Annotated in this window: 208 protein-coding genes, 3 pseudogenes and 2 riboswitches (2 of these 213 running past the window's edge); of the genes and pseudogenes, 78 read left to right on the top strand and 133 right to left on the bottom strand. The window is 71.2% G+C overall.

From position 1 onward, the window contains the following. Both ICC28_RS11325 and ICC28_RS11320 read right to left on the bottom strand, forming a co-directional pair. Positions 1-711, bottom strand: partial view of a DUF418 domain-containing protein gene (locus tag ICC28_RS11325; protein ID WP_188288337.1) — the 5' portion only. It extends 555 nt beyond the left edge of the window; only the first 711 of its 1266 coding nucleotides appear in the window; its start codon is at positions 709-711; its stop codon lies beyond the left edge, outside the window. A gap of 138 nt (positions 712-849) precedes the next feature. Further along, the gene (locus ICC28_RS11320) at positions 850-1377 is read right to left on the bottom strand and encodes a hypothetical protein (RefSeq protein WP_188288336.1); all 528 of its coding nucleotides are present in this window, start codon (positions 1375-1377) and stop codon (positions 850-852) included. Between the two features lie 382 nt (positions 1378-1759). Here ICC28_RS11320 and ICC28_RS11315 point away from each other — a divergent pair, with 382 nt between their 5' ends. Both ICC28_RS11315 and ICC28_RS11310 read left to right on the top strand, forming a co-directional pair. Beyond that, positions 1760-2386, top strand: coding sequence for a response regulator (locus tag ICC28_RS11315; RefSeq protein ID WP_411158585.1), 627 nt, complete (start codon positions 1760-1762; stop codon positions 2384-2386). Beyond that, positions 2383-3504, top strand: coding sequence for a sensor histidine kinase (locus tag ICC28_RS11310; protein WP_188288335.1), 1122 nt, complete (start codon positions 2383-2385; stop codon positions 3502-3504). Before ICC28_RS11315 ends, ICC28_RS11310 begins: the two co-directional genes overlap by 4 nt. 201 nt (positions 3505-3705) lie before the next feature. Here the strand turns inward: ICC28_RS11310 and ICC28_RS11305 are convergent, their stop codons facing one another. After that, positions 3706-4050 carry a peptidoglycan-binding domain-containing protein gene (locus tag ICC28_RS11305; protein ID WP_188288334.1) on the bottom strand — a complete coding sequence of 115 codons (345 nt, stop codon included), beginning with the start codon at positions 4048-4050 and terminating at the stop codon, positions 3706-3708. A 31-nt stretch (positions 4051-4081) separates the two neighbouring features. Next, positions 4082-4471: a peptidoglycan-binding domain-containing protein gene (locus ICC28_RS11300; RefSeq protein WP_188288333.1), complete on the bottom strand. Its 390-nt coding sequence runs from the start codon at positions 4469-4471 to the stop codon at positions 4082-4084. A 474-nt stretch (positions 4472-4945) separates the two neighbouring features. On the opposite strand from ICC28_RS11300, the gene ICC28_RS11295 reads away from it, so the two are divergent. From ICC28_RS11295 to ICC28_RS11285, 3 genes are all read left to right on the top strand, one after another. Then, complete coding sequence (locus ICC28_RS11295) at positions 4946-5359, top strand: peptidoglycan-binding domain-containing protein (RefSeq protein WP_188288332.1); 414 nt, start codon at positions 4946-4948, stop codon at positions 5357-5359. Between the two features lie 65 nt (positions 5360-5424). Then, on the top strand, positions 5425-5838 hold the full coding sequence (locus ICC28_RS11290) for a peptidoglycan-binding domain-containing protein (RefSeq protein ID WP_188288331.1): 414 nt from the start codon (positions 5425-5427) through the stop codon (positions 5836-5838). Between the two features lie 54 nt (positions 5839-5892). After that, entirely contained in the window at positions 5893-6255 is a 363-nt protein-coding gene (locus tag ICC28_RS11285) for a peptidoglycan-binding domain-containing protein (protein ID WP_282700856.1), read from the top strand. A 65-nt stretch (positions 6256-6320) separates the two neighbouring features. On the opposite strand, the gene ICC28_RS11280 is transcribed toward ICC28_RS11285, so the two are convergent. The 3 genes from ICC28_RS11280 to ICC28_RS11270 form a co-directional block, all read right to left on the bottom strand. Then, a complete protein-coding gene (locus tag ICC28_RS11280) occupies positions 6321-7100 on the bottom strand; it encodes a hypothetical protein (RefSeq protein WP_188288330.1) in 780 nt (259 codons plus the stop codon). Between the two features lie 243 nt (positions 7101-7343). Continuing rightward, positions 7344-7961, bottom strand: a complete 618-nt coding sequence (locus ICC28_RS11275) for an RNA polymerase sigma factor (protein WP_188288329.1) — start codon at positions 7959-7961, stop codon at positions 7344-7346. A gap of 147 nt (positions 7962-8108) precedes the next feature. Further along, positions 8109-8561: a hypothetical protein gene (locus ICC28_RS11270; protein WP_188288328.1), complete on the bottom strand. Its 453-nt coding sequence runs from the start codon at positions 8559-8561 to the stop codon at positions 8109-8111. A 337-nt stretch (positions 8562-8898) separates the two neighbouring features. On the opposite strand from ICC28_RS11270, the gene ICC28_RS11265 reads away from it, so the two are divergent. Beyond that, positions 8899-11628 carry an N-acetylmuramoyl-L-alanine amidase gene (locus ICC28_RS11265; protein ID WP_223188651.1) on the top strand — a complete coding sequence of 910 codons (2730 nt, stop codon included), beginning with the start codon at positions 8899-8901 and terminating at the stop codon, positions 11626-11628. 286 nt (positions 11629-11914) lie between these two features. Here ICC28_RS11265 and ICC28_RS11260 read toward each other — a convergent pair whose 3' ends face one another. Then, complete coding sequence (locus ICC28_RS11260; protein WP_188288327.1) at positions 11915-12661, bottom strand: hypothetical protein; 747 nt, start codon at positions 12659-12661, stop codon at positions 11915-11917. Positions 12662-12837: 176 nt separating this feature from the next. Next, the gene (locus ICC28_RS11255; protein ID WP_188288326.1) at positions 12838-13236 is read right to left on the bottom strand and encodes a hypothetical protein; all 399 of its coding nucleotides are present in this window, start codon (positions 13234-13236) and stop codon (positions 12838-12840) included. A gap of 160 nt (positions 13237-13396) precedes the next feature. On the opposite strand from ICC28_RS11255, the gene ICC28_RS11250 reads away from it, so the two are divergent. Next, positions 13397-13885 carry a DUF1877 family protein gene (locus tag ICC28_RS11250; protein ID WP_317453995.1) on the top strand — a complete coding sequence of 163 codons (489 nt, stop codon included), beginning with the start codon at positions 13397-13399 and terminating at the stop codon, positions 13883-13885. A 54-nt stretch (positions 13886-13939) separates the two neighbouring features. Here ICC28_RS11250 and ICC28_RS11245 read toward each other — a convergent pair whose 3' ends face one another. From ICC28_RS11245 to ICC28_RS11230, 4 genes are all read right to left on the bottom strand, one after another. Further along, positions 13940-14500, bottom strand: coding sequence for a hypothetical protein (locus tag ICC28_RS11245; RefSeq protein WP_188288324.1), 561 nt, complete (start codon positions 14498-14500; stop codon positions 13940-13942). A 76-nt stretch (positions 14501-14576) separates the two neighbouring features. Then, a complete protein-coding gene (locus ICC28_RS11240) occupies positions 14577-15080 on the bottom strand; it encodes a hypothetical protein (RefSeq protein WP_188288323.1) in 504 nt (167 codons plus the stop codon). 88 nt (positions 15081-15168) lie between these two features. After that, the gene (locus tag ICC28_RS11235; RefSeq protein WP_188288322.1) at positions 15169-15861 is read right to left on the bottom strand and encodes a DUF4328 domain-containing protein; all 693 of its coding nucleotides are present in this window, start codon (positions 15859-15861) and stop codon (positions 15169-15171) included. Between the two features lie 116 nt (positions 15862-15977). Then, positions 15978-17597 carry a family 20 glycosylhydrolase gene (locus ICC28_RS11230; RefSeq protein WP_188288321.1) on the bottom strand — a complete coding sequence of 540 codons (1620 nt, stop codon included), beginning with the start codon at positions 17595-17597 and terminating at the stop codon, positions 15978-15980. Positions 17598-17769: 172 nt separating this feature from the next. Here ICC28_RS11230 and ICC28_RS11225 point away from each other — a divergent pair, with 172 nt between their 5' ends. The 11 genes and pseudogenes from ICC28_RS11225 (at position 17770) to ICC28_RS11180 (ending at position 26530) form a co-directional block, all read left to right on the top strand. After that, a complete protein-coding gene (locus tag ICC28_RS11225) occupies positions 17770-18288 on the top strand; it encodes a 2-oxo-4-hydroxy-4-carboxy-5-ureidoimidazoline decarboxylase (protein ID WP_188288320.1) in 519 nt (172 codons plus the stop codon). A 253-nt stretch (positions 18289-18541) separates the two neighbouring features. Next, complete coding sequence (sdhC, locus tag ICC28_RS11220) at positions 18542-18922, top strand: succinate dehydrogenase, cytochrome b556 subunit (protein WP_188288319.1); 381 nt, start codon at positions 18542-18544, stop codon at positions 18920-18922. 5 nt (positions 18923-18927) lie between these two features. Next, positions 18928-19410 carry a succinate dehydrogenase hydrophobic membrane anchor subunit gene (locus ICC28_RS11215; protein WP_188288318.1) on the top strand — a complete coding sequence of 161 codons (483 nt, stop codon included), beginning with the start codon at positions 18928-18930 and terminating at the stop codon, positions 19408-19410. A gap of 19 nt (positions 19411-19429) precedes the next feature. After that, the gene (sdhA, locus tag ICC28_RS11210; protein WP_188288317.1) at positions 19430-21184 is read left to right on the top strand and encodes a succinate dehydrogenase flavoprotein subunit; all 1755 of its coding nucleotides are present in this window, start codon (positions 19430-19432) and stop codon (positions 21182-21184) included. Beyond that, positions 21184-21945: a succinate dehydrogenase iron-sulfur subunit gene (locus tag ICC28_RS11205; protein WP_188288316.1), complete on the top strand. Its 762-nt coding sequence runs from the start codon at positions 21184-21186 to the stop codon at positions 21943-21945. The genes sdhA and ICC28_RS11205 overlap by 1 nt, the downstream gene beginning before the upstream one ends. 338 nt (positions 21946-22283) lie before the next feature. Continuing rightward, entirely contained in the window at positions 22284-23405 is a 1122-nt protein-coding gene (locus ICC28_RS11200; protein ID WP_317453994.1) for a M48 family metallopeptidase, read from the top strand. A 97-nt stretch (positions 23406-23502) separates the two neighbouring features. Then, positions 23503-23672, top strand: a pseudogene (locus tag ICC28_RS40455) (VOC family protein); the annotation flags it as partial. A gap of 94 nt (positions 23673-23766) precedes the next feature. Beyond that, on the top strand, positions 23767-24162 hold the full coding sequence (locus ICC28_RS11195; protein ID WP_188288314.1) for a hypothetical protein: 396 nt from the start codon (positions 23767-23769) through the stop codon (positions 24160-24162). Continuing rightward, a complete protein-coding gene (locus ICC28_RS11190) occupies positions 24159-24635 on the top strand; it encodes a thiol-disulfide oxidoreductase DCC family protein (RefSeq protein ID WP_188288313.1) in 477 nt (158 codons plus the stop codon). The genes ICC28_RS11195 and ICC28_RS11190 overlap by 4 nt, the downstream gene beginning before the upstream one ends. 114 nt (positions 24636-24749) lie before the next feature. Then, a complete protein-coding gene (locus ICC28_RS11185; protein WP_188288312.1) occupies positions 24750-25745 on the top strand; it encodes a trypsin-like serine peptidase in 996 nt (331 codons plus the stop codon). A 23-nt stretch (positions 25746-25768) separates the two neighbouring features. Beyond that, positions 25769-26530 (top strand): TetR/AcrR family transcriptional regulator, encoded by a 762-nt coding sequence (locus tag ICC28_RS11180; protein WP_188288311.1) that lies wholly within the window; start codon positions 25769-25771, stop codon positions 26528-26530. Positions 26531-26546: 16 nt separating this feature from the next. On the opposite strand, the gene ICC28_RS11175 is transcribed toward ICC28_RS11180, so the two are convergent. Further along, positions 26547-28922 (bottom strand): MMPL family transporter, encoded by a 2376-nt coding sequence (locus ICC28_RS11175; protein WP_188288427.1) that lies wholly within the window; start codon positions 28920-28922, stop codon positions 26547-26549. Positions 28923-29090: 168 nt separating this feature from the next. Here ICC28_RS11175 and ICC28_RS11170 point away from each other — a divergent pair, with 168 nt between their 5' ends. Both ICC28_RS11170 and ICC28_RS11165 read left to right on the top strand, forming a co-directional pair. After that, complete coding sequence (locus ICC28_RS11170; RefSeq protein ID WP_188288310.1) at positions 29091-29777, top strand: response regulator transcription factor; 687 nt, start codon at positions 29091-29093, stop codon at positions 29775-29777. After that, entirely contained in the window at positions 29774-31207 is a 1434-nt protein-coding gene (locus ICC28_RS11165) for a sensor histidine kinase (protein ID WP_188288309.1), read from the top strand. The genes ICC28_RS11170 and ICC28_RS11165 overlap by 4 nt, the downstream gene beginning before the upstream one ends. Positions 31208-31226: 19 nt before the next feature. Here the strand turns inward: ICC28_RS11165 and ICC28_RS11160 are convergent, their stop codons facing one another. The 3 genes from ICC28_RS11160 to ICC28_RS11150 form a co-directional block, all read right to left on the bottom strand. Continuing rightward, complete coding sequence (locus ICC28_RS11160; RefSeq protein ID WP_188288308.1) at positions 31227-32783, bottom strand: ABC transporter substrate-binding protein; 1557 nt, start codon at positions 32781-32783, stop codon at positions 31227-31229. Positions 32784-32992: 209 nt separating this feature from the next. Beyond that, positions 32993-34294, bottom strand: a complete 1302-nt coding sequence (locus ICC28_RS11155) for a metallophosphoesterase (RefSeq protein ID WP_188288307.1) — start codon at positions 34292-34294, stop codon at positions 32993-32995. 38 nt (positions 34295-34332) lie between these two features. Further along, on the bottom strand, positions 34333-34575 hold the full coding sequence (locus tag ICC28_RS11150; RefSeq protein ID WP_188288306.1) for an SCO4848 family membrane protein: 243 nt from the start codon (positions 34573-34575) through the stop codon (positions 34333-34335). A gap of 91 nt (positions 34576-34666) precedes the next feature. Between ICC28_RS11150 and ICC28_RS11145 the strand changes: the two genes are divergently transcribed. Beyond that, a complete protein-coding gene (locus ICC28_RS11145; protein ID WP_317453993.1) occupies positions 34667-35956 on the top strand; it encodes a D-alanyl-D-alanine carboxypeptidase in 1290 nt (429 codons plus the stop codon). Here ICC28_RS11145 and ICC28_RS11140 read toward each other — a convergent pair. From ICC28_RS11140 to ICC28_RS11125, 4 genes are read right to left on the bottom strand one after another with little or no spacing between them, the layout of a single operon-like run. After that, the gene (locus ICC28_RS11140; protein WP_188288304.1) at positions 35910-36821 is read right to left on the bottom strand and encodes a YihY/virulence factor BrkB family protein; all 912 of its coding nucleotides are present in this window, start codon (positions 36819-36821) and stop codon (positions 35910-35912) included. The genes ICC28_RS11145 and ICC28_RS11140 overlap by 47 nt on opposite strands. After that, the gene (locus ICC28_RS11135; RefSeq protein ID WP_188288303.1) at positions 36809-37282 is read right to left on the bottom strand and encodes a GtrA family protein; all 474 of its coding nucleotides are present in this window, start codon (positions 37280-37282) and stop codon (positions 36809-36811) included. Before ICC28_RS11135 ends, ICC28_RS11140 begins: the two co-directional genes overlap by 13 nt. Next, positions 37279-38265 carry a decaprenyl-phosphate phosphoribosyltransferase gene (locus ICC28_RS11130; RefSeq protein WP_188288302.1) on the bottom strand — a complete coding sequence of 329 codons (987 nt, stop codon included), beginning with the start codon at positions 38263-38265 and terminating at the stop codon, positions 37279-37281. Before ICC28_RS11130 ends, ICC28_RS11135 begins: the two co-directional genes overlap by 4 nt. Continuing rightward, positions 38258-38944, bottom strand: coding sequence for a phosphatase PAP2 family protein (locus tag ICC28_RS11125; protein WP_188288301.1), 687 nt, complete (start codon positions 38942-38944; stop codon positions 38258-38260). Before ICC28_RS11125 ends, ICC28_RS11130 begins: the two co-directional genes overlap by 8 nt. A gap of 132 nt (positions 38945-39076) precedes the next feature. Between ICC28_RS11125 and ICC28_RS11120 the strand changes: the two genes are divergently transcribed. Continuing rightward, the gene (locus tag ICC28_RS11120) at positions 39077-40432 is read left to right on the top strand and encodes an FAD-binding oxidoreductase (RefSeq protein ID WP_188288300.1); all 1356 of its coding nucleotides are present in this window, start codon (positions 39077-39079) and stop codon (positions 40430-40432) included. A gap of 102 nt (positions 40433-40534) precedes the next feature. Further along, complete coding sequence (locus ICC28_RS11115) at positions 40535-41290, top strand: decaprenylphospho-beta-D-erythro-pentofuranosid-2-ulose 2-reductase (RefSeq protein ID WP_188288299.1); 756 nt, start codon at positions 40535-40537, stop codon at positions 41288-41290. 28 nt (positions 41291-41318) lie between these two features. On the opposite strand, the gene ICC28_RS11110 is transcribed toward ICC28_RS11115, so the two are convergent. Beyond that, the gene (locus tag ICC28_RS11110) at positions 41319-41897 is read right to left on the bottom strand and encodes a 2'-5' RNA ligase family protein (protein ID WP_188288298.1); all 579 of its coding nucleotides are present in this window, start codon (positions 41895-41897) and stop codon (positions 41319-41321) included. Between the two features lie 138 nt (positions 41898-42035). Next, positions 42036-43049, bottom strand: coding sequence for a tryptophan--tRNA ligase (gene trpS, locus ICC28_RS11105; RefSeq protein WP_188288297.1), 1014 nt, complete (start codon positions 43047-43049; stop codon positions 42036-42038). A 142-nt stretch (positions 43050-43191) separates the two neighbouring features. On the opposite strand from trpS, the gene ICC28_RS11100 reads away from it, so the two are divergent. The 4 genes from ICC28_RS11100 to ICC28_RS11085 all read left to right on the top strand — a co-directional run bounded on the left by ICC28_RS11100 (position 43192) and on the right by ICC28_RS11085 (position 46237). Then, positions 43192-43761 (top strand): RNA polymerase sigma factor, encoded by a 570-nt coding sequence (locus ICC28_RS11100; RefSeq protein ID WP_282700832.1) that lies wholly within the window; start codon positions 43192-43194, stop codon positions 43759-43761. Next, positions 43745-44605, top strand: a complete 861-nt coding sequence (locus ICC28_RS11095; RefSeq protein WP_188288295.1) for a hypothetical protein — start codon at positions 43745-43747, stop codon at positions 44603-44605. Before ICC28_RS11100 ends, ICC28_RS11095 begins: the two co-directional genes overlap by 17 nt. Positions 44606-44704: 99 nt before the next feature. Next, positions 44705-45442 carry a hypothetical protein gene (locus ICC28_RS11090; RefSeq protein WP_223188649.1) on the top strand — a complete coding sequence of 246 codons (738 nt, stop codon included), beginning with the start codon at positions 44705-44707 and terminating at the stop codon, positions 45440-45442. 60 nt (positions 45443-45502) lie between these two features. Beyond that, positions 45503-46237, top strand: a complete 735-nt coding sequence (locus ICC28_RS11085) for a hypothetical protein (protein WP_188288294.1) — start codon at positions 45503-45505, stop codon at positions 46235-46237. 36 nt (positions 46238-46273) lie between these two features. Here the strand turns inward: ICC28_RS11085 and ICC28_RS11080 are convergent, their stop codons facing one another. The 4 genes from ICC28_RS11080 to ICC28_RS11065 form a co-directional block, all read right to left on the bottom strand. After that, positions 46274-47725 (bottom strand): glycine hydroxymethyltransferase, encoded by a 1452-nt coding sequence (locus tag ICC28_RS11080; protein WP_188288293.1) that lies wholly within the window; start codon positions 47723-47725, stop codon positions 46274-46276. A 41-nt stretch (positions 47726-47766) separates the two neighbouring features. Further along, positions 47767-47856: riboswitch (ZMP/ZTP riboswitch) on the bottom strand. A gap of 97 nt (positions 47857-47953) precedes the next feature. Next, positions 47954-49141: a glutathionylspermidine synthase family protein gene (locus tag ICC28_RS11075; RefSeq protein ID WP_188288292.1), complete on the bottom strand. Its 1188-nt coding sequence runs from the start codon at positions 49139-49141 to the stop codon at positions 47954-47956. A gap of 33 nt (positions 49142-49174) precedes the next feature. After that, positions 49175-49522, bottom strand: coding sequence for a hypothetical protein (locus ICC28_RS11070; protein WP_188288291.1), 348 nt, complete (start codon positions 49520-49522; stop codon positions 49175-49177). 51 nt (positions 49523-49573) lie between these two features. Then, the gene (locus ICC28_RS11065) at positions 49574-50962 is read right to left on the bottom strand and encodes a PLP-dependent aminotransferase family protein (RefSeq protein ID WP_188288290.1); all 1389 of its coding nucleotides are present in this window, start codon (positions 50960-50962) and stop codon (positions 49574-49576) included. A 47-nt stretch (positions 50963-51009) separates the two neighbouring features. On the opposite strand from ICC28_RS11065, the gene ICC28_RS11060 reads away from it, so the two are divergent. Next, positions 51010-51528, top strand: a complete 519-nt coding sequence (locus tag ICC28_RS11060; RefSeq protein WP_188288289.1) for a carboxymuconolactone decarboxylase family protein — start codon at positions 51010-51012, stop codon at positions 51526-51528. 29 nt (positions 51529-51557) lie between these two features. Continuing rightward, a complete protein-coding gene (locus ICC28_RS11055) occupies positions 51558-52277 on the top strand; it encodes an isocitrate lyase/phosphoenolpyruvate mutase family protein (RefSeq protein ID WP_188288288.1) in 720 nt (239 codons plus the stop codon). Positions 52278-52280: 3 nt separating this feature from the next. Here ICC28_RS11055 and ICC28_RS11050 read toward each other — a convergent pair whose 3' ends face one another. The 10 genes from ICC28_RS11050 to ICC28_RS11005 form a co-directional block, all read right to left on the bottom strand. Further along, the gene (locus ICC28_RS11050) at positions 52281-53234 is read right to left on the bottom strand and encodes an ABC transporter substrate-binding protein (protein ID WP_188288287.1); all 954 of its coding nucleotides are present in this window, start codon (positions 53232-53234) and stop codon (positions 52281-52283) included. Between the two features lies 1 nt (position 53235). Next, positions 53236-55179 (bottom strand): ABC transporter permease, encoded by a 1944-nt coding sequence (locus ICC28_RS11045; protein ID WP_188288286.1) that lies wholly within the window; start codon positions 55177-55179, stop codon positions 53236-53238. Continuing rightward, positions 55179-56222, bottom strand: coding sequence for a glycine betaine/L-proline ABC transporter ATP-binding protein (locus ICC28_RS11040; RefSeq protein WP_188288285.1), 1044 nt, complete (start codon positions 56220-56222; stop codon positions 55179-55181). The genes ICC28_RS11045 and ICC28_RS11040 overlap by 1 nt, the downstream gene beginning before the upstream one ends. After that, positions 56222-57751, bottom strand: coding sequence for a GMC family oxidoreductase (locus ICC28_RS11035; RefSeq protein WP_188288284.1), 1530 nt, complete (start codon positions 57749-57751; stop codon positions 56222-56224). Before ICC28_RS11035 ends, ICC28_RS11040 begins: the two co-directional genes overlap by 1 nt. A gap of 44 nt (positions 57752-57795) precedes the next feature. Beyond that, a complete protein-coding gene (locus tag ICC28_RS11030; protein ID WP_188288283.1) occupies positions 57796-59295 on the bottom strand; it encodes an aldehyde dehydrogenase family protein in 1500 nt (499 codons plus the stop codon). A 393-nt stretch (positions 59296-59688) separates the two neighbouring features. Then, complete coding sequence (locus ICC28_RS11025; protein ID WP_188288282.1) at positions 59689-60480, bottom strand: hypothetical protein; 792 nt, start codon at positions 60478-60480, stop codon at positions 59689-59691. Positions 60481-60625: 145 nt separating this feature from the next. Further along, positions 60626-61615: a malate dehydrogenase gene (locus ICC28_RS11020; protein ID WP_188288281.1), complete on the bottom strand. Its 990-nt coding sequence runs from the start codon at positions 61613-61615 to the stop codon at positions 60626-60628. A gap of 593 nt (positions 61616-62208) precedes the next feature. Next, complete coding sequence (locus tag ICC28_RS11015; RefSeq protein ID WP_188288280.1) at positions 62209-63453, bottom strand: XRE family transcriptional regulator; 1245 nt, start codon at positions 63451-63453, stop codon at positions 62209-62211. 651 nt (positions 63454-64104) lie between these two features. After that, complete coding sequence (locus ICC28_RS11010) at positions 64105-64542, bottom strand: DUF3017 domain-containing protein (protein WP_411158584.1); 438 nt, start codon at positions 64540-64542, stop codon at positions 64105-64107. An 88-nt stretch (positions 64543-64630) separates the two neighbouring features. Then, a complete protein-coding gene (locus ICC28_RS11005) occupies positions 64631-65485 on the bottom strand; it encodes a bifunctional methylenetetrahydrofolate dehydrogenase/methenyltetrahydrofolate cyclohydrolase (protein ID WP_188288278.1) in 855 nt (284 codons plus the stop codon). Between the two features lie 264 nt (positions 65486-65749). Between ICC28_RS11005 and ICC28_RS11000 the strand changes: the two genes are divergently transcribed. The 3 genes from ICC28_RS11000 (at position 65750) to ICC28_RS10990 (ending at position 69100) form a co-directional block, all read left to right on the top strand. Next, entirely contained in the window at positions 65750-66346 is a 597-nt protein-coding gene (locus tag ICC28_RS11000) for a hypothetical protein (protein ID WP_188288277.1), read from the top strand. Between the two features lie 269 nt (positions 66347-66615). Next, positions 66616-67356, top strand: coding sequence for an FHA domain-containing protein (locus ICC28_RS10995; RefSeq protein WP_188288276.1), 741 nt, complete (start codon positions 66616-66618; stop codon positions 67354-67356). 253 nt (positions 67357-67609) lie between these two features. Beyond that, positions 67610-69100, top strand: a complete 1491-nt coding sequence (locus ICC28_RS10990) for a protein kinase domain-containing protein (RefSeq protein WP_188288275.1) — start codon at positions 67610-67612, stop codon at positions 69098-69100. Here the strand turns inward: ICC28_RS10990 and ICC28_RS10985 are convergent. Continuing rightward, entirely contained in the window at positions 69058-70098 is a 1041-nt protein-coding gene (locus tag ICC28_RS10985; protein ID WP_188288274.1) for a winged helix-turn-helix domain-containing protein, read from the bottom strand. The genes ICC28_RS10990 and ICC28_RS10985 overlap by 43 nt on opposite strands. Before the next feature lie 582 nt (positions 70099-70680). Between ICC28_RS10985 and ICC28_RS10980 the strand changes: the two genes are divergently transcribed. Both ICC28_RS10980 and ICC28_RS10975 read left to right on the top strand, forming a co-directional pair. Then, positions 70681-71235, top strand: coding sequence for a peptidoglycan-binding domain-containing protein (locus ICC28_RS10980; RefSeq protein WP_188288273.1), 555 nt, complete (start codon positions 70681-70683; stop codon positions 71233-71235). A gap of 148 nt (positions 71236-71383) precedes the next feature. Next, positions 71384-73147: a serine/threonine-protein kinase gene (locus tag ICC28_RS10975; RefSeq protein ID WP_188288272.1), complete on the top strand. Its 1764-nt coding sequence runs from the start codon at positions 71384-71386 to the stop codon at positions 73145-73147. Between the two features lie 48 nt (positions 73148-73195). On the opposite strand, the gene purH is transcribed toward ICC28_RS10975, so the two are convergent. After that, the gene (gene purH, locus ICC28_RS10970) at positions 73196-74758 is read right to left on the bottom strand and encodes a bifunctional phosphoribosylaminoimidazolecarboxamide formyltransferase/IMP cyclohydrolase (protein WP_188288271.1); all 1563 of its coding nucleotides are present in this window, start codon (positions 74756-74758) and stop codon (positions 73196-73198) included. Continuing rightward, positions 74755-75393: a phosphoribosylglycinamide formyltransferase gene (purN, locus tag ICC28_RS10965; RefSeq protein WP_188288270.1), complete on the bottom strand. Its 639-nt coding sequence runs from the start codon at positions 75391-75393 to the stop codon at positions 74755-74757. Before purN ends, purH begins: the two co-directional genes overlap by 4 nt. Before the next feature lie 299 nt (positions 75394-75692). On the opposite strand from purN, the gene ICC28_RS10960 reads away from it, so the two are divergent. Together ICC28_RS10960 and ICC28_RS10955 are read left to right on the top strand one after the other, a co-directional pair. Then, positions 75693-76466: a hypothetical protein gene (locus tag ICC28_RS10960; protein WP_188288269.1), complete on the top strand. Its 774-nt coding sequence runs from the start codon at positions 75693-75695 to the stop codon at positions 76464-76466. Positions 76467-76554: 88 nt separating this feature from the next. Further along, on the top strand, positions 76555-77691 hold the full coding sequence (locus ICC28_RS10955) for a hypothetical protein (protein ID WP_188288268.1): 1137 nt from the start codon (positions 76555-76557) through the stop codon (positions 77689-77691). Positions 77692-77914: 223 nt separating this feature from the next. On the opposite strand, the gene ICC28_RS10950 is transcribed toward ICC28_RS10955, so the two are convergent. Then, the gene (locus ICC28_RS10950) at positions 77915-79558 is read right to left on the bottom strand and encodes a DUF6350 family protein (RefSeq protein WP_188288267.1); all 1644 of its coding nucleotides are present in this window, start codon (positions 79556-79558) and stop codon (positions 77915-77917) included. Positions 79559-79654: 96 nt separating this feature from the next. On the opposite strand from ICC28_RS10950, the gene ICC28_RS10945 reads away from it, so the two are divergent. Further along, positions 79655-80752, top strand: coding sequence for a helix-turn-helix domain-containing protein (locus tag ICC28_RS10945; protein ID WP_188288266.1), 1098 nt, complete (start codon positions 79655-79657; stop codon positions 80750-80752). 61 nt (positions 80753-80813) lie between these two features. On the opposite strand, the gene sucD is transcribed toward ICC28_RS10945, so the two are convergent. The 7 genes from sucD to ICC28_RS10910 all read right to left on the bottom strand — a co-directional run bounded on the left by sucD (position 80814) and on the right by ICC28_RS10910 (position 90716). Beyond that, positions 80814-81698, bottom strand: a complete 885-nt coding sequence (gene sucD / locus ICC28_RS10940; protein WP_188288265.1) for a succinate--CoA ligase subunit alpha — start codon at positions 81696-81698, stop codon at positions 80814-80816. 27 nt (positions 81699-81725) lie between these two features. Then, positions 81726-82907, bottom strand: a complete 1182-nt coding sequence (gene sucC, locus ICC28_RS10935) for an ADP-forming succinate--CoA ligase subunit beta (protein ID WP_188288264.1) — start codon at positions 82905-82907, stop codon at positions 81726-81728. Between the two features lie 632 nt (positions 82908-83539). Next, positions 83540-84235 (bottom strand): hypothetical protein, encoded by a 696-nt coding sequence (locus tag ICC28_RS10930; RefSeq protein ID WP_188288263.1) that lies wholly within the window; start codon positions 84233-84235, stop codon positions 83540-83542. A gap of 167 nt (positions 84236-84402) precedes the next feature. Next, positions 84403-85398 (bottom strand): hypothetical protein, encoded by a 996-nt coding sequence (locus ICC28_RS10925; RefSeq protein ID WP_188288262.1) that lies wholly within the window; start codon positions 85396-85398, stop codon positions 84403-84405. Positions 85399-85552: 154 nt separating this feature from the next. Continuing rightward, positions 85553-86728: a VWA domain-containing protein gene (locus ICC28_RS10920; RefSeq protein ID WP_188288261.1), complete on the bottom strand. Its 1176-nt coding sequence runs from the start codon at positions 86726-86728 to the stop codon at positions 85553-85555. A gap of 148 nt (positions 86729-86876) precedes the next feature. After that, entirely contained in the window at positions 86877-89423 is a 2547-nt protein-coding gene (locus ICC28_RS10915) for a DUF5682 family protein (RefSeq protein ID WP_223188648.1), read from the bottom strand. A 162-nt stretch (positions 89424-89585) separates the two neighbouring features. Then, positions 89586-90716: an ATP-binding protein gene (locus ICC28_RS10910; protein WP_188288260.1), complete on the bottom strand. Its 1131-nt coding sequence runs from the start codon at positions 90714-90716 to the stop codon at positions 89586-89588. Positions 90717-90849: 133 nt separating this feature from the next. Between ICC28_RS10910 and ICC28_RS10905 the strand changes: the two genes are divergently transcribed. Next, positions 90850-92211, top strand: a complete 1362-nt coding sequence (locus tag ICC28_RS10905; RefSeq protein ID WP_188288259.1) for an SWIM zinc finger family protein — start codon at positions 90850-90852, stop codon at positions 92209-92211. 130 nt (positions 92212-92341) lie between these two features. Continuing rightward, positions 92342-93970 (top strand): DUF5691 domain-containing protein, encoded by a 1629-nt coding sequence (locus tag ICC28_RS10900; RefSeq protein WP_188288258.1) that lies wholly within the window; start codon positions 92342-92344, stop codon positions 93968-93970. Between the two features lie 101 nt (positions 93971-94071). On the opposite strand, the gene ICC28_RS10895 is transcribed toward ICC28_RS10900, so the two are convergent. Further along, positions 94072-94494 (bottom strand): cobalamin B12-binding domain-containing protein, encoded by a 423-nt coding sequence (locus ICC28_RS10895; protein ID WP_188288257.1) that lies wholly within the window; start codon positions 94492-94494, stop codon positions 94072-94074. Positions 94495-95066: 572 nt separating this feature from the next. Between ICC28_RS10895 and ICC28_RS10890 the strand changes: the two genes are divergently transcribed. Together ICC28_RS10890 and ICC28_RS10885 are read left to right on the top strand one after the other, a co-directional pair. Next, positions 95067-95936, top strand: a complete 870-nt coding sequence (locus tag ICC28_RS10890) for an esterase/lipase family protein (protein ID WP_188288256.1) — start codon at positions 95067-95069, stop codon at positions 95934-95936. Positions 95937-96054: 118 nt separating this feature from the next. Next, a complete protein-coding gene (locus ICC28_RS10885; RefSeq protein ID WP_188288255.1) occupies positions 96055-97716 on the top strand; it encodes a M23 family metallopeptidase in 1662 nt (553 codons plus the stop codon). Positions 97717-97777: 61 nt separating this feature from the next. Here the strand turns inward: ICC28_RS10885 and pcrA are convergent, their stop codons facing one another. Then, positions 97778-100258 (bottom strand): DNA helicase PcrA, encoded by a 2481-nt coding sequence (gene pcrA, locus ICC28_RS10880; RefSeq protein ID WP_188288254.1) that lies wholly within the window; start codon positions 100256-100258, stop codon positions 97778-97780. Positions 100259-100354: 96 nt separating this feature from the next. Then, positions 100355-101422, bottom strand: a complete 1068-nt coding sequence (locus ICC28_RS10875) for a ScyD/ScyE family protein (RefSeq protein WP_188288253.1) — start codon at positions 101420-101422, stop codon at positions 100355-100357. A 274-nt stretch (positions 101423-101696) separates the two neighbouring features. Then, positions 101697-101854: riboswitch (cyclic di-AMP (ydaO/yuaA leader) on the top strand. Positions 101855-101861: 7 nt separating this feature from the next. Here ICC28_RS10875 and ICC28_RS10870 point away from each other — a divergent pair. After that, complete coding sequence (locus ICC28_RS10870) at positions 101862-103046, top strand: C40 family peptidase (protein WP_188288252.1); 1185 nt, start codon at positions 101862-101864, stop codon at positions 103044-103046. 31 nt (positions 103047-103077) lie between these two features. On the opposite strand, the gene ICC28_RS10865 is transcribed toward ICC28_RS10870, so the two are convergent. Further along, positions 103078-103431 (bottom strand): hypothetical protein, encoded by a 354-nt coding sequence (locus ICC28_RS10865; protein ID WP_188288251.1) that lies wholly within the window; start codon positions 103429-103431, stop codon positions 103078-103080. A gap of 375 nt (positions 103432-103806) precedes the next feature. On the opposite strand from ICC28_RS10865, the gene ICC28_RS10860 reads away from it, so the two are divergent. After that, a complete protein-coding gene (locus tag ICC28_RS10860; RefSeq protein WP_188288250.1) occupies positions 103807-104880 on the top strand; it encodes a C40 family peptidase in 1074 nt (357 codons plus the stop codon). Positions 104881-104924: 44 nt separating this feature from the next. Here the strand turns inward: ICC28_RS10860 and ICC28_RS10855 are convergent, their stop codons facing one another. Then, entirely contained in the window at positions 104925-105635 is a 711-nt protein-coding gene (locus ICC28_RS10855) for a LuxR C-terminal-related transcriptional regulator (protein WP_188288249.1), read from the bottom strand. After that, positions 105632-106924 carry an ATP-binding protein gene (locus ICC28_RS10850; protein ID WP_223188647.1) on the bottom strand — a complete coding sequence of 431 codons (1293 nt, stop codon included), beginning with the start codon at positions 106922-106924 and terminating at the stop codon, positions 105632-105634. Before ICC28_RS10850 ends, ICC28_RS10855 begins: the two co-directional genes overlap by 4 nt. 179 nt (positions 106925-107103) lie before the next feature. On the opposite strand from ICC28_RS10850, the gene ICC28_RS10845 reads away from it, so the two are divergent. Continuing rightward, positions 107104-108549, top strand: a complete 1446-nt coding sequence (locus ICC28_RS10845; RefSeq protein ID WP_188288247.1) for a PspC domain-containing protein — start codon at positions 107104-107106, stop codon at positions 108547-108549. After that, the gene (locus tag ICC28_RS10840) at positions 108536-108793 is read left to right on the top strand and encodes a hypothetical protein (protein WP_188288246.1); all 258 of its coding nucleotides are present in this window, start codon (positions 108536-108538) and stop codon (positions 108791-108793) included. Before ICC28_RS10845 ends, ICC28_RS10840 begins: the two co-directional genes overlap by 14 nt. 29 nt (positions 108794-108822) lie before the next feature. Here ICC28_RS10840 and ICC28_RS10835 read toward each other — a convergent pair whose 3' ends face one another. Next, positions 108823-109353, bottom strand: a complete 531-nt coding sequence (locus ICC28_RS10835) for a DoxX family protein (protein WP_188288245.1) — start codon at positions 109351-109353, stop codon at positions 108823-108825. A 291-nt stretch (positions 109354-109644) separates the two neighbouring features. After that, positions 109645-110928, bottom strand: coding sequence for a hypothetical protein (locus ICC28_RS10830; RefSeq protein WP_188288244.1), 1284 nt, complete (start codon positions 110926-110928; stop codon positions 109645-109647). Positions 110929-111094: 166 nt separating this feature from the next. Here ICC28_RS10830 and ICC28_RS10825 point away from each other — a divergent pair, with 166 nt between their 5' ends. After that, positions 111095-111982, top strand: a complete 888-nt coding sequence (locus tag ICC28_RS10825) for a DUF4429 domain-containing protein (RefSeq protein ID WP_188288243.1) — start codon at positions 111095-111097, stop codon at positions 111980-111982. Between the two features lie 8 nt (positions 111983-111990). Here ICC28_RS10825 and ICC28_RS10820 read toward each other — a convergent pair whose 3' ends face one another. Next, positions 111991-112785 carry a class II aldolase/adducin family protein gene (locus tag ICC28_RS10820; protein WP_188288242.1) on the bottom strand — a complete coding sequence of 265 codons (795 nt, stop codon included), beginning with the start codon at positions 112783-112785 and terminating at the stop codon, positions 111991-111993. A 196-nt stretch (positions 112786-112981) separates the two neighbouring features. Between ICC28_RS10820 and ICC28_RS10815 the strand changes: the two genes are divergently transcribed. Beyond that, a complete protein-coding gene (locus tag ICC28_RS10815) occupies positions 112982-113593 on the top strand; it encodes a hypothetical protein (RefSeq protein ID WP_188288241.1) in 612 nt (203 codons plus the stop codon). 51 nt (positions 113594-113644) lie between these two features. Further along, the gene (locus ICC28_RS10810) at positions 113645-114118 is read left to right on the top strand and encodes a pyridoxamine 5'-phosphate oxidase family protein (RefSeq protein WP_188288240.1); all 474 of its coding nucleotides are present in this window, start codon (positions 113645-113647) and stop codon (positions 114116-114118) included. 3 nt (positions 114119-114121) lie between these two features. Here ICC28_RS10810 and guaA read toward each other — a convergent pair whose 3' ends face one another. Continuing rightward, the gene (gene guaA / locus ICC28_RS10805; RefSeq protein WP_188288239.1) at positions 114122-115696 is read right to left on the bottom strand and encodes a glutamine-hydrolyzing GMP synthase; all 1575 of its coding nucleotides are present in this window, start codon (positions 115694-115696) and stop codon (positions 114122-114124) included. Between the two features lie 312 nt (positions 115697-116008). Between guaA and ICC28_RS10800 the strand changes: the two are divergent. Next, a pseudogene (locus ICC28_RS10800) lies at positions 116009-116299 on the top strand (chorismate mutase); the annotation flags it as partial. 726 nt (positions 116300-117025) lie between these two features. Here the strand turns inward: ICC28_RS10800 and ICC28_RS10795 are convergent. Then, the gene (locus tag ICC28_RS10795) at positions 117026-118180 is read right to left on the bottom strand and encodes an LPXTG cell wall anchor domain-containing protein (RefSeq protein WP_188288237.1); all 1155 of its coding nucleotides are present in this window, start codon (positions 118178-118180) and stop codon (positions 117026-117028) included. A 305-nt stretch (positions 118181-118485) separates the two neighbouring features. On the opposite strand from ICC28_RS10795, the gene ICC28_RS10790 reads away from it, so the two are divergent. Both ICC28_RS10790 and ICC28_RS10785 read left to right on the top strand, forming a co-directional pair. Continuing rightward, positions 118486-129120, top strand: coding sequence for a LamG-like jellyroll fold domain-containing protein (locus ICC28_RS10790; protein WP_317453992.1), 10635 nt, complete (start codon positions 118486-118488; stop codon positions 129118-129120). 5 nt (positions 129121-129125) lie between these two features. Then, complete coding sequence (locus ICC28_RS10785; protein WP_317453991.1) at positions 129126-129731, top strand: SMI1/KNR4 family protein; 606 nt, start codon at positions 129126-129128, stop codon at positions 129729-129731. A gap of 565 nt (positions 129732-130296) precedes the next feature. On the opposite strand, the gene ICC28_RS10780 is transcribed toward ICC28_RS10785, so the two are convergent. Next, positions 130297-130926, bottom strand: coding sequence for an ATP-binding protein (locus ICC28_RS10780; protein WP_188288236.1), 630 nt, complete (start codon positions 130924-130926; stop codon positions 130297-130299). A gap of 152 nt (positions 130927-131078) precedes the next feature. Between ICC28_RS10780 and ICC28_RS10775 the strand changes: the two genes are divergently transcribed. Next, a complete protein-coding gene (locus tag ICC28_RS10775; RefSeq protein WP_188288235.1) occupies positions 131079-131951 on the top strand; it encodes a helix-turn-helix domain-containing protein in 873 nt (290 codons plus the stop codon). After that, entirely contained in the window at positions 131948-132151 is a 204-nt protein-coding gene (locus ICC28_RS10770) for a DUF397 domain-containing protein (RefSeq protein ID WP_188288234.1), read from the top strand. Before ICC28_RS10775 ends, ICC28_RS10770 begins: the two co-directional genes overlap by 4 nt. An 8-nt stretch (positions 132152-132159) precedes the next feature. Here the strand turns inward: ICC28_RS10770 and ICC28_RS10765 are convergent, their stop codons facing one another. The 9 genes from ICC28_RS10765 to ICC28_RS10725 all read right to left on the bottom strand — a co-directional run bounded on the left by ICC28_RS10765 (position 132160) and on the right by ICC28_RS10725 (position 149302). Beyond that, the gene (locus tag ICC28_RS10765) at positions 132160-133953 is read right to left on the bottom strand and encodes a GMC family oxidoreductase N-terminal domain-containing protein (protein WP_188288233.1); all 1794 of its coding nucleotides are present in this window, start codon (positions 133951-133953) and stop codon (positions 132160-132162) included. A 40-nt stretch (positions 133954-133993) separates the two neighbouring features. After that, positions 133994-135607 carry a succinic semialdehyde dehydrogenase gene (locus ICC28_RS10760; protein ID WP_188288232.1) on the bottom strand — a complete coding sequence of 538 codons (1614 nt, stop codon included), beginning with the start codon at positions 135605-135607 and terminating at the stop codon, positions 133994-133996. 129 nt (positions 135608-135736) lie between these two features. Continuing rightward, positions 135737-137338, bottom strand: coding sequence for a serine/threonine-protein kinase (locus tag ICC28_RS10755; RefSeq protein ID WP_411158583.1), 1602 nt, complete (start codon positions 137336-137338; stop codon positions 135737-135739). A gap of 59 nt (positions 137339-137397) precedes the next feature. Next, the gene (locus tag ICC28_RS10750) at positions 137398-139092 is read right to left on the bottom strand and encodes a serine/threonine-protein kinase (RefSeq protein WP_188288230.1); all 1695 of its coding nucleotides are present in this window, start codon (positions 139090-139092) and stop codon (positions 137398-137400) included. 81 nt (positions 139093-139173) lie between these two features. Then, the gene (locus tag ICC28_RS10745) at positions 139174-140322 is read right to left on the bottom strand and encodes a serine/threonine-protein kinase (protein WP_188288229.1); all 1149 of its coding nucleotides are present in this window, start codon (positions 140320-140322) and stop codon (positions 139174-139176) included. Positions 140323-140422: 100 nt separating this feature from the next. Further along, on the bottom strand, positions 140423-142186 hold the full coding sequence (locus ICC28_RS10740) for a serine/threonine-protein kinase (protein WP_188288228.1): 1764 nt from the start codon (positions 142184-142186) through the stop codon (positions 140423-140425). A 129-nt stretch (positions 142187-142315) separates the two neighbouring features. Beyond that, positions 142316-145012 (bottom strand): protein kinase, encoded by a 2697-nt coding sequence (locus ICC28_RS10735; protein WP_188288227.1) that lies wholly within the window; start codon positions 145010-145012, stop codon positions 142316-142318. 175 nt (positions 145013-145187) lie between these two features. Next, positions 145188-147176: a serine/threonine-protein kinase gene (locus ICC28_RS10730; RefSeq protein ID WP_188288423.1), complete on the bottom strand. Its 1989-nt coding sequence runs from the start codon at positions 147174-147176 to the stop codon at positions 145188-145190. Between the two features lie 419 nt (positions 147177-147595). Then, positions 147596-149302: a glycerol-3-phosphate dehydrogenase/oxidase gene (locus tag ICC28_RS10725; RefSeq protein ID WP_188288226.1), complete on the bottom strand. Its 1707-nt coding sequence runs from the start codon at positions 149300-149302 to the stop codon at positions 147596-147598. A gap of 295 nt (positions 149303-149597) precedes the next feature. On the opposite strand from ICC28_RS10725, the gene ICC28_RS10720 reads away from it, so the two are divergent. Further along, the gene (locus ICC28_RS10720) at positions 149598-150806 is read left to right on the top strand and encodes a nucleotide sugar dehydrogenase (protein WP_188288225.1); all 1209 of its coding nucleotides are present in this window, start codon (positions 149598-149600) and stop codon (positions 150804-150806) included. A gap of 645 nt (positions 150807-151451) precedes the next feature. Here ICC28_RS10720 and ICC28_RS10715 read toward each other — a convergent pair. The 4 genes from ICC28_RS10715 to ICC28_RS10700 form a co-directional block, all read right to left on the bottom strand. Beyond that, entirely contained in the window at positions 151452-152576 is a 1125-nt protein-coding gene (locus ICC28_RS10715) for a GuaB3 family IMP dehydrogenase-related protein (protein ID WP_188288224.1), read from the bottom strand. A 107-nt stretch (positions 152577-152683) separates the two neighbouring features. After that, positions 152684-154189, bottom strand: coding sequence for an IMP dehydrogenase (gene guaB, locus ICC28_RS10710; protein ID WP_188288223.1), 1506 nt, complete (start codon positions 154187-154189; stop codon positions 152684-152686). Between the two features lie 142 nt (positions 154190-154331). Beyond that, positions 154332-154919, bottom strand: a complete 588-nt coding sequence (locus tag ICC28_RS10705) for a sigma-70 family RNA polymerase sigma factor (RefSeq protein WP_188288222.1) — start codon at positions 154917-154919, stop codon at positions 154332-154334. Between the two features lie 295 nt (positions 154920-155214). Continuing rightward, positions 155215-155826 (bottom strand): response regulator transcription factor, encoded by a 612-nt coding sequence (locus ICC28_RS10700; protein WP_003948568.1) that lies wholly within the window; start codon positions 155824-155826, stop codon positions 155215-155217. 380 nt (positions 155827-156206) lie between these two features. On the opposite strand from ICC28_RS10700, the gene ICC28_RS10695 reads away from it, so the two are divergent. Next, positions 156207-156536: a WhiB family transcriptional regulator gene (locus ICC28_RS10695; RefSeq protein WP_188288221.1), complete on the top strand. Its 330-nt coding sequence runs from the start codon at positions 156207-156209 to the stop codon at positions 156534-156536. A gap of 66 nt (positions 156537-156602) precedes the next feature. On the opposite strand, the gene ICC28_RS10690 is transcribed toward ICC28_RS10695, so the two are convergent. Next, on the bottom strand, positions 156603-157499 hold the full coding sequence (locus ICC28_RS10690; protein ID WP_188288220.1) for a LysR family transcriptional regulator: 897 nt from the start codon (positions 157497-157499) through the stop codon (positions 156603-156605). A gap of 80 nt (positions 157500-157579) precedes the next feature. Between ICC28_RS10690 and ICC28_RS10685 the strand changes: the two genes are divergently transcribed. Both ICC28_RS10685 and ICC28_RS10680 read left to right on the top strand, forming a co-directional pair. Continuing rightward, positions 157580-158248 (top strand): MOSC domain-containing protein, encoded by a 669-nt coding sequence (locus ICC28_RS10685; protein ID WP_188288219.1) that lies wholly within the window; start codon positions 157580-157582, stop codon positions 158246-158248. A gap of 97 nt (positions 158249-158345) precedes the next feature. Then, the gene (locus tag ICC28_RS10680; protein WP_188288218.1) at positions 158346-159119 is read left to right on the top strand and encodes an SDR family NAD(P)-dependent oxidoreductase; all 774 of its coding nucleotides are present in this window, start codon (positions 158346-158348) and stop codon (positions 159117-159119) included. Here ICC28_RS10680 and ICC28_RS41085 read toward each other — a convergent pair. Next, the gene (locus tag ICC28_RS41085) at positions 159082-162468 is read right to left on the bottom strand and encodes a hypothetical protein (protein ID WP_188288217.1); all 3387 of its coding nucleotides are present in this window, start codon (positions 162466-162468) and stop codon (positions 159082-159084) included. The genes ICC28_RS10680 and ICC28_RS41085 overlap by 38 nt on opposite strands. Positions 162469-162536: 68 nt before the next feature. Between ICC28_RS41085 and ICC28_RS41080 the strand changes: the two genes are divergently transcribed. Next, positions 162537-163244: an ester cyclase gene (locus ICC28_RS41080; RefSeq protein WP_188288216.1), complete on the top strand. Its 708-nt coding sequence runs from the start codon at positions 162537-162539 to the stop codon at positions 163242-163244. 86 nt (positions 163245-163330) lie between these two features. Here ICC28_RS41080 and groL read toward each other — a convergent pair whose 3' ends face one another. The 4 genes from groL to ICC28_RS10650 form a co-directional block, all read right to left on the bottom strand. Continuing rightward, positions 163331-164956, bottom strand: coding sequence for a chaperonin GroEL (groL, locus tag ICC28_RS10665; protein ID WP_188288215.1), 1626 nt, complete (start codon positions 164954-164956; stop codon positions 163331-163333). A gap of 147 nt (positions 164957-165103) precedes the next feature. Beyond that, positions 165104-165412 carry a co-chaperone GroES gene (gene groES, locus ICC28_RS10660; protein WP_055493212.1) on the bottom strand — a complete coding sequence of 103 codons (309 nt, stop codon included), beginning with the start codon at positions 165410-165412 and terminating at the stop codon, positions 165104-165106. A 216-nt stretch (positions 165413-165628) separates the two neighbouring features. Beyond that, the gene (locus ICC28_RS10655; protein ID WP_188288214.1) at positions 165629-166336 is read right to left on the bottom strand and encodes a polysaccharide deacetylase family protein; all 708 of its coding nucleotides are present in this window, start codon (positions 166334-166336) and stop codon (positions 165629-165631) included. After that, a complete protein-coding gene (locus ICC28_RS10650) occupies positions 166333-167217 on the bottom strand; it encodes a polysaccharide deacetylase family protein (protein WP_223188645.1) in 885 nt (294 codons plus the stop codon). Before ICC28_RS10650 ends, ICC28_RS10655 begins: the two co-directional genes overlap by 4 nt. Positions 167218-167372: 155 nt before the next feature. Between ICC28_RS10650 and ICC28_RS10645 the strand changes: the two genes are divergently transcribed. Next, positions 167373-168551 carry a THUMP-like domain-containing protein gene (locus tag ICC28_RS10645; protein WP_188288212.1) on the top strand — a complete coding sequence of 393 codons (1179 nt, stop codon included), beginning with the start codon at positions 167373-167375 and terminating at the stop codon, positions 168549-168551. 159 nt (positions 168552-168710) lie between these two features. Here the strand turns inward: ICC28_RS10645 and ICC28_RS10640 are convergent, their stop codons facing one another. From ICC28_RS10640 to ICC28_RS10630, 3 genes are all read right to left on the bottom strand, one after another. After that, a complete protein-coding gene (locus ICC28_RS10640) occupies positions 168711-169742 on the bottom strand; it encodes an LCP family protein (RefSeq protein WP_188288211.1) in 1032 nt (343 codons plus the stop codon). Positions 169743-169806: 64 nt separating this feature from the next. Next, a complete protein-coding gene (locus ICC28_RS10635) occupies positions 169807-171156 on the bottom strand; it encodes an endo-1,4-beta-xylanase (RefSeq protein ID WP_188288210.1) in 1350 nt (449 codons plus the stop codon). Between the two features lie 88 nt (positions 171157-171244). Beyond that, on the bottom strand, positions 171245-172309 hold the full coding sequence (locus ICC28_RS10630) for a LacI family DNA-binding transcriptional regulator (RefSeq protein ID WP_188288209.1): 1065 nt from the start codon (positions 172307-172309) through the stop codon (positions 171245-171247). Between the two features lie 145 nt (positions 172310-172454). Here ICC28_RS10630 and ICC28_RS10625 point away from each other — a divergent pair, with 145 nt between their 5' ends. Next, positions 172455-174767: a glycoside hydrolase family 3 N-terminal domain-containing protein gene (locus ICC28_RS10625; protein WP_188288208.1), complete on the top strand. Its 2313-nt coding sequence runs from the start codon at positions 172455-172457 to the stop codon at positions 174765-174767. 25 nt (positions 174768-174792) lie between these two features. After that, complete coding sequence (locus ICC28_RS10620; RefSeq protein WP_188288207.1) at positions 174793-175185, top strand: hypothetical protein; 393 nt, start codon at positions 174793-174795, stop codon at positions 175183-175185. On the opposite strand, the gene ICC28_RS10615 is transcribed toward ICC28_RS10620, so the two are convergent. The 4 genes from ICC28_RS10615 to tsaB are packed head-to-tail and all read right to left on the bottom strand — an operon-like array spanning position 175136 to position 177615. Then, positions 175136-175393: a hypothetical protein gene (locus ICC28_RS10615; RefSeq protein WP_188288206.1), complete on the bottom strand. Its 258-nt coding sequence runs from the start codon at positions 175391-175393 to the stop codon at positions 175136-175138. The two genes, ICC28_RS10620 and ICC28_RS10615, sit on opposite strands and share 50 nt — an antisense overlap. Further along, on the bottom strand, positions 175390-176475 hold the full coding sequence (gene tsaD, locus ICC28_RS10610) for a tRNA (adenosine(37)-N6)-threonylcarbamoyltransferase complex transferase subunit TsaD (RefSeq protein ID WP_188288205.1): 1086 nt from the start codon (positions 176473-176475) through the stop codon (positions 175390-175392). Before tsaD ends, ICC28_RS10615 begins: the two co-directional genes overlap by 4 nt. Beyond that, positions 176468-176941: a ribosomal protein S18-alanine N-acetyltransferase gene (gene rimI / locus ICC28_RS10605; protein ID WP_188288422.1), complete on the bottom strand. Its 474-nt coding sequence runs from the start codon at positions 176939-176941 to the stop codon at positions 176468-176470. The genes tsaD and rimI overlap by 8 nt, the downstream gene beginning before the upstream one ends. Before the next feature lie 17 nt (positions 176942-176958). Then, positions 176959-177615, bottom strand: a complete 657-nt coding sequence (tsaB, locus tag ICC28_RS10600) for a tRNA (adenosine(37)-N6)-threonylcarbamoyltransferase complex dimerization subunit type 1 TsaB (protein WP_188288204.1) — start codon at positions 177613-177615, stop codon at positions 176959-176961. Positions 177616-177963: 348 nt separating this feature from the next. Between tsaB and ICC28_RS10595 the strand changes: the two genes are divergently transcribed. Next, positions 177964-178518, top strand: coding sequence for a L,D-transpeptidase (locus tag ICC28_RS10595; RefSeq protein WP_188288203.1), 555 nt, complete (start codon positions 177964-177966; stop codon positions 178516-178518). Here the strand turns inward: ICC28_RS10595 and ICC28_RS10590 are convergent. From ICC28_RS10590 to ICC28_RS10570, 5 genes are all read right to left on the bottom strand, one after another. Further along, positions 178515-178679, bottom strand: coding sequence for a hypothetical protein (locus tag ICC28_RS10590; RefSeq protein WP_188288202.1), 165 nt, complete (start codon positions 178677-178679; stop codon positions 178515-178517). The two genes, ICC28_RS10595 and ICC28_RS10590, sit on opposite strands and share 4 nt — an antisense overlap. Before the next feature lie 140 nt (positions 178680-178819). After that, positions 178820-179323, bottom strand: coding sequence for a tRNA (adenosine(37)-N6)-threonylcarbamoyltransferase complex ATPase subunit type 1 TsaE (gene tsaE / locus ICC28_RS10585; RefSeq protein WP_188288201.1), 504 nt, complete (start codon positions 179321-179323; stop codon positions 178820-178822). Further along, on the bottom strand, positions 179298-180524 hold the full coding sequence (locus ICC28_RS10580; RefSeq protein WP_188288200.1) for an alpha/beta fold hydrolase: 1227 nt from the start codon (positions 180522-180524) through the stop codon (positions 179298-179300). Before ICC28_RS10580 ends, tsaE begins: the two co-directional genes overlap by 26 nt. A 101-nt stretch (positions 180525-180625) precedes the next feature. Further along, the gene (alr, locus tag ICC28_RS10575; RefSeq protein WP_188288199.1) at positions 180626-181798 is read right to left on the bottom strand and encodes an alanine racemase; all 1173 of its coding nucleotides are present in this window, start codon (positions 181796-181798) and stop codon (positions 180626-180628) included. A 118-nt stretch (positions 181799-181916) separates the two neighbouring features. Next, positions 181917-182834, bottom strand: a complete 918-nt coding sequence (locus ICC28_RS10570) for a L,D-transpeptidase family protein (protein ID WP_223188644.1) — start codon at positions 182832-182834, stop codon at positions 181917-181919. A 96-nt stretch (positions 182835-182930) separates the two neighbouring features. Between ICC28_RS10570 and ICC28_RS10565 the strand changes: the two genes are divergently transcribed. Together ICC28_RS10565 and ICC28_RS10560 are read left to right on the top strand one after the other, a co-directional pair. Continuing rightward, on the top strand, positions 182931-183302 hold the full coding sequence (locus ICC28_RS10565) for a holo-ACP synthase (protein ID WP_188288198.1): 372 nt from the start codon (positions 182931-182933) through the stop codon (positions 183300-183302). A gap of 113 nt (positions 183303-183415) precedes the next feature. Then, complete coding sequence (locus ICC28_RS10560) at positions 183416-184843, top strand: NAD(P)H-hydrate dehydratase (RefSeq protein WP_188288197.1); 1428 nt, start codon at positions 183416-183418, stop codon at positions 184841-184843. 8 nt (positions 184844-184851) lie between these two features. Here ICC28_RS10560 and glmS read toward each other — a convergent pair whose 3' ends face one another. Further along, positions 184852-186699 carry a glutamine--fructose-6-phosphate transaminase (isomerizing) gene (gene glmS, locus ICC28_RS10555; RefSeq protein WP_188288196.1) on the bottom strand — a complete coding sequence of 616 codons (1848 nt, stop codon included), beginning with the start codon at positions 186697-186699 and terminating at the stop codon, positions 184852-184854. Between the two features lie 175 nt (positions 186700-186874). On the opposite strand from glmS, the gene coaA reads away from it, so the two are divergent. Beyond that, a complete protein-coding gene (gene coaA, locus ICC28_RS10550) occupies positions 186875-187843 on the top strand; it encodes a type I pantothenate kinase (protein ID WP_188288420.1) in 969 nt (322 codons plus the stop codon). Positions 187844-187920: 77 nt separating this feature from the next. On the opposite strand, the gene glmM is transcribed toward coaA, so the two are convergent. The 3 genes from glmM to rplM all read right to left on the bottom strand — a co-directional run bounded on the left by glmM (position 187921) and on the right by rplM (position 190543). Beyond that, positions 187921-189279 carry a phosphoglucosamine mutase gene (gene glmM, locus ICC28_RS10545; protein WP_188288195.1) on the bottom strand — a complete coding sequence of 453 codons (1359 nt, stop codon included), beginning with the start codon at positions 189277-189279 and terminating at the stop codon, positions 187921-187923. A gap of 265 nt (positions 189280-189544) precedes the next feature. Continuing rightward, positions 189545-190057: a 30S ribosomal protein S9 gene (gene rpsI, locus ICC28_RS10540; RefSeq protein ID WP_019754544.1), complete on the bottom strand. Its 513-nt coding sequence runs from the start codon at positions 190055-190057 to the stop codon at positions 189545-189547. Between the two features lie 42 nt (positions 190058-190099). Beyond that, positions 190100-190543 (bottom strand): 50S ribosomal protein L13, encoded by a 444-nt coding sequence (gene rplM / locus ICC28_RS10535; protein WP_003998796.1) that lies wholly within the window; start codon positions 190541-190543, stop codon positions 190100-190102. A gap of 458 nt (positions 190544-191001) precedes the next feature. On the opposite strand from rplM, the gene ICC28_RS10530 reads away from it, so the two are divergent. From ICC28_RS10530 to ICC28_RS10510, 5 genes are all read left to right on the top strand, one after another. Beyond that, the gene (locus tag ICC28_RS10530) at positions 191002-191889 is read left to right on the top strand and encodes a hypothetical protein (RefSeq protein ID WP_188288194.1); all 888 of its coding nucleotides are present in this window, start codon (positions 191002-191004) and stop codon (positions 191887-191889) included. A 334-nt stretch (positions 191890-192223) separates the two neighbouring features. Then, a complete protein-coding gene (locus ICC28_RS10525) occupies positions 192224-193675 on the top strand; it encodes a glycosyltransferase family 2 protein (RefSeq protein WP_188288193.1) in 1452 nt (483 codons plus the stop codon). A 56-nt stretch (positions 193676-193731) separates the two neighbouring features. Next, entirely contained in the window at positions 193732-194931 is a 1200-nt protein-coding gene (locus ICC28_RS10520) for a glycoside hydrolase family 113 (RefSeq protein WP_317453989.1), read from the top strand. 15 nt (positions 194932-194946) lie between these two features. Continuing rightward, complete coding sequence (locus ICC28_RS10515; protein WP_188288192.1) at positions 194947-196047, top strand: sugar phosphate nucleotidyltransferase; 1101 nt, start codon at positions 194947-194949, stop codon at positions 196045-196047. A 120-nt stretch (positions 196048-196167) separates the two neighbouring features. Then, entirely contained in the window at positions 196168-198120 is a 1953-nt protein-coding gene (locus ICC28_RS10510; protein ID WP_262928462.1) for an acyltransferase family protein, read from the top strand. Between the two features lie 141 nt (positions 198121-198261). On the opposite strand, the gene truA is transcribed toward ICC28_RS10510, so the two are convergent. The 8 genes from truA to map all read right to left on the bottom strand — a co-directional run bounded on the left by truA (position 198262) and on the right by map (position 203393). Continuing rightward, positions 198262-199098, bottom strand: a complete 837-nt coding sequence (truA, locus tag ICC28_RS10505) for a tRNA pseudouridine(38-40) synthase TruA (RefSeq protein WP_188288190.1) — start codon at positions 199096-199098, stop codon at positions 198262-198264. Positions 199099-199167: 69 nt separating this feature from the next. Next, positions 199168-199662 carry a 50S ribosomal protein L17 gene (gene rplQ / locus ICC28_RS10500; RefSeq protein ID WP_188288189.1) on the bottom strand — a complete coding sequence of 165 codons (495 nt, stop codon included), beginning with the start codon at positions 199660-199662 and terminating at the stop codon, positions 199168-199170. 166 nt (positions 199663-199828) lie between these two features. Further along, on the bottom strand, positions 199829-200851 hold the full coding sequence (locus ICC28_RS10495; protein ID WP_003966937.1) for a DNA-directed RNA polymerase subunit alpha: 1023 nt from the start codon (positions 200849-200851) through the stop codon (positions 199829-199831). Between the two features lie 119 nt (positions 200852-200970). After that, a complete protein-coding gene (gene rpsK / locus ICC28_RS10490) occupies positions 200971-201375 on the bottom strand; it encodes a 30S ribosomal protein S11 (RefSeq protein WP_003956432.1) in 405 nt (134 codons plus the stop codon). Between the two features lie 66 nt (positions 201376-201441). Further along, the gene (rpsM, locus tag ICC28_RS10485; protein ID WP_015658452.1) at positions 201442-201822 is read right to left on the bottom strand and encodes a 30S ribosomal protein S13; all 381 of its coding nucleotides are present in this window, start codon (positions 201820-201822) and stop codon (positions 201442-201444) included. Positions 201823-202020: 198 nt separating this feature from the next. Next, positions 202021-202134, bottom strand: a complete 114-nt coding sequence (rpmJ, locus tag ICC28_RS10480) for a 50S ribosomal protein L36 (RefSeq protein WP_003998809.1) — start codon at positions 202132-202134, stop codon at positions 202021-202023. 59 nt (positions 202135-202193) lie between these two features. After that, complete coding sequence (gene infA / locus ICC28_RS10475) at positions 202194-202415, bottom strand: translation initiation factor IF-1 (RefSeq protein WP_003948620.1); 222 nt, start codon at positions 202413-202415, stop codon at positions 202194-202196. Positions 202416-202556: 141 nt separating this feature from the next. Beyond that, positions 202557-203393 (bottom strand): type I methionyl aminopeptidase, encoded by an 837-nt coding sequence (gene map, locus ICC28_RS10470; protein ID WP_188288188.1) that lies wholly within the window; start codon positions 203391-203393, stop codon positions 202557-202559. Positions 203394-203713: 320 nt separating this feature from the next. On the opposite strand from map, the gene ICC28_RS10465 reads away from it, so the two are divergent. Then, positions 203714-204100, top strand: coding sequence for a hypothetical protein (locus tag ICC28_RS10465; protein WP_188288187.1), 387 nt, complete (start codon positions 203714-203716; stop codon positions 204098-204100). Between the two features lie 183 nt (positions 204101-204283). Here the strand turns inward: ICC28_RS10465 and ICC28_RS10460 are convergent, their stop codons facing one another. From ICC28_RS10460 to ICC28_RS10330, 27 genes are all read right to left on the bottom strand, one after another. Then, positions 204284-205483 (bottom strand): hypothetical protein, encoded by a 1200-nt coding sequence (locus tag ICC28_RS10460; RefSeq protein WP_223188641.1) that lies wholly within the window; start codon positions 205481-205483, stop codon positions 204284-204286. 84 nt (positions 205484-205567) lie between these two features. After that, positions 205568-206218, bottom strand: coding sequence for an adenylate kinase (locus tag ICC28_RS10455; protein WP_188288186.1), 651 nt, complete (start codon positions 206216-206218; stop codon positions 205568-205570). Next, on the bottom strand, positions 206218-207531 hold the full coding sequence (gene secY, locus ICC28_RS10450; protein ID WP_188288185.1) for a preprotein translocase subunit SecY: 1314 nt from the start codon (positions 207529-207531) through the stop codon (positions 206218-206220). The genes ICC28_RS10455 and secY overlap by 1 nt, the downstream gene beginning before the upstream one ends. 234 nt (positions 207532-207765) lie before the next feature. After that, the gene (gene rplO, locus ICC28_RS10445) at positions 207766-208221 is read right to left on the bottom strand and encodes a 50S ribosomal protein L15 (protein ID WP_067018996.1); all 456 of its coding nucleotides are present in this window, start codon (positions 208219-208221) and stop codon (positions 207766-207768) included. Between the two features lie 2 nt (positions 208222-208223). Next, positions 208224-208406 carry a 50S ribosomal protein L30 gene (gene rpmD, locus ICC28_RS10440; protein ID WP_003974250.1) on the bottom strand — a complete coding sequence of 61 codons (183 nt, stop codon included), beginning with the start codon at positions 208404-208406 and terminating at the stop codon, positions 208224-208226. A 2-nt stretch (positions 208407-208408) separates the two neighbouring features. Further along, positions 208409-209014, bottom strand: coding sequence for a 30S ribosomal protein S5 (rpsE, locus tag ICC28_RS10435; RefSeq protein WP_009190144.1), 606 nt, complete (start codon positions 209012-209014; stop codon positions 208409-208411). 38 nt (positions 209015-209052) lie between these two features. Beyond that, positions 209053-209436, bottom strand: a complete 384-nt coding sequence (gene rplR / locus ICC28_RS10430; RefSeq protein ID WP_055632352.1) for a 50S ribosomal protein L18 — start codon at positions 209434-209436, stop codon at positions 209053-209055. 3 nt (positions 209437-209439) lie between these two features. Then, entirely contained in the window at positions 209440-209979 is a 540-nt protein-coding gene (gene rplF, locus ICC28_RS10425; protein ID WP_188288184.1) for a 50S ribosomal protein L6, read from the bottom strand. 24 nt (positions 209980-210003) lie between these two features. Then, positions 210004-210402: a 30S ribosomal protein S8 gene (gene rpsH / locus ICC28_RS10420; protein ID WP_015658459.1), complete on the bottom strand. Its 399-nt coding sequence runs from the start codon at positions 210400-210402 to the stop codon at positions 210004-210006. 213 nt (positions 210403-210615) lie between these two features. Continuing rightward, positions 210616-210801 carry a type Z 30S ribosomal protein S14 gene (locus ICC28_RS10415; RefSeq protein WP_003948630.1) on the bottom strand — a complete coding sequence of 62 codons (186 nt, stop codon included), beginning with the start codon at positions 210799-210801 and terminating at the stop codon, positions 210616-210618. Between the two features lie 5 nt (positions 210802-210806). After that, the gene (gene rplE, locus ICC28_RS10410) at positions 210807-211364 is read right to left on the bottom strand and encodes a 50S ribosomal protein L5 (RefSeq protein WP_077796752.1); all 558 of its coding nucleotides are present in this window, start codon (positions 211362-211364) and stop codon (positions 210807-210809) included. Next, positions 211364-211687, bottom strand: coding sequence for a 50S ribosomal protein L24 (rplX, locus tag ICC28_RS10405; RefSeq protein ID WP_003992365.1), 324 nt, complete (start codon positions 211685-211687; stop codon positions 211364-211366). The genes rplE and rplX overlap by 1 nt, the downstream gene beginning before the upstream one ends. Positions 211688-211689: 2 nt before the next feature. Then, the gene (rplN, locus tag ICC28_RS10400) at positions 211690-212058 is read right to left on the bottom strand and encodes a 50S ribosomal protein L14 (protein WP_003998823.1); all 369 of its coding nucleotides are present in this window, start codon (positions 212056-212058) and stop codon (positions 211690-211692) included. A gap of 100 nt (positions 212059-212158) precedes the next feature. After that, positions 212159-212443, bottom strand: coding sequence for a 30S ribosomal protein S17 (rpsQ, locus tag ICC28_RS10395; RefSeq protein WP_018543912.1), 285 nt, complete (start codon positions 212441-212443; stop codon positions 212159-212161). Continuing rightward, positions 212443-212667, bottom strand: a complete 225-nt coding sequence (gene rpmC, locus ICC28_RS10390) for a 50S ribosomal protein L29 (RefSeq protein ID WP_007494763.1) — start codon at positions 212665-212667, stop codon at positions 212443-212445. The genes rpsQ and rpmC overlap by 1 nt, the downstream gene beginning before the upstream one ends. After that, entirely contained in the window at positions 212667-213086 is a 420-nt protein-coding gene (rplP, locus tag ICC28_RS10385; RefSeq protein WP_009190136.1) for a 50S ribosomal protein L16, read from the bottom strand. Before rplP ends, rpmC begins: the two co-directional genes overlap by 1 nt. Positions 213087-213091: 5 nt before the next feature. Further along, on the bottom strand, positions 213092-213913 hold the full coding sequence (gene rpsC, locus ICC28_RS10380) for a 30S ribosomal protein S3 (RefSeq protein WP_014674374.1): 822 nt from the start codon (positions 213911-213913) through the stop codon (positions 213092-213094). Beyond that, positions 213913-214260: a 50S ribosomal protein L22 gene (gene rplV / locus ICC28_RS10375; protein ID WP_019329637.1), complete on the bottom strand. Its 348-nt coding sequence runs from the start codon at positions 214258-214260 to the stop codon at positions 213913-213915. The genes rpsC and rplV overlap by 1 nt, the downstream gene beginning before the upstream one ends. 43 nt (positions 214261-214303) lie before the next feature. Then, positions 214304-214585 carry a 30S ribosomal protein S19 gene (gene rpsS / locus ICC28_RS10370; RefSeq protein ID WP_023547380.1) on the bottom strand — a complete coding sequence of 94 codons (282 nt, stop codon included), beginning with the start codon at positions 214583-214585 and terminating at the stop codon, positions 214304-214306. A gap of 12 nt (positions 214586-214597) precedes the next feature. Beyond that, a complete protein-coding gene (gene rplB / locus ICC28_RS10365; RefSeq protein WP_188288183.1) occupies positions 214598-215434 on the bottom strand; it encodes a 50S ribosomal protein L2 in 837 nt (278 codons plus the stop codon). A 38-nt stretch (positions 215435-215472) separates the two neighbouring features. After that, complete coding sequence (gene rplW, locus ICC28_RS10360; RefSeq protein WP_186281134.1) at positions 215473-215892, bottom strand: 50S ribosomal protein L23; 420 nt, start codon at positions 215890-215892, stop codon at positions 215473-215475. Next, on the bottom strand, positions 215892-216548 hold the full coding sequence (gene rplD, locus ICC28_RS10355) for a 50S ribosomal protein L4 (protein WP_188288182.1): 657 nt from the start codon (positions 216546-216548) through the stop codon (positions 215892-215894). Before rplD ends, rplW begins: the two co-directional genes overlap by 1 nt. An 8-nt stretch (positions 216549-216556) precedes the next feature. Continuing rightward, on the bottom strand, positions 216557-217201 hold the full coding sequence (gene rplC / locus ICC28_RS10350) for a 50S ribosomal protein L3 (protein WP_188288181.1): 645 nt from the start codon (positions 217199-217201) through the stop codon (positions 216557-216559). Between the two features lie 17 nt (positions 217202-217218). Next, a complete protein-coding gene (gene rpsJ, locus ICC28_RS10345; protein WP_003948644.1) occupies positions 217219-217527 on the bottom strand; it encodes a 30S ribosomal protein S10 in 309 nt (102 codons plus the stop codon). A 434-nt stretch (positions 217528-217961) separates the two neighbouring features. Then, positions 217962-218294: a hypothetical protein gene (locus ICC28_RS10340; RefSeq protein ID WP_188288180.1), complete on the bottom strand. Its 333-nt coding sequence runs from the start codon at positions 218292-218294 to the stop codon at positions 217962-217964. After that, positions 218291-218500: a DUF397 domain-containing protein gene (locus ICC28_RS10335; RefSeq protein ID WP_188288179.1), complete on the bottom strand. Its 210-nt coding sequence runs from the start codon at positions 218498-218500 to the stop codon at positions 218291-218293. Before ICC28_RS10335 ends, ICC28_RS10340 begins: the two co-directional genes overlap by 4 nt. After that, positions 218497-219366: a helix-turn-helix domain-containing protein gene (locus ICC28_RS10330; protein WP_188288178.1), complete on the bottom strand. Its 870-nt coding sequence runs from the start codon at positions 219364-219366 to the stop codon at positions 218497-218499. The genes ICC28_RS10335 and ICC28_RS10330 overlap by 4 nt, the downstream gene beginning before the upstream one ends. 154 nt (positions 219367-219520) lie before the next feature. On the opposite strand from ICC28_RS10330, the gene ICC28_RS10325 reads away from it, so the two are divergent. The 3 genes and pseudogenes from ICC28_RS10325 to ICC28_RS10315 all read left to right on the top strand — a co-directional run bounded on the left by ICC28_RS10325 (position 219521) and on the right by ICC28_RS10315 (position 221706). Beyond that, positions 219521-220018: an ATP-binding protein gene (locus ICC28_RS10325; protein ID WP_188288177.1), complete on the top strand. Its 498-nt coding sequence runs from the start codon at positions 219521-219523 to the stop codon at positions 220016-220018. 206 nt (positions 220019-220224) lie between these two features. Continuing rightward, positions 220225-221060, top strand: a pseudogene (locus tag ICC28_RS40435) (helix-turn-helix domain-containing protein). A 49-nt stretch (positions 221061-221109) separates the two neighbouring features. Further along, positions 221110-221706, top strand: coding sequence for a Uma2 family endonuclease (locus ICC28_RS10315; RefSeq protein WP_188288175.1), 597 nt, complete (start codon positions 221110-221112; stop codon positions 221704-221706). On the opposite strand, the gene ICC28_RS10310 is transcribed toward ICC28_RS10315, so the two are convergent. Then, the gene (locus ICC28_RS10310; RefSeq protein WP_188288174.1) at positions 221691-222782 is read right to left on the bottom strand and encodes a hypothetical protein; all 1092 of its coding nucleotides are present in this window, start codon (positions 222780-222782) and stop codon (positions 221691-221693) included. The two genes, ICC28_RS10315 and ICC28_RS10310, sit on opposite strands and share 16 nt — an antisense overlap. A 116-nt stretch (positions 222783-222898) precedes the next feature. Here ICC28_RS10310 and ICC28_RS10305 point away from each other — a divergent pair, with 116 nt between their 5' ends. Beyond that, positions 222899-223153: a hypothetical protein gene (locus ICC28_RS10305; RefSeq protein ID WP_188288173.1), complete on the top strand. Its 255-nt coding sequence runs from the start codon at positions 222899-222901 to the stop codon at positions 223151-223153. Here the strand turns inward: ICC28_RS10305 and ICC28_RS10300 are convergent. Then, positions 223140-224339 (bottom strand): hypothetical protein, encoded by a 1200-nt coding sequence (locus ICC28_RS10300; RefSeq protein WP_188288172.1) that lies wholly within the window; start codon positions 224337-224339, stop codon positions 223140-223142. The two genes, ICC28_RS10305 and ICC28_RS10300, sit on opposite strands and share 14 nt — an antisense overlap. A 194-nt stretch (positions 224340-224533) precedes the next feature. Here ICC28_RS10300 and ICC28_RS10295 point away from each other — a divergent pair, with 194 nt between their 5' ends. The 3 genes from ICC28_RS10295 to ICC28_RS10285 all read left to right on the top strand — a co-directional run bounded on the left by ICC28_RS10295 (position 224534) and on the right by ICC28_RS10285 (position 228095). Continuing rightward, a complete protein-coding gene (locus ICC28_RS10295) occupies positions 224534-225481 on the top strand; it encodes a LysR family transcriptional regulator (protein WP_188288171.1) in 948 nt (315 codons plus the stop codon). Between the two features lie 129 nt (positions 225482-225610). Further along, positions 225611-226987 (top strand): carbohydrate-binding protein, encoded by a 1377-nt coding sequence (locus ICC28_RS10290; protein ID WP_188288170.1) that lies wholly within the window; start codon positions 225611-225613, stop codon positions 226985-226987. A gap of 112 nt (positions 226988-227099) precedes the next feature. Next, positions 227100-228095, top strand: a complete 996-nt coding sequence (locus ICC28_RS10285) for a hypothetical protein (protein ID WP_188288169.1) — start codon at positions 227100-227102, stop codon at positions 228093-228095. Positions 228096-228183: 88 nt separating this feature from the next. Here the strand turns inward: ICC28_RS10285 and tuf are convergent, their stop codons facing one another. Continuing rightward, positions 228184-228719: the 3' portion of an elongation factor Tu gene (gene tuf / locus ICC28_RS10280; RefSeq protein WP_188288168.1), read on the bottom strand. The gene runs 658 nt beyond the window's last position; 536 of the gene's 1194 nt are visible here — the last part of the coding sequence; the start codon falls outside the window, past its right edge; the stop codon is at positions 228184-228186.

Genomic DNA, 228719 nt, shown 5'->3' with positions numbered 1-228719 from the left:
GGCGGAGGCGGACAGGTCGAGGCGGGCCAGCGCCATGCCGGCGATCACGAACGGCATCCACGTGATGGTCGGGTAGAGGCCCGTGAGCAGCAGATCGATCACTCCCACGCCGTTGAGCGCCTCAAGCGGGTCGTAGGCGTTGATGCTCTGCTGGACGGACTCGCTCAGCCACATCCTCAGGACGAACGCCAACTGCGGCGTCACGAGCGCGAGCCCCGCGGCGATGATCGCCAGTGTCCTGGCGGACAGCCTCAGCAGGGGGAGGGAGAGCAGGAAGTAGACGCCGTAGAAGCCGAGGATGATGACGTCCCCGTACTCGATCGCCAGCACACTGCCCAGCGCCAGCAGGATCACGGCCCGGATCGCGATGCGGACCTTCGCCTGCCGCCCGGCCAGGCCGGTCTTCGGCTCCCTGCGGCCGGCGATCAGCATCAGCGAGAACCCGGCGAGGGTGGCGAACAGGACCGACGAGTGACCGTCGGCCAGGAAGCGGACCCAGGTGCCGACACCGGTCGTGGCCTCCAGCGGCGGGCCGATGTGGACGATGTACATGCCGAACACCGCCAGCGCGCGGGCCAGATCCACCCCGACCAGGCGCCCCATCGAGGGACCACCCGAGACCTTCCCGGCGGGTTCGGGCGAGGCTGCGGGCCGTGGAGACGCGTTCTCCTGCAGAGTCGCGGTCTCCCACGGCGGCTGTATCTGTGTCATACGGACAATCTCGCCGTGCCGTTGGGAGCCGGACTATCCGGCAATCTTCGGTGACGCCCCCGCCGACCGGCCGGCACCGCCCCGCCGACCGGCGGAACAGCCGCCCCGGCCGGTCAGTGGCCCCGGCCGGCCACTGCCCTACTTGATGACGGCGTTGGCCACCACGACGACAAGCCCGAGCAGTGCGTCCACCATGCCGATCCGCAGGGCGGAGCCCCACGTGCGTCCGGCGGCCCGGGCCGCGACCAAACCCCAGGCGAACAGCAGCACCACGTTCACGGCGAAGACCACGTACTCGACGCCCGCCGAGGGCCACCATCCCCAGGCAGCACCGAGCAGCAGGACCAGCGTCGGCACCGTCGCCGCCACCAACGGCCACTCGGACAGCAGCAACCGCACCCCGGCGCGCACACCATGATGGGTCCGGTCGCCACGCAGGGCGATCAGGTGTGCGTAACCGTGTGCCAGGGCCGATGCGACTGCCGTGACCAGGAGCCACTGGGCGCTGGTGAACCGGTCGGCCGCCGCCGTCTCCCCCTGCTCCGACAGGGCGGCCACCATCGAGCTGGCCAGCACCGCCCCGTACACACCCCCGAACAGCACGTGGGGACGCGAAGCCAGGCGGCGCAGGGCACGGACGGGCTGACGCAGGTATGTGCCGGGCATGGCGGAACGGTCCTCGAAACGGTACGGACATCGGCTGCGGCCCTCGGACTCGGCGCGAGGCCACGAACCGATCCCACGGCACGAGCTCGGCGGGCGCCATCCGCCGAGCGTCGCCCGCCGGTCTGCCAACGGGCCGGAGCACTCCCCCCGAACGGCTGGAGCCGGCCCGCCAGGTGTCCACAGTCCGCGGTGATCGCGCCACCGCGGACCGTGCCGGACGTACTGTCGACGGCGGGCGATCACCGTACGAGATCGTGGGCGCCCCGATGCGCGGCGTACGGGTCGCCCAGAAGCCGGGCAGAGCAGACGAGTGTGAGGCGGAACGCCGGTGATCCGAGTAGTGGTGGTGGACGACGAGGCCCTGGTGCGGTCCGGCTTCCAGATGATCCTGAACGCGTCCGACGGCATCGAGGTCGTGGCGACCGCGGAAGGAGCGCAGGCGGCCGACGTGATCCGGCGCGAGCTGCCGGACGTCGTGCTCCTCGACATCCGTATGCCGGACGTGGACGGTCTGACCGTCCTGCGGCAGATCCAGACGCTGCCCGAACCACCGCTCGTGGCCATGCTGACCACGTTCGACACCGACGAGTACATCCTGACCGCGCTGCGCTCGGGAGCCGCCGGCTTCCTGCTCAAGGACACCGAGCCCGAGCAGCTCGCCCAGCTGGTCCGCACCTTGGCCGCAGGCGGGGTGGTGATGTCCCCGAAAGCCTCACGCGCGCTGCTGCGCAGTCACCCGGGGGCGGGAGCACCCCGGGACGCGGACGTGGTGCGCGTGAACCTGCTCAGCGACCGGGAACGCGACGTCCTCGTCCTGGTCGCGGAAGGACTGTCCAACGCCGACATCGGTACCCGCATCCATCTGAGCGCGGGCACCGTCAAGGACCACGTCAGCTCGATCCTGACCAAACTGCGGGTCACCAGCCGGGTCCAGGCCGCACTGCTCGCCGAGCGGGCCGGACTGCTCGGCGAGAACGGTGACCACGCGGCACGGGACAACGGACGATGAACACGGACCGGGCGCTGTGGCGGCGGATGCCGCCCTGGGCGGTCGACACGGGCCTCGTCGCGCTCGCTGTGCTCGACGCCTGGATCAACCTCTACGACGAGGGAACCCCCCTCGTATGGGCCTGCGTCGCCCTCGGCAGCGCAGCGCTGCTCCTGCGCAGTCGCTTCCCGCTGACCGTCTTCCTGCTGACACTGCCCATGACCCTGTTCATGGACGTGGCGGTCGCGCCGATCGCCGCCCTGTACGCACTGGCCGTGTCCACCCGCAACCGCCCGCTGCTGGCCGGCTGCGCCCTGCTGAACGCGGCGGCGGGCACCCTCGCCTGGCCACTGTCCGACGCGTTCACCGGCGACCGGACCTGGACCCTCGTCCAGTTCGTCTACACGCTGGCCACAGCCATCGCCCCCGTGCTGTTCGGCCAACTTGTCCAGGCCAGACACGACGTGGCCCTCCAGCTCGTCGAGGTCAAAGAGGCCCGAGAACACGAACGCGCCCTGCACGCCCAGACCGTCCTCGCCCGTGAACGCGCCCAGCTGGCCCGCGAGATGCACGACGTCGTCTCCCACCAGGTCAGCCTCATCGCTGTACAGGCCGGAGCCCTGCAGATCGCCGCCAAGGACCCCGACGCCCGCGAGGCCGCCCGCACCATCCGCACCCTGAGCGTCGACACCCTCGACGAACTCCGCCACATGGTCACCCTGCTCCGCGCCTCCGGCGGCAAGGAAACCGAACTCGCCCCCCAGCCCACCCTCGCCGACCTCCAGCAACTGATCGCCAACAGCGGCATCGAGACGACCCTGACCGGAGAGCTTCCCGCCGACATCAGCACAACCGCCCAGCGCACCGTCTACCGCACGATCCAGGAAGCCCTCACCAATGTGCGTAAACACGCCCCCGGAGCCCGCGCCGAAGTACGCCTGTGGCACAACACGCACCACTTCGGCGTCACCGTCACCAACACAGCACCCACCCGCCCGTCCGTCGTCCTGCCCAGCGCCCGCCACGGCCTGATCGGCCTGAGAGAACGCGCCGAACTGCTCGACGGCATCCTCACCGCCGAAACCACCTCACAGGGCGGATACAAGATCGAACTCCAGGCCCCCGCACGGCCTGCCTGAGCACAAACCCGCGCGATGCGGAGCGGCGCCGTTGCACGGAACGCGGCCGCAAGCCCGTCGCGCTCTGGCGTTTCTGTCAGCCCAGGTGTGGCGGCCCCGGCCGTCTCCGGGCCTACGGCTTTGGACTGCGGCGATGCCCCGCAACACCGCCGAAAGCCCGGCCGGGCTCGTGGCCCGGCCGGGGTACGTCGGCTCGATCGGTCAGTTGGGCTGTTTGCGGAGCGCCGCCCAGGTCTTGGGGCCGACGATGCCGTCGGGCTCCAGTGCGTGGATCCACTGGAAGTACACGACCGCGCTGCGGGTCTTGGTGCCGAAGATCCCGTCGACGTCCAGGCTCGGGGTGCCTCCCCTGTCGATCTTCTTGAGGATGCACTGGATTTCGCGGACGTGCTGTCCGGTGCTGCCCACCTGGGCCGTCCGGTCGCCGTCGTAGTAGCCGCAGTCGGCGGCGGCCGCGGGAGGGGCGGTCGCCGTCTGGAGCGTCATGGCGCCGCCGGTCAGCGCGAGCAGTGCCGCACCGCCGGCGAGGGTGGTCCGTATCTTCATGGGTCCGTTCCTGTAGGGGGACAGTGCGGGGTCAGCGGCGCAGCCACGGCCAGGACTTCGGGCCGGGCCAGCCGTCCACGGCCAGGCCGACGTTGTGCTGCTGGTTGATGAGCCGCTGGTAGCGCTTCATCGCGTCCTGGGACAGCGGCCCGAAGTAGCCGTCGACGGTGCCCGTGTAGTAGCCGATGTCCTTCAGCAGGCACTGGGCCTCGATGCCCGCCGCGGTGACGGTGGTGGCGGACGGGACGACGGTCATGCCGCTGTAGTGGCCCGCGTACCAGTACTCGCCGCTCTTGACGATGTTGCACTTGTAGGCCGCGGCACTGGCCGTGCCGGCCGCGTGCGCGGTCGCACTCGACACGGGGACGAGGACGAGGGCGGTGGCCACGGCGAAGGAGCCGAGGAGTGCGGGGATGCGCATCAAGGACCTCTTTGGCTGGTCGAGGAGTCGGTCGGGTGCCGTTCGCCCGGCTACCGGGCAGGAGCCGGGTCGGTGCCGTTCGCCCGGCTTCCGGGCAGGAGCCGGGTCGATGCGGGGAGTCTGTGAGCCGGTGGAAGCCGGCGACAAGCGTTCCGGGGCGACCGGACCGATCTTGAGATGCCTCGGCCGCTGACCAGCACGGACACAGGGCAGCGTGGGACGCCGTGAGATGCCCGGGACGGGGCCCGGGGCCGTCCCACGATCTCCCGGCGACCCATGAAGCGGTCATGGTGTGTGGCGTCTCCGCAGGTCAGCGCGGGAGGCGTCCCAGCAGTGCCCACATCCGCCGCTGGGCGTGGTGGCACCACGGATCACTCCAGAAGGATGGCCACGCCGCGGTCGCCGCAGCTCTGCCGTTGCCGCGCGGACCGCACCGACCACCACCGCCCCAACGCACCTGAAACGGGGACGCACATGTCCGTACGCACATCCGTGACCCTGCTCGCGGCCACCGCCGCCCTGGTCGGCGGAGCCCTGGCGGCCGCGCCGGCCGCCGGTGCCGCGACCGCCGACGGCAAGGCCGCCTCGGCCCAGACCTGTCACACGCAGAGCACGATCGGCCTCACCTGCCGCTACCACTACGGCAAGGAGTGGGCGGAGCGCGGCAGCACCGGCCTCCACGTCAAGGAGATCCAGGCGCTGATCAAGCGCACCACCCCTTACACCGAGAAGACCGGCAAAAAGCTCGCGGTGGACGGTGACTTCGGTCCGGCCACGGAGTCGGCCGTGAAGTGGTTCCAGCGCTACTACATGGGGGCGTCCGCCGTGGACGGCATCGTCGGCCCCCGGACCTGGGAAGCCCTGCGCATCGACCGTACGCCGGCCTGACCCAGCCGCTTCACCTGCCCTCATGCACCTGTCCTCACTCGTGCACCGATGAAACGGGGAACATCATGAAGACACGTCGTCCGATCCGCCGCGGCCCCGCGCCGAGGGGCCTGGCCGTGGCCGCCGCCACCGCCGTTCTCGTCGGCGGCCTGGCCGTCGCCCCCGCCGCGTTCGCGGCCCCGGCGGCCGACACCTGCCGGGGCGTCAGCACGGTCGGCCTGTACTGCGGCTACCACACGGGAACCAAGTGGGCCGAGCTGGGCAGCACCGGCGCCCATGTCAAGGAGATCCAGGCGCTCATCAACGAGACCACGCGCCACCCGCAGGCGAGCGGCGCGCGCCTGGCCGTGGACGGCATCTTCGGTCCGGACACGAAGGCCGCCGTGACCTGGTTCCAGTGGTACTACATCGGCGAATCGGCCTCCGACGGGATCGTCGGCCCGCAGACCTGGGGGGAACTGCGCTACGGCAAGCGCTGATCGCCGCTTCAAGGCTGCCCCGCCCCTGAACGCCTACGAAAGGAACTCGACACCGTGAAGATCCGCAAGACCCTCGCGGGCGCCGCGGCCGTACTGGCCCTGACCGGCGGCATGGTCGCCGTCCAGTCGACCGTCGGTGCCCAGAACGCCCACGCCGACAGCACCTGCTGGTACTACACGGGCAACGACGCCGTGATCAGCAAGGGCAGGAACAACCCCAGCCACGTCGTGAAGGAGGCCCAGTGCCTCCTCAACAGCTACAACACGTGGCACGGCCGGCCGGCCATCGCGGTCGACGGCATCTTCGGCTCCGAGACCCACAACGCGGTCGTCGCCTTCCAGAAGCGCATGAAGATCACGGTCGACGGGATCGTCGGCCCGCAGACCTGGCGCAAGCTCCGCTCCCCCGGCTCCTGACCGGAGGCGGTACCGAGGGGCCGGACGGTCACCCGGCCCCTCGTACGCCGGCCGGGCGTGCGGGGTCAGTTCCTGGGGTTGCCGGTGGCCTTGTCGGGGCGGCCGTTCTCGGCGTTGGCGGGACCGTTTTCCGCGTGGTCGGCGCCCTTCGTCGCCTCGGCCGCCGGGGGGCTCGGCTTGACGGCGGTGCGGCTGGGGCTGGGCCTGCTGGTGGGGGCCGCCTGCGCGAGTTGTTCGGCGCAGTACGCGTCGACCTTCCGCTCGCCGCCCGCCGCTTCGACGAGCCGCCGCCAGGCCGCCGCCTCCAGGGCGTTGCCGCGGCCGTCGAGTCGTTCGTGGGCGCGGCAGTGGGCCTCGGTGTCCTGCGCGGTGTCCGGGCGCTCGGTGTGCGCGGGGGTGCCGGGCGCGTCGGAGGGGGCCTCGGCGCCGGGCCGGTCGGCGGCGCTCGCGGACGGGGTGGGCGTGGCGGGGCCGTCGGCGGAGTCGGACGAGGAGGAGCCGGTCGTACCGATCGCGGCGACCGTGACCCCGCCGAGGGTGAGGCTCGCGAGGAACAGGGAGAGCGTGGCCCTCAGCGAGCGCGGGGCGCGCCGCTGCTCGCGGGGCCGCCAGTCGTCCCGGCGCCGGGTCCGGGCCCGGTGTGCGCCGGCGGCCCGGGCGGCCCGGTACGCGGCGACGGCCCGCCGCTCGCCCTCGGCGTCCACGCCCCGGCCGCGCACGGCGGCGGCGAGCAGTGCCTCCAGGGCGGCCTCTCCGCCCGTTCCCCGGGAGCCGGACGGGGTGGTGCCGTCAGGGTGCGCACGCCGACGGCCGGGGGGCCCGCCGTCGCTCAGCCGTTCACCCATGTCCGTTTCCGTTCCTGTCCGACCTGTTCGACTGATGCGGTCCAGGGCCTGCCGGGGCCTGTGGGACCTGCGCGGGCCGCGTGCGCCCGGCGGCGCGCTCGGCCTCGGCGACCTGTGCTGCGGGCGGCGTCTTCAGTTCCTTCGGCGCGTACGGCGCTTTCGGCGCCTTCGGTGCGTACGGGGCCGGAGGCCGCCCCGCTCCCGCCGTGCCGCCTCCGCTTCCGTCGCCGCTTCCGTCGCCGTTCATTTCGACTCCCCCAGCGTCCGGGGGCCGTCATCCGTCACACCTTCGACGCCCAGCTGGGCGGCCAGGCGCTTCAGACCCCGGTAGGCGGCGGTGCGTACCGCGCCGGGACGCTTGCCGAGGACCCGGGCCGCCGCGGGGCCGTCGAGACCGACGACGACCCTCAGCAGTACGGCCTCGGCCTGGTCGCGCGGCAGGCCGCGGACCAGTTCCAGGGCGTGCTCGGTGGAGATGGACTCCAGCGCCTGGTCGTGCGTGCTGTGCGGGCCGGGCAGGTCGAGCACGTCCTGCTCCGTCGTCGTCGCCCGGGGCCGCACCCTCTGCCGCCGCAGATGGTCCAGCGCCCGGTGCCGGGCGATGGTCGCGCTCCAGCCGCGGAAGCCGGCCCCGTCGCCCTTGAACCGGCCCAGGTCGCGGGCGATCTCCAGCCAGGCGTCGGAGGCCACGTCCTCGGCGTCGTCTCCGACGATGCCGCGCAGATAGCCGAGCAGTCCGGGCTGCACGATCCGGTAGGCGACCGCGAAGGCGGCCTCGTCACCTTCCTGGGCCCGCGCGACGGCCGCGCCCAGCTCCCCGTCGTGCGCGTGCACACGGCGGGGCTCCCCTCCTTGGCCCAAGAACTGTCCTCGTCCGTACCGAGTCCGTGGCGGATCCGCACCGTGCGGTGCGGGCGCCTCTAGCCCACGTCCCTCCACGGTCAACAGCGCCGGGCTTCACAGAAGTGTCACAGCGGCTCCCTGCTCCCGCCTCCGGTCACGCCTCGGTCAGCCCGCCGCGCGGTCCTCCCACGCGGCGGCCCGGCGGGCCCGGCCGTGCAGGGTCAGGTAGAAGGTGTGGAGGGATTCCTCGGGGCCGCCGGTCTCGAACCGGTTGAGCACCCGGCCGAGCGGGTTCCACACACGGCCGTCCGGCATCCGTACGCCGACCGGCTGCGCGAAGCAGGAGCGCTGGCGGTCGTCCAGGTCCACCCACTCGGCGCCCGCGTGGCGCACCAGCACCTCACCGACGTAGGCACCGAGCCCGAAGAGCGTCTCGTGGGCCCGCTCGCGGTCGGCGCCGCCCTTGCGCAGTCCCTCGATCAGGAAGTCGACGACCCGCAGGCTGGCCACGGAGTAGTCCAGGGGGAGCCGGCTGCGGGCGGTGACGCGGGCGACGAAGGCGGCGGTGTGCCCGCGCATCTCGTGCGCGCCCGGCACGCGCGCGTCCACCTGGTCCATGAGGCTTCGTCCCTCCGCTCGGCTGCCGAGGACCTTGCACGGGCCCCCAGCAGAACCAGCGGACGCCGCCCTGTGAACGTCACGTGTCGGAGCCGTGCCGATCGCCACACAGGAAACTTCGGCCCCGCGTACAACCTTCCGGCCTCTCGCCGGTCGGTCCTGGTGACGCCACGGCCGGGGCAGGGTGTGACACGCCTCACTGCGAGGCTCGGACCGTGACGTTCGACCCGTGCAAAACGCTGGGCGAGGTGGTGCACCTGTGACGGGTGTGCCCCATGTGCATTGGTGACCGTGTCTTCTCCGGCCCTGGCCGGGCCGCTTATGAGGTGGATTCGTCTTGAGACGTCGTACGTCGCATGCGTACAGACCGCTGAGCCTGAAGAAGAGAGCGTGGCTGACGCTCGGTGCGGTGGTCGCGGGAGGCGGGGGCATAGTCACGTACGCCCTGGCCGACCCGTCCGCGGCCCCCGCAAGCCCGCCGGGCCTGGAGAAGCGCCCGACGCGGGTCTACGACCTCGCGCTGCGGCCCGAAGGCAGCCGGGTCCGGGAGCTGCCGCGCACGAGCACCGAGCAGTTCTCGTTGGTGGGCGTCTCCTGGACCGGGCCCCTGAAGAGGATCGACGGCACCGCGCAGGTCCGCACCCGCAGCAGCGAGAGCGGCGAGTGGAGCGGCTGGCAGGAGCTGGAGCTGGACGAGGACCCGCCGGAGGGCGTCGAGCCCGGCATGCGCGGCGCCTCCGCCCCGCTCTGGGTCGGCCCGTCCGACGGCGTCGAGGTCCAGGTGGTCCGCGAGGACGGCACGTCGAGTGCTGGGCTGCCGAAGGGACTTGAGGTCAACCTGGTCGACCCGGGTGTGACCGCGGCCGAGACCAAGGCCATCGACGAGGGCACCCAGATCGAGCCGGCCGCGTTCGCCGCCGAGGACACCGCGAGCCCCTCCGCCACGGAGTCGGCCGCGGACACCGGCACGGTGCCGGACACCTCCACGCCGACGACCACGCCCGAGACCACGCCGGAAAGCACGCCCGAGACCACGCCGGAGGCCTCCCAGACCGCCTCCGACTCGCCGTCGGCCTCCCCGAGCGTGTCCCCGTCGCCGACGGAGACCAAGCCCGTCGCTCCGCCGTCCACGGTCAACCAGCCGCCCATCACGCGCCGGGCGCAGTGGGGCGCGGACGAGTCGATGGTCGAGGACCCGGCCACCTACCTCGACAAGGTGCAGGCCGTCTTCGTGCACCACACGGCCGGCTCCAACAGCTACAGCTGCGCCCAGTCGGCCTCGCTGGTGCGCGGCGTCATGGCGTACCACGTCCAGGTCAACGAGTGGAACGACCTCGGCTACAACTTCCTGGTCGACAAGTGCGGCCAGATCTTCGAGGGCCGCGCGGGCGGCGTCGACCTGCCGGTGATGGGCGCCCACACCTACGGCTTCAACTCCTACTCCGTGGGCATCTCCGTCCTCGGCGACTTCCAGGGCGATCCGGACAAGGGCATCCCCCCGGGCCGGCCGACCCGCGCCACCCAGGAGTCGATCGCCCGGATCGCGGCCTGGAAGCTGGGCCAGTACGGCATCGACCCCACCAGCAAGGTCACACTGGAGGCCGGCGGCAACACCGGCGTGTGGAAGCAGGGCGAGCAGGCCACGCTCGACGTGATCTCCGGCCACAAGGACGGCTACGCCACCGAGTGCCCCGGCACGGCCATGTACAGCAAGCTCGGTGACATCCGCCGCTACGCCGCGGGCATGGGCGCGAACTCCGCGATCCCGACCGCCGATTTCAACCGGGACGGCGTCAACGACCTGGTCGTCGGCATGCCGCGGAAGAACCGCCTCGCGGTGGTGCCGGGCGGCACGGACGGCCCCGTCGGCGACCTGACGCGCTCGCTCACCCAGAGCAGCCCGGGCGTGCCCGGCGCCTCCGAGTCCGGTGACGGCTTCGGTTCGGCGACCGCCTGGGGAGACGTCAACGGCGACGGCTACGCCGACCTCGCGATCGGCTCGCCCGGCGAGGACGACACCCACGGCAACGCCGACCGCGGCTCGGTGACGGTGATGTACGGCCCGACGCTCACCAGCGGCTTCTCGTACACCACCGCCTCGGGTGTCAAGGCCGCCGGGGGGAAGCTCGGCCAGACCGTCGTCGTGGGCGACTTCGACGCCAACGGCAAGGCGGACGTGTTCGCGGCCGGCAAGGGCGACGGCGGCACCTGGGACGTCCGGCTGACCGGCGTCTCCGGCCACCAGACCGGCCGGATCACCGGCGCCACCGGTGCGGTCTCCTACCTGGACTCCGCGACCGGCGACTTCAACCGGGACGGCTACGCCGACGTCGCCCTCAACTACCGGGACTCGGGCGGCGTCGGCCGCGTCGCCTGGTTCAAGGGCACCGCGAGCGGTCTGGTCAAGGTGAGCGTGCTGTCCGTCAAGGGCGGCGCGTCCATCGCCGCGGGCGACGTCAACGGCAACGGCTACGACGACATCGTCATCGGCCAGCCCTACTCCTGGTCCAGCCCTTACCGGGGCGGCCAGGTCCGGGTGGTCCCGGGCACCTCGACCGGGTTCACCACCACCGGCATGAAGGTCGTCCACCAGGACACCGCCGGCGTCCCGGGCGGCGCCGAGTCCGGCGACGCCATGGGTCGGTCCGTCTCCGTCGGCGACTACGACGACGACGGGTACGCGGACGTCCTGACCGGTCTGCCGGGCGAGGACCTGACCCGCGGCGGCACCAGCCGGACCAACGCGGGCATGGCGCTGCTCCTGAAGGGCACCTCCTCGGGGCTGACCGGTTCCGGCGGCAAGGCGTTCCACCAGGACACCAGCGGCATCGGCAACGCCACCGAGTCGAACGACAAGCTCGGCTCCTCGGTGGTCCTGCAGGACCTGTCCGGCTGGGGCCGGGCCGACCTCGCCATCGGTGTGGAGGGCGAGAACGACTACGACGGCGCCGTCCTTCAGCTCGACAGCGGCAGCTCCGGAGTGAACACCAGCGGCTACGCGTATTACACGCGCAGCACCCTGGGCGTCTCGTCGGGCGCCCGCATCGGGCAGACGCTGACGCCGTAACCGGCGCCCGCGCCGAGGAACTCGGCCGGGATCCCGCCCACTGCGCGGGGTCCCGGCCGCTTCTCGTCCGTTGCGTTCCCGTCGGCCCGGTCGCCGCGCCCCGCCGCACCGCACCGCCCGGATCGCGACAGCGTCCCGTACGGCGACCTGCGCGCCGCCGGCCGCACGTGCACGAAGCCACGGCGAGGTGCCCGGCGGTGGCGCACCGCGGCCGGTCGGCTCACCGACCGCCCCCTCGGGCCCGTGCCGGGTACGGGCTCGCACCCGGCACGCCCCGTCCGGGCAGTCAGTCCCGCACTGCGGCGCGCAGCTTCTCGGCGGCCTCGGCCAGTGCCTGCTCGAAGGCCTTGAGGCCACGCCGGTCGATCCAGTTGTTCTGCACGTTGGTGATGTTGGCCCCGTCGCGGACCACGCCGAAGTCGATGTCCACGACCATGTCGTCGCCGTACGCCACCTGGAACACGAAGCCGATGGTCTCGTCGCCGGCCTCGTCCACCTCCAGGGGCTTGGTGGTGACCTTGGCCTTCCCGCCGCCGTAGCGGGAGTCGAACGCGTCGCACGCGTCGACGGCCTCGCCCAGGGCGGCCATCGCCCGCTCCGCCCGGTCGGCCGAGTAGGCGCTGACGTCCTGGCTGAGCAGGCTGTCGCCCTTGAGGAAGACCGCCTGGGCGTTCGCCCGGTGGCCGGCGTCGATCCGGCCCGTGTTGAAGAGCTCCACCAGCGGTCGGCAGGTCGCGTCGGCCGGCTTGGGGAGCAGGTCCTCGGGGTCGGCGTACTCGGAGCCGTCGATCACCAGCTCGGCGTCCCGCTTCCAGCCCTTCGGGAGATCGCTGTCGGCCAGCAGCACCTTCTCCGCCGCACGGTCGGTCAGCGGCTCGGCGGTCGGCTCGGGGGCCGACGGGGAGGCGGCCGGAGTCCTGGCGGACGTACCGGCGTCCTTCTCGTCCGCGGCGCCGCCCCCGCAGGCGGTGACCAGGGCGAGAGCGGACGCGGCGAAAGCGGCCGCGGCGGCGCGGCGTATGTGAGGGTGCACGTGCTTCTCCAGTGAGCAGAGCGGAAAACGCACCGTAGGACACACGGACCGGCCCGAGGGTTGTACGGAACGGAACACTTGATTCCGCACACGTCCGCGCACGCGGCAGCTTCGCGCTCCGAAGCCGTTTCGCGCTCCGAGGCCGTTTCGCGCTCCGAGGTTCCGGATCCGCAGTTCTAGAACCGCGCCGCGCCGCGCAGGGCGTCGCGGCACAGCAGCCGCAGCGAACCGTCCGCGGTGAAGCAGCGGCGGGCCTCCTCGATCGGGTCCCACAGCCGTCCGTCGGGGGTGCGCAACCAGTGGTCGCCGCCCGACGCCCACCACTCGGCACCGCTCTGACGGACGATCACCTCGCCGGCGTACGCCCCGAGCCCGCGCAGCACGCTCTCCACGGCGTCGTACGGCGGGTTCTCGCGACGCAGGTCGTCGATCATCCGGTCCACCCGCCACAGGCTCTGCGCCGAGTAGTCGAGGCGCAGCCGCGCCCCCTCGCGCATCGTCGCCACCGCGTCCGCCGCCCACCGCGCGGGCTTCGCCGCAGCCGAGGGCCTGGTCTGCTGCTCTGCTGTCGTCACACCGACAAGAGCGTGGCGGGGGTGCGTTTCGTCACCCGGATCCGGGGGGTTTCCCAGGACCGGCGCAGGATCGCCCCACCGCCCCCACGACGGTCACAGGAACCCCTCGGGGACGGGTGTGACGCCTGGCCGCTCCCATGCGCTCCAGTCACTGATGAGCATGTACTTCCACCTCCGCGCGGTGCCGCCCCCGGCGCTGCGCAACAGCGCGACGTGGTTCCAGCGGCTGTTCGCGGACGACTGGGACACCGTGCGGGAGCGGATCGGCCGGCACCGGGAGGAGGTGCTCGACAAGGGGTACCTCCGCCACGAGCTCCTCTACGCCGGCGCCCCGCCGCACCGCACGCCGGACCGGCCGAACACCCATGTGGTGCTGGGCGGCCGCCCGGTCGCCCCGGCCGACCCGTCCCTGCCGCCGTTCCTGGTGCTCACCGCCGCGCAGACGCACCGCGTGGCCGAGTACCTGGAGGAGGCGGACTTCGGGGACCTGTGGCGGCAGGCGCGGGGGGAGCTGATGCGTCCGTACGACGTGCCCGACGCGGAGCGGACCCTGCGGGGCGCGTTCGCCTCGGCCCACCGGGACCTGACCGCCTTCTACCGGCAGACCGCGCACTACGGCGACGCGGTGGTCAAGTGGCTGCTGGCATGAGGCGCGACCCGGCTCGGCCGCGCCCGGAGGCCGCCGGTCCGGAGCCGGGCCGGCTCAGCCGCGTCCGCGGGCCCTGCGCGAGACCACCGCGCGCAGTACCCGCCGTCCCTCGGTGGACACCTCCAGCGCGGGGCGCAGTCCGCCCGCGCCGTGCCCGGCGAGGAGTTCCAGGACGGTGACCTGGCGGCGCAGTTCGGCGGCGACGAGCGGCGACATGCCGTCCGTACGGCCCTCGCGGCGGGCGTCGACCGAGGAGGCGTCGTCGTCGACGGGGTCGAGCATGCGGTGGATGCGCAGCGAGGCGACGGAGCAGGCGTCGGCCCACACCCGGATCTCGGCGGCGCCCCGGTCGGCGGGGGTGGCGGCGAGCATCCGGCGGGCGAGGGTGACGGCCTCGTCCTCGGCGGCGTCGGCCGCGCCGTCCAGCTTGCCGCGCACCTGTTCCAGCCGGTCCGCCCAGTCACCGGGGCCGGCTCCGGGGGCGAGGCTCGCCCACAGGGGGCGCAGCAGTTCGTCGTCGCCGCCGAGCAGCGGAACGCACCGATCCAAACAAGCCAACCCGCTGGCGGCCAGTCCGCGTTCGTCGGCCTGAGCGATCAGCTCCACCAGACTCATCCACGCCTCCATCGCCTGCGGGTCCTCCCTAACGGAGCCCGCACTTCCCCTTACTGCGTGCAACGGCCCGGGAGTGTCACAGGGGCACCACACCGAGCCGGTCGAGCAGTCGGAAGAAGAGGTTTTCGGCCACGGGGTCGGGGTCGGCGGTGAGCACCTCGAGCAGCGGTTCGGGAGCGACCTCGTGCCCGGCCTCGGCGGCCCAGGCGACGGCCCGTTCGGCGGCGTCGCGCGGCTCCAGGAAGTAGTCCTCCAGGGTGAGGCCCTCCTGGCCCGCGCTCAGGTACCCGGCCATCGCGGCCCGCGCCAGGCAGGTCGTCCACGCGCCGCTCTCCGGGCCCGCCGCCTCCACGACCACGCAGTCGCTGTCCATGACGTATCCGAACAGTGCGGGTGACCCGGTCCGGTCCGCGAGGGCGTTCATGCTGCCGACCTCGCCCTCGCTGCTCGGGTACTCCCAGACCTGCCATCCGCCCGGCGCTTCCCGGCGCAGCGTCATGTCCCGGTCGCCCGCCGACACCCCCAGCTCCGTGAGCGGCCGCTCCGCGCGGCCCACGACGAAATACCCCCAGTAGCCCATCTCCGGTCCCCCCGGCTGTTCGGTTCCCCTCGGCCCGAATACACCACAGCCGTACAGCCGTTCGCAGCCGGATCGGACAATCCGCCCGTCAGACGGGCAGCGGGGCGGGCCCGGCCATGGCCTTCTCGTGCTGCATACGGGTCACGCGCAGCACTACGGCGACGGCGAGCGCGGCGGCCACGATGTCGACGGCGTCCGAGAACACCATCCACCGCACGGCGTCGTGCATCTCCTGGGCCGTCTCCGCGTCACGGTCCCGACGTGCCGCGAACCGGCCGACGAGGAACGAGCAGAGCCACACCGCCCACCAGGCGTTGACCAGCCCGTGCGACCGCGGAGAGCCCACCGGCGCGCTGGCGTCCCAGATGTCCGCGGTGATCCGGCGCGGGAACCAGAGGTTCACGACGGGCACGAACCAGCCGCCGATCGCCCAGCCCCGCCCCTTGCGGTGCCCGTAGGGGTCGAACACCTCGGCGTTGACCCGTGCCCGGTGGAACCAGCACAGGAAGAGGACGACGGTCGGGACCACCGCGACGACCTGGGCGATTCCGGCCGCGGCGTAGAGCCGGTCCGCGCGGTCGATCCGCTCGTCGGTCACCGCGCCGAAGCCGCTGTCCGCGAGATCGCCCGTCACGCCGAGTGTGACGAGGTCCGCCCAGACGGCGAACAGGTCGGTGGCGATGACCAGTCCGAGCCCGCCGACGGCGGCCCACCCGAGCCCGACCGGCGACCGCAGCCAGGCGGCCGGCGCGATGGGGCGGGCGTGCGGATTTTCGATCATGGTGAGGCCGTCCCCCCGAGTCGTGACATGGAACGCCGTCCACGGCTCTCCCCGGAACCCCACGCACGGCTACCGGAAGATACGGTTCACCGCCTCCGTACGTCCACTGCCTTCCCTCAGCCCAGCCGGTCCGCCAGGGCCTGGAACTCCGTCCAGGTCAGCGGGGGCTGGCGCGCGCTCCACAGTTTCTGGACGGTTGCGCGCAGGGGCATGCGGATGCCGGCCGCGACCTGGGCCTGGGTCTGGGCGTCCGGGATGTCGCACCAGACGGCGAAGGAGCCGCCGAGGATCTGGTCGTCGTAGCGGGCGTCGACCGGCTCGCGGCCGCGCAGCACGCGGGGGGTCCACTGCTCGTAGATGCGCTGGCCGGTCGGGTAGACGAAGGTCTGCGGCTGCCCGAGGACGTAGTAGAGGAACTCGTCGTTGTAGTTGATCAGTTCGCGGCCCGCGTTCAGGTACTCCACGGGCTGCCGCGCCCCGATCTCCTTGCCCGTCCAGTAGGCCACCTGGAGGTCCTCGGCCGGCCGGACGGAGGTGTCGCGGAAGAAGCCGTCGTTCCAGGCGCGCAGGGTCCTGCCGTGGGCGCGGACCGTGTCGGCCCGGTCGTTGAGCCAGCCGGTGGCGAGGTCGGCGACGGTCCCGCCGGCGCCGTAGGCCTCCTGGGCGGCCGCGGCGAGCCGGGGGTAGGACCGCTCGGGGTCGGCGGCCATCAGGGCCCGGTACTCGTCGCCGCCGAGGTGCCACTGGTCGCCGGGGAAGAGACCGGCGTACTCGTTCAGCAGATCGTCGACGAGGTCGGCGGCGGCGCCCCGGGAGATGTCGATCGCGCCCCGCGCCGCCGCCCCGCCCGCGTCGCGCAGCTGGAGTTCGGGGTGGGCCGAGATCACCGCGCCCAGATGCCCCGGTGAGTCGATCTCGGGCACGACGGTGATGTGCCGGGCCGCGGCCAGCTTGACGATCCTCCTGACCTGGTCCTTCGTCAGGTGCGGATCGGTGACGACTTCCGGGTGCGAGGCGGACTCGATACGGAACGCCTGGTCGTCGGAGAAGTGCAGCCCCAGCTGGTTGAACTTCAGGTCGCCCAGCTCCCGGACCCGGTCCTCGATCCAGTCGGCGGTGAAGTGCTTGCGCGCGATGTCCAGCATGAACCCGCGCACCGGCTCGGCGGGCCCGTCCTTCACGACCCCCTCCGGCGCCGTCCCCCCGTCGTGCACCGCCTGCTTGAGGGTGCGGGTCCCGTAGAACACCCCGGCCTCGTCCGGCCCGCTGACGTTCACCCGGCCACCGCGCACGGTCATGGTGTACGACTCCGGGTCCGCGCCCTCGTCGTCGTTGAGCGACAGCCGCAGGTCCCCCGCCCGCACGTCGTCCCGCTCACCCGCGTAGCGCAGCCCCAGCTCCCGGGCGACCAGCCGCCCCTCGTCGGCCAGCTCCGCGTCCCCGACGACCACCCGCGCCCCCGGCCCCGGCCGCCAGCCGGGCCCGCGCGCCGGGGTGTGGGACCGGACGGCCGGAATGGTCCGGGGCGCGGCCGACAGCGCGTACGTACGAGAGGGACTCGGCGTGGGCGCGGAGGCCTCGGGGGAGGACGGCGACGAGCCCTCGGCGGCCGGCTCGCCCGCTCCGCCGGAGACCCACAGTCCGAGGCCCACCCCGAACGCGGCGACCACGGCGCCCACCAGAAGGGCCCACAGCCCGACCTTCCTGTCCGGCGCCCGGTGCTTGTGCTGGCTCACGCCGCCAACCTATGGCCGGTGCGGCCGGAAGACGTCCACCACACGTTCCGAAACTCTCCCGTTCGGCTGAAATTCGGGCATCGGTCGGACACCTCACGCCCACTCTCGATAACGTGGCGCCACACCTCTCACAGCATCCTCTGCTCTCACAGCATCCTCTGCCGAAACGCACGTGACGCCCACACACCTTCCTGGCCGAGTCGCCATACCCCAGCAGACGCGCGGCACCTCCCTGGAGCGCTTCAACACCGCCCCCGCCGCCGACGTCCAGCACACCCTTCTCACCTGCCTCCACAGCCTGCGCTGGTCCCACCGCGTCACCGCCCACCGCCCCTACCCGACCCTGGACGCCCTACTCGCCGCCTCGGACGAGGCGGCCTACGACCTCACCCCGGGAGATCTGGCGGAGGCGTTGGCGGGCGAAACCCTGCCGGTGCTGCCGGAGGACACCTACTCGGCAGCCCATATGGCCCTGGACGCGGCAAACGCCGCATACGAGGCGAAATTCGGGCACGTATTCATCATTTGCCTGGATGACCTACCGCCGGCCGAGGCCCTGGATCACGCCTTGGCAGGCATCCGGTCACGATTGGCAAACGACCCGGAAGAGGAACGGGTGGTGGCAGCGGAAGAACTCCGGCACCTGGCAAGAGGGCGCTTGTCAAGGCTCTTCAGGGGCACGGGGCCGTAATCGACCTGCGGCTGCCGCCGCGCGGGCGCGACCAGCCCCGACGCACCCGCACACGGCACATAACCGCACCTACCACCCCAGTAGCCGCCTGGCGCTCACCCATCCGCGTGCCACTTTGATCACACCAACAGGCCCGGCGTAAGCCCGGCGCCAGCGCATCGCTACGATGCTGGGGGCCGGTGGACCGTACCCGGCCGGGCCCGTCCGACACCGAAGCCGGCAGGCCCCAATCCCCGCTCCCGGAGGGACTTCCGTGCCGGCTGGAACGCTGTACCGCGGCCGGGAAGGAATGTGGTCCTGGGTGGCTCACCGAGTCACCGGCGTCCTCATTTTCTTCTTCCTGTTCGTTCACGTGCTGGACACCGCACTCGTTCGCGTCTCCCCCGAGGCCTACGACGAGGTCGTGGCCACCTACAAGACGCCGATCGTCGCGCTGCTGGAGTACGGCCTCGTCGCCGCCATCCTCTTCCACGCGCTCAACGGCCTGCGTGTCATCGCCGTCGACTTCTGGTCCAAGGGCGCGCGCTACCAGAAGCAGATGCTCTGGTCCGTCGTCGGTCTGTGGCTCGTGCTGATGATCGGGGCGATCTACCCCGTCCTCGGTCACGCCGCTCGTGAACTCTTCGGGAGCTGACGCCCATGTCCACCACTGAGAAGACCGCGACCGGCATCGGCCCCGTCGAGGGCGAGTCCCTCTACACCGTCGACAACCCGGCCCCGCTCATCGAGGCCCCGCGCAAGCGCACCAAGAAGACGCCCCGGTCCACCCGGGGCAACTTCGAGATGGCCGCGTGGCTGTTCATGCGCCTGTCGGGCATCGTCCTGGTCGTCCTGGTCATCGGCCACCTGCTCATCCAGCTGGTGCTGGACGGCGGCGTCTCCAAGATCGGCTTCGCCTTCGTGGCGGGCCGCTGGGCGTCCCCGTTCTGGCAGGTCTGGGACCTGCTGATGCTGTGGCTGGCGATGCTGCACGGCGCCAACGGCCTGCGTACGGTCATCAACGACTACGCGGAGCGCGCGAACACCCGGCTGTGGCTGAAGAGCCTGCTCTACACCGCCACGGTGTTCACCATCCTGCTGGGCACGCTGGTGATCTTCACCTTCGACCCGAACATCCGCTAGGCACGGGGCTGCGAGAATCATGAAGATCCACAAGTACGACACCGTCATCGTCGGCGCCGGTGGCGCGGGCATGCGCGCGGCCATCGAGTCCACCAAGCGCAGCCGCACCGCCGTGCTGACCAAGCTCTACCCCACCCGCTCCCACACGGGCGCCGCGCAGGGCGGCATGGCCGCCGCGCTGGCCAACGTGGAGGAGGACAACTGGGAGTGGCACACCTTCGACACGGTCAAGGGCGGTGACTACCTGGTCGACCAGGACGCCGCCGAGATCCTGGCGAAGGAGGCCATCGACTCGGTCCTCGACCTGGAGAAGATGGGCCTGCCGTTCAACCGCACGCCGAACGGCACGATCGACCAGCGCCGCTTCGGCGGTCACTCCCGCAACCACGGTGAGGCCCCGGTCCGCCGGTCCTGCTACGCCGCGGACCGCACCGGCCACATGATCCTCCAGACGCTGTACCAGAACTGCGTCAAGGAGGGTGTGGAGTTCTTCAACGAGTTCTACGTCCTCGACCAGCTGATCACCGAAGAGGACGGCATCAAGAAGTCCGCCGGTGTGGTCGCCTACGAGCTGGCCACCGGCGAGATCCACGTCTTCCAGGCGAAGGCCGTGATCTACGCGTCCGGCGGCTGCGGCAAGTTCTTCAAGGTGACGTCGAACGCGCACACGCTGACCGGTGACGGCCAGGCGGCCGTGTACCGCCGGGGTCTGCCGCTGGAGGACATGGAGTTCTTCCAGTTCCACCCGACCGGCATCTGGCGCATGGGCATCCTGCTGACGGAGGGCGCCCGCGGTGAGGGCGGCATCCTGCGCAACAAGGACGGCGAGCGCTTCATGGAGAAGTACGCGCCGGTCATGAAGGACCTCGCCTCCCGTGACGTCGTCTCGCGCTCCATCTACACGGAGATCCGCGAGGGCCGTGGCTGCGGTCCCGAGGGCGACCACGTCTACCTCGACCTCACGCACCTCCCGCCGGAGCAGCTCGACGCCAAGCTCCCGGACATCACCGAGTTCGCCCGTACGTACCTCGGCATCGAGCCGTACACGGACCCGATCCCGATCCAGCCCACCGCGCACTACGCGATGGGCGGCATCCCGACCAACGTCGAGGGTGAGGTCCTGGCGGACAACACCACGGTCGTGCCGGGTCTGTACGCGGCCGGCGAGGTCGCCTGCGTCTCTGTGCACGGCGCGAACCGTCTGGGCACCAACTCGCTGCTGGACATCAACGTGTTCGGCAAGCGGGCGGGCATCGCCGCGGCCGAGTACTCCCAGAAGGCCGACTTCGTCGAGCTGCCCGAGAACCCGGCGCAGCTCGTGATCGACCAGGTGGAGCGGCTGCGTTCGTCCACGGGCACCGAGCGGGTGGCGACTCTCCGCAAGGAGCTGCAGGAGACCATGGACGCCAACGTCATGGTGTTCCGCACGGAGCAGACGATCAAGACGGCGGTCGAGAAGATCGCCGAGCTGCGCGAGCGCTACAAGAACGTGGCGATCCAGGACAAGGGCAAGCGGTTCAACACGGACCTGCTGGAGGCCATCGAGCTGGGCAACCTGCTCGACCTGGCCGAGGTCATGGCGGTCTCCGCCCTCGCCCGCAAGGAGTCCCGCGGCGGTCACTACCGCGAGGACTACCCGAACCGCGACGACGTCAACTTCATGCGCCACACCATGGCGTACCGCGAGGTGGGCGACGACGGCACCGAGACCGTGCGCCTGGACTACAAGCCGGTCGTCCAGACCCGCTACCAGCCGATGGAGCGTAAGTACTGATGGCAACCCCCGTTATGGACAAGGCCGAGGCTCAGTCCGCGGCCTCCCCGTACATCACGGTCACCTTCCGGGTCCGCCGCTTCAACCCGGAGGTCTCGGCGGAGGCGACCTGGGAAGACTTCCAGCTGGAGATCGACCCCAAGGAGCGCGTCCTCGACGGCCTCCACAAGATCAAGTGGGACCTGGACGGCACGCTCACCTTCCGCCGCTCCTGCGCGCACGGCATCTGCGGTTCGGACGCGATGCGGATCAACGGCAAGAACCGCCTCGCGTGCAAGACGCTGATCAAGGACATCAACCCCGAGAAGCCGATCACGGTCGAGCCCATCAAGGGCCTGACGGTGCTGAAGGACCTCGTGGTCGACATGGAGCCGTTCTTCCAGGCGTACCGCGACGTGATGCCCTTCCTCATCACGAAGGACACCAACGAGCCGACGCGCGAGCGGCTGCAGACGGCCGAGGACCGCGAGCGCTTCGACGACACCACGAAGTGCATCCTCTGCGCCGCCTGCACCTCCTCCTGCCCGGTCTTCTGGAACGACGGCCAGTACTTCGGCCCGGCGGCCATCGTCAACGCGCACCGGTTCATCTTCGACTCGCGTGACGAGGCCGGCGAGCAGCGCCTGGAGATCCTCAACGACCGTGACGGTGTGTGGCGTTGCCGCACGACCTTCAACTGCACGGACGCCTGCCCGCGCGGCATCGAGGTCACGAAGGCGATCGCCGAGGTGAAGAAGGCGCTGATCACGCGCCGCTTCTGAGCTTCCTCGCCTTGCCTTCGGGGCCCTGTTTCCGGCACTTCGGGAACGGGGCCCTTCGGTGTCTTCCCAGCACTCGGAGAACACGGCTTTACTCACCGGTTCCTCTGTGGTCCACTGCACCGATCATGCACAGGGCGGCCTCTGGGGAGAGGCCGCGGCAGGGGGGAGGGCACGTCGATGCGTGCTGTGGAGGAGACACTTCAGCCGTGCCCGGAGTGCGGGGCCGGGATACGTGCGGACGCCGGTTCACGGTGTGGTGCACGGCCTGCGACTGGAACGTCGATCCGCAGGATGATCCGCAGAAGAGCCGACGCGGACTGGACAGGGTGCGCCGGAAGGTGGCTCAACGGTACGGCGAGCAGCTCTTCGCCGAGCTCGGCGCCGCGGCCGGGTCGCGGCGGAACGGGCGTACCGCCGCCGGGTTCGTGGCCTACGCGATCGCACTCGCGGTGCACGGGGTGACCGTGGCCCTGGCGGCGGCCGGGCTCTGGCTCCTGGTGGCCGGCTGGGGTGGTTTCCGTATGGTGCCCGGCCTGTTCCTGCTGGTGCTGGCCTGGTCGCTACGGCCCCGCCCGAACCGCCTGCCCAAGGACGCCCGGGTCCTGCTGCGGGCGGACGCGCCCGAGCTGTACGCACTCATCGACGAGATCGCCGCCACCATGGGCACTCGCGGCGTGGATGTCGTCGTCGTCGACGACGACGCCAACGCGAGCGTGACGCAGCTGGGGTTCCGCCGCCGGCTGCTGACGGTGGGGCTGCCGCTGTGGGAGGTCCTGACGCCGCAGCAGCGGGTCGCCCTCCTGGGCCACGAGCTCGGCCACTTCACGCACGGGGACACCCGGCACGGCATGGTCGTGGGAAGTGCCTACTACTCCCTGACCACCTGGCACTACTACCTCTCCGGCATCGAGCAGCCGAACATCCTCGAGTTCCTCGTCAACATGGTGTATCTCGTGCCGCGCGGGCTGATCACCGGGGTCGTGATACTGCTCGACCTGCTCACCGCGCAGGCCTCCCAGCGCGGCGAGTACCTGGCCGACGCGGCGGCGGCCCGTGCCGGCTCCACGGAGGCCGCGGCCGGGCTGATGGACCGTCTGCTGGCGGCCGACTCGATCATGACCACGCTGAACCGCGAGGCCAACCGCCGCCGGATGCACGGGCCGAGCCGGACCTCCGCGCCCGCCACCGAGGGTCTGTGGGAGGCGCTCACCGCCCACATGGAGTCCATCCCGGCGTCGGAGCACGAACGCCTGCGCCGTGTCGGCGCACTCCGCGGCCACAGTGTCGACGCGAGCCACCCGCCGACCCATCTGCGCCTCCGGCTCCTGCTGGAGAGTGCGCCGGAGCCCGCCTCGGTGACGCTGGACGCCGCGCGGTCCGACCGTGTCGCCGGTGAACTGTCCGACGTACGCGCGGCCCTGGCGCGGGACATCGTCAGAGACGGGTTCGTAAACGTGTGACGGCCTGGTCCGCGGCGCCCCGAGCGGTCACAGCCGGCTCGGGGTCGTCCGGTCGGTGATCTTCGTGTCGGCGGCCAGGAGCATCGCCTTGCGGAGGATGCCGGACGCGCGCGGGGCGGCGCGGGCCCTGCGAGGCACGGGCGTCGAGCCGCTCGTCGAACCGTTCCCGGGGTCACGGGATGGACGGTGGAGATCGCCGACCCATGGGGCAACGTGATCGGGTTCACCGACCGCTCCAAGCGGCCGGAGCTCGGGCGGCGGCCGTGACACAGGTCTCCGCACCCTTGAGTTGAACACGTTCAAAAGCAGGTCTAGAGTCTCTCCTGTCAGCGTTTTGAACGCGTTCAACAAGGGGGGCGGCATGGACCGCACGGTCATCGCCTATGTCATCTACCTGGTCGTCAGCATGGCCCTGACGATCTGGGTCGCCCGCACGCTCAGCCGCAACGGGCGCATCTTCCTCTCCGACGTCCTGCGCGGAAACGAGCAGCTCGCCGAAGCCGTCAACCACCTTCTGGTGGTCGGTTTCTACCTCGTCAACCTCGGCTTCGTCGCCCTGTATCTGAGCGACGACGAGACGATCACCGACACACGCGGCATCTTCGAGGCCCTGTCCACCAAGCTCGGCGTGGTGCTGCTGGTGCTCGGCGTGATGCACCTGGGCAACGTGTACGTCCTCAACAGGATCCGGCGGCGCGGGGTGATGGAGCGCGAGCAGTTCCCCCCGGTCGCTCCGCAGGAGTGGGCCCAGGCATGAGGGACACGACCACCGCGTACCGGGACGCCAGGCGCGTCCCGGTACGCCGGCTCACCGTCCTGTACGACGCCGGCTGCCCCCTGTGCACCTTCCTGCGCGACTGGCTGGTACGGCAGCCGCAGTTGGTGCCGCTGGACCTGGTCCCGGCCGGCTCGGACGAGGCCGTACGACGCTTCCCCGGACTCGATCACGGCTCGACCCTCGACGAGATCACCGTCGTAGGGGACTCCGGGCAGGTCTACCGGTCCCACGCCGCCTGGATCGTCGTGCTGTGGGCCCTGCGCAGGTGTCGGCGTCTCGCGCACCGGCTCACCACACCGACCGGCATCCGGCTCGCCAAGGGCGCGGTGCTGGCCGCGGCCAAGTGGCGCGGCACACAGTGGGGCGGGCGGGTGTACCGGCAGCAGGACGGCTGGACGTACGAGCCGAGCCTGGGCTGGATGCACCTCCCGCCACGCTGCGACGCCGACTGACGACCACTCGGTTTTCGGCCAACGTCTTGGCATGCACCCTTCCAAAATTTCGCTCAGGCGGGGACCCTGCTCCACGGTTCGATCCACTCCGCACCCCTCACAGAAGGAGTACGCGTGAGAGGCACATCCCGCATACCCCGTTCCCTCCTCGGTGCCCTGGTCGGCGTCACCGCGCTGCTCACCACCGGCACCCTGGCCGCACCCGCCGGCGCCGCACCGGCGCCGGCGCCCGACCCGGGGGCCAGATCGGTCACCGCCGCCGCCCAGGAACGGGCCCGTGACTTCTGGACACCGCAGCGGATGCGCGACGCCGCCCCGCTGGACCTGCTCGACGGTCAGGGCGCGCGCGGCTCGACGCCGGCCAAGGGCGCGAAGGCCACCGTCGCCCCCACCGCCCCGGCCGCCGCCACCGACGTGGGCATCCAGGCGTTCCCGAACGGCGGCAGTCAGTGGACCGGCGGCGGCGCGGTCGTCTCCACCGCGGGGCGCGTGTTCTTCACCTACCAGGGCCGTACGGCGTCCTGTTCCGGCAACGCCGTCACCAGCGCCAACAAGAGCACGGTGATCACGGCGGGCCACTGCGTGAAGATGGACGGCGCCTGGCACACCAACTGGGTCTTCGTCCCCGGCTACCACGACGGCCAGGCGCCCCACGGCCGCTGGACCGCGTCCAAGACCCTCGCCACGCCCCAGTGGACGGCGAGCGAGGACATCAACTACGACGTCGGCGCCGCGGTCGTCGCCCCGCTGGGCGGACGGCTGCTCACGGACGTCGTCGGCGGGCAGGGGCTGGCCTTCAACACCGGCTACAACCTGCGCATGTACTCCTTCGGCTTCCCGGCCGCCGCCCCCTACGACGGCGAGAAGTTCATCTACTGCTCCGGCAACACCAACCGGGACTTCCTGCTCTCCGACGACCACGGCATGACCTGCAACATGACCGGCGGCTCCAGCGGCGGCCCGTGGTTCACCCAGTTCAACGAGTCCACCGGCACCGGGCTGCTGTCCTCGGTGAACAGCTTCAAGTACAACTTCTTCCCCAACCGGATGTACGGCCCGTACTTCGGCGCCGACGCGCAGAACCTCTACCAGGCGGCGCAGTCGTCCTGAACCGCACTGGTTAGTCTCGCTCCGTGCCCTCGAAGAACGACAGCCCCGAGCCCAGCAAGTCCGAGCAGACCCGCGCGCTGATCCTGGAGACGGCGATGCGGCTGTTCCAGGAGCGCGGCTACGACAGGACCACCATGCGGGCCATCGCCCAGGAGGCCGGGGTCTCCGTCGGCAACGCCTACTACTACTTCGAGGGCAAGGAGCACCTGATCCAGGGCTTCTACGACCGGATCGCCGCCGAGCACAAGGCGGCGGTCCGGGAGGTCCTGGCCCGCGAGACCGACCTGGAGGCCCGGCTGGCGGGCGTGCTGAAGGCCTGGCTGGACATCGCCACGCCGTACCACGAGTTCGCGGTGCAGTTCTTCAAGACGGCCGCCGACCCGGACAGTCCGCTCAGCCCGTTCTCTCCGGAGTCGGAGCACGCGCGCGTGGAGGCGATCGAGGTCCACCGGGAGGTGCTGGCGGGGGCCACGAAGACCAAGGTCCCCGAGGATCTGCGCGATGTGCTCCCGGAGTTGATGTGGCTCTCCCAGATGGGCCTGGTGCTCTACTGGATCTTCGACCGGACGCCGGACCGCGCGCGCAGCTACAAGCTCGCCGCGCGCGGCGCCCGCCTCACCGCGCGCGGGGTGGCCCTCGCCCGCTTCCGGGTCCTGCGCCCGCTGGTGCGCGAGGTGCACGAGCTGTTCACGGACTTCCTCCCGGGCATGACGAAGGAACCCGGTACGGCGCACGAGAAGGCCGGTACGGCGAAAGAGGCGCCCGCCGAGGACGGGCGCCCCTGAGCGGTGGGTCAGGCGGTCAGTTGACCGCGTCCACCTCGCCCTCGGCGAGCTCGACGTCGTGGACCACCGGCTCGCCGTCCACCAGCACGTGCCGCGCCTTCGACCCGTGCGCCGCGGCCGTCGTCGCCAGCAGATACGTGCCCGGGGACGGTACCGAGACGATGTAGGAGCCGTCGGCCAGGGAGGTCACCCGGTCCAGTTGGCGTCCGCCCTTGGACAGCAGCGTGACGGCCGCGCCCTGCACCGGCTCGCCGTCCGCCGCGCGGATGTAGCCGTGGATGACCGACTTGGTGCCCTCCGCGGCCGGTTCCGCTTCCTCGTGCGGCTCCACCGCCAGATGCGGCAGCCGCTTCTCCAGGCCGTCCGGCAGCCACCAGTTGGCCTTGCCGAGCAGATGCATCGCGGCCGGCACCAGCGCCGTACGCAGTACGAACGCGTCCAGCGCCACCGCCGCCGCGAGACCGACGCCCGCCATCGCGCCCTCCATGTCACCGCTGAGGACGAACGCGGAGAACACACAGATCATGATCAGCGCCGCGCAGTTGATGACCCGGCTGGTCTCCGCCAGGCCCACGCGGACCGCACGCGCGTTGTCCTTGGTGTGCACCCACTCCTCGTGCATCCGGCTGACCAGGAACACCTGGTAGTCCATCGACAGGCCGAAGAGCAGGGAGAGCATGATGACCGGCAGGAAGGAGGTGATCGGCCCCTCCTTGCCGATGCCGATCAGCTCCGTGCCCCAGCCCCACTGGAAGATCGCCACCAGGACACCGAAGGACGCCGCCGCCGCGATGAGGTTCATCAGCGCGGCCGTGAGCGGCACCACCAGCGAGCGGAACGCCACCAGCAGGAGCAGGAAGCCCAGCGCGATGATCGTCGCGATGAAGTACGGCAGCCGGTCGCCGGTCACCTCCGCGAAGTCCTTGAACACCGCGGTCACCCCGCCCACATGGGCGTCGACGTCCGCGGCCGGGATCACCTCGTCGCGCAGCACGTCGATCAGCCGGTCGGTCTCCTCGGACTGCGGTGAGGTGGTCGGCACCACCTGGATCACCGACACGCCGTTCGCGGGCGGCGCGGCGGCGACCTGGGCCACCCCCTCGGTCGCTTCGATGCCGCGCACGAGCGCGTCGGGGGCGGTGCCGTCCACGACCACCTGGAGCGGGCCGTTGAAGCCGGGGCCGAAGCCCTCGGCCAGCAGGTCGTAGGCCTGCCGGGTGGTCGTGGAGTCCTGGTGGTTGCCCTGGTCGGTGGCGCCGAGCCGGAGCGAGAGCACGGGCAGCGCGAGCACCGCCATGACGACCAGGGCGCCCGCCGCGATCGACCGCGGCCGCTTCTGCACGTACGTCGACCAGCGCGCCGCGAGCCCGCTCGCCTCGTCCGGCTCCGGTCCCGTCGCGGCCAGCCGGCGCCGCTGCCGGCGGCTGAGCACCCGCACGCCGAGCAGGCCCAGCAGGGCGGGCAGCAGGGTGACGGCGGCGAGCACGCTGAGCACCACCGTCAGCGAGGTGGCGATGACCACGCCATCCAGGAAGCGCATGTTCATCACCAGCATGCCGGCGAGCGCGATGCAGACCGTGCCACCCGCGAACAGCACCGCGCGACCGGAGGTGTTGAGCGCCGTCACCGCCGCGTCCTCCGGCTCCGCCCCGCGCAGGATGCCGCGCCGGTGCCGGGTGACGATGAACAGCGCGTAGTCGATGCCGACCCCGAGGCCGATCAACGAGCCGAGCAACGGGGCCACTTCGGGCACGTCCGTGACATGGCTGAGCAGCATCGTGGAGAGCATGCCGGTGCCCACGCCCGCGATCGCCACGACGATCGGCAGCAGCATCGCGAAGAGCGAGCCGAAGGCGAGGAAGAGGACGATCGCCGCGGCGAGGATGCCGACCGCCTCGGCCGTGCCGGCCGGCGGCTCCTGCGTGCGGGCGATGGCCTGGCCGCCCAACTCCACCTGCAGACCGCTCTGTTCGGCGGCCTGCGCGGTGTCGACGACGTCCTCGATCAGCCCCTTCTCGATGGCGTTGGCCTGTTCCTTGAAGGTGATCTCGGCGTACGCGATCCGCCCGTTCTCGCTCACCCGCGGCTCGGTGACCTCACCGACCCCGTCCATCCGGCCGATCTCCGCCAGGGCCGGTTCGATGCGGGACTGTACGGCCGCGTCCCGCACGCTCCCCTCGTCCACCTTCCACACCACCGTGTCGGTGTCACCGGCGCGCTCCGGGAAGGCCCGTTCCATCAGGTCGTACGCGCGCTTGGAGTCCGTGTCCGGCAGCGAGAACACGTTCGCGTAGTCCGTGCCGGCGGCCGAACCGCCGAAGCCCAGACCGAACAACGCCCCCACCCACAGCAACAGGACCACCAGCCGGTGCCGATAGCACCACCGTGCCAATGTCGCCACGCTCAACGCTCCTTCATCGGTCGTCGGTCGGTCCCCCAGGTCCTGGACAACAGGATCGTGGGCGGGGCTCGGACTGGGACACGCAACCGGCTCGACTCTCAAGCAACTCCAAAGCAGGGAACCGGCCCCGTTGTCGGTGCCCGTGCGGATACTGGGGGCATGACGGCTCCAGGCACCGTGCTGGTCGTGGAGGACGAGGAGAGCATCGCTGACGTCCTCGCCATCGCCCTGCGCTACCACCGGTTCGAGGTGATGACCGCGGGCAGCGTCCGCGAGGCCCTCGCGCTGGCCGGCCGCACGGGCCCCGACGTCGCCCTGCTCGACGTGATGCTCCCGGACGGCGACGGCCGCGCCCTCGGCCGCCAACTGCGCGAGCTGCGGCCCGAACTGGCGCTGGTCTTCCTCACCGCCCGCGACTCGCCCGCCGAGATCGTCGGCGCCCTCGGCTTCGGCGACGACTACATCACCAAACCCTTCGACATCGACGTGGTGATCGCCCGCATCACCGCCGTCCTGCGCCGCACCCGCCCCCTCGACGTCCTCCCGCAGCGCCCGCCGTTGCGCTACGGCGACCTCGAACTGGACGACACGACGTACTCGGTGCACCGCTCGGGCCACGCCGTCGACCTCACCCCCACCGAGTACGCCCTGCTGCGCTTCCTGGTGCGCAACGGCGGCCGGATCGTGCCCAAGGAGGAACTCCTGCGCCACGTCTGGCAGTACGAGCACACTCCCGCCGAGTCGACGGTCGTGGAGACGTACATCAGCTATCTGCGGCGCAAGCTCGACGCCCTGGGACCGCCGGTGATCACCACCCGGCGGGGCGTGGGATACGGGCTGGCATGAGGGTGCCGGGCAGGCGCGGCATCCACTCGCTGCGCGCCAAGCTGACCCTGGCGAACGTGGCGCTGCTCGCCCTCGGCATCGTCATGGCGACGGCGATCAGCCTGATGACCGCGCGGCACTATCTGCTCGACAAGGTCGACTCCGAGCTGCTGCACTCGCGCGCCTCCCTCCATGATGCCGGGTTCAGCCTGCGGCAGATCGAGTCGCTGAGCGAAGTGGGCATCGCCCTGGACCGGTTCGCCGGCGACGGAGCGGACGCGAGCGCGCTGCCGACCCCGGCCGTGGTGTACGTCGCGGTCGACCCGACCGGCCGCCCGGTGGCGCTGGGCCCGCTGGCCCCGACCGCCCGCCAGCGCGCACTGGCCGCCGCGGCAGGGGAACCGTCCGCGATCGTCGCCGCCGACAAGCCGCGCGACGCACGGGTGCGGGGCGAGTCGTACCGCATGACCGGGGCCCGGCTGTCGGACGGCACCATCGTGCTGATCGCCACCTCGACCGAGGCCATGCACCAGGGCATGGGCAAGGCGCTCAAGCTCGACCTCGCCTTCGGCACCCTCCTGCTGGCGCTGCTGGCATGCCTGACCCTGTTCGGTGTGCGCCGCCGGCTGCTGCCGCTGGAGGACATGGTGGAGACCTCGTCGGCGATCGCCGAGGGCGACCTGACCCGCAGAGTGCCCTCGAGCCACCACCCCACCAGGGAGGTGGAGCAACTCCGGCTGGCCCTCAACTCCATGCTGCACCAGGTGGAGTCGGCCTACCGGACGCGCGAGCACAGCGCGTCCCAGCTGCGTCGCTTCGTGGCCGACGCCTCCCACGAACTGCGCACCCCGCTCTCCGCGATACGCGGCTACCTCCAGCTCTACGACAAGGGCATGCTGAACGACCCCGACCAGCGGAAGCGGGCCTGGGAGCGGGTCATGACGGAGGCCGACCGGATGGGCCGCCTGGTCGACGAACTGCTCTGCCTCGCCCGCCTCGACCAGCAGCCCGAGCTCCGGTTCCGCAATGTCGACGTCAGCCGCCTGGTCCGGGACGCCGCCGAGGACCTGCGCGTCCAGCAGCCGGAACGCCCCGTCACGGTCGACGCGGAGGGCACGCTGCTGGTGCACGCCGACGAGTCGGGCCTGCGCCAGGTGCTGGGCAACCTGGTCGCCAACGTCCGCACCCACACCCCCGCCGACACCCCGGTCCGCCTGGGCGTGGAACGCGAGGACGGCGTCGTACGGCTGCGGGTGGAGGACGAGGGGCCGGGGCTGTGCGCGCAGGACGCCGCCCGCGTCTTCGACCGCTTCTTCAGGGCGGGCGGAGGCGCGGGAAGCGGCCTCGGGATGGCGATCGTGCAGGGGGTGGTGCGGGCCCACGGCGGGGAGGTCAGCGTGGACACGGCCCCGGGCCGGGGGCTGAGGGCGACGGTGACGATCCCGGGGTGAGGGTTCCTGCCGGTGCGGGTCAGATCCAGGTGAGGCGCCAGAGGCGGAAGACTCCGGTGCCGTCCGAGAGGTACTGGCCGCCGCCGACGGCCGCGCTGCTCACGACGTACTCCTTGGCCTGCCAGAGCGGGATCACCGGGACGTCGCGGGCGACCGCCAGCTGGACCTCTCGGAAGTCGTCGATCGCCCGGCTGCGGTCGGCGTGCTGCTGGCTGGCCTGGATGAGCCGGTCCACGGCCGTGCTGCTGTATCCGGTGTTCATGGTGCCGTCGGTGCCGACGAGCGGGGAGCCGTAGGTGTCGGGGTCGGGGAAGTCGGCGACCCAGCCGACGCCGTACGCGTCGAGCTTGCCGTTCGCCCACCGCTTCTGGAAGTCGGTCCACTCGTAGCCCTTGACCGTCACCTCGAACAGGCCGCCCGCCTCCAGCTGCTTCTTGAGCTCGGCGGCCTCCTGCTCGGCGGCGCCGCGGCCCGTGGCGTAGCCGTAGGTGAAGCGGACCGGGAGGCTCACTCCGGCCTCGGTGAGCAGCTCACGCGCCTTCCGGGTGTTCTGCTCGGGGTAGGTGTCGAAGAAGGACGTCGTGTGGCCGATGATGCCGGTCGGGATCAGCGAGTACAGCGGGTCGACGGTGCCCTGGTAGACGTCGGCGGCGAGCTTCTCGCGGTTGATCATCCAGGCCATGGCCTGCCGGACCCGGGTGTCGTGCAGCGGGGAGCCCGCGCGGGTGTTGAGGTAGAGGTTGCGGACCTCGGAGCTGTCGGCCTCGGAGACCCGCTGGTCGGCGTCGCTGGGGGTGAGGTCGGCGAGCACCTCGGGCGGCAGCTGCCGGGTGGCGACGTCGATCCGCCGGTCCTTCCAGGCGCTGTTCAGCCTGGCCGCGTCCTTGAAGTAGCGCAGTTCGACCGGGCGTCCGGTCTCGCTCACGGCACCCTTGTACCTGCTGTTCGGCGTCATCACCGCCCGGTCGCCCTCGGAGTACGACGACAGCTCGTACGGGCCGGTGCCGTCGACGCCGCTGCCGGTGCGCAGTTCGTTCGCGGGGTACTTGGTGCTGTCGACGATCGCACCGGCCCCGGTGGCCACCTTCAGCGGGAAGGTGGCGTCCGCCGAGGAGAGCTTGAAGGTGACGGTCCGGCCGCTCGCGCTCACCTTGTCGAGGGTGTCGAAGAGGGAGGCGGGACCGACCTCCGAATTGATCTTCTTGACCCGGTCGAAGGAGAACTTGACGTCCTCGGCGGTCATCTCCCGCCCGCTCGGGAAGGTGAGCCCCTCGCGCAGCTCACAGCGGTACGTGGTCAGTCCGCCGCCGACGAACTTGCAGCGCTCGGCCGCGTCGGGGACGGGCGTGGCGCCGCCCGGCTCGAAGGTCAGCAGCGACTGGAAGACGTTGCTGAACAACGCCCAGGAGCCGGCGTCGTAGGCGCCGGCCGGGTCGAGCGACGTGACCGCGTCCGTCGTGCCGACCGTGATGGTTCCGCCGTCCTCGCCGTCGGACGGCAGCAGCTGCCACCCGCCCACTCCCACGGCCGCCAGAACCACCAGCGTCGCCAGAATCCGCATGCGAACCGAACGCATGGTGCGTGCCCTCCCCAAGCCCACTACGGGCCAACCTGTGCATATGCCACTCCCCTAAGCGGCGCCGACACCTAATCACACGTGTTTCACCTGGGGGAAGAGGGTTTGGCCGAGATGAGAAAGAACTTACCGAAGACTGTTATCGGCAAGTTATACAGAACGCACGGCGGGGGGCGGCGCGGAGGGGAGGCGGGGGCGCACTCGCGGGGTCAGGCCTGCCGGGAGGCCAGTTCGATCACCGTGATGTCCGACGGGGCCCCGACCCGCGTGGGCGGGCCCCAGGCGCCCGCGCCGCGGGTGACGTAGAGCTGGGTGTCGCCGTAGTGGTCGAGGCCCGCCACGGTCGGGTTGGCCGCTGCCGCGAGGAAGTTGCCGGGCCAGAGCTGGCCGCCGTGGGTGTGGCCGGAGAGCTGGAGGTCGACGCCGTGCTCGACGGCGTCGTGGATCTGGACGGGCTGGTGGGCGAGGAGCACGCACGCGCGTGCCGGGTCCCGGTCGCCGAGCGCCTTGGCGAAGTCGGGGCCCTGGCCCTCGCTCTCGCCGGCCACGTCGTTGACTCCGGCCAGGTCGAACCAGGGCAGTTCGGTACGGGCGTTCTCCAGCGGCCGCATGCCGAGCCTGCGGACCTCCTGGACCCACTGCTCGGCGCCGGAGAAGTACTCGTGGTTGCCGGTGACGAAGAACGTGCCGTGGCGCGCCTTGAGCCCGGCGAGGGGTGCCGCGGCCGGGCCGAGGTCCTTCACGCTGCCGTCGACGAGGTCGCCGACGACCGCGATGAGATCGGGCTGGGTGGCGTTGATGGTGTCGACGACCCTGCGGGCGAAGCCCCGGCCGAGGACCGGGCCCAGATGGATGTCGCTGACCACCGCGATGCGGTAACCGTGCGCCGCGCGCGGGAGCTTGGCCAGCGGCACGGTGACCCGCTTCACGCCCGGCCCGTTCAGCACCCCGTAGGTACCGGCCCCTACGGTCCCCAGCGCGGCGACGGCCGCGGCACCGCCGACGACCCGGGAGACGAACAGCCGCCGGGAGGGCATGGCGACCGAGGGCGTCCGCTCGGGCTCCCCGGGCTCCCCGGGCTCCTCGGCAGGCACGGGGGCCGCCTGCTCCCGCGCTCCCGGCTCGTCGGCGGGCGCCCCCGCCGGCACGGGCGCGGGCTGCGGTACGGCGGCCGGGACGGCCTGCGCCTTCGACCGCGCCCGGCGTTCGAGGAAGCGCCGCAGCAGCGGTCGTACGGCCTCGCCCGCGACCAGCGCCACCAGCAGGTAGACCGAGAGCGCGAGCCACAGGAAGCCGGGCCAGGCCAGGGTCTGCTGGAGCCAGAAGGGCGCGCCGGTGCGCTCGGCCACGAGGGCGCCGACGGCCAGCGCCCAGCCGCCCGCGACGACGGCCACGCCCGTGCGGCGCACCCAGCCGGGGCCGGCGGTCGTGTCGCGGAACAGGCGCCGCCACAGGTACCAGTTGGCGGCCACCAGGACGCCGAGGGCGAGCAGTACGAAGACGAAGACCACGACAGTCGTATCCCTTGTTATGGCGTCCGGCGCAATGACTATGACGTCCGGCGCAATGCGCGCACCCCGCGCAACCCGATGGCCCCGACGACCGTCCCCAATACGAAGGAAACGACGGCGAGCAGCAGGTGCACCCAGAAGTACGCGGTCGGGTCGCCCGCGTCGTCGAACGCGAGACCGCTGCCGTCCTTGACGAGGTTCTTGACGAAAGTGATCCAGATGATCCAGCTCCACACCCCGAAAGCGAGCAGGAACCAGGAGACGGGGCGGCTGAGCTTCATACCTTCAGTATCACCGCCCCCTGTCCGGTTCCGTGTGCGGGGTGGGGGTCGGCGCGGGACTGCACAGGCGGCGCCCTGTACTTTCTCGTCCGTGTCCGCACCCCAGAAGACCACCGGGCGATCCCTGCTGGTCGTTTCCGCCGTCCTGTCGTCCCTGGCGCTGAGCGCGCCCGTCGCCCAGGCCGCGCCGAGCCCGTCGCCGAGCGCCTCGGCCACTCCCCCGGCAAACATGTCGACCGTGGGCGGCGAGCGGCTCGGGCAGCCCGGTACGCAGGTCGAGCTGGCGCCCGGGGTGCCGGTGCTGCCCAAGGGGCTGTCCGCGCGGTCCTGGATCGTCGCCGACGCCGAGTCCGGCGAGGTGCTCGCGGCGCACAACGCGCACTGGCGGCTGGCCCCCGCGAGCACGCTGAAGATGCTGTTCGCGGACACCCTGCTGCCGCAGTTCCCCTCCGCCACGGAGCACAAGGTCGTCCCCTCCGACCTCGCGGGCGTCGGCTCCGGCTCCAGCCTGGTCGGCATAAAGGAGAACGAGACGTACACCGTCCACGACCTGTGGCTCGGTGTCTTCCTGCGCTCCGGCAACGACGCCGTGCACGTGCTGTCCGCGATGAACGGCGGTGTGAAGAACACCGTCAAGGAGATGAACGCGCACGCCGAGGAGCTCCAGGCCCTCGACACCCACGCGGTCTCCCCCGACGGCTACGACGCCCCCAACCAGGTCTCCTCCGCGTACGACCTGACCCTGATCGCCCGCTCCGGGCTGCAGAAGAAGGACTTCCGCGAGTACTGCTCGACCGTCACCGCGAAGTTCCCCGGCGAGACGAAGAAGAACAAGAAGGGCAAGAAGGTCCGCGGGACCTTCGAGATCCAGAACACCAACCGGCTGCTGAGCGGCGACACCGACGTGCCCGTCTACCAGGGCATCGCGGGCGTCAAGAACGGCAACACCACCAACGCGGGCGCCACCTTCACCGGGGTCGCCGAGCGCGACGGGCGCGTGCTGCTCGTCACCGTGATGAAGCCGGAGAAGGAGGAGCACAACCGGGTCTACAAGGAGACCGCGAAGCTCTTCGACTGGGGCTTCAAGGCGGCCGGCAAGGTGCAGCCGGTGGGCGAGCTGGTGCCGCCGCGGAGCGCGGCCCAGGCGAGTTCCCAGCCCAGTGCCCAGCCGGGGGCCAACGCCTCCGGCGAGGCGGGCGGCGGCAGCGGTGCGGGCGAGGCGTCCGCACAGCCCGCGGTGGGCGCCGCGGCCAAGGCCGGGTCCAGCGGCATCGGGACCGCGCTCGCGATCACCGGAGCGCTGCTGGTGCTGCTCGCGGGCGGCGCGTTCCTGATCAACCGCCGGTGGCCGCTGCCGGATCTGGTACGTCGTCGTCGGTGACCCCTTCGACCTCTTCGGCCTTGCTGCCGGTCGCCGTCCAGGCCGCGCAGAACACCACCAGTTTCGCGGTGAGGTTGATCCACAGCAGCAGGGCGACCGGCACGCCGAAGGCGCCGTACATGCTCTTCCCGGCGACGCCCTGGATGTAGCCGCTCAGCAGCAGCTTCAGCAGTTCGAAGCCGATCGCGCCGATCAGCGCGGCCACCATCAGCCGGCGGCGCGGCGGTTCGACGCCGGGCAGCAGGGTGAGCACGTACAGCAGGACCAGGAAGTCGGCGAGGACGGCGACGGAGAAGGCGACGGTCCGCAGCAGGACCCCGCCCCAGCCGCCCTCCTCGATGCCGATCGCGCGGGTGATCCAGCCGACCGCCGCCGAGGCGACGCCGGAGGCGGCGAGCGTCACGAGCACGGCCCCGCCGAGCCCGACCAGGACCCCCGCGTCCTTGGCCTTGCGCAGGACGGGGTTCTCCTGGTCGTCGTCGAGCTCCCACACGGCGCGCAGGCACTCGCGCATGGAACCGACCCAGCCGATGCCGGTGACCAGCAGCAGGGCGCCGGCGATGAGACCGACGGTGCCGGCGTTCTGCACCAGTCCGTCGATGTTCAGCTGGTCGGAGATGCCGGGCACCTGGTCGGCGATCTTCTGCTCCAGCTCGTCCTGCTGGTCCTGGCTGAGCGTCGCGGCCGCGATCGCGGCGGCCACGGCCAGCATCGGGAACAGCGCGACGAAACTGGTGAACGTCATCGCCGCGGCCAGCTGGGTCCACTTCACCCGGTCCATGCGCTCGTACGACCGCCACGCGTGCGTGGTCATCAACCGGGCGGCCCACGGCCCGACGACAGGGAGTTTTTTCAGCCAGTCCATGATCCGACTCTCCCCTCGCCGCCGAACACCCATGTCCGGGTTCCCCAGAACCGCAGGACAGTCGCCAGTGCCATACCCACTCCGGCGCCCGAGACGGTGTCCGCGCGCTGGGAGGTGAAGCCGAGGCCGTAGTGGCTGACGGCGAGACACAGCAGTTGTACGAGGGCGCCGGCGACGTTCACCGCGAAGAAGACGGCGTACGCCCTGAGACCTCTCACGCGCGTGTGCCGGTAGGTGCCCAGCGCGTTGCCCGCGTACGCCACCGAGCAGCCGGCGACGAAGGAGAGCGCCTTGGCGGTGAGCGGGTCGAGGCCGGCCGGGCCGCGCAGGCAGGTGAACAGGGCGAGGTCGACGGCGTAGGCGAGGAGGCCGACGCCCGCGAAGCCGAGCAGTTCACGGCGGTCGGCGGCCCACGCGCGCGTGGGTGTCGTGCGGTGGGTCGTCCACGCGCGCGTGCTCACCAATTGGCCACCGCCAGGCCGTACATGGCGAGCCAGACCACGCCGATCAGGGCGAGGGCGCGGTCGCGCAGGACGACCTCCTCGGGTTCGCCGGCCGTGCCGCGGTCGGCGAAGACGGCGTACCGGAGGATGGCGAGGATGAAGGCGACCACGGACAGCTGCCGCCAGGGCAGCACGCTGGTGTGCGGGACACCGCCCTCCTCCAGGGCCCACAGGCAGTAGCCGAGGACGGCGACACCGGCCGCCAACTGCCAGACGAAGCGCAGGTAGCCGGTGGTGTACTCGGTGAGCAACGCGCGCGTGGCGCCCGCCCCGCCGGCCATCTGGACGGCCTCCGAGTAGCGCTTGGCCGACACCATGAACAGCGCGCCGAAGCCGGTCGTGATCAGGAACCAGCGCGACAGCGGGATGCCGAGGGCGAGTCCGCCGACCATGGCCCGCATCAGGAAGCCGGTCGTGACGACGACGAGGTCGACGACCAGGACGTGCTTGAGGCTGACGCAGTAGGCCAGTTGCATGGCGAGGTAGGCGACGAGCACGGCCGCGACCTGGGGCGAGCTCAGCCAGGCCGCGGCGGCCGGCGCGAGCACGGCGAGGGCGCCGCCGACGGCGTGCGCGACCGGCACGGGGACCTGGCCGGCGGCGACCGGTCGGTGCCGCTTGGTGGGGTGCGCGCGGTCGGCCTCGGCGTCCCGCGCGTCGTTGATCAGGTAGACGGCGGCGGCGCAGGCGGTGAAGAGCGCGAAGACCAGGGCGAGTTGGGTGAGCGCGCGGACCGAGAAGAGCTCTCCGGCGGCGGCGGGCGCGGCGACGACGAGGACGTTCTTGACCCACTGCTTGGGGCGGGCAGTTCTGAGGAGGCCGCCCAGGAGGCCGGTGCTGCGGTGGGGCGGGGTGCCGGTGCTGCGTGGGGGCGTGCGCTGCTCCGGGGGCGCGGTGTCCCTGGTGCGCGCGGCGCTCGTGAGAGGCGCTGTCTCAGTCATGCGCTCCCCCTGTCATCCAGCGCGCTCCGATGCGCGCCGTGAGCGCCCCGAGGGCCGCGCCCGCTGCCACGTCCGAGGGGTAGTGGACGCCGACGACCAGGCGCGAGAGGCACATGGCGGCGGCGAGGGGCGGGGCGACGCGGGCGGCGATTGCGGTGGCGGTGGCGGCTGTTGTTGCTGTGGCGGTGGCGGCTGCTGTCGTGGTGGCGGTGGCGGCTGCTGTTGTGGTGATGCGCGCCGTGTGCGCCGCGCGCGTATCAAGTACGCCGGGCGCTCTCCGTGCCGCACGCGCCCCCAGTGTGCCGAAGGCGACGGCGGCGGCCACGGCGGAGGTGGCGTGCGAACTCGGGAAGGAGTGCGCGCCCGCCGTGCGCACCAGGGGTTCGACGTGCGCGGGGCGCGGGCGGCGCACCACCCTTTTCACTCCCATGCTGACGACGTGCGCGCCTGCGGTGAGCGCCGTCGCGCGCAACCAGGCGCCGCGCCGCGCGCCGTCCACGGCGGCCCCCGCCAGGCCCGCCGCGAGCCACAGGGCACCGTGCTCCCCGGCCCAGGACAGGGCGCGCGCGGCAGCGGCGACGCGCGGGTCCGCGCCGTGGGCGCGGAGCGCGGAGAGGAGGCGGTGGTCCATGTCGTCGAGGTCGTCGTGGTGGCGGTCCGTGTGGTCCAGGTGGTCCATGGGGACTCACTGTTCACGTCAACACCGCCAGAACTCCGGCAATATTGAGCGACATCCCATTAATCACCCATTTCGGGGAGAGATGGATGTTTCACAACTAGTCACCCATTCATGGGCGATACGGTCGCCGACATGTCTGCCGACACCGTTTCCGTCTCGGGATGGGGCCGCACGGCCCCCACCACAGCCCGTCTGATCCGTCCACGCAGCTACGAGGAGGCCGCGGCCGCGGTCCGGGAGTGCGGGGCCCGCGGCGGCATCCCGAGAGGCCTGGGGCGGGCGTACGGGGACGCCGCGCAGAACGCCGGCGGGGCCGTGTTCGACATGACGGGTCTCGACCGGATCCACGCCATCGACGCCGACGAGGGCACCGTGCGGTGCGACGCGGGCGTCTCCCTGCACCGCCTGATGCAGGTGCTGCTGCCGCTCGGCTGGTTCGTGCCGGTGACGCCGGGAACCCGTCAGGTGACGGTCGGCGGGGCGATCGGCGCGGACATCCACGGCAAGAACCACCACGTCTCGGGCTCCTTCTCACGGCACGTGGTGTCCCTGGAACTGCTCACGGCGGACGGCGGGATCCACACCGTCCCGCGCGGCACCCCGCTGTTCGACGCGACCGCAGGCGGCATGGGCCTGACGGGGGTGATCCTGGCGGCCACGATCCGGCTGCTGCCCGTGGAGACCTCCCTGATGACGGTCGACACCGAGCGCGCGACCGACCTCGACGACCTCATGGCCCGGCTGACCGCCACCGACCACCGCTACCGCTACTCGGTGGCCTGGATCGACCTGCTGGCGCGCGGCGCGGCAACCGGCCGCGCGGTCCTCACCCGCGGCGACCACGCCCCCCTGGAGGCGCTGCGCGAGGGCACCCGCGCGCGGAGGGACCCGCTCGCCTTCCGTCCCGCCCAGCTGCCGGCCGCGCCCGCCCTGTTCCCCGAGGGTCTGCTCAGCCGGCGGACGGTGGGCCTGTTCAACGAGTTCTGGTACCGCAGGGCCCCCCGCGCGCGTACCGGCGAACTCCAGAAGCTCTCCGCCTTCTTCCACCCCCTGGACGGCGTCCCCCACTGGAACCGGGTCTACGGCCGCGGCGGCTTCGTGCAGTACCAGTTCGTCGTCGGCTACGGCCACGAGGACGCCCTGCGCGACATCGTCCGGCGCATCTCCGAGCACCGCTGCCCGTCCTTCCTCGCCGTCCTCAAACGCTTCGGGGAGGCCGACCCGGGCTGGCTGTCCTTCCCCGCCCCCGGCTGGACGCTGGCCCTGGACATCCCGGCGCACCTGCCCGGCCTCGGCCCCCTCCTCGACCGGCTCGACGAGACGGTGGCCGCGGCCGGCGGCCGGGTCTACCTCGCCAAGGACTCCCGGCTGCGCCCCGAACTGCTCGCCTCGATGTATCCGCGTCTGGCCGACTTCCGCGCCCTGCGCGCCGAGACGGACCCGCGCGGGGTGTTCACCTCCGACCTGGCCCGCCGCCTCGGCCTCTAGGACCTGTCGTCAAATCCCCGCCTGTCGGCATCGCCAAGCAACCGCTGCTTTCCTCGGACCTGATCCCGCCGGACAGGCCCTGGTCCCGTCTTAGGAGCTGTCGTGAAGGACGCCTTCGGAATGCCCCAGTCCCTGCTCGTCCTCGGCGGCACGTCCGAGATCGCGCTGGCCACCGCCCGCCGTCTGATCGCCCGCCGTACCCGCACGGTGTGGCTGGCGGGCCGCCCCTCCCCCGCCCTGGACCGGTCCGCGGCCGACCTGCGCGCGCTGGGCGCCGAGGTGCACACCGTCGCGTTCGACGCCCTCGACCCCGAGTCCCACGAGACGGTCCTCGGGAAGGTCTTCGCCGAGGGCGACATCGACCTGGTCCTGCTCGCCTTCGGCATCCTCGGCGACCAGGCCCACGACGAGCGCGACCCGGTGGCCGCGGTGCGCGTCGCCCAGACCAACTACACCGGCGCGATCTCGGCCGGTCTGGTGACCGCCCGCGCGCTGCAGGACCAGGGCCACGGCTCCCTGGTCGTGCTCTCCTCCGTCGCCGGCGAGCGCGCCCGCCGCGCCAACTTCATCTACGGCTCCAGCAAGGCGGGCCTGGACGCCTTCGCCCAGGGCCTGGGCGACGCCCTGTACGGCACGGGCGTCCACGTCATGGTCGTACGCCCCGGCTTCGTGCGGTCGAGGATGACGGCGGGCCTGGAGGAGGCGCCCCTGGCGACGACGCCGGAGGCGGTCGCGACGGCGATCGAACTGGGGCTGAGGCGCCGCTCGGAGACGGTGTGGGTGCCCGGCGCGCTCCGGCTGGTGATGTCGGCGCTGCGGCATGTGCCGCGGGGGCTGTTCCGGCGCCTGCCGGTCTGAGCCGACCGCGGGCGGCCCGAGGGGCGGGTCAGCCCGCGGGAATCGAACCGCGCTCCGCGTGGCTCGCCTGCGGCGGCACCACGGCCCCGCCGAAGACGAACTCCCGGAGCTTGCGCCACACCCCGTCCGCGCCCTGCTCGTAGAGCGCGAACCCGGTGCACGGCCACTCGGCCTCGTAGTCGGCGAGTTCCTCGAAGGCGCGGTCCATCGCCGCCTCGTCGATGCCGTGCGCCACGGTCACGTGCGGGTGGTACGGGAACTGCAGCTCGCGCGCGACGGGCCCGGACGCGTCGCGGACCTGCTTCTGCAGCCAGCCGCAGGCCTGCGCCCCCTCGACGACCTGGACGAACACCACCGGCGACAGCGGCCGGAAGGTCCCGGTCCCGGACAGCCGCATCGGAAAGGGCCGCCCGGCCGCCGCGACCTCGACCAGGTGCGCCTCGATCGCGGGCAGCAGCGCGGCATCGACCTCGGTCGGCGGCAGCAGGGTGACGTGCGTGGGGATGCCGTGAGCCGCGGCGTCGCCGAAGCCCGCGCGCCGCTCCTGGAGCAGGCTGCCGTGAGGCTCCGGGACCGCGATCGACACGCCGATCGTTACGGTCCCCACGTCGTCTCCTGTCGTCCTGTTGGCTTCGGTGCCGGCCGTTCGGCTATCGACTGTACGGCCACGGCTGTGCTGTGGGCAGGCGCAACCGTAGTGATGTGCAGCGCTCTGTCCCTCGGGGTGCGTGTGCGGTGGTGCGCCTCAGTGCTTGGCGGGCAGGAAGCCGACCCGGTCGTAGGCCTGCGACAGCGTCTCCGCGGCGACGGCGCGCGCCTTCTCCGCGCCCTTGGCCAGGATCGAGTCGAGTGTCTCCGGGTCGTCCAGGTACTGCTGGGTCCGCTCCCGGAAGGGCGTCACGAACTCGACCATGACCTCGGCGAGATCCGTCTTGAGCGCACCGTAGCCCTTGCCCTCGTACTTCTGCTCCAGTTCCGCGATTCCCGCCCCGGTGAGGGTCGAGTAGATCGAGAGCAGGTTGCTGACGCCCGGCTTGTTCTCGATGTCGAAGCGGATGACGGTCTCGGTGTCGGTGACGGCGCTCTTGACCTTCTTGGCGGTCGCCTTGGGCTCGTCGAGGAGGTTGATCAGGCCCTTCGGCGTGGACGCCGACTTGCTCATCTTGATCGTCGGGTCCTGAAGGTCGTAGATCTTCGCCGTCTCCTTGAGGATGTACGGCTTGGGGACCGTGAAGGTCGCGCCGAAGCGGCCGTTGAAGCGCTCGGCGAGGTCGCGGGTCAGCTCGATGTGCTGGCGCTGGTCCTCGCCGACCGGGACCTCGTTGGCCTGGTAGAGCAGGATGTCGGCGACCTGGAGGATCGGGTACGTGAACAGGCCGACGCTCGCGCGGTCGGCGCCCTGCTTGGCGGACTTGTCCTTGAACTGGGTCATGCGGGACGCCTCGCCGAAGCCGGTGAGACAGTTCATGACCCAGGCCAGCTGGGCGTGCTCGGGGACGTGGCTCTGGACGAACAGCGTGCAGCGCTCGGGGTCGAGACCGGCGGCCAGCAGCTGGGCGGCGGCCAGGCGGGTGTTGGCGCGCAGGTCGGCCGGGTCCTGCGGGACCGTGATCGCGTGCAGGTCGACGACCATGTAGAACGCGTCGTGGGTCTCCTGCAGGGCCACCCACTGACGGACGGCGCCGAGGTAGTTGCCGAGGTGGAACGAGCCTGCGGTGGGCTGGATTCCGGAAAGCACGCGGGGTCGATCAGAGGCCATGCTCATCATTCTCTCAGGTCCAAGGGCCCGATCCGGAACCGATGGCGAACTGGTCGGCAACAGGTGGGAACCGATCCGCCTCCTGCGGTGTAACAAGAGTGTGAGGACGCGGGAGGGGGGCCGCATCGTCGATGAGGCCGCGGTGATCGCACGCGTACGCGCTGGGGAGCCGGAGGCGTACGCGGAGCTGGTGCGCGCCCATCAGGGCATCGCGCTGCGGGCGGCCACCGCGCTCGGGGCGGGTGCGGACGCGGAGGACGTGGTGCAGCAGGCATTCGTCAAGGCGTACTGCGCGCTGGGCCGTTTCAAGGACGGTTCGGCGTTCCGGCCGTGGCTGCTGTCGATCGTCACCAATGAGACGAGGAACACAGTGCGGACGGCGGCGCGGCAGCGCACGCTCGCCGGTCGGGAGGCGGCGCTGGTGGAGGCGGAGCCGCTGATACCGGAGTCGGCGGACCCGGCGGTGGCGACGCTGCACACCGAGCGGCGTACGGCGCTGCTGGCCGCCCTGGAGCAGCTGAGCGAGGAGCACCGCCTGGTCGTCACCTACCGCTATCTGCTGGAGATGGACGAGCCGGAGACGGCCCAGGCGCTGGGCTGGCCCCGGGGGACGGTGAAGTCCCGGCTGAATCGCGCGCTGCGCAAGCTGGGCAGGCTGCTGCCGGACTTCGAGCCCGGGGAAGGGGGTGACGAGCATGGGCGACGGGCGTGAGGAGGGCTCCGGGCTGCCGGAGGAGCTGCGGGCGCTGGGGCGTTCCCTGGACCGGCCCGGTGCGGACGGCGCCGAGACGATGGTCGAGCGGGTGCTGGGGCAGATACTCGCGGAGCAGGTGCCGGTGCCGGTGGCCGAGCCGTCGGGGGCCGCGGCCCGGCTGCGGTCGGCGCGGCGCTGGACGCGGGCGCGCTGGCGCTCCCTGACCGCGGCGCTGTGCGGTCTGCTCACGGTGCTCGTGCTCACGCCCCCGGTGCGGGCGGCGGTCTTCGACTGGTTCGGCTTCGGCGGCGTCGAGGTGCGCTACGACCCGTCGGCCCGGCCCACCGCGAGCGCCGAGGTACCCGGCTGCCACGGCTCGCTGTCGCTGGCGCAGGCCGAGCGCCGGGCCGGGTTCGCGCCGGCCGTCCCGGACGCGCTGGGCGCTCCGGACGCGGTGACGGTGACCGGCGAGCCGCAGGGGCGCTACCGGGTGAGCCTGTGCTGGGACGAGGGCGGGCGGACGGTCCGGCTGGACGAGTTCCGGGCGAGCCTGGACGTCGGCTTCGCCAAGACGGTGACCGAGCACCCGGTCTGGATCGATCTGAGCGCCGACGGCAGGGCGGACGTCGGCGGGCCGGACACCGCCCTGTGGTTCGCCCGTCCCCATCTGCTGAGTTTCTGGCTGGTGGACGCCGACGGGGCCCACTACACCCGCGAGGAGCGGACGGCAGGTCCGACGCTGCTGTGGACGCACGACCGCGGCGCCGCGGCGGACGCGGCGGTGACGCTGCGGCTGGAGGGGGTGGCGTCCAAGGCGCGGGCGGTGGAGATCGCCCGGTCGCTGGAGAAGTCCTCCGAATAGTCGGTCCGGGGTGGGAACCCCGGCGGGCCGGGCGGTGTACCAGAAGTGACACGCGGCTCGCGGGCGGGCCGCACGGCGATCGGCTGGCAGGGGGTTCGGATGCGCAGGCAAGTGAGGGGCAAGGGCGGTCGGCTGACGGCATGGGCAGGGGCGTTGGCGCTGACGCTCGCACTGCTCGGGTGGGGTGCTGCGCCCGCCTCGGCCGGAGGGCCGACCAGTGCGTTCATCACCTCGCCGACCAGTGGGGAGGCGGCCGGGCTCTACTACTCGGACCAGCGGTACAACGAGCTGGAGTCTCTGCTCCAGGCGGGCACGCTCGGCAAGCCGCCCAAGGACGCGACGGCCGTCCGGCAGATCCATGTCACCTGGCTCATACATGACACCGACCCCTGGCGGGTCGACTGGATCTACCCCGTCGCCGAGGGCACGGACGTCTGGGTGCAGCGGACGGTGAACATCACCGAGTCGACGGGCAACAGCTGGCATCTGGCCCCGGACCCCGGCCGGCTCCGCGCGCTGCTGAGCGACCTGGGCGTGATGGGTGAGATCGCCCCCGAGGACGGCGGGGCTCCCTTCTCGCTCCGCGAGGTGTACACGTCCGGCGCCGGGACCGCGGTGACGGCGGGCTCGCCCGAGCCGGTTGCGGAAGAGACGGTGACGGCCGTCTCCGGGACCTCGGCAGCGGGGGCGGGCGACGGCACGGACTGGTGGTGGGCGCTGCCGGGTGCCGCGGCGGGCGCGACGCTCGCCCTGGTGCTGCGACCGTTCGCGGTGCGGCTGCCGTGGAGCGGTGCGCGGGGTGAGCCGGGTCCCCGGCAGGAGCTGCGGGACGTGTGAGTGCGGGAGCGGGGACGGGATCGGCCGGGAGGGGGTCACATGGCATCGGGGAGGGTTCGCATGGCCGGGCGCGGGCGGCGGGCGAGCACGCGGGGCGCGCTGATCGGGGCGGCGGCGGGGGTGGCGTGGGCGGCGGCGCTGTGGAGCGGATCGCCGGCGGTCGCGGCCGTGACGGGAGAGCTGTCGGGCTCTCCCGGGCCGACGGCGAAGGGTCCCGATCTGGCCATGGTGGTCACGGGCGGGGGTACGGGGCGGCCGACCGCGGTGCACTCGGGCGAGCCGCACTTCGCCCGGCTCTGGCAACTGCTGGAGCCGACGTACACGGCGACGGAGCGGGTGCCCCGCGAGTGGGTCGAGGGCCGGCATCCGCCGGTGCGGCTCACCGTGGTGTGGGGGCTGACGGGGGTCGGGGGATGGCCGATGACCGACCGGCCGCCGGGCGGGGACGTGGCCGTCGAGCGGCAGGACCAGCTGTTCGTCGCCGAGGACGGCACACCGTGGGTGCGGTCGGACCCGGCGCCGGAGGTGGAGGACGACGACATCCGCTGGCACCGGGCGCCACGCTCCGTCTTCGAGCGGCTGGACCGGGCGGGGGCGCTCGGCGGTGCGGGCGCTGCCGCCTCCGCCGGGGACGCCTCGGGCCCGGCGGGGGGCGAGGTCTGGTGGGCGATACCGGGGCTGGCCGTGGGCTTCGCGGCCGGAGTGGGCGGCACGCTGGCGATACGCCGCGCGGCGGCCCGGCCGGGAGCCGGACCGCCGCGTCGGGAGCCGCGACAGCAGCTCATCGATCTGTGAGCGTCACCGTTCTTTGACAACTCAACAGGGTGTGGGTCAGCCGAGGTCGATCTCCGGGTAGAGCGGGAAGCCGGCCACCAGGTCGGTGGCGCGGCGGGAGATCTCGTCCGCGATCTTGGCGTCGAGGACGTGGGCGGCCTTGGAGGGGGCGCCGGACTTGGTGGTGCCCGCCTCCGTGGTGGTCAGGACGCGGTCGATGAGCCCGGCGACCTCGTCCATCTCGGCGGTGCCGAGACCGCGGGTGGTCAGGGCGGGGGTGCCGATGCGGATGCCGGAGGTGTACCAGGCTCCGTTCGGGTCGGCCGGGATCGCGTTGCGGTTGGTGACGATGCCGGATTCGAGGAGGGCGGCCTCGGCCTGGCGGCCGGTGAGGCCGTAGGAGGAGGCGACGTCGATGAGGTTCAGGTGGTTGTCCGTGCCGCCGGTCACCAGGGTCGCGCCCCGGCGCATCAGGCCGTCCGCCAGGGCCCGGGAGTTGTCGACGATGCGCTGGGCGTAGTCGCGGAAGGAGTCCTGCCGCGCCTCCGCCAGCGCGACCGCCTTGGCGGCCATGACGTGCGGGAGCGGGCCGCCGAGGACCATCGGGCAGCCGCGGTCGACTTGGTCCTTGAGGGAGTCGTCGCACAGGACCATGCCGCCGCGCGGGCCACGCAGCGACTTGTGGGTGGTGGTGGTGACGATCTGCGCGTGCGGCACGGGGTCGAAGTCGCCGGTCAACACCTTGCCGGCGACCAGGCCCGCGAAGTGGGCCATGTCGACCATGAGCGTGGCGCCGACCTCGTCGGCGATCTCGCGCATGATCCGGAAGTTCACCAGGCGGGGGTAGGCGGAGTACCCGGCGACGATGATCATCGGCTTGAACTCGCGGGCCGTGGCGCGCAGGGCCTCGTAGTCGAGGAGGCCGGTCGCCGGGTCGGTGCCGTAGGAGCGCTGGTCGAACATCTTGCCGGAGATGTTCGGGCGGAAGCCGTGGGTGAGGTGGCCGCCGGCGTCCAGGGACATGCCGAGCATGCGCTGGTTGCCGAAGGCGCCGCGCAGCTCGGCCCAGTCGGCCTCGGAGAGGTCGTTGACCTGGCGGACGCCGGTCTTCTCCAGGAAGGGGGCCTCGACCCGGTCGGCCAGCACCGCCCAGAAGGCGACGAGGTTGGCGTCGATGCCGGAGTGCGGCTGGACGTAGGCGTGGCGGGCGCCGAAGAGCTCGCGGGCGTGCTCGGCGGCCAGGGACTCGACGGTGTCGACGTTGCGGCAGCCGGCGTAGAAGCGGCGGCCGACGGTGCCCTCGGCGTACTTGTCGCTGAACCAGTTGCCCATCGCCAGCAGGGTGGCCGGGGAGGCGTAGTTCTCGGAGGCGATCAGCTTGAGCATCTCGCGCTGGTCGTGGACTTCCTGGCCGATGGCGTCGGCGACCCGCGGCTCGACGGCGCGGATGACGTCGAGGGCGGCGCGGAAGGCGGTGGATTCGGTGGAGAGGGGCTGCTGCTCCGACATGGCGGCCTCCGGATGGCGTGGCGGGTTGCGGTCACGATTCACGGTTCGGCCCAGGCGCACGGCACACGGTCACAACCGGGCCGCTCCCCGATGGTCGGTCCCATCCCAGCGCGCCAGTCACGGCCCGCGGTCAGCCTACCGGGCGCGTCGGGGGGTGATGTTCCTCGGTCCACCATCCGAGCGGGACCCGGCACCGGGAGAGGGGGCCCGGCGCGCACGGCAGGTGCGTCACAGGATCACGTGCGGCAGGAAGCGGGCGTACTCGTCCGTGACCAGGCCGGCGGACTCGCGGATGCCGAGGCCCGCCGACTCGTCCTCGACGACCCAGGCGCCGAGCACGACACGGTTGCCGTCGAAGGACGGCAGGGGCGCCAACTCCTGGTAGCAGCAGCGCTCTTCGGCCCGTACGACGGGGGCGGCACCGGGTTCGTGCACGGTGACGCCCGCGCCTTCCCGGCCGAGGAGGGGCTTGGTGACGTAGCCGGTCGTCGTGGCCAGGTCGCGGGGGCCGTCGAGGTGGGCGGCGAGGAGGTTGGGGTGGCCGGGGTAGAGCTCCCAGAGGATCGCCAGGAGGGCCTTGTTGGACAGGAGCATCTTCCAGGCCGGTTCGATCCACAGGGTGGTGCCGGTGCCGCCGCCGTTGTCGAGGGTGTCCAGGACGTGGTCGGCGAAGCGGTCGGTGGTGAGCCACTCCCACGGGTAGAGCTTGAAGCAGCTGCGGATGAAGCGGAGCCGGTTGTCGACGAAGCGGCGGGAGAGGCGGTCCCAGCCGATCTCCTCCATGGAGATCCAGTCGGTGTCGAGGCCGGCCTGTTCGGCGGTCTCCTTGAGGTAGGCGACCGTCATGAGGTCCTCGCCGGCCTCGTCGGCGGAGGAGTGCGCGAAGTACAGGGGGCTGCCGGGCGGCAGCAGGGCGGCCTGCTTCTTCCAGGCGTCGACGAGGCGTTCGTGCAGGGAGTTCCACTGGTCGGCGCCGGGGAAGCGCTCCTCCATCCAGAACCACTGCGGGGAGGCGGCCTCGACCAGCGAGGTGGGGGTGTCGGCGTTGTACTCCAGCAGCTTGGCCGGGCCGGTGCCGTCGTAGCGCAGGTCGAAGCGGCCGTAGACGGAGGGCAGTTCGGCGCGGCGGTGCCAGGACTCGGCGACCGCGTGTGCGAGGCGCGGGTCGGTGATGCCGAGGTCGGCGAAGCGGTCCTCGGTGACGATGTGCTCGGCCGCGGCCAGGCACATGCGGTGGAGTTCCTCGACGACCTCCTCCAGCGCCTCGACCTCCTCCAGCGAGAAGACGTAGTAGGCGCTCTCGTCCCAGTAGGGGCGCAGGGAGTTGTCGGGGTAGCGGGTCAGCGGATAGACCAGGCCCTGTTCCTCGACGGTCTGCTGCCAGCCGGGGCGGGGGGCGATGGTGCGGCGTTCCATGGCGTACGTCCCAAGGAGGTCGGGGATGCCGGCTCAGCTGCCGCTGCTGCGGGAGGCCGAGCAGCCGAATCCGCCCCGGTCGACGGCCGTGCTGCGGCTGAAGGTGCCGTATTCGGCGCGGCCGCCCTTGACGTCGGCGTCGTAGTACCAGGCGGCGTCGGTGCCGCCGGTCTTCCTGCCGCCCCCGCCGTAGGAGGAACCCGAGGCGCCGGAGGAGCAGTTGTGGTCGGCGATGACCTTGTAGCCGTCCCAGGTGTAGCTGTCGCGGTCGACGCAGCGGCGGTCGGGTTCCGAGCTGCAGGAGGTCAGGGCCGCCGCGACGACTCCCATGCCGCCGAGCACGACGGTGCTGGACCGCAGCCGACGCCGTGTTTCCGCCATCTCACTGTCTCCCCTGCGTCTCAACCGGTACCTGTCAACCGGCCGCTCACCTTACGGCAGCACGCGGGACAGGGCTTCCAGAGCCCCTGCCCACGCGTGGTCCGGGGGTGTGCCGTAGCCCACGACCAGGGCGTCGGCGGGTTCGGTCCGCGCGGCCTGGTGGCGGTAGAAGGACAGGCCGTGCAGGGCCAGGCCCTGCCAGGCGGCGGCCTGGACGACGGAGTGTTCGGTGCCGGGCGGCAGGCGCAGGACGGCGTGCAGTCCGGCGGCGATGCCGGTGACGCGGATGTGCGGGGCATGGGTGGCGAGGGCGGCGACCAGGGCGTCGCGGCGGCGCCGGTAGCGCAGGCGGGCGGCGCGGACGTGGCGGTCGTGGGCGCCGGAGTCGATGAACTCGGCGAGGGTGAGCTGGTCGAGCACTCCGCAGGTGTCCGTCGCGCCCTTGGCCCGCGTGACCTCCTCCACGAGGTCCGGCGGCAGGACCAGCCAGGCCAGGCGGAGGCCGGGGGCCAGGGACTTGCTCGCCGTGCCGAGGTGGACGACGTGCTCGGGGTCCAGGCCCTGGAGCGCGCCCACGGGCTGGCGGTCGTAGCGGAACTCGCCGTCGTAGTCGTCCTCCAGGATCACGCCGCCGGTGCGTCGGGCCCAGTCCAGGACGGCGGCCCGTCGGTCACGGTGCAGGGCCGCGCCCATCGGGAACTGGTGGGCGGGGGTGAGCAGGACGGCGCCGGGGCCGGTCAACCCCGTGGGGTCCGTGCCGAGTTCGTCGAAGGGCAGCGGTTCGGTGCGCAGTCCGGCCGCCGCCAGCAGCTTCCAGTGCATGTCGAGGCCGTACGACTCCACGGTGACGGTATGCAGGCCGCGGGCCCGCAGGACCGTGCCGAGCAGCGCGAGGCCGTGCGCGAAGCCGGCGCAGACGACGATGCGTTCGGGGTCGGCGCGCACGCCGCGGACCCGGGAGAGATAGCCGGCGAGTGCGGTGCGCAGTTCGACGCGGCCACGCGGGTCGCCGTAGCCGAGGACGTCGTGCGGGGCCGCGGCGAGGGCGCGGCGGGCGGCCTTGAGCCATGCGGCGCGGGGGAAGGAGGCGAGGTCGGGGGTGCCGGGGACCAGGTCGTAGGCGGGCCGGGGGCGGGTGCGGCGGCTGGGGGCGGTGGACGCCGGCTCCCTGGCGCGTCCTTCGGCGACGCGGGTGCCGGAGCCCTGGCGGGCGGTGAGCCAGCCCTCGGCGACGAGGTCGGCGTAGGCCTCGGCGACAGTGTTGCGGGCGATGCCGAGGTCGGCGGCGAGGGAGCGGGAGGAGGGCAGCCGGGTGCCGGGAGCCAGGCGTCCGGTGCGGACGGCCTCGCGCAGGGCGTCGGTCAGACCCCGGCGCAGTCCGGGGCCGGCCGCCGGTTCCAGATGGAGGTCGATGCCCAAAGTGGCCCATGTGCCCGCCATGGAAATGGACCATACCCCTGGGCCTTTGTGCTCCTAGGGTCGAGGACATGACGACGACGACCGAAGACACCGCCCCTGCCGAAGTCGACTACGCCCCCGAGCACACCCCCCCCCGGCTGCGCTGGGCCGAGCACGTTCCCGAGGTCTACAAGGCGATGGTCCGGCTCGACGCGGCCGCCCGGCGGGGCCTGGACGCGAAGCTGCTGGAGCTGGTGAAGGTGCGAGCCTCGCAGCTCAACCGCTGTGCGTTCTGCCTGGACATGCACAGCAAGGACGCGCTGGCGGCGGGCGAGAGCGTCGAGCGGATCGTCCAGCTCGGCGCATGGGAGGAGTCGGCGCACTTCTACACGGAGAAGGAGCTGGCGGCGCTCGCGCTGACCGACGCGGTGACCGTGCTGACCGACGGTTTCGTGCCGGACGCGGTGTACGAGAAGGCCGCCGCGCAGTTCGAGGAGGCCGAGCTGGCGCAGCTGATCGCCGCGATCACGGTGATCAACGCCTGGAACCGGTTCGGGGTGACCTGCCGGATGACGCCGGGGCACTACCGGCCGGGGCAGCACGGGTGAGCCCGCGGAAGCAGGGGGGGGGACGCGACATGAGCAAGGCCGAGGTGTTCCGCGCGCTGCATCACGGGCGGTTGCCGAGTGATCCCCTGGTCCTGCCGGGGCCGTGGGACGCGGCGAGCGCGCGGGTCTTCGCCGAGGCCGGGTTCGCGGCGCTGGCCACGCCGAGCGCGGGGGTCGCCGCCTCCCTCGGGTACCGGGACGGGGAGACTCCGGCCGACGAGATGTTCGCGGCGGTCGCCCGGATCGTGCGGGCGGTGGACGTGCCGGTGTCGGCGGACGTCGAGGACGGTTACGGGCTGGCGCCGAAGGAGCTGGTGGAGCGGCTGCTGGAGGTCGGCGCGGTCGGCTGCAACCTGGAGGACTCCGTCGACGGCGTCCTGAAGGACCCGCGGGAGCACGCCGAGTGGCTGGCCGAGGTGCGGGCCGCCGCCGGGGACGGGCTCTTCGTCAACGCCCGGGTCGACACCTACCTCCGCGGGGTCACCGATCCCGACAGGACCATCGAGCGGGCCGCGCTGTACGTCGCCGCGGGCGCCGACTGCGTGTATCCGATCCGCGCCCCCGCCAAGGTGCTGCCGCTGCTGCGGTCCGGGATCCGCGGCCCGCTGAACGTGCTCGCCGACCTGGACGGCGAGGGCCCCGCGCCCACCGCGCTCGGTGAACTCGGGGCCACACGCATCACCTTCGGGCCGTTGCTCCAGCGCAAGGCACAGTCCGCGCTCCGGGAGATCGCAGCCGGCCTGCGGTAGGGGTCAGGACAGCCACGCCTTCCAGGTGGACTCGTGGCTGTCCACCCACTTCTTCGCCGCGTCCTCGGGGCTGAGCTTCTGGTCGGCGATCATCAGGGAGACCTCGTTCTGGTCCTCGGTCGTCCACTGGAAGTTCTTCAGCAGGGCCGCGGCCCGGCCGCCGTCCTCGGCGAAGTCGGCGTTCAGGTACTTCTGCAGCGGGGTGTGCGGGTAGGCGCAGGCGACCTTCTTGGGGTCCGCGTCGCAGCCCTCCTTGTACTCCGGCAGCTTCACCTCGGTCATCGGGACCTTCTTGAACAGCCACTGGGGGGCGTACCAGTAGGTGAGGAAGGGCTTGCGCTCCTTGGCGAACTGTTTGATCTGGGTGATCTGGGCGGCCTCCGAACCGGCGAAGACCACCTGGTAGTTCAGGTCCAGGTTGGCCACCAGCGCCTTGTCGTTGGTGACGTAGGAGGGGGAGCCGTCCAGCAGTTGGCCCTTGCTGCCGCTCTCCGGAGTACGCATCTGCTCGGCGTACTTGTTGAGGTTCTTCCAGTCGGTGACGTCGGGGTGCTGCTCGGCGAAGTACGTCGGGACGTACCAGCCGATGTGGCCGGTGACGCCGAGGTCGCCTCCGTTGACGATGGTCTTCTTGTCCTCGACGTACCGCTTCTCCTGGTCGGGGTGTCCCCAGTCCTCCAGGATGGCGTCGACGCGGCCCTGGCTGAGCGCGTCCCAGGCGGGGACCTCGTCGACCTGGACGGTGTCGACGCGGTAGCCGAGTTCGTGTTCCAGCAGGTACTGGGCGACGGCCACGTTGGCCTGCGCGCCCACCCAGGACTGGACGGACAGGGTCACCGTCTTCGCGCCTTGCGCGTTGGCGAAGGGCGAGGCCTGCCGGGTCATGTCGGCGGCGCCGCAGCCGGTGAGGAGGAGCAGCGCGGCCGCCGCGGCGGTCGTGGCGGTACGGACTCGCATGTCACGCTCCCTTCGTCGTACGGCGTTCGGTCGGCTGGGTCACCCGGTCGAGCATCAGGCCCAGGCACACGATCGCGGCGCCGGCCACCAGACCGGTCGCGAGGTCGCCCTGGGCGAGGCCGAAGACGACGTCGTAGCCGAGCGCTCCGCCGCCGACCAGGCCGCCGATGATCACGACGGCGAGGACCAGGACCACGCCCTGGTTGAGGGCGAGCAGCAACGAACGCCGGGCGAGCGGGAGTTGCACCTGCCACAGCTGCTGGACGCCGGTCGCGCCGAGCGAGCGGGAGGACTCCAGGGCGGCCGGGTCGACCTGGCGCAGGCCCTGCGCGGTGATCCGGACGACGGCGGGCAGCGCGTAGACGACGGCCGCGGCGACCGCGGGGGCGCGGCCGACGCCGAACAGGGCGACGACCGGGATCAGGTACACGAACTGCGGCATGGTCTGGAAGACGTCCAGGACGGGGCGCAGGGCCCGTTCGAAGCGGTCGCTGCGGGCGGCGGCGATGCCGGTCGCGAAGCCCAGCACGAGGGTGACGGCGACGGCCGCCAGGACCTGCGAGAGCGTGTCGAGGGACGGCTCCCAGACGCCGAGCACCCCGATGGCGGCCATCGCGAGCACGGCGGTCAGCGCGGTGCGCCAGGTGCCGATGAGCCAGGCCAGGGCGGCGACCAGCAGCAGCACCGACCACCACGGCAGCCACTGCAGGCCGTCGCGTAGGGGGTCCAGGACCCAGGTGGTGAAGTGGCCGGCCCACTCGGCGGTGCCGCCGATCACGGGCACGCCGGAGTAGAGGTGGTCGGTCATCCAGTCGACGGCCCGGTTGACGGGCTCGGCGATGTTCAGGGTCCAGGCCTCGGGCCATTCGAGGCGGTCCGTGAGGCGTCCGGCGAGCGCCACGGCGAGGGCGGCGACGAGGGCGTAGGGCCACCGGCCGGTGGGCCGGGTCTCCGCCGTGCCGCCGCTACCGGCCGCCGCGGTGACCCGGTCCAGGACGACGGCCAGCAGCACGATCGGGATGCCGGCCGCGAGCGCGGCGCCGACGTCGACCGAGGCGAGCGCCTGGTAGACGCGGTCGCCGAGGCCGCCGGCGCCGATCACCGAGGCGATGACCGCCATCGACAGCGCCATCATGATCGTCTGGTTGACGCCGAGGAGGAGCTCCTTGCGGGCCAGCGGGATGCGGGCGGTCAGCAGGCGCTGGCGTGCGGTGGCGCCGAGCGAGTCGACCGCCTCCAGGACCTCCTTGTCGGCGCCGCGCAGGCCGAGGGCGGTGAGCCGGGCCATGGGCGGGGCGGCGTAGACGACGGTGGCGAGGACGGCGGCGGGGACTCCGATGCCGAAGACCAGGACGACGGGGAGGAGGTAGGCGAAGGCCGGGAGCACCTGCATGGTGTCCAGGACCGGGCGCAGGGCCCGGTCGGTGCGCTCCGACAGGCCGGCGGCGAGGCCGAGGAGGGCTCCGACGGCGACGGACGCCAGGACGGCGACCACCATCAGGGCGAGGGTCTGCATCGTCGGGACCCACATGCCGAGCAGGCCGCAGGCGGCGAAGGCGGCGGCGGTGCCGAGGGCGAGCCGCCAGTTCGCGGCCCGCCAGGCGAGGAAGGCCGCGACCGCGGTGACACCGGCCCAGCCCAGGGCGAGCAGCAGCAGGTAGACCGCGCGTACGGAGACGACGACGGCGTTGCTGACGTGCCCGAAGAAGTAGAGGAAGAGGGGGTGGGTGTCCCGGTTGTCGATGATCCAGGTGCTGGCGTCGGTGAGGGGGGTGGTGAGGTCGATCGTCAGGGGGGCCGGCCAGGTGCCGCCGGCCCAGCGGGCGTTCGCCAGCGGTACGAGGACCGCGGCGGCCAGGCCGAGCAGCAGCAGCTTGCGGACGGCGGGGCGTTTGAGGATGCCGGGCAGGGCCGCGCGGGGCGCGGCGGCGGTCGCCGTGGCCATCAGGCCACCTCCTTGCGCGGCTCCGTCCCCGCTACGACGCCGAGGAGCCGTTCGTGGTCGACCACCCCCAGACAACGTCCCTCGTCCATGACCCGGGCCGGGGCGCCGCTGCGTGCCACGGCCTCGATGGCCTCCGAGACCGTGGCGTCCGGTGCGAGGGCGGGGCCGCTGCCCGCTTCCTCGGCCGACGCGGGGCGCATCGCCGTACGGACCGTCATGACCTGCTCGCGCGGCACGTCGCGGACGAACTCACGGACGTAGTCGTCGGCCGGGGAGCCCACGATCTCCTCCGGGGTGCCGAGCTGGACGACGCGGCCGTCGCGCATCAGGGCGATGCGGTCGCCGAGTTTCAGGGCCTCGGACAGGTCGTGGGTGATGAAGACCATGGTGCGGCCCTCCTCGCGGTGCAGCCGCACGACCTCCTCCTGCATGTCCCTGCGGATGAGGGGGTCGAGCGCGCTGAACGGCTCGTCGAAGAGGAGGACTTCGGGGTCCACCGCGAGCGCCCGTGCCAGGCCGACGCGCTGGCGCTGGCCGCCGGAGAGCTGGCTCGGCCTGCGCTGCTCCATGCCCTCCAGGCCGACCTTGGCGACGACCTGCGCGGCGCGTTCGCGGCGCTGGGCCTTGTTCATGCCCTGGATCTCCAGGCCGTAGGCCACGTTGTCGAGGACCGTGCGGTGGGGCAGCAGGCCGAAGTGCTGGAAGACCATGGCGGCGCGGTGGCGGCGCAGTTCGCGCAGCCGGGTGCGGTCCATGGCGCGGACGTCCTCGCCGTCGATGGCGATGGTGCCGGCGGTCGGTTCGACGAGGCGGGTGAGGCAGCGGACCAGGGTGGACTTGCCGGAGCCGGACAGGCCCATGACCACGAAGACCTCGCCCTTGCGGACGTCGAAGGAGACGTCGCGGACGGCGGCGGTGCAGCCGGTGCGGGAGCGGAGTTCGGGCGCGTCCAGTGTGCTCAGCTCGGGGTCGGCGGGGATTCTGTCCGCCTTGGGGCCGAAGACCTTCCACAGGCCGTCGACGGAGAAGACCGGGGTACTCATCACGCGTCACCGCCGATCAGGTCCACGGCTCGTTCCCCGACCATGAGCACGCCGATCATCGGGTTCACCGCGGTCATGGTGGGGAAGACGGAGGCGTCGGCGATGCGGATGCCGTCCAGGCCGCGGATCCTCAGCTCGGGGTCGACCACGGCGAGCGGGTCGTCGCTCGCGCCCATGCGGCAGGTGCCCGCGGGGTGGTAGACGGTGTGCGCGACCTTGCGGGCGTACTCGCTCAGCTCCTCGTCGCCGGTGACGTCGGGGCCGGGGCACACCTCCCGCTTCAGCCAGTGGGCGAGGGGCGCCTCCTTGGCTATCTCTCGGGCGATCTTGATGCCGTCGACGAGGGTGCGGCCGTCGTAGTCGTCCTCGTCGGTGAAGTAGCGGAAGTCCAGGGCGGGCTTGACCTGCGGGTCGGCGCTGGTCAGGTAGAGGCGGCCGCGGCTCTTGGGCTTGGGGATGTTCGGGGTCATCGAGACGCCGAACTCCGGGCGCTGGTAGCCCAGTCGCTCCGGGTTGTCCGTGAACGGGATCTGGTAGAAGTGGAACATCAGGTCGGGGCCCGCGTGTTCGGGGTCGCGGCGCACGAACAGGCCCGCGTCGGAGTCCATCGCGGAGTTCTCGGGGATGGGGCCGTTCGTCTCCCAGACGATCACCGACTCGGGGTGGTCGAGCAGGTTCTCGCCGACGCCCGGCAGGTCGTGGACCACGGGGATGCCCAGTGCCTCCAGGTCCTCGCGGGGGCCGATGCCGGAGTGCAGCAGGAGCCGGGGCGAGTCGACGGCGCCCGCGCACAGGACGACCTCGTTCCGGGCCCGTACGAGGAACTCCTCGCCGTCCTTGGCGCGGACGTGCACGCCCGTGGCGCGGGTGCCGTCCAGCTCCAGCTTGTGGGCCCAGGTCTCCAGGAGGATGCGGAGGTTGGGCCGCTCGTCCATCACCGGGTGCAGGTAGGCCACCGAGGCGGAGGACCGCTTGTTGTTCTCCGGGTGGTAGGCGAGGTCGAAGAAGCCGACGCCCTCGGTGAACGGCTTCTTGTTGAAGCCCTCCACGCGCGGCACGCCGAGCGCCGACTGCGCCGCGTCGACGAAGTCGCGGGCGATGGCGTTGCGGTCCTTCTCGTCGACCGGGACGATGTTGTTCTTCAGCCGCGCGTAGTACGCCTCCATCGGCACCGCGCCCCAGCCCTTGGCGCCGGCCGCCTCCCACTCGTCCCAGTCGGACGGCAGCGGCTTGAACGCGATGAGGGTGTTGTGGGAGGAGCAGCCGCCGAGCACGCGGGCGCGGCTGTGCCGGATGTGGGAGTTGCCGCGCGGCTGTTCGGTGGTCGGGTAGTCGTAGTCCAGCTCGCCGCCGAGCAGGCCCATCCAGCGGCGCAGGGTGAGGACGTCGTCGCGGCCGACGTCGCTGGGGCCGCCCTCGATGACGGCGACGGTGACGTCCGGGTTCTCGGTCAGGCGGGAGGCGATGACGGAGCCTGCGGTGCCGCCGCCGATGACGACGTAGTCGTAGACGTGGGTGTTCTCGGGCATGGGAGGGGTTACTCCAGGTCCTGGGGCGTGCGGAGGGGAGGGGCTCAGCCGGCGAACCAGCGGACGGGCTTCGGCGCGAGGTTCTGGTAGATGTGCTTGCTCTCGCGGTACTCGGCGAGGCCGGCGGGGCCCAGCTCGCGGCCGACGCCGCTCTTGCCGAAGCCGCCCCACTCCGCCTGCGGCAGGTAGGGGTGGAAGTCGTTGATCCAGACGGTGCCGTGCCGCAGCCGGCCGGCCACCCGGCGGGCGCGGCCCGCGTCGGCGGTCCAGACGGCGCCGGCGAGGCCGTACTCGGTGTCGTTGGCGAGGGCCACGGCCTCGTCCTCGGTGCGGAAGGTCTCGACGGTGAGGACCGGTCCGAAGACCTCCTCGCGGACGACCTTCATCTCGCGGTGGCAGCCGTCGAGGACGGTCGGCTCGTAGAAGTAGCCGGGGCCGTCGGGGCGCTTGCCGCCGGTGCGCAGGACCGCCCCCTCCGCGAGTGCGGAGGCGACGTACGCCTCGACCTTCGCGCGCTGCTGCTCGGAGACGAGGGGGCCGCACTCGACGCCGTCGTCGGTGCCGCGGCCGAGGCGGATCTTCGAGGCGCGGTGGGCGAGTTCGGTGACGAAGCGCTCGCGGATCGACTCCTCGACGATGAGCCGGGAGCCGGCGGAGCAGACCTGGCCGCTGTGGATGAAGGCGGCGTTGAGGGCCTGGTCGACGGCCGTGTCGAAGGCCTCGTCGGTGGCGCAGGCGTCGGCGAAGACGACGTTGGGGTTCTTGCCGCCGAGTTCGAGGGCGACCTTCTTCACGGTGGGCGCGGCGGCCTGGGCCACCTTGGTGCCGCTGATCAGGCCGCCGGTGAAGGAGACGAGGTCGACGTCGGGGTGCTCGGCGAGGCGGGCGCCGACCGTGTGGCCGGGGCCGGTGACGATGTTGGCGACTCCGGCGGGCAGCCCGGCCTCGGTGAGCAGTTCGATCAGGGCGACGGTGGTCAGCGGGGTGATCTCGCTCGGCTTGACCACGAAGGTGTTGCCGGCGGCCAGCGCCGGGGCGATCTTCCAACTGGCCTGGAGGAGCGGGTAGTTCCAGGGGGTGATCAGCGCGCAGACACCGACCGGCTCGTGCACGACGACGCTGTGGATGTCGGGCGAGCCCGCGTCGACGACCCGGCCGGGGGCCTCGGCGGCGACGAGGTCGGCGAAGTAGCGGAAGGCGTCGGCGACGCAGTCGATGTCGACGCGGCCCTCCTCGAGGGTCTTTCCGGCGTCGCGGCTCTCCAGCAGACCGAGTTCCTCGCGGTCGCGCACGAGGAGGTCGGCGACGCGGCGCAGGAGGGCGGCGCGTTCGGCGACGGGCGTGGTGGGCCAGGTGCCCCGGCCGCCGTCGAAAGCGCGCCGGGCGGCCTCGACCGCCAGGTCGGTGTCCTTCTCGTCACCTTCGGCGACCACGGCGAAGGGCCGGGCGTCCGTGGGGTCGACGATCTCGCGAGTGGCTCCGGAGACGGCTTCCCGCCACGCGCCGTCGACATGGATCGTCCGTTGTGCCTGCTGCCTTGCCATGCTCGGTATTGCCTTCCGTTCCTGGTCAGTGCCCCTGAGTCACATGGGTGTCACCTTCGGGGACCGTGGCCGCCTGCCCGGACGTTCCCCAGACATGCGCGATCCATGACCGAAAGTGGGCTGTGTCACTGAACATGCGGGCAAAAGGGGCAAAACACAGGTCGACCCGCACCGCACCCTGCCCCCTCCCCACCCACGGAGGCGCAGGCGATGTACCGGGCCCGCGGATGCACGGAGATCCCGGCGTACGCCGATCACGTCCACGCCGGCCACTGGTTCGAGAAGCGGCTGCTGGCGGCGCACCGACCGCCCGGCGAACGCCTCCCGCGCCCGCCCCGCGCGGCCGGGCGGGGCGGGCGCGCGGCCCGCGTGCGTGAAGGAGTCGGTCGCCGGCTAGGCGCAGTCGGCCCCCGTCGGGCAGAAGGAGGCCAGGGCCGTGGTGAGCGGGGCGCGGACCAGGTCCGGGGCCAGGTGCTCGGGGCCGCTGGAGCGGATCGTGTAGGGCGTGCCGTCGGCGGACTCGAAGCGGCGGTCGATGACCAGGCGGGGGCCGTTGGCCTCGTCGTCGTAGCGGTAGGAGAGTTCGGTGAAGCCGGGGCCCGAGTCGCGGGTCAGGGGCCGGTATCCGGGGCGGTTGCGGAAGCCGTAGCCGGCGGCGGTCTCCGCGACCTGCTGGGACTGGGCGTAGTCCTGCTCCGTGATCTCGAAGATCTGGAGCCGGCGGCCGTCGTCCGGGGCGTCGTAGAAGACGACCGGGGCCTTCTGGCCCGGCTGCTGGCGGCGGATCCAGTCCTCGGGGACGAGCAGGGTGTAGCCGACGGGGTCCTCGACGCTCCGGTAGCCGGCGGGCAGGGGCGTGGGCGGGGTGGTCGTGGTCGGTGGGGTCGTCGTGGTCGGTGGGGTGGCCGTGGTCGGTGGGGTGATGGTGACCGTTGCGCGGGCGTCGTCCCTGACCAGGGCCCACACTCCGGCCCCCGCGCCCACACCGAGCACTACGGCGGCGAGGACGGCCGGAAGCAGTCGGCGCAGCCGGAGCGCGGGCCCCGGTGGCGGGGCCTGGGCGTAGGGGGAGGCGAGGTGGGTCTGGGTCTGGGCGGCCCAGGGCGGCACGCCGCCGTGCGGCTCGTGCGCGGACCAGGGGGCGTGGCCCCGTTCCTCACTCGGTTCGTGTCCCCAACCGCTCATCGCGAGAACCCCCCGAATCACCGTGGCGGGCAAGGCATTTCACGACGGTAGTGGCGAAAACGGGAACGGGCCCCGTCCCGGACGAAACCGGAACAGGGCCCGTGCGGACTCGTGACCTCGTGACAGAGGCCGCGTCCGGTACGGCTCAGATGAGGCCGAGGGCGCGGACCGCCTCGCGCTCCTCCGCGAGCTCGGCCACGGAGGCGTCGATGCGGGCGCGGGAGAACTCGTTGACGTCCAGGCCCTGGACGATCTCGTACTTGCCGTCCTTGCAGGTGACGGGGAAGGACGAGATGAGCCCCTCCGGCACGCCGTAGGAGCCGTCGGACGGGATGCCCATGGAGACCCAGTCGCCGTCGGCGGTGCCGTTGACCCAGGTGTGGACGTGGTCGATGGCGGCGTTGGCGGCGGAGGCGGCGGAGGAGGCGCCGCGGGCCTCGATGATGGCCGCGCCGCGCTTGGCGACGGTCGGGATGAAGTCCTCGGCCAGCCACTTCTCGTCGTTGACGACTTCGGCGGCGTTCTTGCCGGCGATGGTGGCGTTGAAGATGTCCGGGTACTGGGTGGCGGAGTGGTTGCCCCAGATGGTGAGCCGCTTGATGTCGGCGACCGTGGAGCCGGTCTTCTTCGCGAGCTGGGTCAGCGCGCGGTTGTGGTCCAGACGGGTCATCGCGGTGAAGCGCTCGGCCGGTACGTCCGGGGCGGCGGCCTGGGCGATCAGGGCGTTGGTGTTGGCCGGGTTGCCGACGACGAGGACCTTGATGTCGTCCGCGGCGTGGTCGTTGATGGCCTTGCCCTGCGGCTTGAAGATGCCGCCGTTGGCCTCCAGGAGGTCGCCGCGCTCCATGCCCTTGGTGCGGGGGCGGGCGCCGACGAGGAGGGCGACGTTGGCGCCGTCGAAGGCGACGTTCGGGTCGTCGCTGATGTCGATGCCCTGGAGGAGCGGGAACGCGCAGTCGTCCAGCTCCATGGCGGTGCCCTCGGCGGCCTTCAGCGCCGGGGTGATCTCCAGGAGGCGGAGCTTGACCGGCACGTCCGCGCCGAGCAGCTGGCCGGAGGCGATGCGGAAGAGCAGGGCGTAACCGATCTGGCCGGCCGCGCCGGTGACGGTGACGTTCACGGGAGTGCGGGTCATGGCGTTCTCCGTATGACAGCTGGCGGTGGGGCGTCCCTGCCCCGGGCGTTTGATCGATCTCTTGGCGTCAAGAGAATCCAGCGGTCAGGCTATCGCGCATCCGGGATCTCGGTTGCGCGGGTCTGTGTGGCCCAGGCCACAACCTGCGGGGGCGCCTACGGAAGGGGCGGCCGCCCGGTCCGGGAGAGGGGGGACTGGGGCGGCCGCCGGTGGGGGTGCCGGGTTGCCGGACTCCCGTGGGGGTACCGTGCGCGTGCCCCGACTGGGGGGTGACTATTCCTCACCCCCGCCGAATTGTTCCGCCCCCGCCGCCCCTACCCGTCCCGACCTCCAGGGGCTGCCGCCCCTTCGACCCCGCCCAGACCTTTGCCCACCCACCACCCGTTTCCAGTGGGTTGAAGGGTGAACCTCTCAGCCCACCGAGTCGGGTGGTAGATGGGCGAAGGCCGGGGGGCTGAAAGGCGAACCCCTCCGCCCACCGAGCCGGGTGGCAGATGGGCGAAGGGCCGAAAGGTGGACCTCTCAGCCCACCGAGCCGGGTGGTGGATGGGCAAGGGCCGGGGGGCTGGGGGCGGAGCCCCCGGGGGTGGGGGTTACTGGGTGCAGCCCTCCTGGCCCGCGGCCGTCTTGACGCAGGCCTTGGCCTCGCCGGCGTCCTTGACCGCGACCATCGGGGTGTACGCGATGGTGTCACCGGCCTCGGTGATGGAGCCGGTCTGCTCGGCGGTGCCGACGGTCACCTGGACCTCGTCGCCCTGGGCGGCCTGGGTGATGCGGCCCCAGGCCGCTCCGCAGGTCTCGCTGTAGCGGACCTCGACGACGGCCGTGCCGACGGTCGCGGTCTTGGCGGTGGTCACCAGATCCCCGCTGCACCCCATGCTCTCCGCGTCCTTGCCGGCGCAGGAGGCCCCGCTGCACTTCACGCCGGGCGGCAGGTCGACGTTCTCGCTCACGCTCGGCGAAGGGGACGCGGCACCGCCCTCGTTCTCCTTGCCACCGCTGCCGTCCGTCAGGTACAGCGCGAGAGCGACCACCACGAGCACGCCCACGACACCCGCGAGGAACATCGTCAGCCGCCGTTTGCCCCCGCCCCCGGGCCGGGGCGCCTGCGGCGGCTCCCCGTACGAGGGGCCAGGCGGCGGAGTCGGCGGCTGAGCACCCACCGGTGCCGAGGCCGAACCCGATCCCGACGCCGAACCCGATGCCGGCGCCGCTCCCGCCCCGGCAGGTCCCACCGGCCCCGCAGGTCCCCCCGTAGCCTGCGACGGGCCCCTGTAGCCCGCCACGCCCCACGAGTTGACGCCCGAGGCGGCACCCGAGGACGCCCCCTCGCGCGGCTGGCTCACCGCGTCCTCCGGTTCCGCCGACGGGGTCGCCCGCGGCGGCACCGTCGGCGTCACCCCCGCCGGTCCCGCCGGTCCCGCCGATCCCGGCGTCGCCGTCGCGCTGCCGCTCTTGCGGGCCGTCTTGCTGCCCTTGGCGTTCGGCGGCGGCGCGCCGAACTCCCCGAGCGCGGCGCGCGCCTGGGAAATCCGGATCGCCTCCATGGTCATGTCGTGGCGCATCTCCGAACGGCTCCACGCCCGTTCGGCGAGTTCCCACATCGTGGTGAGATGGACCGGGTTGGTTCCCGTGACCTCGGCCAGCGCCACGATCGCGCCCTTGGGCGCGAGCAGCCGGCCGTTGAGATAACGCTCCCAGGACGTCTTGCTGTACCCGGTGCGGTCGGCCACCGCGGCGATGCTCAGGCCGCTGCGGTCCACGAGCCGGCGCAACTGGCTCGCGAACTCCCTGACCTGCGGATCGAGTTCATCCGGCAAGTCCTTCCAACGAGGCATTGCTACCCCCCTCTTCCCCCGGTTCGTGCTGTTGTGTTCCCCCGTGCGAGCCGCCCTCTGCCGAGTCCCCGTTCTGGCTACCCACAGGGATGCGCAAGGTAAGGATCTCAGTTCCCGGGGTGGGGGCGCACGGGAGCATGGGGGCTGTGGGCATGCACGGTTGCACGCCCACCGGGCCGCGGTCCAGTCTTCCACCGCCCGTTCCCCCCGGAACGGACTCCCCCAGGTGGCAGTGCCGACAGACGTTCGAGACGTCCTGGAGCGTCCCGATTGGCAACGCTAGCCCGCTTGTCGAACGACTTCGCTCCAAATCCGCAAACTTGTCAACACATCACCACACAGGACGCACAAATGTCGTCACAGACGGCACACGCATCACCCCGGCCCCTGACCCCGAGGGGACGTGATCGGTTCCGTCGGACGGCTTCCTGTGGCAGGGCGCGGACACCGTGGCGGAACGGTCACCGCTGTGCCACAGCGCTCTGACAGCCGTTGAACAGGTTGTCGCCCGTACAGGAGGGTTGAGCACAGACGGCGGCCCGTCCTTGCTCGGGGGAGAGGACGGGCCGCCGTCTGTGCGCGGGGCCGCGGGTCCGGGCCCCAGGTCCGGGGCCGCAGGTCCGGGGCCGCAGGTCCGGGGCCGCGGGTGCGCTAGCTGACCGTGAAGTGCAGCGTGTCCTTGAGGAACGGGATCTCCAGCCAGGGTTCCGGCTGCACCATCATCGCCAGCAGCGCGATCGCGGAGCCGAGCACCCCGTAGGTGAGGATGTCGGTGAAGCGGGAGCGCACCGCGAGCATGCCGACGTCCGGCAGCAGCCAGCGCAGCACGGCCCCGCCCAGCAGGGCGACGCCGATCAGCAGCGTGCCGATCCGGAAGGCGTCCAGCGCGGTCACCAGCAGGCCTACGCCGACCACCCCGATCACCAGCAGGACGGGCCACTGGCGGGCGGGCGCCGGGGCGTCGCCCGGCGCGGCCCGGCCGCCGCCCTCGGGCCGCGCGGTGTCCCGCGTGAACAGAGGGAAGCGACGGGTGACGCGGCGCGGCCTGCCCGTGGCATCGGGCGCGCTGATCGCGTCCCGCGCCTCGATATCGGACCCCTCAGCCCCCTCGGACCTCTCCGGCCCCTCGGACCCCTCCGGCCCCTCGCGCTCCTCCAGCCCCTCGGGCTCCCGCGCCTCAGCCGACACTGCGCTCCGCCGCCTCGACCACGTTGACGAGCAGCTGGGCACGGGTCATCGGGCCGACCCCGCCGGGGTTGGGGGAGATCCAGCCGGCGACCTCGGCGACATCCGGGTGCACGTCGCCCACGATCTTGCCCTCCGCGCTGCGCGAGACGCCGACGTCGAGGACGGCCGCGCCGGGCTTGACGTCCTCGGCGCGGATCAGGTGCGCGGAACCGGCGGCGGCGACGATGATGTCCGCGCGCTTGAGGTGGGCGGACAGGTCACGGGTGCCGGTGTGGCACTGGGTCACGGTGGCGTTCTCGCTGCGCCGGGTGAGCAGCAGGGGCATCGGCCGCCCGATGGTCACGCCCCGGCCCACGACCACGACCTCGGCGCCCTTGATCTCGACGCCGTAGCGGCGCAGCAGGGTGAGCACGCCGTTGGGGGTGCAGGGCAGGGGGGCCGGCTCGTTCAGGACCAGGCGGCCGAGGTTCATCGGGTGCAGGCCGTCGGCGTCCTTGTCCGGGTCCATCAGTTCCAGGACGCGGTTCTCGTCGATGCCCTTCGGAAGCGGCAGTTGCACGATGTAACCGGTGCAGGCCGGGTCCTCGTTGAGCTCGCGGACGACGGCCTCGATCTCCTCCTGCGTGGCCGTGGCGGGCAGGTGGCGCTGGATGGAGGCGATGCCGACCTGGGCGCAGTCGCGGTGCTTGCCGGCGACGTACTTCTGGCTGCCGGGGTCGTCCCCGACCAGGATCGTGCCGAGGCCGGGCGTGACGCCCTTCTCCTTCAGCGCCGCCACGCGGGCGGTCAGATCGGACTTGATCGCGGCTGCGGTGGCCTTGCCATCGAGAATCTGGGCGGTCATGGCCCCATCCTCGCGGATGACGGGGCCCCTGTTCCAATCCGGGTCCCCCCGGCGGCTGCCCCGGAGTATCCGCCCATGATCAGTGATGTTGCACTTGCACAACACATGGCGATTGCGGCTGGACAACGAACCGGCCATCAATGAACGATTGTGGCCACAGTGCCGCGGGCAGTACCGGGGGGACGAACCGCAACCGAGAGACCTTCCTCCGACCGTGCCGCTCGTCGTCCCCGCACATTCGGTAAAACGGAGGAAACAACCGCCATGAGTTTCGGCGACCCGAACAACCCCTACGGCCCGCCCCAGCAGCAGCCGCCCGCACCCGGTTACGGCTACCCGCAGCAGACCCCGCCCGGCGTCCCTCAGCAGGGCTACGGCGCCTACCCGGCGGCCCCGCCGGTCTCCCAGCCGTACGGCGGCGGTTACGTCCCGACCCAGATGCCGGGCATCACCCGTGCCGCGCAGATCCTGCTCGGTGTGATCGCCCTGTGCCACGTCATCATCGCCGCCGTGTACGGCGTGGCGCTGGCCGACTGGGACAAGACGATGGCCGAGGCGGGCATCACCGGCGACAGCGAGGCGGAGCAGTTCGCGGACCTCGGCAAGGGCGTCGTGGTCTTCTTCATGAGCCTGGCCGCCGTCTTCGCGATCCTCGGTCTGGTGCTGCTGCTGCAGTACGCCAAGGGCGGCAACGGCGTACGCGTCTGCTCGATCGTCTACGCGTCGTTCGCGATCATCAGCGGCATCTTCGCTCTCGCGATCTACCTCCTTGGCCTGCTCATCATGATCGTCGCGATCCTGGTGATCGTCTTCGCGGCGAAGCGCGCCAGCGCCGACTGGTTCAAGCGCCCGCGGTACTGAACCGCCGCCACCGGCAGGCGCGTTCGCGCCCTGCGCCTTCAGGGGCCGTGTCCCACCCGTACCAGGGGGACACGGCCCCTGCGCGTCGCCCCGGACCTACGTCATCGAGAACCCGGAGGGCGGCCGACGAACACATCGACTCCGCCCGCCCTTCACAGACTCGCCGACGAACAGCAAGCCTTTGCTGTCGCTCTGCCACGTCCCATACCCTCCCCCTCGTTGGACTGGGGGAGGGTGGCCCTCATGGAATCGGGCGAGGGGACGAGTCCATGTACAGCGTCATCGTCGTGCCTCCGGCATGCGCACGGCCGGACGGCCAGATCAGGATCGGTGCGGGTGAGCGGCTCGCGTTCGGCCGGGACGGCACCGGCAGCGGGCTCACCATCGCGCACGAGGGGGTGTCCCGGATCGCCGGGGAGATCACCGCGCACCACAACTTCTGGCTGCTGAGCAACCTCAGCGAGGACCAGACCTACGTCGTGGAGAACCCGGAGGGCGCGGGCGAGCACATCAAGGTCGCGCCGGGCCGGGTGGACGCCCCCGTGCCGTTCGAGTTCGCCCGGGTCGTACTCCCCGCCGCGGGCGACCTGCTCACCTTCGACGTGTGGGCACCGCGCCACACCTTCCGCAGCACGGCCCGGCACGGGCTGTCGGGCACGCCGACCGCGCCGGCGTTCGCCCTCGACCGTACGAAGCGGTACTTCGCGGTCCTGGCCGCCCTGTGCGAGCCCCGCCTGCGCGGTGAGCCGCACGCCCCGCTGCCGGCGGTCGAGCAGTTGGTGGAACGGCTGCGGCCGGCGTGGCCGACGGTCAGCCGCTCGGCGGTGTACTGGAACATCGACTACCTCGCGCTCAAGCTGCGGCTGCGGCCCGCCCCGGACACGGCGGAGACCGGGCAGCGCGTCAACGGCAAGAAGGAGACCCTGGTCTCCCTCGCCCTCCGTTTCGACCTGGTCCGCGAGGACGACCTCGTCGTGCTCGCGCCGGTGACGAGCGACCTCTACGGCTGAGGGGGCGCCCCCGCGCCGTACGCCCCGATCCCCAGGGTCACCCCGATCACACTGATCACCCTGATCACCCCGACCGCCTCGATCGGCAATGAGAACTCACGGCATCCTGCCGGAACATGGCAGTGATCAGATGCATGTGCCCGTGTGACGATATCCGCGTTGCCGGATTTCGGCACTCTTCACTCGCATCTGCCGCTGACGACTCCCGCTCGCCCCGCCGTCGAGCGCAGCAGGAAGAAAAGGGGGAACCAAGATGTACGACGCCGTGCCCGTGCGCGTCCCCGAGGGCTACCGGATCGGCCCCTGGGAGGTCCGTGAGGCACTCGCGTCCGGCGCGTTCGCCACCGTCTACGCGGCCAGGCTGGTCGACGAGGCTCCGGACCTGCCCCGCCGGGCGGCGCTGAAGTTCCTGCCCACCGGCACCCGCACCCCGCGCCGGCTCAGCCACCTGCGCGAACTGGCCGAACGCGAGACGGAGTTACTGCGTCGGCTGCGCACACCCCGGCTGATCCGGATGTACGACACCCTCAGCGTCGACGACCCGGACCACCCCGAACTCGACGGCGCCACCGTCCTCGTACTGGAGCGGGCGGAGCGCTCGCTGGACGCCGTGCCGGCACCGGTGCCGGACGCCGGTGCCGTGCTGGCGCAGATCTGCGAGGGGCTGGCCCAGCTGCACCGCGCCGGCTGGGTGCACGGCGACCTCAAGCCCGCCAACGTACTGCTGATGAAGGACGGTTCGGCACGCCTGGCCGACTTCAGCACGGCCGCCGAACTGGAGGGCACCCACGCCTACACGTCCGCCTTCGTCACGCCGGACTACACGGCTCCGGAGCTGCTCTGGCCGGAGATGGACGAGCGCGGCGTCCAGGTCCGCCCGTCGGGTGACGTCTGGTCCTTCGGGGTCCTCGCGCACACGGCCCTGACCGGCACCTTCCCGTTCCCGGGCGCCACGACGGAGGCCCGCTGCGACGCGGTGACACGGTATGCGCGGGGCACCGAGGAACTGCGGCTGTCACCCGAACTGCCGGACGGCTGGGCGGAGATCATCGGCGACTGTCTCACCCGCACGCACGCCGAACGCGTCGGCACCGAGGCGCTGCTGCGGCGGGTGGAGGCGGCGGCCGGCGTCGCCCGCGCACCGCGCCCGTCGAGGCCGCGCCCGTCGAAGTCGCGCCCGTCGAAGTCGCGCCGCCCCTCCTGGCGGCAGCGCCATCCGGTCCTGGCCGGGTCCCTGGCCACCCTCCTCACGGTCACGGCCGGCCTCGGGGCCGCGGCGGGCATCGCCCATCACCGGGCGACGCAGTACGACGGGACGCCGGTGTACGAGGCCGTGGCGGTGCCGACCGCCTCCGCGTCCGGTTACGGCTATCACCGCTGCCCGGAGGACAGCGTGTGCTTCTTCAGCGAGCACGACGGCAACGGGGAGATGTGCCACTGGCAGGACAGCGACCCCAACTGGCAGGAGGGAGAGGCCACTTGTCCCTGGGCGGCGCACGGCCCCGTCCGGTCCGTCTTCAACAACATCTCGGACAGCCGTGAACTCGGCGGCGTCGTGTACTTCCGCGGCGCCGACTACCGGCCCGCGGGCTTCGACCGCCGCCGCAGCGCGCAACGGACCGGCTGCAGCGGCGTGAACAGCATGGGGAACCTGGCGGGCACGTACGCCCCGCTCTCGCACAAGCTGGTCGGCAGCTGCACCTACAACCCGTCGCTGTGGGCGGTGCTGTCCTCCCTCTGGTAGGCACGCGCCCGCTCGCTCCCGCGGGCCGCCGCCGCCCGCAGCACCGCCGCACCCACCGGCGTGAGGGTGTGCAGAACGGTCGTGCCGGTGCGGCTGGTGGTGACAAGTCCCGCGTCCCGCAGGGCCGTTGCGTGACGACTGGCCGAGGACGCGGAGACGCCGACGGCGCGGGCGACCTCGCCGGTCGTGGCGCCGTGGGCCACGGAGGCCAGCACCGCGGCCCGGGCCCGGCCCAGGAGGACGCCCAGCGGGGCGTCCGCCACGGGCGGCGGCGACGCCTCGTGGACGAGCGGATAGACCAGGACGGGAGGCAGGCCCGGGTCGGCGAAGGTGATCGGCCGTTCGAGGAGGAAGTACGAGGGCACGAGCAGCATCCCGCGTCCCTCCAGGTGCACGTCCCGGCCCACGGAAGGGTTGTAGTCGGCGCACAGCACGGACCGCTGCCACCGCGCCCAGGGCCCGAGCCCGGCGAGCATGCCCTCCACCCCGCCGTCCATCATCTGCCGTGCCCGCAGGGCTCGTTCGCCCTCGATCCGGGCGTGGATGCGGTCCTCGTAGGGTGCTACGGCGATGTCGTGGTACGCCCGCAACAGCCCTACGAACTCCTCCCGGGCCGCCCGCTCGGCCAGGCCCGGGGCCCACGAGGGCGCGCCCACGACGGCGTCGAGGCGCCGGATCTCCTCGCGCACCCGGGGCGCGGGGGCGGCGAGAATGCCCTCGAGTCCCGCGCGCAGTCCGTCGGCCGCCTGGACCGGGGTGAGGAAGTCGGGAAAGTACGCCGCCCTCGGGTACAGCGGCAGCAGCACGCTCCGCACGGCGCGTTCCAGGCCGGCCTCCCGTAGCCGCGCCCGCGTGGTCCGGTACCACTCGGCATGCGCCCAACGGCGTTGCCTGGTCTGGAGTCTGTGCAGGCTGATGGCGATGTCCCAGAGCGGATCGGACGCGGTGCCGAGCCGGGTCCGGCCCAGATCGGCATCGCTGAAGTGGACGCGGAGCATGTAGTTCTCCCCCGACGAACTGCGCTTTTGCGTTCAACTGCAACAGGATCGCCCGGCACGGCTCCCTGGGCAACAGTGGAGATCGGCGGGGTGCGGGCACGACGCGCCCCGCCACCGAACGGTTCCGGCCACCGCCTCTCCGCCTCCGACCGACCGGCCGGGGGCACCACCCGGAGAGCGGCGGCGGCGAATCGAAGGAGGCCGCAGGGCCGTGCTGACGTTGACTGTGTGGTGCGCAGTACTGGCGGCGCTCAGGGCCCTGGCAGCGACCCCGCGGTCGCGACGCCAACGCCGTCTGCGCCGACACGGCCGCGTCACGACCGCGGTCTGCCGTGCACACCTCAACGCCAAGGACCACGAGGGACCGTTGCGGATCTCGTCGGCTACCGCACGGATCCGGACGGCTGCGAATACCGCGCCGTGGTCCGCACCTGCGAGGCGGCCTCGGTCGGCTGAGGCGTGCCGACTGCCGGACCGCCGCCCTGCAACCTTCAGGTGCCACCCTAGAACTTTTCAGGTTCCGAATGAGCCACCGCTGCCCCAGAGTTGTGCCCGCATCACACCAACGGGGAGGCAACCACCATGAACTTCCGTACGACCCGGGCCCGTCTGGCCGCCGCCACCATCGGTGCCGCTGTGGCGGGCACCCTCGCCCTCGGCGCTTCGCCGGCCTCTGCCGCCGCCTCGGACGGCTACCTCAGCGGCTCGGGCTACACCTACGACGACTGGGACGACGAGGGCACCCTGTCCAGCTCCTCCTACGCCAAGTCCAACGCCACCTGCCTGTGGCAGAAGATCCTGTGGGCGGAGGGCGCCATCGAGAAGGACGGCACCAAGTACGACACCGCCGACATCGACGGCCACTTCGGCTCCAACACCACCCACGCCACCAAGAATCTCCAGAAGCGCTGGGGCCTGAGCGCCGACGGCCTGGTCGGCAAGAAGACCTTCACGAAGGCCGGCGACAAGCTGAAGGACTCCAAGCTGGTCGACATCAACAGCCAGCGCAAGTACCGGCTGAGGTACGACGGCGCCCAGTCGGACTTCTTCGTCTACCGCAGCAGCTCCGGCAAATACAGCCTCTACGTCGACGGCGCCTACCGCTACGCCAACTACAAGTCCCGCACCTGCAGCTGACGCAGCGCAGCACCCCGGGCCCGTCGGTCACCGCGACCGGCGGGCCCACCGCTCTCCGGTGCCCCGGACGGTAACCTCACATCAGTAACTGACGTGAGCACAACGGCACGTTGAGCGCGTCACGCAGGAGAGAACGGTCGGGGGACCCATGGCGGAGCAGCGGCAGCCGATGCCGTCGTCGTACACAGCGGCGTCGGGGGACGCCGCGCTCGGGGAGGCGGGGGCGACCCCGCTGCGGAGCACCGACCCGGGGCGGGTGGGGCCGTACGTCACGCTGGGGCGGCTCGGCAGCGGCGGCATGGGTCGGGTGTATCTGGCGCGCCCCGCCGACGACGGTCCGGGCCTCGCCGCGGTGAAGGTCATCCGGCCCGAGTACGCGGAGGACCCGGAGTTCCGGCGGCGGTTCGAGCGGGAGGCCGCCGTGCACGCCCGGGTCGTCACCCCGCACGCGCCGCGGCTGCTCGGCACCGGCTTCGACGACGAACTGCTGTGGATGGCCACCGAGTACATACCCGGCCTGAACCTCGCCGAGGCCGTCAAGGAGTGCGGCAGGCTGGCGCCGGCCGGGGTGTGGCGGCTGGTGGCGGAGCTCGGGCAGACCCTGTCGGCGCTGGCCGCCGCCGGCGTCGTACACCGTGATCTGAAGCCGTCCAACGTGATCCTGTCCGCGCAGGGCGTGCACGTCATCGACTTCGGCATCTCGCAGGCCGCGGACAGCAGCGCGATCACCGGCACCGGCAGCCGGGTCGGCACACCGGCGTTCATGTCGCCCGAGTACCTGCGGGAGGGCCGCTGCGACGGCGCCTCCGACGTCTTCTCCCTCGCGGGCACGATCGTCTACGCCGCCACCGGCCACTCCCCCTTCGGGGACGGCACGGGCGTGGACGTCATGCACCGGGTAGCCTTCGAGGACCCCAAGCCCGAGGTGATGGCCGAACTCGCCGCCGCCGACCACGCGTTGGCCGCGCTGCTGTCCGCCTGTCTCGCCAAGGACCCGGGCCTGCGGCCGACTCCGCGGCAGTTGATCGAGACGGCCGCGGCAGCGGGCGGCGGCCACACCCCCGCCTGGCAGGAGCCGCTGGCCGGCCGGCTGCTCGCCCGACGGCAGGGCTACGAGGTGCTCGCGCGCGCCTCCGCCCAGCAGACCGGCCACTTCCGCGCACCCACGGAACGCGTGACGTCTCCCCCGCCCGGCCCCGCCTTCGGTCCGCCGACCCCGCCCGGCCAGTACGGGTACGGCGCACCCGTCCCCGCCACGGACGGCGGGAGCGGCGGAGGCGGAACGAAGCGCAGGAAGCCGTACCTCGCCGTCGCCGCGGGCGTCGCGGTGTGCGCCGTGGCCGTGGGCGCCTTCCTGTTCACCCGCCCCCCGGCCACCGAGGCGGCGGCATCCGCCTCCCCGACCGCCTCCAGCGGCGACCCGGCCGACAACAGCCGTGCCTCACGACTGCCCGGCACCTCCGCCGCGCCCTCCAAGAAGGAGACGGAGAAGGAGCAGAAGGAGGAGAAGGAGAAGGGTTCCGCCGAGGAGCCGGACGGCGGCGAACCGGACAGCATCCCCTCCGCGACCGCCACCCGCGACAGCGGCGGCGGAGGGAAGAAGGAGACCTCCCCCGCCCCGACCACCACCGTCACCCAGACCGCCCCGGCGCCGTCCACCCCCGCGTGGATCTCCGACTGCACCTACTACACCGGCACCGAACTCACCGACTACGGCGACACCGGCCAGCGCGTCGTCCAGGTGCAGTGCATCCTCACCAAGCGCGGCTACAGCGTCGGCAACGCGGGCGTGGACGGCCAGTTCGGCGACGCCACCCTGGCCGCGGTCAAGCAGTTCCAGACCGCGAAGGGGCTGGAGGTCGACGGCCAGGTGGGTCCCCAGACCTGGGCGGCGCTGCGCAGTACGACATGACGCAGGGCCCGCGTCGCACCGGACGGCGGGCCCTGCAGAGTGCGCGGCTCAGTGGAAGAAGTGCCGCGTCCCCGTGAAGTACATCGTCACGCCCGCCTTCTTCGCGGCCTCGACCACCAGCTCGTCGCGGACCGAACCGCCGGGCTGGACCACGGCCTTGACCCCGGCCTCGGTGAGGATCTCCAGGCCGTCCGGGAAGGGGAAGAAGGCGTCCGAGGCGGCGTACGAGCCCTGAGCGCGCTCGGCGCCGGCGCGCTCGACGGCCAGCTTCGCGGAGTCGACGCGGTTGACCTGGCCCATGCCGACGCCGACCGAGGCGCCGCCCTTGGCGAGGAGGATGGCGTTGGACTTCACGGCCCGGCAGGCCTTCCAGGCGAAGGACAGCTCGGCGAGTTCCTCTGCGGAGAGCGCCTCACCCGTGGCCAGGGTCCAGTTGGCCGGGTCGTCGCCGTCGGCCTGGAACACGTCGGTGATCTGGGCGAGCCCGCCGCCGTCGATCGGCTTGAACTCCGCGGAGGCCTCGGGCGCCCCGGGGCAGCGCAGGACGCGGATGTTCTTCTTCTGCGCGAGGACGTCGACGGCACCCGGCTCGTAGTCGGGGGCGACGATGACCTCCGTGAAGATCTCGGCGACCTGCTCGGCCATCTCCTTGCTGACCGGGCGGTTGACGGCGATCACCCCGCCGAAGGCCGACAGCGGGTCACAGGCGTGCGCCTTGCGGTGCGCCTCGGCGACATCGGCACCGATCGCGATACCGCACGGATTGGCGTGCTTGATGATCGCGACACAGGGCTCGTCGTGGTCGTACGCGGCACGGCGGGCGGCATCCGTGTCGGTGTAGTTGTTGTACGACATCTCCTTGCCGTGCAGCTGCTCGGCCGAGGCCAGACCGCCGCAGCCGCCGGTGTAGAGGGCGGCGGGCTGGTGCGGGTTCTCGCCGTAGCGCAGGACCTGCTTGCGCTGGTACGTCACGCCGAGGAACTCGGGGAACTCCGCGCCGTCGCCCGCGTAGTCCGCGGCGAACCAGGCGGCGACCGCCACGTCGTACTCGGCGGTGTGCCGGAACGCCTCGGCGGCGAGCTTCTTGCGGGCGTTCAGGTCGAAGCCGCCGGAGGCGACCGCGGTGAGGACGTCGGCGTAGCGGTCGGGGCTGGTGACGACCGCCACGGAGGGGTGGTTCTTGGCGGCGGCGCGCACCATCGACGGACCGCCGATGTCGATCTGCTCGACGCACTCGTCGGGCGAGGCGCCGGAGGCGACGGTCGCCTCGAACGGGTAGAGGTTCACCACGACGAGGTCGAACGGCGTCACGCCCAGCTCGTCGAGCTGCTGCCGGTGGCTCTCCAGCCGCAGGTCGGCGAGGATGCCCGCGTGGACCTTCGGGTGCAGCGTCTTGACGCGGCCGTCCAGGCACTCGGGGAAGCCGGTGAGCTCCTCGACCTTGGTGACGGGGACGCCGACGGCGGCGATCCGGGCGGCCGTGGAGCCGGTGGAGACGAGCTCGACACCGGCCTCGTGCAGCCCGCGCGCGAGGTCTTCGAGTCCGGTCTTGTCGTAGACGCTGACGAGCGCCCGTCGAATGGCCCGCTTGGCGTTGCTCTCGGCGGTCACTGGATAACTACCTTTCGTCCCTCAATGCGATAGCCGTTGCGGGCGAGCCGCCCCACGACATCGACGAGCAGCCTTCGCTCGACTTCCTTGATGCGCTCGTGCAGAGCGCTCTCGTCGTCCTCGTCCCGGACCTCCACCACGCCCTGAGCGATGATCGGTCCGGTGTCGACGCCGTCGTCGACGAAGTGGACGGTGCAGCCGGTGACCCGGGCGCCGTACGCGAGCGCGTCACGGACGCCGTGGGCGCCGGGAAAACTGGGCAGGAGCGCGGGGTGCGTGTTCACGAACCGCCCGCCGAAGTGTGCGAGGAACTCCTTGCCGACGATCTTCATGAACCCGGCGGAGACGACGAGGTCGGGCTCGTAGGAGGCGACGGCCTCGGCGAGGGCGGCGTCCCACTCCTCACGGCTGCCGTACTCCTTGACCTTCCGCACGAAGGTGGGGATCCCGGCGCGCTCGGCACGGGCCAGCCCCTCGATGCCGTCGCGGTCGGCGCCCACGGCCACGATCTCGGCGCCGTAGGCCTCGGTGCCGGTGGTCGCGATGGCGTCGAGCAGCGCCTGGAGGTTGGTGCCGGATCCGGAGACCAGCACGACGAGGCGCTTGGCGCGCGGGGCCACGGGCTTGGCGGCCACGGTGGGGGCCTTTCTCGGGGGTGCGTCTTTGTACGGTCGTACGAATGCTTCGGGCTCCCGGATACGGGGAAGCCTACGAACCGGCCGACCGTCAGCAACGATACCGGCACACCGGGCGGCCCCCACGGGACGGGGGCGTGGCCGGAAGGTAGCGTCTGGGATGAGCCGGGTCGGGAACGTCGTTCGTGCAAGGGTCGTTCAGAAGATGACGGACCTGGTCCGGACGAGAAGTCGGACTCAGTCGGTTCAGACAGTTCAGACGTAGAAGCCAGCCACTTTCAGGGGAAGACGCTCATTTGATGCCGGACCGCAGCCTGCGACTCCTCACACTCCCCCCGCAGTCGGTGCAGGGAGGGCAGCACTACGGCGTGCTGCTGCGCGAGCGGCCCACCTCCCCGTCGGACGCGTCCTCGGGCGACGGCGGCACACCCAAGGACGACAACCCCTTCGCCCCGCCGCCGGAGGGCACACCGGACCGCCCCTGGCAGCCGCGGCGCCCGACGGGCGGCGACGACGGTCAGACCGGCGGGGGCGACCAGGGCGACTCCTCCCCCTGGGGCAGCCAGTGGAGCGACCGCCAGCCCGGCCGTTCCTCCGGCGGCTTCGGCGACCGCCCCGGGCAGCAGCAGAGCCCCGAGGGCGGTCAGAGCGGCGGCCCCGGCGGCGGCATGCGCTGGGACCCGACGGACCCCGCCCAGCGCCGCGCCCGCTACTCCCTGCTGAGCGGCATGTGGGCCTTCTTCTTCGCCCTCTTCAGCTGGCCCTACGTCGCCCTGCTGCTGGGCGCCCTGGCCCTCTACTGGGCCATCACCGCCCTCCGCGCCAAGCCCCGCACCCAGGACCCCGACTCCCCGGCGGCCTCGACGCAGAGCCGCCCCCAGACCACGGCAGCGATCAGCGGCATCGTCACCGCCTCCCTCGCCCTCGCCCTCGTCGCCGCCGGCTTCGCCGCCAAGATCGTCTACAGCGACTACTACACCTGCACCTCCGACGCCCTCACCAACGAGGCCAAGAAATCCTGCGACGACCTCCTGCCGGAGCAGCTGCGGGAGGTGTTGGGCGGGGACGGCTGAGGGCCGGTACAGGCCTCCGCGACGCAGGCGGGGTCCGGTCGGGACAGGCGGAGGCGGAGGCGGCCGGGGGCAGTCGTACCCTTCGGTCATGTCGCGTATGTCGCCTGCCACGAGAGCCGAGTTGGACGCGGAGATAACCGACTTCGGGGAGGTGCTGGCCGGGCACGCCTTCGTACCTCGCCCCACGCAGGACGAGGCTCTGCTGGGTGACTACGCCGCGGCGCTCGACGCGTACGAGAAGGCGAAGCGCGTCCTCGACGCGGCGCGGACGGAGGAAGAGGCCCGCTCGGCCGTACGGCGCGTGCTGGACGCGGGGCGAGAGGCCCTGGCCCGGGTCGACAAGTACGGAGAGCGAGGGGCACCGCGGAGCACGCTCTGCTTCTTCGACCCGAAGCACGGCCCGGCCACGGCCCGAGTCCCCTGGGTCCCGCCCGGAGGCGCGTCCCGGTCGGTGGACGTGTGCGCGGCCGACGCCGCGCGGCTCCGGAAGGACCGGCGGAAGCGCGACACCCGCAAGCCCCAGCACCCCGAGCGCCCGAAGCGGAACCGCCGGGACGGGCAACGCTCCCGAAGCGATGTCGTGCGCCTCGACAGCCCGGGGCCGCAGGAGTTCAGGCACCACTGGTCCCCCGATGCTCCGGCGGTTCTCGTCCTGCGTGCCGTGTCGTACGGAAAGCCGATGTCCACCACTCTCCGGGAGATGCGCAAGGGCAGCGGCGGCTTCCACGGCCCCCGCGGTCTGGTGCTCAAGGCGCGCGGCGAGTTCTCGGCACGGTTGCCGGTGCCGGCGGCGGGCCGACCGTTCGGGGGTTCGACGTACCAGGTCTCGGGCGGTGGTTCCGGTCACGGGGGACCGCGGTCCCGTACGCCCTACGACGCCGCCGACTTCGACGTGGACCGCATCCCGTACTGGGAGACGTGGCTGGAGCCCATCAGTACCTGCCGGACGTTCCGCACCTCGATCAGCGGTGAGGGCTGGGACGTCGTCCGCTACACCGGCGGCCGGGCCACCGCCCACGTCACCCACGGCGGGCGGCGGGGCGGAATCGTCGTGAACCGGCTGGACAACGGGTTCCACCCGGCGCAGGAACTGTTCCGCGCCCACCGACCGGCCTTCGGCGGAGCCCCCGTATCCCTGCCGGCGAAACCGGCGTGGCTGGCCGTGTGGTGCGACAGCCCGTGGACCATCGAGATCGGCCCTGAGAGGGCCGGGCCAACAGCGTAGTGATCGTGCGGAATGCGCTGCGGCTTCGAGGCGGCAGCCCCTGGGCGGGGAACGCAGGCCGACATTTCCCAGCCCGTCCGGCGTTTGAGGACGAGGCCCGTTCAGGGCCGATGGGGGGCCAGGGGGGCGGAGCCCCCTGGACGGGGTCGAAGGGGCGTCAGCCCCTGGGGAGGGGAATGGGCAGGGGCGGCGGGGGCGAAAAAGGCCCCGGTGCCATCCCCGCTCAGGACGCCCCCGGTGGTGTGTCCTCGCGCCCCGATGCCTCCCGCAGCGCCGCCCAGCGGGCTTCCCGCGCCGCCTCGTCCCGCTGCCACGAGGAGCCGTCCACGGCCTCGGTCGGCAGAAAGTCGTAGGGCTCGAAGGCCGCGTTGTCGCCGGTCACCGCATCGGCCGAACGCTCCTCACCGCCCGCCGCCACAGCCGCCTTCCTCCGCGCGAACCACCCACCACCAGAAGGCGCAGGCACCCGCACATCCGCCCCCGCCGCCTCCGCCTCCGCCACCTTCACTTCCCGCCCCCGCACACGCCATGCCCGCACTCCCACCGCAACAGGCACCCCCACCACCCCGCCCCACACCACCGCGGCCACCCCCACCTGCCACCACACCGGCCCGAACCCGGCCAGCGCCGCCACCCCCAACGGCCCCCCGGCCATCGCGGCCAACCCCGCCACCACCCCCGCGAACCCACAGACCGCCACCAGCGCGACCCCGGCGGTCCGCCCCCGCGACCACACCGCACCGCCCTCACCACCGGCACCGCCGGAACCACCGGCACCGCCCGCACCGCCCGCCGTCGCGACCCCCGCCACAAACCACCCCACCGTCACCCCGGCCACCACCGGCACCACCCCCACCGCCCAGTTCAACGGCCCCCCGCTCCCCGCCCCCGGCACCGCCTCCAGCAACGGAAACGGCGGCAACAACGGCGCCGGCGAGGCCCCCAACGGCCCCACCACCCGCCCCTCCCCCAGCACGAACCCCGGCCCGAGCGCATACGCCCCCGCCCACACCGCCGCGTTCGGCACCAGCACCACGCACAGCAGCAGCACCGCACACCGCCCGGAGAAGGACTCCGTGAGCTGGAGAAAGGACGCCCGCGCCGCACCCCCGTGCCACACCATCGACACCCCCAGCAGCAACGCCCCGCCCCCGACGAACACGGCCACCCCCGCCCCGGCCGCCCGCGCCGCGGCACCGAGCCGGCCCCGCGCCTCACTCCCGAGGACCATCCGCCGCACCCGCCCCGGCAACAGGATCAGCACCTCGTCGACCACGTCGCGCGGCCGCCCGTACGCCGTCCACACCCCCGCTCCCGCCGCCGCCACGGCGACCAGCGGCACGCAGATCCCCGTAGACACCCACGACGGCCGCAGCACACCCCCCGCGGCGTACAGCGCGGCCCCCGCCCCCACCACGAGATAGCCGAGCACGACCCCCGCCCACACGGTCCGCCCGGAGACATCCGCGCCCCCCGGACCGCCCCCCGAACCGCCCGCGTCGTCCCGCTCCACCCCGTCCCGCGCGGCCCGATGCACCAGCCACACCGGCAGTACGAGCAGCAGCAGCGGAGTCACCCCGACCGGCGCGGCCACCCCGGACAGCGTGTCGGTACGCACGAGTTCGGCGCCGTGCGCCAACAGCCACAGCGCCGCCGCGACATGCAGCGCACCCTCGGGCCCGCTGTCCGGATACGGCGAACTGATCCACAGCACCATCACCAGGACGGCGAACATCCCCAGCCCGAGCCCCGCCGCCACCGCACCACCCAGGAGGCCGACAGCCAGTCCGGGCGATCGGCCGCGCAACCGGGTGAGCAGGGACGACAGGGGCGATCGGCGAGCGGTCATCTGGATCACGCCCGCCATGCTCCCAACGACACGCGCTTTCCCGTCGTAACAGGCGAACCTCCGCTGTGTCGCTCAATATACGTTTATGTACTTTTTCGTACGAAGGGGCGCCCTGTGACGCAGAGCCCTGCCACCCCGCTCCCCCCGCCCAAGGAACGTCGACGCCTGCGCGAGGCCCAGTCGTTGACGCAGGCTCAGCTCGCGGCGCGGATCGGCGTCACCCGCGAGACCGTGCGCGCGTGGGAGACCGGCCGCACGACCCCACGCGGCCGGAAACGGGAGGCGTACGCGCGGCTCCTCGACGAGCTGACCACACGTCAGCAGGACGCACCGGCCGCCGAGACCCCCGTACGAACGGAAGCGCCCCCGGCACCCGAAACGCGGTCCCAGCCGGAACCGGCCGCAACAGCTGCCCCCCTGACACCCACTCAGGCCTTCGACGCGCTCTACGCCTTCTGCGCCCCCGCCCTCGTCCGGCAGGCCTACCTGCTCACCGGCCGGCGCGAGCTCGCGCGCGAGTCCGTCGAGCGGGCCTTCCAACTGGCCTGGCAGCGCTGGCCCGAGGTGGCCGTGGACCGGGACCCGGCGGGGTGGGTGCGGGCGGCGGCGTACGAGTACGCGCTCTCCCCCTGGCACCGGTTCCGCCCCCGCTTCCGGCACCCCGAACCACCGCCCGCCGACGCCTCCGCCCGCGCCCTGATGGACGTACTGCTGACGCTGCCGACGCCGTACCGCCGCACGCTCGTGCTGTACGACGGGGTCGGCCTCGATCTGCCGGACACCGCGGCGGAGACCGAGGCGAGCACGCCGGCCGCGGCGCGGCGGCTGCTGCACGCGCGCGAGGCCGTCGCCGCGCGGCTGCCGGAGCTGGCCGACCCCGACGAACTCCACCGGCGGCTCGCCGCGGCCGCCGCCACGGAGCGGCTGCGGGCCGCCAAGCCGCCGACGGTACGGACCGGCAGCGAGCGCCGGGCCCGTTTCTGGACGCGGGCCGCCATCGCCTTCACCGTCGCCCTGATCGGCACGACGGCGCTCACCCTGCGCACGGCCCCCACGCGGTACGAGCCGCCGGTGGCGCCGGGGGCGACGGTCCAGGGCGTGCCGCCGAGAGTGGCGCCGGGGCCGCTGTCGGAAGCGGAGCAGGAGCTGCGGGCGAAGCTGCGCGAGGAGACGGCGAGCGGCCCGGAGCGGCTGGTGCCGTCGGCGAGATGAAACGGCGGCGGGCCCGCCCCCACTCAAGGGAACGGGCCCACCGGCCTGCGGTGCGACAGGCTCAGGCGCTCAGGATCTCCCGCGCCAGCTTCGCCGTCTCGGTCGGCGTCTTGCCGACCTTGACACCGGCGGCCTCCAGGGCCTCCTTCTTCGCCTGGGCGGTGCCGGACGAACCGGAGACGATGGCGCCGGCGTGGCCCATGGTCTTGCCCTCGGGCGCGGTGAAGCCCGCGACGTAGCCGACGACCGGCTTGGTCACGTTCTTCGCGATGAAGTCCGCGGCCCGCTCCTCGGCGTCGCCACCGATCTCGCCGATCATGACGATCAGGTCGGTGTCGGGGTCGGCCTCGAACGCGGCGAGCGCGTCGATGTGCGTGGTGCCGATGATCGGGTCACCACCGATGCCGACGGCGGTGGAGAAGCCGATGTCACGCAGCTCGTACATCATCTGGTACGTGAGCGTGCCGGACTTCGAGACCAGACCGATGCGGCCCGGCTTGGTGATGTCGCCCGGGATGATGCCGACGTTCGACTGACCCGGGGTGATGATGCCGGGGCAGTTCGGGCCGATGATGCGGGTCTTGTTGCCCTTCTTGCCCGCGTACGCCCAGAACGCCGCCGAGTCGTGCACGGCGATGCCCTCGGTGATCACGACGGCCAGCGGGATCTCGGCGTCGATGGCCTCGACGACGGCGTCCTTGGTGAACTTCTCCGGCACGAAGATGACGGAGACGTTGGCGCCGGTCTTCTCGATGGCCTCCTTGACGGTGCCGAAGACCGGTACCTCGGTGCCGTCGAAGTCCACGGAGGTGCCCGCCTTGCGCGGGTTCACGCCGCCCACGACCTCGGTGCCGTCACCGAGCATGAGCTTGGTGTGCTTCATGCCGGTGGCGCCGGTCATGCCCTGGACGATGACCTTGCTGTCCTTGTTGAGCCAGATAGCCATGGTGTGTTCTGTCCTCGTCCTGAGTGCTTACTTGGCGGCGTGGGCCAGCTCGGCGGCCTTGTCGGCCGCGCCGTCCATGGTGTCGACGCGCTGGACCAGCGGGTGGTTGGCGTCGGTGAGGATCTGCCGGCCGAGCTCGGCGTTGTTGCCGTCGAGGCGGACGACGAGCGGCTTGGTGACCTCCTCGCCGCGGTCCTCCAGGAGCTTCAGCGCCTGGACGATGCCGTTGGCGACCTCGTCACAGGCGGTGATGCCGCCGAAGACGTTGACGAACACGGAGCGGACGTCCGGGTCGCCGAGGATGATCTCCAGGCCGTTCGCCATGACCTGGGCGGAGGCACCGCCACCGATGTCCAGGAAGTTGGCGGGCTTGACGCCACCGTGGCTCTCACCGGCGTAGGCGACGACGTCCAGGGTACTCATGACGAGACCCGCGCCGTTGCCGATGATGCCGACCTCGCCGTCGAGCTTGACGTAGTTGAGGTTCTTCTCCTTGGCGGCGGCCTCCAGCGGGTTGGCGGCGGCCTTGTCGTGGAGCTCCTCGAAGTCCGGGTGACGGAACTCGGCGTTGTCGTCGAGCGACACCTTGCCGTCGAGGGCGATGACGTCACCGGAGGCGACCTTCGCCAGCGGGTTCACCTCGACCAGGAGGGCGTCCTCCTTGATGAAGGTGTCCCACAGCTTGACGAGGACGTTGACGATCTTGTCCTCGACCTCGGCCGGGAACTTGGCGGCCTTGGCGATCTCGCGGGCCTTCTCCTCCGTCACACCGTCGATCGGGTCGATCGGCGTCTTGGCGACGGCCTCCGGACGGGTGGCCGCCACCTCCTCGATCTCCACGCCGCCCTCGACGGAGGCGATGGAGAGGAAGGTGCGGTTGGCACGGTCCAGGAGGAAGGAGACGTAGTACTCCTCCACGATCTCCGGGGCCGTCTCGGCGATCATCACCTTGTGGACCGTGTGGCCCTTGATGTCCATCCCGAGGATGTTGGTCGCGTGCTCCACGGCCTCGTCGACGGTGGCGGCGAGCTTCACGCCACCGGCCTTGCCACGGCCGCCGACCTTCACCTGGGCCTTGACGACGGACTTGCCACCAAGACGCTCGGTGGCTGCGCGGGCCGCCTCAGGCGTGTCGATGACTTCACCGGCCAGCACCGGTACATCGTGCTTGGCGAAGAGGTCCCTCGCCTGGTACTCGAACAGGTCCACGCGCTTCCGTCCCTATCAGTGATCTCGCGGTTCGTTGGATGCGTGGGCGTGCCGCGAAGGGCAACGTGACGTCCGCTGTCACAAGGGAGGCGCACACGGTGTCCGAGCGCGCGGCATGTCCGTCTCGCAGGTTATCGCCGCCGGGCGGACCTCTCTAAATCGCATCTCACACGTGAGCGGTGATACCTGTCACACGATGCCGCCGTCACTGACACCCGGTGCCTGGTGTGAGGGGGGCGGAGGGGGTGGGCAGGCGCGAGACGGGGGTGCGCGGGACCCGGGCTGGGAGCGGTGCGGGAGGGGGCCTCGGCGGGCTGGGAGCGGCGCGGGCGGCGGCCTCGGCGGGCTGGGAGCGGCGCGGGCGGGAGGGCCTCGCCGCGGCTGCGAGCGGTGCAGGCGGGGAGGGAGCCTCACCGCGCTGAGAGCGGCACGGGCGGGAGGGCCTCACCGGGCTGGGGTTGGCCCGGTGAGGCCCCCTTGCGCGGCCCCGGCGGGGCACGAACGGGACGCCCCTGGGGCTTCGGCCGGGCGATCCCCACCCCAATGGGGCCGCCCGGCCCGTCCGTGAGGTCCCGGCCGGACGGTCCGACGGCTTTCGGCCGTCCGGGTGCCGGCGCCTCACGGAGTCGGGGTCAGACGTCGGGGTGCAGGCAGCCCGGGGTGACCGGGTCCGCGACGCCCCGGACGCCGGTCGCGGCGTTGCCGGTCGGCGGGACGGCGCCGTTCAGGTTCTCGGCGAGGGGCGCGGCCCGAGCGGTGACGCCGTCCGCGAACGGGCCGACCTCGCCGACCGCACCGGCGGCGAACGGGCGGACGTCGCCGCCGACGCCGTACGCCGGCGTCCCGGCGCTCCGCGCAACCGGCTGAACGAGGTCCACGACGGGCTCGGCGATGCCCCGGGCGAACGCCGGCACCCGGCCGACGGCGCCCTGCGGGAAGGGGACGGCCTGCCCGGTCACACCGTGCGCGAAGGGGACGGCCTCGCCGTGCAGACCTGCGGCGAAGGGCTGTACGGCGCCCGCGACGCCGTGCGTCGGCGCGCCCGCGTGCACCTGCACCTGCACCTGCACCACGGCCTTCCCCGCGACCGGCACCGCGCGCTGCGCCGCCGTGTGCACAACCGGCCGCACATCGTCGACGGCACCGGTTCCGAGGTCCGGCACGTCGGCGGCGAGCCCTTCGACGGCGTCACCCACCGGGTCGGCCGCATCCGGGACGGAGAGGGTGGAGGAGGGCAGCTCGTCCGCACTGGCGGCGGTGGAACCGAGCACCCGGGCGCCGGTGACTCCGGCGGTTATGACGAGGGAACGGCGGATGTCCTGGTTCATACGTGCGTCAGATCCTTAGAAATTCCGAGACGTCGGAGGCGCGGCCCGGCCCGGCTTCGGCCTGGGCGCGGTCCGAGACATCGGAGAGGAGGGCCGGACAGGGGGTGGACAGACCTGTTTCCGCCGCGCGCGGCAGCTCTACTGCGCGGGAGAGGCCTGCCCCTGCCCTATGCGGGGGATACGGGAATGTCCCGGTACGCGTCCCGGAGGCCGTCCGCCTCGACACGTACGGCGGTGCCGGGCAACAGCCCCAGCGGCACCGTGTGGTTCAGGGCTACGGCATGCGTGTCGCCGTTCCTCGGCGTGCCGCTGTCGGCCGCCGAACGGTTGCCCGGCGCACTCCCCGGGTCCCCGGTCGGTGCCTGCCGCACGGGCGCGTGCTCGACGGACGCGGGCCGATGACCGGCCGCGTGCACCGAGGCTCGGGGCGCGCCGACACCGCGCGCGGAGGATCCCCGCCCGTACGGGCGCGCCGACGCCGTCGCCGTAGAACGCCCGGCGTCTTCCCCGTTGCCCGGCGAGACCGCTGCGGGTCCCGGCTGCGGAGCCGCGGTATCCGGCGCCGGCAGCGTCACTCCCGGCGACGCGGGCAGGTCCGGCAGGTCCGGCAGGTCCGGCAGCCCAGGCTCCGGGAGCGCAGGCAGGCCCGGACTCCCCGGCAGCCCCGGCTCCGGCACCCCCGGCCACGTCGGCGACTCAGGAAGCGACACCGGCGGCAGCGAAGGCAGCGGCGGCAGCTTCTTCATCCTCTCCGCCAGCCCGTCGGTCACCACCCCGACCACCTCGCCCACCGGCCGCACGACACGGTCGTCCACAGCAGGCACCACGACGTCGGTGACGAGGGCGGGAGCGGGAGGTGGGGCATTCCTCAGCTCGTCCGGCGCGCTCACCATCCCGCCGGCGGCCTCCCCGACCGCACCCCGCGCCGACGACCGCAGCCCATCAGCCGGAGCCGACGCCACGCCGCCCCGGGCCGAGGGGGCCGCCGTGGGAACGTCGTCCGCCGCCCGGGCCTGCTGACCACAGAGGACGCCGAGCGCGAACAACCCGCCGACCAGCAGCACCAGCCGCACCAGCCGCAACACCAGCCACGGCGCGCACCGCCCGTCCGCCGCACGCAGGACGCGCACGGCGGCACCGGGCAGGGCGGCTGGCCAGGTCAAGAGGGCAAGGATCCTCTCGTACGGCGGAATCGAACAACGTGGGGAGAGCGGCGTACCGCTGACGCGGCGTCGATCCTCGCACGGCCCGCCCGCGGTTGCGCAAGCCCTCTGCTACCCATGGGTACGCATGTCCGTTTTGACGACCGAACCCGGGTCAACGGGTCGACAAGTCGCTGTCGGGTACCGGAATCGGCCGCTTCTCGATCGCCGCCGCCATCACCTCGGGGAAGAGGTCGGGCGTGCACGCGAACGCCGGTGCGCCCAGCGCCGCGAGCGCCGCCGCGTGCTCCCGGTCGTAGGCGGGCGCCCCCTCGTCCGACAGTGCCAGCAGCGCCACGAACTGCACGCCCGACGCCTTCATGGCCGCCACCCGCTTCAGCATCTCGTCGCGTATGCCCCCTTCGTAGAGGTCGCTGATGAGCACGACGACCGTCTCGGCGGGCCGGCTGATCTGCGACTGGCAGTAGGCCAGCGCCCGGTTGATGTCCGTGCCGCCGCCCAGCTGAGTGCCGAACAGGACGTCCACGGGATCGTCCAGTTGGTCGGTGAGGTCGACGACGGCCGTGTCGAAGACGACCAGCCGCGTGCTGATCGACCGCATGGACGCCAGCACCGCCCCGAACACGGACGCGTACACCACGGACGCCGCCATCGACCCAGACTGGTCGATGCAGAGGACGACTTCCTTCTTCACCGACTGGGAGGCCCGTCCGTAGCCGATGAGCCGCTCGGGCACGACCGTCCGGTACTCCGGCAGGTAGTGCTTGAGGTTGGCCGCGATCGTGCGGTTCCAGTCGATGTCGTGGTGGCGCGGCCGGCTGATCCGCGCGCTGCGGTCGAGGGCGCCGGTGAGCGTGGCGCGGGTGCGGGTGGCGAGCCGCTTCTCCAGGTCCTCGACGACCTTGCGCACCACGGCCCGTGCCGTCTCCTTCGTCGTCTCCGGCATCGCCTTGTTGAGGGAGAGGAGGGTGCCGACGAGGTGCACGTCGGCCTCGACCGCCTCCAGCATCTCCGGTTCCAGCAGCAGCGTGGACAGCCCGAGCCGGTCGATGGCGTCGCGCTGCATGACCTGGACGACGGAGGAGGGGAAGTAGGTGCGGATGTCGCCGAGCCAGCGCGCGACGGACGGCGCCGACGCGCCGAGCCCCGCCGAACGGTCCCTTCCCGCCCGCCCCTTGTCGCCCTTGCCGTAGAGCGCGGCGAGCGCGCCGTCCATCGCCGCGTCCTGCCCGGACAGCGCGCACCCGGTGCCGTCGGCCGCGTCACCACCGAGCACGAGCCGCCAGCGGCGCAGCCGCTCCGCCGCCGGGTCCGTCAGCTCCGTGGTCATCCGCGCACCCCTCCGCCGAGTCGCTCCCACAAGGGGATCACCGGCACGGTCGTCGTCCGGCCCTCCGCCCGCCCCTCACGCCCCTGCCCTCGTCCTGCCGCTTCCGCTTCCCGGGCCGTCTGCCCCGGCTTCCTCAGCGCCTCGGTCGTCATCGCCCCACCCCCGCCGGCTCGTTGTCGGCGTCCCTGTCTTCTGCGTCTTCTTCGTCTTCTTCGTCTTGTTCACCTTGTTCGTCCAGCCCAAGCAGCATGCGCACCACCGGCAGCACGGCGTCCGCCCGCTCGTCGTCGGGCTCGGCGGCGAAGCCCGGTACGCCGTGCCCGCCGGTCCCGGTGCCCGCCCGCGCCCCCGGGCCCCGCCGGACCAGCTCGCCCAAGGTCCGCCGCACACCCGGTTCGTACGCCGAGAAGGTCCGCCGCAGCAGCGGCAGCACGTCCGTGAACGCCTCCGCCGGTACGCCGGTCAGCCAGGCGTCGACCAGCCCGAGCAGCCGTTCGTCGTGCACGAGCAACATGCCGCCGCCCGAGCCGCCGCCGACGAAGCCCTCGATCCACGCGGCCGCGTCCCCCGGCGGCGTGCCCGGCGACAGCACGAGCCCCATGAGCCGCGCCGCCTCCTCCTGCGCCAACTCCCCTTCGTCCAGCAGCAGCCGCACGGCCCGTCCGCGGATCACCCCGGGGACGGTGTCCCGCGCCGACAGCACCCCGAGCACCTCCTGCCAGCGGTGGCGCAGCCGTCCGTGGCCCGGTGCGGGGGCGTCGCCGAGCAGCCCGACCGCGCCGTGCACCGCGTCGACGTGGCGGCGCATCTCCTCGGCGGCGTCCGCGTCCAGTGCGGCGCAGGCCGGGGGCAGGCCGACGAAGACGCGCTCGGCGAGGCCCGCGGCGACCTCCGCGAGCGCTCCCGTGTCCGTGCCGCGCACGTCTCCGTACCGCAGGGAGCGGACCAGGGCCGGCAGTGCCTGGGCCAGGTGGCCGACATCCGTGTCGAGCGCGGCCCGGTCGGCGAGGACGCGCATCACCGTGGGCAGCGCGTCCGTCAGTTCGGCCAGCAGGCACCGCTCGGCGAGCGCGGTGACATCGGCGAGGCCCGCTGCGGAGACGGCGTCCGCCTCGGCCTTGGCGTTCGCCGCGGAGCGTACGGTCGTGCCCCACACCCCGGCCTCGGCGACCCGCACGGCCAGCTCCGGCTCCCAGCGCAGCCGCCAGGTCTCCCGGAACGTCCCCGTGCTGCCCCGGGAGGCGGCCGGCTCTCCCCAGCCGACGCCGAGCAGGCGCAGGCGGTGCAGCAGCCGACTGCGCTCGGCGTCGGTCTCCTTGCGCAGGTCGAGCTCCAGCTCACGCTCCAGCGCCTGCGGCCTGAGCCGCAGCCGGCGCTGGATCCGGTCGAGGTCCCGCTGCAGGGGCACCGCGGGTGCGCCCTGCGGCACCTCCCCCAGCAGGTCGCCGACGACCAGCCGGTCGTGCACCAGGGCCAGCGGCACGTCCGAGCCCTCGCACATCACTGCTCGCACCGCGTCGGTCGTCTCGCTCAGCCCGGGCAGCGGACGGCCGCGCATCACGGCGAGCGTCTCGGCCAGCCGCACCGCCTCGATGACATGCGCGGAGGACACGATCCGGTCCTCGGCCCGCAGCAGCCCTGCCACCTTGGTCAGCCACCGCTCGACGGGCCGGTCCGGGGCGCCGAACAGGTGCCCGTACCACCCCGGCGAGTCGATGCCCGCCCCGTAGCCGCTGGCCCGCGCCAGCCTGCGGTACGTCCACGGCACCCAGGTCATGTCGGCCTTGACCTTGGGCAGTCCCTTCAGCCGGGCCCGGTCGGCGGCGACGGTCGCCCGCTGCCGCAGTGCGGGCACGTGCCAGGCCCCGCAGACGACGGCGACCGCGTCCCCGAACTCCTTCTGCGCGGCCCGCACCTGGAGACGCATGTACGCCTCCCGCACGAGATCCCGCTCGTGGCCCCCGCTGCCGTAGGCCTCCCGCAGCGCCCCCATGGCCTCCTCGATCACCGCGAACGGCGCGAGCGCGTCCCCGTCGCCGGCCCCTCGGTGCTCGACGACGTCCTCCCACCACCGCTCGGGGTCGTCGTAACCGGCGGTCTCGGCGAGCACGGCGAGGGGGTCGACGCGGACATCGGCACCGGCCGCGCAGGCGCCACCGGGTTCCTCCCCCGGCCCACCGGCGGTCCCGTCGCCAGGTTCTTCGCCCGGTCCCACGGCGGTCTCGTCGCCGCCGCGCCCGCCGGGCGGCCCGTCGACCGCCCCCTTCTCGTTCTCCTCCTTGTCCTCCTTGTCCTCCTTGCCCCCCTTGTTCTCCTTGTTCTCGTTGTCCCGATCCCACGCCAGGGTGTGCGTGGCCGGAAGGTCGATGAACCGGGCCGGGACCCGGTGCTCCAGGGCCCAGCGGATCGCGACCCACTCGGGGGAGAACTCGGCCAGTGGCCAGAACGCCGAGCGGCCGGGCTCGTCCACGGCGTGGGCGAGCAGGGCGACCGGCGGGCGCATGTCCTCGTCCGCGGCCAGCGGGATCAGCGCGTCGGCCTCCGGCGGCCCTTCGATCAGCACCACCCGCGGCCGGGCCGCGTCCAGCGCCGCCCGCACGGCCCGCGCCGAACCCGGCCCGTGGTGCCGCACCCCGAGCAGCACCGGCCCGGTCACGGCGCCGCCCCCGCCCGCGCGCTCAGCTTCCGTCGCCATGTCGCCCTCCGCGCCGCCGAGGCCACCGCGTGTCGTCGTCTCCGGTCGGGAGCGGTCCCCCGCCGGCGACGGCGCCACCGTCACGCCCGACTCCCCGTCCCCCTCGCTTCCGCGGCCACCGCGTGTCGTCGTCGCCCCGCGGCCCCCGCTCGGTGTGCGCGCTCACACGCTCACCTCCCGGCAGGCGCGGTAGAAGTCCTTCCAGCCGTCGCGCTCGCGGACGACCGCCTCCAGGTACTCCTGCCAGACGACCCGGTCGGCCGCCGGGTCGCGGACCACGGCGCCGAGGATGCCCGCGGCGACGTCGCCCGGCCGCAGCACTCCGTCGCCGAAGTGGGCGGCGAGGGCGAGTCCGTTGGTGACGACGGAGATGGCCTCCGCCGTGGAGAGCGTGCCGCTCGGCGACTTCAGCTTCGTGCGACCGTCGGAGGTGATTCCGTCGCGCAGTTCGCGGAAGACGGTGACGACCCGGCGGATCTCGTCGATGCCGTCGGGCGCGGCCGGCAGGTCGAGGGAGCGGCCGATCTGGTCGACGCGCCGGGAGACGATGTCGACCTCGGCGTCGACGCTCTCCGGCAGCGGCAGCACGACCGTGTTGAAGCGGCGGCGCAGTGCGCTGGACAGGTCGTTGACGCCGCGGTCGCGGTCGTTGGCCGTGGCGATCAGGTTGAAGCCGCGGATGGCCTGCACCTCCTGGCCCAGTTCCGGTATCGGCAGTGTCTTCTCCGACAGGATCGTGATGAGCGTGTCCTGTACGTCGGCGGGGATACGGGTCAGCTCCTCCACCCGCGCCGTCATGCCCTCGGCCATGGCCCGCATGACGGGGCTCGGCACGAGGGCGTCGCGGCTCGGGCCGTGCGCGAGCAGCTGCGCGTAGTTCCAGCCGTAGCGGATGGCCTCCTCCGGGGTGCCGGCGGTGCCCTGGACCAGCAGGGTGGAGTCGCCGCTGACGGCCGCTGCCAGGTGTTCGGACACCCAGGTCTTGGCCGTGCCGGGCACGCCGAGCAGGAGCAGGGCGCGGTCGGTGGCGAGCGTGGTGACGGCGACCTCGACGAGGCGGCGCGGGCCCACGTACTTCGGGGTGATGACCGTGCCGTCCGGCAGTGTGCCGCCGAGCAGGTAGGTCGCGACGGCCCACGGCGACAGCTTCCAGCGGGCCGGGCGCGGGCGGTCGTCCTGCGCGGCCAGCGCGGCGAGTTCATGGGCGAAGGCGTCCTCGGCGTGCGGTCGCAACGCCTCGGCCGGCTCCTGCTCCGGCATCTGCACGGACGTCGGTTCTACGGACACAGACATGGCAAAGTCCCCCTCCGGTCGGGCCGGTCGGTCTCTGCTGACAACCGTGCACCACGCCACTGACAATCGGCTCTGACCTGTGAAAACGCGCTCGCCGGGGCGATTGTCAGTGGTGGGATCTACCTTCGATGTCATGACTCAGCAGGGGGTGCGCTGGAGCGCGGACCAGGTGCTGGCACTGGCGCCTGACGCCGCGTCACGCAAAGCGGGCAGCAAACTCGGTGCGGCCGGGCCGTGGTCCGAGGCGGGGAGCAGCGACGAGGGGACGGTGTGGGGGCTGTGCAAGGGCAGTGGCAGCAAGCCGTATCAGACGGTCGTCGACATCGCGGACGCGGCCGGTCCCGCGTACAAGTGCAGTTGTCCGAGCCGGAAGTTCCCGTGCAAGCACGCGCTCGGGCTGCTGCTGCTCTGGGCGGGCGGGGACGGAGCGGTGCCGCCGGGGCAGGAGGCGCCGGACTGGGCGGAGCAGTGGCTGGCGGGGAGAAGGAAGCGGGCGCAGGAGAAGCGGACGGCGGCGGGCGCGTCCGGGCCGGGATCCGGTCCGCGTGATCCGGAGGCGGCGCGGCGCCGGGCGGAGCGCCGGGCCGGGCTGGTCACGGCGGGGGCGACGGAGCTGGAGCAGCGGCTGGCGGACCTGCTGCGCGGCGGGCTGGCGGGCGCGGAGCAGGCGGGGTACGGGCTGTGGGAGGAGACGGCGGCCCGCATGGTCGACGCGCAGGCGTCGGGACTGGCGGCGCGGGTGCGGGAGTTGGGGGCCATCCCGTCGTCCGGGCCCGACTGGCCGGTGCGGCTGCTGGAGGAGTGCGCGCTGCTGCACCTTCTCGACCAGGGCTGGCTGCGCCGCGAGCGGCTGCCGGAGGAACTGGCGGCGACGGTCCGGTCCCGGATCGGCCTGCCCACCGCCGCGGACGGCCCGGCGATCCGCGACCGCTGGCTGGTCCTCGCCCAGTACGACACGGCGGACGCCCGTCTGACGACCCGCAGGATCTGGCTGTACGGCACCGGTTCGGACCGTACCGCGCTGCTCCTTTCCTATGGGGCCGCAGGCCGTGCGCCGGAGCTGGCGCTGCCGGTGGGGCTGGTGCTGGACGCGGAGGTGTCCGCCCATCCGGGAGGCGGGCAGCAGCGGGTGTCGCTGGGCGAGCGGTTCGGCGCGCCCGTACCGGGCTCGACGCGTCCGCCGGGGGTGACGACGGCTCGGGCGGCGGCACGCTACGGCGAGGCGCTGCGGGACGATCCCTGGCTGGAGTCGGTGCCGGTGACCCTGGACGGGGTGATACCGGCCCCCGACGGTGACGGCTGGCAGTTGGCGGACGCCGACGCGGACACGGCCCTGCCGCTCACGCCCGCCGCCCTGGCCCGACCGGGCCTGTGGCGTCTGGTCGCCCTGTCCGGCGGCGCGCCCGTCAAGGTCTTCGGCGAGTGCGGGCACCGCGGCTTCACCCCGCTGACGGCCTGGCCGCGGGGAGCGGGCGAGGGGGTGCCGCTGTGCTGAGCCCTCTGTCCATGGCGGCGACAGCGGCTCCCACGGGCCTCGCCTCCCCCGCGCATGTGTCCCGCATCAAGGGACACCCGACACGGATGAGCGTTCAACCACTCCTCGGCACCCCACGGAAGGGAACCTCATGAGCAGGAACTCCGCGGCCCCGTCCGCGCAGGGCGCCTGGGAGGAGCTCGTCACCACCGCGCTGCTCGGCACCGACCGGCGCACCCCGCCGGGCGCCGGACCGGACCGGGAGGCACCGGTGGCGCTGCTGGACGCGGCCGCGCTGGAGACCGTACGGCGGCGAGCCGGGCTGCGGCCTGCGCAGGCGGCACCCCGCCCCGAGCCGGCACCCGAGGATCCGCGGCCGGTGCCACCCGCCGCGGCCGTCCGCAGGCTCGCGCAACTGCTGGCCGACCGTGCGGGAGCGGCGGGCAGCGGGCGCAGAGGCACGGCGCCGGACCTCATGGAGCTGCTGCCGCAGTGGCTCGCGACGGCGAACACGCGCGGGTACGCGGCGCCCCCGCACATGCTCCCCGCGCTGCTGGACGCGGCACGGGGGCGGACGGATCTGCGGCCGGCCGTGCTGAGATTCGCGGGCCCGCGCGCGGTGTGGCTCGCGCGGCTGAACCCGGACTGGCGGTTCGCCCTGCGCGCGACGCCGGGCGGCGGCACCTCGCTGCCCCGCCCGGAGGAGACGGAGAAGATCCAAGGGCTGTGGCAGGAGGGCCTGTTCGCCGAACGGGTAGCGCTGCTGGCCGCGATACGGGCCCGCGAGCCCGCCGCCGCGCGCGAGCTGCTCACGAGCACATGGGCGACGGAGCGGGCCGAGGACCGTCTGATGTTCCTCGACTCGCTGCGCACGGGGCTGAGCCCGGCGGACGAGCCGTTCCTGGAGCAGGCGCTGGCCGACCGCAGCCGCAATGTGCGGGCCACGGCGGCGGAGTTGCTGTCCGCGCTGCCCGGCTCGGCCCTCGCCGCGCGGATGGCGGTCAGGGCCGCGGCGTGCGTGGCCGTCGACCGCACGGCGGACACACCCACGATCACGGTCGAGGCACCGCACGAGTGTGACCCGAGTATGGAGCGCGACGGTGTCGTACCCAAGGCTCCGGCGGGACGCGGGGAACGGTCGTGGTGGCTGGGACAGTTGGTGGAGGCGGCGCCGCTGGGCACCTGGCCGGAGCGGCTCGGCGGCCGGACGGCCGCCGAGATCGTGGCCCTGCCGGTGGCGGACGACTGGCAGGCCGAGCTGCACGCCGCCTGGTGCCGGGCGGCCGTGCGTCAGCGGGACGCCGTCTGGTCACGCGCGCTGCTGGGGACGCCGTCGGCGCCCGAGGCGGGCGGGCCGGGTGCGGTGTCCCTGGCCGAGCGCGCCAAGCTGCTCGGCACGCTGGACGCCGCCGAACGGGCCGACTGGGTGGCCGGTTTCATCGCGGCGCACGGCCTGTCCGAGGCCTTCCAGCTCCTGGGCGTGTGCGCCGTGCCGTGGGCCGCGCCGCTCGGCCGGGCTGTCGTCGACGCGCTCAACATCGCACGGGACGCGGGGAGTTACCCATGGAGCTTCAGCGGAGTGATGGGCCTGGCCGAACGCTGCCTGGACCCGGCCGAGGCACACCGCCTCGACGGCCTGCTGGCCGTGCCGGACGAACCGGAGGACGGCGCGCCGGGGGCCGGGGGGTACTGGGCGGAGGCGTTCCAGCGCCTGGTCACGACGTTGCGCCTGCGGGCTTCGATGATCGAGGAGCTGTCAGCACAGGTCGGCGACGAGTAGCCCGTCCGGCGTTTGAGGACGAGGCCGTTCAGGCCGAGGGTGGTCTGGGGGCGCAGCCCTCCGGGCCGGCAACCCCGGACCACCCGCGCCGGGAGAACAGCTCAGCCCCCGGAGACGCTCGGCTGACGCACGTTGCCCCGCACCCAGTCCACGATCGACTGGGTCGTGGCCCCGGGCGTGAAGATCTCCGCGACGCCCTTCTCCTTCAGCGGAGCGATGTCCGCCTCGGGGATGATCCCGCCGCCGAAGACCAGGATGTCCTCCGCGTCCCGCTGCTTGAGCAGGTCGATCACCGCGGCGAAGAGCGTGTTGTGGGCGCCGGAGAGGATGGACAGCCCGATCGCGTCGGCGTCCTCCTGGATCGCGGTGTCGACGATCTGCTCGGGGGTCTGGTGGAGCCCGGTGTAGATGACCTCCATACCGGCGTCGCGCAGCGCCCGCGCGATCACCTTCGCACCCCGATCGTGGCCGTCGAGCCCCGGCTTGGCCACCACCACGCGGATCGGACCGGCTGCCACACCCATCACTGCCTCCATGAAGCGAATACATCCATCCGTACCGACAAGTACCGCACATCTCACTCGCGCCGTACACGCCGCACACGCCGTGGCACGGACGCCCCGTGCCACACCGCCCGGGGAAGTGAACGAACGTTATCGCCAGCATCCCGCAACCGGCAGTTTCGCGGTGGAGAGCGAGGGGGAAATCACACGGTGGGACACGTTCGCCGCGCACCGTTCCGAATCTCTGCGGCATACGGGCCGCAGCCATCCGCGGCACGCCTGCCACGGCCGGGACACGCGCAACGGGAGCCGCAACGAGGTCGCCGCACGACCGCGCCGCCGATCGCGCGCCGTGGTGGAGCGGCGCGTCGGCGAGGGCACGAACAGCACGTAGGGCAGGTAAGGCACGACAGCGGGGAGCCTCGTCGCCAGACCGGCAGGGAGCCTCGGCACGTCATCGGCGTCACACACGCCACACGCCGCACTCACCCCGCGCTGCCCGCTCGTGTACCGTCGGCCGCCCTCGTCGCGTCTTCCCACGAGGGCACACGGGGGACAGAGGCGTCCTCCTGTGTGCCGACAGGAGGTCGGCCATGAAGGTCACCAAGGCAGTACTGCCCCTTCTTCCGCTCTGCCAGCGGCTCCTGCCGAGCAGGCTGGCGGGACTCTCCCTGGCGCTTCTGAAGGCGACCGCCCTGGAGATCGCGATCCTCGCCGGACACCTCCTCCTCTATCCCTCCGGAATCGCCCAGGAGCGCAGGACCGCTCCGCCACTGCCCGCGCCGGACTCGCCGGACACCACCCGGCTGCCGACGGAGGCCAAGCCTCCGGTCGTCCTGCTGCACGGCTTCATAGACAACCGCTCGGTGTTCGTCCTGCTGCGCCGCAGCCTCGCCCAGCACGGCAGGCAGCAGGTCGAGTCGCTCAACTACTCACCCCTGACCTGCGACATCCGCACGGCGGCCGAGCTGCTCGGCCGGCACATCGAGGAGATCTGCGAGCGCACGGGCAGCGCGCACGTCGATGTCGTGGGCCACAGCCTCGGCGGGCTCATCGCCCGCTACTACGTGCAGCGGCTCGGCGGCGACGTCCGGGTGCGGACCCTGGTCACCCTCGGCACACCGCACTCCGGCACCCGGGTGGTGCCGCTGGCCAACGCGCACCCCATCGTGCGGCAGATGCGCCCCGGCTCGGCGGTGCTGGAGGAGCTGGCCATGCCCGCCCCCGGCTGCCGGACGCACTTCGTCAGCTTCTGGAGCGACCTCGACCACATCATGGATCCGCTGGAGACCGCCTGCATCGACCATCCCGACCTGATGGCGCAGAACGTGCGGGTGACCGGCGTCGGGCATCTCGCCCTGCCGGTGCACCCGGCCGTGGCCACCGGGATACGGCAGTCCCTGGACGCCGAACGGACAGGAGCAGAAGCCGCCGCCCACGCCGGCGGCCTGACAGTGGCGTAGAAACGGCTCCACGCCCTCTTCCACAGCCTGCGGACAGCAGCCGAACAGGCGACAGGGATCGAACACTCTTCGAACACAAAGCCAAAGTCGCGCCCGCAGTCCTCCGAAACACGGCCGAATGCCCGTTTCCTGCGGGCGCGAAACCTGCCGAAGATTGTCGCGCCCTCGTACCGCCGGGTACAGTCACCGCACTGCTCTGGCAGCCCCTGTTGTCGAGGCGAAAGAGAAGTTGGTGAACGACCGTCACCCGTCGGGGACCATGACCACCCCGGCTCCGGCTTCCGACGCCGCCTCGGCGCACTACGCGTCGTACGGCACCGAGGAAGCCCAGTACGGCGACTTCACCACGTACGGCGCCTACGACACCACCGGTTTTCAGCAGCCCGTCGGCACCTTCGACACCGACCCGCTCTTCGGCTGCATGCCGGGCGAGGGCACGGGCTCGTACGACTCCGGGCACGGGGCCACGGGCAGCCATCAGACGCTGAACTACGACGCGTACGCGGCCCAGCACCACGCCTCGTACGACACCGGCGCCTACGACACGACGGCCTGGACGGCCGACTACCAGCAACTGTCCGCGGTTCCCCAGCAGGCCACCGGCCCCGACGCCTCGGGCTGGGGCTCCCCGGCCTGGGGGACGGATGCGGGCACGTGGCTCCAGCCGGAGCAGTCCGGCACCCCCGCCGACCGGACCCAGCAGTGGGAATGGGGCACGCAGTCCTTCGACACCGGCGCCTACGACGCCACCCAGTGGAACGCCGCCGACAGCACCGCCACCGGGACCGGCGACTACGAGCAGCCGTCGGCCGAATCGTTCGACCAGCAGGCCACGGCGACCTTCGAGCAAGTCGCGTACGACGAGTCGTCGTACGACGAGACCGCGTATGGCGAGTCCGCGTACGACGAGACCGCCTACGGCGAATCCGCCGCTGACGAGGACGAGTTGACCGGCACCGGCGAACTGCCCGCCGTGGCCCCGGTCCTCGACGGCCAGGAGGACGCCCCGGCGCCGGGCTCGCGCGTGGCGGCCCGCAACGCCGGCCGCTCCCGTCGCCGTACCCCCGCCAAGCGCTCCGCGCTGCTGACCGTCGCCGTGCCGTCGGCGTGCGTGATGGGTGTCGCGGGGATCGCCGCGGCCTCCGTCAGTACCCTGACCGACGACCAGGACAACACCTCGACGACCGCGTCCGACGCCAAGGCCGTGCAGCCGTCGGCGGCGAACAACAAGCTGAACACCCAGCTGGAGAGCCTCTCGGCCGGCGCCGCGGACTTCGGCGACCGGGTCAGCCGTACGCAGGAGCGCCTCGACCTCAAGGCCCAGCAGGAGGCCGAGCGGAAGAAGGCGGCCGAGGAAGCGGCCCGCAAGGAGCGGCTGCGCCCGAAGTTCGCGCTCCCGGTCGCCCAGCACGGCCTCAGCGCCTACTACGGCCAGGCCGGCATCAACTGGATGTCCGTGCACACCGGCATCGACTTCCCCGTCTCCTACGGCACGACGGTGATGGCCGCGACCGACGGCACCGTCCGCACGCAGTGGAACAGCGCCTACGGCAACATGATGATCGTGACCGCGATGGACGGCACGGAGACGTGGTACTGCCACCTCTCCAGCTACCGCGTCCCCTCCGGCACGACCGTGAAGGCCGGCGACCCGATCGCGTACTCCGGCAACTCCGGCAACTCCACCGGCCCGCACCTGCACTTCGAGGTGCGGCCCGGCGGAGGGTCGGCCATCGATCCGCTGGCCTGGCTGCGCAGCCACGGACTGGAACCGTCGTAGGTCCGGTCCGCGGCCGAAGTCGTGAGCCGTGGGCCGGGGCCCGGACCGCGGGGCCGAGGGGCTACAGCTTCTCGACCGGCGCGTACCGCAGCAGCAGCCGCTTGGGCTTGGTGTCGCCGAAGTCGATCGTCGCCTCGGCGTTCGCCCCCGTGCCCTTGACCGCCATGACCGTGCCGAGCCCGAACTGGTCGTGCGTGACCCGGTCGCCCACCGCCAGTGAGACCACCGGCTTCTCGGACGTCCGCCGGGTGGCGAAGCCGGACGCGCCGGAGGCCGAGGAACGCGAGCGGGAGGACGACAGCGAGGCCGCCACCCCCGAGACGGGCCCGGCGGACGCGGGCGCGGTCGCCCCCGTGCGCTTCCAGTCCACGTGCTGTCCCGGGATCTCCTCCAGGAAGCGGGAGGGCGGGTTGTACGACGGCTGCCCCCACGCGCTGCGCAGCGACGACCGCGTCAGATACAGCCGTTCCCGCGCGCGCGTGATGCCGACGTAGGCCAGGCGGCGCTCCTCCTCCAGCTCCTTGGTCTGGCCGAGGGCGCGCATGTGCGGGAAGACGCCGTCCTCCATGCCGGTCAGGAAGACGACCGGGAACTCCAGGCCCTTGGCGGTGTGCAGGGTCATCAGGGTGATGACGCCGGAGCCGTCCTCGTCCTCGTCGGGGATCTGGTCGGAGTCGGCGACGAGCGCGACCCGCTCCAGGAAGTCGGCGAGCCCGGCCGGGGTTTCCCCCGACTCCTGCTCGAACTCCAAGGCCACGGCGGCGAGTTCCTGGAGGTTCTCGATACGGGTCTCGTCCTGCGGGTCGGTCGAGGCCTGCAACTCGGCGAGGTAGCCGGTGCGTTCGAGGACCGCCTCCAGGACCGTCGCCGGACCGGCGCCGGACTCGACGACCGTACGGAGCTCCTCCATCAGCGCGTTGAACCGCTTCACGGCGTTCGTCGACCGCGCGGCCATGCCGTACGCCTCGTCGACGCGCTTGAGCGCCTGGGGGAAGCTGATCCTCTCCCGCTGGGAGAGGGCGTCGATCATCGCCTCGGCGCGCTCGCCGATGCCGCGCTTGGGGACGTTGAGGATCCGGCGCAGCGGGACCGAGTCCTCCGGGTTGGCCAGCACCCGCAGGTAGGCCAGGACGTCCCGGACCTCCTTGCGCTCGTAGAAGCGGACGCCGCCGACGACCTTGTAGGGCAGGCCGACGCGGATGAAGACTTCCTCGAAGACGCGGGACTGGGCGTTGGTGCGGTAGAAGACGGCGACGTCGCCGGCCTTCGCCTCGCCCGCGTCCGTCAGTCGGTCTATCTCGTCGGCGACGAACTGGGCCTCGTCGTGCTCGGTGTCGGCGACGTAGCCGGTGATGCGCGCGCCCGCGCCCGCGTTGGTCCACAGGTTCTTGGGGCGGCGGGACTCGTTGCGCTCGATGACGGCGTTGGCGGCGCTCAGGATGGTCTGCGTGGAGCGGTAGTTCTGCTCCAGCAGGATCGTCGTCGCGTCCGGGTAGTCCTCCTCGAACTGGAGGATGTTGCGGATGGTGGCGCCGCGGAAGGCGTAGATCGACTGGTCGGCGTCACCCACGACGCACAGCTCGGCGGGCGGCACGTCGTACTCGTTCGGCGGTACGTCGACCGGGTGCTCCGACGTCCCGACCAGCTCCCTGACCAGGGCGTACTGGGCGTGGTTGGTGTCCTGGTACTCGTCCACGAGGACGTGCCGGAAGCGGCGGCGGTAGTGCTCGGCGACGTCCGGGAAGGCGCGCAGCAGGTTGACCGTCGTCATGATCAGGTCGTCGAAGTCGAGGGCGTTCGCCTCGCGCAGCCGGGACTGGTACATCGCGTACGCCTGGGCGAGGGTCTTCTCGAAGCCGTCGGAGGCCTGGGCCGCGAAGTCCTCCTCGTCGATCAGCTCGTTCTTCAGGTTCGAGATCTTGGCGCTGAAGGACTTGGGCGGGAACCGCTTGGGGTCGAGGTCGAGATCGCGGCAGACGAGTGCCATGAGCCGCTTGGAGTCGGCGGCGTCGTAGATCGAGAAGGAGGAGGTGAAGCCGAGCTTCTTGGACTCCCTGCGCAGGATCCGCACGCACGCGCTGTGGAAGGTCATCACCCACATCGCGTTCGCGCGCGGGCCGACGAGCTGCTCGACGCGCTCCTTCATCTCGCCGGCGGCCTTGTTGGTGAAGGTGATCGCGAGGATCTGCCCCGGGTGGACGTTCCGCTCGGCCAGCAGGTGGGCGATGCGGTGGGTCAGCACCCGGGTCTTGCCGGATCCGGCGCCGGCCACGATGAGCAGCGGGGAGCCGGCGTGGACGACGGCGGCGCGCTGGTTCTCGTTGAGCCCCTCCAGCAGCGCGGCGGCGTCGAGCGCCGGGCGCGGGGCGCCGTCGCGGTAGTGGGTGTCCCGGTCCGGGGGCACGTCGAACTTCCCGCCGAACAGATCGTCCGGAACGGGCTCCGGAGCGTGCTCGTCCTCGGGCGGCGGCGGAGGCTCCTCCTCGTGCCCGCGGGGGGTCTGGAGGTCCGCCAGGAAGCTGTCGTCAAAGAGGCTGCTCATCGCTCTCCGAGTCTAGGGCGCCCCACTGACAGCCCGCCGCCGCCCCGAGAACATCACCCGGTTCAGAGGCCGGGATCTTGCTGGTCCCGGAGGTCCTCAGAAGCCGATGATCTTCCAGATCTGGCCACCGGGCGTCCTCTTCCCCTCCAGCACCGTCCCGTCACGGTCCGCGACCGACCAGGCGGAGACGTACACCTTGCCGTCGTGAGGGTCTACGGCCAGGCCCGCCGGGAAGGGCACCTTCACGTTCGTACGCTTGCCGCCCGAGACCTTCGTCACGACGCCCCGGAAGAGCTGGCTGACGTAGAGGTCGCCGCCGCTGTTGAAGGCGAGGCCGCTGATCGGCCCGAAGCCGGACCTCCAGCCGAGGATCCTGCCCGTGCGGGGGTCGATCTTCCACACGCGCGCGGTGGGCTTGTCGGTGATGCCGTTGAGCTCGCCGACGTAGAGGTTGCCGTCCGGGCCGAGGGCGAGCGAGGTCGGGACGGACTCGCGCCTGTCGTGGTCGGGGAGGACGGTGAAGGGGCGCGCCTTGCCGTGCTTCGAGACGACCACGAGGTCGTTGCCGGCCGCGTCGGCGACGATCTTGCGGCCGTCGGGGAGGGCGAGGACGGCGTACGGGTTGGACCCCACGCTCGCCTTGTGCGGGTTGTGCTTGAGCTCTACGGCGGAGATGTCCGCGGCGATCTTCGCCTTGCCGCGGTCGACGCGCAGCAGCTTGCCGAGTTTGTTCCACGGCGGGGTGGTGGGCACCCCGGCCTCGGGCGGCGCGAAGGTCTCGACCGCCCACAGCTCGCCCCACAGCGCGGAGACGCCGTCCACGCCGGTCGCGAAGCCGCCGTCCGGTGCAGCGCCCGAGGGCAGCCCCCGCACCACCCTGTGGTGCTTCCACGCGCCGCCGTCCCAGTAGACCTTGGTGACGGCCGACGTGAGGCCGATGCAGGTCTCCCCCTCCGGGCCCTCCCCGATGCACTTCCTGCCGCCGCGGCCGGCCTCGGCGACGTAGAGCCGTCCGTTGTCGTACGAGAGCTGGCGCGGGTTGTCGAGCCCCTTGGCGATCACGCGGACGACCGGCTCGGTGTCCGTGGCGGTCGCGGGCGCGATGCCCGCGGTGGCGGCGAGCGCGACGCCCACCGCGACAACGAGTGACTTGCGCTTCCTCATGACCGATCCCTCCCACCCACGACGCCCGACCGTGGCTGGCTGGAAACTAGCCTCTGGAAACGGGCGGACGTCGCCATTCCGGGCAAAATACGTACAAGTCGCCGCAGATCATTCCGTATTGGCCACCCTCGGAGACGCCCTGACCAAAGGTCACGAAAATGTATCGGGCATATCACCCACCAACCTTCACAGGCGCCACACGAGTTGGCTACCGTGCCGGGCAGGCCGTACGACCCCCACCGGCGAACGACGCCGGGCCGCGCGGCCTTCCGCCGAGTCCGGTGCGCCCAACCGCAGCCGGAGCCGGGGACCCAACCGAACCTTGGGGTGAATCGACCGACTCCCTCACCGGGAAAGGGTCGTAGGGCAACCCTTCCGAACCACCCGCCCGAACCCGACAGCTAACTCGGTAGGCGGACGATGGAAGGAGTCGCCTCCCTTGGCGTCGCACCGCAAGCCGCGTCCCGCGGGGACGCGCGTAGCCGGCATACGCACCCCCGCCCTCGCCACGGCCGCCCTCACCTCCGTGGCCCTGCTCTCCCAGACGGCCGACGCCAGCCCCTCGGCCGACGACAAGCCGAGTCTCGAAGAAGTCGAGAAGAAGGTCGACGACCTGTACCGCCAGGCCGGGTCGGCGACCGAGAAGTACAACGCGGCCAAGGAGAAGACCACCAAGCAGCGCAAGAAGGCCGACGCCCTTCTCGACGACGTCGCCCAGCGCACCCAGAAGCTCAACGACGCGCGCGAGGAGCTCGGTTCCTTCGCCGCCGCCCAGTACCGCACCGGTGCCGCCGCCCCCGACACCGCGACCTTCCTGCTCGCCGACTCACCGCAGGACTACTTCGACCGGACCCAGCTGATGAGCCGGATGACCGGCCGTCAGAAGGCGGCGGTCGACGACTACATCACGCAGCAGTCGGAGACGATGGAGAAGCGCAAGGAGGCCACCGAGAGCCTCCAGACGCTGTCCGAGTCGCAGAGCGACCTGAAGACCGCCAAGGCCACCGTCCAGCGGAAGCTCTCCGACGCGCGCGAACTGCTCTCCCGGCTGACGGCGGAGGAGAAGGCCCGCCTGGCGGCGATCGAGAAGCGCGAGCAGGAGGAAGCCGCGCGCAAGGCGGCCGAGCTGGCGCAGCAGGCCGAGGAGGAGCAGCGCCGACAGGAGGCCGAGGCGGCGGCAGCGGCCGAGCAGGAGGCCGGCACCTCCACCGCCGGGTCGTCCGAGTCCGGGTCCGGGGCCGCGTCCACCGCCGACTCCTCCTACGCCGCCAAGGCCGAGAAGGCCCTCGCCTTCGCCCGCGCCCAGGTCGGCAAGCCGTACGTCTGGGGCGCCACCGGCCCCGACTCCTACGACTGCTCCGGCCTCACCCAGGGCGCCTGGAAGGCCGCCGGCGTCACCCTCCCGCGCACCACCTGGGACCAGGTCAACGCCGGCACCACCGTCTCCCTCGCCCAGGCCCAGCCCGGCGACCTCGTCTTCTTCTACGACGACATCAGCCACGTCGGCCTCTACATCGGCAACGGCATGATGATCCACGCCCCGAAGCCGGGCACGTACGTCCGCGAGGAGTCGATCTACTACGACGGCGAGGGCTCGATCTACAGCGTGGTGCGGCCGGCCTGAGCACCCCTGGAACCACTGGGCCGGGAGGGGCTCAGGTCCACAGTACGGCGATGAAGACGTTCGCCGTGGTGAGCAGCCCCACCAGCCCGAACATCCCCTTGTCCACCTTTTCCTCGTCCCGCTTCACGTAGACGAGGCCGAGGATCACGACCAGCAGGGCCAGCTTCACACCGATCTTGACGTTGTTGACGGTCTGATCGTCCGCCTGGTTGAGGCCGACCAGGATCAGGCCGGTGACCAGCATCGTCAGCGCGCCGTGCAGCATCGCCGGCCCGAAACGGGCGGTGCCCTCCCCCATCGCCTTCATCTGGGTGAGGAAGCCACCGAGGAGAGAGGCGATGCCGATGATGTGCAGGCCGACGAAGAGATGGATGAGTACGTCCATGGGGCGGAGCCTAGCCCCCCTCCAGATCTTGCATATATGCGCCCCATAGCACCCCGTCACTCACACGAACCCCGGAATCCCCACTTCGGTCATCGCCCTGCGTGAACCCGACGAGCGCTCTCCGGCGACACGGTCACATGCGGTCAACGCGCGATCCACTCACGACAGTTCCCTACAAGGCGTTACCCACCGGACACACCCAGGTTTAGCGTCCTCCACCAGGTGACCGGCTCCCCACCGCCGCCCGGGCCAGGGGCGGCAGTCGGACACCACCGCCGAGAAGGTCCGGCGGCGGCCTGCTCCCCCTGCGCGAGCCGCCGCCGGACGCGCGGACAAGGCGGTCGTACGAGTCGTGCGAAAGGACGTGCAGTCCACGTGGCAGCACACCGCAAGCCCCGACAACGCTCGGCCGGCGGTCATACGGCCCGTACCGCCGCGACGGTCGCCCTGGCCGGCGCGGCCACCGCGGCGGGCTTCGAGGGCACCGGGCACGCCGAGCCCAACCTGACACCGGCGCAGGTCAAGGCGAAGGTGGACCAGCTGTACCAGGAGGCGGAGGCCGCCACCGACAAGTACAACGGCGCGAAGGAGAAGGCGGAGGCGGCCGAGGGGCGGCTGAGAACCCTGCGCGACGAAGCCGCCCGCAAGACCGAGAAACTCAACGCCACCCGGGACGCGCTCGGTTCGATGGCCGCGGCGCAGTACCGCGACGGCGGCCTCGACCCCGCCCTCCGGCTCGCCCTCTCCGACGACCCCGACGCCTACCTCGACGGCGCCGAGTTCGTCGAACGCGCGAGCACCCGGCAGGCGGCCGACGTGTCCCGCGTACGCGAACAACTGCGGGAGATCGAGCAGTTGCGCGGCGCCGCGCACATCGAACTGACCTCGCTCAAGTCACGCCAGGCGGAGCTGAAGCAGCACAAGAAGACGATCACCGGCAAGCTGGACACGGCCCGCCAACTCCTGTCCCGCCTGTCGGCGGAGGAAAGGGCGCAGGTCGTCGGGGACACGCCCACCGGAACCGACCGCGCCACCCGCACCGGCGTCCGCGACGAACTCACACCCCAGGGCGCCTCCACCGCCCCCGCCGCCGCCCCCAACTCCCGCGCGCAGGCCGCCATCGCCTACGCCCACGAGAAGATCGGCAGCCCCTACGTCTGGGGCGCGACCGGCCCCGACGCCTTCGACTGCTCGGGCCTGACCCAGGCCGCGTACCGCGCCGCGGGCATCTCCCTGCCCCGCACGACGTACGCCCAGATCGGCGCCGGCCGCCGCGTCTCCCGCTCCGAACTCCTCCCCGGCGACCTGGTGTTCTTCTACTCCGGCATCAGCCATGTGGGCCTCTACATCGGCAACGGACGGATGATCCACGCCCCGAACCCGACGGCCCCGGTCCGCATCGCCCCCATCGACGAGATGCCGTTCGCGGGGGCCACGCGGGTGGTGTGAGCGGGGGCCGGCCAGTACCGACGCCCGTGACGTCCCCGCTGCCCTCAGACCAGCCGCCGCGCCGTCGCCCACCGTGTCAGCTCGTGCCGGTTGGACAGCTGCAACTTCCGCAGGACGGCCGAGACATGGGACTCGACCGTCTTCACCGAGATGAAGAGCTGCTTGGCGATCTCCTTGTACGCGTACCCCCGGGCGATCAACCGCAGTACCTCGCGCTCGCGTTGGGTGAGGCGGTCGAGGTCCTCGTCCACCGGTGGCGCGTCCGTCGAGGCGAACGCGTCCAGGACGAACCCGGCGAGCCTCGGCGAGAACACCGCGTCGCCCTCCTGGACGCGGAAGACGGAGTCGACGAGGTCCGTGCCCGTGATCGTCTTGGTCACGTATCCCCGCGCGCCGCCACGAATCACGCCGATCACATCCTCCGCCGCGTCCGACACGGACAGCGCGAGGAAGCGCACGGGCTGCTCGGTGTCGGCCATCAACGGGGCGCAGCGGCGCAGTACTTCGACACCGCCGCCACCCGGCAGGTGCACGTCGAGGAGGACGACCTCGGGCCGGGTCGCGGTGATGACCGTGACCGCCTGGTCGACGTCCGCGGCCTCGCCGACGACCTCGACGCCGGTCTGCTCGGTCTGGCCGATCTCGGCCTGCACCCCCGTACGGAACATGCGGTGGTCGTCGACGAGGACCACGCGCACCCGGCGCTCGCCTGCGCTGCCCGGGGCCTCCGCCGTACCGTTCGCCTCGTCGCTCATGACGTCTTCTCCGCCCTCTCCATCTCCAGCTCGACCTCCGTGCCGCCGTCCGGCACCGCGCGCAGTCGCGCCGTGCCGCCGTTGCGCTCCATGCGGCCGATGATCGATTCTCTAACGCCCATGCGGTCGGCGGGTATCGAGTCGAGGTCGAAGCCGGGGCCGCGGTCCCGGACGGACACGAAGACCGTCGTCCCCTCGACTTCGGCGTAGACCTGAACGGCGCCGCCCTCGCCACCGTACTTCGCGGCGTTCACCATCGCCTCGCGCGCGGCCTGCATCTGTGCCCCGAGCTTCTCGTCGAGCGGGCAGTCACCCACCACGACGACCTCTATGGGGACACCGTGCTTGTCCTCGATCTCCGCGGCGTTGCGCCGGACCGCGTCGGCGAGCGTCGTGGGCTCGTCGGCCTCGTCCTTGCCGGTGCCCTCGGGTTTGTAGAGCCAGGTGCGCAGGTCGCGCTCCTGGGCTCGGGCCAGCCGGCGCACCTCGCCGGCGTTCTCCGCGTTGCGCTGGATCAGGGTCAGGGTGTGCAGCACCGAGTCGTGGACATGGGCGGCGACCTCCGCGCGCTCCTGCGCGCGGATGCGCATCAGGCGCTCCTCGGACAGGTCCTGCGTCATGCGTACCAGGTACGGACCCGCCAGGAGCGTTATCCCGACGAGGACCGCGAGGGCCGCCTGGAGGACGGAGCCGAGGTGGGCGGCGGAGCCCTGGAGGACGAAGATGCCGGAGACACCGGCCGTGACCAGCAGCACGCCGCCCGCGGCACGCAACAGGGTCAGGGTGCGCCGGTGCTTGCCGACCTCCATCCAGCGGGCCCGGCGGGCGTTGTCCGCCTGCCGCCAGACCAGGGCGACGCCCGCGCCGACGAGCACGGCGGGCCAGAGGTAGGCCTGCGCCCCGCTGCCCAGGTCGACACTGCCCACGAAGACCATGGCCACCACGACCATGAGGAGCAGGGCGACGATCTGCCCCTTGTCCGGTCTGCGGGCGACGACTCTGCGACGGCCGTCCGCCGAGGTCTCGGTGGTGACGAACGAGGTCGCCCGCTGGCCGCCGACCCCGCCGACGCCTAGCGGCACGAAGAACCAGAACGCGGCGTACAGCAGCGTGCCCAGGCCGTCCGCCATGAACAGGGCGACGAAGACGAGCCGCACCCAGATCACGGGCAGCCCGAGGTGCCCGGCGAGCCCCCGCGCCACGCCACCGAGCCAGCGTCCGTCACTGCTGCGGTAGAGCTTGCGCGGCGGCCGCGGCTCGACGACTGGCGCTGCTGCGGCTTCCGACATGCCATCGATGGTCACACGAGCGGCAGGGCCGGGCATCAGGGTTGACCCCCGAGACTCCCCCGATCTTCGGTCCGCTGCCCCGTCGAACAGCTCCCGGGCGCCGGATCAGGGGCGATATCAGGGTCCGGCCAGGGTCATTCCGACTGCCGCCGGGGCCCCGCGGCCGTCACCATGGAGCCATGACAGATCACGAGCGCGCCGCGACGGGTCCGGGACCCGGCTCCGGCCCGCGCCCCGCTCCGGGCGCCGGGCCGCAGGATGCCGCGCCCGCCGCGGATGCCGCACCCGACGCGGCCGAGGCCTCGCGGGTGCGCGGGCAGGCGGGCGCGCAGGAAGAGGGGAGGGGCGCCGAGCCGCCCCACCGGTTCCGGCGCGACCGGCGGTACAAGATGCTCGCCGGGGTCTGCGCCGGACTCGGACGGCAGTGCGACATGGATCCGGTGATCTTCCGGATCACGCTCACCGTCCTCTCCGCGACCGGCGGCCTCGGCCTCATCTTCTACGGTTTCGCCTGGCTCTTCGTCCCGTACGAGGACGACGAGCAGAACGAGGTGCGCAGACTGCTGACCGGCCGTGTCGACGGCCAGGCGCTGACGGCCGTGCTGTTCGCGCTGGTCGGCTGCGGCGTCTTCCTGACCATGCTGAACAACGGCGGGGTGCTGAGCTTCGCCGTCATACTCTCCCTGCTCCTCGCCGGCGCCGGATACTGGTCGCGGCAGCGCGGCGGAGCCGATCCCGACCCGCTCGCCGCGCAGGCCGTCGCCGACGCCCCGCCGGAGGCCCAGGCGCCCCCGTCCCCCGCCGCCTACCCCTCCTGGTGGCGCGACCCCATCGTCAAGGACGGCACCCACGACGGTGGCACCGGCTATCTCTGGGGCCCCCGGGACTCCCGCGACCGTGACATCGCCGCCGCCATCAACATCAGCCGCGGCGCCTACGGCGGCGACCGCGAGACCGTGCGCACCCGCCACCCCCAGCCGTCGAGGCCGCGCGGCCCCCGCTGGATCGGCGGCTGGCTCTTCCTGCTCGCCCTGTGCGCGGGCGCGCTCGGCACCGGCCTCACCTGGGAGACGCATCCGCTCGGCACCAGTCTGCAGACCGGACTGGCCTGCGCCCTGATGGTCCTCGGCGCGGGCATCGCGGTCAGCGCGTTCCTGGGGCGGACGGGGGTCGGGTCGGTCTTCCTGGCCGTCGTCACCGCGGGGCTGCTGGCGGCGTCGGCCGCGCTCCCCAAGAACATCGGCACCGAGTGGATACGCACGACCTGGGAGCCGGCGACCGTGTCGGCCGTCCAGCCGCAGTACGACCTCGGCACCGGCGTCGGCACCCTGGACCTGAGCCGGCTGGACATCGCCGCGGGGCAGACGGTGCGGACGAGCGCCGACGTGGGCCTCGGGCAGCTGAAGGTGATCGTGCCGCGGAACGTGACGGTGAAGGTGAACATCGACGTGGGCATCGGAGACATCCAGTTGCCGGGCGACGACAAAGAGGACGTGGACGTGGCACCGGACAAGGAGGAGAAGGTGACGCTGCCACCGGCGAAGGGCACCAAGCCCGGAGGCACGCTCGACCTCGACCTCGACGTCGGCGTGGGACAGGCGGAGGTGAGCCGTGCTACGTCATGAGTTCCAGCCCGGACGGCTGGTGGGCGGCGCCTTCCTCTTCCTCGCCGGTGGCCTCTACGCCGGTGACGCGGGTGACCTCTGGGAGACGCCGTGGTTCGCGGTGATCCCGCTCGTCACGGCGGGCCTGGGGCTGGCGGCGGCGACCGCGCTGGTGGCACGCGGGATACGCCGACGGCGCCGGGCGGACCGTACGGGGGCGGGCGCGGAGACGGACGGGGTGGGGGCGACGCCGACGGCGCGCTGAGGGCCGGGGAGCCGGGCCCGCTGCATGCCCTAGCGATAGCCTCCCGCTCGCTGTCGGCGCCGGGCACGGAGCATGGCGTCCACGGAGAGATAGGGGGCGCCCGCGAGGACCAGCGGGAGCCAGGCCATCAGGTAGGCGAGATCATTTCCGTAGTAGTACGGCTCCGCGGCCCAGCTCACCGTCAGCCACAGGCTGAGGGAGATCAGGGCGCCGCCGAGGGCGGCCAGGCGGGCGAAGAGGCCCAGGAGGGTGCCGATGCCCACGGCCAGTTCGCCGAGGGCGATGGCGTAGCCGAAGGCGACGGGGTTGTCGAGGGCGGTGTCGACCATGCTCGGGAAGGCGGCGGAGTCGCGGACGGCGCGCATCATGTCGCCGATGGAGCCGGAGCCGGAGTCCTTCATGAAGGCGCTGTCGGTGAGTTTGTCCAGGGCGGCGTAGATGAAGGTGACGCCGAGGAAGACGCGGAGGGGGAGGAGGGCGTAGTGGGTGGCGGTGTCGCGCCAGTCGCGGGCGCCGTCCGGGTAGGGGGAGTGGGTGTCCGTACGGAAGCCGTGAGTCATCGTTGCTAGCCGCCTCTCGTGCGTGCCGGGACGTGACCCCTCGGGAGACGATACGTACACCGTCGTGGGTCCGCTCATTCCTGACCCGACCAGTTTCTCCGCGTTGACGGTTTTTCGCCCCCGCCGCCCCTGCCCGTCCCTCCCCCACTCTCGGCTTCGCTCGAGCGGGGGGACCCCCATCCAGGGGCTCCGCCCCTTCGACCCCGCCAGGGGGCTCCGCCCCCTGCTCCCCCGTTCGGCCTGAACGGCCTCGCCCTCAAACGCCGGACGGGCTGGCTGTTGCCGCCCTCGTCACTCCGTCACGTCGATCGCGTACCGCCCTGTCTCCACTCCCGCCGCCGTGACGACCTGGACCTCCACCCGGCCCGGTTCCACGTCTGCGGGGACGGGGACGGTCAGGACGGTGTCGGTGGGGTTGTTGAAGCCGCCGGGGACGGGGATCAGGGGGACGTGGACGTTGACGGGGCCGATGCGGACGACCATGCGGGCGAGGCGGGCGGCGGTGTCCGCGCCCGGGGGGACGAATCCGGCGCCGCGGATCTCGATGTCGTCGCCGGTGCGGATGGGGCCGTCGAGGTCGCCGGCCTCGCGGGCGCGGACGACGGAGAGAATCACCGGACGGCCGCCCTCGGCGTACTTGCCGGCCAGGTAGGTGGCGGAGGAGATCAGTACGAGCACCGCGAGCCCCCAGGGGAGGTCGGGCAGTTGGTCCGGGCGCCGGGACAGCCGTACCGCGGCGAACAGCAGGGCGACGGCGCTGATCACGACGTACTGGATGTCGGCGAAGGTGCCGCGGCCCGCGTCGTCCGTGAGGAGATCGGCCGCGCGGGGGCGGTCCGCGCGTACCTTCTGCAGGCGTTGGCCGAGGACACGCAGGCCGACCACGCGCCGGACCAGGACCGCGATGGCGCACACCACGGCGAGGACCGTCACCACACCGGCGCCGCGGGCGAGTTCGAAGCCGGAGATCAGCCGGTCGCGTTCCGCGTGGTCGGAGGCGGCGGCCAGGCGGCCCACCAGCACCAGCGCCGCGAAGGCGACGAACAGCACCCAGGCCGCCGCCACCGCGCGCGAGGTGGACAGGCGGTTGTCCTCGCCGATGACGGGGGCCAGGACGCCGCCGCGGGCCCGGTGGAACCAGGAGGCGGCGGTCAGGGCCGCGGCCGTGACCAGCGCGGCGAGCAGTCCCGCCGTACGGGCGCTCGTCCAGCCCGCGCCGATCGCGGTGAGCGACTGGACGAGGAGGAGCAGGACGACCAGGGCCCAGACCGTGCACGCGGTGCGGCGCCACAGGCGGGCCAGCCAGGCCTCGCCCTCGGCGCGGCCGCGTTCGGCGACGAGTTCGGCGGACTGGGTCAGCTCCTCGGAGACCCACTGGCGGGAGGCCGACGCCGAGTGGGCGACCGCGGCAGGCAGCCCCTGCCCGGCGGCGAACTCGTCCCGTTTCAGCAGGAATTCGGCGACGGCCCGTCGGTGTCCCTCACGTGCCCCGTGCGGACAGTCCCCGCAGGTGCAGGCACCTTTGTGCCCACCCGCACCCGCGTCCGTGCCCTGTCTCGCTTCCTGCACCGCCACGTCAGATGCCCGCCTTCCCCGCGTTCCGTGTCACCGCAACTCCCCCGCGACGACAGCGAATTGTGCCCTACGCCGAGGAGGACGCGCCCGGCAGCCCCGGTCCCCGGAGGCCCCCGTAGGGGTGAGATCCCGACCGCCGTGTTGACCCGGCTGCGAGAATTTCCTTATGGCCGAGATCATCCAGCGCGACGGGACCTGGGCCTTCGACGGCACCACGGTCAGGATCACGCCGGGCCTGCACCGATCCGTGCCGCTGTTCCGGCAGACGTACGGGGAGATCACGGTGCCGCTGGAGGCCGTGGCCGGCGTCGCCTTCGAGCCGGAACGCAAGCGCGGGCGGCTCCGGATGCGGCTGCGGGAGGGCGCCGACCCGCTCCTCCAGGCGACCGGCGGCCGGCTTCCGGACGCGGCCGATCCGTACCGGCTGACGGTGGACATCGACCGCGCGGGAGTCGCCGAGTACGTCGCCGAGGAGATCCGTCACGCCCTGCTGCTGGACCAGATTCCCAAGGAGCCCACCAAGGGCTACCTCCTGCCGGGCCCGCCCGTCCCGGTCTCCGTCCGTTCCTCCGACGGCACGGTCTCCTTCGACGGGACGCAGGTGCGGATCGACTGGTCGGACACCTCCGACCGGGTCAAGCGGGCCACCGGTCCGCGCATCGTCAACATCGCGGACGTCGTCCAGATCGAGTGGCTGCCCAACTCCGGTTACGAGGACGGCTTCCTGCGCTTCGTGACCCGTGACACCGCGTTCACCAAACTGCCGCCGGAGAAGGACCCGTACGCCCTCGATCTGTGGGGCAGCGCCCGCCGCGATCTGCTGACCGCGCTCGTCGCCACCGCGGTCACCGCCCGCCTGCCGCACCCCTCCACCCGCACGGGTGTCGACTACGCCGACCGCCCGCCCCGGCTCACGGCCGCCGTGCCGCCGCCGGCCGACCACCACGACGTACTCCTGCGCAGGCTGCGGGAGTTGGGCGAGCTGCACCGCGACGGGGTGCTGACGGACGAGGAGTTCGCGATGACGAAAGCGGCGGTGCTCAGGGGCTTCTAGGCTCCCCGCTAGCTCAGCAGGTCCGGCTCGCTGCGGCTGATGTCCTGCCACAACGGCTGGTAGTTGATCCAGGCCACCAGGTCCCCGCCCAACTGCTCCCGGGTGGCCACCGCCGCCCGGTGGTCGATCAGGATCGGCCGCCCGGCCGCCTTCGCCGTGAGCTGCACCTGGCAGGAGCGTTCCAGGGACAGGAACCACCAGGCCGCCGCGTCCACCGAGTCCCCCACGGTCAGCAGGCCGTGGTTGCGCAGCACGAGCGCCTTGCGGGAGCCGAGCGCGGCGGCGATACGGCGGCCCTCCTCGGCGTCGACGGCGACGCCGCTGTAGGCGTCGTAGAGGGCGATGTCCTCGTAGAAGGCGCAGCTCTCCTGGGTGATGGGGTCCAGCAGCTCGCCGAGGGCGGAGAGGGCGCGGCCGTGCACGGAGTGGCAGTGGGCGACCGCGACGGCGTCGGGGCGGGCGGCGTGGACCTGGGCGTGCACGGTGAAGGCCGCCTGGTTGACGTGGTAGCGGCCGTCGACGACCTGGCCCTCGGAGTTGGCGAGCACCAGGTCGCTCACGGTGACGTGCTTGAAGGGCATCCCGAACGGGTTGACCCAGAAGCAGTCGGAGAACTCCGGGTCGCGGGCGGTGATGTGCCCGGAGACCCCGTCCTCGAATCCGAACCGCCCGAAGATCCGCAGCGCGCCCGCGAGCCGTTCCTTGCGGTGCCGGCGCTCGTCCTCGACCGACTCGTGCATCGGCGGCATCGCGAACCGGAGCCGGTCGGTGGGCAGCGGGTGGGGCGGAGTGGGCCCATGCATGTGTCCTGTGTCCTCCTGCACCGGTTTCCTTGACAAGGCGGAAGTTACCGCCGGTCGGAGCAGAAGGGCAGGGCCGAGGATCGTGCGTGCAACTGTCGGGGGAGTTCGCGGGTCTACTGCACGGAATCGGACACCGAGCGTCCGGTTCCGGCCGGCACGGCCGGCACAGCCAGCACGACCAGCACCGGAGCCCCCTTTGAGCATCGACCGCCACCTCAAGCCCCTCATGCGCCAGATCGCGGCGCAGGACGAGATCGAGATCGCCCACCCCGGCGACCCGGAGACGGCCGCCGCGCTCGTCTACGTCGCCGAGTGCTACGGCTTCCGGTACGCGGGCCTGAGCCTGGTCGGCAAGCACAAGGCCCTGTACGTTCGCCTGACCCGCGACCCCGACCCGGCGGCACGGCAGCGGGCGGCGGCCAACGTGGCCGCGTTCCCGGACCCGGGCAAGGACCGCCCGGTGCCGGGCATGTACCTGGGCTCGCTGCAGCCCGTACCGGAGACACAGCCGCAGGTCGACCTGCTCCTCACGCTCATCCGCTACGACATGACCCTCGCCACCGCGAACCGCAGGCAGCTGCTCACCATGGCCTGGGGCTCCGCGGCCATGTTCCTGCTGCTGGCCCCGCTGACCGGCAAGTACCTCGTCCTGCTCCCGCTCGCCGTCCTGGTGCCGCTGTTCCTGCTGGGCGCGCTGCGGCTCAACGCGGCCAAGCGCGCGAAGCTGGCCGCGCGGCTGACCGCGGCCGGGTGGATACCGGTCCGGGACGCGGAGGGCGTGGAGAGGTTCGTACGCCCGGCGGCGTAGAACCCCGAATACCGGACAGAAGGCGTCGGGTATCCGCGTAACACTCGTCGTATGACGCACAACTGGGCAGCCTTCACCAGCGCCGAACCCGAACTCGCGAAGACCGTCGAGGACCGGTTCGGCGCGTTCACCCACCACGTCCTCGCCACCCTCCGCAAGGACGGCTCCCCGCGCACCACCGGCCTGGAGGTGCGGTTCCTCGAGGGTGAGCTCTGGTTCGGGATGATGCCGGACTCGCTCAAGGCGCTCGACCTGCGGCGCGACCCGCGCTTCGCGCTCCAGGCGAACCCGGGCGAAGGCCAGTCCATGGGCGGCGGGGACGTGCGGATCAGCGGACGGGCGATCGAGGTCACCGACCCGCGGGAGAAGGCCGGATACAGCGAAGAGGTGGAACCGCCGGAGCCGTTCCACCTCTTCCGCACCGAGCTGACGGAGGTCGTCAGGACCTACGTCGAGGACGACAAGTACCTCGTCCTGAACGTCTGGAAGCCCGGTGAGCCGGTACGCGTGATCAAGCGCACCTAGCGACTACTCCCACTCGATCGTGCCCGGCGGCTTCGACGTCACGTCGAGGACGACCCGGTTGACGTCACGGACCTCGTTCGTGATCCGGGTCGAGATCTTCGCGAGGACCTCGTACGGCAGACGGGACCAGTCGGCCGTCATGGCGTCCTCGGAGGAGACCGGGCGCAGCACGATCGGGTGGCCGTAGGTACGGCCGTCGCCCTGGACACCGACGCTGCGGACGTCCGCGAGCAGGACCACCGGGCACTGCCAGATGTCGCGGTCGAGACCGGCCGCGGTCAGCTCCTCGCGGGCGATGGCGTCGGCGTCGCGGAGCAGGTCGAGCCGCTCCTTGGTGACCTCGCCGACGATACGGATGCCGAGGCCGGGGCCGGGGAACGGCTGGCGCTGGACGATCTCCTCGGGCAGGCCGAGCTCCTGGCCGACCATCCGGACCTCGTCCTTGAACAGCTTGCGCAGCGGCTCGACGAGCTGGAACTCGAGGTCCTCGGGGAGGCCGCCCACGTTGTGGTGGGACTTGATGTTGGCCGTGCCGGTGCCGCCGCCGGACTCGACGACGTCCGGGTAGAGCGTGCCCTGGACGAGGAACTCCACCGCCGGGCCCTCGTCGGCGATGATCTCGGCCTGCGCCTGCTCGAAGACCCGGATGAACTCCCGGCCGATGATCTTCCGCTTCTCCTCGGGGTCCGAGACCCCCTTCAGCGCGGTCAGGAAGCGCTCCTCCGCGTCGACGACGACCAGCTTCACGCCGGTCGCGGCCACGAAGTCCTTCTCGACCTGCTCGGTCTCGCCCTTGCGCATCAGGCCGTGGTCGACGTACACGCAGGTCAGCTGGTCGCCGATGGCACGGGCGACCAGCGCGGCGGCCACCGCGGAGTCCACGCCGCCGGACAGGCCGCAGATGGCGCGCTTGTCGCCGACCTGCTCGCGGATGAGGGCGACCTGCTCCTCGATCACGTTGCCGGTGGTCCAGTCGGGCTTCAGGCCCGCGCCCCGGTACAGGAAGTGCTCCAGCACCTGCTGGCCGTGCGTGGAGTGCATGACCTCGGGGTGGTACTGGACGCCGTAGAGCTTCTTCTCGTCGTTCTCGAAGGCGGCGACCGGGACGACGTCCGTGGAGGCCGTCACGGCGAAGCCCTCGGGGGCGGCGGAGCAGGCGTCGCCGTGCGACATCCACACGTGCTGCTCGGCCGGGGTGCCCTCGAAGAGGGTGGAGGACGACTTGGAGACGTGCAGGTCGGTACGGCCGTACTCACGGGCGCCGGTGTTGTCGACGGTGCCGCCGAGGGCCTGCGCCATCAGCTGGAAGCCGTAGCACATGCCGAAGACGGGGACGCCGGCCTCGAAGAGCGCGCGGTCCAGGCGCGGGGCGCCCTCCTCGTAGACGGACGAGGGGCCGCCGGAGAGGATGATCGCCGCCGGGTTCTTGGCGAGCATCTCCTCGACCGGCATGGTGCTCGGCACGATCTCGCTGTAGACCCGGGCCTCGCGGACGCGTCGGGCGATGAGCTGGGCGTACTGCGCGCCGAAGTCGACGACCAGGACGGTGTCGGGGGCGGCTGGGGTCGCTGGTGACACGGGTTGCCTTCCGGCGGCTTGAAAAGGGCTGTGCCACCGATTCTAACGGGGCCGGGGTGAGTGACTCCCGTCGCAGGACGCCCGTGGGCGTCTCAGGATGCGAACCGGCTTGGACGCCTCGGCGGGGCGCGGCATACTGGCCCCATGCTCACGCACCCGACCTTCCTCTTTACCTATGGCATCCGGCCCACCGGCTGCCATGGTCGTGCTGCTTGAGCCACTGACAAGCGACTTCCCAGGCGCCCCGGGCCGACAAGGCCCGGGGCGCCTGCCGTTTCCGGGCCGTGTCGCTCCGGGACCCCTTCCTCCAAGGAGCCCCAGATGACTGCCCTCGACGTGACCGGCGCCCGTACCTCCGAGGCCGCCGACGTGATCACCGGCGCCCGTGAGCGCATCGACTCGCTCGACGACCGGATCATCGGCCTGATCCAGGAACGGATGGCGGTCTCGGCCGTCATCCAGGAGGCCCGGATCACCTCCGGCGGCCGGCGGGTGAACCTCGCCCGCGAGATGGAGGTCCTCGGCCACTACAGGGACGCGCTGGGCAAGCCGGGCACCGCACTGGCGATGACGCTGCTGGAGCTGTGCCGCGGAAAGATCTGAGCGGACGGAGTTGGGCGCCCGGATCTGAAACGGCGTTCCGTGGACGTACGTGCGCATGCCCTCTCACCCGTACGGCGCGTGACCGCCCGCGGGGGGCTTCGTTGGTCCCGGTGTCCGTGCCAGCCAGGGGCGGGCCCGACAGAACCACGCGTGGCTCGCTGGAGCGATGAGGCGTACGGATCGTGCCGTGCGCCGTGGGACCTCGCTCCAGACCGGTGACCGGACGGCAGGGGACAGCAGCCCGGTCGCCACAAGAGAACGGTCGGCTCCGGGGACGCCCGGGGCCGACCGGCGGAAATGCACAAGAGACGGACTATACCGGGTCAAACGGTTGCGCAGGTCCCGGCAATCCAGCACGATGCCCAGAACCTCCAGGTCCTTCAGCGGACAACTGCATTGCCTCGCCTTCGCCACCTCACCGCCAGAGGTCGACACCTTCCGCGCGCCCCCGCCGCGCCGGAGCGCCGACCGGGCGCACAGGGCGGCGACCACGAAAGGCGGGCGCCACGAAGCCAGCGGCGCAACCCCCCGGCGCCGCTCCCAGGCACCGGCGCAGCCCTGACGCCGGTGCTGACGAAAGAAGGGCCCCGCGGCTCGACTCCCGCGGGGCCCTTCGACGTGGTCCGGCAACAGGCGTGGCTCCGCACAGGAGGAGGACCTGCACCCCCCTCCGAGCGCAGGTCCTCCTCCTGTGCGCGCGAACCGATCGCGCGATGATGCCGTGGCTTACGCCTCGGCACCTGCCTTGCGGCGCTTCATGGCGAAAATGACACCGGCACCGGCGAGAACAGCGACACCGCCGATGGTCGCGATGACCGGCAGGTTGGAGTCCGAGCCGGTCTCCGCGAGGCTGCCCGTCACGGGCTGCTCACTGACGCCGCCCTGCGGCTTCTTCGGAGACTCGTTCGCGGGCTTCTCCGCACCGGGCTTGGCCTCGCCCGGGTCCTCGTTCGACGTACCGGCGGGCAGGACGTCGAAGAACCAGCCGTCGCCCCAGTTCTCGGCGATGCAGTCCTCACCGTTGATGTTGTCGACGTACGCACCGGTGCCGAAGTGGTACGCCTCGCCGGCCGGGGCGTCCTTGTGGATATTCACCCGGAGGTCGATCTTGTTGAAGTCGTTGGGCTTCAACGTGTCGGTGCCCCAGAAGTAGCCACCGGCCAGGCCGTTCGCGTCCTCGATGCTCTCCCACGACTGCGTCGTCGGGTTAAGGAACTGAAGGTCCGCGTACTGGCTGAGATCCGGCTTCCAGTCATCCGAGTACTTGGTGCTCTCGACCTCCGCGTAGAACGCGACGTCCTTGAGCGTGACATCGGAGGTGTTCGTGACCTTCAGGGAGAAGGAGTGCCAGCCACTGCCCGCCACGATCTTGCCGGGCAGGGCGCCGACCTCGATCTGCAGCGCCTTCTCGGCGAAGTCCTCGTCGAGTTCCTCGCAGAACGGAGGAGCCTCGTCCTCGCCGGGAGTGGTCTCGTCGGCGTCGCCGTCTCCCTCTTCACCGGAGCCGGTGCCGTCGCCGCCGTCGCCCTCCCCGGTTCCGGTGCCGTCACCGGTCTCGGTGCCGTCACCGGCGGAGTCCTCGTCCTCGCCGCTCTCGGTGCCGTCGCCTGCGGTGTTCCCGTCCTCGCCGGTCGCGCTGTCATCACCCGTGCCGGACTCACCGTCGGCGGCTTCCTCGCCGGCCGTGGCCTCCTCGCCGGTGCCGGTCTCGGTGCCGTCGCCCGTCTCGGTGGTGCCCGCCTCGGGATCGCCATCGCCGGTTGTCATGGTCGAGGCCGTCGCGTCGCCGTCCGCGGCGTACGCGAGCGGCGCCGCCATAAGAGCGGCGGGGGCTATGGCTGCCGTGACTGCGGCCGCGGCCAGAACGCGGCGAAGCTTCATGAAGACCTCAAGGAGTCGGGCGGTCCGCGACGCGGCGGCACGCGATGTTCAGGAGGCCTCCGCGTGAGGGGCGCGGCTGTGGCCCTTGGTACGCCTGGTTTGATCCGCGACGACTGCGAATGGTTGTGCTCGCACTAACAGAACTTTTACGTGCCCTGCGTCACATGCCGGGACATCCTGATCATCCCGAGATGCCACGTGAGCATCACCACATTCGCTCGATGGCCCCCTGTGAAGACCTTGTACATCTTCAAAGATCACCTTATGAATCTCCTCTCTTGTTCACTCAAAGCCGGGGGGATTCCGTGCGTCCCGCACGTCCGTTTGTCGTTGCCGTCGCCTTCACTCTCGCCACCCTGGCCGGCACCGAGCAGGCCGCGCTGGCCGCCGATCAGTGGGGCCGCGGCACCTCTGGCAAGAACGAGCACGCTCCCGACCAGAGCTGGGGTTCAGCAGCCGGCCGCCGCCACACCGCCCCGGCCGATGCCACGGACGCGTCCGCCAAGGGCGGCCACAACGGCCCCCTGACCGGACGCGGTGAGCTCCCCGCCGAGGGCGACTCGGGAATCACCCGGCTGAACGGCGAACCCAAGTTGCCCGAACCGGGGCCGGTGACAGAGACACAGGCACCCGAAACGGCAGCCCTCGAAGGCTTCGACACCAAGCGCAGCAAGGAACTGCCCCGGCAGCGCGAAGAACGGCAACGGACCTACCAGAACCCGGACGGCACCTACACCACCCGCTTCTACGCCGAGCCGGTCAACTTCCGTACCAAGGACGGCAGCTGGAAGTCCATCGACAGCACCCTGGTCAGCCGGGACGACATCGGCCCAAGCACGATGAGCGTCGGCGACGAGGGCTGGGAGACCCGTTCCACCGAGTCGCGTATCGAGTTCGCGGGGTCGGCTGATGCCGATTCCGTGGTGCGCATCGAGGTCGGCGACGGTCTGTCGATCGGTTACGGCGTCGAGGGGGCGAGCGCCGTCGCGGGCCAGGTCGACGGCAGCAAGGTGACTTACCCGGGCGTACGTCCGTCCTCTGACCTCGAATTCCTCGCAGGCAGTGACTCGGTCAAGGAGATCCTGGTCCTCACGGATGCCTCCGCACCCACTGAGTGGCGCTTCCCGCTGAACCTGGAGGGGCTGACCGCCCGCCTCGACGACCACGGCGGAGTGGAGTTCACCGACGCCGACGGCGCGACGCGAGCCTGGACTCCGGCCGGATGGATGCAGGACTCGAACTTCGCCCCCGACTCCAACGAGGGCGTGATCTCGTCCGGCGTCACCTACAGCCTGGTCGAGGAGGACGGCCGCCAGGTCCTGGTGGTCAAGCTCGACAAGGAGTGGCTGACTGCCCCCGAGCGCGTGTACCCCGTCCGTGTCGACCCCGCCGTCAAGTCCTTCGACTCCACGTCCGGCACATACGTCGAGTACCCGTACAACCAGAACTTCGCCTCGGATACCGTCCTGAAGGTCGGCACCTACGACGGCGGCAGTCACAAGGCCGCGGCCTTCCTCCGGTTCACCGGTGTGGAGAGCACGCTGAAGAACGCCTGGGTGATCAACGCCAACCTGGCCCTGTACAACACATGGTCGCAGTCGTGCACCGCGCGACCGGTGACCGTGCATCCGATCACCTCAAGCTGGTCGGAGTCCACGACCTCCAAGTACCCAGGACCAGCGACCGGTTCATCGCTCGCGTCGAAGAGCTTCGCTCACGGCTGGCGCCCGGCGGGCACCGAGTCCTGGTCGTGCGGACCGGCCTGGGAGAGCATCAAGCTCGGCTCGGCAGGCCGCAAGCTGGTCGACGACTGGACACACGGCCGGAAGACAAACTACGGCCTCGCAGTGAAGGCCTCCACCACCGACTCCAAGAGCTGGAAGCAGTTCGGCTCCGACGACTACCCGAACGGCAAGCCCAGCCTGGACATCACCTGGACCAAGTACGGCGCAACCTACAAGCTCGGCGACTTCACCGCGCCGGTGACGGCCACCACCGAGGGCGTCGAGAAGGTCACCATCACAAACCAGGGACGGGACACCTGGCCCGCGGGCGGCAACTACAAGCTGCGCTACAACCTGTTCGACGCCTCCGGCAAGGAGATCACCGACGGCTCAAAGATCGTGTACACGGAGATGCCAGAAGCCGTCTCGCCCGGCGAGACCGTGACCGTGAACGCGAGAATCGCTCCGCTGACACCCGCTACGTACACGGTGCAGTGGACGATGACCAACTACGGGGAGATCCGCTTCACGACCGCGGGCGTCCCCGGGCCTGCCGTGAAGATCTCGTCGGTGAACATCCCGCCGCAGTTGACGGCCGAACGGCCCGGCAGTGGCGTCACCGTGGACTCACTCACCCCCACTCTGTGGGCGAAGGGCGCGGACGCGGACCGTTACCCGAAGTCGGCACTGGAGTACACCTTCGAGATCTGCGAGGTCGAGGGCAGCAACCTGCGCGAGAACTGCCGGAAGGGAACCCGCAGCAGCGAGCAGCAGTGGGCGGTGCCGTCCGGCTGGTTGGCATGGGGTAAGTCGTACGCCTGGTACGCCTACGCCTACGACGGCGACAAGTCCTCGGCCCGCCCCGGCCCGGCCCTGCTGACCACGCAGGTGCCGCAGCCGACCGTGACCGGTCATCTCGGCGGCGCGGACGACGGCGGGGAGTTCGGTGCCCGCGCGGGCAACTACGTCACCGCCGCGACCGATGCGGCGATCTCCACTGTCGGCCCAGAGCTTGCGATTACTCGTACCTACAACTCCCTCGATCCACGTCAGGACGGAGCCTTCGGCGCCGGCTGGTCGACGCGCTGGGACATGCGTCTGCGCGAGGAGCCCGACACGCGGACAGTGCTGGTGACGCTCGCAGACGGCTCGCAGGTGCGGTTCGGGCGCAACCCGGACGGCACCTACACCGGACCACCGGGCGGTTCCCTCAGCCTTGTCCGGCAGGCCGGGGAGGGCTGGACCCTGCGGGAGCGTTCAGGTGCGACATACGACTTCATGTACATGGGAGTCCTGTCCCGGATCAGTGATGCTGCCGGCCGCACCCAGTCGGTCAAACACGAGTCGGAGGACGGCGGTCCGATCACGAAGGTGACCGACGATCTCTCGGGCCGCTCGCTGAACTTCGACTGGACCGGCGACCACGTAACCGCGGTGACCACCAGCGCCGTGGACGCGAGCAGTCCTGGCCTGACCTGGTCGTACGCCTATGACGGCAACCGGCTCACCCAGGTGTGTCCGCCTTCGCCGAGAACCAAATGCACGGACTACGAGTACGGCGACGGCTCGACCTACCGCAGTGGCGTGCTGGACTCCGCCCCAACGTCGTACTGGCGCCTGGGCGAGAGCGAAGGCGCTGCCGCGGTCAGTGAAGCCGCCTCGAACACCGGGCTCAACGAGGCCGTCTACCGTGACGTCCAGCTCGGCACCGCCTCCGCGATATCCGGCACCACGGACACCTCCGTCGGCTTCGACGGCACGGACTCCGTGATCGAACTGCCTGCGGACACGCTGAGGGCCGTAGCCTTCCCAGCCGTCGAGCTGTGGTTCAGGACGAGCACACCGTCCGGTGTCCTCCTCGCGTTCCAGAACGCCGAGGTGGGCGACAAGCCCAGCTCATGGCGGACCGCGCTGAACATCGACGGCGACGGCAAGCTTCGCGGGCAGTTCTACACGGCCGCGGCGTCCGGGGTCTCGCCCATCGTGTCGCCCCAGGCTGTGACCGACGGCCAGTGGCACCACGCGGTGCTGTCCGCAGGTGCCACCGCCCAGACCCTCTATCTCGACGGTGTCAAGGTCGGGTCGCTGAGCGGCACTCCCGTCGAGCAGGCACGCGACTACGCCTACCTGGGCGGCGGCTACGGCAGCTCCGGCTGGATGGGAGTGCCAGCGAACACGTACCACTTCAAGGGACAGATGGACGAAGTCGCCGTCTACCACCACCCGCTGGACGCCGCGACGGTCGCCGAGCACTATGCCGCGCGGGCCGTGACCGGCCAGATGACCAGGGTCACTCTGCCTTCCGGCCGGGTACACGCGACCGCGGCCTACGACCCGGCCAGCGGGCGCCTGACCCAGCACACGGACGAGAACGGCGGCACGTGGAAGGTCTCGGCGCCCTCGTATTCGACCGCCTCCTCCTCGTACGAGGACACAATCCAGCGCAGCAACCCGACCGGCTACTGGCGGCTGGGCGAGCACGGCGGCGCCGTTGCCACGAGCCCGCTGGGCGAGAACCTGGACGGCGCGTACCTGAACGAGGTGCGGCTGGGCGGCACGGGCATCTTCGCCGACGGCGACGACACGGCTGCCACGTTCACCGGCGACGGGGCAGTTGAGGTACCGGCCGAGTCGCTGGGCACACAGACGGCCATGTCACTGGAGTTGTGGTTCAGGACGAGCGAGCCCGGAGGCGTGCTGATCGCCAACCAGAACACGGAGTTCGGTGAGACGCCGGCGGGCTGGCGGCCGATGCTGCTCGTCGACTCGGACGGGAAACTGCGGGGGAAGCTCACGCCCAGCGCGAACAGCATCCGGTCGAAGGAAACGGTCACCGACGGCAAGTGGCATCACGTGGTGCTCACGGGCAATGAGGGTATTCAAGCACTCTTTGTAGACGGCAGTGTGCAAGGGACATCGAGCCACGGAGTCGACACCACACGTCACGCCCATGTACTCATCGGTGGCGGTTATGCCTCTTCAGGCTGGGACGGGCAGTCGGCCGGATATCGCAACTTCACAGGTCAGATCGACGAAGTCGCCTTCTACGACAGGGCCCTGGTGACATTCCGTAAGGTCACCAACTCGTCGGGTGAACAAATTTGGTTCTACGCACCCTTCAGCAACTTCCCCGGTTACACAGACACCCTTAATCGTCACATTCAGGCACGTAAGGCTCTGGTCCAAGGCACGGGAGACCAGTACAGGAGAGTGGCAGTCGCGGATGCGCCCGCCGCGTACTGGCGACTTGGCGAGAGCAAGGGACCAGCCTTGCGCAGCGAGGTCGGCGGTCTTGGAATGAGCGCGACCTTCGAGAGCAACAACGACGTTGTCGTCAATTCCCGGCTGGATCAAGTCGGTGTCTTCGGTACTGGCGACAACCGCGGGGTACGACTCAGCAACGGTGGTCACGTCGCGATACCCGGCTCCATCCCCTCCGGCAGCACCGACCTCTCTGCCGAGATGTGGTTCCGGACCACCGAAGCGTCAGCCGTACTGCTGAGCTTCCAGAATGCCCCCCTGGGCGAGACTCCCACCTCTTGGCGTCCTGTCCTGAACATCGACGGCGACGGCAAGCTCCGCGGCGAGTTCTATCTCTCCGGCGCTTCCGGGGCCACCCCCATCATCTCGCCGCAGCCCGTGAACGACGGCGAGTGGCACCACATCGTCCTCTCGGCCGCCGAAACCACCCAGTCCCTGTACCTGGACGGCGCCAAGGTCGGCTCACTGAGCGGCACTGTCACCGAGCAGTCGCGCCCCTACGCCTACATCGGCGGCGGCTACGGCAGCTCCGGCTGGATGGGGCTGCCCGCGGACACCTACTACTTCAACGGCGACATCGACGAAGTCGCCCTCTACCGCAAGCCGCTGAGCGCCGAACAGGTCTCCGCCCACTACCGGGCCCAGGCCGAGAACGCAGCATCGGGCCTCACCGCGACGATCACCGTGACCGACCCCAAGCTGAAGACCAGCAAGTCGAGTTACGACGTACTGCGCGGCCAGCGTGTCGTATCCCGTACGGACACGACCGGCGCGACAACGAGCTACGCCTACGACAACGCAGGTCATCTCCACACCGTCACCGACCCCAACGGGCACTCCACCGTCACCGGTCACGACGCGCGTGGCAACACCGTGTCCACCACGACCTGCCGGGACGCCGACTCGTGCTGGACGAGTTTCAGCAGCTACTACCTCAACGAGAGCGATCCCCTCGACCCGCGCAACGACAAGCAGCTGACCTACCGCGACCAGAGGTCGAGTGACTACCGGGACGACCGCTACCGCGTCGCCTACACCTACAACAGCCTGGGCCTGCCCCTGAGCACGGTCCGTCCGGACAACACCACGGCCTGGACCACGTACACCGAGGGCACCGAGACCGCGGTCGGCGGCGGCTCCACCCCACCCGGCCTCGTGGCGACGCAGACCACACCGGGGGGTGCGAAGACCTCGTACGCCTATTACGCCAACGGCGACCTGGCCCAAGTGACCTCTCCGTCCGGCCTGGTCACGAAGTACACGTACGACGGACTCGGCCGCAAGAAGTCCGAAACCCAGGTCTCCGACACGTTCCCGGAAGGTGTCGGCACCGCCTACACCTACGACAACGCCTCCCACGTCGTCACCGAAACCGGCGCCTCCGTGAAGAACGAGATCACCGGCACCACCCACACCGGAAAGATCACCCGCGACTACGACGAGGACGGCAACCTGCTGTCCGAGACGACAACGGACACCACCGGAGGCGACACCCCCCGCACCACTACGTTCCACTACAACGCGTACGGCCTGAACGACAGCGTCACCGACGCCGAGCAGAACACGACCCTTCTCGAACACGACGAGTTGGGCCGCGTCAGCGGCATGACCGATCCGGCCGGTACGCACTTCACGTACACCTACACGGCCCGCGGCCAGCACGCCACTACGGTGCTGGACGACTGGACGGGCGATCCCTCCGGCGGCGTCCGGGATCTGACAGTCGTGTCCAACGCCTACGACCCGGCCGGCCGCCTGGCGTCGACCACCGACGCGATGGGCGCCACCACGGCGTACACCTACTTCGACGACGGGCTCCCGGCCACCACCACCGCCAAGCAGGTCACGCAGGCCGACGGCACGAAGCACGACATCGTCCTGGAGTCCAACACCTATGACCCGGCAGGGCACCTGACCAAGCAGGTCACCGGCGGTGGCAGCACCACGCAGACGTTCACCGTGGACCCACTGGGCCGTACCGAAACCAGCATCCTGGATCCCGGTGGCCTGAATCGCACCACCACCCTCGCCTATGACCCCGATGACCGCGTGAAGCTGCAGACGCAGTCCATCTCGGCCGACAAGAAGCTCAGGACGTCCTCGGAGTACGACTCGGCAGGCAACATCAGGAGGCAGACCGTCACCGACGGCACGTCCGCTCACACGACCACGCATACCTACGACGATCGCGGCCTGATGCTGACCTCGGTCAGCCCTCGCGGCAACGACACGGACGCCGATGCGGCCGCCTACACCTCGGCTTACCGGTACGACGCGCTGGGCCGTTTGGTGCAGCAGACCGACCCGGCAGTGCAGGCGGAGGAAGGCGGGAACGCCGCCACAACGGTCAAGCCCACCACCATCACCGGTTACAACACCTTCGGGGAGGCCACCGAGGTCAAGGACGCCCGTGGCAAAGTGACCCGCACTGAGGTCGACCGCCTCGGCCGTACCACCGCGGTCACCCTCCCCGGCTACACCCCGCCGGGCGCAACCACCGCCCTGACGGCCACGACCCACACCGCCTACGACAAACTCGGTCTGCCGTCGACCGTCACCGACCCGCTGGGTCGCGTCACGCGCTACGGCTACGACCAGTTCGGCCAGTTGACCAGCCGGACGGACCCGGTGGCCGACGCAGCCGCAGCCCTGGCCGCGCTGGAGACCGGCCCGGACCTGATCGTCGGCCCGACCGTGAGTGCCGAGGGCGGCGGTGTCACCACCTACGCGTGGACCCCGACGGGCCTGCAGCTCTCCGTCACCGACCCGACAGGCGCCCGCACGGAGGCGACGTACGACGAACTCGGCAGGCAGCTCACCGCGACCACCGTGGAGCGGTACCCGACTCTGCAGAACCTGACCAGCCGCTACACCTGGGACGACGCGAGCAACCAGACCGCGTCGACGACACCGGTCGGCAACACCACGACCGGAACGTACAACCCGGCAGGTGAGTTGGAGGCGCTGGCCAACGCGTACGGCACCACCCGGTTCGCCTACGACGGCCTCGGCCGCCGTACGGAGACCACCGACGCGACGAACCGTCGGACCACCACCACGTACAACGCCCTGGGCCAGGGCACTGCCGTCACCGAGTACGGCACCGGCACGACTCCGCTGCGCACGACGACAGCCGAATTCGATGCAGAGGGCAATCGCATCACCACGACGTCCCCGGAGACCAAGGCGCGCACCAGCTACATCTACGACGCTCTCGGCCGAGTGACCGAGCAGGTCGAACCGACCTCGGCCACCGAGTCGATCACGACGACCTTCGGCTACGACGCGTCGGGCAACCGAACCCGCATGACGGACGGCCGGGGCAACAAGACCGTCTACACCTTCACCAGCTGGGGCCTCCCCGAGTCGACGATCGAACCGTCCACGACCGCCCACCCGGACAGAGCCGACCGCACCTGGACAACGGTGTACGACAAGGCCGGCCAGCCCGTGACGGAACTCCTGCCGGGCGGGGTCGAGCGAGAGCGTACGTACAACGGCCTCGGCCTCCTGGTCAACGAGAGGGGCGCCGGCGCGGAGGCTGCCACGACCGACCGCACGCTGGCGTACGACCTGGCCGGCCGCCTCACCGCGACCGGCACGGCCGAAGCGCTGACGCAGAACACCTACACCTACAACGACCGTGGCCAGCTTCTGACGGCAGAAGGCCCCGGTGGCCAGTCGAGCTACAGCTACAACGCCGACGGCAACATGACCAAGCGGGTGACGACGGCCGGAACGACCTATTACGGCTATGACAGTGCCGGCCGCATCGACTGGGCGGCGGACTCCATCACCGACACGGACGTCTGGTACGACTTCGACGCCGCCGGCCGCCCGCGCCTGGATCAGTACGCCAACAAGCCCGAAGGTGCCACGTCCTTCATCGTCACGGCCAAGCGCGCGTACACCTACGACGACCTCGGCCGTCTGAAGGCCGACAGCGTCAAGAGCCCCGACGGCACCACCACAGTCGCGTCCACGACGTATGGCTACGACCTGGACGACAACCTGACGTCGAAGACGACGACGGGCACGGCCGGAGCCGGGGACAACACCTACGGCTACGACCACGCGGGCCGCCTGGTCTCCTGGACCGACAAGAACGACACCACGACGACGTACGCGTGGGACGCGGCGGGCAACCGCACGCGGGCCGGTTCGACGACTGCGACGTTCGACGCCCGCAACCGCCAGCTGACGGACGCCTCCACCACGTACACCTACACCCCGCGCGGCACGCTGGCATCGGCCGCCGCCGGCACCGGCAGCGCGCGCACGCTGTCCTTCGACGCGTTCGAACGCAAAATCACCGACGGCAACGCGTCATACACCTACGACTCCCTGGACCGTGTCCAGACCCGAGGCACGACCACCTTCACCTACGACGGAGGCTCCAACAACCTCACGGACGACGGCACCACGGCCTACAACCGCACCCCGGACGGAAGCCTGCTGTCCCTGACAGACGGCACCACCGGCCAGTGGGCCCTGACCGACCAGCACACCGACTTGGTCGCCGGCCTCTCCGCATACGCCACCCAAGTCACCGGCTCCACCGCCTACGACCCCTTCGGCACCGAAACCGCCACCACCGGCACCACCCCCGCCGTCGGCTACCAGTCCGGCTGGACCGACCCGGAGTCGGGCGACGTCAACATGGCGGCCCGCTGGTACCAGCCCGGCACGGGCGCTTTCAACTCGCGCGACACCTGGCAACTCGATCCCGTGCCCTCGGGACAGGCCAACCGCTACAGCTACGGCAGCGGCAGGGCCCTCAACGGCACCGATCCCAACGGCCACTGTTTCGGACCGGTACTCGTGGTGTGCGTCGGCGGTCTGCTCAGCGACACCGCGATAGTGGGATCACTTGGGCTCGCTGGGTACTCCTCATGGCAGCTGGGCAACTCCTCATGGAGCTTCGGCAGCTCGGGCAGCCTGACGACCGGGCACTACTACACCGAGACGAACGCGCTGTCCCAGTCGTACGCCGCCAGTCAGGCCAGCGCCATCGCAGCGCAGGCCAACAATTTCGCATGGGGTGGAAGCTCCGCACTCGTCTCCACCGCGAGCGGCGCAGGTACTGGCGCCTGCACCAGCTACTGCAGCAGCAACACTCTGACGCTCGCGCAGCCCCGGGTGATCGCCCCGCCCAAACCTCCTATTGACCAGAACCCCAACAACGGCACGAACCCTCAACCCGCACCCGCCCGCCCGACGCCCAAGCCCGACTGGGACCCCAACAGTGGGAAATGGGACCCAAGCGACGGGGTCGGCCTGGTCATCAGCGCGCTCAAGATGCTCGACCTCGCCGACAACGAGCAGTACACGCCCAACGAACTGCTTGAGACGCTGCCAGCACCGGTCAACGAATCGGGCGGAAAGAACGGCGGACGTGACCGCACGGACGAGAAGTGTGACGATGGTCCCGGAGTAAGCCCCACTGGCCACGCTGTTTACATGCCACGCGAGCGCTACTACGACAAATTCGAGAAGCGCTACGAATGCCGAGCAACGGGTGTGTACGGTCTGCTCGATCGGAGCGACTACAACAAGGGCCGAAAGGCACCAGGAACGAATACGAACAGCTCCACGCAGCCTCCGGGGATGAGGGAGATCAAGAAGCAGGGACACGAAGCCGCCAATGGCCACCTGATTCCCGCCGCTGCAAGTGGCTCTGGAATCGACTTGAGGAATCTCGTAGCAGAGTACAAGGAGACCAACACCCCCTACCTCAACCACGGCGTGGAGAAAGAAATTAGGGATGCCATCAAGTCAGGCAAACACCTGGCGATCTCCGTAGTCCCGCGCTACGGCAACAGCGGCAGCGGCATCCCAACCGAGATCGAGTACAACTACGGGACCCTGGAAGAGGGCAAGATGAAGCATTGCGTGATCACTCAGTCGCCTACAGGTGGGACCACCCGTGGCAGCAAAGACTGCCCGAGGAGGTGACAGGGGTGAAGAAGGACTACCTCGGACGCGTGTTGGACATGCTCGGTGAGCCGTCCTGGCAGTACCGGGATCCCGAAGCATGGCGAAAATTGGAGAACGAGCTGGGGGTGAGTCTCCCGGCAGACTACAAGGAGATCATCGACGCCTACGCCCCTGTCCAAATCAACGGCCACCTGTACCTGAGCCATCCAGCGACCGAACGCTGGAACCTGGGCGAGAAGATCCGAAGGACCTCCGAGGCATGGTCGCAGGTCGAGTGGGACTGGGCGGAGCCGGATGGTGACCCACGAACCGCGCTGGGCATGGAGCAGTTGACCTTCGGTACAGCGGACGGTCTGATTCCGATCGCCTCCACTGACCGCGGGGAGACAATTTTCTACGCCCCTAAGGGCGCACGCGGAAGAGGGTCGCTCTTCATCGAGGACGGCGAAGGTGAGTTCTTCGAGTACTCGTTCTCGTTCTCGAAGTGGCTCTACCTCTGGCTCATCGGCGAGGATGTGGCTGGACCGAACAGCAGTGCCTTCTATCCTGGCCCTGTTGTCTTTGAATCGCTTCCGATGAGCGAAACTGACGAGCCGCGCTCATGGGTCGGCCCAGACCGCGGAATGTGACGTTACAGCAGTTCGCCATTCAAAAAATGCCGCAGGACGTGACGACTCCCTTCGCGGACCTCAAGAAAAGGACAGAGCACTGAGCACGAGTACATGGTGAGGTACCCAAGCGCAGGCAATCCGCGAAGACGGCACCTGGGTGCGGCAGCGGGCCTCATAACCCTGTGCCTTGCCGCCTGCACAACTGGGGTTGCCACAAGCACCGAGCGTCCGAAAGGCGCAGATCGATCGCCAAGGAGCTCGGCTTCTGCGACGGCGGGTAGCGGCCCTCACCGCCCTCCTCCCCGAGCCCCTCCGCGACTACGCCTCCATCCACCGCACCGACGAACACCGCGGCTACGCATCAGACGAGATCGCCGTCGCCTCAAGACGGCGGGCTCAGTACCGGTACGACTGGCTCCAGCGGCACGACCGGCGGCAGCTCAGGTGGCGTTCCTCAGAATCCCGACCAAGGCTCGACACCTCCGCCCGCCCCGAACCGCCCCTCCCTCACCCCCGAGGTCGATTCGGGCCAGTGGAAGCCCGGCGATCCGGTGCAGGCGACGGCGCCCGTCGTGATCCCCGATCAGGGCTGACACGCCTCCCGTACCAGCACCGGCTCCGCCGCGTGCACGCGTAGCGCCGGCCCCTCGTCCAGGTCCAGGACCACGGCGGGGCCGCCTGCCGCGTACTGCTCGTTGCGGATGCCGAGGACGGCACGCCAATCGCCCCACACGCGCACTTGTTGCCCGACCCTCACCATGACCGCCGCGACCTCCCTGGCCTCCGGCTCGGCCATGAGGTCGGGGGCCTTCAGCTCCGCGTACACCGTCTTGCCGATTCCGGCCGCCCGTCGCTCCACGCCCCATCGGTGGGCAAGCGACCGCACGAGGAACAGTCCGCGTCCGTCCGTCTCGCCGTCGCCGGGCTCCCGCACCTCGGGGTGACCCGCTCCGGCGTCGCTCACCTCCAGGCGGAGCAACCCATCGCCTACCGAGCGCGCGATCCGTACGCCGACCTGCCGGTCGCTCGGCACGGGTACGCGCAAGGCGTTGGTCACCAGCTCAGAGAGCACCAACTCGGCGTCCGCCGCCGTGTCCTGGGAGACACCCCAGCTGCCGAGCATGGCGTGCAGTAACGCACGTGCCCTGCGTGCGCTGCGGGGGGTTCGGGGCAGGCGGAAGACGACTTCGTTCGAACGGGAGTGTTCTGCCATGGCGTCCCCAAAGCGTCGATTGCGGTGACTCGGTCTCCATCTCGGCAGGCAGCATATGAACCCACGCAACGTTGCACCACGCTACGTACCTTGCTTCATCCTTTCGGGGAATGTCACAGCTGTCGAAGTGCGCCTCTGGTAGGGAGTTGCACATGCCTACTGTCAAACCGTCCACCGTCCTCGGCCGCCAACTGGGAGAGGAGCTACGGAAGTTCCGTGAGGCGGCAGGTGTGTCCATGGCGCATGCCGCGGAAGCACTCGACTGCACCAAGGGCAAGATCAGCCGTATCGAGAACGGGCACGTCCCTGTGCGTACACCCGACCTGATCGCCCTCATGCAGGCGTACGGGGTGGAGGAGCCCACGTCACGGGAGCGCCTTGCGGCCCTCGCCCGTCGTGCCAATCGGCGTCGCCGGGAGGGCTGGTGGCATCGGTATGCGTCCGTACTCAGCGACACGTACGTCGATCAGATCGAGATGGAGTCCATCTGCGAGAGCATTCGGACGTACCAGGTGCAGCTCGTGCCCGGGCTCTTGCAGACAGCGGGGTACGGACGAGCAGTGACCGTTGCCTCACGTGCCTGGCAGACCCCGGAAGAGATCGACCGCTTCGTCCAGGTGCGTCTCGCCCGGCAGGAACGGCTCACGGGTGAAACCCCGATCGAGTACTGGGCGGTGCTCGCAGAAGGCGTGCTGCATCAGCAGGTGGGCGGCCCCAAGGTGATGAGCGCTCAACTGGATCATCTTGCGGCCATGGCACAGCGCCCCAACGTCACCATCCAGGTGCTGCCCTTCTCGCGCGGTGCCCACTCCGGCATGTTCGGCCCCTACCTGCTTCTGAGCTTTCCGCAGTTGGCCGCGCTCGACCTCGTCCTCACCGAAACGCCGACCGGCAACATCTGGATGGAGCGGGAAGCGGAAGTAACCAGTTACCGCAGGCTCTTTGACGATGCGCGGATGGCAGCATTGCCGCCGACGGAATCACTGGCACTGATCCAACGCACCGCCAAGGAGTACAGGTCATGAGCAACGCAGGACCCGCATCCGCCCGCAGCGACGCAGCGCTATGGCGCCGGAGCAGCTACAGCGGCGGGCAGGGCGATTGCCTCGAACTCGCCCACAACATCCCCACCCACGCCCCCATACGCGACAGCAAGCACCCCTCCGGCCCGGTCATCCCCTTCACCCGTGCCGCCTGGCAGGCCTTCGTGACGCGCCTGGGCTGATCGGCGGCTCAGTCGGCCCCGCTGCCCTTCGGCGGCACCGTCGGCATCCCCAGGAACGGCAGCCGCAGCGCGCCGAAGGCCTCCGCCGGGACCGCCGGTGCCTTCGGCTCGACCGGCTGGAGACGCTCGTACGGTCGTCCCTGCGCCGGACGCGGGTCGGGCTCGCCCTTGTTGGGCCAGTACGACATGGCCCGCTCGGCCTGCGCGGTGATGGTGAGGGAGGGGTTCACGCCGAGGTTCGCGGAGACCGCGGCGCCGTCGACGACCGAGATGCCGGGGTGGCCGTAGAGGCGGTGGTACGGGTCGATGACGCCCTCCTCCGCGGTGGCGCCGATCGGGCAGCCGCCCAGGAAGTGGGCAGTCAGCGGGGTGCCCATCAACTCGCCGACGTTGGAGCCCGCGAAGCCGTTGATCGACTCCGCGATGGCCGTGGCGCCCTCGGTGGCCGCCTTGATCTGTTTGGGGTTGGGGCTGCCGTGGCCCTGGCGGGCGGTGAGCAGGCCCTTGCCGACGCCGTCCGGTTTCAGGTACGTCGTCAGGGAGTTGTCGAGGGACTGCATGACCAGGCCGATGATGGTCTTCTCCGACCAGCGGCGGTTGGAGAGGGAGCGGAGGACCTGGACCGGGTGGCGGGCCGCGTTCCTCAGCCAGGCCGCCACCCTCGACGAGCCCTCCGCGTAAGGGACTTGCAGGATCGACAGGCCGCCCATCGAGTTGGAGCCCTTGCCGTAGCGGACGGGCTCGATGTGGGTGTTCTCGTCAGGGTGGATGGACGACGTGATCGCGACCCCACGCGTGAAGTCGACCTTCTTCTCACCGGTGACCTTGCGGTAGCGCCGGTCGTCGGTCTGCGCGCCCACCAGCGCCTCGGAGTTGGTGCGGGTCAGCTCGCCCAGACGGCCCGACAGATACGGCAGTTGTCCGGTCGCCTTCATGCGGTGCAGCAGGGTCTGCGTGCCGTACGTGCCCGCCGCGAGCACCACCCGGCGGGCCTTGAAGGTGCGGCCCTTCGACGACTTCCGCCGGTTGTCCGTCGGCAGCGTGGCCACGGCGTAGCCGCCCTGCGAGTCGTCGGTGACGGAGACCACCGTGGTCATGGGGTGCACGACCGCGCCCGCCTTCTCGGCAAGGTAGAGGTAGTTCTCGTTCAGGGTGTTCTTCGCGCCGTGGCGGCAGCCGGTCATGCACTCGCCGCACTCGGTGCAGGCCCTGCGGGACGGCCCCGCGCCGCCGAAGTAGGGGTCCTCGACCTGGCCACCCGGCCGCGCCTTCGCCGAGCCGTCGGCGTCCTGTCCGTCGCCGAAGAACACGCCCACCGGCGCCATGTGGAACGTGTCCCCCACGCCCATCCGCTCGGCCGCCGCCTTCAGATGGACGTCGGACGGGGTCATCGTCGGGTTGAGCCGCACCCCGAGCATGCGCCGGGCCTGGTCGTAGTACGGCGCCAACTCCTCCTGCCAGTCGGTGATGTCACGCCACTGCGGGTCGTCGAAGAACGGCTTCGGCGGTACGTAGAGGGTGTTGGCGTAGTTCAGCGAACCGCCGCCGACACCCGCGCCCGCCAGGACCATGACGTTGCCCAGCAGATGGATGCGCTGGATGCCGTACATGCCGAGCCTGGGGGCCCAGAGGTAGTTCTTCAGGTCCCAGGAGTTCCTGGGGAGGGACTCGCGGGTGAAGCGGCGGCCGGCCTCCAGGACGCCCACGGTGTAGCCCTTCTCCGTGAGGCGAAGGGCGGTGACGGAACCGCCGAAGCCCGATCCGACGACGATCACGTCGTAGTCATAGGTGTCCTGTGGCACGTGCTCTCCTCGTTGAGAACGGGTGTTCCTACCAGAAGCGCTACTTGAAGCGCAGGACCTTCATCAGGCGCAGGCTCCTGCTCATGAACCGGGCGTACTGCTCGTCGTCCATCCCCAGCGACGGCGCCATCGGCAGCAGCCGCTGCTGGGCGACCGTCTGGGCCTCGGTGTACTTGAGGATGCCCTCGGAACCGTGGCGGCGGCCGAGGCCGGAGTCCTTCATGCCGCCCATCGGGGACTGGACGCTGCCGTAGGCGGGTGCGTAGCCGTCGTTGACGTTGACGGTGCCGGTGCGCAGGCGGGCGGCGACCGCGCGGCCGCGCTTGCCGTCCTTCGTCCAGACCGAGGAGTTCAGGCCGTAGGGCGTGGAGTTGGCGTGGTCGACCGCCTCGTCCTCGGTCCGGAAGCGGTAGACGGAGACGACCGGGCCGAAGGTCTCCTCGGTGCACACCGCCATCGGTTCCGTCACGCCGTCGAGAATCGTCGGCTCGAAGAAGTACGGGCCGATGTCCGGTCGGGCGACGCCTCCGGCGACGACCTTCGCGCCCTTGGCGACGGCCTCCTCGACATGGCGGGTGACCGTCTCCAGTTGCCGCTCCCCCACCAGGGAGCCCATGTCGGCGCCGTAGGCGAGGGACCTGCCGAGCCGCATGGCCTTGGTGCGGGCGGCGAAGCGCTCCAGGAAGGCGTCGGCGATCGACTCGTGGACGTACAACCGCTCGATGGAGATGCACAGTTGGCCGGCCGAGGAGAAGCAGGCGCGTACGGCGCCGGCGGCGGCCTTCTCGATGTCCGCGTCCTCCAGGACCAGCATCGCGTTCTTGCCGCCGAGTTCGAGGGAGACGCCGACCAGCCGGGCGGCGGCGCCCTGGGCGACCTCGCGGCCGGTGCGGGTGGAGCCGGTGAAGGAGACGTAGTCGGCGTGGCGGACGACCTCGGGGCCGACGACGGGGCCCTCGCCGAGCACGACCTGGAAGACCTCGGCGGGCAGACCGGCCTCGACGAGGAGGTCACGGGCCCACAGTGCGGTCAGGCAGGTCTCCGTGTCGGGCTTCATCACCACGGCGTTGCCCGCGACGAACGCCGGCAGCGCGTCGCCGACCGACAGCTCCAGCGGGTAGTTCCAGGGGGCGATCTGGCCGACGACCCCGCGCGGGTGGCGCAGTTCGGTGACGCGGGTCAGGGTGGGCATGGCGCCCGCGTGCCGCTTGGGTCCGAGGTAGGCGGGGGCCCGGCGGCCGTAGTGGCGGGCCGCGACGGCGACGGCCTGCACCTCCTCGTGGGCGTGCAGCCGGGCCTTGCCGGTCTCCAGTTGGATCAGGTCCAGCACCTCGGCCTGGCGCTCCAGCACCAGGTCGTGGAAGCGCAGCAGTACGGCGGCGCGCTGCCGTACGGGGGTCTGGGCCCAGACGGCCTGGGCGGCACGGGCGGCGGCGAAAGCTTTCTCCACGTCCGCGGGCGTCGACTCCGGCAGATCGGCCAGCTTCTCGCCGGTGAACGGCGTGTGGTTGGCGGTACGGCCCGAACCGACCACGCCCTTGGTCAGCCGGGCGACCAGCTCGGGGGTCACCACGTCGGCGGCGGTGCGGGCGCCTTCCGGGGCGGGGGCGAGGGGGTTCGTTCCGGTCAGCACCGGGGCCTGGGAGTCCGTCATGACGCGCAGGGTATGCCGCGGCGCACACTTTGTGTACCCGGCGGTAACGAGGATTCACCGAGCGCTCACACGGCGCCAGTGACTGCTGGCAACAAATGCGCTGATCAGGGCGTTGTACGAGCCACCCGATCAGTCGGCTGTGATGTTCAGCCCGTCGCGCACCCGCTGGAAGACCGCCATGCCCTCCTTCTCCGCCGCCCCGCCCTCGGGCATCTCGACCCGCAGCTCGTAGAGCCGGTTGTGGTCGGTGCGGACGAACAGCTCGACGACCCGCCGCCGCAGCTCGGGGTCACCGTAGGTGCTGTCGGACCGCACGGCCTCCCAGCCGCGGAAGCCGGTCTCGGTGTGCCGCGAGCGCGCGTTGCCGTAGACCTTCCAGGTCCTGGCGTGCTCCTCCGCCTGGCTCAGGGGAGTGCCGGGGGCGTTGTCCCACTGGGTGAGGCGGACCTCGACGTAGCCGTCCGGGTCCGCGTACTCGACCATGCGGGGCGGGAAGTTCTCACCGCCCGAACGGGAGAACTCCTCGTACGCGGCGGGCAGGGCGAGGGCGGCACCCATGTCCTTCTCAGTGCGTACGGTCCAGCCGTCGGCGATGGTGGCGGTGGCGGTGGGAGAGGCGGTGGCGCTGGGCGTCGGCTTCGGGGCGGCCGAGCGGCCGGTCGCCGTGTTCGTCGCGTCCTTCGTACTCGCGTCCTTCGTATCCGCGCCGCCGTCAGGGCCGGTGAGGGCCGAGGCGCCGAGCCAGGCGGTGCCGGCGAGAAGAGCGCCGACGAGGGCGAGCGGCGCGGGGCGGCGGTGAAGGGGGCGGCGGACGACGGGTATCGGCTCGGGTTCCGTGGCCGGCGGGGCGGCGGCCGGCAGGGTGTCCGCTTCGGGGTCGACCTCGACCCCTGCCTGTTGCCCGCCCAGCCGTACGGTCCGTATGTCGTCCCCGAACTCCTGCAGACCGGAGGGGTCCTGGACCTCGGGAGCCTCCTCCCGCGTCTCGCCAGCCGCCGCCTCCAGCGCCGCCGCCACCTCGTCCGGCTCCGGGCGCTGGGCGGGGTCCTTCTCCAACAGCCGTACGAGGAGCGGGCCGAGGGGTCCGGCCTGCTTCGGCGCGGGCAGGTCGGCGGTCAGGATCGCGGCGAGCGTCGACTCCACCGCCGTACGCCGGAAGGGCGACCAGCCCTCCACGGCGGCGTAGAGGAGGACTCCGAGGGACCACAGGTCGGAGGCGGGGCCCGCGCCACGGCCGGACATGCGCTCGGGTGCAACGAATTCCAGCGAGCCGACGAACTCGCCGGTGGCCGTGAGGGAGTCCTCGCCCTGGACGTGGGCGATGCCGAAGTCGGTGAGGACGACGCGGCGGTGGCGGCCGAGCAGGACGTTGGCGGGCTTCACGTCGCGGTGCACGATCCCGACCGCGTGCGCGGCGCGCAGGGCGCCGAGGACCGCGAGGCCGATACGGGCGGCCTCGGCGGGCTCCAGCGGGCCCCGCTTGAGCAGCTCGTGCAGGGACTCGCCGCGGACCAGCTCCATGACGATCCAGGGCTGGTCGTCCTCCTCCACGACGTCGTGGATGGAAACGGCGGACGGATGGTCGACGCGGGCGGCGGCGCGGGCCTCGCGGTGGAGGCGGCGGGCGGCCCGCTGGTGGACCTCGTCCTCCGGATCGCCGGGCAGGCGGGGCTGCTTGACGGCGACCTCGCGGCCCACGAGCTCGTCGTGGGCCCGCCAGACGGTGCCCATGCCGCCCGAGCCGATCCGCTCGGCCAGCCGGTAGCGGCCGCCGACCACGCGTCCTTCGCTCACAGTTGGGTGATGTCCAGGTCGTCGATGACCTTCTGGGCCACTTCGCGGCCGCGGTCGGTGAAGTCACCCTTGCCGGGATAGCTGATCGTGACCTTGTACATGTCGCCCTTGGAGCTCTTGTAGTAGAACATCCGCAGTTCGCGGGGGCGGGGGTTCTGGGTGTCGTCGGTGACGTAGGCGATCGTGTTCTCGGCGGCCTTCCTGCCCTTGTACGAGGTCTCCTGGGGGTCGGTGTCCGGGTCCTCGGGCATGTCCAGCCGGTAGTCGCCGCTCTCGTTGAACTTGTCGTCGTCCTTGTACATCTCGGCCGCTGCCGACCCGGCGATGCTGCTGCCCGTGCCCTCGGCCTTCCTGTCCACGGTCAGGCCGACCAGGATGGCGCCGCTGTAGTCCGCGTACGTGACCCAGTTCTTCTCCGTGTCGTCGGGTTTCGGCTCGGTCGCCTGGTAGTCCTCGGGGACGCTCAGGGTCACCCCCAGATCCTGGTGGGCCCGCTGCGCCCAGGCGTCCGGCTCCGCCTCCCCCGCGAAGGGGTCGGCGCCCACCACGTACGCCCCCACCACGGCCACGACGACCGCCGCGCCGAGGCCGGCCAGCGTCTTGCGGCCGAGCCGGACGCCGCCCTTGCCGCTGTCGTCGGAGCCGTTGAACTGCACGACCTGCGTGGGCGCGGGCGCCGGCGGGCTGACGGCCCGCTCCAGCAGCGCGCGCGTCCGGGCGGCGTCGGGACGGGCGGCCGGGTCCTTCTGGAGGAGGCCGGTGATGACCTCGGCGAGCGGGCCCTGCGCGGAGGCGGGGGCGGCCGGGGTCGCGTTGAGGACGGACTGGAGGGTGGCCGGGGTGTTGCTGCGGCGGAACGGCGAGACGCCCTCCGTCGCCGCGTACAGCACCACGCCGAGGGACCACAGGTCGCTCGGCGGGCCGGGGCGCTGGCCCAGCACCCGCTCGGGGGCGATGTACTCGGGCGAGCCGACGAAGCCGCCGGTGTCGGTCAGATTCGTCTCGCCCTCGATCTGGGCGATGCCGAAGTCGGTGAGGACCACGCGGTCATGGCGGCCGAGCAGGACGTTGTCCGGCTTCACGTCGCGGTGCAGGACACCGGCGGCGTGCGCGGCCTCCAGCGCGCCGAGCACCTCCAGGCCGATGCGGGCGGCCTCGCGGGCGCCGAGGGTGCCCTCCTGGAGCACATCGCCCAGCGAGCGGCCCTGCACCAGCTCCATCACGATCCACGGCTGGCCGTCCACGACCGCGACGTCGTGCACGTTCACGACAGCCGGGTGGTCGAGCCGGGCGGCGGCGCGGGCCTCGCGGCGCATCCGTTCGAACGCGTTGGCGCGTTCGCGCTCGGGAAGGTGGTCGGGTACGCGGGGTTCCTTGACGGCGACCTCACGGTCCACCGTCTCGTCCTTGGCCCGCCACACCGTGCCCATGCCGCCGTGGCCGAGCTTGGCCAGCAGCCGGTAACGGCCCGCGATCAGGCGCCCGGTGCCGGGATCCGGGGCGGGTTGCGCCTGCTGCTGCGGGGTTTGCTGCGGAGCCCGCTGCGGGGTCTGCTGCGGGGTCTGCTGCGGGACGACCTGGGTGGGCGTCGCATACGGGTTGCCCGGGTGCGGCACCGGCGCCTGCGGCGGTTGCAGACCGAAACTCGTTGGCTCGTCGGACCCGTAAGGGGCTCCCCCGTTGCTGTTCATACGTCCATCCATATCGCGCCAAGGGTCCCTCCATCCACTTCGAACACTGTGCGGTCACCGAGCCGTGACTCCCGCTGGGGCTTATCTCCCGTTTATGCGTGTGCTGGGGGCGGGTGGCGGTGTCGAGGGGGTCGGGGAGACGCCGGGCGGGGTGCTCGCGGAGGCGCCGGGGCTTGTGGAGGGGCCGGGGCTTGTGGAGGCACCGGTGCTCGCGGAGGCGCCGGTGCTCACCGAGCTCCCGGCCGAGGTGGTCGGCGAGGGTGGCGGAACGTTTCCGTTGCCGTCCCCGTTCATCAGCAGCGCCACCGCCGACACTCCGACCCCCGCCACCGCGGCCACCAGCACCACGCTCACCAGCACGCTGCGCGGAGAACGCCAGGCGTGCGCGGGCGCCGGTATGCGCCCGCGCGCCAGGAACTCCCGCAGCATCCGCTCCGCCTGCGCCGCGTCCAGACGGCGCCGCGGATCGCGCTCCAGCAGGCCCCGTACGACGGGCAGGAGAGGCGCGGCCTGCGCGGGCGGCCGTATCTCGTCGGACACCACGGCGAGCACGATGCCGCTCAACGAGTCCCGCCGGAACGGCGATTCGCCGCTCACCGCCGCGCACAGCAGCGCCCCCACCGACCACAGGTCGGAGGCGGGACCGGTCCTGGCCCCGGCCATCCGCTCGGGCGCGGTGTACTCGGGCGAGCCGACGAAGGTCCCGGTTTCGGTGAGGGTGGAGGCGCCCGCGATCCGGGCGATGCCGAAGTCGGTGAGGACGACCCGGCCGTCGCTGCCGAGCAGGACGTTGGCGGGCTTGATGTCACGGTGCAGGACACCGGCGGCGTGCGCCGCACCCAGCGCGCTCAGCAGGTCGGCGCCGATCCGTGCGGCCTCGGCCGGGTCGAGGGGCCCGTGGGCGCGGATACGGTCGTCCAGGGAGCCGCCGTCGATCAACTCCATGACGATGTACGGCCGTTCGTCGTGCTCGACGATGTCATGGACCACGATGACGTGCGGATGCCGGAGCTGCGCGACGGTGCGCGCCTCGCGCAGGGTGCGCTCACGCCACCACCGGGCCTCCGGCGCGGAGAGGGTCTCGTCGAGCGTGAGTTCCTTGACCGCGACGCTCCGCCCGAGCAACTCGTCGGTGGCCCGCCATACGACACCCATGCCGCCGCGCCCGAGCCGCGCCTCCAGGCGGTAACGGCCCGCTATGACACGGAGGTTGTTCCCCTGGCTGCCCATACGCCTCATCATGACGCCCCGGACGGAGACCTTCCGGAGCGCCGACCGGCCAAGTGTGCGCGCCAGACGCCGCGAGGCAGGCGGGACCTCGAAACACGCCCTACGGCTCGCGCCAGCCCTGGAGCACGGTCTCGAAACGCTTCTGCGTGGTGGGCCAGTCCTCCGTCGGCGAGGCCATGTAGAACGCGTACTCGACGCCACTGCCGGCGATGTACATCTGGTCGACGGCCCGGTACGGCCCCGGGAAGTCGGTGTCCTTCGGCAGCGCCGTCCAGGTCCACTCCATCCGGGAGGCCTGCATGTCACGGTAGACCTTGCGCTCCAGGCTCAGCCGCTGGTAGTCCACCAGCCGCTGCCCGAGCTGCCAGTCCAGGCTGGTCAGGTGGGCGTTGGCGTCGTTGAAGTCCGGTGCGGTGTCCATGGCGATGCGCAGGATGTGCTTGCCGCCGTCGGGCGAGTAGTCGACCTGGGTGAGGTCGCCGTCCTTCTGAAGGTTGCTGCGCTTCCAGCCCTTGGGCAGGGAAAGGCTGAAACCGAGCGGGTCCTCGACGGTCTCCCAGCCGGCCGGAACGTTGCTCTGCGGGGACTTGGACGGAGTGCCCCCGGTCGTCGGGGTCGGCGAGGCGGAGGTGTCCTTCGCCCGCCGTCCGTCCTCCCACCAATGGAGAGCCACCGCGGTGCCGCCGGCGACCACCGCGGCGAGCGCCACGAGCAGCGCGAGCGTACGCAGTCCGCGGCGACGCTTCGACGGCGAACCACCGCCCGGCCCGGAGGCGTGCGGCTGCGGCGCGGTGCCGTGCGGACCCGGCTGCGGCGCGGTGCCGTGCGGACCCGGCTGCGGCGCGGTGCCGTGCGGATGCGGACGCGACGGGGCGCCGTGCGGATTCGGCGTGGTCCCGGACCCGTACGGCGTGGTGCTTGGCGCATACGGCGTAGTGCCGGCCCCGTACGGCGTGGTACCGGACCCGTACGGCGTCGTGGTCGCCGTACCGGGATCGAGCCCGTCGGGGACGCGCCCCGTGGGCACGTACGCCTGTGCCGCGTCCGGTCGGCGTCCCTCCGCCGCCTCGGCGAGCATCTGCTCGGCCGCGACCGCGTCGGGGCGGGCCGCGGGGTCCTTGTGCAGCAGCGCGGCGATCGCCGGGCCGAGCGGGCCGGCGTGCGCGGGCTGCGTGGCCTCCTCCTCGACGACCGCCTGCATGGTCGACAGCGGGGAGGTACGGCGGAACGGCGACCGGCCCTCCACCGCCGTGTAGAGCGTGGCACCGAGCGCCCACAGGTCGGAGGCCGGGCCCGGGTCGTGGCCGCGGATCCGCTCGGGGGCGAGGTAGTCGACGGAGCCGACGACCTCTCCGGTACGGGTGATGGTGGTGTCGCCCTCGATCTGGGCGATGCCGAAGTCGGTGAGCAGGACACGGCCGTCCTCGGCGAGGAGGACGTTGCCGGGCTTGATGTCGCGGTGCAGGACACCGGCGGTGTGCGCGGCCCGCAGGGCGCGCAGCACCCACAGGCCGACGCGGGCGGCCTCGCGCGGCTCGATCCGGCCCCGTTCCTTGACGGCGTCGGCCAGCGAGTGGCCCTCGACCAGCTCCATCACGATCCACGGGCGGGCGTCGTGTTCGAGCACGTCGTGCACCGTGACGACGGCGGAGTGGTTGATCCGGGCGGCCGCCCGCGCCTCGGCCCGGGTACGGGCGAGCAGCAGCTCCTGCTCGCTCTCGGAGACGTAGAGCGCGGCGGTCAGCTCCTTGATCGCGACAGCCCGGTGCAGCACCTCGTCGTGCGCACGCCACACGCGGCCCATGCCGCCGCTCCCGATGGCGTCGGCGAGCCGATAACGCCCCGCGAGGAGCTGGCCCTGCATCTGATTCACGTTGCCCCGCAATGCTCTTGACAAGGTCAGATTAGGGACCGGGCAGCACTCAGGGAACGGGCGGGGTGGGACAGAGACAGCACTGTGACGGTTGCCGTCACCCAGAGTTGGGGCGGTGGATCAGCCGGTGACCTGGTACGTCGCCGACGCCTGCTCGAACAGCCGCGTCACCTCGTCCCGCTCCGCCTCCGGGCCGCGCACCTGCACCACGTGGTACCGCCCGTCGACGAGCATCGCGAGATTGCGCACGAACCGCTCCCGCCCCGCGTCGTCGGTCCAGGTGAACTGCCCCTCGGCCATGGTCCGCCCGCCGACCTGGATCGTCTTCAGACCGGTCGAGGTGGCCCAGCTGGAGTCGCGGTAGGGCTGGAGCTCGGGCTCGTCCTCCCGCTGGTACGCCATCGGATCGCTGCCGTACTTGGCCGCGGTGTCCCGGCCCGGTACGACGATGAGCTCGAAGTTGCCGTGCGAGTACACCACTTGCCCCCGGCCGTTCTCCGGGGTGCGGTCCCAGCCCTTGGCGACGGCGATCCGGAAGCCCTCGTCGTCCGTGCGCAGGGCGAAGCCGTCGGCCACGTCCGGGCCGGTGGTCTGCGTCTCGGTCGAGGCGGCGGACTCGGACGCGGTCGGCTTGTCCTGCCCGCCCGTTGACGTCTGGTCGGGCCGGGGCTCGCTGCTGGCCCGCGGAGCCTGGCCGACCTCGCCCGTGCTGCCGGTGCGGTCGGTGTCGTCGGCCCCGCCGGGTTCGGCCTTGGGCATGAACAGCACGGCGTAGGCGATCGCCGTGGCCATCAGCAGCAGGACCAGCAGAAGCAGGGTGCGGCCCAGCCGGCGCGGTGAACGCACCTCCTGCCGGGCCCGCTTGTGCCGCCCGTGGTGCGCGGGCAGCCCGGCGCGCCGCCTGCGCACCAGTTCGCCGCGGCGGCGTACGACGGGCAGCCGGCGGGCGTCGACGGGCGGGGCTGTGACGACATGGGCGCCGGCCTCCGGCTCGGGCGCGGAACGCACCAGCGAGCGCAGCCAGCCGCGGAGTTCCTCGAAGTCGATGCGTTCGGTGGGGTCCTGCCGCAGCAGCGACTCGACCACCGGCCGCAGCGGCCCGCACTCCTCCGCGAACGCCGGCGGCTCCGCGCACACCATCTGCACCAGCTCGGCCGTCGACTCCTCCGGGTACGGAGCGTGCCCCTGCACCGCGCGGAACAGCAGTGCCCCGAGCGCCCACAGGTCGGTCGCGGGGCCGATGGGCGCGGCCAACTGCCAGTTCTCGTGCACGGGCCCGGCCTGCTCCGGCGCCCACCGCTCGGTCACCGGCCCCACCACAGCCATCCGCGCCTGCCGTGCCCGCTCGGCGGCCAACGCGGTGGCGGGCCCCCGCCGCACAGTCGCACCGCCACCGGCTGCGTCCCAGCCACCGGGGGGCGGGGCCCCGTTCCCGCCGGAGGGCAGGGCGGCACGGCCGGGGGCCTCGGGGGTGCCGGGGTGTCCGCCGGGAGTGGTACGGCCGGGGAGAGCGGGGCCGGAGCCGAAGGCGGCGGTGTCGGGGCCGGCGGGCAGGTGGCCGGGGCTGCCCGGCCCGGCGCTGGTCGTGGGGCCGACCGCTCCGCTGCGCGGTGCCGCTCCGTGCCAGGCGGTGGCGGAGGTGGTGCGCACGCCGTAGGGGTCGGCTATCTGCCCCGGCGGCATGGTGGCGGCGCCGTTCGGGGGCTGCCCGCCGTTGCCTACGGGGTACGGCGGCTGAGGCTCCGCCGGTGTCGGCGTCCCGGGGTCGGGGCGGGCCCCGGGCAGGGCTGCTCGGCCGCTCTGCTGCGCTTCCTGGACGCGGGCGGCGGCACGGGCGCCCGCCCGGTACGCGGCGATCGCGCCGGCCCTCGCGGCCCGGACGTCCGCGCCGCTCTCCACGGCCCTGGGCGGCGCGGGCGCGACGGCGCCTCCGGTGACCGGCGGCAGTCCTCCGGCCTCCCGCGCCTCGATCGCGGCACGCCGGGCGGCCTCGGGATCGCCGTCGAGGGCCACACCCCCGCCCGGACCTCCCCCGGGCCCGCTCATGCCCCCGCCGAGCCCGCCCGGAGCTCCCCCGGGCGCGCCCGCACTCCCGCCCGGAGCTCCCCCGGGCCCACTCATACCTCCGCCGGATCCAGCCGGCCGGCCCCCTGGCCCGCTCATGCCCCCGCCGAAGTCCGCGCCCCCGTCGTCGTCCGGTGCCGGTACCGGGTCGTAGCCGCACAGGGCCTCTTCCGCCGCTCCGACCGCGAGGCCCGTCAGCATCACGCGTCCGTCGTCGCAGACGAGCACGGTGCGGGCGGTGACGTTCCGGTGCACCCAACCGTGGGCGTGCAGCACCCGCAGGGCCATCAGCACGTCGGAGGCGACCTCGGCCGCCCGGTACGGCGTCAGCGGCTTCTCCGCGAGCAGCGCCGCCAGCGGGCGCGCGGCCACCAGCTCGCTGACGATCCACAGCGAGCCGCCCTCGGCGAACACGTCGAAGACCTGGTCGAGCCGGGGATGGTCGGGTATCCGGGCCGCCGCCTGCGCGGCCTCGACGGCGCGCCGCACGGCCGGGTCGCTGGGCCGCCGGATGCTGCCGCGCGCCGAGGTCCGCCGCGTACCGCCCCGCTCGCGCGCGGTGAAACCGTCGGGCAGCCCCTCCGCGTCGAGCACCTCCGCCTCGACGACCTCCGGCAACGGCACCTGCCGGACCAGGACTTCCTGTCCGCTGTAGGTGTCAAAGGCCCGGGACTCGGTGAGTTCGTACTCGTCGGACGGCGGCAGCGGCAGGCGGTAGCGGTCGGCGAGCACCCGACCCGCATAGTCGTCCACGATGCCTCCCCCGGCCGCCCGGTTGGTCAAATCCGTTCGCCTTGCGTCCCGTTGTGGATACTCATCCGGCTGCGTACGGTCCGCAAGCACTCACGATACGTGCCGGAGGCAACGTGCAAAGCGGGGATGCCAGATCTCGGACCCCAAACCGTGACCACTCAGGCGCGGCGGCGGTTCACGCCTTCGCCTTGAAGGACTTGGTCAGGGTCCGCCATGTGTCCTTGCGCAGCTCGCTGTCCCACCGGGCGGCTTTCGCCGTGTACATGATTCCGTACCCGAGTCGGTCGTCGACCACGGTCCCGCGGTCGACGCTGCGGTACTTGGTGCCGTTCTCCACGTAGGTGAACTCCCAGTCGGCCGTGTTCCAGCCGCGGTAGTCCACCGACTCTATTCGGATCCTCTGGTACTGGGGGCGCTGCATGTAGCGCTCCTGGTTCTTCCAGTCCGCGACGGGGTCGTCCTTCGGGGTGGTCGTCCAGCCGATGAGCAGCTTCTGCCCGTCCGGCCCGGTGAAGCGGTCGCCCGCGGCGCTGGTGGACTGGTACTTCCAGCCCTCGGGCAGTCCGATCGAGTAGCCCTGGCCGCCCTGGTGGGTCGAGGCCGCCGGGGCCTTGCTCCCGGAGGAGTCGTCCGAACCCGAACCCGTGCCACTCCCCCCGGACTCGGCGGCACCGGCACTCGGCGTCGACTCGCTCGTGGCCGCGCCGGACCCCGAGGCCGGGGCGGATGCCTGGCCGTCCGTATGGGCGCCGCCGCTCTCGTCCTTCTTGGTGTCGGCGCCGGCACTGGCGGACGCCTTGGTGCCACCGCTGCCCGCGGCTCCCTTGGAACCGTCGCCGTCCCCGCTGAACGCGATCGCCAGCACCACGCCGATCACCGCGAGCGCCACGACCACCGCGATGATGACCAGCGTCCGGCGCGGCACGACGTCGGTGAGCGGCGCCCTCGGCACGGGCCGCGGCGGCAGGTCCGGCGGCGGCACCACGGGCCACCCCGAACTACGCCCACCGGTCTGCGCGTTACCACCGGGCTGTGCGCCCCCACCACGCTGCCCGGCCTCCCCGGCGGAACCGGAACCGGGACCCGTCGCAGCCGACCGCCCGGCCGCGGCCCCCGGCTCCGCCGCCGAAACGGCCGTGTCACCACCGGACTTGGTACGCGCCGCGGCCGTCGCCCCGGCCGCCACGGCGGCCTTGCGCACCGACCGCAGCGCCCCCTTCAGCCGCTCGGCGGCGGGCTCGGCGGGCTGCGCGGGCAGCGGCACGACCCGCGTCGCGTCCAGCGCCGGCTCCGGCTCGGCCGCCTTGGGCTCGGGCGCGTGGATGACGTCGTTCAGCATCTTGCGCGCACCGGCGTCGTCCAGCCGCTGGGCCGGGTCCTTGGTGAGCAGCCCGTAGATGACGTCCTTGAGCGGGCCGGCGTTCTTCGGCTCCTCCAGCGGCTCGGTCATCACCGCGGTGAGCGTCGCGATCGCGGAACCCTTGTCGTACGGGGGCACGCCCTCGACCGCCGCGTACAGCAGACCGCCGAGCGACCACAGGTCGGCCGCCGGGCCCGGCTTGTGCCCGCGGGCCCGCTCGGGGGAGATGTAGGAGGGCGCGCCGACCAGCATGCCGGTCGAGGTGATGGACGGGTCGCCCTCGACCTGGGCGATGCCGAAGTCGGTGAGCACGACCCGGCCGTCCTCGGCGATCAGCACGTTGGACGGCTTCACGTCCCGGTGCAGGATGCCCTCGCGGTGGGCCGAGCGCAGCACGTCGAGGATGGCGAGCCCGACCTCCGCCGCGCGCTTGGGCTCCAGCAGGCCGTCCTCCCGGATGGCCTCGGCGAGCGACTTGCCCTCGACGAGTTCCATGACGATCCACGGCCGGTCGTCCTCGTCGACCACGTCGAAGACGGTCACCGCGCTGTTGTTCCGGATCCGCGCGATGGCCTTGGCCTCACGCAGTGTCCGCGTGATCAGCCGGCGCTTCTCCTCGTCGTCGATGTTCCCCGGGAACCGGAGTTCCTTGACGGCGACCGTCCGGCCCAGGGTCTCGTCCTCGGCGCGCCACACCGTGCCCATGCCGCCGCGGCCCAGTACGTCTCCCAGCCGGTACCGCCCGGCGAGGAGACGTGCGCTGTTGTCCTGACGGGATGTCCCCGCCCGCTCCGCCTCCGACATGCGTCCCCTCATGCAACCCGCCCTGACAGAGCCTCCATTGTCTCTCACCCGACAAGTGCCCAACGCCCAGGGTGCCCCTCGGGACGTACCGGCCGCCGCACCCCCGGAAGTCCGGCTTCCGGGCATCCCCGTCGGGGCGGAACCGCCGGTTCCCGAACCACCCGCCACCCCCGCGGCGGACGCCCCCGACACCGAACACGCCCTCCTCTCCGCCCGGTTCTGCCCTCACACCTCCTGCAACGACCCGGAACCGAACGAAGATCCCGATTCACGACACCCGTTCGAGTGACAGCCCGCGGCCGGGCGCGGAACCCGGAGGCCAGGCGCGAAGCCCGGAGGCCAGGCACGGAACCCGGAGGCCGGCCGCGGAGCCCGGAGGCCGGCCACAGCCCCCTGGATCCCGGACGCAGCCCCCCGCATCACAACGGCACGATGTCGGGCGCCCCCAACCGCGCCGCGTCCGCCGTCAGATCGTCGGGCTGGCGCTGCGACTCCCGCTCGGCCTCCACCCGCTTGTCGTAGTGCTCGACCTCGCGCTCGATCTGGTCCTTGTCCCAGCCCAGCACCGGCGCCATCAGCTCGGCCGCCTCGCGGGCGCTGAGCGTGCCGCGGTCGAAGGTCTCGATGGAGATGCGGGTACGCCGGGTCAGCACGTCGTCCAGGTGCCGTGCGCCCTCGTGCGAGGCGGCGTACACCACCTCGGCACGCAGATAGTCCTCGGCCGCCCCCAGCGGCTCGCCCAGCGAGGGGTCGGCGGCGATGAGGTCGAGCACCTCCTCCGCGAGGGACCCGTACCGGTTCAACAGGTGCTCCACCCGCACCGTATGGAGACCGGTGCGGGCGGCGATCCGCGCCCGCGCGTTCCACAGCGCCCGGTAGCCCTCGGCCCCCAGCAGCGGGACGTCCTCGGTCACGCACTCGGCGACCCGCAGGTCGAGCCCGTGCACCGCCTCGTCCACCGCATCCTTGGCCATGACCCGGTACGTCGTGTACTTGCCGCCCGCCACGACGACGAGCCCCGGCACCGGATGGGCCACGGTGTGCTCGCGCGACAGCTTGCTGGTGGCGTCCGACTCGCCGGCCAGCAGCGGCCGCAGCCCGGCGTACACGCCCTGCACGTCGTCGCGCGTGAGCGGCACCGCGAGCACGGAGTTCACGTGCTCCAGCAGGTAGTCGATGTCCGCGCTGGACGCGGCCGGATGCGCCTTGTCGAGGTCCCAGTCGGTGTCGGTCGTCCCGATGATCCAGTGCCGCCCCCAGGGGATGACGAACAGCACGGACTTCTCGGTGCGCAGGATCAGCCCGGTCGCGGAGTGGATCCGGTCCTTGGGCACGACCAGGTGGATGCCCTTGGAGGCCCGTACGTGGAACTGCCCCCGCTCCCCCACCATGGCCTGCGTGTCGTCGGTCCACACGCCGGTGGCGTTGACGATCTGCTTGGCGCGGATCTCGTACTCGCCGCCGTTCTCGACGTCCTGCACGCGCGCGCCGACCACCCGCTCGCCCTCGCGCAGGAATCCGGTCACGCGCGCCCGGTTGGCGACCCGGGCGCCGTAGGCGGCGGCGGTGCGGACGAGGGTGGCGACGTAACGGGCGTCGTCCATCTGGGCGTCGTAGTACTGGAGGGCGCCGACCAGGGCGTCCTTCTTCAAGGCGGGCGCCACGCGCAGGGCGTGACCGCGGCTCAGATGGCGGTGGACGGGCAGGCCGCGTCCGTGCCCGCGGGCCATCGACATGGCGTCGTAGAGCGCGACGCCGGAACCGGCGTACAGGCGCTCCCAGCCCTTGTGCTGGAGCGGGTAGAGGAAGGGCACCGGCCTCACCAGATGGGGCGCGAGGCGCTCCAGGAGCAGTCCGCGTTCCTTCAGGGCCTCCCTCACGAGCGCGAAGTCGAGCATCTCCAGGTAGCGCAGGCCGCCGTGGATGAGCTTGCTGGACCTGCTCGACGTGCCCGACGCCCAGTCACGCGCCTCGACCAGGCCGGTGGACAGGCCGCGGGTCGCCGCGTCCAGGGCGGTGCCGGCGCCGACCACCCCGGCGCCCACGACCAGTACGTCCAGTTCGCGCTCGGCCATTGATGCCAGTGACTCGGCGCGCTGCGCCGGCCCGAGTGCCGCTGTCCTCACCGCTGCCTCCCGCTGTAGGTCGTACCGGCCGCGCCCGTGGGGGCGAAGCCCGGTCGTATCCCCCATGCCCAAATTCTGACCGGCTTGCCCGACTTCAGCCACCACTCGCCACCAGCCTGTGGACAACCTCCACGGACATGCAGGGCAGAAGCCGGCCACCCCACAGGCAAGACACAAGGAATCAATCCCGTATTTCGGTCATATTTACTCCTAGTCTGACATTGCACTCGCCCGAACTGTCCACAGGGCTTGCGCACCTGTCCCGCTTCGGTTACTGGGAAGGACGGCCCACGCCATGCCCGCAGATCTCGCCGTCATCGGACTCGGCCCGTACGGCCTGCCCCTGGCCCAGGCAGCCGTGGCCGCCGGCATCCCCACGCTCGGCTACCGCACCGGCCCCGAACCAAACTCCCTCAGCCCCGCCGAACTGCGCCGCATGCTCGCCGCGGGCTTCCGGCACGCCACCAGCCCCGCCGAACTCGGCCGCGTACGCACCGCGGTCATCTGCGCGCCCACCCCGCGCGGCGCGGACGGCGGCCTCGACCTCGCCCAGCTGGAGTCGGCCGCCCGCACGCTGGCCGGCCACATGCGCCCGCACACCACGGTCGTCCTGGAGTCACCGGTCCCCCCGGGCACCACCGAGCAATTCCTGCGTCCCCTCCTCGAAGAGGTCTCGGGCCTGCGCGCGGGCCGCGACTTCCACCTCGCCTGCTCCCCCAGCCGCGTCGACCCCGGCAACCGCGACTTCACCCCCGCCAACACCCCCAAGGTGATCGGCGGCCTCACCCCCGCCTGCACCGAGTCGGCCGCCGCCTTCTACTCACGGCTCACCGACAAGGTCGTACGCGCGCGTGGACCGCGAGAAGCGGAGACAGTGCAGCTCCTGGAGACCAACTACCGCCACGTCAACATCGCCCTCGTCAACGAAATGGCCATCCTGTGCCACGAGTTGGGCGTCGACCTCTGGGACGTGGTGCGCTGCGCGGAGACCAAGCCCTTCGGCTTCCAGAGCTTCCGCCCCGGCCCCGGCGTCGGCGGCCACGCCGTCCCCCAGGACCTGACCGGCCTGACCGGCCGCTCCCTGCGCATGGTCGAACTGGCCCAGCAGGTCAACAGCCAGATGCCGCGCTACGTCGTCCAGCGCGCCGCGACCCTCCTCAACGAGCACGGCAAGTCCGCGCGCGGCGCCCGCGTCCTCCTCCTCGGCGTCACCTACAAGCCCGACCTCGCCGACCAGCGGTCCACCCCGGCCGAGGAGATCGCCGTCCGCCTGATGAGCCTCGGCGCCTCCGTCAGCTACCACGACCCGCACGTCCCGTCCTGGAACGTCCTGGACCGCCCGGTCCCCCGCGCGGACTCCCTGTACGAGGCGGCCGCCGACGCGGACCTGACGATCCTGCTCCAGCAGCACCGGACGTACGACCTCCAGGGCCTCTCGGTGAAGGCACAGCTGCTGCTGGACACGCGCGGGGCCACGCCTACGGGGGCGGCGCATCGGTTGTGAAAGGGGGCGCGTGGGTGGGCCGGACTCCGGAGCTGGTGGCATGCGGGGCGCGGCGCGGGTACCTTACGGAGACAGGTGGGGTCGGTCGCAGTGGCCACTGCGGCAGGCTCGTGGATGGATCACGTAGTGTCCGCCCCTAGTTTGCGTGGGGACGGCCGCTCACCATCACACCCACTAGGTGGAGCCCACCGCAGAGGCTACTGCGGCAGGCTCCTGGATGGTTCACGGAGTGTCCGCCCCTAGTTGCCTTGGGGGCGGCCGCTCACCATCCGAAAATCCGCAAGATCCACCTCCTCCGGCACTTCACCATCCGCAGACGGATCCGGTCCCAGCGAGTGGGCTTGCGGTGGCGTCCCATGGGCGCCCCCTTCCACGACACCGCCCAGTAGCCCGGTGGACGGTCCGTCGGAAATCGGGCCGGGCCCCGAGGAGCGGGGTCCGGAACCAAATCCTTGGAAGGGGGCGCCACCAGCAACCTGGGGCGCCGACAAGGACGCTACCGCCCCCACCCCATCCGACCAGCCCAGATCCGCCCCGAACGCAACCGCACGCCCCCACCCCACCCCGCACGCCCCGCGCAAGCCCAGGGCACACAAAAAGGGCCGGTCACCCCACCGGGCAACCGACCCCTTCAGGCCGCAGGACCTACCGCTGATGCTGCGAGTCGGCCACCGCCACCTCGACCCGCTGGAACTCCTTCAGCTCGCTGTACCCGGTCGTGGCCATGGCCCGCCGCAGCGCGCCGAAGAAGTTCATGGAGCCGTCGGGGGTGTGCGACGGCCCCGCCAGCACCTCCTCGATCGTGCCGACGGTCCCGAGGTGCACCTTCTTGCCGCGCGGCAGCTCCTCGTTGACGGCCTCCATGCCCCAGTGGTGGCCGCGGCCCGGCGCGTCCGTGGCGCGGGCCAGCGGAGAGCCCATCATCACGGCGTCCGCGCCGCAGGCGATGGCCTTCGGCAGGTCGCCGGACCAGCCGACCCCGCCGTCGGCGATGACGTGCACGTACCGGCCGCCGGACTCGTCCATGTAGTCGCGGCGGGCGGCGGCGACATCGGCCACGGCCGTGGCCATGGGCACCCGGATGCCGAGCACGTTGCGCGTGGTGTGCGCGGCGCCGCCGCCGAAGCCGACCAGCACGCCCGCCGCACCCGTACGCATCAGGTGCAGGGCCGCGGTGTAGGTGGCGCAGCCGCCGACGATCACCGGGACGTCGAGCTCGTAGATGAACTGCTTCAGGTTCAGCGGCTCGGCGGCGCCGGAGACGTGCTCCGCGGAGACCGTCGTACCGCGGATGACGAAGATGTCCACGCCCGCGTCGACGACGGCCTTGGAGAACTGGGCGGTGCGCTGCGGGGAGAGCGCGGCGGCGGTGACCACGCCGGAGTCGCGCACCTCCTTGATGCGCGCGCCGATCAGCTCCTCCTTGATGGGGGCGGAGTAGATCTCCTGGAGGCGGCGGGTGGCGGCCTCCGTGGGCAGCTCGGCGATCTCGTCGAGCAGCGGCTGCGGGTCCTCGTAGCGCGTCCACAGGCCTTCGAGGTTCAGCACGCCGAGGCCGCCGAGCTCGCCGATGCGGATCGCGGTGGCCGGGGAGACGACCGAGTCCATGGGGGCGGCCAGGAAGGGCAGCTCGAAGCGGTAGGCGTCGATCTGCCAGGCGATCGAGACCTCCTTCGGGTCCCGCGTACGACGGCTCGGGACGACGGCGATGTCGTCGAAGGCGTACGCCCGGCGGCCGCGCTTGCCGCGCCCGATCTCGATCTCAGTCACGTCTGTGGCCTTTCCCTGATGCGTTTCAGCGTCTTCCAGTATCGCCGACGGGTACGACAAGGGCGGCCCCGGAGCATCCCGGGGCCGCCCTCACGCGCGCGTGGTCGTCACTTGCGGCTGTAGTTCGGCGCCTCGACCGTCATCTGGATGTCGTGCGGGTGGCTCTCCTTCAGGCCCGCCGAGGTGATCCGGACGAACCGGCCGTTGGCCTGGAGGTCCGGGACGGTCTGGCCGCCGACGTAGAACATCGACTGGCGCAGGCCGCCGACCAGCTGGTGAACGACGGAGGAGAGCGGGCCGCGGTAGGGCACCTGGCCCTCGATGCCCTCGGGGATCAGCTGCTCGTCGGAGGCGACGCCCTCCTGGAAGTAGCGGTCCTTGGAGAACGAACGGCGGTCGCCGCGGGTCTGCATGGCGCCCAGCGAGCCCATGCCGCGGTACGACTTGAACTGCTTGCCGTTGATGAACAGCAGCTCGCCCGGGGACTCCTCGCAGCCCGCGAGCAGCGAGCCCAGCATCACCGTGTCGGCGCCGGCGACCAGGGCCTTGGCGATGTCGCCGGAGTACTGCAGGCCGCCGTCGCCGATGACCGGCACCCCGGCGGCACGCGCGGCCAGCGCGGCCTCGTAGATCGCGGTGACCTGCGGGACACCGACGCCGGCGACCACGCGCGTGGTGCAGATGGAGCCGGGGCCGACCCCGACCTTGATGCCGTCGGCGCCCGCGTCGACGAGCGCCTGGGCACCGTCACGGGTGGCGACGTTGCCGCCGATGACGTCCACGCGCGTGTGGTTGGACTTGATCTTGGCGATCATGTCGCCGACCAGCCGGGAGTGGCCGTGCGCGGTGTCCACGACGATGAAGTCGACGCCGACCTCGATCAGCGCCTGGGCGCGCTCGAAGGCGTCGCCGGCCACGCCGACCGCGGCGCCGACCAGGAGACGGCCCTCGGCGTCCTTGGCGGCGTTCGGGTACTTCTCGGCCTTGACGAAGTCCTTGACCGTGATCAGACCCTTGAGGACGCCCGCGTCGTCGACCAGCGGCAGCTTCTCGATCTTGTGCTTGCGCAGCAGCTCCATGGCCTCGACGCCGGAGATGCCCACCTTGCCGGTGACCAGGGGCATCGGCGTCATGACCTCGCGCACCCGGCGGGAGCGGTCGGTCTCGAAGGCCATGTCACGGTTGGTGACGATGCCGAGCAGCTTCTTGTCGCCGTCGGTCACCGGCACGCCGGAGATGCGGAACTTGGCGCACAGCGCGTCGGCCTCGGCGAGCGTGGCGTCCGGGTGGACCGTGATCGGGTCGGCGACCATGCCGGACTCGGAGCGCTTGACCAGGTCGACCTGGTTGGCCTGGTCCTCGATGGACAGGTTGCGGTGCAGAACGCCGACGCCGCCCTGGCGGGCCATCGCGATCGCCATGCGCGACTCGGTGACCTTGTCCATGGCGGCGGACAGCAGCGGGATGTTGACCCGCACGTTCTTGGAGACGTACGAGGCGGTGTCGATCTCGTCGGGAGCCATGTCCGACGGGCCCGGCAGCAGCAGCACGTCGTCGTAGGTCAGCCCGAGTGTCGCGAATTTACCGGGCACTCCGTCGACGTTGGCAGTCATGACACCTTCCCCAAATGGCCTTGATCGGTGCGGATGTCCATGCTAACGGGAAGCCGGGGTGTCACATTCCACGGTTCCGCAGGATGCCGGGCTTCGTATGTTCGTACGGAGTCCGCGCGCGGCCTGTTCAACCAAGGCGGGCCTACTGCTCGGCCAGTGCCCGCAGCCTGCTCAGCGCCCGGTGCTGCGCCACCCGGACCGCTCCGGGTGACATTCCCAACATCTGGCCGGTCTCCTCCGCCGTCAGCCCCACCGCGATCCGCAGCAGGAGCAGTTCGCGCTGGTTCTCGGGCAGGTTGGCCAGGAGCTTCTTGGCCCATTCGGCGTCACTGCTGAGCAGGGCGCGCTCCTCGGGGCCGAGCGAGTCGTCCGGCCGCTCGGGCATCTCGTCCGAGGGGACGGCCGTGGAACCGGGTCCGCGCATCGCCGCGCGCTGGAGGTCGGCGACCTTGTGGGCGGCGATGGCGACGACGAACGCCTCGAAGGGGCGTCCGGTGTCCTTGTAGCGCGGCAGGGCCAGCAGGACGGCGACGCAGACCTCCTGGGCGAGGTCCTCGACGAAGTGCCGGGCGTCGCCGGGCAGCCGGGACAGACGCGTGCGGCAGTAGCGCAGCGCCAGGGGGTGGACATGGGCGAGCAGGTCGTGCGTGGCCTGCTCGTCCCCGTCGACGGCGCGATGGACGAGTGCACCGATCGCCCCTACGGCGGTTGCCGCCTCCTCGTCGCGCATCGGTCCATGGTGCCTTGCGGCCGTCTGGTCCGTGGCATCGCGCTCGATGTTGTGCACCGAAGCGTTATGAGCAGGTGCGCCGGAACTCATCCCCTGCGCCCTCCCCTTCCGCTCGACCGACTCGTCCCCGAGAGACTCCACATCTCAAGGATGCGGCATCCGCGGCGAAACGAGCAGCGGGCACCGAGGGGACCGCTTGACCGGCCTTGCAGCCGCGCCCCCAGAGGGGCGCGGGGTGCTGCGCGACCAGCCACGAACGGCCCGCACCAGAACGACAGCCTCTACGACCGGACCCTCAACGAACCAGGCCCCATCGGAACCCGAGCGCGACCGCGTGCGCCCGGTCCGACGCGCCGAGCTTCTTGAACAACCGCCGCGCATGCGTCTTGACCGTGTCCTCGGAGAGAAACAGCTCACGCCCGATCTCCGCGTTGGACCGGCCGTGGCTCATGCCTTCGAGCACCTGGATCTCACGCGCGGTGAGCGTCGGCGCGGCGCCCATCTCGGCGGAGCGCAGCCGTCGCGGGGCGAGCCGCCACGTCGGGTCGGCCAGCGCCTGCGTCACCGTGGCGCGCAGCTCCGCGCGCGAGGCGTCCTTGTGCAGATAGCCGCGGGCGCCCGCGGCGACCGCGAGCGCCACGCCGTCGAGGTCCTCGGCGACGGTGAGCATGATGATGCGCGCCCCGGGGTCGGCGGACAGCAGCCGCCGCACGGTCTCGACGCCGCCCAGGCCGGGCATGCGTACGTCCATCAGGATCAGGTCCGAGCGATCGGCGCCCCAGCGGCGGAGGACTTCCTCGCCGTTGGCCGCCGTCGTCACGCGCTCGACGCCGGGCACGGTCGCGACCGCGCGGCGGAGCGCCTCTCGGGCAAGCGGGGAGTCGTCGCAGACGAGGACGGAAGTCATGGCCGCCCTCCGCAGCTGATGCACGTCACCTTGAGCCTCCAGGCTGGTACGAAATGTCACCTGTGCGGTCGACCGTCTCGGACGCCTGCCCGAGCGCTTGTTCCTTCAACCGCCTCCGCACTCTCAACGACGGTCACTCGAAAGAGTTACGGGGCCGCGCGTCGTCTTCGGCACTCTACGTGAGGGTGCGGACACGGTGCAGACATGCACGGCAGACCCTCAACCTTTCATCACAACCCATGCCCCATTCGGGCCCTTTTCTTCCCATTCACTGGTGTCTGAGGCTAGATTCGCAATGAGTCATATTTTCATCTCCTTAGATCGTAGATATACGGTCGTGGACACCGTATCCGCCCAGAACGGCTACAAGGGGTCACGCAATGGCAGATTTCTCCCGCCTTCCCGGACCGAACGCGGACCTGTGGGACTGGCAGCTCCTGGCCGCCTGTCGCGGGGTGGACAGCTCGCTCTTCTTCCATCCGGAGGGCGAACGCGGTGCGGCCCGGAGCGCTCGCGAGAACTCGGCCAAGGAGGTCTGTATGAGATGCCCCGTCCGCGCGCAGTGCGCGGCGCACGCACTGGCGGTCCGTGAACCGTACGGCGTGTGGGGCGGCTTGACCGAGGACGAGCGCGAGGAACTCATGGGGCGGGCGCGCACCCGGCTGGTGTCGATGTCCGGCACCGGCGGGCATGCGGCCCAGCACGGCTGAGAACAGCCGAAGTAACGTTTCTTCAAAGGGCACGCGCACGCGTGCCCTTGACTCTGCCGCGGCCCGCTACCGCTGTGCCGCGCGCGCCAACTCCTCCAGTGTGGCCGCCACCGCGGGCACCTGGGCGAGGTCCGGCAGGGTGAGCGCGACGATCTCGCGCCGCACCGCCGGCTCCAGCGCCACCATGCGCACCCCCCGCGGCCGTACGGACTCGGCGGCGAGCTGGGGCAGTACGGCCACGCCGAGTCCGGCGCCGACCAGGCCGACGACCGCCGGATAGTCGTCGGTCGCGAAGTCGATGCGGGGCGTGAAGCCCGCGCCCTCGCAGACCTCGACCAACTGGCCGCGGCAGCGCGGGCATCCGGCGATCCAGGGCTCCGCGGCGAGGTCGCCGATGGCGAGCGACTCCACGCGCGCGAGGCGGTGCCGTTCGGGGACGAGGGCCACGAGCCGGTCCGTCAGCAGCGGACGGACGACGAGGTCGTCCCACTCCCCTTCCTGGGCCGCGCCCTCGTAGCGGAAGGCGAGCGCCAGGTCGCAGTCGCCCTCGCGCAGCAGCTCCACGGACTTCGGCGGCTCGGCCTCCTCCAGGGAGACCCGGGTGCCGGGGTGCGCGGCGCGCAGCGCGGCGAGGGCGGTGGGCACGAGCGTGGAGCTGCCGCTGGGGAAGGAGACGAGCCGGACGCGCCCCGCGCGCAGGCCCGCGATGGCGGCGACCTCCTCCTCGGCGGCGGTGAGCCCGGCGAGGATCCCGGCGGCGTGCCGGACGAGCGCCTCCCCGGCCTGGGTCAGCCGCATCTCACGGCCGCTGCGGATGAGCAGGGGCGTGCCGACGGACGCCTCCAGCGCCTTCATCTGCTGACTGACGGCCGGCTGGGTGCAGCCCAGTGCGCGCCCCGCCGCGGAGAAGGAGCCGGTGGCGGCGACGGCACGCAGCACACGGAGATGACGAGCCTCGATCACCCCTTGAGGATAAGCGAGTCTTTGATACGGCGCCCAATAATGCGTCGACGCTTTGACTGTCGGTCGCCTACCGTGACGCCATGAAGCTTCTGTCAGTGAACCTGGGCCGCCGGACGGCCGTCCCCTACACGGATCACCCGCAGGGCGTGACCGGGATCGACAAGCGGCCGACCGACGCGCCGGTACGGGTGACGGCCCCCGCGGCCAAGGGAACCGGCGCGAGCGGGCTGGCCGGGGACGACGTGTGCGACACCCGCCACCACGGCGGGCCGGACCAGGCGGTGTACGCGGTGGCGCGCGAGGACCTGGACGACTGGGAGCGCGAGTTGGGCCGCACCCTGGCGAACGGCGGATTCGGCGAGAACTTCACGACGCTCGGCATGGACGTCTCCGGCGCCCTGATCGGCGAGCGCTGGCGGGTCGGGCCGACGGTGGTGCTGGAGGTGACCAGCGGGCGGATTCCGTGCCGGACCTTCCAGGCGCACGTCGGCGAGGAGCGGTGGGTGAAGCGGTTCACCGAGAAGGGGGCGCCGGGCGCGTATCTGCGGGTCGTCGAGCCCGGTGAGGTGCGGGCGGGCGACGCGATCGAGGTGCTGCACCGGCCGGACCACGAGGTGACGGTGGCACTGCAGTTCCGTGCCGTGACCACGCAGCGGAACCTGCTGCCGAAGCTGCTCCCGGCGGGCGAGGCGCTGCACCCGGAGTCGCTGGCGGCGGCGCGGAAGTACGTGGAGCAGCACGGAAGCTGAGCCGGCCTCGGCGCCGGGTCCGCAGAAGCCGGGCGGGTCCTGCGAAGGAGCCGGGCGGGTAGCGGACCCGGGCCGTCCGGGTCACTAACCTTGGGCCATGACAACGGCTCTCATCACGGGATCGACCGCGGGCATCGGCGCCGCCTTCGCACGACGGCTGGCCGCCGACGGGCACAACCTCGTCCTGGTGGCGCGGGACACCAAGCGGCTGCGTGAGCAGGCGACCGAGTTGCACGACCGGCACGGCATCGAGGCGGAGGTGCTGACCGCAGACCTGGCGACGGACGAGGGCATCGAGGCGGTGGCGGCCCGGCTGTCCGACCGCCGCAACCCCGTGGACCTGCTGGTCAACAACGCCGGGTTCGGCAACAAGGGCCGCTATCTCGACGTCTCCATGGCCGACGAGCTGAAGATGCTCAAGGTGCACTGCGAGGCGGTGCTGCGGCTGACGTCCGCGGCGACGGAGGCCATGCGGGAGCGGGGCCGCGGCGGTGTCGTCAACGTCGCCTCGGTCGCGGCCTTCCTGCCGCGCGGCACGTACGGCGCCTCCAAGGCCTGGGTCGTGCAGTTCACGCAGGGCGCGGCGCGGGACCTGGCGGGCAGCGGGGTACGGCTGATGGCGCTGTGCCCCGGGTTCGTGCGGACCGAGTTCCACGAGCGGGCCGGGATGGGGACGGACAACATCCCGAAGTGGATGTGGCTGGACGCGGACAAGCTGGTCGCGGCGGCACTGCACGACCTGGCGCGCGGGAAGACCCTGTCGATTCCGGACCCGCGGTACAAGACCCTGATGGGGGTGGCGAAGGTGCTGCCCCGAGGCGTGCTCGGGGGGGTCAGCTCCCGGACGGGGCGCAAGTACGGTCCGCAATAGGGGCGTTGCCTCGCAGGGCGTCGACGACGACGCGCACGGTGCGCGGGTCCAGCCGTATCAGGGCGGGCAGGGCGTCGAGCCAGTCACCCTCGTCGAGCGCGCGTACGGCCAGGGCGTGTCCGGTGGCCGGGTCCGTGTGCGGGGCGAGGGCCACAGCCGTGGTCAGGCTCAGCCGGGACGGGTCCTCGTCGAGGCCGGCGAGGCGGGCCGCGCGGTCATGTGCGTCGGCCGCGACCAGTCGCCTCACCAGGAAGTCGTGCGCCTCGCGCCACTGTCCGTGGTCGACCTGGTCGGCGCACCGCTCGGCCTGCTCGTACCAGCCTGCCTCGACCAGTGCCGAGAGGACGTCCTCGTACGCCAGCGGGGAACTGGCCGCGAGGGCCACGGCACGCTCGCACTCCCGGCGGGCCGCGTCCGCTTCGCCCAGGGCGTGCCAGGCCCGGAACAGGTGCGTGGCCATCATCATCGCGGTTCCGTCGCCGACCACGCCGGACGCCGCTTCGCCGTACCGCGCCCACTCGTCGAGTGCGGCGCGGGCCTGGACGTCCCGTTCCGCGACGGCCAGCGCCTCGGCCAGCGCCGAGAGGGTGTACGCCTTCTCCTGCGGCGGCACGATGAGATCGACCAGGGCCCTGGCCCGCTGCACCTCGCCGACCGCGGCCAGCCGCGGCACCGCCTCGGCGTACAGGAAGTCGCGCAGGGCCTCGTCCTGACCGTGCCACATCGCTTCGGCCCTGCCGTGCTCGCCGACCGCGATCAGGGCCTCGACGAGGGCGGCCCATCCGCCGCGCACGTGATACGCCTCCACGGCCGTCCGCAGCAGCGCCTCCGCCCTGGCCACCTCGCCGGACCGGGCGAGTTCCACGGACGCCCAGTCGACCGCGGAGTCGTGCGTGTAGGCCTCGCCGGAGTCGGCGTCCGGCGCCGGCCGTGGGGGAATGAGGGACTCGATGTCCTCCAGCACCGACAGCGCGGCCTGCGGGTGGCCGGCGGCCCGTAGGTCCGCGGCCACCGAGGCCCGCATCCAGGCCTTCTGGTCGTCCGGCACCCGGGCCCGTACCGCCGCCTCCACGCGCGCGAGGAGGGCGAGCGCTTCCGCCGGGTGACCGTCGGCCGCACGGGAGACGGCACCGCAGACGAGGGAGTCGGCGCCCAGGCCGGGGATTCCCAGGCGCACCGCCAGGGTCTCGGCCCGGTCGAACCGGCCGGTGGCGGCCAGCATCTCGACGATCTCGCACAGCGCGCTGTCGTACTCCTCGTCGTCGTCCACTGACTGCTCCAGGACGACTTCAGCATCGGCGATCCGACCGGCTCGGGCCAGCGCCCCGGCCAGTTCCGCCGCCGCGCGGGCACGGTCCCCTTCGTCCTCGACGCCGTCGAGCCATTGCGCGGCCCGCTCGAACTCGCCCGTGCGCGCGAGCAGTCCGACGATGGATGCGGGCGGCAGGGCCCTCGGGTCCGCCATGGCGGCCTGGAGCAGCGCACGCGCGCGTTCGGGCTCGCCGGCCGCCCGCAGCGCGCTCACGGTTCGGACGAGGCCGCGCGTTCCGGCGAGCCGCTCGGCCTCCTCGAAAAGGCTGCCGGCCCGCTCCTGCTCCTGCCCGGCCTGCCGGAGCGCCGCGGCCACCCGGACCAGAGCCTCCGGCCTGCGCGCCGGCCCGAGCGACCGCGCGAGGGCCTCGGCCCGTTGGTACCGCCCGGCTCCCGCCCACGCGCGGACCAGGTCGCAGACGAGCCATTCCCGCTCGATCTCGATGGGCATGCGCGTGACGAGGTCCTCGATCCGCTCCGCCTCCTCCTCCAGGCCCAGAGCCGCGAGGACGCCCGCGATCCGGACCGCGCACGCACCTGTCCGCGACTCCACGGTCCGGCCCGCCAGTTGGGCCAAGGCTTCCTGCGCGAGGTCCAGGGCCCGCTCGTCCTCGCCCTGCGCGCGGAGTACCTCCGCCACCTGGACCAGCGCGTCCGCCCGGTACAGGCCCGTCGGAATCGCCCGTGCCATCGCCTCCGCCCGACCGCTCTGGCCGAGCTCCGCGCGGGCCCGGCACATCAGCGGGCTGATGCCGAGGTTGCGGGTCTCCAGTTCCGTCCGCCGCATGGCGAGTCGGAGCAGGCCGCACAGATCGGCCTCACCCGTCTGCACCAGGCGTTCCCGGATGACCCGCACCTCCGCCAGCGCCGCCGCGTCCGCGCCGGTCAGCTCGGCGAGACGCTCGTGGCGCCCCGCGTCCAGAGCCAGCGCGAGCATCCGCTCATGGTCGTCGTACGCCGCCAGCAGGCGGAAGTAGCCGCGCAGCAGGTACTCGGGGGTCCCGTCGGGCCAGCCCCGCGCCCGCCACCCGTCCGCCCACGCGTGCAACCGCTCCCGGCTGCGGGCGAGTTCGGCCGTGCCGAGCATCTCCTCCGCCTTGACCTGGAGCTCCTCGTGGTCCAGCAGGTAGACGCCCAGCCGCACCCCGAACGTCCGCCCCGCGCGCGTGCGCAGCACGTCCGCCACCCGGTACGGCACCGCCCCGGTCAGCTCCGCGAGGTCCTGCGCGGTCAGGCCGCCGCCCGCCGCAGCCACCAGGGCCAGCAGGTCGTGCTCCAGGCCGCCGGCGGCGAGGAGGTGCTTCAGTTCGCGTTCCGCCTCCGCGCGGATCGCCTCGGCGTACGGCGACTGCGTCAGCGTCCGTAGCACTCGGGGGTCCCGGAGCGGATGGGCCTGCGACACGTCGCCCGGCAGCGGTGGGTTCAGCCGGCCCGCGACCACGACCCGCATCCCGGCTTCCGGGCGGGCCGGCAGCAGGCTGGCGATGCTGTGGGCGTCCGGGCCGGTGGTGACGCCGCGGTCCTCGTCGAGGCCGTCGACCAGGAGGACCAGGCGCTCGCCGTGTTCCGCGCAGGCCCTGGCGGCCGTGGCGTACAGGCGCAGGAGATGGGCCTCGCGGGTGGCCTCGGTCAGGTGGGCGGGCAGGGCCTCGCCGGTCAGCTCCGCGAGCTGTTCGAGGACGACGTCGACGTAGGCCGTGACGTCGTTCTGCGCGCCCAGGCGGGCCGTGACGAAGAAGGGCACGATCCGTACGCCCCGCGGCGGGTTCAGCGTGAACCAGGACATCAGCGCGGTCTTGCCCGCCCAGGCCTCCGCGCGCCACCAGACATAGTCCGGGCCGGATTCGGCGGTACAGAAGGCGGCCAGTGCGGCCAACTCGTCCTCGCGGCCGAGCAGTTCGGGTGGGGCGATCCGTTGCACCTGCTCCCGGTAGGCCGAGCGCACCGCCGGTGCGAGCAGGACCGTGTTGTGGTCGCCGGTGACGGCCACCCCAATGTCCCCGCCCGCGGCCACCGAGCGCTTCCCCCGCCTGAGCACGCCGACATGATGCCAAACGGAGCACAATGGTGCTGTTCAACCGGACCCAGGGGGCCGGAGGCGACGCCATGACCTTCGTACAGATCATCGACTGCAGGACCAGCCGGTTCGACGAGATGAACCGGCTGATGGACAGGTGGGTCGAACAGACCAAGGGGAAGCGGACCGCGACGCACGACCTGATCGGCAAGGACCGGTCGGACGCGTCGCACTTCGTCGAGATCGTGGAGTTCCCGTCCTACGAGGAGGCGATGGAGAACTCGAAGCTGCCGGAGACCGACCGCATCTTCCAGGAGATGCTGGCGCTGTGCGACGAGGCGCCCACGTTCACGGACCTGGACGTCGTCCGGGACGAGCAGCTGAACACGGCGACCGCGCGGCGCTTCTTCGAGGCGCTGGGCGGCAACGGTGAGCTGCCGCCGCTGGGCGACCTGTTCGCGGAGCACTACCACGACCATGATCCGGCAAATGAGCAGGACACCGTCGGGCTGGACAACATCCGGCGCGAGATGGAGACGTGGCGGGGCGCGTTCGACTTCGGGTTCACGATCGCGGACCAGATCGCGCAGGGCGACCGGGTGTGCACGCGGTGGCTGTGGAACGGCACCCACAACGGCGACTTCCTCGGCATCCCGGCCACCGGGACGCGGTGCTCCATGACCGGTACGACGATCTTCCGGTTCGGGGAGCACGGAAAGATCGTCGAAGGCTGGTGGGAGTACGACCGGCTGGGGCTGATGGATCAGCTCGGGGCACTGGAGGACCTGGAGCAGTAGGCGTACGGGCCCGGAGCGACAGCCCGTACGGGAGAAGCCCCCGTTCCGCCGTGGCGGAACGGGGGCTTCTGCGGAAGCGGTGTGCCTCAGTGGGCGTGGCCGTGGCCGTGACCCGCGGCGGCCGGCTCCTCCTCTTCCTTCTTCTCGACGACCAGGGTCTCGGTCGTGAGGAGGAGGGAGGCGATGGAGGCGGCGTTCTCCAGGGCGGAACGGGTGACCTTCACCGGGTCGATGACGCCGGCCTTGACCAGGTCGCCGTACTCGCCGGTGGCGGCGTTGAAGCCCTGGCCCTTGTCGAGCTCGGCGACCTTGGAGGTGATGACGTAGCCCTCCAGGCCGGCGTTCTCGGCGATCCAGCGCAGCGGCTCGACGACGGCCTTGCGGACCACCGCGACACCGGTGGCCTCGTCGCCGGTCTTGCCCAGGCCGCCTTCGAGGACCTTGGCGGCGTGCACCAGAGCGGAGCCACCACCGGAGACGATGCCCTCCTCGACCGCGGCGCGGGTCGCGGAGATGGCGTCCTCCAGACGGTGCTTCTTCTCCTTCAGCTCCACCTCGGTGGCGGCGCCGACCTTGATCACGCACACGCCGCCGGCCAGCTTCGCGAGGCGCTCCTGGAGCTTCTCGCGGTCCCAGTCGGAGTCCGTGTTCTCGATCTCGGCCTTGATCTGGGCGACGCGGCCCGCGACGTCCTCGGAGTTGCCGGCGCCGTCGACGATGGTCGTGTCGTCCTTGGTGACGGTCACGCGGCGGGCGGAGCCCAGCACGTCCAGACCGGCCTGGTCGAGCTTGAGGCCGACCTCCTCGGAGATGACCGTGGCGCCGGTGAGGACGGCCATGTCCTGCAGCATCGCCTTGCGGCGGTCACCGAAGCCGGGGGCCTTGACCGCGACCGCGTTGAAGGTGCCGCGGATCTTGTTCACGACCAGGGTCGACAGGGCCTCGCCCTCGACGTCCTCGGCGATGATCAGCAGCGGCTTGGAGGCGCCCGCCTGGATGACCTTCTCCAGCAGCGGCAGCAGGTCCTGGATGGAGGAGATCTTGCCCTGGTTGATCAGGATGTACGGGTCGTCGAGGACGGCCTCCATACGCTCCTGGTCGGAGACCATGTACGGCGACAGGTAGCCCTTGTCGAAGGCCATGCCCTCGGTGAAGTCCAGCTCCAGACCGAAGGTGTTGGACTCCTCGACGGTGATGACACCGTCCTTGCCGACCTTGTCCATCGCCTCGGCGATGAGCTCGCCGACCTGCTGGTCCTGGGCGGACAGCGCGGCGACGGCGGCGATGTCGGACTTCTCGTCGATCGGGCGGGCGGTCGCGAGGAGGTCCTCGGAGACCGCGGCCACGGCCGCGTCGATGCCCTTCTTCAGCAGCGCCGGAGAGGCACCCGCCGCGACGTTCTTCAGGCCCTCGCGCACCAGCGCCTGGGCGAGCACGGTGGCGGTGGTGGTGCCGTCACCCGCGATGTCGTTGGTCTTGGTCGCCACCTCCTTCACCAGCTGGGCGCCGAGGTTCTCGTACGGGTCCTCGATCTCGACCTCGCGGGCGATGGTGACACCGTCGTTGGTGATGGTGGGCGCGCCGAACTTCTTGTCGATGACGACGTTGCGACCCTTCGGGCCGATCGTCACCTTGACCGTGTCGGCCAGCTTGTTGACGCCGCGCTCAAGGGCGCGACGGGCGTCCTCGTCGAACTTCAGGATCTTCGCCATGACAGCGGGAGCCCTCTCGGAAATCTGTGGGTGAAAAAAGGCACTGCGCCCCGGGCGCCCGGCTTCTTAAGTGGTCGCGGGGGCCAGGGGCGCAGCGTCAAGCGATGTGCTTCGCGAGGAAGCTGCTTCACGAGGAAGCGAGGTGAACTACTTCTCGATGATCGCGAGCACGTCGCGAGCCGAGAGGACGAGGTACTCCTCGCCGTTGTACTTCACCTCGGTGCCGCCGTACTTGCTGTACAGCACGATGTCGCCGGTCTTGACGTCGAGCGGCAGGCGCTCGCCGTTCTCGAAGCGGCCCGGGCCCACGGCCAGGACGACGCCCTCCTGGGGCTTCTCCTTGGCGGTGTCCGGAATGACCAGGCCAGAGGCCGTGGTCTGCTCGGCGTCCAGCGGCTGGACCACGATGCGGTCCTCGAGCGGCTTGATGGCAACCTTGGAGCTGGCGGTCGTCACGATCCGACCTCCCCCTTCGGAGATCTCACGGGGTTAACTGTCTGAGGTGGCGACCAGGTCGATCCGTCGTCGCGGGTGCCGGACCTGCCCGTCGCGTAGTTGGCACTCTCCAGGGGGGAGTGCCAGACCCGAGACTATGACCGGCATTAGCACTCGGTCAAGCGGACTGCTAATGCGCGGCGTGCTGGACCGGATTTCCGCACGGGTTCACAGGGTTCACAGGTAGTCCTCCAGCCGCCCCACCCTCAGCCCCCGCCCCTCGATCTCGCGCAGCAGCCGCACCGTCCGCTCCACCAGCGTCAGCCCCGTCGGGTCGCCCGAGGGCAGGGAGATGATGTCGCCGGGGCGCAGCCGGGGCGGGCCCTCGGTGTAGGACAGGCGACCGTCGGCGCCCATCGCCGCCCGCCAGAGCACGACCGCGCCGATGCCGCAGTCGGCCGCCGCCCGGAGCGTGGTGGCGTCGTAGCGGCCGTGGGGCGGGCGAAAGAGGCGGGGGCGGATGCCGAAGCGGGCGCGGAGCTTGTCCTGCTGGCCGCAGATCTCGGCGCGCTGACCGGCGTACGGCAGGCCGCGCAGGGCGGTGTGGTCCAGGGTGTGGTTCTGGATCGACGCGCCCACCGACCGCAGGCGCGCGAAGTGGCCGTAGCCCGGTCCCGCCACGCTGTCGGTGAGGAACATGCCGACGGGCAGCCGCCGTTCGCGGACCAGGTCGACGAAGCGGGGGTCGCGTTCGGCGCCGTCGTCGTAGGTGAGGAAGACGACCCGGTCGCGGGTCTGGACCTGGTGCACGACCGGCGGGACGGCGGCCCGGGTGGACGGCAGGGGCGGCCGGTCCGAGGGGCCCGCCGGGCCGGACAGGCCGCCGCAGCCGGTCAGGAGCACGGCCGCCACCGCCGCCCCGGCGAGCGGGCCCCGCGGCCTCACAGGTAGTCCTCCAGCCGGGCCACCGCGTACCCCTTGGCGGTGACCTTGTCGAGGAACCGCCGGATCATGTCGGTCATGGTGCCCTTCCAGTGCTCCTTGCCCCGGAAGTGGCTCAGGACGATGTCGCCGGGGTGGATGTCCCGGTCCCACTCGCGGTACGCCCAGCGGTCGACGAAGACCTCCTCGTTCCACAGCGGCGCGTGGGTGATGCCGCAGGCCTTGGCGGCGCGCAGGGTGTCGGCGTTGTAGTTGCCGAAGGGCGGGCGGAAGAGGACGGGGCGCGTGCCGTAGCGCTTCTCGATGACGTCCTGCATGCCGCAGATCTCGCGCTTCTGGCGGTCGTAGGACAGGGCGGGCAGGAAGGGGTGGTGGAGGGTGTGGTTGTTGAGCCCGACGCCCGCGTCCCGCATCCGCGCGAAGTAGCCGTAGTCCTTCTTGACCAGGTAGTCGCTGAGGAAGGCGGTGTACGGGATCTTCAGCTCGCTCATCATCCGCAGGAACGCCGGGTCCTTCTCGGCGCCGTCGTCGATGGTGAGGAAGACGATCTTCTCCCGGGTGGGGACCGTGGTGAAGACGGGCGGCAGGCCGCGTTCCTCGTGGCCGACGACCTCGAAGCCCTTGCGGGTGGTGATCCTCGGCTTCTTCGCCGGGGGCGCGGGGGGCTTCAGCGGAACCCTGGCGAGGCCCCAGCGCTCCGCCACGGCCGCGGAGGCGCGCAGCTTGGTGGCGTAGGCGTCCAGCGCGCGGGCCGGGGGCGCCTGGAGGGGCTGCTGGCCGGCGGCGGGCCGCACCTTCGCCCCTGCCCCGGAGTCACCGCCCTGCGCGCAGCCGGAGACGACGGCGACGACCGCGAGCACGGCGATCCCGCCGCGGATCCGCATCCCCCGAACAGCCCGCTTTTGTTCATTTTGTCCTACTACTCGCATGGTGCCGGATCCTCGCAGGCACCCGCCGTGAACCCGGGCCGACACCGCCGCCGCGGCCGCACGGTCCACCGAGTGGCCCACAGCGGGCCCGCCTGGCCCACAATGAGCCGGTGAACGACCTCGCCCCCCTCCTCACTCCCGAGGGCCGCGCCCTCCTCGACGAAGTGCGCGGCACCGCCCCCGCCGACGAGCTGGCCGTCGCCACCCGGCTGCGCCGCGAGCACCCCGCCGAGCTGGTGTCGGCGGCGCTCGGCCAGGCGCGGCTGCGGCAGCGGGCGGCGGCGAAGTTCGGGGCCGAGGACGCCGGGCGGATGTTCTTCACGCCCAACGGGGTCGAGCAGTCGACGCGGGCGAGCGTGGCCGCGTACCGGGCGCGGCGGCTGACGGAGCTGGGGGTGACCTCCGTCGCCGACCTGTGCTGCGGGATCGGCGGCGACGCGATCGCGCTGGCGCGGGCCGGGATCCGGGTGCTGGCCGTGGACCGGGACCCGCTGACGGTGGCGGCGGCGCGGGCGAACGCCGAGGCGCTCGGCCTCACCGACCTGTTCGAGGTGCGCGAGGCGGATGTGACGGAGGTGGACACGGCCGGGTACGACGCCGTGTTCGTCGACCCGGCGCGGCGCTCCTCGAAGCGCGGCCGCATCTTCGACCCCGAGGCCTACTCGCCACCGCTCTCCTGGGCCGTCGGGGCCGCCTCCAAGGCCCCGCACGCCGCCCTGAAGATCGCGCCCGGCATCCCGCACGAGGCGATTCCGGCCGGGGCCGAGGCCGAGTGGATCTCGGACGGCGGGGACGTCAAGGAGGCGGTGCTGTGGTTCGGCACCGAGCCGGGCGCCGTCCGCGCGACCCTGCTGCCCGGCCCCCGCACCCTGCTCGGCCGCGGCCTGCCCGACCCTGCGGTCCGGCCGGTCGGGCGGTACCTGTACGAGCCCGACGGCGCCGTCATCCGGGCCCATCTGGTCGCCGAGGTGGCCGAGGAACTGGCCGGCGGGCTCGTCGACCCCACGATCGCGTACATCACCGCGGACGATCTGCGCCCCACCCCGTACGCCACCGCCTACGAGATCACCGACCGCCTCCCCTTCAACGTCAAGAAGCTCAAGGCCCTGCTCCGGGAGCGCGAGGTCGGCATCCTGACCGTCAAGAAGCGCGGGTCGGCCGTCGAGCCCGAGGAACTGCGCAAGAAGGTCAGGCCGCAGGGGCCGAACTCGGCGACGGTGTTCCTGACCCGGGTGGCGGGGGCGCCGACGATGCTGCTCGGACACCCGGCCCGGGCGCAGCCCGCCTGACGGCAGCCCGGCCGACGGAATTCGGCAGTGCTCCGCTCCGGGTCGTGATCAGCGCAGCGACTGCCACAGCCCGCCCGCCCCCGGATCAGCGCGGCAACTCCCGCAGTTCACTCGCCCCCGAATCAGCGCAGCGACTCCCGCAGTTCACTCGCCCCCGAATCAGCGCAGCGACTCCCACAGTTCGCTCGCCTCCGGCTCGTCCGCGACCACCCGGTTGGGGTCCCAGGGCGCCCGGACGACCGGCATGGTCACCGTCCGCACGCTGTCCTCCGACAGGCTTCGCAGGCTCCTGCCGAGGCCCGTCAGCTCGGTCAGGGAGTCCAGGCCGGTGTCGGTGGTGAGGCTGCCGGTGACCGCGTCGGCCACCCGGTAGAGCTGGGCGGGGTCGGTGAACAGGCTCGTGGCGGAGATCTGCGCCAGCAGCGCCTTCACCAGCGTCTGCTGGAGGCCTATGCGGCCCAGGTCGCTGCCGTCGCCAATGCCGTGCCGGGTGCGGGCCAGGGCGAGGGCCCGCTCGCCGTCGAGGTGGTGGGTGCCGGCCTCCAGGGTGAGGTGGCTGTCCTCGTCGTCGATGTCCTCCTCCGTGGTGACGGTGACGCCGCCGAGCGCGTCCACCAGCTTGGCGAAGCCCGCGAAGTCGATCTCGACGTAGTGGTCCATGCGGACGTTCGTCATCGACTCGACGGTCTTGACCGCGCAGACCGGCCCGCCCACCGCGTAGGCGCTGTTGAACATCGCGTGGTGGACCTGCGCGGTGGAGCCGCCGTCCTCCAGCGGGCAGGACGGCCGGGTGACGAGCGTGTCCCGCGGGATGCTCACCACCGTCGCCCCGGACCGCCCCGCGTCGATGTGCACCACCATCGCCGTGTCGGAGCGGGCGCCTTCGCTGTCGCCGCCGCCGAGCTTCCGGTTCGCCGCGCCGCTGCGCGAGTCGGAGCCGAGGACGAGGATGTTCAGCGCCTCGGTGGGCAGCTCCTCGGCGGAATCGGTGGGCGTCGGCGTCGCCTTGGGCGGCCGGTCGTCGCCGAGCGCGCTGTTGATGTCGACACTGGTGATGTTGTCGTTCAGCTGCCAGTACGCCCAGCCCGCCGCGGCGGCGGCGAGCACCAGCACGCACGCCAGCGAGAGGCCGGCGGCCTTGAGCGCTGTCGACCGCCGGCCCGCTCTTCTACTCGCGTCATCTCCGGTCACGGACAGGAACGTAAGTCCGAATTATTACGAGGAGCATGCCGCGGACGTTTTTCTTGAGAAATTCTCAGATTTCTCGGTCCAGCGTCACGGTCGGCACCGGATTGCTCCCGCTCCAGGACGCGTTGAACCCGAAGGTCACCGAACCACCGTCCGGCACGGTCCCGTTGTACGAGGCATGGGCGCACCTGACCGCCGTACCGCTCTGCGTGCAGTCCGCGTTCCACGCCTGACTGATCCGCTGCCCCGCCCCGTAGCTCCAGTTCACCCTCCACGACGACAGCGAGGCCCCCTCGCAGGCGATCCGCACCTGCCCGGTGAACCCGGTGTTCCACTGGTTGACCACGCTGTACGTCGCCGTGCACGCACCCGTCGGCGGGGTGGTCGTCCCGCCGAGCGCCTCCGCGATGGCGTAGTACGCCGGTTTCGGCGCGTAGTTCTCGTCGTACGGCGTCGCCGCGCCCTCGCCGGGGAAGGTCTCCGGGATCCAGGAGTCGGAGTCGGTGAAGCCCCACACGGTGACGCCGTGGCAGCGGCTCACGGCGGCGCAGGCGTTCACCACCTGCCGGTACTCGGCGGCCTGCTGGGCGAGCCGGGCGCTGTCCGAGGGGGTCCTCATCCGGATGTCCAGCTCGGTGATCGCCACGTCGAGGCCGAGGTCGGCGAAGCGCTGGATGTTCTGCTGGAGGGTGGACGGCACCTGGCCGAGGATGAGGTGGGCCTGCAGGCCCACCCCGTCGATGGGCACCCCGCGCTCCTTCAGCGACCTGACCAGGTTGTACAGGGCGGTGCTCTTGGCGTTGATCCCTTCGACGTTGTAGTCGTTGATGTACAGCTTGGCGCTCGGGTCGGCGGCCCGGGCGGCGGTCAGCGCCTGGGCGATGTAGTCGGTGCCGAGGCCGTTGTACCAGAGCGTCTGCCGGTAGGTGCCGTCCTCGTTGAACGGCTCGTTGACCACGTCCCAGGTCGCCACCCGCCCCTTGTAGCGGCCGACCTCGGTGGCGATGTGGTCGGTCATGAGCTGCCGCAGCTGGGCCGGGGTCCAGTTCCCGTTCGTCAGCCAGTTCGGGTTCTGGCTGTGCCAGACCAGGGTGTGGCCGCGCACCTGCTGGCCGTGCGCCTCGGCGAAGTCGACGATGCGGTCGGCCTCGGCCCAGTCGAAGGTGCCCCGTACGGGCTCGACCGAGCCCCACTTCATGGCGTTGCCGGGGGTGAGCGCGTTGAACTGCCCCCCGGCGATGTCGCCGTAGGTCCCGGTGAGCTTGGACCCGGTGACCGCGGTGCCGATGACCTTGCCCTTGGCGTCGGCGAGGTCGCGCAGCGGGGTGTCGGCGGCGTGGGCCGCGGGCGCCGTGCCGAGCAGGGCGAGGCCGGTGACCAGCGACGCCAGAGCCGAGCCCGTTCTCAGAGATCTCATTGCGGGTGCCTCCGAAAGTTTCGGTTGAACAACCGACTGGCTTCGGTGCAGTGTGGGGCGGCACGGAACACCCGTCAACAAGGCCCCGTCAGGCGGCCGGAGGCGCTCCCGTGCTGCTGCGCACCACCAGGCTCGTCGCCAGCTCCACCCGCGTAGCCGCCGGATCGCCGTCCTCCCGGGCCAGGTCGAGCACCAGCTTGGCGGCGGCCTCGGCCATCTCGGTCAGCGGCTGCCGTACGGTCGTCAGCGGCGGGCCCACCCAGCGGGCGACCGGCAGATCGTCGAAGCCGACGACGCTGAGGTCCTCCGGGATGCGCAGGCCCAGCTCGCGCGCCGCCTCGTACAGGCCGAGCGCCTGGAGGTCGTTGCCGGCGAAGACGGCGGTGGGCCGGTCCGGCCCGCGCAGCAGCTCAAGGCCCTGGCGGTAGCCGGTCTCGTGGTGGAAGTCACCGGGCCGGATCAGCGCGGGGTCGACCGGCAGCCCGGCCGTCTCCAGCGCGGCCCGGTAGCCGTCGACGCGGGCGCGGCTGCACATCATCCGCGAGGGCCCGCTGATCGCGCCGATCCGGCGGTGCCCGAGCTCGACCAGGTGCCGGGTGGCGGCGAGTCCGCCCTGCCAGTTGGTGGCGCCGATGGAGGGCACGTCCGCGCCGGGGTCGCCGGCCGGGTCCATCACCACGAACGGGATGGACCGGCTGGTCAGCAGCGCGCGCTGGGACTCGTCGAGCCCGGACAGCACCAGGATCACGCCGTGCGGACGCCGGGCGGCGACCTGGTCGGCCCAGGTCCGCCCGGGCGTGAGCCGCCCCGCGCTCTCACTCAGCACCACGCTCAGCCCGGCGTCCCGGGCGACGTTCTCCACGCCCCGGATGACCTCCATCGCCCACGCGCTCTCCAGCTCGTGGAAGACCAGGTCGATCAGGGGTGAGCGGCTCGCCTCGGCCCGTCGGCGACGGTAGCCGTGGGCGCGCAGCAGCTCCTCGACGCGGCTGCGCGTCGCGGGGGCGACGTCGGCGCGGCCGTTGAGGACTTTCGAAACAGTCGGCGCCGAGACGCCGGCCTCCCGCGCGATCTCGGCGAGCGTCGCGGTCTGCGTGGACCGACCGGTCGCGCGGCCTGTCGTCCGGGTTTCTGCGGGCTCCGGGGGTGTCATGGCGGCGATCGTATCCCTGCGCCCCCTCTTGACGAACCCTTCTCGCCGCCCCTAGGTTCCCGGAACATTCGAAGTGAATAACGAAACATTCGCGAGAGGTCATACATTTCATTCGCGAGAGGCCACCCGCCCCGACAGGAGTTTCATGACCACCGCCCCTTGGCGCGACCCCGCCCAGCCCGCCTCCGCCCGCGTCGACGACCTGCTCTCCCGGATGACCCTGGAGGAGAAGATCGCCCAGCTGTACGGCGTGTGGGTGGGCGCCAGCACCGACGGGGCGGAAGTCGCCCCGCTGCAACGTGAGATGACCGCGGGCTCCAACGACTATGAATGGTCCGAGCTGATCACCCAGGGGCTCGGCCAGCTCACCCGCCCCTTCGGCACCGCCCCCGTGGACCCGGCGCTGGGCGCGCAGGCACTGGCCCGCGCCCAGCGCCGTATCACGGCGGCGGGCCGTTTCGGCATTCCTGCGGTGGCCCACGAGGAGTGCCTGGCCGGCTTCACCGCCTGGCAGGCCACGGCGTATCCGGTGCCGCTGGCCTGGGGCGCGAGCTTCGACCCGCCGCTGGTGGCGGAGATGGCCCGGCGCATCGGCCACGACCTGCGCTCGGTCGGCGTCCACCAGGGCCTCGCCCCCGTCCTCGACGTCGTCCGCGACCCGCGCTGGGGGCGGGTCGAGGAGACCATCGGCGAGGACCCGTACCTGGTCGGCACGGTCGGCGCCGCCTACGTCCGGGGCCTGGAGTCGGCCGGGATCGTCGCCACGCTCAAGCACTTCGCCGGGTACGCGTCCTCGGCGGGCGCCCGCAACCTGGCGCCCGTGCGGGCGGGGGTCCGCGAGTTCGCCGACATCACCCTGCTGCCCTTCGAGTTCGCCCTGCGCGAGGGCGGCGCCCGTTCGGTGATGGCCGCGTACACCGACACCGACGGCGTCCCGGCCTCCGCCGACCCCTGGCTGCTGACCGAACTCCTGCGACAGGAGTGGGGGTTCACCGGCACGGTGGTCGCCGACTACTTCGGCATCGGCTTCCTGCAGAGCCAGCACCGGATCGCCGCGGACGAGGCGGGCGCGGCCCACGCGGCGCTCGCGGCCGGCCTCGACGTCGAACTGCCCACCCTGAAGTGCTACGGCACCCCGCTGGTGGAGGCCGTCCGGGCGGGCGAGATCCCCGAGTCCCTGATCGACCGCGCGGCACGCCGGGTGCTGCTCCAGAAGTGCGAACTGGGCCTGCTCGACGAGGACTGGGACCCGGACCCGACCGAGCGGATCGACCTGGACTCGGCGGAGAACCGCGCGGTGGCCCGGCGCCTGGCCGAGGAGTCGGTCGTCCTCCTGGACAACCCCGACGGCATCCTGCCGCTCTCCCCGGACACCCGGATCGCCGTGGTGGGCCCGCGGGCGGCCGACGCGCTGGCGATGCTCGGCTGCTACTCCTTCCCCTCGCACGTCCTCACCCACCACCCGGACATCCCGACCGGCATCGACATCCCGACGGTCCTGGAAGCACTGCGCACCGAACTCCCGGACGCCAAGGTGACGTTCGCGGAGGGCTGCGACACCTCGGCCCCCGACACCTCCGGCTTCGAGGAGGCCGTGGCCCGCGCCTCGGAGGCGGATGTGTGCGTGGCCGTACTGGGCGACCGGGCGGGCCTGTTCGGGCGCGGCACGTCCGGCGAGGGCTGCGACGTGACGGACCTTCACCTCCCCGGTGTACAGGCCGAGTTGCTGGACACCCTCGTCGCCACCGGCGTCCCGGTCGTCCTGGTCCTGCTCACCGGCCGCCCCTACGCGCTCGGCCGCTGGCACGGACGGCTCGCCGCCGTGGTCCAGGCCTTCTTCCCCGGCGAGGAGGGCGGCCCTGCGGTGGCCGGCGTCCTGTCGGGCCGGGTCAACCCCTCCGGCCGCCTCCCCGTGAGCGTCCCCCGGGTGCCCGGCGGCCAGCCCTGGACCTACCTCCAGCCGCCCCTCGGCCTCGCGGGCGAGGTCAGCAACCTGGACCCGACCCCGCTGTACGCCTTCGGCCACGGAGGCTCGTACACGACCTTCGCGTGGGAGTCCGACGCGGCGGACGCGGAGATCGGCACGGACGGCTCGTACGACCTGGGCGTGACCGTCCGCAACACCGGCGACCGCGAGGGCGCGGAGGTGGTCCAGCTGTACCTGCACGACCCGGTGGCCTCCGTGACCCGGCCCGACGTCCGCCTGATCGGCTACCAGCGGCTGCACCTGGCCCCCGGCGAGGCCCGCCGGGTGACCTTCCGCTTCCACGCCGACCTGTCGGCCTTCACCAACCGTTCGAATCTGAAGGTGGTCGAACCAGGCGCTCTGGAACTGCGGTTGGCGGTGTCCAGCGCGGAGGTCCGCCATACCGCACGCCTGACTCTCACCGGCCCGACGCGGGTGCTCGGCCCGGACCGACGTCTCAGGTGCGAGACGGAGGTGTCGCAGCCGTCCTGAAGCCCCCGGGGGGGGGAGGAAGCGAATGGACAGGCACGTCCACCATGAACTGCGGTGGTCCGTCACGGCGTTGACCGTGTCCGCCAGCTGCGCGCCGCTGACGGTCAACGTCCACGGCACGCTGTTCAGCCCCGGCGGGCTGCACCTGTTCCTGGCCGGCCTGGTCGGCCTCCCCGCGCTGCTCACGCTTCTGCAGGCGACCCACATCAAGTGGGTGGGCGGGATGCGGGACTTCGAGACGGCGGTCGCCCTGGCGGCGCCGCGCGCCGAGAAGTCCCTGCTCCGCCGCCCGCTGAACCCCTGGCTGTTCGCGATCATGGCGCCGGTGACGCCGGGCCCCGACCCGGAGAAGCCCTGGCGCCTGTCGTTCAGCCCGAGGCCACTGACTCGAACCGCCATCGGTGCACTGCCCGAGTGACCAACTCGCCCTCGGGCTCGGGCAGCTCGGGCAGGGCCGCGTCGTAGTCGCCGTCCCACCAGGTGATGACCAGCACCCGGTCCTGCGGGGCGCGGAAGGTCTCCCGACGCAGCGGCTCCTCGGCGAGCCGCTGCTCACGGACCCACTCCAGCAGTTCCTCGCCCCGCCCCTCGGCGGCCCGTGCCTCCCACATCAGCGCGACGGTCACGAGTACAGGTTCTCCTTGCTGACCTCGTGCACATGGTCGTGACCGGGGACATGGGGTTCCGTCACCGGCAGCGAGGAGTCGGCGGACAGGTCCCAGGCGGAGGCGGCCCGGTTCCGGGCGACCATCTCCGCGCCGAGCGCCGCGACCATCGCGCCGTTGTCGGTGCACAGCTTCGGCCGCGGCACCCTGAGCCGGATCCCGGCCGCCTCGCAGCGCTCCTGCGCCAGCGCCCGCAGCCGCGAGTTGGCGGCGACACCGCCGCCGATCATCAGATGGTCGACGCCTTCGTCCCGACAGGCCCGCACGGCCTTCCGCGTCAGCACATCCACCACCGCCTCCTGGAAGGAGGCCGCCACGTCCCGCACGGGCACCTCCTCCCCGGCAGCCCGCTTGGCCTCGATCCACCGCGCCACAGCCGTCTTCAACCCCGAGAAGGAGAAGTCGTACGCGGGATCGCGCGGCCCGGTGAGCCCACGGGGGAAGGCAATGGCAGCCGGATCCCCCTCCCTCGCGTACCGGTCGATGACAGGCCCCCCGGGGAAGCCCAGGTTCAGCACCCGCGCGATCTTGTCGAAGGCCTCCCCCGCCGCGTCGTCGATCGTCGCGCCCATCGGCCGGACGTCGGAGGTGATGTCGCTGGACAGCAGCAGCGAGGAGTGCCCGCCGGACACCAGCAGCGCCATCGTGGGCTCCGGCAGCGGGCCGTGCTCCAGCTGGTCCACGCAGATGTGCGAGGCCAGGTGGTTGACGCCGTACAGCGGCTTGCCGAGGGCGTAGGCGTACGCCTTGGCCGCCGACACCCCGACCAGCAGCGCACCCGCGAGCCCCGGCCCGGCGGTGACGGCGATCCCGTCCAGGTCCCGGGCGCTGACCCCGGCCTCCTTCAGGGCGCGGTCGATGGTGGGCACCATCGCCTCCAGGTGCGCCCGGGAGGCGACCTCCGGCACGACCCCGCCGAAACGGGCGTGCTCGTCGACGCTGGACGCGACGGCGTCCGTGAGCAGGGTGGTGCCGCGGACGATGCCGACGCCGGTCTCGTCGCAGGAGGTCTCGATGCCGAGGACGAGAGGTTCGTCAGCCATGGATCTCGGTTCCTTGTACGGAGGTGGAAGGGTCGGTCAGTCGCATGACCAGGGCGTCGATGTTGCCCGGCTGGTAGTAGCCGCGCCGGAAGCCGATGGCTTCGAAGCCGAACCGCTCGTAGAGCTTCTGGGCGCGGATGTTGTCGACCCGGCACTCCAGCATCACTTCGGCACAGTCGAAGTCGGTCGCCGCCCGGAGCAGCTCGGTCAGCAGCCGGCTGCCGAGCCCGGTGCCCCACTGGTCACGGGCGACGGCGATGGTCTGCACGTCGGCAAGGTCCCCGGAGGCAGCCAGCCCCGCGTACCCGACGAGCCGCCCCCCGTCCTCCGCGACGACGTACCGCCGGGTAGCCCCCGGCCCCCGCGCGTGGGCCAGCTCGGACCAGAACATGCCCCGGGACCAGGCGTCCTCGGGGAACAGGGCCTTCTCCAGCTCCAGCACCGGGTCGATGTCCCACCAGCGCATCTCACGCAGCGATGCCGTCACTTGGGGGTGACCACCTTGTAGTTCTTGGGGACCTGGGCATCGGGCCGGCGCAGGTACAGCGGCCGGGGCGCGGACAGCTCCTGCCCGGCGGCCAGCTTCTCGGCCGCCAGACCGGCCAGTGCCGCCGCCGACACGTGCTCGGGCTCATGCGCCCGGGGGAAGGTGTCGGGGTAGAGCAGCGCCCCGGCCCCCACGGCGGGCAGCCCCGCGACCCGCTCGGCGATGTCGGCGGGCCGGTCGACGGCCGGCTCGGTCAGCCGGGTGCGCGAGTCGGCGTACGTCGCCCAGTAGACCTCCTTGCGCCGGGCGTCGGTCGCCACGACGAAGGGCCCCTGCCCAATGTCGGAGGCATAGGCAAGCCCGTCCAACGTGCACACACCGTGCACAGGCACACCGAGCGCGAGCCCAAAAGTATCGGCGGTCATCAACCCCACCCGAAGCCCGGTGTACGGGCCGGGCCCGACCCCCACAACAATCCCGGTCACGGCGTCGAGCTTCACCCCCGCCTCGGCGAGCACACGGTCGACGGCCGGCAGCAGCAACTCACCGTGCCGACGCGCGTCCACCTGACTCGACGAGGCGACGACGTCCGCCCCGTCGTGCAGCGCGACGGTCACAGCAGGGGTGGCAGTATCCAGAGCGAGCAAGAGCACGCCAACAGCCTACGGCTCCCCACCCCCCACCCCGGAACTTCACCCAACCCCCAGGGGGCGCTCGGAGGCAGAACACCCCCGCCCCGAGCGGCGCGCCACCCGCGCACGGCGGCAAGGGGACGTGTCGGGGGGTGTCCGCCCGCAGCGGCCGCCGCGAAGAATCAGCACCCCACAAACCCCCGCCCCGGCGGACCGAGGACGGACACCCCCCGGCGCGGCCCCGACCCACCACCCCACCGAAGGCGCTACGCGCACCCCACACCACCGCAACAGGCCGCCGCAGGCACCCCCGACTGCTACGGTCGACCAAGCCAAACCCCGCACAAAACACGACAGAGGTGGACGACGGTGGCAAGCAGCAGCTCCGGATTCGTGACCGGGCTCACCGCGGCGGCCCTCGTGACCGTCGGTTTCCTCGCCTACCAGGCCTCGGCAAGCGCCCCCGCCGACCTCACCACCCCGCACGCGAACAGCATCCCCGCCGCGGCCGCCTCCAAGGCCCCCCGCGACAAGAGGAACCCCGCCGCCCTCCCCAGCGGCTCCGGCACAGGCGAACGGGTCGTGTACTCGGTGGACGACAACCGCGTATGGCTGGTCGACGCGGCCAACAGAACACGGCGCACCTTCCGGGTCACCCCCGGCACCGTGGACCCGCCTCCCGGCACCTACACGGTCACGTCCCGCTCGAACGCGATCACCGGCACCGACGGCACCCCCGTCGAACACGTGGTCCGTTTCACCAGCGTGGACGGCGTCACCATCGGCTTCAGCGCGGCCGTGGACGAAGCGCCCCCACGGCCCGCCCCCACCACCCGGACGGGCGGCATCCGCGAGTCCCGCGAGGACGGCAACGCGATGTGGGACTTCGCAACGATCGGCAAGAAGGTAGTCGTGATCCGCTAGGCGGCCTTACGCTCCCGCACCCCTTCCGGAGCCACCGGCTCCGGCGCACGCGGCGGCGTCGAGACCGCCTCCGCCGCGGCACCCGCCGCCAGCAGATCGCGCATGGACACTCCGTACAGCGGACGGCGCGGCTGCGTCTCGTCCCGTTCCGTGGCCGGCATGAACGCCTCCTGGGAGCCGGGGGCGGAGTAGTTAGGCACACCTAACTACGGGCTGGCTACCATGTGACCACGCCCGGGACACCGAACGCAATATCTTGCCGACGCGTTGTCGGAATATTCAGAAACCCCTCATCCGACGCTCAGGCCGACAACGCCCCCAGCTCCACCGACGCCCACCGCGCCCCGAGCCCCGTCAGCGTCACCCGCCGCACCTCGTCGGTCGTGTCCCCCACGGCCCGATGGATGACGACCTGGAGCCGCTCCTCGGTCAGCTCCTCGACCTTCCCCTCGCCCCACTCCACCACGATCACGGACTCGGGCAGCGAGACATCGAGGTCCAGGTCCTCCATCTCGTCGAGCCCACCACCGAGCCGGTAGGCGTCGACGTGGACCAGCGGCGGCCCGTCCCCCAAGGGCGGATGGACCCGGGCGATCACAAAGGTCGGGGAGGTCACGGCCCCCCGCACCCCGAGCCCCTCCCCGAGCCCACGGGTCAGCGTCGTCTTGCCCGCGCCGAGCTCCCCGCTGAGCATCACGAGGTCACCGGCGCGCAGCAGCTTGGCGAGACGGCGCCCCAACTCCCGCATCTGCTCGGGGGAGGTGACGGTCAGCGAGGTCTCAACCTGGTTGTGCGGTGCTTCCATAGCCACCCACGGTAGCCCCCGCCGGCACCGCCCCCGCGCGGGTGAGCAGATCGGCGAGGCGGTCGGTGACCACTTCGGGGTGTTCCAGCATCACCAGATGCCCGGCGTCCGGCACGAGCACCAGCTCCGCGTCGGGCAGCAGATCGGCGATGGCCTCACTGTGCTCGCTGGGCGTCACCAGATCGCCCACCCCGGCCAGCACCAGCACCGGCACGTCCACGAATTGACCGAGCGCCTCGGTCTTGTCGTGGTCGGCGAACGCCGGGTAGTACTCGGCGACCACGTCGATCGGCGTGCCCTCGATCATCCGCTCGGCGAACCGCGCCACGGCCGGATCGACGTCCCGGGACGCGAACGAGTACCGCTTGATGATCCCGGTGAAGAGATCGGCGGTGGCCCGGCGCCCCTTCTCCACCAGCTCGGCCCGCTGTCCGAGCGCCTTCAGCACCCCGGGGAGCACCCGCCGCACGGCGTTGACGCCGGCCACCGGCAGCCCGAAGTTGACCTCGCCGAGCCGCCCGGACGACGTCCCCACGAGAGCGACGGCGACGACCCGCTCCCGGACCAGCTCGGGGTACTGGTCGGCCAGCGCCATGACGGTCATGCCGCCCATGGAGTGCCCGACGAGCACGATCGGCCCCTCCGGCACGGCCGCGTCGATCACGGCCTTCAGGTCCCGCCCGAGCTGCTCGATGTCGACCGGCACGCCGTTCTCCACCTGGTCCACCCCGCGCTCGGACCGCCCGTGCGAGCGCTGGTCCCAGTACACGGTCCGCACGACGCCCCGGAGCGCGGCGCGCTGGAAGTGCCAGGAGTCCTGGCTGAGGCAGTAGCCGTGGCTGAAGACCACGGTGACCGGGGCGGGTGCCTTACGGCCGAACAGGCGCCGTCGGCGGGGTGCGGAGCCGCCCTCGGGCTCGACGTCGTCGACCTCGTAGTACAGCTCGGTGCCGTCGTCGGCCCGCGCCCTCCCCGGCATGCCGCGCAGCGATCCGTAGGGGCCCGCCGAGTCGAGCACGAGCCGGGCCTTCTGGCGCATGCCGCGGCCGACGGTGAGCCGCTCGATGGCGACACCGGCCGCCGCGCCCGCGGCGACGACGCCTATCGCGGCGCCCGCGATGCCGGTCGCACGGCGCCAGCCGCCGCCCGCCCCGGTGGCGGAGGCGACGGCAGCGACGGCCTCCGCACTGCTCTCGCTCACGTACCTGCTCCTCCTCGCCGGGCCGCTGTCCGTTCTCTCGGCACGCTGTGCGGTTACCCCGCCCGTTCGTGATTCACATAACCGCGGGGAACACCCGTTCCTCATTCACGTGGGCCTTCATCCACATAGACGCGAGGAACACGCGTTCCGATGCGCGTGACGATTTCGTACGCGATGGTCCCCGCGGCCTGCGCCCAGTCCTCGGCGGTGGGCTCGCCCCGGTCGCCGGGCCCGAAGAGCACGGCCTCGGTGCCCACCGCGGGCTCGTCCCCGCCGAGGTCGACCACGAACTGGTCCATGGCGACCCGTCCGGCCACGGTCCGCCACTTGCCGTCGACCAGCACCGGTCCGCTCCCGGAGGCGTGCCGCGGAACGCCGTCCGCGTAGCCGACGGGCACCAGTCCGAGGGTCGTCTCGCCGGGGGTGCTGTAGTGATGCCCGTAACTGACGCCGTGACCCCCCGCAACGCGCTTCACCAGCGCCAGTGAGGCGGACAGCGTCATGACGGGCCGCAGCCCGAAGTCGGCCGGGGAGCCGAGCTCGGGGCTGGGCGAGACGCCGTAGACGGCGATGCCCGTCCGGACGAGGTCGAAGTGGCTCTCGGGAAGGGTCAGCGTGGCGGGCGAGTTGGCGATGTGCCGCACCTCGGGCCGTACGCCCTGCCGCTCGGCGTCGGCCACCATCTCCCGGAACAGGTCGAGCTGGCGGGCGACGGAGGGGTGCCCCGGTTCGTCGGCGCAGGCGAAGTGGGACCACAGGCCGGTGATCCGGATCAGCCCGGCGGCCTCGGCGGCGAGGGCTTCCCGGACGAGTTCCGCCCAGTCCTCCCCCGGCTGGCAGCCGTTGCGCCCGAGGCCGGTGTCGGCCTTGAGCTGTACGCGCGCGGGGGCGCCGGCCTGCCGTGCGGCGGCGGTGACCTCCGTCAGGGCCCACATCGCGCTGACGGAGACATCGAGGCCGGCCTCGATCGCCTCGCGCCAGGGCCCGCCGGGCGTCCACAGCCAGCACATGATCCGGACGTCGTCGATGCCCCCGGCCCGCAGCGCGAGGGCCTCCTCGGGCGTGGCCGTGCCGAGCCAAGTGGCCCCCGCCTCGACGGCCGCCCGCGCGCAGGGCAGCGCGCCGTGGCCGTACGCGTCGGACTTCACGACGGCCATCAGGGCCGCGCCGGGCGCGAGGGCACGCAGCGCCCGCACATTGGCCCGCAGGGCGGCCAGATCGATCTCGGCGCGGGCCCGCAGGGGCGCGGTCCGCAGGGCTGTTGTCTCACTCATGGCGCCCCCAGTCTCTCAGAGGCCACCGACAGCCCGTCCGCACAGTGCACCCGGCCCCCACCCGCCCCGCACACCCGGCACCCGGCCCCCACCCGCGCCGAACATCAAGCCCCCGGCTTCAGGTCCCCGGCCGACGCCCCCACACGTACACCCGGTCCCCGGTCTTCAGCACACCCCACAGCTTCCGCGCGTCCCCGAGTCGGAGATTCACGCAGCCCATGGAACCCACAGTCGTGTAGATCGTCCCGTACACGGCATGAAACGCCTGCCCGCCGCTGAAGAACTGCGCGTACGGCATTGGCTGGTGGTACAGCGTCGAGACGTGGTTCTTGTGCTTCCAGTAGACCTTGTGCCACCCGCCCCGGGTCCGGTACCCCGCTCGCCCGCTGCGCATCGGCACCGGCCCGTAGACGACCTTCTCGCCCTTCTGCACCCAGGTCAGCTGCCGACTGAGATCGACGCAGGCGACGCGGTACGACCGCACCGGGCACTTCTTCGCGGCGTTGGGGTTCTTGCGCGCTCGGAGGAGCTGCATGGTGGCCCAGGTGACGGGTCCCGCGAACCCGGTGGCGGGCTTGATCCTGTGCTTGACCTGGAAGGCCCGGACGGCCCGGCAGTCGGCGGCCGACTGCTTCCCGTCCACCGGCAGCTTCAGCCACCGCTCGACCTGCCGCTGGTACGGCCCGGTCCGCTTGCTGCACGCCACGCGCACGACGGCATCGCCGAGCGGCACGTGCTCGACGCGGTCGTACGCCCCCGCCACGGCCTCCCGCGGCTCCACGGCGTCCTCGCGGGCACTGGGCGTGTACACGGCCGGCGGCAAGGCCTGGTCCGGCGTGTCGACGGTCCAGGGCACCCCCGGCCGCGGCGCGGCCCCCGGCACCAGCACGTCCTGCGCCCCCGTGGCGGGCGACAACGACGGCGACGGCGACGGATCGGCGGCGGAGGCCGAGGCGGCGGAGCCCCCCACCGGCACCACGAACATCGCGGCCATGACGACCGCGACACCCCGGCATGCGATACGTGTGCAGATCATGCGATCAGCCAAACGCGCCGTACGAGCACGGCGAACGAGCCGCGCTGCGGGGTCACCCGGACGGCCCGAACGCCCCCCGGTCATAAGGTGCTCGGCATGAGCATCATCGGGGTCGGTATCGACGTGGCGGAGATCGACCGTTTCGCGGCATCCCTGGAGCGCACGCCCGCGCTCGCCCAACGTCTGTTCCTGGAGAACGAGTTGCTGCTGCCGAGCGGCGAGCGGCGCGGCGTGGCCTCGCTCGCGGCGCGCTTCGCGGCGAAGGAGGCGCTGGCCAAGGCGCTGGGCGCCCCGGCCGGACTGCACTGGACGGACGCGGAGGTCTACGTGGAGGACAGCGGGCAGCCCCGGCTCCGGGTGACGGGAACGGTCGCCGCGCGGGCGGCCCGACTCGGCGTCCGCTCCTGGCACGTGTCCCTCAGCCACGACGCCGGTGTCGCCTCGGCGGTAGTGATCGCCGAAGGCTGACGGCAGACACGCCGCCACGCGTACCGCACACACCGCGCAACCCGTCCGGCCAGCCACCACCGACATCGCCACGACAGTGGTGATCGCCGAAGGCTGACGGCAGACTCGTCGTCATGCGTACTGCGTACAGCGTGGAAAAGGTCAGGGCGGCCGAGCGGGAGCTGATGGCACGGCTGCCGGAGGGGGCCCTGATGCAGCGGGCCGCCGCCGGGCTCGCCGCGGCCTGCGCGGACCTGCTCGGGCGGGTGTACGGCAGCAGGGTCGTCCTGCTGGTCGGCAGCGGCGACAACGGCGGGGACGCCCTGTACGCCGGTGCCCGGCTGGCCCGGCGCGGCGCGGGCGTCACGGCGGTGCTACTCAGCCCCGAGCGGGCGCACACCGCGGGGCTCGCCGCGCTGCGCCGGGCCGGCGGCACGGTCACCGGCGCGGCCGGCGCCGAGGCGCTGATCGACCGGGCCGACCTGGTGGTCGACGGCATCGTGGGGATCGGCGGCAAGGGCGGGCTGCGGGCGGAGGCGGTGCCGCTCGCGGCGGCGGCCGAGCGCTCCCGGGCCGCCGTCGTCGCCGTGGACCTGCCGAGCGGGGTCGACGTCGACACCGGCCAGGTGCGGGGCGCCGTGGTCCGCGCCGACCTCACGGTCACCTTCGGGACGCACAAGCCGGGGCTGCTGATCGATCCGGCACGGGAGTACGCGGGTACGGTCCGGCTGGTCGACATCGGCCTGGAGCTGCCCGCCGCGGCCGACCTGGAGGCCCTCCAGCACGCGGACGTGGCCCGGCTGCTGCCGGTCCCGGCGCCGGAGAGCGACAAGTACCGGCGCGGTGTCGTCGGCATCGCCGCCGGGTCCGCCCGCTACCCGGGCGCCGCCGTCCTCGCCGTGGCGGGCGCGCTGCGCGGCGGCGCGGGCGCGGTGCGCTACGTCGGCCCGGCCGCGGACGCGGTCATCGCCCGCTTCCCCGAGACGCTGGTGTCGGACCGGGGCCCGAGGAAGGCCGGCCGGGTGCAGGCCTGGGTGGTCGGACCGGGCGCCGGGGACGACGCGGCGACCGTGGCGGAGGTGGTGGAGGCGGACGTACCGGTGCTGGTGGACGCGGACGGACTGCGCCTCGCCGACCGGGACGCCGTACGCGCACGGACCGCGCCGACCCTGATGACCCCGCACGCCGGGGAGGCGGCGGCGCTGCTCGGGGTGGCGCGGGAGGAGGTCGAGGGCGCCCGGCTGACGGCGGTGCGGGAACTCGCGGCCCGGTACGGGGCGACGGTGCTGCTCAAGGGCTCCACGACCCTGGTGGCGGACGCGTCGGCCCCGGTGCGGGTGAACGCCACCGGCACGTCCTGGCTGGCGACCGCGGGCAGCGGCGACGTCCTCTCCGGCCTCGCGGGCTCCCTGCTGGCGGCGGGCCTGTCGGCGCGGGACGCGGGGAGCGCGGCGGCGTACCTGCACGGTCTGGCCGGCAGGTACGCCGCCGACGGTGCCCCGGCGAGCGCCCAGGACGTGGCGGAGGCGGTCGGGGAGGCGTGGCGGGACGTACGGGACTGAGAGGGGCGCTACTCCACCGTCACCGACTTGGCCAGGTTCCGCGGCTGGTCCACCTCGTTGCCCCGGGCCGTCGCCAGCTCGCACGCGAACACCTGCAACGGCACCGTCGCCACCAGCGGCTGGAGCAGCGTCGGCGTGGCCGGGATCCGGATCAGATGGTCGGCGTACGGCACGACGGCCTCGTCGCCCTCCTCCGCGATCACGATCGTGCGCGCACCGCGGGCCCGGATCTCCTGGATGTTGGACACGATCTTGTCGTGCAGCACCGACCGCCCCCGCGGTGACGGCACGACCACCACCACCGGCAGGTCGTCCTCGATCAGCGCGATCGGCCCGTGCTTCAGCTCGCCCGCCGCGAAGCCCTCGGCGTGCATGTAGGCGAGCTCCTTGAGCTTGAGCGCGCCCTCCAGCGCCACCGGGTAGCCGACGTGCCGCCCGAGGAAGAGCACCGTGTTCTTGTCGGCGAGGGACCGCGCCAGCTCCCGTACCGGTTTCATCGTCTCCAGGACCCGCTCGACCTCGCCGGAGATCTCGGCCAGGTCCCGGATGACGGCCCGGATCTCGTCCCCCCACTTGGTGCCGCGCACCTGGCCCAGGTACAGGGCGACCAGGTAGCAGGCGACGAGCTGGGTCAGGAACGCCTTGGTCGAGGCGACGGCGACCTCGGGCCCGGCGTGCGTGTACAGCACGGCGTCGGACTCGCGCGGGATGGTCGACCCGTTGGTGTTGCAGATCGCCAGCACCCGGGCGCCCTGCTCACGGGCGTGCCGCAGTGCCATGAGCGTGTCCATGGTCTCGCCGGACTGGGAGATCGCGATCACCAGGGTCCGCGGGTCCAGGATCGGGTCCCGGTACCGGAACTCGCTCGCCAGCTCCACCTCGCAGGGGATCCGCGTCCAGTGCTCGATGGCGTACTTGGCGATCAGCCCGGCGTGGAAGGCCGTACCGCACGCCACGACGACGACCTTGTCGACCTCCCGCAGCACCCCGTCGGGGATCCGCACCTCGTCCAGGGTCAGCGAGCCGCCCGCGTCGATGCGGCCCAGCAGGGTGTCGGCGACCGCCTTGGGCTGCTCGGCGATCTCCTTGAGCATGAAGTAGTCGTAGCCGCCCTTCTCGGCCGCCGAGGCGTCCCAGTCGACGTGGTACGGCCGTACGTCCGCCGGACGCCCGTCGAAGCCGGTGACCGTCACGCCGTCCCGGCGCAGCTCCACCACCTGGTCCTGGCCCAGCTCGATCGCGGACCGGGTGTGGGCGATGAACGCGGCGACGTCGGAGGCGAGGAAGGCCTCCCCCTCGCCCACGCCCACCACCAGCGGCGAGTTGCGGCGCGCGCCCACGACCACGCCGGGCTCGTCCGCGTGCACCGCGACCAGCGTGAACGCGCCCTCCAGTCGGCGGCACACCAGGCGCATCGCCTCCGCGAGGTCCCCCGTCGCGGAGAACTCCTCGGCGAGCAGATGCCCGACCACCTCGGTGTCGGTCTCGGAGGCCAGGGTGTGCCCCCGCTCCTCCAGTTCGGCCCGCAGCAGCGCGAAGTTCTCGATGATGCCGTTGTGGACGACGGCCACGCGCCCGGCGTTGTCCAGATGAGGATGGGCGTTGGCGTCGGTCGGCCCGCCGTGCGTCGCCCACCGGGTGTGCCCGATGCCCGTCGAACCGGTCGGCAGCGGCCGGTCGACCAGTTCCTTCTCCAGGTTGACGAGCTTGCCGGCCTTCTTCGCGGCGGCCAGCCCGCCGTCCGCGAGCACGGCGACGCCCGCCGAGTCGTATCCCCGGTACTCCAGTCGCTTCAGCCCGGCCGTCACGACATCGAGCGCCGACTGCGACCCCACGTATCCCACGATTCCGCACATGACCGGCAGCCTACGGTTGTTGGCCCCGCCGAACAGGCCGTAGCGTGCCCGAATTCGGAAATTCCCACGGCGATACGCACCCTCCGCGCACGACCTCGTCGACGCGTGACGGATCCCACCTCACGGTCTGTTCGTACGCCCGTAACAATGGACTGTGATCTCTCCGGTCTCCTCGATGCCCCGGAGCGCCCACCGGCACAGGCCGGAGGCGACTCCCTACGTCGACCTCACCCGCTCAGAGTGGAGCGCGCTGCGTGAGAAGACGCCGCTGCCGCTGACCGCCGAGGAGGTGGAGAAGCTGCGCGGCCTGGGCGACGTCATCGACCTGGACGAGGTGCGGGACATCTACCTCCCGCTCTCCCGTCTCCTCAATCTCTACGTCGGCGCCACCGACGGCCTGCGCGGCGCCCTGAACACCTTCCTGGGCGAACAGGGCTCCCAGGCCGGCACCCCCTTCGTCATAGGAGTCGCCGGCTCGGTCGCCGTGGGCAAGTCCACGGTCGCCCGCCTGCTCCAGGCCCTGCTCTCCCGTTGGCCCGAGCACCCGCGCGTCGAGCTGGTCACCACGGACGGCTTCCTGCTCCCCACCAAGGAGCTCCAGGCCCGCGGCCTGATGTCGAGGAAGGGCTTCCCCGAGTCCTACGACCGCCGCGCCCTGACCCGCTTCGTCGCCGACATCAAGGCCGGCAAGGCCGAGGTGACGGCCCCCGTCTACTCGCACCTCATCTACGACATCGTCCCCGACCAGAGGCTCGTGGTCCGCCGCCCGGACATCCTGATCGTGGAGGGCCTCAACGTCCTCCAGCCCGCGCTGCCCGGCAAGGACGGCCGCACCCGCGTCGGCCTCGCCGACTACTTCGACTTCAGCGTGTACGTCGACGCCCGCACCGAGGACATCGAGCGCTGGTACCTCAACCGCTTCAAGAAGCTGCGCGCGACGGCCTTCCAGAACCCGTCCTCGTACTTCCGCAAGTACACGCAGGTCTCCGAGGAGGAGGCCCTCGACTACGCCCGGACGACCTGGCGCACGATCAACAAGCCCAACCTCGTGGAGAACGTCGCCCCCACCCGGGGCCGGGCCACCCTGGTCCTCCGGAAGGGCCCGGACCACAAGGTCCAACGTTTGAGCCTGCGCAAGCTGTAGCCCCCAGGGGCGCGGGGAACTGTGCGATAGACCACGACGAACGCCGCGGCCGGCCGACAACAGCTCCCCGCAGACGCTCAGCCGAGCGCCGACTTCACGACATCGGCCAGCCGCCCGGCAACAGCCCGAGCCTGATCGATATCGGCCGCCTCGACCATCACGCGGACCAGCGGCTCGGTCCCGGAGGACCGCAGCAGCACCCGTCCGGTGGACCCCAGCTCCCGCTCCGCCTCGGCGACGGCGGACGTCAACTCCGCGGAGGTGGAGACCCGCGACTTGTCCACGTCGGGCACGTTGATCAGCACCTGCGGCAGCCGCTCCATCACGGAGGCCAGCTCGCGCAGCGACCGTCCGGTCTCCGCGACCCGGGCGGCCAGCATCAGCCCGGTCAGCGTGCCGTCGCCGGTCGTCGCGTGGTCGAGGATGATCACGTGCCCGGACTGCTCGCCGCCGAGCGCGTAGCCGTGCTCCTTCATCTCCTCCAGCACGTACCGGTCGCCGACCGCCGTCTGGACGAGCTTGAGCCCCTCCCGCTCCATCGCCAGCTTGAAGCCGAGGTTGGACATCACGGTGGCCACCACGGTCCCGGCCCGCAGGGCGGACCGCTCGCGCATCGCCAGCGCGAGGACGGCCATGATCTGGTCGCCGTCCACCTCGGCGCCGGTGTGGTCGACGGCGAGGCAGCGGTCGGCGTCACCGTCGTGCGCGATGCCGAAGTGCGCGCCGTGCTCGACGACGGCGGCCTTCAGCAGGTCGAGGTGGGTCGACCCGCAGCCGTCGTTGATGTTGAGCCCGTCGGGCGAGGCGCCGATCGTGACGATCTCGGCACCGGCCCGCGAGAACGCCTCCGGCGAGACCCGTGCGGCGGCGCCGTGCGCCTCGTCGAGGACGATCTTCAGCCCGTCGAGCCGGTTGGGCAGGACGGCGACGAGGTGGGCGATGTACTTGTCGAAGCCCTCGTCGTAGTCCCGGACCCGGCCGACACCGGCGCCGGTCGGCCGCTCCCAGGGCTCACCGCGCCGGTGCTCCTCGTAGACGGCCTCGATGCGCTCCTCCAGCGCGTCGTCGAGCTTGTGCCCGCCGCGCGCGAGGAACTTGATGCCGTTGTCGGGCATGGCGTTGTGGCTGGCGGAGAGCATGACGCCCAGGTCGGCGCCGAGCGCGCCGGTGAGGTAGGCGACGGCGGGCGTGGGCAGCACGCCGACCCGCAGCACGTCGACGCCCGCGCTCGCCAGACCGGCGACCACGGCGGCTTCCAGGAACTCCCCGGACGCACGCGGATCCCGTCCGACGACCGCGGTCGGCCGGTGGCCCTCGAAGGAACCCGCCTCGGCCAGCACGTGGGCCGCCGCGACCGACAGACCGAGCGCCATCTCGGCCGTCAGATCCGCGTTGGCGACACCGCGCACGCCGTCCGTGCCGAAGAGTCGTCCCACTTGTCCTCCTGATGAAGCGAATGAAGCCGATGAAGCCGATGAAGCCGATGAAGCCAATAAAGCTGCTGAAGCCGCTGAAGCGTCACTTTCGAGATCATCTTCGGAGATCGTCCAAGATCACCCGATCGCACAAGCCTTTGAACGTCTTGTGCCGTTATACGCCCGCGGCCGCGATAAACGAACGCCCCGGCGGCACTGTGGCGTGCCGCCGGGGCGTCCGGACGTACTGCTGAAGTCGCGAGTACGAGCTTGCAGGCAGCGAAGCTTAGCGCTTGCTGTACTGCGGAGCCTTGCGGGCCTTCTTCAGACCGGCCTTCTTGCGCTCGACCGCACGGTCGTCGCGCTTGAGGAAGCCGGCCTTCTTCAGCGGGCCGCGGTTGTTGTCGACGTCGGCCTCGTTCAGCGCACGGGCGACACCGAGACGCAGCGCGCCGGCCTGGCCGGAGACACCGCCACCGGCGATGCGGGCGACGACGTCGTAGCGGCCCTCGAGCTCCAGGACCTTGAACGGCTCGTTGACTTCCTGCTGGTGCACCTTGTTGGGGAAGTAGTCCTCAAGGGTGCGACCGTTGATCTTCCACTTGCCGGTGCCCGGGACGATCCGGACGCGGGCGATGGCGTTCTTGCGACGGCCCAGGCCGGCGGCCGGCTGGGGCTCACCGAAGCGCGAGGCGAGGGACTCGGAGGTGTACTCGCCCTCCACCGGAACCTCGGACTCGGTGGTGTAGCTGTCGATGTCAAGCTCTTCGAGCGGCTGCTCGGCAGTGGTCTCGGCCACGATTCTCCTCAGATTCTGTTCAGTCTTAGGGGGTGGCCGGACTTACTGCGCGACCTGGGTGATCTCGTACGGCTGCGGCTGCTGCGCGCCGTGCGGGTGCTGGTCACCCTTGTAGACCTTCAGCTTCGAGAGCATCTGACGGCCCAGGGAGTTCTTGGGGAGCATGCCCTTGACGGCCTTCTCGATGGCCTTCTCGGGGTTCTTGTCGAGGAGCTCGTCGTAACGGACGGAGCGCAGACCACCCGGGTAGCCGGAGTGGCGGTACGCCATCTTCTGGGTCCGCTTGTTGCCGGACAGGTGCACCTTGTCGGCGTTGATGATGATGACGAAGTCACCAGCGTCGACGTGCGGCGCGTAGATCGGCTTGTGCTTGCCCCGGAGAAGGGTGGCGGCAGTGGTGGCGAGACGGCCCAGGACGACGTCCTGAGCGTCAATGACGTGCCACTGGCGCGTCACATCGCCGGGCTTGGGGCTGTACGTACGCACGGTTCGTAGCCTTCGCTTCGAGTGAATGGTCCTGAACAGGTCACCGAAACGATCACGACAGCCCTGACCGCACTGCGGTTGACGCAAACCGCTTGCTGGTCGCTGGTCATCGGCCCGGTGGACCGGTGTAAGGGCCCGTCCCGTGAGAATGAGCAAGCCAATACACAACGAAGAGGCAGAATACCTGGGGCGCCACGGCCGGGTCAAAACGACGGCCCCCCACGGCCCGGCAGCGGCCCGGGCGGCGACGGCGAGTGCGGCGCCCCGCACACAAGAGGAGGCGCGGATCACCGTAGAGCCGGCCGCCGACGCTCACGAGCACCCGCAGACACCCGGTCCCAGGTCGCACCAAGCACCCGGAGATGTCGCTTTTCGTCCACTCATCGGCCGAACGGCAGGGGCGGCAGCGGCTGTTGAGGCGGACCGGTGCACCCCGGACCCCGTCTAAGATGCGGCCCATGAGCTTCGGGCAGCAGGGGGGACCCCAGTCCCAGTGGGACCCCTGGAAACCGCATTCGCAGCAGCCGTGGAACAGCGGCGGCGACAGCCAGACCCCGGACTGGGCCGCGCTCGCCGAGGCGTCCGAGTCCCGTCACAAGCGACGTCGGCTGCTGTTCGTCGGCGGCGGCGCACTGGCCACCGTCGGGGTGGCGGCCGCCGTGGCCGTGGCCGTGGTGTCCGCGAACGGCGGCGACGACGCCTCGAACAAGCCGACGGCCCAGCTGCCGGCGACCGCCGACATCCCGAGCGAGTCCGCCTCCGCGGAGCCGTCGTTCGAGCCGACGAGCGCGCCGCCCCCGCTGGATCCGATGGACTTCATCTCCAGCAAGAACAAGGACACGGCACCGCTCACCGCGGACACCCTCTTTCCGGGTACGCAGCTGACCATGGGCACGACGCTCTACAAGAAGGGCGCCACGGCCGAGACGAAGGACTGCTCCTCGGCCGCGCTGAAGACCCTGCCGAAGGTGCTCGACGCCCATGGCTGCACCAGCCTGATACGTGTCACGTACGCCAGGGACGGCGTCGCGGTCACGGTCGGCGTGGCCGTCTTCGACACCGCGGCCGACGCGGCGAAGGCGCAGAGCGAGACGGACGACAAGAGCATCGTGAAGTCGCTGTCCGGCAAGGGCGTGAAGGACTTCTGCAACGCCGCCGTCTGCCGCTCCACCCGCAATTCCTACGGCCGCTACGCCTACTTCACGGTCGCCGGTTTCACCAGCGGCAAGGACGTGACGGAGAAGGACACGAAGGTCTTCTCGGCCGGCGACGACATCCGTGAGTTCGCCCGCCGCCAGATACACCGTCGGGGCGAGGCCCAGGCGTCGGCCGCCGCCAACGGGTAGCGCGCGGCACAAGGACGCCAAGAACGACGCGAAACGGACGTACCGCTCCCCACGTACGATCACGGCACAACACTTCAGTTGGTTAACTTCTGAACACAAGCCCCTCACGACGCTTCCATGTGCCGTGCACACATGCAAGTATCGTTCTCCTGTTCGGCCAGTGGTTTGGGCGCCTGGGGGGGCTTCTGACTGGTGGGTGGCCGATAACGCCGATGAAGGCGTTGGGGGGGCACACGATTCCCAGATTGAGTGTGCCGTGGTGCGCCGTCGCGCCCCGGCAGAGATCAGTGCTGCCTCAACGCGCAACCGATCTCACGGGAGAACCGCAGTCGTCATGGCTACGACATTGGTCGACGGGGGTGCGCCGCATTCGCGGCACAACGCCAAGCTGGCCCAGCGCACCGCGTCCTGGAAACCGGGCATCCTGCCCTTCCTTCTGCCCTTCGTCCTGCTCGTCACCTTCGGGCTCTGGACCTACCGACCCAGCTCGTCACCGCTCAGCTGGGCCCTGACCGTCGTCTGGTCCCTGCCGGTGGTCGGTGTCCTCGTGGGCATCCAGGGCGCCCTGCTGATCCGGCGCCGGGTCCGCAGGATCGACCGGATGACCCCGCCCGCGCCGGTCGAGCAGGACTTCATGATCGTCCTCTGCCCGACCATCGGGCGCAACGACACCTACCCGGCCCTGGAGCGCTCGGTCCTGTCGTACGTCGAGCACATGCCGGAGTGGTTCCCGTACATGCGCGTCGACATCCTCACCGAGGAGGGCTGCGAGGCGGCGGCGGACATCGACCGCCTCGCCGACTCCCACCCGCTGATCCGGGTGATCACGGTCCCCAAGGACTACGTCCCGGCGAACGGCACCCGCTTCAAGGCCCGCGCCAACCACTACGCCCACGAACTGCGCATCGCGGAGGGCGAGGCCCTCGACTACGTCTGGGTGCTGCACATGGACGACGACACCGGCGTCGGCCCCGACACCGCCTCCTCGCTCGCCCAGTTCATCAACCGCCAGCGCCGCGCCCACCCGGACGAGGCCAAGCACATGGCCCAGGGCATCCTCACGTATCCCCGTGAGAACGCGGTCAACATGTTCACCTGGCTCGCCGACGCGGTGCGCCCCGCCGACGACATCGCCCGCTTCCGCGCGCTGACCGGCATGGGCACCCCGGCCGCCGGCGTGCACGGCGAGCTGCTGGTGCTGCGCGCGTCCATCGAGGCCGAGATCGGCTGGGACTTCGGCCCCAAGGAGATCGTCGAGGACGCCCGCCTCGCCCTCACCTTCTGCCGTATGTACCCGGGCCGCAGCGACTGGTTCAACGGCCGCTGCTACGGCGCCTCCCCCGCCACCGCGGAGGACTTCGTCAAGCAGCGCGACCGCTGGGCCTGGGGTCTGGTGGCGCTCTGCTGCAACAAGGCCGTGCCCTGGCGCTACCGCTGGTTCCTGTCGATCTGCGTGGCCACCTGGATCCTCGGCCCGCTCCAGCACATCGCCGCCGTGCTCCTCGTCGGCTGGCTCATGAACGACATGAACACCTCGCCCGCGACCCAGTCCGTGGTCATCCTGTGGGCCCTCAACTTCGCCTATGTCATCTGGACCTACTGGGAGGGGCTGCGGCTGAACGCACTCGCGTCGGTCAGCGGCCGCCGCAAGTGGTGGGAGCCGATCGTGGTGATCGCGCTCATCCCCGTCTTCTCGATCATGGAGGGCCTCGGCGGTTTCAAGGGCTTCCTGCGGTTCGTCCGCCGCGAGGAGAACAAGTTCGTCGTGATCGCCAAGCCCGCCTGACCGTCCGGAAGACAACTGACATGCGTTCACGACTGCCTTTGCTTGCCATTTTTCCGGTGGCCGTCCTCACCCTCGTGCTCGGCACCCCCTTCGTCCTCGGCGACCACCCGGTGCGCTGGGAGTCCGGCTCGGCGCTGCCCAGAATCGTCACGGGCGACCCCGTGGAATCCGCCACCCCCACCACCGAGGACCCCGGCGTCAGCCCGCCCGCGTCCACCGCGCCCCAGCCCTCCGGCACCGACGCCCTCCAGGTCGCCAAGCCCTGGAAGAAGGGCATGCCGCAGTGGGGCGTGCAGTTCTACTGGGAGGAGGAGAAGGACAAGCGCTCCGACACGTTCATCGAGAAGCAGGCGCGCAAGCACGCCGAGTACCTCATCGGCCTGGGCGCGAACTCGGTGTCGGTGTCGTTCCCCTTCTTCACCGAGGGCACGACGTCCAACGTGCTGACGGCCGGCGCCAAGACCCCGTCCCCGGAACGCCTGCAGCGGGTGCTGAAGGTGTTCAAGGACGCCGGTTTCCGCACCACGCTCCGCCCGATCATGGACGAGGCCGCGCTGAACCCGCCGGCCGGCTGGCGCGGCAACATCGAACCCGCCTCCCGCTCCGCCTGGTTCACCTCCTACGAGGGGTTCCTCACCCCCTACCTCAAGGCCGCCGAGAGGGCTGAGGCGACCACCTTCGTGATCGCCACCGAGCTCAACTCCATGGAGGGCGACCCGGGCTGGGCGGCTCTGGTCGCCTCCGCCGAGAAGACCTTCTCCGGCGAGGTCGCCTACGACGCCAACTGGGACAACTACGTCTCCGGCCGGATCAACATGCCGGTCAGCCACCTCGGCGTCGACGCCTACTTCCCCGTCAAGGTCGCGGACACCGCACCCGTACAGACCCTGGTCGACGGCTGGAACGACTGGCTGGACAAGAAGGCCACCGGTCCGCTGCCGAACATCACCATCTCCGAGACCGGCATCGGCGCCATGAACGGCGCCTACCACGCGCCCGGCGACTTCTACACCAAGAACGCCGTCAACCCGAAGGTGCAGGCCAACTGGTACAAGGCCGCCTGCCAGGTCGTCCAGGAACGGAAGATGCAGGGCGTCTACTGGTGGTCGATCTGGTTCGACGACGACCCGAACGACGCGCCCGACGACAAGGTCGCCTCCCGGCTCGACTTCGCCGGGCGCCCCCTCACCGAGAAGGCCATCAAGTCCTGCTTCAACTCCGCGTACGCAGGCCCTGGCACCCAGACCACCAACTGACCGAGCGAGGCCATCGTGCAAGAAGCCATCATCTTGGTGGGCGGCAAGGGAACTCGCCTGCGCCCCCTGACGAACCACACCCCGAAGCCGCTGCTCGGCGTCGCGGGCTCCTCCTTCATCCGGCACCAGATAGCCAAGCTGATGGATGCCGGAGTCGAACACGTCGTGTTCGCCACCTCCTATCTCGCCGGGCTCTTCGAGGACGAGTTCAAGGACTTCTCCCAGAACCTGGAGATCTCCTACGCCGTCGAGGAGGTCCCGCTCGGCACGGGCGGCGCGATCCGCAACGCCGCGCGACTGCTGCGCGGCGGTTCGGCGGACGCCCCCGTCCTCGTCCTCAACGGCGACATCCTCTCCGGCCTCGACCTGCGCGAGGTCCTGGAGCGGCACCGGGCGCGGGACGCGGACGTGACGCTGCACCTGACGCGGGTGGCCGACCCGCGCGCCTTCGGTCTCGTGCCGACGGACGGGTCCGGCCGCGTCCTGTCCTTCCTGGAGAAGCCGAAGACCGCCGAGGAGTGCGTCACCGACCAGATCAACGCCGGCTGCTACGTCTTCCGCCGCTCGGTGCTCGACGCCATCCCGGCCGACCGGGAGGTCTCGGTCGAGCAGGAGACCTTCCCCCAGCTCGTCGCCGAGGGCAGCCGCGTGTTCGGCCACACCACGGACGACTACTGGCGTGACCTGGGCACCCCGCTGGCCTTCGTCCACGGCTCCGCCGACCTGGTCACGGGCAGGGCGACCTCGCCCCTCGTGGCACAGCCGGCCGAGGCCCTGATCCACCCCACGGCCACCGTCGACCCGACCGCCCGCGTCACGGGCGGCTCGACGGTCGGCCCGCGTGCCGTGATCGGCCCGCGCGTGGTCGTCGACCGCTCCATCGTCGCCGCGGACGTCACGGTCGACGAGGGCGCGCTGATCCACGACTCCGTGGTGGACCACGACTCCGCCATCGGCAGCGGCACCGTGCTGCGCGAGACGGTCGTGGGCTGCCACGCGCACATCGGCGCCGACAACGAACTGCCCCCTCAGCTACGGCTGTCGTGCGGAATCCGCATCCCCGCCCAGGGAGTACGCGTCAGCGGTTCGGCCGTCGCCTGCCCCAGCGTCCACTGAAGTCGCCTGCTCGTCGCACGAACCTGACCAGCAGTCAGTTACTGGAGAGACATGTCCCGCCATCGTTCAAGGGCCGAGAACACAGAGCGTCTTCGCACGTACCGGCCCGACATCCAGGGCATGCGCGCCGTCGCCATCATGATGGTGGTCGCCATGCACTGCGGCATTCTCGACATCCACGGTGGCGTGGACGTGAGCTTCGTGCTGAGCGGCTTCCTCATCGGTGGCCAGCTCTTCGCCGAGATCGAGAAGACCGGCAAGGTGTCGCTGACCAAGTTCTGGGCGCGCCGCTTCCGCCGGCTGGCCCCGCCCATGGCCATCGTCATCGTCCTCACCGCCGTCGTGTCCTGGACCTACGCCAGCCCGCTGAAGTTCCGCGACTACGTGGCCGACGGCCTCAGCTCCTCGCTGAGCTTCATGAACTGGCGCCTGGTCGAGACCGGCACCGACTACTTCGCCAACGACGGTTCGCAGTCCCCGTACCAGCACTTCTGGTCGCTGAGCATCGAGGAGCAGTTCTACGTCGCCGCCCCGATCCTCCTCGTCGTGATGGTCTGGATCAGCCGCAAGATCTTCCGCAACCGGGCTCTGGTGGCGCTGTTCCTGATGGCCGTCATCGGCGGGTCGTTCTATCTGGGCTGGTCGCAGACGCCCGAGAACCAGCCGCTCGCGTACTTCAGCACCCACACCCGGATCTGGGAGATCACCTGCGGCGTCCTGCTGGCGCTCGCCGCACCCCTCGCCTCCCGGATGAACCGCGGCGTGGCCGCGGCGATCTCCTGGCTGGGGCTCGCCACGGTGCTGGTCACCGCGATGCTCATCACCGACGAGACGCCACTGCCGGGCTACGCCGTCGCCGGCCCGGTCATCGGAACGGTCATGGTCATCGCCGGCGGCTGCGCCAACCCCGGGTTCGGCGCGGAGCGGCTGCTGGACAACCCCGTCCTGGACTTCATCGGCAACGCCAGCTACGGCTGGTACCTCTTCCACTGGCCGCTGCTGGTGCTCTGGCCGTCCATGATCGACCGGGAGTTCGCCTTCCAGGACCGGCTGCGGGTCGCCGTCCTGTCGTTCCTGCTGGCCGTCCTCCTGCACTACGCCGTCGAGCGCAGGTTCAAGAAGAACGTGCAGTGGGTGGCCCGCCCCTGGAAGGGCGTCTTCACCGGCGGATTCATCACCGGCAGCACGGCCGGCGCGATGGCCCTCGCCGCGATCGTGCCGCTGAACCTGGCGACCTCGAACTCGTCGAGCACACTCGCGGTCGGGTTCACCGACCCGACGTCGGTCAAGAACGCCGTGTACCGCACGGAGTTGTCCGCGACCGTGCAGGGCGCGCTGGAGAAAGCGCCGGAGAACTCCTCCCGGCACGGCTGCATCGACGACTTCGAGGTCAAGAAGTTCGTGATGCGCGACGCCTGCGTCATCGGCGACCCGGGCGGCGAGAAGACCCTCGTCCTCATGGGGGACTCCCACGCCTGGCAGTGGAACGACGTCTACCACGAGATCGGCAGGGAACTCGGGGTGCGGGTGGTGACCATGGCCAAGGGCGGCTGCTCGCCGCAGGTCTACCACATCGTCTATCCCGACATGAACCGCGGATACACCGAGTGCGACAGCTGGCGCGAGTCGGCCTTCGCCGAGCTGAAGAAGATCAAGCCCGACGTCCTCGTCATCACCGACCGCGCGCGCCGGGAGGCGGAACGCAAGGGCGCCGAGACCGCGTTCGAGGTGTTCAAGGAGACCGGCGCCCGGCTCGTCTACATGACGGACACCCCGCAGCCCGGCCAGAACGTCCCCGACTGCCTCGCCACGCACATCGACAACATCACGCCCTGCAACCGCAAGCAGTGGCAGGCGCTGGAGTACACGGAGTTCCGTGCCATGGAGCGGGAGGTGGCCGAGAAGTACGGCGCGGAGATCATCGACACGACGCCCGCGTTCTGCGCGGAGGACGTCTGCCCGGCGGTCATCGGCGACCAGATCGTCTACTTCGACAACAGCCACATCACGTCGTCGTACGCGAAGTCCCTGAAGCCCTTCCTCAAGCCCGCCCTGGAAGAGGTCCTCAGCTAGGCCTGAGCGCTCCGCTGGCAGTGCCGGGACGTGTCGTCGGTCGCCCGCGGACCCGTCCGTGGCCTGGTCGCGCGGTTCCCCGCGCCCCTTCCGGGAGCGCCCCTTCGGGGCTGCTCCCGGATCTCCGACAGGCGACCGTGCTCAGGCCCGCTTCCGCCGGGCCTGCCGCTGGCGCTCCGCCAGCAGCTCGTCCGCCGGATAGGCGACCTCCTCCAGCGTCAGCCCGTGCGGCCGTACGACATGGACGGCGCTGTCCCGGACCCGCGCGTCCAGCACCTTGCGCGGCCACTCCACGCCCCGGTGGCCGTCGCCGACGAACAGCAGCGCGCCCACCATGGACCGCACCTGGTTGTGGCAGAAGGCGTCGGCACGGACCTCGATCTCCACGACACCGTCCAGGTTCCGGCGCACCCCGAAGTCGAAGATCTCGCGGATCGTCGTCGCGCCCTCGCGCTTCTTCGCGTACGCCGCGAAGTCGTGCTCGCCGACCAGCGACTTGGCGGCCGCGTCCATCACGGAGACGTCCAACTCCCAGTCGTGCCACAGCACATGGTTGCGCAGCAGCGGATCCACTCCCCCGGGCCGGTCGCAGACCCGGTAGACATAGCGCCGCCACAGGGCCGCGAACCGCGCGTTGAACCCCGCCGGCGCCTCGGTGAGCGACCACACCCGCACATCCCGGGGCAGCCGCCCGGCGAGCCGCTTCAGCAGCTTCTCCCGGTGCTCGGCCCAGAGCGGCTCGGGCAGGTCGACATGGGCCACCTGCCCCCGCGCGTGCACCCCGGCGTCGGTACGCCCGGCCACGGTCAGCTCGTACGTCGTCTCCCCCGACCGCGTCACCGTCCGCAGCGCGTCCTCGATCTCGCCCTGCACGGTCCGCCGCCCGCCGGCCTGCTTGGCCCAGCCGGAGAAATCGGTCCCGTCGTAGGACAGGTCGAGGCGGACACGGACGTCACCGGGCTGTACTTCGTCACTCACGCCTGAATCCTCTCAGGAAACGCGAAACGGGCCCGCCCCAAGGGGCGGGCCCGACGCGAAAACGCCAGGTCAGGCGTCCTTCGACTCCTCGGCCGGAGCCTCGGCAGCCTCGTCGGCCTTGGTCACGTCGACCTTGGTCTCCTCGGCCTCCTTGACCGCACGCTTGGTGGCGGCCTCGGCCTCGCCGGTGGCCTCCTGCGCGACGGTCAGCGCCTCGACCAGCTCGATGACAGCCATGGGCGCGTTGTCGCCACGACGGTTACCGATCTTGGTGATACGGGTGTAGCCACCCGGGCGGTTCTCGTAGCGCGGGCCGATCTCGGTGAAGAGCGTGTGGACGACGCTCTTGTCCGTGATGACCTGGAGCACCTGGCGGCGGTTGTGAAGGTCGCCCTTCTTCGCCTTGGTGACCAGACGCTCGGCGTACGGGCGCAGGCGGCGGGCCTTCGCCTCGGTGGTGGTGATACGACCGTGCTCGAAGAGGCTCTTCGCGAGGTTCGCGAGGAGCAGCTTCTCGTGCGCGGCGCTGCCGCCCAGACGGGCACCCTTGGTGGGCTTCGGCATGGTGTTTCTCCTAGGTGTCTGCCCCGGCCGTATCAGGTACCGGGGTCAGTATCCGAGCGGGCGGTCGCCCGTCGGAGATCCGGGGTTCTTTCGGACTCCGGAAGGGTCCGCGCCCCAAAGGGGCGCGGGGAACTGCGCGACCGGCCACGACGGACCGGCAGCCGAATCAGTACTGCTCGGTCTCCACGAAACCGGCGTCCGCGTCGTCGTCCGCCCCGAAGGCGTCCGCCGCGGCGGTCGGGTCGAACCCGGGAGGCGAGTCCTTGAGCGCCAGACCCATACCCGCCAGCTTCGCCTTGACCTCGTCGATCGACTTCGCACCGAAGTTGCGAATGTCGAGCAGGTCCGCCTCCGAGCGGGCAACGAGCTCACCCACGGAGTGGATGCCCTCACGCTTGAGGCAGTTGTAGGAGCGGACCGTGAGCTCCAGCTCCTCGATCGGCAGCGCGAGGTCCGCGGCAAGGGCGGCGTCCGTGGGGGACGGGCCCATGTCGATGCCCTCGGCGTCGATGTTCAGCTCGCGGGCGAGACCGAACAGCTCGACCAGCGTCTTACCGGCGGAGGCCATGGCGTCACGGGGACGCATCGCCTGCTTGGTCTCGACGTCGACGATCAGCTTGTCGAAGTCGGTGCGCTGCTCGACACGCGTGGCCTCGACCTTGTACGTGACCTTGAGAACCGGCGAGTAGATGGAGTCGACCGGGATACGGCCGATCTCCTGGCCCACCTGCTTGTTCTGCACGGCGGAGACGTAACCGCGACCGCGCTCGACGGTCAGCTCCATCTCCAGCTTGCCCTTGCCGTTGAGCGTGGCGAGGACGAGGTCGGGGTTGTGCACCTCGACACCGGCCGGGGGCGCGATGTCGGCGGCGGTGACCAGACCCGGGCCCTGCTTGCGCAGGTACATCACGACCGGCTCGTCGTGCTCCGAGGAGACGACCAGCTGCTTGATGTTGAGGATCAGGTCGGTGACGTCCTCCTTGACGCCCGGCACGGTGGTGAACTCGTGCAGCACGCCGTCGATCCGGATGCTGGTGACAGCGGCGCCGGGGATCGAGGAGAGGAGGGTACGGCGGAGGGAGTTGCCGAGGGTGTAGCCGAAGCCCGGCTCCAGCGGCTCGATCACGAACCGGGAGCGGAACTCGTCGACGACCTCTTCGGTCAACGAGGGACGCTGAGCGATCAGCATGTTGCGTTCCTTCTGTCAGGGGCGCCCGCTATTTGACGCCCTGATTTGTTACAAGGGTACGGGCGATACGACTCCGAAGAGCCGTACCGCCCGAAAACCTCAGACCAAGCAGCCGTACGTCAGACGCGGCGGCGCTTCGGCGGACGGCAGCCGTTGTGCGGGGTCGGGGTGACGTCCTGGATGGAGCCGACCTCAAGACCCGTGGCCTGGAGCGAACGGATCGCGGTCTCGCGACCGGAGCCCGGGCCCTTCACGAACACGTCGACCTTGCGCATGCCGTGCTCCTGGGCGCGGCGGGCAGCCGACTCGGCGGCCATCTGCGCGGCGAACGGCGTGGACTTCCGGGAGCCCTTGAAGCCGACGTGGCCGGCGGAGGCCCAGGAGATCACGTTGCCGGACGGGTCCGTGATCGAGACGATCGTGTTGTTGAACGTGCTCTTGATGTGCGCGTGGCCGTGAGCGACGTTCTTCTTTTCCTTGCGGCGCACCTTCTTGGCAGCGCCCTGACGACCCTTGGGGGGCATCTATAACTCCTACGGGAGGTGGTCGGTCCTACAGCGAAGACCGCTGGACGGCGAGTCCGCTGCGGACTACTTCTTGCCCGGCTTCTTCTTGCCGGCGATGGCGCGACGCGGGCCCTTGCGGGTACGGGCGTTCGTGCTGGTGCGCTGACCGCGGACGGGCAGACCACGACGGTGACGGAGACCCTGGTAGCAGCCGATCTCGACCTTGCGGCGGATGTCGGCCTGGATCTCGCGACGGAGGTCACCCTCGGTCTTGATGTTGTTGTCGACGTACTCGCGGATCGCGACGAGCTGCTCCTCGGAGAGGTCGCGGACGCGGGTGTTCGGGTCGACACCGGTCGCAGCCAGCGTCGCCTGGGAGAGGGTCCGGCCGATGCCGAACACGTAGGTGAGGGCGACCTCCACGCGCTTGTCGCGCGGGATGTCAACACCGGAAACGCGTGCCATTCAATGGCTCCTGGTGATCTTCGGAGGTCTTCCGCAGAATCTGCTCCCAGCCGCCGTACCAGGTACGAACTGGGTCCCCGGCCTCCGAGCCGGGGGTGTCAGGCAGACGCTCGTCCGGCCTGGATCCTGCGTATGAACATATTCAGCTCGCGTCGCGCGAATCTCTGCGATGGAGGTGCAGAGGGAAATGGCCTGCGATCAGCCCTGGCGCTGCTTGTGGCGCGGGTTCTCGCAGATGACCATGACCCGACCGTGACGGCGGATCACCCTGCACTTGTCGCAGATCTTCTTGACGCTCGGCTTGACCTTCATGGGGTGAGGTTCTCCGGGTCAGTGCCATCGCCACGGGAAGCCCGGGGCGCGGGCAAGATCTACTTGTAGCGGTAGACGATCCGGCCACGCGTCAGGTCGTACGGAGACAGCTCCACCACGACCCGGTCGTCAGGGAGGATGCGGATGTAGTGCATGCGCATCTTGCCGCTGATGTGTGCCAGGACCTGGTGGCCGTTCTGGAGCTCGACCTTGAACATGGCGTTCGGCAGAGACTCGACGACAGTGCCCTCGATCTCGATGGCACCTTGCTTCTTGGCCACGCTTCGCCCTTCGAATCGACTACCTTGATCGACTCTGTGCGGACGCATGCAGGCATGCGGGTACACAAGAGCCGACGAGTCAGTCTACGTCAGCGCACCCGGAAAGACGAATCGAGGAAGTCTGCCCCATGCCGAAGATCATTAAGCGAGCGGGTCGGGGGCGGCGGTGACGCCGTACTCGGCGAGCTTCGCCTTACCGCCGTCGGGAGCCGTCAGCACGAGAGGACCCTGTTCGGTCAGGGCGACACTGTGCTCCCAGTGGGACGACCACGTGCCGTCGGTCGTGACGACCGTCCAGTCGTCCTCGAGCACCTCGGTCTTGGGGGTGCCCAGCGAGACCATCGGCTCGATGGCGAGACAGAAGCCGGGGACCAGCTTGGGGCCCTTGCCCCGGCGCCGCTCGACGTAGTTCAGCAGGTGCGGGTCCATGTGCATCTCGGTGCCGATGCCGTGGCCGCCGTAGTCCTCGATGATCCCGTACCGGCCGCCGCCCACCTTGGGCTGGCGGCGGATGTAGGTCTCGATCGCGCGGGAGATGTCGACGAGCCGGTTGCCCTGCTTCATCGCCGCGATGCCGGCCCACATCGACTCCTCGGTCACCCGGGAGAGCTCGATCAGCTCCGGAGCGTGGCCGGAGCCCACGAAGGCCGTGTAGGCGGCGTCCCCGTGCCAGCCGTCGATGATCGCGCCGGCGTCGATGGAGATGATGTCGCCGTCCTTCAGCACGACCTCGTCGGAGGGGATGCCGTGGACGACGACCTCGTTCACGGAGGTGCAGATCGTCGCCGGGAAGCCGCCGTAGCCGAGGAAGTTCGACTTCGCCCCGTGCTCCGCGATCACCTTGCGCGCGACCTCGTCCAGGTCCTTGGTGGTCGCCCCCGGCACCGCCGCCTCGCGCGTGGCGGCGTGGATGGCGGCAACGACCAGCCCCGCCTCGCGCATCCTGGCGATCTGCTGCGGGGACTTGATCTGCACCATGGGGACGGGCGCCTTTCTCGGGCTGAATTAGGGGGACTACTTCAACCATAAGGGCGGAGTCGGCACACCCCCACCCCACGCCAGCCGAAGCCGGGGGGACGGCCACCCCGGACAGGCCTCGCGCAGCCGGCCTCCGGTCGGCCTGCCAGGGTCAGCATGACTGTAGCCGCACCGGCACCCTCAGCAACAAAAGTCGTTGACGAACCTAACCAGCCACTCTAGCCTCGCAGTTACCACCTGGCGATGCCGGGAGCCAGCACGCAGTTCCCTACGCTCCGGACCGGATACACGGTCGCCAGAAACACAGAAACGGGGTACAAGTGACCAAGAAAACTCTGTCCCGCATAGCCGTGGCCGGTGCCGCCACCGCTCTGATCGGCCTTACCGCAGCCTCGCCCGCCATGGCCGGCGACGAGGGGCCCCTCTGGTACGGCAACCGGGGCACGGTGACGTTCAACGACGATGGTGACGACATCACGGTCTGCGACAAGCGGGCTGACGGCTACGGCGTCACGGGGTACTTGGAGCGACTCAACAGCACTGGCACCGGTCTGGTTCAGGTCATCAAGGAAGACGACGGTGGAGACGCTGGCTGCGACCGGTCCAACAATGGCTACGACATGATAGGCAACATCGCGCATGGTCTGGCCATCTGCTGGCACGGCACCGGCTCCTGCGTCCGCTCGGACTGGTACTTCGACGAGTAGGCCCGTTTGGCACCGAGAGATTTGAGGTCTACGGAGACCTCGACAGTGTGACGATGTGTGCGCACGCCGCACCTCTGCCCAGAAGCTCCGGCCGGTGCAGACGATCAATCAATTCGTCTGCACCGGTCGGAGCTCTTGGTGTGGCGCGTCCCAGGTGCACATCCGCCTGGGACCGCAGAGCGGTCAGCGCTTGGTGAAGACCGGGGTCCAGCGGCCGACGTAGTCGACTTCGGCTTTACGGAAGCCCGAGAGCGGTGTCACCTTGTCGCCGTCCAGGCTGACCAGGACCAGCTGGTTGCGGAACTCACCCTTGCCGGGTTGGCACTGGCTGGGGTCACACCGCCAGGCGATGAGGTGGGTGTTGTCCGCCCACGCGAGAAGCTGCTGTCCGGGTACGACTGCGCTTCGCTTGCCGGTCTTCGCGTCCAGAACCTCGGAAACGATCTGGCCGTCCCTACCCCCCGCGAAGCCGCCAGTCACAAGTTTTCCGTCCGGGGACGTAGCCACCGGCGGAAGGATCAGATCAGTCTTCTGCTGCGGAAGCGACTTCAGCCTGCCGTTCACGTCGTAGTAGTTCCTGCCTGGCTGGTCGAGCCTCTGCTCCCACAGCATCTCGCCGTCACGGCTCCAGCTAAAGTCCTGACGCCCGGTGCCGGCCATGGCCGCAAGACTGTCCTTCTTGGCCGGCCGCTCACTGAATTCCGCCTGGCCGGAGTCGACATCGATGACATAGAAGCCGGTACGGCTCTGCTTTGGCCCCGGCATCTCCTGACCATCGCCACCCTCCGACGCGCCCTCTACATGCACCGGCGCGTCTTGGAAGAAGCCGTCCGGGTTGTGGCTGTACGTCGTCGCCACCAGGCGCTCGCCGTCCGGCGAGAACTGCACACCGCCAACGCCCTTGTCGACCTCGATCCAGCGCTGGACCTTGCCTGTCGACAGATTCATCAGGCCTATGCGGTTGACGGGCAGATCGCCCTCCAGCACCGCGGCCGTCTTCATCCCGGGAGCGACATCGAGCCAGGCCCAGTCGGTCTTCTCGTACCGCTTGGTCGCGGCGTTGTACAGACTCCACTCACGCGCGTTCACCGCATCCCCGTCCGGCTGCTGCACGAGCTTCGTCGTGTAGTACGCCGAGACGGCGACCTGCCCTGCGGCTACCAGCTCGCGCGGCGGGGACTGGTCCGGACGGGCCACCACACCCGAGGCCTCGGACTGCTCTTCCGGGCCACCACCCGTCAGGGCCAACAACACCCCGATGACTGCGGCGACCACGGCGACCGCGGCGACCGCCAGGCTGCGACTCCTCCGGCGGAGCAACGACGGCTGCGCCCGCTCGGTGGAATCGTCGGACCGTGGCAACTGTTCGAGCTTGATGGCCATACCTCCTCGGCAGAGCGCTTTCGGGGTCCCCAAGAAGCAAGGCAGCGGCCCCCGCCGGGGGCCGCTGCCTTGCTTTGCAAGCTGTTACGAACCGGGCAGCGCCGACAAGGCCCGCTTCGTGACGTCCGTCACCTTCCCCATCGCGGAGACCGTGGTCACAAGGCCCTGGGCCTTGTAGTAGTCGATGATCGGCTCGGTCTGCGTGTGGTAGACCTCCAGCCGCCGGCGCACCGTGTCCTCAGTGTCGTCATCACGCTGGTAGAGCTCACCACCGCACACACCGCACACGCCCTCCGCCGCGGGCGGGTTGTACGTGACGTGGAACACGTGCGCCGAGTCGTTGCGGCAGATCCGCCGACCGGCGATCCGCTTGACGACTTCCTCCTCGGGGACCTCCAGGTCCAGCACCGCGTCGATCTTCATGTCCGCTTCACGCAGCATCTCGTCGAGCGCTTCCGCCTGGGCGACGTTTCGCGGGAAGCCGTCGAGGAGGAAGCCCCCGGCCGCGTCCGGCTGCTGCATACGATCGCGCGCCATGCCGATGGTGACCTCGTCGGGCACCAGCTGTCCCGCGTCCATGTAGGACTTCGCACGCAGCCCGAGCCCTGTGCCCTGGCTGATGTTCGCGCGGAACAGGTCGCCCGTGGAGATGTGCGGGATCGACAGGTTCTTGGCGAGGAACGCGGCCTGCGTTCCCTTACCGGCGCCCGGCGGCCCGACGAGGACGATTCGCATCAGCGGAGGAACCCTTCGTAATTGCGCTGCTGGAGCTGGCTCTCGATCTGCTTCACGGTCTCCAGACCCACACCCACGATGATGAGGATGCTGGTGCCACCGAACGGGAAGTTCTCGTTGGCGCCGAAACCGGCCAACGCAATCGTCGGGACGAGAGCGATCAGACCCAGATACAGCGAACCCGGCCAGGTGATCCGGTTGAGCACATAGCTCAGGTACTCAGCGGTCGGACGGCCAGCCCGGATGCCCGGGATGAAGCCACCATACTTCTTCATGTTGTCGGCGACGTCCTCGGGGTTGAACGAGATCGCCACGTAGAAGAACGCGAAGAACACGATGAGCAAGAAGTACACAGTGATGTAAATCGGGTGATTGCCCGTGGTGAGGTTCGCTTCGATCCAGGATTTCCAGCCCGAAGTGCCGCTGGAGAACTGCGCGATCAGGGCCGGGATGTAGAGCAGCGACGACGCGAAGATGACAGGAATCACACCTGCCTGGTTCACCTTCAACGGGATGTAGGTGGACGTACCCCCGTAGGAACGGCGGCCGATCATGCGCTTCGCGTACTGCACGGGGATGCGGCGCTGGGCCTGCTCGACGAAGACGACCAGGCCGACCATGACGAATCCGACGGCCATGACGGTGCCGAACTCGATCCAGCCGTCGGCCAGCGTGCCCTCCTGCTTGATGGCCCACAGCGCGGACGGGAAGGTCGCGGCGATCGAGATGAACATCAGGATCGACATGCCGTTGCCGATGCCGCGGTCGGTGATGAGCTCACCGAGCCACATGACGAGGGCCGTACCGGCGGTCATGGTGATGACCATGGTGACGGTGACGAAGATCGAACGGTCCGGGACGACCTGGCCGGCGACCGTGCAGCCGGAGAAGAGGGCGCCGCTGCGGGCGGTGGCGACGAGGCCGGTGCCCTGCAGCACGGCGAGCGCCACCGTCAGGTAACGCGTGTACTGCGTGATCTTCGCCGTACCGGACTGGCCCTCCTTCTTCAGGGCCTCCAGGCGCGGGATCACCACGGTCAGCAGCTGCAGGATGATGCTCGCCGTGATGTACGGCATGATGCCCAGCGCGAAAACCGTGATCTGCAGCAGCGCCCCGCCGCTGAACATGTTGATCAAGCCGAGGGGGCCCTGGTTCGCGGACGCCTCGTCGACGCACTGCTGGACGGACGTGTAGTCGACGCCGGGGATCGGGATGTGCGTACCGACCCGGTACACGACGATGATGCCCAGCGTGAAGAGCAGCTTCTTGCGCAGGTCGGGCGTCTTGAACGCCCGGGCGAACGCGGTGAGCACGGTGCCTCCTGCGACCCCCGCGCTACTGCGTCAAGGGTGACGGTCTTGAGGTTCGACGATTAAGTAACGGTCAACTGCCGCTCAGAGTGCCGCATGTGAGGCACTCAGTAAAAGTTGGCAGTGCAGGCCACCTTACCCGCGAGACTGCCACCCTAGGAACGACCAACCGGGGATACCCCATTTGTGGGGTATCCCCGGTCGGGATCGCTCAAGTCATCGAGACGCCTGCTGTGTTCAGACGAGCTCGGTGACGGTACCGCCGGCGGCGGTGATCTTCTCCTTGGCGGAGCCGGAGACGGCGTCGACCGTCACCTGCAGCGCCACGGAGATCTCGCCCTGGCCGAGGACCTTGACGAGGCTGTTCTTGCGCACGGCACCCTTGGCCACCAGACCCTCGACCGTGACCTCGCCACCCTCGGGGTAGAGCGCGGCCAGCTTGTCGAGGTTCACGACCTGGTACTCGGTCTTGAACGGGTTCTTGAAGCCCTTCAGCTTCGGGAGGCGCATGTGGAGGGGCATCTGCCCACCCTCGAAGCGCTCCGGAACCTGGTAACGGGCCTTCGTGCCCTTGGTACCACGACCGGCCGTCTTACCCTTCGACGCCTCACCACGACCGACACGGGTCTTGGCGGTCTTGGCGCCGGGGGCCGGACGGAGGTTGTGGATCTTGAGCGGGTTGTTCTCCGCCATGATCAGTCGACCTCCTCGACCGTCACGAGGTGGCGGACGGTGTGCACCATGCCGCGGAACTCGGGGCGGTCCTCCTTGACGACCTGCGTGTTGATGCCCTTGAGACCAAGGGAGCGCAGGGTGTCACGGTGGTTCTGCTTGCTGCCGATGTAGGACTTGACCTGCGTAATCTTGAGCTGCGCCATGATTACGCACCCGCCCCGGCACGCGCACGCAGCAGAGCCGCGGGAGCGACGTCCTCGAGCGGCAGACCGCGGCGGGCCGCGATCTCCTCGGGACGCTGCAGGCCCTTCAGGGCCTCCACGGTCGCGTGCACGATGTTGATCGCGTTGTCGGAGCCGAGCGACTTCGACAGCACGTCGTGGATACCGGCGCACTCCAGCACGGCACGCACGGGGCCACCGGCGATCACACCGGTACCCGGCGAAGCCGGCTTGAGGAGAACGACGCCGGCAGCCTTCTCACCCTGGATGGGGTGCGGGATGGTGCCCTGGATACGGGGGACCTTGAAGAAGTGCTTCTTGGCCTCCTCAACGCCCTTGGCGATGGCGGCCGGCACCTCCTTGGCCTTGCCGTAACCGACACCCACGGTGCCGTCACCGTCGCCCACCACGACCAGCGCGGTGAAGCTGAAGCGACGACCACCCTTCACAACCTTGGCGACGCGGTTGATCGCGACAACGCGCTCAACGTACGCGGTCTTCTCGGCGGCAGCTGCGCCGCCGTCACGGCCCTTCCGGTCCCGCCGCTCGCCGCCACCGGCACCGCCACCGCGGCGCTGGGGTCCAGCCATTGGATTTACCTCTCTCTTTTCCGCTAGCTACGAACGGCTCAGAACTTCAAGCCGGCTTCGCGGGCGGCGTCCGCCAGAGCGGCGATGCGCCCGGCGTACTGGTTGCCACCACGGTCGAATACGACAGCCTCGACACCGGCGGCCTTGGCACGCTCGGCGACCAGGGCGCCGACCTGCTTGGCCTGCGCGGACTTGTCGCCCTCGCCACCGCGGACCGAGGTGTCCAGGGTGGACGCCGACGCCAGGGTGTGACCCTTGATGTCGTCGATCACCTGGGCCACGATGTGGCGGTTCGAGCGGGTAACGACCAGACGGGGACGCTCCGCCGTACCGGAGATCCGCTTGCGGATCCGGATGTGACGGCGCTTGATCGCGGCGCGCTTGTAGGCGTCGCCCTTCAGGATCTTCTGTCCGTATGCCATGGCTTACTTACCCGCCTTTCCGACCTTGCGGCGGATGACTTCGCCCTCGTACTTGACGCCCTTGGCCTTGTACGGGTCGGGCTTGCGCAGCTTGCGGATGTTGGCCGCAACCTCGCCGACCTTCTGCTTGTCGATGCCCTCGACCGAGAAACGGGTGGGGGCCTCCACCTTGAAGGTGATGCCCTCGGGGGCCTCGACGGTGATCGGGTGGCTGTAGCCGAGCGCGAACTCGAGGTTCGAGCCCTTGGCCGTCACGCGGTAACCGACACCACTGATTTCGAGCTTCTTCACGTAACCCTGGGTCACGCCGGTGATCATGTTCGCCACCAGCGTGCGGGACAGGCCGTGCAGGGCCTTGTTCTGACGCTCGTCGTTGGGGCGGGACACCGTGAGGGTGCCGTCCTCGCCCTTGGCGATGTCGATCGGCGCGGCAACGGTGTGGGTCAGCGTGCCCTTGGGGCCCTTGACCGAGACCGTACGGCCGTCGATGGTGACGTCCACGCCGGCGGGAACCGTGATGGGGAGCTTGCCAATACGCGACATAGCTGTTTCCTCCGTTCCCTTCCGCTACCAGACGTAGGCGAGGACTTCCCCACCCACGCCCTTCTTGCCGGCCTGCTTGTCGGTGAGGAGCCCGTGGGACGTGGAGATGATCGCCACGCCGAGGCCGCCGAGCACCTTCGGCAGGTTGGTGGACTTCGCGTAAACCCGGAGACCGGGCTTGGAGATCCGCTTGATGCCCGCGATGGAGCGCTCACGGTTGGGGCCGAACTTCAGCTCCAGGACGAGGTTCTTGCCGACCTCGGCGTCCTCGACCTTCCAGCCCGTGATGAAGCCCTCCTGCTGGAGGATCTCCGCGATGTGCGACTTGATCTTCGAGTGCGGCATCGCCACGGTGTCGTGGTACGCCGAGTTCGCGTTCCGCAGACGCGTGAGCATGTCTGCGATCGGATCAGTCATGGTCATGAATTGGCCTTCGGCCTCTCTCGCCGGGGTTTCCAGGTGCCCATCCCTCTCCTCGATCCGAGACGAGGCGGGTGCGGTGCGGTGGACCTACGGCGTAGTAAGTCGTAAGGGCGACCGTCAGGCGCCCAACCCCCCAAGCCTAAGCCATGGAGAGGAGGGCGCCTGACACGCCCATTGCTTACCGAGAGCTTCGGGAATCCCTAAAAGGAGGGATTACCAGGAGCTCTTGGTCACGCCCGGCAGCTCGCCACGGTGAGCCATCTCACGAAGGCACACGCGGCACAGGCCGAACTTGCGGTACACGGAGTGCGGACGGCCGCAGCGCTGGCAGCGCGTGTAGCCACGCACACCGAACTTGGGCTTGCGAGCAGCCTTGGCAATCAGAGCCTTCTTCGCCATCTCGCTCACGCCTCCTTGAACGGGAAGCCGAGGTGACGAAGGAGCGCGCGGCCCTCAGCGTCGTTGGTCGCCGTGGTGACCACGGTGATGTCCATACCCCGGGTACGGTCGATCTTGTCCTGGTCGATCTCGTGGAACATGACCTGCTCCGTGAGACCGAAGGTGTAGTTGCCGCGGCCGTCGAACTGCTTGGGGGACAGACCACGGAAGTCGCGGATGCGCGGCAGCGCGAGCGACAGGGTGCGGTCCAGGAACTCCCACATGCGGTCGCCACGGAGCGTGACGTGGGCACCGATCGGCTGGCCCTCGCGCAGCTTGAACTGCGCGATGGACTTGCGGGCCTTGGTGACGGCCGGCTTCTGACCGGTGATCGTGGTGAGGTCGCGGATGGCGCCCTCGATCAGCTTGGAGTCGCGGGCGGCGTCGCCCACACCCATGTTGACCACGATCTTCACGAGGCCGGGAACCTGCATGACGTTCTCGTACGAGAACTCCTCACGCAGCTTGCCCGCGATCTCCTCGCGGTACTTCGTCTTGAGACGCGGAGTGGTGGTGGTAGCCATCAGATGTCCTCACCCGTCCGCTTGGCAACGCGGATCTTGTTGCCCTCGTCGTCGAAGCGGTAACCGACACGCGTGACGACCTTGTTGCCGTCCTTCTCCACGACCAGCTGGACGTTGGAGACGTGGATCGGGGCCTCGGTCGTGACGATGCCGCCGGCCTGGGAACCGCGAGCGGTCGGGCCGGCCTTGGTGTGCTTCTTGACCCGGTTGACACCCTCGACCAGGACGCGGTCCTCGCGGGGGAAGGCCGCGATGACCTTGCCCTGCTTGCCCTTGTCCTTACCGGTGATGACCTGGACCAGGTCGCCCTTCTTGATCTTCATGCTTACAGCACCTCCGGCGCGAGCGAGATGATCTTCATGAACTTCTTCTCGCGCAGCTCACGGCCGACCGGGCCGAAGATACGGGTGCCGCGAGGGTCGCCGTCGTTCTTCAGAATGACGGCGGCGTTCTCGTCGAAGCGGATGTACGAGCCGTCCGGACGGCGGCGCTCCTTGACGGTGCGAACGATGACCGCCTTGACGACGTCACCCTTCTTCACGTTGCCACCGGGGATCGCGTCCTTGACGGTGGCGACGATGACGTCACCGATGCCCGCGTAGCGGCGACCGGAGCCACCGAGCACACGGATGCAAAGGATTTCCTTCGCACCAGTGTTGTCGGCGACGCGCAGTCGCGACTCCTGCTGGATCACGTCTATCTCCTGTTTGTCTGCCGGTTCCCCAGGGGCCGCTCAGCGAGCGGACCCCTGGAGCCTGGCGGAACTGTCCTGCGAGGGATGCCCCGCAGGAGACTTACTTGGCCTTTTCGAGGATCTCGACGACGCGCCAGCGCTTCGTCGCGGACAGCGGCCGGGTCTCCATGAGGAGGACGCGGTCGCCGACACCCGCGGCGTTCTGCTCGTCGTGAGCCTTGAGCTTGTTCGTACGGCGGATGACCTTGCCGTACAGCGCGTGCTTGACGCGGTCCTCGACGGCGACGACGACGGTCTTGTCCATCTTGTCGCTGACGACCAGACCCTCACGGGTCTTGCGGAAGCCGCGGGCCTCTGCGTTCTCAGTCACGTTCTTCTCGCTCATCAGGCGTTCTCCACCGTTTCGATGCCCAGCTCACGCTCGCGCATCAGGGTGTAGATCCGCGCGATGTCCTTGCGGACCGCCTTCAGACGGCCGTGGTTTTCGAGCTGCCCCGTCGCCGCCTGGAAGCGGAGGTTGAACAGCTCTTCCTTGGCCTCGCGGAGCTTCGCCAGAAGCTCCTCGTTGCCCAGCTCGCGCAGCTCGGACGCCTTGGTACCGGCCGACATCACGCTTCACCTGCCTCGCGCTTGACGATCCGGCACTTCATCGGCAGCTTGTGGGCGGCGCGAGTCAGAGCCTCACGGGCGATCTTCTCGTTGGGGTACGACAGCTCGAACATGACGCGTCCGGGCTTGACGTTGGCGATCCACCACTCCGGCGAACCCTTACCGGAACCCATGCGGGTCTCGGCCGGCTTCTTGGTGAGGGGACGGTCCGGGTAGATGTTGATCCAGACCTTGCCGCCACGCTTGATGTGGCGGGTCATCGCGATACGAGCCGCCTCGATCTGGCGGTTCGTCACGTAGGCCGGGGTCAGCGCCTGGATGCCGTACTCGCCGAACGCAACCTGCGTCCCACCCTTGGACATACCGTTGCGCTTCGGGTGGTGCTGCTTGCGGTGCTTGACCCTACGGGGGATCAGCATGACGGTCAGGCCTCCGTTCCGGTGCTCTCAGCCGGAGCGGCAGCGGGAGCCTCGGCCTTGGGGGCCTCGGCGCCGGCAGCCTGCTGCGGCTTACGACCGCGCCGCTCGCCACCGCGGCCACCACGGGCCGGGCGGTCGGCACCGCCGCGGGCCGGGCGGTTACCCGCACGGGCAGCGGCGTTCTCGGCGCGGACCTCGGCGATGTTCTTGACGTCGCCCTTGTAGATCCAGACCTTCACGCCGATGCGGCCGAAGGTCGTCTTGGCCTCGAAGAAGCCGTAGTCCACGTTCGCGCGGAGCGTGTGCAGGGGCACGCGGCCCTCGCGGTAGAACTCCGAGCGGGACATCTCGGCGCCGCCGAGGCGGCCGCCGCACTGGATCTTGATGCCCTTGGCGCCCGCCTTCATCGCCGACTGCATGCTCTTGCGCATGGCACGGCGGAAGGAGACGCGGGAGGAGAGCTGCTCGGCGACGGCCTGGGCCACCAGCTGAGCGTCGGTCTCCGGGTTCTTGACCTCGAGGATGTTCAGCTGGACCTGCTTGCCGGTCAGCTTCTCCAGGTCACCGCGGATGCGGTCGGCCTCGGCGCCGCGGCGGCCGATGACGATGCCCGGACGCGCGGTGTGGATGTCCACGCGGACACGGTCACGGGTGCGCTCGATCTCAACCTTCGAGATACCGGCGCGCTCCATGCCGGACGTCATCATCCGACGGATGGCGACGTCTTCCTTGACGTAGTCCTTGTACAGCTTGTCGGCGTACCAACGCGACTTGAAGTCGGTCGTGACACCGAGCCGGAACCCGTGCGGGTTTACCTTCTGGCCCATTACCGGGTTCCTTCCTTGCTGCTGACGACCACGGTGATGTGGCTGGTCCGCTTGCGGATCCGGTAGGCACGGCCCTGGGCGCGCGGACGGAACCGCTTCAGGGTCGGGCCCTCGTCGACGTAGGCCTCGGAGATGTAGAGGCTGTCGGCGTCGGTGTGGTCGTAGTTGTGCGCGGCGTTGGCAATGGCGCTGTCCAGCACCTTGCCGACCGGCACGGAGGCTGCCTGCGGAGCGAATCGCAGGACGGCCTGGGCCTCCGTGGCGTCCATGCCACGGATGAGGTCCACCACGCGGCGGGCCTTCATGGGCGTGACGCGGATGTACCGCGCCTGGGCCCTGGCTTCCATGGTTGTCCCTTCAGTTACTTACGTGTCTGAATGCGATCCGCTACTAGCGGCGCTTCGACTTCCGGTCTTCCTTGACGTGACCCCGGAAGGTGCGCGTCGGCGAGAACTCGCCGAGCTTGTGGCCGACCATCGACTCGGTGACGAACACCGGGATGTGGGTCTTGCCGTTGTGCACCGCGAGCGTGTGGCCGAGCATGGCCGGCACGATCATGGAGCGACGGGACCAGGTCTTGATGACGTTCTTGGTGCCGGCTTCGTTCTGGGCGTCCACCTTCTTGATCAGGTGGTCGTCGACGAAGGGCCCCTTCTTGAGACTGCGCGGCATCTAAACCCGCTCCTAGCGCTTCTTGTTCGTCTTGCGGCGGCGGACGATGTACTTGTTCGAAGCCTTCTTCGGCGAACGAGTACGACCCTCCTTCTGACCCCAGGGGCTGACCGGGTGGCGACCACCGGAGGTCTTGCCCTCACCACCACCGTGGGGGTGGTCAACCGGGTTCATCGCCACACCGCGAACGGTCGGGCGGACGCCCAGCCAGCGCTTGCGGCCGGCCTTACCCCAGTTGATGTTGCTCTGCTCGGCGTTGCCGACCTCGCCGACGGTGGCGCGGCAGCGCACGTCGACCAGGCGGACCTCACCGGAGGGCATGCGCAGGTGGGCCATCTGGCCCTCCTTCGCGAGCAGCTGCACGGAGGCACCGGCGGAGCGGGCGAACTTGGCGCCGCCACCGGGACGGAGCTCGATCGCGTGGATCGTGGTACCGACCGGGATGTTGCGGAGCGCCAGGTTGTTGCCCGGCTTGATGTCGGCCCCGGGACCGTTCTCGATGCGGTCGCCCTGCTGCAGGTTGCGCGGCGCGAGGATGTAGCGCTTCTCGCCGTCGGCGTAGTGCAGCAGCGCGATGCGCGCGGTGCGGTTGGGGTCGTACTCGATGTGCGCGACCTTCGCCGGCACGCCGTCCTTGTCGTGACGACGGAAGTCGATCACTCGGTAGGCGCGCTTGTGTCCGCCACCCTGGTGGCGAACGGTCACACGACCGGCGTTGTTACGGCCGCCCTTGCTGTGCAGCGGGCGGACCAGCGACTTCTCCGGCGTGGACCGCGTGACCTCGACGAAGTCGGCGACGCTGGAACCACGACGGCCCGGCGTAGTCGGCTTGTACTTGCGGATTCCCATTTCTCAGTCCTCGTCCGATATCGGACGATCCGACCCGCTTACGCGGTCGGACCGCCGAAGATGTCGATACGGTCGCCCTCGGCGAGGGTCACGATCGCGCGCTTGCTGTCCGCACGCTTGCCGAAGCCGGTGCGGGTGCGCTTGCGCTTGCCCTGGCGGTTGATCGTGTTGACCCCGGTGACCTTGACCGAGAAGACCGCCTGGACGGCCTCCTTGATCTGGGTCTTGTTGGCACGCGGGTCGACGATGAACGTGTACTTGCCCTCGTCGAGGAGCGCGTAGCTCTTCTCGGAGACGACCGGCTTGAGCAGCACGTCACGGGGGTCCGTGAAGGACTTGCTCAGCGGGGTCTCGACGGTGTTCTTGCCCTCCGTGGCGTGGCGACGCGCCTTGGCGACGCGCGCGGCCTTGGCGGCCTTGGCGGCCTTGGAGGCAATGGCGGGGTGACGGATAGCCATCAGGCCTCGCTCCCTTCGGTGTCATTGGCCTTCGGGCCGGACACGAAGGACTCGAAGGCGGCCTGGGTGAAGACCACGTCGTCCGAGACGAGAACGTCGTACGTGTTCAGCTGGCCCGGCTCCAGGATGTGGACCTGGGGCAGGTTGCGGGCGGACAGCCACGCGGCCTCGTCGGCGCGCTCGACGACCAGGAGCAGGTTCTTGCGCTCCGAGATCTTGCCGAACAGCGTCTTGGCGGCCTTCGTCGAGGGGGTCTCACCCTCGATGACGCCGGAGACGACGTGGATGCGGTTGTTGCGGGCCCGGTCGGTGAGGGCGTGGCGCAGGGCCGCGGCCTTCATCTTCTTCGGGGTCCGCTGCGAGTAGTCACGCGGCACGGGACCGTGCACGACGCCACCACCGGCGAACTGCGGCGCGCGGGTCGAACCCTGACGGGCGCGACCGGTGCCCTTCTGGCGGTAAGGCTTCTTGCCACCACCACGGACTTCGCCGCGGGTCTTGGTCTTGTGCGTGCCCTGGCGGGCAGCGGCCAGCTGTGCGACGACGACCTGGTGAAGCAGCGGAACGCTGATCTTCTCAACGTCGAAGATCTCCGCGGGGAGCTCGACGGAACCGGCCTTGTCGCCAGCCGGCGAAAGGATGTCAACAGTGCTCATCGGTTACCTCAGGCCCCCTTGGCCGCGGTGCGGACCAGGACGAGGCCGCCGTTCGGACCGGGAACCGCGCCCTTGATGAGCAGCAGACCCTTCTCCGCGTCAACGGCGTGGACGGTCAGGTTCTGGGTGGTGACCCGCTCGTTGCCCATACGACCCGCCATGCGGAGGCCCTTGAACACACGGCCCGGGGTGGCGCAGCCACCGATGGAACCGGGGGAGCGGTGCTTGCGCTGGGTGCCGTGACCGGCGCCGAGGCCACCGAAGTTGTGGCGCTTCATGACACCGGCGAAGCCCTTGCCCTTGCTCTTGCCGGTGACGTCGACCTTGACGCCCGCCTCGAACACCTCGGCGGTGATCTCCTGGCCGAGGGTGTACTCGCTGGCGTCAGCGGTACGGATCTCGACGAGGTGGCGGCGGGGGGTGACGTCGGCCTTGGAGAAGTGGCCCTTGAGGGGCTTGTTCACCTTGCGCGGGTCGATCTCGCCGAAGGCGATCTGGACCGACTCGTAGCCGTCGATGTCGTTCGTACGGACCTGGGTGACGACGTTGGGGCCGGCCTTGACGACGGTGACCGGAACAACACGGTTGTTCTCGTCCCACACCTGCGTCATGCCGAGCTTCTCGCCCAGGATGCCCTTGATCTGCTTAGCCATTCTCAGATCACCGACCCTCAGAGCTTGATCTCGATGTCGACACCGGCCGGGAGGTCGAGTCGCATCAGAGAGTCAACGGTCTTGGGCGTCGGGTCGAGGATGTCGATCAGGCGCTTGTGCGTGCGCATCTCGAAGTGCTCGCGCGAGTCCTTGTACTTGTGCGGCGACTTGATGACGCAGTACACGTTCTTCTCAGTGGGCAGCGGCACCGGGCCCGCGACCGACGCACCAGTGCGGGTCACCGTCTCGACGATCTTCTTCGCCGAGGAGTCGATGACCTCGTGGTCGTAGGCCTTGAGCCGGATGCGGATCTTCTGTCCCGCCATGGCTACTCAGTAGTCCTTTGTCTCGTAACGCTCTGGAACCCGGTGTTCCTCTGCCCGCCCCTCCGACCCACGCGGTCGGGCGTGTCGCGCTCCCGCTGACACAGATGCCCCTTGTTCGAACATCCCTTGCCTGGGAGCACGGCCCTTCCGGAACCGCAAGCCGAGGGCGGAAGGCCCACCGGGTGCCTGGCCGGCGCCGCACTGACACTTCCCGGAAGATTCCCGTACGTCCGCCCCAGCGCTGCCTTACGACAGTTAGGGCGACGAGTACTGTGGGACTCGCTTCCGGTCCTCCCGGCGGGAGGCGCGCAGCATCAACACTCGACCGAGCAACTCCGACAGTCTGCCATATGGGGCAGGGCCCTGGCCAATCGAGCCGGAGAGAATACCCCGAGAGTGACGCAGGTCAAACCATCGGCACATCCGGCGCACACTCAGCCCTTGATCGTCCAGGCGGGCGAGCCCGGTACGGGAGCGGGGCGTACCTTCAGGGCCGAGAAGTCGATGGACTCATCGTCGTCCTCATCGCCGGTCGGCAGTCGACCCGAGTCATCCGGGCAGTAGTACAGGCCATAGGCCCAGTACTCCGGAAGCTCGTGGCACATGAGATCCGGGTAGGAAGAGATTTCGGAATCCCGGTACCGCTCGTTGATCCTCGCCACGGCCTCGGCCCGGGAGATGCCGAACCTCGTCACCATTTCTTCCGCCATGTCTCGGAAGTACGCAAGCATGCCCCCGTCGAGGCGCATAAGGAATTCAGAGGTCAAATGTTCGATGCGAAGAAGACGAACTCCGCCCAGGAGGAGGCGGCGAGGGTGAGCTGGGGACCGTTGTCCTGCTTGGAGTCGCGGACGTGGATGGTGCGGGGGGCTACGGCGATCTCGACGCAGGAGTCACCCTGGGTGCCGCCGCTGTAACTGCTCTTGAACCACGCCAGGTCGGAGCCGTCCCTGGCAGCGGTCTTGCGGATCATGTTTCTCCCAGCAGTTGCTTGATGAAGGCCAGCGACTCCCGTGGAGAGAGCGCCTGCGCCCGGATGATGCCATACCACAGCTCAAGGATGCGGAGTTGTTTCGGCTCCGAGGTCGGACGACCTCCGAAGGCACCGTCGCCGCGCCCCACTGCCGTCCCGTCCGGGAACTTCAACAACTCGATCCTGCCGTCCAACCCCGGATGGGCTTCGGTGTTCGTCGGCATGATCTGAAGCGTGACATTGCGCAACCGCCCAACTTCCAGCAGACGTTCGAGCTGCCGTCGCCACACCATTGTGCCCCCGACCTGTCGATGCAGGGGCGCCTCCTCCAAGACGAAGTGAATAGAAGGAGCCGGGTCCCGATCGAAGACGGACTGCCTGGCCAGACGAGCGGCCACCATGCGTTCCACGTCGTCCGGCGGATACGGCGGCTGCGCGGCCTCGATCACAGTCCTCGCGTGCTCCGGAGTCTGGAGCAGCCCGGCGATGATGTTGCACTCGTACACCCCGATCTCAACGGCCATCGCCTCCAGCTTCCCCAGCTCCCGTACCTTCTTCGGGTACCGGACCTTCTTCACGTCCTCCCAGGTCGCTGCGATCAGTCCGCCGGCCTCCAGCACCTCGTCGGCGCGGATCAGGTACTCCTGCCGGGGGATCCGCCTCCCGCCTTCGATCTTGTAGACGAGGTCCTCGCCGTACCCGATCGCCACCCCGAACTCACCGGCCCGCATCCCCACCGCCTCCCGCCGCAGCTTCAGCTGCCGCCCGACGGTGGCGATCACCGCGACGCCCCACTCGTCGTCCGGGTCGACCTCCCACCCCGGCTCGTCCGCCTCGGTCCTGAGCCGACCGGCCTCCACAGACATCCCGTACCCCTCCGTCGTACGACCGTGCCGCGACGCCTCTACCCGCCCGCACCGCCCCGACAGCCTGGACACCACAGGACAACGACTGGACAGTCACGGCACGCAACGGCGTCGTCACTGTTCACGGTAGGCACACGCGGCCACGCTGAGTGACGTGAATCAAGAAACCGCCGAGCCACCCGTCCAACCCGACTGCCTCATCCGCAACTTCAGCATCCAACTGTCCCCCACACCCCGCGGTGCCCGTCTCGCCAAACTCCTCGCCACCGAGCAACTCCGCACCTGGGGACTGCCGTTCGAGACCCCCGCGCACATCGTCGGCGAACTCGCCGCCAACGCCGCCACGCACGGCCGAGTCCCGGGCCGCGACTTCCGGCTCACGCTCTACGTCGTGGGGGACACCCTCCGCATCGAGGTGACCGACACCCACGGTGACCGAGTGCCCCGCGTGCAACAGCCCTCCGCCGACTGCGAGTCGGGCCGGGGTCTCGCCCTCGTGGACGCCCTGTCCCGCCGCTGGGGAGTCAGCCGTGGCCCCGCGCCCCGCAAGACCGTGTGGGCCGAAGTCGCGCTGCCTCCGGAGCACGGAATCCCGCGCTTCGGCGGCGCGGGCGGTCTTTCCCAAGGAACACGAGAGGGAAAGGACCCCTGACCAAACCCCACCCCTACTCCCGGCCCCGAGCACGCCTCACCCTGACGGGTGAATATGCCAACTCGACTGGATTCGAAGCAGGTTGCGTGCTCTACGCTCGCCGCAGCGCAGCACGACGCGACACAACCGCAGACATGCAACGGCCCTCGCCGGGACGGCAATCCCAGTGCGAGGGCCTGACCACCAAGGAAGAGACAACCTTCCCGATGGATACCCAGAACCCTAGCGCGCCCTCGCGCGCCCAGTCCCGCGTCACGGGCAGAAACCACCCCCACGCGGGCGGCCTGGTCCACGACCACACCCGCCACACCACCCGCTTCACGGTCGTCGGCAACCACCTCGCCCAGCACCCGGACCTGTCACTCGTCGCGATCGGGCTGGCCCTGCACATCCAGTCCCTCCCCGCCGGTGCCCGCGTGGACATCAAGACCCTCACCGCCCGCTTCCAGGAGGGCGCCACCCGCATCTCCGCCGCCCTGCGCGAACTGGAAACCCACGGCTACCTGCGCCGCGAACGCGAACGCCTGCCCGGTGGCCGCATCATCACCCGCACCACGTCCTGCAACCAGCCCGGACGCCACCGCGAGAACGGCCCCGCCCGGCGAAGAAGCCCCGCCCGCCGCGTCCGACCCGCAAGAAGCCGCTCCCCGCCGTCCCGCGGCCCGCCTGTCCCGCCCCCGAACTCCTCCAGCAGGCCACCGACCTCCTCGCCGGTCTCCGCGGCCACGACCCCCGCCTGCTCATCTCGGCCCACGACACCGCCCACCTCGCCCCCGGCGTCGCCGCCTGGCTCGAACGCGACGTCAGCCCCGACGCCGTACGCCACGCCCTCACCGCCGACCTGCCCCCCGAGCGCCTGTGCCGCCCGGCCGCCCTCCTGGCCCACCGCCTGGCCGACCGGCTCCCGCCCCCACCCCCGTTCGGGGCACCGGCACCGCAGCGGCACCCCCTCCAGACCTGCGACGGCTGCGACCGCGCCTTCCGCGCACCCGCCCCCGGCCGCTGCCGCGACTGCCGAACCGATCTCCCGGAGGCCGCCTAGCATGAGAGCGACGATCCTTGCCGCTGGGCACAGACGAGGAGCGAGCGCCATGACCATCGCACCGGACAACGCACAGCGGGGCGCTTCCCACCTCTACCGGGCCATGCGGGACTTCGTGCACTCCACGGACGACACCCTTCCCGGCAAGTTCGAGATCACCAAGGAAGGGATCGTCCTCGACATGATGTCGCCCTCCAAGCCGCACGAACTCACCGTGCTGCGTGTCCGCAAGCGCCTGGAACGGGTGATGCCGGAGGCGCTCGTGGCCCACACGGGCGAGCCCGACGTCGAGGACGAACCCGAGGGCGTCATGCGCCGTCCCGACGTGATGGTGATCAGCGAGACGGAGATGGAGGGAGACGGATCCTTCGATCCCCGCTCGCTCGTCGCCGCCGTAGAGATCGTCTCCCGCTCCAACCCCGACAACGACTGGGTCTCCAAGCTCCGCGACTACCCCCTGATCGGCGTCCCCGTCTACGCGATCTTCGACCCCCGTACCGGCACGGGTGCCGTCCTCACCGACATCCACCCCACCCCCGACGGCCCCCGCTACGCCACCCGCAAGGACTTCGTCTACGGCGAGGACGTCACCATCGGCGACTGGACCATCTCGACCGAGGACCTGCCGCTCTACCAGGAGCCGTGAACGTCAGTCAGGGATCGTGATCTCCCCGGGCTCGCACCCCAGCCGCTCGGCCTCCGCGGCCACGTACGCCGGAAAGACCTGGCGGATGAACGTGTAGCCGTGTGTCCCCTCCCGCTGCCGCGCGAGGAAGACGACCGTCTCCCCTCCCACTCCGCGTGCACCGCCGCCAGCGTGGGCGAGTAGGCGCCGACCGCCTTCGAGCCGTCGCCGTTCCTGATGCCGGGCCCGGCGTACAGGGTCGCGGCGATGAGCGGACCGGTGAGGTCGGCTTCCCGGACCGTCTGGAGCCGGAACTGGGGATGTTCCGTGTACCCGGAGACGATGTCGCAGGTCCGTACGGAGCCCTCCGCACCCGTCCGCATCCGGGCCCCCGAGCCCGCGTGCTCCTTCGGCAGCCGTACGCCCTCGATGCCGCACAAGTCGCCGCGCGCCTCCTGGAAGTCCGGCACCTCCACCGGCTCCCCCGGCGAGGGCAGCGAGCCGGAGCAGCCGAGTTCGGCCATGGCCGCGTTCGCGGCGTGGACGGCGGTGCGGGCCAGCGCCTTGTGGTGCCGGGCCCGCTTCTCCGGGTCCTCGGTGTTGCCGATCTCGTCGTCGCCCATGGAGACATCGACGATGCCGGGGCCGTCGAACCGGCCGGGGCGGACGCAGTCGGAGGGCAGGGCGACCCAGGCCCGGGTGTCCGAGGCCATGCCCACCAGGTCGTCGCCGAGCGGGGTCAGCCGGGAGGACAGGAACTCGTCGGACCACACGACGGTGTCGTCGCGCGGCCCGTCGAGCCGGTGGACCCGGATGTCGATCTGCCGGCCGGGCCGGTCGCCGTCATGGCTCTGGATACGGCACCTGCCGTCCAGCGAGCGCTGTCCCTCGGGCGTCCGTTCCGGCCGTACCGCCTCCGCCTCGGTGTCCCAGCCGCCGAGCAGCTCGTCGACGTCCCGCTCCGTCACCGCTCCCCAGCAGGGCCCGTCGGCGAAGGGCGGCAGCTCGGCCTGCCAGGCGACCGTACCGGCGCCCACCAGCGCTCCCGCGACCACCGACCCGGCCACGGCCAGCGCCGGAAGCCGTCCACGACTCATGACGCGCATAGGCACCTTCCCCCGTTTTATTGCCTCCGGCTCCAACCGGAGCTCGACGTGAGGATGCCCGCAGGCTCAACAGACGGGCGATCGCGTGGACCTGCGTCGCCGTCGCCATGTGGCTGCTGTTCGCCTACCTGATGATCGTGTCCTACGGCACCGCGGGCCCGTCGTACCACTCCGTGGACGATCCGCCGTGCAAGGGCCCGCTGTTCGAGCCCGTCCCGCAGGACAGCCGCTGCGACAGCGAACTCCGCCAGTGGCCCGCCCTGTTGGGCATCCTCGCCCTCACCCTCCTCGCCACCGTCGTCGCGGCGGCGACCCTGGTGTACGCCAGGGTCGCCGCCCGCGTCACGGTCAGGTCCGAGTGACCTGCCCGCAGCCCTCGTGCTGGCGCGCCCTCAGGGGCTCGCTGCGGTCGTAGGGGTCCTTGGCCGGGCCCGTGGCCGGCGCGCCTGTCGGGGCGGCGTCGGGGAAGACGGGGTGGAGGTACCCGTCGTGGACGTCGCACTCGTTGTTGAAGGTGTCGACGGCGTACTCGCTGACGGCGAGCTTCCCTTCGGTCGCCATCCACTTCGCCGGGTCGGCCAGCAGCAGGGTCAGCTCGCGGCGGACGATGGTGCGGGCGACGGTCTCGGCTCCGTCGTCCGGCCTGACCAGCGGATAGACGAAGGTGTAGTCGGCGTGCACGAGCACCTGGCCGGGCTTGCCGCCCTCGAAGGTCAGATGGCCCCGCACCTTCACCACGTCCCCGGCGACCCGCACCTCGTCCGGGTCGAAGCGGCTCACCAGACCGATGGGATCGGCCTTCTCGGTCGGGGCCCGCAACGACTTCCGGAAGTTCGCCAGGGTGCTCGGCTGCTCCGGGTCGAGCAGGGCCATCGCCTCCGTGGGCTGCCCGCCGCGCAGCACCTTCGGGTCCAGGTTGGTCGCGACCAGGAACTCCTTGGTGCGGCGCAGCGCGAGCTCCACGTCCTGCTCGGTCATCCCGCCGACCGCCTTCGCCTTCGGCAGTTCGATGGCGTCCGGGCCCGCGGCCCAGGCCCTGGCGGGGGACCCGCGGAACGGGTTGTCCACGGTGGCCAGCAGCCCGGCCTCGTCGGCCGTGCCGGGCGGGGCGGTCGGGAGGGCCGTCTCGGCGGGCAGTACGGAGGGTTCGGCGGCGGCCTTGGACGCGCCGCCGGGGAGGCGGTCGAGGAGGACCGAGGGGCGGACGGCGACCACGGTGACCGCCACGGCCAGCACCACGCCCACGGCCGACCACACCCGGCGCCGCCGGGCCCTGGTTCCGTTCATCTCCTGCCAGGCGGGGCCGGTGCGCCAGCCGGGCGGCTCGGCGGGCGCCGTCGGTTTGCGCCCCAGGCGGCGCTTACGGCCCCGTCCCGCCGCCTCGTCCTGCTCGCGCAGCCGCTGGGTCACCATCCGCGCCCGGGCCGAGGGCTCCTTCGGAGCGGCGCTTCCACCCCCCTCCGCGGCATCGCGCAGGAAGGCCTCCAGCTGCTCGTCGGAGAGGGACGGCTGGTCCCCCGGCTGCTCGGGGGGCGGGACGGTACTCACGGGCTCACTCTCGTCGGACGATCACCTGGATCGCTCCTTCCTAGGCGGACCGCCACGCCCCCCACAAGCCGGTCACCGGCCCGTATCGAACCCGTGATCGAACCGGTACCGCTCCGTCGTCGCCCTCTTCGGGCCCGCATTTTGGTCTGGACCAACCTCTTGCCCTCTCCCCTCCCCCGGCGCAAGCTCCCCTCATGGAGCTGGAGTTGCGGCATCTCAAGACGGTCCGTGCCATCGCCGACGCCGGCAGCCTCACCCGCGCGGCGACGGTGCTCGGCCTCGCTCAGCCCGCGTTGAGCGCCCAGCTCAAACGGATTGAACGGGCCCTGGGAGGCGCCCTGTTCGAGCGGGGCAGACACGGTGTGCGCGCCACCGCACTCGGCGAACTCGTCCTCGAACGCAGCCGGATCGTGCTGCCCGCGGTGACCGAACTCCAGCAGGAGGCGGCCCGCTTCGCCCGCGCCTCCCGCACCGCCGGCCGCTTCCGGCTGGGCGGCACCCACGGTCCCCTGCTCGGCGCCCTGGTCGACCGGCTCGCGGACATCGCGCCCGACGCGCGGGTGACGACCTGCGCGTCCTGGTCCGAGCGGGAGCTGGCCGCGCTGCTCGCCGAGGGCCGGCTCGACTACGCGCTCGCCGGGGTCTGCGGCTCCGCGGCCCCGCCCGGTGACGACCGGCTGGTCTGGCGGGAGGTCGCCGTGGACCCGGTCTTCGCCATGCTGTCCGAGGACCACCCCCTCGCGGACCGTCCCGAGGTCCGGCTGGGCGAGCTGGCCGACGAGGAGTGGGCCTGCGTGCCCGGCGACGGCTGCTTCGGCGACTGCTTCACCGCGGCGTGCGCCCGCTCCGGGTTCACCCCGCGCCGCATGTACGAGACGGACACCGCCTCCCTGGTCCACCTGGTACAGGTCGGCCGGGCGGCGGGCCTGTGCCGGGCGACGTTCCCGGCGACGCCCAAACTGGCCGTGCGGCCGCTCGCCGGGACACCGCTGACCTGGCGGCATCTGCTCGGCTGGCACGCGGCGACACAGCAGCCGGACACCGCCGCCACGGTGCTGGCGCAGGCACGCATCGCGCACGCGGGCGCGGCGGCCCGCAGCGACGCCTACGCCACCTGGCTGGCGGCCCGTCCCGTCCCCTGACACCCACCGCCCCCGCTCCCGCTCCGCGTTCCATAACGCCGTGCAGGGGGCCGACCGATGTCTTATGCGCCCCCGCCCCTTCTCCCTACGGTTTCGGCACCTCCCCAACCGACACCGAGGAGATCCCCCATGCTCCAGCGACCCTCCAGAGCCGTGTGCGCCGCCGCCGCGGCGACGGCCGCCCTGCTCGTGGCCGGGCTCAGCGGCCCCGCGAGCGCGGGGACGGCCGGCCCCGGTGACACCCCCGCCGGTCTGTCGGCCGTGGACACCCTGCGCCCCGACGCCGCACCGCCCACCCTGCTGCGCGCCCTGGAACGTGATCTCGGTCTGGACCGGCACGAGGCCCGGCAGCGGCTGCGCAACGAGGCCGAGGCCGGCGCCACCGCGGGCCGCCTGCACCACACGCTCGGGACGGACTTCGCGGGCGCCTGGGTCAGCGGAGCCACCTCCGGCACGCTCACCGTGGCGACCACCGACGCCTCCGACGTGCCCGCCGTCGAGGCAGCCGGCGCCCGCGCCACCGTCGTACGCCACTCGCTCGCCGACCTCGGCCGGGCCGAGGCCCGCCTGGACCGGGCGGCGAGCCACGACACCGCCCTCGACGCGCCGGTCCGGTACGTCGACGTCCGCACGAACCGCGTCGTCGTGGAGGCGCTGCGGCCGTCCGCGGCCCGGGACCTGATCGACGCCGCCGGGATCGAACCGGCCCTCACCCGTACCGTGCGGTCCACCGAGCGCCCCCGGCCGCTCTACGACCTGCGCGGCGGCGAGGCCTACTACATCAACAACAGCTCACGCTGCTCCATCGGCTTCCCCGTCACCCGTGGAACGCAGCAGGGCTACGCCACCGCCGGCCACTGCGGACGGGTCGGCAACAGCACCACCGGCTACAACCGGGCCGCGCAGGGAACCTTCCAGGGCTCGGTCTTCCCCGGCCGTGACATGGCCTGGGTGGCCACCAACTCCAGCTGGACCGCGACCCCGTACGTCCGGGGAGCGGGCGGACAGAACGTCCAGGTCACCGGCTCCACGCAGGCTCCCGTGGGCGCCTCCGTGTGCCGCTCGGGGTCGACCACCGGCTGGCACTGCGGCACCATCCAGCAGCTCAACACCAGCGTCACCTACCCCGAGGGCACCATCAGCGGCGTCACCCGCACCACCGTGTGCGCCGAGCCGGGCGACTCGGGCGGCTCCTACATCTCCGGCAGCCAGGCACAGGGCGTCACCTCGGGCGGGTCGGGCAACTGCAGCAGCGGCGGCACGACGTTCTTCCAGCCCCTCAACCCGCTGCTCCAGAACTGGGGCCTCACCCTGAAGACGACCACCGGGGACCCCGGCGACCCGGGCGACCCCGGTGACCCGGGCGGCACCTGGGCGGCCGGAACCGTCTACCGGGCCGGTGACACGGTGACCTACGGCGGCGCCACCTACCGCTGCATCCAGGGGCACCAGGCCCAGTCGGGCTGGGAGCCGCCGAACGTACCGGCGCTGTGGCAGCGCCTCTGACCTGCCGTCCCACCCGCACGGGGCCCGCGTGCCGACCGGCGCGCGGGCCCCGCACGCCTGCCCCGGCGGCCGAACCGCCACCCAGCCACCCCGGTCTCGTACGCTCCCCTCCATGCCCCGCACCACTCCGCCGCGCCCCCTCGATGTGGCCGCCCGCTTCCCCGAACTCGCGCCGCTCGCCCGGACCGCCGTACGGCTGCACCCGCGCCCAGGCTCCCCCACCGCGGCGGACAGCTCGATCGGCGGCCCGCTGCTCTGGCCCGCGGGCGAACCGTGGCCCACGTGCCCGGAGCACGCGGGGCCCCGGCAGTGGGGGCACCCGCCCGAGAACGTGCGACAGGAGCGGCGCCTGCTCGCGGAGGCCTGGCGGCGGCCGCGCGCGGAGGGCGCGGACCTGCTGAGCGACGAGGAGCGGGCACGGCTCGACCGGCTCGGCAAACGGGTCCGGGTGCCCCTGTCCGGCCCGCTCCCCATGATCCCCGTGGCCCAGTTGTACGCGGCCGACGTCCCGGGACTGCCCGGCCCGCCCGGCACCGACCTGCTGCAACTGCTGTGGTGCCCGTTCCGTCACCGGGATGACCACCTGCCCCGCACCGTGCTGCGCCGGCGCACCGCCGCCGGGATCACCGACGTCCTGCCCGCCGACGCGGTGCCGCGGCCGCCGGTGGTCGGCAGGGCCGGTTACCTGCCCGAGCCCTGCGTGCTGCACCCCGAGCCGGTCACGGAGTACCCGGCCCCGCACGAGCTGCCCGGGAAGCTGGCCGGCCGCGTCGAGCGCTGGGCCCGGCGGCACGGGTGGGACTACCAGGCCGACCTCGCCGTCGCGCCCGGCTGCAAGGTCGGCGGCCACGCCCCGTGGAGCTTCTCCGACCCGGCCCCGATGGCCTGCCCCGCCTGCGGGGCGGAGGTGCGCCCGCTGCTCACCGTCGTCGGCGGCGAATGGGACGCAGGCAGCCGCAGCTGGCGTCCGGCCGAGGACGCGGACCACCCCGGCCCGCACTTCCTCGGCCCGGCCCGCTCCACCCACCTCGACATCAGCGACAGCAGCCTCCAGCTCTACGGCTGCACGCGGTCGTACGACCACCCCCACGTGCGCGGCCTTCAGTGAGCGCACGGCAAAGGGGCCCGTACGACCGAAGTCGTACGGGCCCCTTCATGGAGCTCTGCGAGCTACCAGGCGGTCAAGCCAACAAGACTTACTTGTTGATCTTGGTGACCTGGCCGGCGCCCACGGTCCGGCCACCCTCACGGATGGCGAACTTCAGGCCCTCTTCCATGGCGACGGGCTGGATGAGCTCCACCTTCATCTCGGTGTTGTCACCCGGCATGACCATCTCGGTGCCCTCGGGGAGGGTCACCACGCCGGTCACGTCCGTCGTACGGAAGTAGAACTGCGGACGGTAGTTGTTGAAGAACGGCGTGTGGCGGCCACCCTCGTCCTTGGACAGGATGTAGGCCTGCGCCTCGAACTCGGTGTGCGGGGTGACCGAGCCCGGCTTGATGATGACCTGGCCGCGCTCGACGTCCTCGCGCTTGATGCCGCGGAGCAGCAGACCGACGTTCTCACCGGCCTGGCCCTCGTCGAGCAGCTTGCGGAACATCTCGATACCGGTGACCGTGGTGGTGGTCTTCTCGGTCTTGATGCCGATGATGTCGACGGTCTCGTTGACCTTCAGGACACCACGCTCGATACGGCCGGTGACGACCGTACCGCGACCGGTGATCGTGAAGA

Source organism: Streptomyces sp. TRM68416 (genome assembly GCF_014596915.1).
Lineage (GTDB): Bacteria > Actinomycetota > Actinomycetes > Streptomycetales > Streptomycetaceae > Streptomyces.
Note: the sequence above shows the minus strand (reverse complement) of the source record. Positions and strands in the feature narration are given on the sequence as shown.

Coding starts and splice junctions, on each gene's coding strand:
- rplO (WP_067018996.1), bottom strand. CDS start 208,221: ATGGCGGAGAACAACCCGCTCAAGATCCACAACCTCCGTCCGGCCCCC.
- ICC28_RS11315 (WP_411158585.1), top strand. CDS start 1,760: ATGATCCTGAACGCGTCCGACGGCATCGAGGTCGTGGCGACCGCGGAA.
- rpsQ (WP_018543912.1), bottom strand. CDS start 212,443: ATGAGCGAGAAGAACGTGACTGAGAACGCAGAGGCCCGCGGCTTCCGC.
- ICC28_RS11080 (WP_188288293.1), bottom strand. CDS start 47,725: ATGTCGGAGCAGCAGCCCCTCTCCACCGAATCCACCGCCTTCCGCGCC.
- rplW (WP_186281134.1), bottom strand. CDS start 215,892: ATGGCTATCCGTCACCCCGCCATTGCCTCCAAGGCCGCCAAGGCCGCC.
- ICC28_RS11215 (WP_188288318.1), top strand. CDS start 18,928: ATGTCCACCACTGAGAAGACCGCGACCGGCATCGGCCCCGTCGAGGGC.
- ICC28_RS10980 (WP_188288273.1), top strand. CDS start 70,681: ATGAACTTCCGTACGACCCGGGCCCGTCTGGCCGCCGCCACCATCGGT.
- ICC28_RS11085 (WP_188288294.1), top strand. CDS start 45,503: ATGGCCGGGCGCGGGCGGCGGGCGAGCACGCGGGGCGCGCTGATCGGG.
- rplX (WP_003992365.1), bottom strand. CDS start 211,687: ATGAAGATCAAGAAGGGCGACCTGGTCCAGGTCATCACCGGTAAGGAC.
- rplD (WP_188288182.1), bottom strand. CDS start 216,548: ATGAGCACTGTTGACATCCTTTCGCCGGCTGGCGACAAGGCCGGTTCC.
- rimI (WP_188288422.1), bottom strand. CDS start 176,941: ATGCGCTGGTGGGACATCGACCCGGTGCTGGAGCTGGAGAAGGCCCTG.
- rpmC (WP_007494763.1), bottom strand. CDS start 212,667: ATGTCGGCCGGTACCAAGGCGTCCGAGCTGCGCGAGCTGGGCAACGAG.
- ICC28_RS10570 (WP_223188644.1), bottom strand. CDS start 182,834: ATGATCTGCACACGTATCGCATGCCGGGGTGTCGCGGTCGTCATGGCC.
- rplE (WP_077796752.1), bottom strand. CDS start 211,364: ATGGCTACCACCACCACTCCGCGTCTCAAGACGAAGTACCGCGAGGAG.
- ICC28_RS10995 (WP_188288276.1), top strand. CDS start 66,616: ATGTACAGCGTCATCGTCGTGCCTCCGGCATGCGCACGGCCGGACGGC.
- ICC28_RS10775 (WP_188288235.1), top strand. CDS start 131,079: ATGCCTACTGTCAAACCGTCCACCGTCCTCGGCCGCCAACTGGGAGAG.
- ICC28_RS10335 (WP_188288179.1), bottom strand. CDS start 218,500: ATGATCCGCAAGACCGCTGCCAGGGACGGCTCCGACCTGGCGTGGTTC.
- ICC28_RS11320 (WP_188288336.1), bottom strand. CDS start 1,377: ATGCCCGGCACATACCTGCGTCAGCCCGTCCGTGCCCTGCGCCGCCTG.
- ICC28_RS10835 (WP_188288245.1), bottom strand. CDS start 109,353: ATGACTCACGGCTTCCGTACGGACACCCACTCCCCCTACCCGGACGGC.
- ICC28_RS11035 (WP_188288284.1), bottom strand. CDS start 57,751: ATGCCCGAGAACACCCACGTCTACGACTACGTCGTCATCGGCGGCGGC.
- ICC28_RS10590 (WP_188288202.1), bottom strand. CDS start 178,679: ATGCCGGCCACGGAACGGGACGAGACGCAGCCGCGCCGTCCGCTGTAC.
- ICC28_RS11070 (WP_188288291.1), bottom strand. CDS start 49,522: ATGGCGGAAACACGGCGTCGGCTGCGGTCCAGCACCGTCGTGCTCGGC.
- ICC28_RS10650 (WP_223188645.1), bottom strand. CDS start 167,217: ATGCGGATCCGCGGCGGGATCGCCGTGCTCGCGGTCGTCGCCGTCGTC.
- ICC28_RS10875 (WP_188288253.1), bottom strand. CDS start 101,422: ATGAGGAAGCGCAAGTCACTCGTTGTCGCGGTGGGCGTCGCGCTCGCC.
- ICC28_RS10720 (WP_188288225.1), top strand. CDS start 149,598: ATGCCCGCAGATCTCGCCGTCATCGGACTCGGCCCGTACGGCCTGCCC.
- rplP (WP_009190136.1), bottom strand. CDS start 213,086: ATGCTGATCCCCCGTAGGGTCAAGCACCGCAAGCAGCACCACCCGAAG.
- ICC28_RS11015 (WP_188288280.1), bottom strand. CDS start 63,453: ATGCCTCGTTGGAAGGACTTGCCGGATGAACTCGATCCGCAGGTCAGG.
- ICC28_RS11075 (WP_188288292.1), bottom strand. CDS start 49,141: ATGGAACGCCGCACCATCGCCCCCCGCCCCGGCTGGCAGCAGACCGTC.
- rplV (WP_019329637.1), bottom strand. CDS start 214,260: ATGGAAGCCAGGGCCCAGGCGCGGTACATCCGCGTCACGCCCATGAAG.
- ICC28_RS10915 (WP_223188648.1), bottom strand. CDS start 89,423: ATGGCGACGGAAGCTGAGCGCGCGGGCGGGGGCGGCGCCGTGACCGGG.
- ICC28_RS10760 (WP_188288232.1), bottom strand. CDS start 135,607: ATGACGGACTCCCAGGCCCCGGTGCTGACCGGAACGAACCCCCTCGCC.
- ICC28_RS10755 (WP_411158583.1), bottom strand. CDS start 137,338: ATGGGCACCGTCTGGCGGGCCCACGACGAGCTCGTGGGCCGCGAGGTC.
- ICC28_RS10455 (WP_188288186.1), bottom strand. CDS start 206,218: ATGCGAATCGTCCTCGTCGGGCCGCCGGGCGCCGGTAAGGGAACGCAG.
- ICC28_RS10850 (WP_223188647.1), bottom strand. CDS start 106,924: ATGTCGGAAGCCGCAGCAGCGCCAGTCGTCGAGCCGCGGCCGCCGCGC.
- ICC28_RS10565 (WP_188288198.1), top strand. CDS start 182,931: ATGAGCATCATCGGGGTCGGTATCGACGTGGCGGAGATCGACCGTTTC.
- ICC28_RS11045 (WP_188288286.1), bottom strand. CDS start 55,179: ATGGCCACGGCGACCGCCGCCGCGCCCCGCGCGGCCCTGCCCGGCATC.
- ICC28_RS10695 (WP_188288221.1), top strand. CDS start 156,207: ATGGCAGATTTCTCCCGCCTTCCCGGACCGAACGCGGACCTGTGGGAC.
- ICC28_RS11030 (WP_188288283.1), bottom strand. CDS start 59,295: ATGGCAAGGCAGCAGGCACAACGGACGATCCATGTCGACGGCGCGTGG.
- ICC28_RS10905 (WP_188288259.1), top strand. CDS start 90,850: ATGACTCAGCAGGGGGTGCGCTGGAGCGCGGACCAGGTGCTGGCACTG.
- rplR (WP_055632352.1), bottom strand. CDS start 209,436: ATGGCATACGGACAGAAGATCCTGAAGGGCGACGCCTACAAGCGCGCC.
- ICC28_RS10865 (WP_188288251.1), bottom strand. CDS start 103,431: ATGGACGTACTCATCCATCTCTTCGTCGGCCTGCACATCATCGGCATC.
- groL (WP_188288215.1), bottom strand. CDS start 164,956: ATGGCGAAGATCCTGAAGTTCGACGAGGACGCCCGTCGCGCCCTTGAG.
- ICC28_RS10330 (WP_188288178.1), bottom strand. CDS start 219,366: ATGTCTGTGGAGGCCGGTCGGCTCAGGACCGAGGCGGACGAGCCGGGG.
- ICC28_RS10890 (WP_188288256.1), top strand. CDS start 95,067: ATGAAGGTCACCAAGGCAGTACTGCCCCTTCTTCCGCTCTGCCAGCGG.
- ICC28_RS11270 (WP_188288328.1), bottom strand. CDS start 8,561: ATGGACCAGGTGGACGCGCGCGTGCCGGGCGCGCACGAGATGCGCGGG.
- ICC28_RS11055 (WP_188288288.1), top strand. CDS start 51,558: ATGAGCAAGGCCGAGGTGTTCCGCGCGCTGCATCACGGGCGGTTGCCG.
- ICC28_RS10525 (WP_188288193.1), top strand. CDS start 192,224: ATGGCTACGACATTGGTCGACGGGGGTGCGCCGCATTCGCGGCACAAC.
- ICC28_RS10730 (WP_188288423.1), bottom strand. CDS start 147,176: ATGTCGGAGGCGGAGCGGGCGGGGACATCCCGTCAGGACAACAGCGCA.
- rpmJ (WP_003998809.1), bottom strand. CDS start 202,134: ATGAAGGTCAAGCCGAGCGTCAAGAAGATCTGCGACAAGTGCAGGGTG.
- sdhA (WP_188288317.1), top strand. CDS start 19,430: ATGAAGATCCACAAGTACGACACCGTCATCGTCGGCGCCGGTGGCGCG.
- guaB (WP_188288223.1), bottom strand. CDS start 154,189: ATGACTGCCAACGTCGACGGAGTGCCCGGTAAATTCGCGACACTCGGG.
- ICC28_RS11310 (WP_188288335.1), top strand. CDS start 2,383: ATGAACACGGACCGGGCGCTGTGGCGGCGGATGCCGCCCTGGGCGGTC.
- ICC28_RS11300 (WP_188288333.1), bottom strand. CDS start 4,471: ATGCGCATCCCCGCACTCCTCGGCTCCTTCGCCGTGGCCACCGCCCTC.
- ICC28_RS10510 (WP_262928462.1), top strand. CDS start 196,168: ATGCGCGCCGTCGCCATCATGATGGTGGTCGCCATGCACTGCGGCATT.
- ICC28_RS10310 (WP_188288174.1), bottom strand. CDS start 222,782: ATGAGTCGTGGACGGCTTCCGGCGCTGGCCGTGGCCGGGTCGGTGGTC.
- ICC28_RS10820 (WP_188288242.1), bottom strand. CDS start 112,785: ATGCATGGGCCCACTCCGCCCCACCCGCTGCCCACCGACCGGCTCCGG.
- ICC28_RS10495 (WP_003966937.1), bottom strand. CDS start 200,851: ATGCTGATCGCTCAGCGTCCCTCGTTGACCGAAGAGGTCGTCGACGAG.
- ICC28_RS10460 (WP_223188641.1), bottom strand. CDS start 205,483: ATGGCCATCAAGCTCGAACAGTTGCCACGGTCCGACGATTCCACCGAG.
- map (WP_188288188.1), bottom strand. CDS start 203,393: ATGGTGCAGATCAAGTCCCCGCAGCAGATCGCCAGGATGCGCGAGGCG.
- ICC28_RS10960 (WP_188288269.1), top strand. CDS start 75,693: ATGCCGGACCGCAGCCTGCGACTCCTCACACTCCCCCCGCAGTCGGTG.
- rpsC (WP_014674374.1), bottom strand. CDS start 213,913: ATGGGCCAGAAGGTAAACCCGCACGGGTTCCGGCTCGGTGTCACGACC.
- ICC28_RS11040 (WP_188288285.1), bottom strand. CDS start 56,222: ATGAGTACCCCGGTCTTCTCCGTCGACGGCCTGTGGAAGGTCTTCGGC.
- ICC28_RS11095 (WP_188288295.1), top strand. CDS start 43,745: ATGGGCGACGGGCGTGAGGAGGGCTCCGGGCTGCCGGAGGAGCTGCGG.
- ICC28_RS10625 (WP_188288208.1), top strand. CDS start 172,455: ATGACCACCGCCCCTTGGCGCGACCCCGCCCAGCCCGCCTCCGCCCGC.
- rplF (WP_188288184.1), bottom strand. CDS start 209,979: ATGTCGCGTATTGGCAAGCTCCCCATCACGGTTCCCGCCGGCGTGGAC.
- trpS (WP_188288297.1), bottom strand. CDS start 43,049: ATGGCCTCTGATCGACCCCGCGTGCTTTCCGGAATCCAGCCCACCGCA.
- ICC28_RS11140 (WP_188288304.1), bottom strand. CDS start 36,821: ATGGACTGGCTGAAAAAACTCCCTGTCGTCGGGCCGTGGGCCGCCCGG.
- ICC28_RS10895 (WP_188288257.1), bottom strand. CDS start 94,494: ATGGGTGTGGCAGCCGGTCCGATCCGCGTGGTGGTGGCCAAGCCGGGG.
- ICC28_RS10985 (WP_188288274.1), bottom strand. CDS start 70,098: ATGCTCCGCGTCCACTTCAGCGATGCCGATCTGGGCCGGACCCGGCTC.
- ICC28_RS11050 (WP_188288287.1), bottom strand. CDS start 53,234: ATGCGAGTCCGTACCGCCACGACCGCCGCGGCGGCCGCGCTGCTCCTC.
- ICC28_RS41080 (WP_188288216.1), top strand. CDS start 162,537: ATGACCTTCGTACAGATCATCGACTGCAGGACCAGCCGGTTCGACGAG.
- ICC28_RS10855 (WP_188288249.1), bottom strand. CDS start 105,635: ATGAGCGACGAGGCGAACGGTACGGCGGAGGCCCCGGGCAGCGCAGGC.
- ICC28_RS11025 (WP_188288282.1), bottom strand. CDS start 60,480: ATGAGCGGTTGGGGACACGAACCGAGTGAGGAACGGGGCCACGCCCCC.
- ICC28_RS11295 (WP_188288332.1), top strand. CDS start 4,946: ATGTCCGTACGCACATCCGTGACCCTGCTCGCGGCCACCGCCGCCCTG.
- pcrA (WP_188288254.1), bottom strand. CDS start 100,258: ATGAGCAGCCTCTTTGACGACAGCTTCCTGGCGGACCTCCAGACCCCC.
- tsaE (WP_188288201.1), bottom strand. CDS start 179,323: ATGGAAGCACCGCACAACCAGGTTGAGACCTCGCTGACCGTCACCTCC.
- ICC28_RS11190 (WP_188288313.1), top strand. CDS start 24,159: ATGAGGGACACGACCACCGCGTACCGGGACGCCAGGCGCGTCCCGGTA.
- ICC28_RS10530 (WP_188288194.1), top strand. CDS start 191,002: ATGAGCTTCGGGCAGCAGGGGGGACCCCAGTCCCAGTGGGACCCCTGG.
- ICC28_RS10780 (WP_188288236.1), bottom strand. CDS start 130,926: ATGGCAGAACACTCCCGTTCGAACGAAGTCGTCTTCCGCCTGCCCCGA.
- ICC28_RS11165 (WP_188288309.1), top strand. CDS start 29,774: ATGAGGGTGCCGGGCAGGCGCGGCATCCACTCGCTGCGCGCCAAGCTG.
- rplC (WP_188288181.1), bottom strand. CDS start 217,201: ATGGCTAAGCAGATCAAGGGCATCCTGGGCGAGAAGCTCGGCATGACG.
- ICC28_RS11125 (WP_188288301.1), bottom strand. CDS start 38,944: ATGGACCACCTGGACCACACGGACCGCCACCACGACGACCTCGACGAC.
- ICC28_RS10740 (WP_188288228.1), bottom strand. CDS start 142,186: ATGCAGGGCCAGCTCCTCGCGGGGCGTTATCGGCTCGCCGACGCCATC.
- ICC28_RS10950 (WP_188288267.1), bottom strand. CDS start 79,558: ATGGCGGGCGTGATCCAGATGACCGCTCGCCGATCGCCCCTGTCGTCC.
- rpsM (WP_015658452.1), bottom strand. CDS start 201,822: ATGGCACGCGTTTCCGGTGTTGACATCCCGCGCGACAAGCGCGTGGAG.
- ICC28_RS11150 (WP_188288306.1), bottom strand. CDS start 34,575: ATGAAGCTCAGCCGCCCCGTCTCCTGGTTCCTGCTCGCTTTCGGGGTG.
- ICC28_RS11170 (WP_188288310.1), top strand. CDS start 29,091: ATGACGGCTCCAGGCACCGTGCTGGTCGTGGAGGACGAGGAGAGCATC.
- ICC28_RS10825 (WP_188288243.1), top strand. CDS start 111,095: ATGGCCGAGATCATCCAGCGCGACGGGACCTGGGCCTTCGACGGCACC.
- ICC28_RS10285 (WP_188288169.1), top strand. CDS start 227,100: ATGCCCCGCACCACTCCGCCGCGCCCCCTCGATGTGGCCGCCCGCTTC.
- rpsK (WP_003956432.1), bottom strand. CDS start 201,375: ATGCCCCCCAAGGGTCGTCAGGGCGCTGCCAAGAAGGTGCGCCGCAAG.
- ICC28_RS10990 (WP_188288275.1), top strand. CDS start 67,610: ATGTACGACGCCGTGCCCGTGCGCGTCCCCGAGGGCTACCGGATCGGC.
- alr (WP_188288199.1), bottom strand. CDS start 181,798: ATGAGTGAGACAACAGCCCTGCGGACCGCGCCCCTGCGGGCCCGCGCC.
- ICC28_RS10705 (WP_188288222.1), bottom strand. CDS start 154,919: ATGCGCGACGAGGAGGCGGCAACCGCCGTAGGGGCGATCGGTGCACTC.
- ICC28_RS10305 (WP_188288173.1), top strand. CDS start 222,899: ATGTGGCTGCTGTTCGCCTACCTGATGATCGTGTCCTACGGCACCGCG.
- rpsE (WP_009190144.1), bottom strand. CDS start 209,014: ATGGCTGGACCCCAGCGCCGCGGTGGCGGTGCCGGTGGCGGCGAGCGG.
- ICC28_RS11065 (WP_188288290.1), bottom strand. CDS start 50,962: ATGGCGGGCACATGGGCCACTTTGGGCATCGACCTCCATCTGGAACCG.
- ICC28_RS11305 (WP_188288334.1), bottom strand. CDS start 4,050: ATGAAGATACGGACCACCCTCGCCGGCGGTGCGGCACTGCTCGCGCTG.
- ICC28_RS11240 (WP_188288323.1), bottom strand. CDS start 15,080: ATGGGCTACTGGGGGTATTTCGTCGTGGGCCGCGCGGAGCGGCCGCTC.
- tsaD (WP_188288205.1), bottom strand. CDS start 176,475: ATGGCTGACGAACCTCTCGTCCTCGGCATCGAGACCTCCTGCGACGAG.
- ICC28_RS11130 (WP_188288302.1), bottom strand. CDS start 38,265: ATGACTGAGACAGCGCCTCTCACGAGCGCCGCGCGCACCAGGGACACC.
- sucD (WP_188288265.1), bottom strand. CDS start 81,698: ATGGCTATCTGGCTCAACAAGGACAGCAAGGTCATCGTCCAGGGCATG.
- rplB (WP_188288183.1), bottom strand. CDS start 215,434: ATGGGAATCCGCAAGTACAAGCCGACTACGCCGGGCCGTCGTGGTTCC.
- rpsH (WP_015658459.1), bottom strand. CDS start 210,402: ATGACCATGACTGATCCGATCGCAGACATGCTCACGCGTCTGCGGAAC.
- ICC28_RS11000 (WP_188288277.1), top strand. CDS start 65,750: ATGAGTTTCGGCGACCCGAACAACCCCTACGGCCCGCCCCAGCAGCAG.
- ICC28_RS10745 (WP_188288229.1), bottom strand. CDS start 140,322: ATGGGCAGCCAGGGGAACAACCTCCGTGTCATAGCGGGCCGTTACCGC.
- ICC28_RS10930 (WP_188288263.1), bottom strand. CDS start 84,235: ATGAACCAGGACATCCGCCGTTCCCTCGTCATAACCGCCGGAGTCACC.
- ICC28_RS10770 (WP_188288234.1), top strand. CDS start 131,948: ATGAGCAACGCAGGACCCGCATCCGCCCGCAGCGACGCAGCGCTATGG.
- ICC28_RS11060 (WP_188288289.1), top strand. CDS start 51,010: ATGACGACGACGACCGAAGACACCGCCCCTGCCGAAGTCGACTACGCC.
- ICC28_RS10910 (WP_188288260.1), bottom strand. CDS start 90,716: ATGTCTGTGTCCGTAGAACCGACGTCCGTGCAGATGCCGGAGCAGGAG.
- ICC28_RS10975 (WP_188288272.1), top strand. CDS start 71,384: ATGGCGGAGCAGCGGCAGCCGATGCCGTCGTCGTACACAGCGGCGTCG.
- ICC28_RS10290 (WP_188288170.1), top strand. CDS start 225,611: ATGCTCCAGCGACCCTCCAGAGCCGTGTGCGCCGCCGCCGCGGCGACG.
- coaA (WP_188288420.1), top strand. CDS start 186,875: ATGCCCCGGAGCGCCCACCGGCACAGGCCGGAGGCGACTCCCTACGTC.
- glmS (WP_188288196.1), bottom strand. CDS start 186,699: ATGTGCGGAATCGTGGGATACGTGGGGTCGCAGTCGGCGCTCGATGTC.
- ICC28_RS10315 (WP_188288175.1), top strand. CDS start 221,110: ATGACCATCGCACCGGACAACGCACAGCGGGGCGCTTCCCACCTCTAC.
- ICC28_RS10795 (WP_188288237.1), bottom strand. CDS start 118,180: ATGAAGCTTCGCCGCGTTCTGGCCGCGGCCGCAGTCACGGCAGCCATA.
- rpsJ (WP_003948644.1), bottom strand. CDS start 217,527: ATGGCGGGACAGAAGATCCGCATCCGGCTCAAGGCCTACGACCACGAG.
- ICC28_RS11205 (WP_188288316.1), top strand. CDS start 21,184: ATGGCAACCCCCGTTATGGACAAGGCCGAGGCTCAGTCCGCGGCCTCC.
- rpmD (WP_003974250.1), bottom strand. CDS start 208,406: ATGGCGCAGCTCAAGATTACGCAGGTCAAGTCCTACATCGGCAGCAAG.
- ICC28_RS11290 (WP_188288331.1), top strand. CDS start 5,425: ATGAAGACACGTCGTCCGATCCGCCGCGGCCCCGCGCCGAGGGGCCTG.
- ICC28_RS11235 (WP_188288322.1), bottom strand. CDS start 15,861: ATGATCGAAAATCCGCACGCCCGCCCCATCGCGCCGGCCGCCTGGCTG.
- ICC28_RS10685 (WP_188288219.1), top strand. CDS start 157,580: ATGAAGCTTCTGTCAGTGAACCTGGGCCGCCGGACGGCCGTCCCCTAC.
- ICC28_RS11020 (WP_188288281.1), bottom strand. CDS start 61,615: ATGACCCGCACTCCCGTGAACGTCACCGTCACCGGCGCGGCCGGCCAG.
- ICC28_RS10900 (WP_188288258.1), top strand. CDS start 92,342: ATGAGCAGGAACTCCGCGGCCCCGTCCGCGCAGGGCGCCTGGGAGGAG.
- ICC28_RS10955 (WP_188288268.1), top strand. CDS start 76,555: ATGTCGCGTATGTCGCCTGCCACGAGAGCCGAGTTGGACGCGGAGATA.
- ICC28_RS10295 (WP_188288171.1), top strand. CDS start 224,534: ATGGAGCTGGAGTTGCGGCATCTCAAGACGGTCCGTGCCATCGCCGAC.
- ICC28_RS10620 (WP_188288207.1), top strand. CDS start 174,793: ATGGACAGGCACGTCCACCATGAACTGCGGTGGTCCGTCACGGCGTTG.
- ICC28_RS10560 (WP_188288197.1), top strand. CDS start 183,416: ATGCGTACTGCGTACAGCGTGGAAAAGGTCAGGGCGGCCGAGCGGGAG.
- ICC28_RS11195 (WP_188288314.1), top strand. CDS start 23,767: ATGGACCGCACGGTCATCGCCTATGTCATCTACCTGGTCGTCAGCATG.
- ICC28_RS10845 (WP_188288247.1), top strand. CDS start 107,104: ATGACAGATCACGAGCGCGCCGCGACGGGTCCGGGACCCGGCTCCGGC.
- ICC28_RS10750 (WP_188288230.1), bottom strand. CDS start 139,092: ATGAACAGCAACGGGGGAGCCCCTTACGGGTCCGACGAGCCAACGAGT.
- rpsS (WP_023547380.1), bottom strand. CDS start 214,585: ATGCCGCGCAGTCTCAAGAAGGGGCCCTTCGTCGACGACCACCTGATC.
- ICC28_RS11280 (WP_188288330.1), bottom strand. CDS start 7,100: ATGGGTGAACGGCTGAGCGACGGCGGGCCCCCCGGCCGTCGGCGTGCG.
- ICC28_RS11120 (WP_188288300.1), top strand. CDS start 39,077: ATGTCTGCCGACACCGTTTCCGTCTCGGGATGGGGCCGCACGGCCCCC.
- ICC28_RS10920 (WP_188288261.1), bottom strand. CDS start 86,728: ATGACCACGGAGCTGACGGACCCGGCGGCGGAGCGGCTGCGCCGCTGG.
- ICC28_RS10700 (WP_003948568.1), bottom strand. CDS start 155,826: ATGACTTCCGTCCTCGTCTGCGACGACTCCCCGCTTGCCCGAGAGGCG.
- ICC28_RS10415 (WP_003948630.1), bottom strand. CDS start 210,801: ATGGCGAAGAAGGCTCTGATTGCCAAGGCTGCTCGCAAGCCCAAGTTC.
- ICC28_RS11005 (WP_188288278.1), bottom strand. CDS start 65,485: ATGACCGCCCAGATTCTCGATGGCAAGGCCACCGCAGCCGCGATCAAG.
- ICC28_RS11245 (WP_188288324.1), bottom strand. CDS start 14,500: ATGAGTCTGGTGGAGCTGATCGCTCAGGCCGACGAACGCGGACTGGCC.
- ICC28_RS10810 (WP_188288240.1), top strand. CDS start 113,645: ATGACGCACAACTGGGCAGCCTTCACCAGCGCCGAACCCGAACTCGCG.
- ICC28_RS10680 (WP_188288218.1), top strand. CDS start 158,346: ATGACAACGGCTCTCATCACGGGATCGACCGCGGGCATCGGCGCCGCC.
- rplQ (WP_188288189.1), bottom strand. CDS start 199,662: ATGCCGAAGCCCACCAAGGGTGCCCGTCTGGGCGGCAGCGCCGCGCAC.
- ICC28_RS10630 (WP_188288209.1), bottom strand. CDS start 172,309: ATGACACCCCCGGAGCCCGCAGAAACCCGGACGACAGGCCGCGCGACC.
- ICC28_RS10635 (WP_188288210.1), bottom strand. CDS start 171,156: ATGAGATCTCTGAGAACGGGCTCGGCTCTGGCGTCGCTGGTCACCGGC.
- ICC28_RS11090 (WP_223188649.1), top strand. CDS start 44,705: ATGCGCAGGCAAGTGAGGGGCAAGGGCGGTCGGCTGACGGCATGGGCA.
- ICC28_RS11160 (WP_188288308.1), bottom strand. CDS start 32,783: ATGCGTTCGGTTCGCATGCGGATTCTGGCGACGCTGGTGGTTCTGGCG.
- ICC28_RS10885 (WP_188288255.1), top strand. CDS start 96,055: ATGCCCGTTTCCTGCGGGCGCGAAACCTGCCGAAGATTGTCGCGCCCT.
- ICC28_RS11250 (WP_317453995.1), top strand. CDS start 13,397: ATGTACTTCCACCTCCGCGCGGTGCCGCCCCCGGCGCTGCGCAACAGC.